Genomic DNA, 226560 nt, shown 5'->3' on the forward strand with positions numbered 1-226560 from the left:
CCCCCGCCGCCTCCGCCGCCGGTTAACGCCGCCCCCACCGCGCAGGCTACCGCCACACCCGCCGCACCGCAGGAAGGCCAGCCCTTCGTGCTGGACGCCTCTGCCTCGACAGACCCGGAAGGCGCCGCGCTGACCTACACCTGGAGCCAGCTTTCCGGCCCGCCCGTAACACTCGCCACGCCGAACCAGGCCGTGCTCCAGGTCACCGCCGCCGAAGTCACAGAGGATACCGAGGCAGTCTTCCGCGTCAGCGTTTCGGATGGAGATCTTTCGTCCATAGAAGATGTCTCCGTAACCTTCGAAAACATCGCGCAGACACCTGCCTTTGCTACGCCTTTGAGCCTTGTTGCTCTCGCCTCGTTCGAGGATAGGCCAATCGGTCTGATGCAGTTTTTCAGTTTTCCCGTGTTGATCACAGAAGCAGAACCAGGTGGAGAACAGAGAATTGTAGCAGTAGATTTCCGTGTGTCGAACGACACTTTAGACGTAACGCTTGCTCCTCTCCTATCGGATACATTTCCCGCTCCATCTGCAATCAGCTTCGTTAACGGCCGGTGGGGCACACAGTTCAGCGGTCTGGCTATCGCGCAGGAAGAACGCGGCGAAGTGCAGGTTTATGTAGAGGGAACGAATAATTCACGACCCCTTACCTTCGCTCAAAACTTCACTGTGGACGCGCCTTGTGCCGTGGAGATCAATTCCTCAGAGTTTTCGTTTCCCCACATCGTGATTGGGCAGCGCAATACAGGCTTTACAGTTTACCTATCATTCGCAATGCAACCAATGGAGCTTTTCCAAGTGGTAGCAAACGGTCAATCACTCTGTGGTCTGATTGTTCCAGAAGTTCCGATTGGCGGAAGCTTTCATTTTTCAAGTCCAGAGGGATATGTGCTTCGAACAATTTTGGCATTTAATTCGAACACAAACAATCTTGAAGTTTACTCTGGAAACCAGGGTTTCGACAGCCTCTCTGACCCCAACGCATATTCGCTGTCTCAAATGTCACCTGTCGCCCTCAACTCTACTACCCCCCTTAGGCTCGTCAAAGCCAAGACCTTCAGTACCGGACGGGGACCACAGGTACTCGCGCTGCTGCTGACGGATGATCAACACGAAGGCACGCACCGCTTGGTCTTGGCAGGGTTCGATGAGAACCGGAATATCGTTCAGAGAACGTATTCGTGGCCGATAGGCATCCCTAGCGATGTAATTATGGACGACCTCGATCAGAACTGGGTACCTGAAATTGTCGTCATTTCCGAGACTTCGCCTCAGGCAATTGTGTTCGGGCCTGCGGGCTTTCTACCAGGTTCCTTCCAACTACCCCCGGAAGCACCTTCATTCTTGGAGATAGGGCTCGGAGCGCGCGCTGCCCGTCAATCGCTATCTAATTGGTTTTCAGCGTCCAGCCTGGTTATTGCTTACCCGGACAAGAAGGAAGTTCGCCTTTATCAGCCACAATCTGAGTAAAAGCGAACCTCATTCTCCAAGGCGCCCTAAAGCGCCAGTTCCAGCTTGCCGTTGCAGAGGTTGGAATAGTCCTCGGCCAGCGTCAGGCTGATATGGCCCGGCGTGAAGCGGTGGGCGCCGATTTCGGCCACGGGCGTGATCTCGGCGGCAGAGCCGGTGATGAAACACTCGCTGAAGGTCGCCAGCTCGTCCGGGAAGATCGCCCGCTCGACCACTTCGATCTGCCGGGCCTTGGCCAGCGCAATCGTCGTCTGCCGGGTCAGCCCGTTGAGGAAACAGTCCGGCGTCGGCGTATGCAACACGCCATCCCGCACGAAGAAAATGTTGGCGCCCGTCGCCTCGGCAATCTGGCCGCGATAGTCCAGCATCAGCGCGTCCTGATAGCCGGCCTTCTCGGCAGCATGTTTGGAGAGGGTGCAGATCATGTAGAGGCCGGCCGCCTTGGCATGGCAGGGCGCGGTATCGGGCGCCGGGCGGCGCCATTCGGCATGGGTCAGGCGGATGCCCTTCATCTTGTCAGCGAAGTAATCGCCCCAATGCCAGACAGCCACGGCCAGGTGGATCGTGTTGTTCTGGGCCGAAACGCCCATCATCTCAGACCCGCGCCAGGCGACTGCGCGCACATAGGCGCTGTCGAGGCCGGATTTCTCCAGCGCTTCCTTCTTGGCCTTCTCCAGCTCTTCGACGCTGAACGGGATGTCAAAGCCCATGATCTTCGCCGAATTGTGCAGGCGCTTGGAATGGTCCAGCGAGCGGAAAATCTTGCCGCCATAGGCCCGCTCCCCCTCAAACACGGAGGACGCATAGTGCAGCGCATGGGTCAGCACGTGAACCTTGGTGTCCCGCCAGGGTACGAAAGACCCATCCATCCAGATGTATCCGTCACGGTCATCATAAGGGATGGCAGCCATTGAGTACGCTCCTCGCTTGCACTTTTGTTGCGGTTCGCGTTCATTTCCGACTTATGGCTCAATCCGTCAACCTGACCCGCCCATTTGACCCCCGCCTCTTCCTGACAGATCAGGAACTCGACAGGGGCGCAGGACTCCTGATTTCAGGGGCAGATGAGCTTATGCGCGCGGCAGAATCGGCCCGCAAAAAGGCCGGTCTGAGCAAGTCTGAGATGCAGATTCTCATGGCAATCCGCTACCAGCCGGGCCTTACGGTCAGCCAGTTGCGGGGCCAACTGGGCATGACGGTGCCAACTTTCGCCCGGATCATCGGCCAGCTGGACACGCGCGGGCTGATCGAGCGGGCCCGCGAAGGCTCCGATGGCCGCCGCCGCAAGCTCACCCTGTCGGACGCCGGCACCACGCTGACGACCCCGATCACGATCGAGCTGCGCGAGCGTCTGCGGGTCGCCTTCCGCGCCTGCGGGCCTGAGGCGGTCGCCGGCGCGCGCTTTCTGCTCGAAGCGCTGGTGAAATAAAGAGACCGCCATGAGCCTCAGAGATCCCGCCCATATCCTGATCGTCGATGATGACGACCGCATCCGCGACCTCACCAAGCGTTTCCTGACGCTGAAGGGCTACCGGGTGACGGGCGCGCCGGATGCTGCCGGGGCGCGCCGCCTGATGGACAACATGACCTTCGATCTCGCCGTGCTGGACATCATGATGCCAGGCGAGACCGGGCTGGAACTGCTCGAACGCATCCGGTCAGGCCCGGCCAGGGCCACGCCGGTCATGCTGCTGACAGCGCGCGGAGAGGCCCGCGACCGGATCGAGGGCCTGCGTCTGGGCGCCGACGACTATCTCGCCAAGCCGTTTGAGCCCGAAGAACTCGCCCTGCGCTGCGAGGCGATCCTGCGCCGCTCCCAAAAGCCCGCCCCTCCCCCGGAGGAGATCGAAATGTCGGGCCTCGTCTTCAATATAGAGCGGGGCGAGCTCAAGGCGGGCGACCAGCGCATCCGCCTGACAGACGCCGAAGTGCAGCTCCTGACCATCCTCGCGCGCACGCCCGGCGAAGCCATCAGCCGCGAAGACCTCGCCGAGATGACCTCGGCGGGCATGGAACGGTCGGTGGATGTGCAGGTAACCCGCCTGCGCCGCAAGATCGAACCCAATCCGAAAGAACCGATCCATATCCAGACCGTGCGGGGCATCGGCTACCGCCTGATGCCGGATTGAGCGGGTCCATGCTGCGCCTGAGAGACATCACCCCCCGCGGCCTCTATGCCCGCAGCCTGCTGATCATTCTGGCGCCGGTCCTGATCATCCTTTGCCTGATGACCTGGTATTACTATGCCAACCATATTGCCGAAGTGAACCGCAAGCTGGGACAGGGCATCGCGCGTGACGCCGCCCTGATCCGGGATGCCTGCCGCAATCCCGCCTACGGGCCCGGGGATATGGCCCGCATCCAGTATCTTCTGGAGACGGAGTTTACCTGCAGCCTCCCGCCAGGCGCCGTTCCCGACAGCGCGCTGAGGCAGAGCTTTTCCTATAACGACACGCTCAAGAGCGAACTTGCCGGGCGGCTCGGCGATGACATTGTGGTCGGCCTGATCCCGAACGATACCAAGCTGCACATTCGTTTCCCCGTTGCCGGCAAAACGGCAGAAATCGTGATGGACCGGAAACGGGCGCTGGTCATCAACTCGCACTTCTTCATTGTCTGGGTGATTTTCTTCTCCCTGCTGATGGTTGCCCTGGCGATCGGCTTTCTCAACCAGCAGGTCCGCTCCATCCTGCGCCTTTCGGAGGCGGCCCGCGCTTTCGGCCGGGGGCGGGATCTGGACGGCTTCCGCCCCTCCGGCGCCACCGAAGTGCGCGACGCGGCCCGCGCCATCATAGACATGAAAAACCGCCTCACCGCCTTTGCCGAGCAGCGCACCGCGATGCTGGCCGGTGTCAGCCATGATCTGCGCACCCCCCTCACCCGCCTGAAGCTCACCCTCGCGCTGATGCCGGAGACGGAGGATATGAAGGCCGCCGAGTCAGACCTTGATGACATGGCCATGATGCTCGACGAATATCTCGCCTTTGCACGCGGCGAGGAGGGCGACGAGCCGGGCAGCTTTGATCTGGGCGCGATGGTTCACGATATCGTGTCGGGTTTCGGGCCGCATGTCCCGGTCAGCGGCCCGCAATCGCTGAGCGTGCGGGGCCGGCCGCTGGCGCTGAAACGCGCGATCAACAACCTTGTCTCCAACGCCCTCAAATATGCCAGCCATGCCCGTGTTACCCTCGTCAACGGGCCGCACTGGGCCGAGGTGATCGTGGATGATGATGGCCCCGGCATTCCGCCTGAACGCTATGAGGAGGCCTTCCGCCCCTTCTCGCGGTTGGATGAAGCCCGCAGCCAGAATGTGTCCGGCTCGGGCCTCGGCCTGACGCTGGCGCGTGACACCGCCCGTATGCATGGCGGGGATGTGCGTCTTGCGCCCAGCCCCCTAGGCGGGCTACGCGCAATCTTAAGATTGCCGCACTAGATAAAGGCGCAAGGACGTTCATTGGAGAAACCATGACAGCCACACGCACCAAACTCGTCATCCGCAATGCCAAGCCGAAGGATATTGCGGGCATCCGTCCCCTTTATGACAAGGTTTATGGGGTCGATGATGGCTATACGGTTGACCAGATCGCCGGGCAGATCAACAAATTCCCGGACGGGCAGTTTGTCGCCGAGTTTGAAGGCCAGATCGTCGGCCACTGCGTCACCTTCGTGATCGATTCTGCCACCGCCCTTTCCCAGCATACCTGGAACGAGATCACGGGCGGAGGCTTTGCCGCCCGGCATGATCCGGAAGGCGACATGCTCTACGGCATGGATGTGATCGTCGATTCCGAATTCCGCCGTCTGCGGATCGGCCAGCGTTTCTACAAGGTCCGCCAGGATCTCTGCCAATGGCTGGAACTGAAGGGCATCGTCTTCGGTGGCCGCATGCCCGGCTATCATCGCCACCAGAAGGAATTCCCAAACCCCGCCGACTATATCGAAGCGGTCAAGGCCTCAAAGCTGCGCGATCCGGTGCTCAGCTTCCAGCTGCGCCAGGGCTTTGAGGTCGTCGGCGTGCTGAAGAATTACATGCCCGAGGACACAGACTCCTGCGGCCATGCCACCCAGATGTTCTGGCGCAATCCGCTGGAACAGGAAGCCATCAAGGCCAAACCGAGCCTGGGCGACACCTCCCTGCCCGAGCGCGTGCGCCTGGCAACCGTCCAGTTCCAGATGCGCCGCATCAACTCCATTGACGAGTTCGAGCAGCAGGTTGAGTATTTCGTCGATATCGCTTCGGATTACCGCGCAGACTTTGTGACGTTCCCGGAGCTTTTCACGCTGCAACTCCTCTCCCTGGAGAGCAAGCCGCTGGGGCCGGCAGATGCCATTGCCCGCATCTCCGAATACACCCCGCGCTTCATCGCCTTCATGGAGCGCCTGGCGGTCTCCTACAACATCAACATCATCGGCGGCTCCCATCCCTCCCGGATGCCCGATGGTGATATTCACAATGTCGCCTACATCTTCCTGCGCGATGGCTCGGTCCACACGCAGCAGAAACTTCACCCGACTCCGTCCGAGCGCACGTGGTGGAATATCAAGGGCGGCGAAGGCAATTCGGTCATCCACACCGATTGCGGCCCGATCGGCGTGATGATCTGCTATGATTCCGAATTCCCGGAAATCGCCCGCCACCTGGTCGATCAGGGCGCGCTGATCCTGTTCGTTCCCTTCTGCACCGATGAACGCCGCGGATACCTCCGTGTGCGGTATTGCAGCCAGGCCCGCGCGGTGGAAAACCAGTGCTATGTCGTCATGTCCGGCGTGGTCGGCAATCTGCCGAATGTCGAGAATATGGACATTCACTATGCGGAGAGCTGCATTCTCACGCCGTCGGACTTCCCCTTCTCCCGCGACGGGATTGCCGCGGACGTCGCGCCCAATACCGAGACGGTGGCCATCGCTGACCTCTCCCTGTCAGACCTGCTGACCGCCCGCCAGTCCGGCGCCGTGCAGAACCTGAAAGACCGGCGGTTCGATCTCTACCGGGTGGTGTGGAAGTAAGGCTCAGCCGAGCCTTGCAGCCAGCTGGTCCATGAAGCCGGCGAGTTCGAGATCCTTCTGCGTCACGCCATCGGCGTCATGCGTGGTCAGGATCACGTCCACCTTGTTATAGACGTTGAACCATTCGGGATGGTGGTCCATCTGCTCGGCCTTCAGCGCCGTGGCAGACATGAAGGCAAAAGCTGCCTTGAAGTCGGCAAAGCGATACGCCTTCGTGATGGCGTCGCGCTCGCCTTCGGCGATCTTCCAGCCCTTGAGGGCCTTGATGGCGGCGTCTGCACCGATCTTCGACATGTCCTATTCCTCTCCGTCCTGGCCGAGTACGAAATATACCCAGCGGCCTTCCGCCGAAATCGCCGTGCGCATACCGGGATAGCCTTCGCCCGCACGGATGCGGTCGATACCATCTTCGCCGATCAGTTCGCGCAGGCGGCGGCGTTCTACAAAAGTCAGTTTTTCCGGGATCAGGTCCCGCACATCCTTGGCGGCGATGTCGGGCCACACGAACCAGATCTCGCCATCAATCTCGCGCTTTCCCGGTGGCCCCTCAAACAGGTCGCGCAGCTTGCGGTTGGGGTCCACACCGGTGCGGCGCAGCAGGTCCCAGAATTCGAAATGGTCGCGCCCGCCCACATTCGACATGAAACCTTCCTGCTCGCCGGCCAGCCGCGCCAGGCTGCGCAGGGCGCCGCGTTCGGCTTCGCGCAGGATGGCGGCTTTCATCGCTTCAGCTTCCGGCGTCAGCGAGACGGGCTCAGGCGCCAGCGGCGGCCGGGTCAGGGAGTCCGAAGGCACAGGCGGGCCAGCCACGGGCGCCGCCGCCTGTTCGCCAGGCGCGCAGGCTGCCAGCAGCAGCGCCAGACAGGCGGCAAGCGTAAAGCTAGCGCACCGCATAGCCGGTTATGGCTTCCAGATCGGCCAGCAACTGTTCTTCGCTGGTCACCTTGATGGTTGCCATGCCCATTTCGCGGGCCGGCTTCAGATTGATCCCGAGATCATCGAGATAGACGCAGTGTTTCGGGTCCACATCCAGGGCTTCGCACATCAGGGCATAGATGCGCGGATCAGGCTTGCGGATGCCGAGTTTCGAGCTTTCGATCAGATGGTCGAACTGCGCGAAGACTTCTGCCAGCTGGGCGGCCTTCTCGTCATCATGGGTCATCGAGGCGCCCTTCCCGATGGGGGCGTTGTTGGTGATGCAGCCAACCTTGCCATGGCCCTTGCAGACCTTCAGCGCATTGACCACGCGCGGGCGCAGATGGCCCGAGAGAAGCCCGAGGATGTCCCGGCCGGGCACATCATGGCCCATGGCCAGGGCCTCTTCGCGGAAGAGGCCGTCGAATTCCTCGGCGCCCACCAGGCTGCGCTCGAGCTTGGCCCAGGCGTTTTCCAGCGGATTGACCGCATTGATCGAGCGGATGAAGTCCGCCGGCAGGCCCTTTTCGGCCTCATACCGGTTGAATGCCTCGAAGGGCGAGGAGGTGAACACCCCGCCGAAATCCCAGATTACTGCCTGAAAGGTACGTGTCATGACCGGCTTGCTAGCCGCTTGAGCGCAGTATTTCAAACCTTGATTTTTCCGCCGCCTCTTGCCCCGGCGCTGATGGCCGGTAGTGTCCGGCGCGAAACAGACAGGAGGAAGTTATGGGTGTTCTCGACGGCAAGGTGGTTCTGGTAACCGGCGGCGGCAACGGCATCGGCAAGGAAACGGCGCTTCTGGCCGCGCGCGAAGGCGCCAAGGTCATCGTCAACGATCTCGGCGGCGGCCTGAAAGGCGGGGATGAAGGCGATGCCGGCCCGGCCGAGGCTGTCGCAGCGGAAATCCGCGCGGCGGGCGGCGAAGCGGTCTCCAACTCCGAAAGCGTGACCGATTACACCGCCGTGGCCGGCATGGTGACGCAGGCGCTGGACACCTTTGGCCGCCTTGATTCCATCGTCAATCCGGCGGGCATCCTGCGCGACGGCATGTTCCACAAGATGAGCGAAGCCGACTGGAAGGCCGTGATCGATGTGCACCTGCACGGCTCCTACAATGTGGGCCGGGCGGCGGTGGAGTATTTCCGCGAGAATGAGCGCGGCTCCTACGTCTTCTTCACCTCCACGTCCGGCCTGATCGGCAATATCGGCCAGGCCAACTATGCCGCGGCTAAGCTCGGCATTGTCGGCCTCTCGCGCATCCTGGCCATGGAAGGGGCAGCCAAGAAAATCCGCTCCAACGTCATCGCGCCCTTTGCCTGGACACGGATGATCGCCTCGATCCCGGTGAAGGATGAAGCCAGCGCCCAGCGCGTGGAGCGCATGAAGAACGGCATGCGCGCCGATCAGGTGGCCCAGCTCGCCGTGGCCCTCTGCTCGGATCAGTCGGCAAACGTTTCCGGCCAGATCTTCGGCGTGCGCGGCAATGAAGTGATCCTGTTCGACCAGCCCCGCCCGGTGAAATCGCTGGCGCGGATGGAAGGCTGGAACCCGGAAAGCCTCATCAGCCAGGCCTTCCCGGCAATGAGCCCGGATTTCACCGATCTCGGCGCGACCTCCAGCGTGTTCCCTTACGAACCGATTTGATTTGGCCGATCTGATTTGAGAGGGGCCCTGCCCCTCTCCTGTCGTCCCGCTCGATGAACGCCGCGCCAGCGGGGTTCATCTGAGCGGACAAGCTCCGGGCGGCGTTTGCCCTATTTTTCGATCAGCCGCTCACGGATGGCATCCTGCATCTTCTCGTCCACCTTCAGCGTGTCGACAAGATAGCCATCGATGGATCCGGCCCGCTCATTGATCGTTGCGAAGGCCTTTTCCAGATAGCGCAGATGCACGCCCATGAACGGGCGGAACACTTCGGCCGGATAGTCCTTGCCCAGCATATCGTTGAAATACGCGGCCGCTTCCGGCAGGCGCGACGCCACGTCCACGGCCGTGTTGGTCAGGTCATAATCCTCGCGGATGTCGGCCTCGCTCACGCCCAGGATATGATGCGTCAGCGCGCAGAGAATGCCCGTGCGGTCCTTGCCGGCCGCGCAGTTCACCAGCCCCGCTGCATCCCCGTCGAGCGCCGCCAGATGGCCGAACCAGTCGGAGAACATCGAGGTATGATGCTCCTTGAATGGCGCAGCTTCGTAATATTCCACCATCCACTGATCGGCATCGTCCGCGCTCACCTCCATGCGGGAAAGAAAGCGGATATGCGGCGCATCTGTCTCGCGCCCGCCATCATGCGTGATGGTCACCGGCGCGGTGAAGCGCGTCTTGAATTTCTCCCGTTCATCCGGGCGCCGCAGATCGGCCTGCACATGGATGCCCAGCGCCGTCATCTTCTGCAGCTCGTCCTGCGAGGCTTCGGCATGGTGGCCGGAGCGGTAGAGCCGCCCCATCTTCACCCGCCCGCCATGGCGGCTGTCATAGCCGCCGAAATCACGGAAATTGCGGATGGTTTCAAACTTCAGGAGGCGGGGTTTTGTCGTTGTATCAGTCATGCCCACGGGGGTAGCCCGCACCCGCCCGCCCGTCCAGTGACAATCCTGTGTCCACAGCCGCTCACCCCGGGGCAAGGCCGCCCGCCTTCACCGCCTCGAAATAAGTGTTTCCGCCCTCATCACAGCAGGTTCCTCCCAGACACAGACCCTCCTCCTGCAGCAAGGCCGCATACGCCCCGTGCCCCAGGGACAGAGACCGCCGCCCCGTCAGCGAATCATCCCATTCGCATGCCTCCAGAGGCGCGCTGAACAGTAGCCGCCCGCCCGGCGCCAGCGCCGTTGCGAGGCGCGCGATCACCCGCCGCTGATCCTCTGCCGTCAGCAGGAAAAGCAGGCCCACCGCAATTACGCCGTCAAACCTGCGTTCAAACAGGGCGCCGTCCTGGGCTGCTTCGCAGGCCGCCGGGGCCTGCGGAAACCGCGCGCGAAACGCCGCCAGCAGACGCGGCGAGGCGTCCACGCCCCAGACGCCGAACCCGTCAGCGATCAACCCTTCCGCTATCGGAACACCTGATCCGCAGCCCACATCCAGGATCTGCGCGCCGGCGGGAAGGCTCGCACGCGCCCAGTCCCGCACCAGCTGCGCCCCGATGCCGGATCGCGCCGCCATGAAGTCTCCGGCAACCGCGTCCCAGCCTTCTGAACGGTCCGCTTCCACAGCCGCGCCTATTTCAGCGCAAACGCATGGGGCAAAAGCTCGGCCAGGGTGTAGCGGGCCTCTGCGCCTTCTGGGGTGAAGCAGAGGATCTCCAGGGTGCCATCGGCGGAGAATTCCGCCAGCACCTGGCGGCAGATGCCGCAGGGCGTGCCCGCGTCGGCCCCATGGGTGGCCACGGCAATGGCCCGGAAGGCCCGGTGGCCGGCCGCCACCGCGCTGAACACCGCCGTCCGCTCGGCGCAGCAGGTGGCGCCATAGGTGGCGTTTTCCACATTGCACCCGGTCACGATTTCGCCCGCGGAAGTCAGCAGCGCCGCTCCAACGCGATACTCCGAATACGGCACATAAGCCCGCCCCTGCGCAGCCAGCGCCGCCGCCTTGAGGACGTCCCAGGCGATGCTACCTGCCATCACCGGAACGGCGGCTCATCGAACGCGCGCAGTTTGCGGCTGTGGAGGGCGGCGCCGCCGTCTTCGCTGAGGCGTTCGAGTGTTTCGATCCCGATACGGATGTGTTCGCCGATGGCGCGCTCATAGAAGCGGTTGGCCGCGCCGGGCAGCTTGATCTCGCCATGCAGCGGCTTGTCGGACACGCATAGCAGCGTTCCGTAGGGCACGCGCAGGCGGAAGCCATTGGCAGCAATCGTGGCGCTTTCCATATCGATGGCCACGGCCCGGCTCTTGTTGAAGCGGCGGGCCGAGGCAGTAAAGCGCAGCTCCCAGTTCCGGTCATCCGTGGTGACCACGGTGCCGGTGCGCAGGCGTTTCTTCAGAGCTTCGCCCTTCTCGCCGGTGACCCTGGCGGCAGCTTCCTGCAGAGCCACCTGAACCTCCGCAATCGGAGGAACGGGGATTTCCGGCGGCAGCACCGTATCGAGCACATGATCTTCGCGCAGATAGGCATGGGCCAGCACATAGTCCCCTATGGACTGGGAATGGCGCAGGCCGCCGCAATGGCCCACCATCAGCCAGACCTGCGGGCGCAGGACAGCAAGGTGATCGGTGATCGTCTTGGCGTTGGAGGGGCCGACGCCAATATTCACCAGCGTGATGCCCGCGCCATTTGCCGCGCGCAAATGATAGGCCGGCATCTGGAAGCGCCGCCAGGGCGAAGCATCAATCGCCGCCCGGCTATGCTCATCCGGACGGGAAATCTCCAGCCCTCCGGGCACGGAAAGAGAGGTATAGCGTGTTTCGCCGTTCAGCTGTGTCAGCGCCCAGTCGCAGAAGGCGTCCACATAGCGGTGATAGTTCGTGAACAGCACATAATGCTGGAAATGCTCCACCGGCGTGCCGGTATAGTGCTGCAGGCGCTTCAGCGAGAAATCCACCCGCTGGGCATCGAAGAGGGCCAGCGGGCGCTCCTCGCCTGCCTCGAAGGGCTCGCCATCGGCCACCTCATCGCCGATCAGCGTCAGCTTCGGCGAAGGGAACCAGCGCACGAGCTCTGCCGGGGCAATCTCTTCCAGGCCAGCCGCCTGGGACGGATCCCAAACATAGGCATACGGAATTTCAGACGCCGAGCGCTCGACATACACGTCCACGTCATAATCCCGCATCAGCGGGGTGAGCACTTCCATCAGATAATCGCGGAAGAATTCGGGCCGCGTGATGGTGGTGATATAGATGCCCGCTTCGGAGAATTTTCCGAAGGCGCGGGAAATCGGCGGCGGGGGCCCTTCGGGATCATAGACGATGCGCAGCTGCGGATAGCAGAAGGCGCCTTCATCGCGCAGGCGCGGATTGGGCGGCGTGCCGTCATGCAGGAAGGTGTTGAGGGCGGTGGAAAGGGCGTCAACCGCCTCGGCATAAAGCGCCTCGAGCGCTTCGATAACTGTTTCTGGTTTCGCGTGTTTTGACATGGCATCCATTGGCGCGCAGCGCGGGAAAAGTCAACAACCACCCCCTTCCCCCCTCACACTACGCGCAACCGGGGGCCCAGGCCTTCGCCTATCAGGGCCCAGAGGGCCCAGACCAGGGCGTCTACCCGGTCTGGCGAGCCGGCCTCTTCGGCAGTAACAAACCGGCACATCTGATCTTCCAGCGTATCGAAATGCCCGGCATGGCTGACGCGGCCCTGCGCATACATCGCCGCGACCGGCCCTGCCCGGCCGCGCTTGCCAAGGCACGCCGTCACCAGCCGGATTTCCGGGCGCGCCTTCATAGCCATCACGGAAACGGACGGGGGACAGGCGGGGATGACCCGGCCTGTTTTGCGGCGTTTTGCGCCCTGCAGGCGGGGTAATTTTGCCCAGATTGGCGGGATTTCTGCGGACAATCCGGGGACAGAACGGGACAAATCCGGGCAGGTCAGGCACTGGCCGGGGACACGGCGGGATGCCGCCCTGCGCGGGTTGCGCCCTATACGGAGGTTATTCCGGGGGGCGCAGTTCGGCAGGGCCGGAGGGGGCCTCTTCGGCGGGGGCCGCTTCGGGCTGAGGTTCGGGCGCGGGTTCTGGTTCGGGGACCGGCTCGGCGGTGATCTCGCCGGAGGGGGCCGGCTCGCCTTCTTCTGCCGGCGGCGGGGGCGCGCGCAGGGATTCGTCGGCAGCGTTGAGAAGGTCGTTCAGCTCGTCATTGGCGTTGCGGGGCACATCCGTGCCGAGCTCTTCGGTAGGTTCGCCGAGGGCCTCCTCCCCGGTTTCGGGGGCTTCGGGCAGCTCTTCCAGCACCGGCGGGGGTTTGGGGGTTTCGCCTTTGGGACGCTCGCCCGCTGGCGGCCGGGGCGCCTCGCCGCCGAAGACGCAGGCTGCATAGCCTTCATTGGCCACGACGCGCATGCGGCCCTGGATGGAGCCGGCGCGGCGCTGGACATAAGGCCCCGGATTGACGGCTTTCCATTTGTTCGGAGACGGAAGAACAGCGGCGAGCAGCGCGGCTTCGCGCTCTGAGAGGTCAGCGGCGGATTTGCCGAAGCGGGCCTGGGCCGCAGCCTCGGCGCCGAAGAGGCCATCGCCCCATTCGGCGACATTGAGATAGACTTCCATGATGCGCCGCTTGCCCCAGACAGTCTCGATCACATAGGTCATCCAGGCTTCACCCGCCTTGCGGGGCATGCCGCCGCCATTCCAGAAGAAGACGTTCTTGGCAGTCTGCTGGCTGATGGTGGAGCCGCCACGGCGGTTGCGGTCCGGGTTTTTGGCGTTCCATTCGCGGGCCGCCTCGACGGCTTCCCAGTCAATGCCGCCATGGGTGCAGAATTTAGCGTCTTCGGCGGCAATGACGGCATGGACAAGGCGCGGGGAAATCCTGTCGAGGGGCACCCAGTCATAGCGGACATCCTGCCCGTCCAGGCCGCGCTGGGACATCAGGATTGTGCCGGGCGTGGGCGCGAAACGCAGGAGGAGCGCATAGAGATGGAACAGCAGGAAGACAGCGATACCGGCCAGCACAATGCCGACCAGGATGCGCCGCCAGAGGGGGGCCTTGCGCTTTGGCGCGGGGGCCTCCGGGGCGGGCGCCGGCGCAAACGAAGGCGGCGGGGTCAGGCTGTCGCTCATGCCGGTGTCTCATCCCATTCTGCGATCACCGTCCTATCATGCTCCGAGGGGCGGCGGCGCGCCTTTTCCTCTGCAAAGCGGGCAGGATCAAGGCGGGCGAGCGCCCAGATCGCCGCCCCGCGCACGATGGGGGCGTCGTCCTGCAGCAGCGCCAGCAGGCTGGCCGTCAGGCGGGGCTCTCCGGAATTGCCGATGGCGACGGCGACATTGCGCACGAACCGGTCACGCCCCGAGCGCTTCACCGGGGAGCCGGAGAAGACTTCGCGGAAGGCTGCGTCGTCCAGGGCGGCAAGCTCGTCCAGGCCCGGTCCTTTCAGTTCTGCGCGTGCATAGAGTGCTGCTTCAGACGCGCTGCTGGCAAATTTGTTCCAGGGACAGGCCGCCAGGCAATCATCGCAGCCATAGATGCGGTTACCCATGGCGGGGCGAAACGCCGCCGGGATGGGGCCGCCATATTCGATGGTGAGATAGGAAATGCAGCGGCGGGCATCGAGCTGGTAGGGCGCGGGGAACGCGGCGGTGGGGCAGATATCGAGGCAGGCGCGGCAGGAGCCGCAATGGTCAGCCTCCGGGGCGTCGGGGGTGAGATCTGCGCTGGTCAGCACCGTGCCGAGGAAGAACCAGGAGCCGAGCTGGCGGCTGACGAGATTGGTGTGACGGCCCTGCCAGCCGAGGCCGGCGCGCTGAGCCAGCGGCTTTTCCATCAGCGGGGCGGTGTCGACGAAGACCTTCACGTCTGCGCCGGTGACCTCAGCGACCTCTCCGGCGAGCTGTTTGAGGCGGGACTTGATGACGTCGTGATAGTCCCTCCCCCGTGCGTAGACGGAGATGTTTCCGGTGGCGGTCTCGGAGAGGGTATCGAGGGGGTTGTGATCGGGGCCGTAATTCAGGGCGACGACGAGGGCGGAGCGGGCTTCTGGCCACATGGCGGTGGGGGCGCTGCGGCGCTCCAGCGTGGTTTCCATCCACGCCATGTCGCCATGGCGGCCCAGCTCGACAAAGGTTTTCAGGCGCTCGCCCGCCGGCCAGGCCTCATCGGCGCGCGCGATGCCCGCCGCATCGAAACCGAGGGCGAGGGCCCGTTCTTTCAGCCGGGCTTCGGGGTCAGAAATCGAGCTCTGCATAATAGGATACGGGACGGGCGGCCTCGAGACGGTCAGCAAGCAGGGGCCGGAAGCTCGGCCGGGACTTGATGCGCATATACCAGGCTTTGAGGTCTGGCACGGCCTCCCACTGCACATCGCCGAAATAGTCGTAGGCGGAAAGATGGGCGGCGGCGGCGAGATCCGCCAGGGACAGGTGGCGGCCGGCGAGATTGCCGCGCGTTTCGGTGAGGGCGTTGAGATAGGTCAGCCGGCCGCGCAGGGCATGGGCGCCGCGGCGCAGCCTGTCGGAATCAGGCTGGCGGCCGCGATGGGTCCATTGGGTGACGCGCTCGGAGAGGAGATTGTCGGTCACCTCCTCCATGCCAGCCTCCACCCAGGCCCACAGGCGGCGCGCCTCGGCGCGTTCGGAGAGATCATCGGGCAGCAGCGCGGGCACCGGGCGGACTTCCTCGAAATGCTCGCAGATGGCGCGCGTTCCGCAGGCAGCAAAGCGGGGGCTGGTGCCATGGGTGGACACCACGGCCGGGGCGACGGCGCCGGGCGCGATCGAGGCAATGTCGAGCTCCGGCGCCCAGGGGCGGGAAGGCACGGCCTCGAAGGGCTCGCCTTTTTCAGCGAGCACGAGCCGCACCATGCGTCCGGCGGGATCAAGGGGCCAGTGATACAATCGAAGCATGTTCCAGACTGTGGATAACATGCGTAAACGTTGTATGGAGCCGGCGCCCTTTCTTCCGGATTTTTTCCCTAACGACCCATGAACTGGCGCACCGCGTCAGTTGAGAGCGCAAATTTGGCGAAGGACCATTCGCGATCCTTGCCGAGCGCGCCGAGGGTGGCCAGGAGTTGTTTGCGCCCTTCGCTACGCGTCTCGAGCCAGGCCTCCACGCCGCCCGCCGAGAGCGCCTCTTCCGACACGCTGGCCTGCAGGCGCACGAGTTCGGAGATGAGGCGGCGGCCGGCGACACGGTCCCAATAGGGCGCATGGGCGAGGCCCTCGCGCGCCGAGGTGCGCAGGCGGTCGAGCCGCAGGGCATCGCCCACCTGATAGAAGGTGGCGCCGGCCTCGGCGACCTTGCGGCCGGAATGGGCGGCGATGTCGGTGACGACGAGGCCCTGGGCAAAATAGTTCATCGCCGAGGCCCAGCGGGCGAGCGCTTCAGGGGCGCCGCGCTTCATGAAGGCGCGGGCCGACCGCTCGATCCGCGCGGCGGGATAGGCCGTCTGGATGCTGCTGAGGGCGGCTTTCAGCTCGTTCAGCGGGGCATAGGTGAGGCTGACGGCATCCCCGGTGGACTTATCCGGCAGCACACGGATGAACCAGGCGGCGGCCTCGCTGACGGCCTGCACGGCCTCGATCTGAAGCTCCGTCTGCAGATCAGCGGCGACCTTGTTGTCCAGCGCGAAGACTTCCTTGCGGAAGCCGGCGATATCCAGCACGGCGCGGGCCGCCTCGACGCCGCGGATGACGGCGGCGGGCGCCGCCCCGGTGAGTTCCCGCAGGCGCTGGATGGCGACGGGGCCGCCCAGATCCAGGCTGCGGTTGGCGATGATCGTGGCGATGATCTCGCGGCGCAGGCGGTGATTGGCAAGGGCCTCGCCGAAGCCATCGATCGGGCTGGGGAAGTAGCCTTTGAGCACTTCGGCAAACCACGGATCATCCGGCAGATCGGACGCGACGATATCATCGAAGAGGACGATCTTCGACCAGGCGAGCAGCACGGCGAGTTCCGGCCGGGTGAGCGGGCGGCCTTCGGCGGCGCGGGCCTGCATCTCCTGGGTGGAGGGGAGCCCTTCGAGCGGACGGTTGAGCACGCCGCGCTCTTCCAGATAGACCATCACCCGCTCGAGCGCTTCATGGTCTTCGGAGGCGGTGGCCTCTGCCAGGGTCAGCGTGTTGGTCTGGTCATAGTTATGCGTGAGCACGAGGCGGGCGACATCATCGGTCATCTGCGCCAGCATCGGGTTGCGGTCTGCCTCCTTCAGGGCGCCGAGGCGGATAGCCTCCGCGGCGAGGATCTTGATGTTCACTTCGTGGTCGGACGAATCCACACCGGCCGAGTTGTCGATGGCATCGGTGTTGAGGCGCCCGCCGGCAAGGGCGAACTCGATCCGGGCGGCCTGGGTCATGCCGAGATTGGCCCCTTCCCCGATGACCTTGGCCTTCAGATCCCGGCCATTGACGCGCACGCCGTCATTGGCGCGGTCGCCGACATCGGCGTGGCTTTCATGGGCAGCCTTCACATAGGTGCCGATGCCGCCGAACCATAGGAGATCTGCCTCTGCCTTGAGCAGCGCGTTGATCAGCTCGTCCGGGGTGACGACATCCTTGCTGATACCGGCGAGCGACTTGATCTCCGGCGTCAGCGTGATCGACTTGGCCGAGCGCTCGAAGATGCCGCCGCCCTTGGAGATGAGCTTTGTGTTGTAGTCTGCCCAGCTTGAGCGCGGCAGGGCGAACATGCGTTCGCGCTCGGCCAGGTTTTTCTTCGCGTCGCCCGGATTGGGGTCGAGGAAGATGTGCATGTGGTTGAAGGCGGCCACGAGGCGGATTTCCGGCGACAGCAGCATGCCATTGCCGAACACATCGCCCGACATGTCGCCCACGCCGATGACGGTGAAGGGCTCGGTCTGGATGTCGCGGCCCATTTCGCGGAAGTGGCGCTTGACCGCTTCCCAGGCACCGCGCGCGGTGATGCCCATTTTCTTGTGGTCATACCCGGCCGAGCCGCCCGAGGCGAAGGCGTCGCCCAGCCAGTGGCCCTTTTCAAGGCTGATGGCGTTGGCGGTGTCGGAGAAGGTAGCGGTGCCCTTGTCGGCGGCGACCACGAGATAGGGGTCTTCCCCATCCCAGATGACCGTACGCGGAGGATGCACGACCTTGCCTTCGATGATGTTGTCGGTGACGCCGAGCAGCGCGGTGATGAACTGCTTGTAGGCGTCGCGCCCGCTTTCAAACCAGGCGTCGCGGTCTGACCGGTCGGCGAGCTGTTTGGGATAGAAGCCGCCCTTGGAGCCGACCGGCACGATGACGGCGTTCTTCACCTGCTGGGCCTTGACGAGGCCGAGGACTTCGGTGCGGTAATCCGACGGGCGGTCTGACCAGCGCAGGCCGCCGCGCGCCACCGGGCCGAAGCGCAGGTGGACGCCCTCCACTTTCGGGCTGTGCATGAAGATTTCGCGGAAGGGTTTGGGCTCGGGCAGGTCTGCCAGCTCGCGGCTGGCCACCTTGAAGCTGATGAAGGGGCGGACGCCGCCAGTCTCGTCTTCCTGGTAGAAGTTCGTACGCTGAATGGCTTCGACGAGGTGGAACAGCCGGCGCAGGACGATATCGTCTGCCAGGCTGACGACATCCTTCATCGCGTCTTCAAACCTGGCCACCAACGCGGCCTGCGCCTTCTTGCGCGCGTCCAGGGACTTGTGCGCCTCCGGATCAAAGCGGGCGGCGAAAAGATCAAGCAGCAGGCGGGTGACGGCGGGGTAGCGGGCGAGCGCGGCTTCCTGGACTTCCTGAGGCTGGTCAAGGCCGCTCTGGCGGCGATAGGAGGCGAGCGCGCGGATCAGCGCGGCCTGACGCCAGCTTGCCCCGGCCACCAGCACCAGCTTGTTGAAGCCATCATTTTCGGCGCTGCCGCCCCAGACGGCCAGGAAGGCCTGCTCGAAGGCATGGGCGATGTTTTCCAGCGCGAGGGCCGAGCCATCGGCGGTCTGCATCGACAGGGAGTGGATCCAGTAGACATCGGGAGCATCCTCGACAGGCTTCGTCAGAGGGCGGACGGGATAACCGGTCTCGAAATCCACAAAGAGGCCGAGATTCTCGAACACGGGCACGCAGCGGGACAGCGGGATGGAGCCGGTGCGGGTGTAGATTTTCACACGCACCTTGGAAGGATCATCCGTTTCCAGCCGGTAGGCCCGCGCCACGATGGGCTTGCCGGCGCTGAGGGCGGCCATGCAGGTGACATCCGACAGGGCTTCTTCCGGGGGGAAGGCTTCGCGGTAGGCGGCGTTGAAGGCGCCGATGAAGCTGCGCGCCCCTTCCCGGTCTGCGCCGGTCAGGCCCGAACTCATCAGCAGGTCACGGAAGCCCTGGTCCCAGGTGCGCGCCAGCTCGATGATGCGGCGCTCGATGTCTTCCGGGTCGGGCTCGGGATGATCCGGGCGCAGCGCAATCTCGAAATGCACGCGGGCGAGCGGGCCGGAATCGAAATAGGGCTGGAAGCTTTTCAGGTCGCCCTTGTAGGCCTCGGTCAGCAGCGCGCCGATGCGCTGGCGCAGGGCGGTGTCATAGGATTCGCGCGGCACAAAGACGAGCGCGGTGACGAACCGGTCAAACTCGTCGCGGCGCAGGAAGACGCGGGTGCGCGGGCGGCCGATGAGATGCAGCGCGCCCATGATCATCGGGCCCAGGATGGTCGAGCGGGTCTGGAAGAGCTCGTCACGCGGCCAGGTCTCGATCAGGTTGGCGAGGGCCTTTTCGGTGTGGCCGCCAGGGGCAGCGCCCGACGCGGTCATGATCTTCTGCACGCGGCGGCGCACGAAGGGAATGGAGCGAGCCGTCTCGTCATAGGCCTCGGCCGTGAAGAGGCCGAGGAAGCGAACCTCGCCGTTGACGCGGCCTTCCTCGTCATACTTCTTCACGCCGATATAGTCGCACGGCACGCGGCGGTGGACCCGGCTCGGCAGGGTCGATTTGGCGATGATCAGCGGCACGGGCGATTGCAGGAACTCCCCGATCTCGCGCGTCAGCACGAGGGGCTCGCTGTCGCGGCTGAGGACATTGAGGTTTTCGTCGCGCAGGATGCCGAGATTGGAGCCTTCGACCATCAGCGGCTCGGCTGGCACGACCCGGCCTTTCGCGTCGGTTTCGAAGTCATACTCGCGCGCGCCGAGGAAGACGAAATGTTCCCGCGAGAGCCATTCGAGGAAGGCGACCGCCTCATCCCGCTCCGCAGACTGAATATGCGGCAGGCCGGAGATGCGTTTCATCTCGGCCCGCATCCGGGCGCGCATGGCGGCGTGGTCGGACACGGCGCGTTCGACATCGGCGAGGGTGGCGCGCACCCCCTCTTCCAGCAGCTTTGCCTCTTTCGAGGTGAGCAGCGCGGTGTGAACCTGGATGATCGAGACCATCCGCCCATCGGCCATGGTGACGACAGGGTGGAACAGGGTTTTCACCTCATGGCCCTGGGCGGCGCATTCCCCGAGCAGCGAATCAACAAGGAACGGCATGTCCGGCCCGGTGACCTGTAGCAGGCTGCGCGGCAGGGGCCCGCTGGCGCCTTCGGCTTTCACGGAAACGTGAACCGCGCGCGCGCCTGCCGGAACATCCTCGGCCCATTCCCACAGGCGCTTGGCCATCGCCTGGATGTCTGCCTCACTCAGGCCGGAGACATCCTCCCGGGCAGCTTCCTGTAGAATCTGATCGAGAACCTGGCTGGCAGGTCCGTGGGCGGTGGTGGAACGGGGCATGGAAACGACTCTTGCTCGAAAACCGGTCAAACACCGGGTCTACCCGCCCTAAGGGAAGGCATCAAGAAACATGTTCCGAATGAAACGGTTGTGCAGATTCAGGAAGCTGGGGAGACGGGCCCGAAAACAAGCGGGCCCGCCAGACGGGGACATGTCCGGCGGGCCCTACAGGCAAATTCCGCAGGCTGGGTGGGGGGACGCACGCGGAAGCCTGATCTTGTTTTATGTTGTTTGTGACGGCGGCAAATCAACTACAATCCGACGCCACAAACGTTAATTTTCAGTAGTGCGGCAAACCGGAATCAATTGCCATACAGCCTAAACCCGGTCCGCATGTAACATTTCAATGGCGGGTTGGCTAGCCCGCCCGTCAGTCAGATTGCTTCCCCTTCTTTCAGCGCGCCGCCCTTGGGTTTGCCATCTGCCGACAGCAGGATGGCGATCCATCTTGTGTGCGGGGACTGGGCAAAGAGAATCATCATCAGCACAGTCAGCGGGGCGGACAGAAACATGCCGGGAATGCCCCAGATGACGCCCCATATGGCCAGCGCCAGCAGAACCACGAGGGCCGAGAGGTTAAGCGAATCACCCATCATTCGCGGCTGCACGAAATTGCCGATCGAGAACTGCCAGAAGCTGACCACCGCAAAGACGATGGCGGCATAGATGTAGGATTCCTGCAGCGCCACATCGGGTACCCATCCGGGTACCCCAGGCTGGACCAGGGCAAACAGCGGCGGCACCATCGCTGCGACAATAGAGCCCACGGTCGGGATATAGTTCAGCACGAAGATCAGCGCCGAGAGGAACAAGGCATTCTGCACGCCCAGTGCCAATAGCGAGATATAGGTGAGCAGAGTGATCAGCGCGGAGATGACCGTCTGCGTCCAGAGGTATTTCTCGATGGCGAGGCGGGCGTCATTGCCGATCCGGCGGACCGCTTCGCGGCGCTGCGGCTCAGGGAAGATGTTGTCGAGCTTCTGGGTCCACATCGACTGGGCGGTGAACAGGAAGGCGACATAGATCAGGATCAGCACGATATCGCCGGACAGACCGCTGACGGAATTGGCGATGGTGGCGAAGAAGCGCTGGCCGCCCTGGTCGAACACCAGATGGGTGAGCGTCGGGGCGTCCTGCAGATGGGCAACGGAATAGATATCGGCAATCAGGCCGTTGATCTTCTCTTCATAGTCTGCGCCGTCGCGGCCAAACTCGGCCACGCCATTGGCCATCAGCGCGATGAAGCCGACAAAGCCGCCCACCACCAGCAACACCGCCAGGATACGCGCCAGGCCAATATGGATGGTGCGCGAGGCATTGTTGATGACGGTGCCGAAGCCCTCGATGATCAGGAAGAGGAAGACGGCCATGGCGAAGGTGGCCAGGATATCCCGGCCCAGATAGAGAAGCGCGATGATCACGCCTGTGGCGATGATCCAGATGCCGGTCTTGGTGGCGCTGCCCATTTACTGCTCCGATTGAATGTGAGCCGTCAGGGTGGGGCGGCGCCCCTTCCCCGTCAAGCGGGAGAAACCTGCGCGGCATAGCTTGCTGAAATCTGCGGAACAGCTAGCCTCATCGCCTTGATTTCAGACCATATCAGCAAGGGGCGGCGGCATGAGCGAGACAATCTTCCTGGGGGGCGCAGACGCCGATGGCGCCGGCACGCCGGACGACGCCCAGTCGCTGATCCTGAAAGTGGCCAACCGGCATGGCCTGGTTGCCGGCGCCACCGGCACCGGCAAGACCGTGACCCTGCAGGTGATGGCGCAGGCCTTTGCCGATGCCGGCGTTCCGGTGTTCGCTGCCGATGTGAAAGGCGACCTTTCGGGCATCGCCTTTCCCGGCACGGAAACCCACAAGGCGCATGCCTCCTTCACCAGCCGGGCGGAAGCCATCGGCATGGGCCCGCTAAGCTATCATCCCGCGCCGGTGATCTTCTGGGACGTGTTCGGCGAGAAGGGCCACCCCATCCGCGCCACGATTGCCGAGATGGGCCCGGTGCTGCTCTCGCGCCTGATGGGGCTGACCGCCGTGCAGGAAGGCATTCTCAACATTGCCTTTCAGTATGCGGACGACCGCTGCGTGGATGACCCCGATTTCCGCATTCTGGACCTGAAGGACCTGCGCAAGCTGCTGGCGCATCTGGGCGAGCCTGGCATCCGCGAGGAGGTGAGCCGCAAGTATGGCAATGTGGCGCCCGCTTCGCTGGCCGCCGTGCAGCGTGAATTGCTGGTGCTGGAGCGCGCCGGGGCGGAGAGCTTTTTCGGCGAGCCGGCACTGGAGCTGGCAGACTTCATGCGCACGACCCGTGACGGGCGCGGCTATGTGAACATTCTGGACGCGACCAAGCTGATTAACAGCCCGAAACTCTATTCCACCTTCCTGCTGTGGCTGCTGTCGGAACTGTTCGAGCAGCTGCCCGAGATTGGCGACCCGGAAAAACCGCGCCTCGTCTTCTTCTTCGACGAGGCCCATCTTCTGTTCACGGACACTCCGCCTGCCCTGCTGCAGAAGATCGAGCAGGTGGTGCGCCTTATCCGCTCGAAAGGGGTGGGGGTGTATTTCGTGACGCAGAACCCGCGCGATGTGCCCGAAAGCGTGCTGGCCCAGCTTGGCAACCGGGTGCAGCACGCGCTGCGCGCTTATACGCCGATGGAGCAGAAAGCGGTGAAGTCTGCCGCGGCCTCCTTCCGGCCCAACCCTGCCTTCAAGACCGAGACCGTGATCACCGAGCTCGGCGTGGGCGAAGCGCTGGTTTCAACCCTCGACGCCAAGGGCACGCCATCTGTCGTGCAGCGCACGCTGATCCGCCCGCCTGCCTCGCGCCTTGGCCCGGTGACCGATGCCGAGCGCGCCGAGATCAACAAGGCAAGCCCGCTCTTTGGCCGGTATGACAAGATGGTGGACCGGGAGTCTGCCTATGAAATCCTGACCAAGAAGGAAGCCGAAGCCGCCAAGGTTGCCGAGAAGGCCAGGCTGGCGGCAGAGAAGGAAAAGGAAGCGACCGCCAAGGCCAAGACCGCTGCCAAGGCCCCGGCCAAGGGGCGCGCCACCACAGCCAGCCGCTCGCGCCGGATGACGCCCACCGAGCGCGCCACCAACACCGCCGCCACCACAATCAGCCGCGAAGTTACCCGCTACATCCTGCGCGGCATTTTCGGGAACATGAAAAAGAAATGAGACAGATCGCGCTCGCCCTTGCCGCCGCTGCCGTGCTTTCCGCCTGCGCCAGCGCCCCGAATGATGGCTGGACCGCCCGGGAGGGGGCCATGCCCTACGAATCCGCCCGCGCCGCCTGCCAGCAGATCAGCTATGGCATCCAGGTGAACTACATCAATTGCATGGCCGGACGCGGCTGGGTGAAGACGAAGAAGTAAGCGGCGCAGCCCTCCCCCCGCGTCAGGAGTGGCGAAACGGGCACACCTCTCCTATAGTCAAGGGGATGGCTCAATAAGCTGCGCCCAAGGGAGGCCCTACTGATGCAACAATATCTCAAATTCTATATCGATGGCGAATGGGTTGATCCGGTAACGCCGCGCACCCTGGAAGTCGAAAACCCCGCCACGGAAGAGAACTTCGCTGTCATCTCCATCGGCTCTGCCGCGGATGTGGACAAGGCTGTTGCCGCCGCCAAGCGCGCCTTCCCGAGCTTCTCGCAGACCAGCGTGGAATACCGCGCCGACCTGCTCGACAAGATCACCGCCGGCCTGCAGAAGCGGATGCCCGACCTGGCCAAGGCGATCTCCGAGGAGATGGGCGCGCCGATGTGGCTGGCCAACGCCGCCCAGGTGCCGTCGGGCCTCGGCCATTTCGCCACCACCGCCGCCCTCCTGCGCGAATACAAATGGGAAGAGCTGAAAGGCTCCACCCTGCTGCGCAAGGAGCCGATTGGCGTGTGCGCGTTTATCACGCCCTGGAACTGGCCGCTGAACCAGATCGCCTGTAAAGTTGCCCCGGCAATCGCGGCGGGCTGCACCATGGTGCTGAAGCCTTCGGAAATTGCCCCGCTCGACGCGATGATCTTTGCCGAAGTGCTGCATGAGGCCGGCGTGCCCAAGGGCGTGTTCAACCTTGTGAACGGCGACGGCCCGGGCGTTGGCTCGGCGATGTCGTCCCACCCCGACGTGGACATGGTGTCCTTCACCGGTTCGACGCGCGCCGGCGTGCTGGTGGCCCAGGCCGCTGCCCCGACCGTCAAGCGCGTGGCCCAGGAACTTGGCGGCAAGAGCCCGAATATTGTTCTGCCTACGGCCGATCTGCAGAAAGCCGTTTCCAGCGGCATCATGAACATGATGACCAATTCGGGCCAGAGCTGTAACGCCCCTTCGCGGATGTTCGTGCAGAAGGATCAGCAGGACCAGGCCATCGCAATTGCCAAGGCCACCGCCGAAGCCGTGAAGGTTGCCAATCCGGCCGACGCCCCTCCCGGCGCCATTGGCCCGATCTCCAACGGCAACCAGTATCAGAAGGTTCAGGACCTGATCCAGAAAGGCATCGAAGAGGGCGCAACCCTCGTTGCCGGTGGTCCTGGCCGCCCCGAAGGCTTCAACAAGGGCTATTTCGCCCGGCCGACCGTGTTTGCCAACGTCACCAATGACATGACCATCGCGCGCGAGGAAATCTTCGGGCCGGTGCTCGTCATGATTCCTTATGACACCGTCGACGACGCGGTCGAAATGGCCAATGACACCGTTTACGGTCTCGCCGGCTATGTTCAGGGCCCGGAAAAGGAAGCCAACGAGATCGCCAACCGCATCCGCGCTGGCCAGATCCTCGTCAATGGCGCGCGCCCTGACTTCACCGCGCCGTTTGGCGGCTATGGCCAGTCCGGCAACGGCCGCGAATGGGGCGAGCATGGCTTTGAGGAGTTCCTCGAAGTCAAAGCCGTGATCGGCTACAAAACCGCCTGATCTCTGCGGTTTTTCGCAAGTTTGATGGAACGGCAGCCCCCCGGCTGCCGTTTCTTTTTGACTGCCCACGGCATCGTGATCGCCGGGCGCCTGCGTCACGTTGTTGTGAACTTGCGTGTTGGCTGGCGTTCATCTTCGTGGAGTCACACTATATAGTGGAAAAGAAACTCTTGGAGGCCGTGCCATGAAACGCCTTAGCCTTGCCGCAGCTGTCGCCGCGCTCGCCTTTACGGCGGCCTGCGCCACGGCAACCCCCTATCAGCCTGCGACCGTCTCTGATCGCGGCTATTCGGAAATGAAGATCGAGGACAACCGCTTCCAGGTGGAGTTCTCGGGGAACTCGCTGACCGACCGGAAGACGGTGGAGACCTATCTGCTGTTCCGGGCCGCCGAGCTGACCAAACAGAACGGATATGACCATTTCCGCGTGGTGCGCCGGGACACCGACGCCAATACGCGCGTGATCCCCTCGGGCGCAGGCTATTCGCCCTATTATGATCACTTCTATCTGAACTACCGCTATTTCGGCCCGCGCGCAGGGTATTTCTACGATCCCTATCGCAGCGTGCGCTACAGCCGGTACAGCTTCTATGATCCCTTCTGGGACGGCCCGATGAGCTATCGGGAACAGACAAGCTATATCGCCAGCGCCGAGATCGTGATGGGCAAAGGCGCCAAGCCCGATGATGTGGCCTTCTTCGATGCCGATCAGGTGATCTTCAACCTGGCCGGTCAGATCCAGCGCACCGCGCCGTAAGGGCGCGGGCCTGAAGCCCCCTTGCCGGAATGATGAGAGGGCGCCTTACGGGGCGCCCTCAATTCTGAAGATGCTGCCGCCGATGGAAACGATGTAGACGTTGCCGTCATTGTCCATGCCGAAGCTGGAGATGCTGCTCAGCGCTCCGGCATCGGGCACGAGCTGGTCATTCAGGCGATTGAACTGGCTGGCGGGCAGCGTCTGTCCCACTGTCAGCGACGAGACCGGAACCGACCAGACATTGTTGCTGGCAAAGTCTGCAAACAGATAATGGTTGCGGATCGGGCCGATATTGCCGCGATAGACATATCCGCCGGTGATTGAGCGGCCCTGCGTCGCGCCCGTCCCATGGCCATAATCAGCAACCGGGGGCGTGAAGCTCCCCGAATCCGGGCCCGAATAGAAGGCGGTGCCCTCGCGAACGGCCCAGCCATAATTGGCGCCGACATCGGACGGGCGCATCCTGTTGATTTCCTCGCGATTGGACTGGCCGACATCGGCAATAAAGAGATCGCCTGTCTGGCGGTCAAAGCTCGACCGCCAGGGATTGCGCAGACCCAGAGCGAAGATTTCCGGACGCCCGGCGCTGCCGTTGGAGGCAAAGGCATTGCCCGCCGGGATGCGATAGTCGCGGTCGTCATCATCGGGGAAACCGTCCCCGTCATGCGCCACGTCGATGCGCAGGATCTTGCCGAGCAGAGAGTTGGTATTCTGCGCGCTCTGGTCTGCGCCGGCCGTTACGCCGCCGCCATCGCCCGTTGCGATATACAGCAGGCCGTCATTGCCAAAGCCGAGCCAGCCGCCGTTATGGAATTCATCAATCTGGGGGATCCTCAGGATGACGTTCGATGTCGCTGGATCCAGTTGCAGCGGGTTGCTGGCATAGGTCCGATAACGGCGGATTTCGGTATCACCGGCCGTATTGGTCAGGTTCACGTAGACTGTGCTGTCAGTGGCAAAATTCGGCGAGAAGGCCATGCCCACCAGCCCCTGTTCGCCATCGGTGCCGACCTGCGATGAGACATCCAGGAAAGGAACCGGGTCAGGCATGGCTGAGGTCAAGGAGGGGTCAAGTACGACGGCGAGGCCGCCTTTCTGCAGCACGACCACACGGTCCGTGCCCGGAATGCCTTCCAGATAGAGCGGCTGGCTGAGGCCGGTTGCCACCCGGCGCAGGGCCATGCCGGTTATTGTCTCGTCCACATCCAGTACGCGGATCTGAACCGCCAGCGTCGCCACGCCGCCGCGCCCGTCTTCGACGCGGAAGTTCACCTCATAGATATTGTCGCCATTGGCGTCCTGAGGCGCCTCATAATCGAGGGCCGCGTTGAGGGAGAGGACGCCGGTGCTGGCATTGAAGCTGAAAAACGAAGCGTCTCCTTCGGCAACCAGCGCGCGGGTGAGCGCATCTCCGTCCGGATCGGTGGCCGTCAGCGTGTAGACCGGGCCGGTTGTGCCTTCATTGATCGAGGCCGTGGCCAGCGAAGTGATCGACGGGGGCTGGTTCACCGGCGGCGGCGGGGCCGGAGGAGGTGGCGGGGGCGGCGAGGCGCCGGATCCGCCCCCACCCCCGCCTCCGCAGGCCTGAAGCGCAAAAATCCCGGCAGTGGCAAGGGCCACCCAGCGCTCTGTACGGAGTATCGGTGTTTTCATGAGGAGAATCCTTACCACTCCCCCAGAACCGCCCGAAGTGTAGATTTCGCAAGGAAATTATCCGCCAGCACGAATTTATACCGCCCAACTCTGGCCAAGCGGGAAAGATGGGTCCAAAAGGCCGGGTTGTTGACGGGCGGCCTTGGCTGGAAAGTCTGAGACGCGCCGGATTTTGGAAAGACCGGACCAATGGACGGAAGTGAAGCGGGCAAGGCCGAAGGCCTTCACATGCCCCCACCGACAGGCATGCGCAAAGTTGAGTTTGTGGCGATTGTTGCGGGCCTGATGGCCCTCAATGCCATCGCCATCGACATCATGCTGCCCGCCCTGGGGGAGATTGCGCGCGCCACCGGCCTGACGGAAGAAGGCGGCGACCAGAACCGGCAGCAGCTGATCATCTTCGCCTATGTGCTGGGTTTCGGCGCGCCGCAGCTGATCTGGGGCCCGATCACCGACCGGTTCGGGCGGCGCGCGCCGCTGTTCGTGGCGCTTGCCGGCTATATGCTGATGGCGTTCCTCTGTGTCGTGGCTCACAGTTTCTGGGCGCTTCTGGCCGCGCGGTTCCTGCAAGGGGTGTTTTCATCGGGCGCGCGCACGGTGGCCTCGGCGGTGGTGCGCGACCTGTTCGCCGGGCGGGCCATGGCGAGTTTCATGTCGCTGGTGATGACCGTGTTCATGATCGTGCCGATCATCGCGCCGGCGATTGGCCAGATGATCCTCTATGTGGCGCCGTGGGAAGGCATCTTCATCGTGCTGGCCGTCTGGGGCGGGCTGATGTTCGCCTGGACATGGTTTCGCCTGCCGGAAAGCCTGCCGAAGGCGGCGCGCCAGTCCCTGGAGATCGGCAGCGTGATGGCTGCCTATATGCAGGTTATCCGCACACGGGTGAGCTTTGGCTACATGCTGGCCTCGGGGCTCGTCTTCGGCTCGCTGTTTGCCTTCATTGCCTCCTCCGAACAGGTGTTCCGGGAAGTGTTCGATCAGGGCGACACCTTCGCCTACTGGTTTGCCGGGATCGCGGCGGCGCTGGCCCTGTCGAACTTTGCCAACTCACGCCTGGTGGAGCGGATGGGCATGCGCCGCATCAGCCATATTGCCCTGTTCACCTTCATCATCTCGACCCTGCTGCTGACCATCGCAACGCTCACCTGGGGCGAAAACCTGGCCGTGTTCTTCCCGCTGTTTGCCATCGGCTTTGCCTGTTTCGGCATGATGGGGTCAAACTTCTCGGCCCTGGCCATGGAACCGCTCGGCAAGATCGCGGGCACGGCGTCTGCCGCCTATGGCTTTGCCACCACGATGATCTCCAGCATCATCGGCATGATCATCGGCGCGCAGTTTGACGGCACGACCGTGCCGCTGTCCTTCGGCTTCGTGATCCTCGGCGTGGCGTCTCTGCTCGTGATCCTGGTGACGGAAAAAGGCCGGCTGTTCAGCCGCTACTGAGCGCGGGCGCCTAGAGCGGCTCCCGGTGGCGGGAGAGCGGGCGGACGACCGTTTCCAGATGCTCGATGATGCGGGCGGCAATGTCCTTGCCGGTTGCCTTCTCGATGCCCTTGAGGCCGGGGGAAGAGTTCACCTCCAGCACCTTTGGCCCGTCCTTGGTCTGCAGCAGGTCCACCCCCGCCACTTCCAGCCGCAGCACCTTGGCCGCCTCGCGCGCCACATCCCGCTCCTGCGGGCTGAGACGGGCTTCGCTGGCCGTGCCGCCGCGGTGGAGGTTTGAGCGGAACTCGCCCTTCTCCGCCTGGCGGCGCATGGCGCCCACCACCTTGCCGCCGACCACGAAGGCGCGCACATCGGCCCCGCCGGCTTCCTCGACGAATTCCTGCACCAGGAAATTCGCGTCGAGCCCCCGGAAGGCATCCACCAGCCGCTCGGCAGATTTGCGCGTCTCGGCCAGCAGCACGCCCTTCCCTTGCGTGGAGGAGAGCAGCTTCAGCACGATCGGCGCCCCGCCCGCGAGCGCTACGAGGCCGGCGGTATCCTTCGGGCTGTGCGCGAACGCCGTGATCGGCATGGCGATCTTCGCCCGCGCCAGCATCTGATGGGCCAGCAGCTTGTCGCGCGAGCGGCCGATGGCGCCGGCCGTGTTGAGGCAGAAGGCGCCGGTATTGGAAAACTGGCGCAGCACGGCCATGCCATAGTCGGTGATCGTGGCGCCGATGCGCGGGATCACGGCGTCATAGCGGGGCAGCGCCTCGCCATCATAATGCACCTCGGCGTCAATCGCGCCGATGCGCATATAGCAGCGCGCGGTATCGATCACCTCGATCACATGGCCGCGCTTTTCGGCCGCCTCGATCAGGCGGCGGGAGGAATAATTCTTCGGCTCACGCGTCAGCAGCGCAATCCGCAAGGGGCGTTTGACCGGCTTGCGGCGCGGCAGGCCCTGATAGATCTGATAGCCGAGCGGGGGCTGAAGAAAGGACGCATTCGGATCAATGATCCAGCTTGGCTGGATCGCCCCGCGCCCCAGCAGCATGCGGTAGGCCATCGTTTCGCGGTTCGACAGCGTCAGCTGGATCGGCCAGGTGAGCCCGCCAAGCTCGGCATGGGTTTCGATGACATAACGCAGCTCGCGCTCGCCATTGGAACTGGTCACCTCGCGGCGGTCGACCACGGGGGCCGAGCAGGTGATCTCCAGCGCGGGGTCGCCGGGGTCTGGCTGGATCAGGAAGCGCACCTGCGGCGCATGGGCGGGGCCGAACGGCTCGATCACGCTGGCATGCAGGGCGGACGTCTTGGCGCCGGTGTCTATCTTCGCCTTGATCGCGGGCAGGCCCAGCTCCCGCAACGCGATCCATTCTTCCCAGCCAAGCTGGAACGGGGCAGCAGAAGGCATGGACGAAGCTCCGTCATCTGACTTCGCTCCCGTTAGGCTGGTTTTCCGCGCGGCGGCAAGCCCACCTACAGACTCCTGGACCTATCCTTTCACAAGCCACGCTTTTTCAACAAGGCGGGTGACGTCGCCCATGATTTCCGTGATGCGGAAGTCCTTTGGCGTGTAAACCGCTGCCACGCCCATCTGGCGCAGGGCGCGGCCATCTTCGGGCGGGATGATACCGCCGACGACGACGGGCACATGATCGAGCCCCAGCTTGCGCAGCTCGGCCACCGTTTCGCGCACGAGATCGAGATGGCTGCCCGAGAGGATGGAGAGGCCGACAACATGCGCCTTGGCCTCTTTCGCCTGGGCGGCGATTTCGGCGGGGGTGAAGCGAATGCCTTCATAGACGACATCCATGCCCACTTCGCGGCCGCGCGCGGCAATCTGCTCGGCGCCGTTGGAATGGCCATCAAGGCCGGGCTTGCCGAGCACATAGGTCAGTGTACGGCCCAATGCTTCGGACACGCGAGCCACGTCGGCTTTCACCTTTTCAACATCTTCCTCGCCGCTGCTGGCGACCACGAGGGCGACGCCGGTGGGCGCGCGGAACTCGCCGAACACATCGCGCAGCACCGTGCCCCACTCCCCGGTCGTGACGCCGGCCTTGGCGCAGGTGATGGAGGGCTCCATGATGTTGCGGTTTTCGGTGGCGGCGGCGCGCAGCTCGGCCAGGGCCGCTTCGGCGGCGGCGTTGTCGCGCGCGGCGCGCCAGGCTTTGAGGTCGCGCACCTGCATCGCTTCTTCGGCGGGATCAACCGTCTGGATGGCGCCGTCGCCGCCGCCCAGGGGGCTTGGCTCTGTCTCGGTGAACCGGTTGACGCCGACCACGGTGAGGGCGCCCGATTCGATTGCCCGTATACGGTCTATATGGGCGCCGACCAGACTTTCCTTCATGAAGCCGATGGCCGCGGTTGCCCCGCCGATCTCGTCGATCTTGGCCAGCGTGGCGCGCGCCTTTTCCTTCAGCTCTTCGGTCTTCGCCGTGATCACATGGCTGCCGTCGAAGATGTCTTCAAATTCCAGAAGGTCGGTCTCATAGGCGAGGATCTGCTGCAGGCGGAGCGACCATTGCTGGTCCCAGGGGCGCGGCAGGCCCATCGCCTCATTCCAGGCCGGCAACTGCAGCGCGCGGCAGCGGGCGCGCTTGGAGAGCGTGACGGCCAAGGCTTCCATCAGGATGCGGTAGACATTGTTTTCCGGCTGCGGCTCGGTCAGCCCCAGCGAGTTCACCTGCACGCCATAGCGGAAGAGGAGCGCCTTGGGATCGGTGACGCCATAGCGCTCCCGCCCGATCTCTTCCCAGAGATCGACGAAGGCGCGCATCTTGCAAAGTTCCGTTACGAAACGGACCCCGGCGTTCACAAAGAACGAGATGCGTCCAAAGACCGTTTCAAAGTCTGATTCTGGAACTTGTCCTCCCGCTTTCACGGTATCGAGCACTGCGATGGCGGTGGCCAGAGCGTAGGCCAGCTCCTGTTCCGGCGTGGCGCCCGCTTCCTGCAGGTGGTAGGAGCAAACATTCATAGGGTTCCATTTTGGAACTTCTGTATAGCACCAGCTCACCATGTCGGAGATCAGCCGCAGCGACGGCTCGGGCGGGAACACATAGGTGCCGCGCGAGAGGTATTCCTTGACGATGTCGTTCTGGGTGGTGCCGCGCAGTTTCTTGCGGCTGTCGCCCCGCTCATCGGCTAGCGCCACATAGAGGGCCAGCATCCAGGCGGCCGGGGCGTTGATCGTCATCGACGTGTTCATTGTCTCCAGCGGCAGCTCGGCAAAGAGCTCGCGCATGTCGCCCAGATGCTTGACCGGCACGCCCACCTTGCCGACTTCGCCCTTGCTGAGGATATGGTCGGCGTCATAGGCCGTCTGGGTCGGCAGGTCGAAGGCGATGGAGAGGCCGGTCTGCCCCTTGGAGAGGTTCAGGCGGTACAGCTCGTTGGATTTCTTGGCGGTCGAATGCCCCGCATAGGTGCGGAAGATCCAGGGTTCGTCGGGTGTGTGCTGGTAATTTCCGGCGGCTTTTGTCATGGTCTTCTTGCCTCCCCTATGTTGCGGCGCAACATGGCCGAGCCGCCTGCCGCTGGCAAGCGGCACCTCTGCCGCACTTGCAGGCCCCGGCCTGCACGACCACCTACCCTGCACCAGTCCGCAAGAGCCCGCCAGATACCCCGTGACCCAGCCCCGCAGCCCCCTCCAGACCGCCCTTGGCCTGCGCCTGGCCTCCCTGATGGCTTTTCCGGCTGGCGCGGCGCTGATGGCGATCTTCCAGCGCAGCCCGCTGGCGCTGGCCCTGCTCACCGCCGCCATGCTGGCTGTGGGCCTTTATGAACGCCGCCGCCTGGCTGCCGCCGCCGGCGCGCAGACGGCCATTTCCGGCGCCACGCTGCTGACGGGGTTTGGCTTCCGGCTGGGCCTGCTGATCGCGATCTTCGTGATCACGGTGGGCCTGCTCGCCCTCTTCCGGGATACCTCGCTTGCCCGCCAGCTTGAGCTGATCGATGCGGGCCTGATCGCCCTGCCCGCCGCCGTGGCGCTCGCCGCCAACGAGATCAGCGCCCGGATCGCGCAGCGCGAGCTTGGCGATGTGCGCACCCAGCTTACCGCCGCCTTCGCAGACGCCCGCGGCCCCGCCGCCCCGGAGGCGGGCGGCGACATCATCGAAGGCGAGATTATCGACGCGGATGACCCACCAGAGCGGCGCTGACGATCAATCTGCCTGGTCGTAGGCCTGCAGCGCTACCGGCAAGGCCTGGATCACGCAATTGCCGACAGCCGGCAGGCCCGCCAGCACCGCGCTGATGATCTCTTCCCGCGTCGCGCCCAGCGAGCGCGCATGGGCCACATGAAAGGCCAGCCCGCTCTCCAGCCGCGCCGCCGCCAGGATGCCGATATAGACAAGCTCTTCGGTCTTGGCGTCCAGCGCCGAGGCGGCCCCCAGCTTCTGCACCGCCTCAAGCCAGGCCTGCTGATGGCCTGGCGCCTCCTTCATGAAGACCTGAAAGGCATCGCTTACTTTCGTCATGTCAGTCATCGAAACGCCTCTCTGATCGCCCCCCACCCCGGCGGCCTGTTAGTCCCGGTCAAACACAAACGGCGCCGCTTCGGCCACGTCTGCGCCCATGGCTTCATAATAAAGCCGTTGCACACGGCGGGTGACCGGGCCGGGGCGGCCATCGCCGACGGGCGCGCCTTCCAGCATGACCACCGGCGCCACCATGGCCCCGGCCGAACTTGTGAAAATCTCGGTGGCGTTAACCGCCTCCTCCGGCGTGAAGGCGCGCTCGGTGATGGTAAATCCGCCCGCTTCGCGCAGCCCCATCACGCCCGCGCGCGTGATGCCGGAGAGGATCGAGGGGGTAAGGTCGCGCGTGATGATCTCGCCGTCTTTCGTGACGATCCAGGCATTTGCCGAGGCCGCTTCGGTGACAAACCCGTCTTCCACCATCAGGGCAGTGTCTGCCCCCATCGCCCGGGCGGACCGGTAGGCGAGCGCCTGGGAGAGCAGCTGGGTGGTTTTCATGTCCCGCCGTTTCCAGCGGCTGTCCTCGATGAACACCGCGCCGATGCCGTCGCGCGCCTGCGCCCCGATCAGCGGTTTGGTGTCGGCATAGGCAAAAACGGTCGGTGTGAACCGCTCCGGCCCGGCAAAATCGCGCGCGTCAAAGGCCCCGCCGGTGACCTGCAGATAGACCAGCCCCTCGACGAGATCATTATGGGCGATCAGTTCCCGGTGAAGGTTGGCCCAGCCTTCGGGCGTATGCGGATCGGGAATGGCAATGCCCGCCAGCGTCCGCTCCAGCCGGGCGATATGCCCCTCCAGATCAACGAACCGCCCGCCATAGACGGCGGTAACCTCATAGGCGGCATGGGCAAACATAAACCCCCGGTCCAGCGGCGAAATATGAGCCTCCGACAGCGGCATCAGCGTGCCATTCAGGTGGACCAGCGGACAAATCGTCATGACTTAAATGCCTCAAGGGAACAGAACATCTATTGTGCAGCGCAACATTGATCTTGCGAAGCCTCACAACACTTGCCAGTGTGCCCGCGCCAGACGGGGCTGTGAAGACGCCGCATAGAGCGAGCCCGCCCCCAATGCACCAGAGACGGAGGAAGGTCCATGACCACAGAAACGGCAGGCCGGGTTAAAAAAGACATTTACGAACTCGGCGAGATTCCGCCCGAGTTTCATGTGCCCAAACTGATGCATGCCTGGGCGATCCGGCGGGAGCGCCATGGCCGCCCGATGACCGCGATGCAGGTCGAGCAGGTGCCGGTGCCGGAAATCGATTCTGATGAAGTGCTCGTCCTCGTGATGGCCGCCGGGGTCAACTATAATGGCATCTGGGCCGCGCTGGGCGAGCCGATTTCGCCCTTTGACGTTCACAAACAACCTTTCCATGTGGCGGGCTCTGACGCTGCCGGCATCGTCTGGGCGGTTGGCAAGCGCGTAACCCGCGTGAAGCCGGGCGATGAGGTGGTCATCCACTGCAACCAGGATGATGGCGACGATGAGGAGTGCAATGGCGGGGACCCGATGTTCTCGCCCAGCCAGCGTATCTGGGGCTATGAGACGCCGGACGGCGCCTTTGCCCAGTTCTGCCGCGTGCAGGCGCGCCAGTGCATGCCGCGCCCCAAACACCTGACCTGGGAAGAAAGCGCCTGCTACACGCTGACCCTCGCCACCGCCTACCGGATGCTGTTTGGCCACCGGCCGCATATCGTGAAGCCGGCCGATAACGTCCTCGTCTGGGGCGCCTCGGGCGGCCTCGGCAGCTTCGCCGTGCAGCTCTGCGCAGTGACCGGGGCCAATGCCATTGGCGTGGTCTCCTCCGACGACAAGCGCGACTATGTGCTGAGCCTCGGCGCCAAGGGCGTGATCAACCGGAACGACTTCAACTGCTGGGGCCAGCTGCCGAAGGTCAACGGGCCGGAATTCAACGACTATATGAAAGAGAGCCGCAAGTTCGGCAAAGCCATCTGGGACATCACCGGCAAGAAGGATGTCGACATCGTCTTTGAACATCCGGGCGAAGCCACCTTCCCGGTCTCTGTCTTCGTGGTGAAACGCGGCGGCATGGTCGTCATTTGTGCGGGTACGTCCGGCTTCAACCTCACCATGGACGCCCGCTTCCTCTGGATGCGGCAGAAGCGCGTCCAGGGCAGCCATTTTGCCAACCTGAAACAGGCCTCCGAGGCCAACCAGCTTGTGATCAACCGGCGTATCGACCCCGGCATGTCGGAAGTGTTCACCTGGGCGGATATTCCGCTGGCGCACGAAAAGATGCTGGATAACAAGCATATGCCCGGCAACATGGCCGTGCTCGTCACCGCGCCCAAGCCGGGCTTGCGCACGGTGGAAGACGTGCTCGCCCTCAGCGGACAGGCCTGAGGGCCATGCTCTCCCGGCCCTTTGCCGAAGGCTTTGCCAGCGACTGGCTGGCGGCCTGGAATGACCGCGATATCGAGCGCATTCTCAGCCATTATGGCGAGGATATCGTGTTCCATTCGCCCCGCATCGCAAAGGTGCTGGGCACTTCGGCCAGCAGCGTGTTCGGCAAGAGCGCCCTGCGGGACTATTGGACAAAGGCGCTTGGCCTTGCCCCGCAACTCTTCTTCGAGCTGGATGATATTCTCATTGGCTCGGACGCGCTGACCATTCTTTACACGAACCATCGCGAGGAACTGGTAGCCGAAACCTTTGTCTTCGGCCCGGAAGGCAAGGTTGTCCGCTCGATTGCGGCCTATCGCTGAAAGGATACCGCCATGCGCCTGATCTTCATTTATGGCGAGGCTGCTGCCGGCAAGCTGACCGTGGCAAGGCATCTGGCACGGCAGACGGGCCTGCCCCTCTTCCACAATCATCTGGTGGTCGATGCGGTGGCCTCGGTTTTCCCGTTCGGCTCTGAAAGCTTCATCCGCCTGCGGGAGAAATTCTGGATGGATGTGTTCAGCGCGGCGGTGGCCGAAGACCGCTCGCTGATCTTCACCTTCGCGCCCGAACCCACGGTCGATCCATGCTTTCCGCAAGCGGTGAAAACCCTGGTGGAAAATTCCGGCGGCGAGATGATCTTCATTGCCCTGACGGTCAACCCGGAGGAGCAGATGCAGCGGATTGCCAATTCCAGCCGCGCGGAGTTTGGCAAGCTTCGCTCGCCGGACATCCTGGCAGAGATGAAAGAGGCCTTTATGGCGTCGATGGCCGCGATGCCGGCCGCCGATATTATCATCGACACCGACCAGACCTCACCGGCCGAAGCCGCCGCCGAAATCCTCGCCCGCCTTTGATCTGAAGCAGGCGCCAAGCCCTGCTTGCGCCCACAGACTTCCCTGCCCATCGGTCAGCCCGTCCCCAAGCTGCTCTCTCGCCCCAACGCGCCCTTGCCGTGGATCGTCATGGCCGCGCACACCGCCGCGCCCTGCCACGGCCACCACCTCGTTTCCACCCGCCCATTCCCTCCTCCCCTCCGCTCTACTCTCCACCCCCTCAGCAGCATTTGCTTTCCCGGCGTTTGATTTAGTTGACTAGGAAACTTTATTGATTTAATTTCCTAGTCAATCAAGAGGATGCCATGTCAGAGATCGCCCCTGTTCCCGCGCTGGATGCTCATCTCGGCTTCTGGCTGCGCATGGTGTCAAACGCTGTGTCGCAGAGCTTTGCCCGCGCGCTGGAGGGGGAAGGCGTGACGGTGGCCGAATGGGTTTTCTTGCGCACGCTTTATGGGGCAGAGCCCGCCCCGCCGAGCCGCGTGGCGGAAACCCTTGGCATGACAAGGGGCGCCATCACGAAGCTGGCCGACCGGCTGATCGACAAGGGGCTCACCGCGCGCCGGGCAGACCCTGAAGATGGGCGGGCCCAGCTGCTGTCGCTCACTCCGCGGGCGCGCAGGCTGGTGCCCCGTCTGGCCGCGCTGGCTGATGCCAATGACGGGGCTTTCTTCGCCAGCCTCAAGCCTTCTGAGCGCGCGCAGCTTGAGCGCCTGCTGAAGCGGATCGTCGCCAGCCGGGGCATCACGGAAATTCCCGCCACCTGACCCCTGCCCCTGCAACAAAGAAAGGACCCGCGCCATGGACGCGCAGAAGATCGCTATCGCCGAAACATGTCTGGCCGGCGCGCATGACGATACGCTGAGTTTTCCGCAGGCCGTCGGTATGCTGATGGAGGCAGGCTTTGAAGCCTATCTTGTCGATTACCGCGCCGGGACGCGCACGCACTATCTGCCGGGGGGCGAGACGCTCACCCTGCCCTGCCCCGGCGAGGAGGGACCGGTGGCGGAAGCCTTTGAGGCTGCCGGCGTCTCTGCCGCCATCGCCTGGGCGCAGTCTGGCGCGCCCGATTACACCTATGCCGCCTTCAACCGGCAGGTCATGGCGGCGGGCTGCGCGGGCTACCTCGTGTCGTTCATCGGGCGCCGCGTGGTCTATTTCGGGCGCACCGGTGAGCTTCACGTCGAGCATTTTCCGGACTAGCCGGAAGCGGCGCTGAAACGAAAAAAACTCCAACGGCGTTGGAGTTTTCTGGTCTGCGGTTGGAGTTTTTGGGCGCCTCGTTGGAGTTTTTTTGGAGTTTTTTTGTCCCTTATCCACGGGACAGGCGGCGCCTTATCCCCCGATCTTACGCCTCGAAGGGGTCGCGCATCAGGATCACGTCTTCGCGTTCCGGAGAGGTGGAGACGAGCGCGCAGGGCTTGCCGACGAGTTCTTCCAGGCGGCGCACATAGACCACCGCCTCGGGGGGCAGATCGGTCCAGCTGCGGGCGCTGCGGGTCGAGCCACTCCAGCCTTTGAGGGTCTCGTAGACCGGCTCCACAGCGGCCTGATCGGTGAGGCCGGCGGGGAAGTAATCGATCGTCCTGCCGTTCAGCTTATAGGCCACGCAAACCTTGATTTCCTCAAATCCGTCAAGGACATCGAGCTTCGTCAGGGCAAGGCCGTTGACGCCCGAAGTGGCGCAGGCCTGGCGCACCATGACCGAGTCAAACCAGCCGCAGCGGCGCGCGCGGCCGGTATTGGTGCCGAATTCATGGCCAATCGTGCCGAGGCGCTTGCCGATGTCATTGTCCTGTTCGGTGGGGAACGGGCCGGCGCCGACGCGCGTGGTGTAGGCCTTGGCGAGGCCCAGCACATAGGAAACCGCCCCCGGCCCGACGCCTGACCCTGCCGAGGCATTGCCTGCCACGACATTGGAAGAGGTCACGAAGGGGTAGGTGCCATGGTCAACGTCCAGCATCACGCCCTGGGCGCCCTCAAACAGGATGCGGCTGCCGCGGCGGACTTTCTCGTCCAGCAGTTTCCAGACAGGCTGGGCATAGGCGAGCACCTGCGGGGCAATCTCCAGAAGCGCGGCTTTGAGGGCGGCGCCATCAGGCTCAGGCAAGTCGAGCCCTGCGCGCAGCGGGCGGTGGTGGGCCAGCAGGCGCTCGATCTTCATGTCGAGCGCAGCGGGGTCGGCAAGGTCTGCCACGCGGATGGCGCGGCGGCCAACCCGGTCTTCATAGGCCGGGCCGATGCCGCGCTTGGTGGTGCCGATCTGGGCGGCGCCGAGGGCGCCTTCGCGGGCCGCGTCGATATCCTTGTGCCAGGGCAGGATGAGGGAGGCGTTATCGGCCAGCACCAGGCTTTCCGGAGAGACTTCAATGCCTTGCGCGCGGATGCCGTCGATTTCGGTCAGCATGTGCCAGGGATCGACCACCACGCCATTGCCGATGACCGACAGCTTGCCGCCCCGCACGAGGCCGGAGGGCAGCAGCGCCAGCTTGAAAGTCTTGCCGTCGATGACGAGCGTGTGGCCGGCATTGTGCCCGCCCTGAAAGCGGACCACGACATCGGCGCGGCTCGACAGCCAGTCGACGATCTTGCCTTTGCCTTCGTCGCCCCATTGAGCCCCGACGACCACTACTCCTGCCATGAACCTGCTCCGTTGTTCAGCCGCGGCGACAAGGGCAGCATTCGGCAGGCAATTGCAAGGGGCCTTTTGCCACCCCTTGCGGCAGGCCTATTCGCCGAAAGCGTAGCGGACGCGGACACCAATATTATCAAGGCCCTGATTGCGGCCATTGCCCAGAATCTGGCCGTGGCTGAGATGTTCATACATCAGCTGCACGCCCCAGGGGCCGGCCAGATCCTTGTTGAGGGAAAGGCTCGTGCGGAAAAGATCGCGCGAGCCGAAGAAGACGGTCGATTCCGAGATCGGATCGTTGCGCGGATCGCCCTGCGGGTAGGGGAAGGTCAGCTCGCCATCATGGACGACATAGCCCACGCCCGGCTCCAGCGACCAGCCTTGCGCAAAATCCCAGTTCCAGTGGAGGCCAGCGCCGCCAAAGCTGGTATCCCCGGCCGTGTTCACGCTGCCCATGACATAGGGGCGCGGGCTCCAGATCAGGCGCAGGAACTCCGGCGAATGGAAGACGATCTCGCCATTGATGTTGGGGCCGTCTTCCTTGTTGGCATTGTCGCAATTGGCGATGCAGACATTGTGCGCCGTCACGCCAGCGCGGACCTCATCAACGATCTGGGCAGTGGCGACCATTGGCAGGGCCGCCAGGGCGGCGGTGAGCAGGGAAATGCGGCGCATCAGGATGCCTTTCATGACAGTTTCGCCATAAGCCATCGCGCCCATTCCCTGCCGGCGTCAAGTGTGGCCGGACAATCACGCCCGGCCACTGCCCTGCCCTCAGAAAGAGAGGACTTTGGCATACCGCACTTGCGGCAGACTGTTCAGCTTTTCCATGATCTCAGCCGGGGGCGTGGAATCGATGCCGATGAGGGCAATCGCCTCCCCGCCTGCTTCCTGGCGGCCAAGGTGGAAGGTGGCGATGTTGACCTTCGCTTCGCCCAGCATGAGGCCGAGGGCGCCGATGAAGCCCGGCTTGTCGATATTGTTGACGTAAAGCGTGACGGGCGAGAAATCGCCCTCCAACGCCATGCCTTTCACCTCGACAATGCGCGGCTTGCCGGCGATCAGCGCGCCGGCGAGCGTGCGCCAGCCGCCTTCGGGCGAGTTCTTGGTGGCCTTGGTCTTCACCTTGATGCGGATCAGGCTGTCATAGACAGGGCTGGTCTCGGTCTTGGTTTCGGTGAGCTTGACGCCGCTCTCGGCCAGGATTGCCGGGGCGGAGACCATGTTCACATCGCCGCGCGAGGCGCGCAGGAGGCCAGCCAGCAGCGCCGCCGTGATCGGCTTGCGGTTCAGCTCGGAAACCTCGCCCTCATATTCGATGACGACTTCTTCATAGCCATAGTCAGAGATCTGGCCGGCAAAGCTGCCGAGTTTTTCCGCCAGCGCCGCAAAAGGCTTGAGGCGCGGGGCTTCCTCGGCGGTCACCGAGGGCATGTTGAGGGCGTTGGTGACGGCGCCGGTGAGGATATAGTCCGCCATCTGTTCGGCCACCTGGAGGGCGACGTTTTCCTGCGCTTCATTGGTGGAGGCCCCAAGATGGGGGGTGGCGACGAAATTCTTCTTGCCGAAGAGGATGTTTTCCTTGGCCGGCTCGACGGCGAACACGTCAAAAGCAGCGCCGGCCAGATGGCCCGATTCCAGCAGCTCGGCCACGGCTTCTTCGTCCACCAGGCCGCCGCGGGCACAGTTGACGAGGATCAGGCCTTTCTTGGTTTTCAGCAGGCTTTCGCGCGACAGGATGTTGCGGGTCTGATCCGTAAGCGGAACGTGCAGCGTGATCACATCGGCGCGCTTCAGCAGCTCGTCCAGTTCCACCTTCTCCACGCCGAGTTCGATGGCGCGCTCTGCAGTGAGGAAGGGATCATAGGCGACGACCTTCATTTTCAGGCCGATGGCGCGCTCGGCCACGCGGCTGCCGATATTGCCCGCCCCGATCAGGCCGAGTGTCTTGAAGGAGACTTCAACGCCCATATAGCCCGATTTCGGCCATTTGCCGGCCTGGGTGTCCGCGTTGGCAGCCGGGATCTGGCGGGCGGCGGCGAACATCATGGCGATGGCGTGTTCGGCGGTGGTGATGGCGTTGCCGAAGGGCGTGTTCATCACCACGACGCCCTTGGCGGTGGCGGCCTTGATGTCGATATTGTCGACACCGATACCGGCGCGGCCGATGACTTTCAGCCGTGTGGCCGCTGCGATCACATCGGCGTCCGGCTTGCAGGCCGAGCGGACGGCAAGGCCATCATATTCCGGAATGATCTTGATCAGATCTTCCTTGGACAGACCAACCTTGATGTCGGTCTCGATGCCGCGCGCCTTGAAGATTTCGACGGCGGCGGGGGAGAGCGTATCTCCGATAAGGACTTTAGGCATTTTGAGCTCCAGAGCGCCAGCGGGCGCGGGTGAGTTGGTACACAAGACAATTATCGGGGCCGAAACGGCGCGGCCCGAGAAGTTCGAACCCCAGAGATTCGTAGAATCGGTGGGCGGAGAAATTATCCGCCATCGGATCGATCAGGATGTGCTGACAGAGTGGATTGGCAAAGCAGCGCTCGAAGGCAAGACGCATCATCTGCGTGCCATAGCCCTTCCCCAATTCGTCTGCCTCTCCGATCCAAATGTCGATAGCCTGGGAATGTTCGGGACAATCTGTGCCCCAATAGTGGCTTTCCTCTTCGCGGCAGTCGATGGTCTGGACAAAGCCGATGGGGCGGCCATCGACCTCGGCAATCAGAAACTCACGCCAGGGCACATCGCGCCCAAGCTGGTTTCCCCAATCCCAATCGTTCCACTCATCATCCCCGCTTACGTCCCGCACATGTGGCTGCTCATCCCACTTCAGGATCAGCGACAGGTCGGGAGGGGTTGCGGGGCGAAGACGGATCATCGGCTGCAGTCCTGTCATGCCGGGGCGCCTGACAGCCGCCCCGGAACGCAAGATATCAGAGTTTCGAGGCTTCTTCCTGGAAGGCCCAGTCGAGCCAGGGGAGAAGCTTCTTCACGTCCGAAGGCTCCACCGAGCCGCCAACCCAGATGCGCAGGCCCGGAGGGGCCTTGGCATAGCCGGCAGCATCAAAGCAGGCATTCTCCGTCTCAAGACGTTTCATCATCTTCTTGACGAAATCGCGCTGCCCGGCCTCATCCAGACCCGCAACGCGCGCGTCCTTGATGCGGAAGGTGACGCCGGTATTGGAGCGCACCGAAGCATCCTTGCAGAGGAACTCGACCCAATCGGATTTCTTTTCCCATTCGGTGAGGATCGCGAGGCTTTCGTCCGAGCGGGCTTTCAGCTTCTTCCAGCCGCCAAGACGCTCCACCCAGTCCAGCGCCTGAAGATAGTCTTCAACGCAGAGCATGGAGGGGGTGTTGATCGTAGCGCCCTGGAAGAGTTCCTCGTCGATCTTGCCGCCTTTGGTCATGCGGAAGAGTTTCGGCAGGGCGCGGTCCGGCGTGTAGCTTTCGAGGCGGCGCACAGCGTTGGGCGAGAGGATCAGCATGCCATGGGCCGCTTCCCCGCCAAGGCATTTCTGCCAGCTATAGGTGACCACATCGAGCTTTTCCCAGACGATGTCCTGGCTGAAGGCGGCCGAGGTGGCGTCGCAGATCACGACACGGTCCGGGTTCGGCTTGATCCAGTCGACATCCTTCACGCGCACGCCAGACGTGGTGCCGTTCCAGGTGAAGATGATGTCAGCGTCGTCGCGGGCCTTGGCAAAGTCCGGCAACTGACCGAATTCGGCGACATGGGTGTTGCAATTGGCAAGCTTCAGCTGCTTGACGGCGTCGGTCACCCAGTCCTGCCCGAAGGCTTCCCAGGCGAACACGTCCACCGGCTTGGCGCCGAGCATGGACCACATGCACATCTCGACGGCGCCCGTATCGGAGGCCGGAACGATGGCGACGCGGTAGTCATCCGGAATGCCGAGGATCAGCTTGGTGCGGTCGATCGCAGCTTTCAGCTTTTTCTTGGCGTCGCCAGAACGGTGCGACCGGCCGAGGGCGGCGGTGACGAGGTTCTGCAGCGAGAAACCGGGATATTTTGCGGTGGGGCCCGACGAAAAATGCGGGCAAGCGGGGCGTACAACCGGCTTGGCGGTGGTCACTGTCATCTGTTTTACTCCTATCCTCACAGATAGGCTGGGCGCCGTTGGGGGCGCCTGGCCCGCCGCGTCTGTCGCATATTTCCGGGAGCGCTGCCAGTGGCATTTTTGTGAAGGATGGCAGAGGGACTGCTTAACCCTCTGGCGCGGGCCAGCTTCATCAGGCCGCGAGATTGCCCGTCACCCCCAGCGCAATCAGCACCTGGCCGCCGAAATAAAGCCCCCAGACGGCAAGCGAGGCGGGGATGTTGGCCGGCCCGTCCTTCGGGTGGCGGAAGAGGAGAAAGGACAGGATAACATCTGAAGCGATGAACATCAGCGCGCCCAGCGTGGCGAGCCAGTAGGCGCCCGGCAGCGCGAGGGCAGCAGCCCCCATCATCAGGATCACGGCCGTGTAGAGGAGTACCGGCACGCGCATCTTCGGCTCTACCGAAGGCAACAGCCAGCGCGCGAAGAGGACCCCGCCGACCACCAGCGCCGCCTGCCCGGCCTTTACCGGCCAGGTCCAGCCGCCCTCCCCCAACTGCCAGAAGAGGGGCACATAGGCAGCATGGGCCAGGAAAAAGGCCGCCATGCCCGGCAGCAGCCAGCGTTCCGCCTTGCCGGCCAGGAAGGCGTCTCCCACCGCGCTGAGCGCCAGCGCCGCGACCAGCAGCACCGGGCCGCCCATCAGGAAGGCCCAGACTGCCAGCAAGGCCACCGAGCCGGTTTTCACCAGCAGGCCGGCCCGGCCTTTGTTCCGATAGCACCAGACCGCCCAATAGGCGGCGCCCAGAACCAGTGATGTAATGAATATCCCCGCCCCCGCCGTCATGGCTGTCAGCCGGGGTCCTTGACCGGCTCGGGCAGAGCCAGGAGCTTGCGGGCCAGGGCCCGGTGGCGTTCCTTGACGTGCATGCCCACAACGCTGAGCGCGGTGGCCAGGACCGTGGCGTCATCGGTAAAGCCGAGGCCGACGACCACATCCGGCACCAGATCGGCCGGCATGACGAAATAGGCCGCCGCGCCGAACAGAACAGCCTTGGCCTTCACCGGCGTCAGCGGATCCCGGGCGGCATAATAGGCTGCCGCCAGATCGTCGGCAAAAGGCAGCTTTCCCGCCAGCCGGGCCAGCTTGGGCACCAGGCCGCGCGCCAGGCGCTCATTGCGCTGAATTGTCTTGGGCAGGTAGATGTCTCCCTGCCCTTTGACCGTGTTTATGATTTCCGCTGCGTCAGACATTGCGCTCTCCTAGGGGCATTATAATTGAAGTCCGCAGTTTTCGAAAACAGGGAGGGCAGTGGCCCATGGAACTCAATTCTAACATCTCCGCCGTCATCACCGGTGGCGCTTCCGGCCTCGGCGCCGCAACCGCCCGCAAACTCGCCAGCTACGGCGTGAAGGTCGCTCTGTTCGACCTCAACGCTGAAAAAGGCGAAGCGCTGGCAAAAGAACTCGGCGGCGTTTTCTGCAATGTCAACGTCACCGACGAAGCCTCCGTCGATGCCGGCTTTGCCAAAGCCCGCGCCGCCATCGGCCAGGAGCGTATCCTGATCAACTGCGCCGGCACCGGCAACGCCATCAAGACCGCCAGCCGTGACAAGAACACCGGCAATATCGACCATTTCCCGCTCGATAAGTTCAACCTGATCATCCAGATCAACCTTGTCGGCACCTTCCGCTGCATCGCCAAATCGGCTGCCGGCATGATGAGCCTGGACCCGCTGCCCTGCGGCGACCGCGGCGCCATCGTCAACACCGCTTCGGTGGCGGCTGAAGACGGCCAGATCGGCCAGGCTGCTTATTCGGCTTCCAAAGGCGGCGTTGTCGGCATGACCCTGCCGATCGCCCGCGACCTGTCGCGCGAAAACATCCGCGTCAACACCATCCTGCCGGGTATCTTCAACACCCCGCTGCTGGCCGCTGCGCCGGAGCCGGTGAAACAGGCCCTCGGCGCGCAGGTGCCGTTCCCGCCGCGCCTCGGCAACCCGGAAGAGTATGCGTCGCTGGCGACCGAAATGGTCCGCAACAACTACTTCAACGGTGAAGATGTCCGCCTCGACGGCGCCATCCGGATGGCTCCGCGCTAAGCGATCCGCCGATTGACCAGGAAAAGCCCGCGCTTCCGGTGCGGGCTTTTTCTTTGCCCTTGCGGCAGGGGATGCCAGTCTCCTTATCCGCGCTAAAACAGGGTCAAACCGATACCAGGAGGAGTGGGCCGTGGAGTTTGAAGAGGTTGTCCGCAGCCGGAGGAGCATCCGGGGTTTCCAGAAGAAGCCTGTGCCCAAGGCGCTGATCCGCGAGATCCTGGAGCTCGCGATGCGGGCGCCGACTTCGCTGAACTCCCAGCCCTGGAATTTCTATGTCGTGACCGGCGACGTGCTCGACCGTATCCGGAAGGGCAATGTGGAGCGCAATGTGGCCGGCGTGCCGGATAGCCGCGAGTTCCGGATGGGCCCGGCCTATCAGGGCGTTCACCGCGACCGGCAGGTGGAGATCGCCAAGCAGCTGTTCACTGCCATGGGCATTGCGCGGGAAGACAAGGACGCCCGTATGGATTGGGTGCTGCGCGGTTTCCGCCAGTTCGATGCGCCTGTCTCCATCGTCGTGACCTATGACAAGGCGCTGCATGGCGGGGATATTCCGCCCTTTGACTGTGGCGGGGTGGTCAACTGCCTCGTCAATGCCGCCTGGAACCGGGGGCTGGGCTGCGTAATCAATTCCCAAGGCATCATGCAGAGCCCAGTGGTGCGGGCTGAAGCGGGGATTCCGGACGATCAGGTGATCCAGACCTGCGTGGCGATGGGCTGGCCGGATGAGAGTTTTCCGGCCAACGCGGTCGTCTCCCTGCGCAAATCGGTGGATGAAGCGGCCACTTTCCTCGGCTTTGATGACTGAAAACTGCGTTTTCCGGCTGCCCCCTGCCCCGGCGTGAGCGCTGGCGCGGGCCTGAATGGCCATTAAACTCGCGCTATCCATTCAGGAGGAAAACACCATGGCGACAGCCTATATCGTAGCAGCGAAACGCACAGCCGGCGGCCGCAAGAACGGCGCCCTTGCCGAATGGCATCCCGGCGACCTCGGCGCGCAGGTTCTCAACGCCATTGTGGCCGAGACCGGCGTTGACCCGAAAGCGATTGAAGACGTGATCATGGGCTGCGTCTCGCAGGCCGGTGAGCAGGCTGGCCAGATCGGCCGCACGGCGGTGCTCGCCTCCAACCTTCCCAACTCCGTTCCGGCCGTCACCATTGACCGCCAGTGCGGCTCCTCGCAGCAGTCGATCCAGTTTGCGGCGCAGGCCATCATGTCCGGCACGCAGGATCTGGTGATCGCGGCCGGCGTGGAAAGCATGTCGCGCTGCCCGATGGGCATCAACGCCCGCGCCGGCAAGGTGTTCGACATTCCGACCGACCCGACGCCGCAATCGGTGAAGGAGAAGTTCGGCATCAAGCACTTCAACCAGTTCACCGGCGCTGAAATGATCGCCAAGAAATACGGCTTCACCAAGGAACAGCTCGACGCGTTCTCGGTGGAAAGCCATCGCCGCGCGGCGGCTGCGACCAAGGCCGGGGCGTTCGCCAAGGAACTCGTGGTCATCAAGGGCCGCAATGGCGAGGGCGCCGAAGTGATGCACGACAAGGATGAGGGCATCCGCTACGACGCCAGCATGGAAGCGATGGCGAGCCTCAAGATCCTGATGGAAGACGGCGTCATGTCTGCGGCCAATGCCAGCCAGATCTGCGATGGTTCGTCGGCTGTCATGATCGCGTCGGAAGCGGCGCTGAAGACGCATAACCTCACCCCGCTGGCCCGCATTCACAATGTTACCGTCACCGCTGGCGACCCCGTGATCATGCTGGAAGAGCCCCTCTTCGCCACCGACCGCGCCCTGCAGCGGGCCGGCATGAAGATCGGCGATATCGACCTTTATGAAGTCAACGAAGCCTTCGCGCCGGTGCCGATTGCCTGGCTGCAGCATACCGGCGGCGATCCGTCGAAGCTGAACGTCAATGGCGGCGCTATCTCGCTTGGCCACCCGCTGGGCGCTTCGGGCACCAAGCTGATGGCAACGCTGGTGCACGGCCTGCGCGCGCGCGGCAAGAAATGGGGCCTGCAGACGATGTGTGAAGGCGGCGGCGTCGCCAACGTCACGATCATCGAAGCGCTCTGATCCGGATACGGATTACACTGACTGGAGAAACGCCGGACCTGATTGGTCCGGCGTTTTTCTTTGGGGGATAGCCTAACCCAGCATCGCCTCGGCAATCTGGATGGCGTTGAGGGCGGCGCCCTTGCGGAGATTGTCGCCGACCACAAAGAGGGCGAGACCGTTTTCCAGCGCGCTGTCCTTGCGCACGCGGCCGACGCTGACGGCGTCGCGGCCTGCAACGGCGAGCGGGTTGGGCACTTCGTCAAGCTCCACGCCCGGCGCCTTTGCCAAAAGGGCGTTGGCCTCGGCGGCGGAGACGGGGCGCTCGAACTCGGCATGGATGGCCAGGCAGTGGCCGGTCAGCACCGGCACGCGCACGCAGGTGCCTGATACCCGCAGATCCGGAATGCCGAGGATCTTGCGGCTTTCATCCCGCAGCTTGGCCTCTTCATCCGTATACCCGTCTTCGCCGAGCACATAGTTCAGCGGCACCACATTGAAGGCGAGCGGCACCAGCCACTTCTTCGGCGCAGGAAACGCCACCGCCGTGCCATCATGGGCGAGGGCCTCGAAATCGCCCGCCGCGGCAGCGGAGACCTGCCCGGCAAGCTCCTCGATGCCGGCCACCCCTGCCCCGGAGGCGGCCTGATAGGTGCTGGCGAAGAGGCGTTTCAGGCCCCAGGCATCATGCAGGGGCTTGAGCACCGGCATGGCCGCCATGGTGGTGCAGTTAGGGTTGGCGATGATGCCCTTGGGAAGGCTGGCAAGGGCGGCTGCGTTCACCTCGGCCACCACGAGGGGCACCTCGGGATCTTTGCGCCAGGCGGAGGAATTGTCGATCACCACGGCGCCGGCGGCGGCAAAGCGCGGGGCATACTGGCGGGAGGTTTCTCCGCCTGCGGAGAAGAAGACGATGTCGAGCCCGGAGAGATCGGCCGTTGCCACATCTTCCACGATCACCTCGCCGCCCCGGAAGGCAACCGGTTTGCCAGCCGAGCGGGCGGACGCAAACAGGCGCAGCGAGGCGAGCGGGAATTCCCGCTCGGCCAGAAGCTCGCGCATCAGGCTGCCGACAAGGCCGGTGGCGCCGACGACGCCGACGCGGGGAGGATTGGATCGTGAGAATTTCTGCATGGCTCTTCTCCAGTAAGGGACTTTGGAGCGGGAGAGCCGGTTTCCTTGAGATGGCCGTCCCGCGCCTTTGCGGGGACGTTGTTCAAGGTGGCTGCTGTCAGATCGCACACACCCGCAACGTCCCGCCGAGGCGGATCGTCTTTGGGGTAATAATAATGGCGGTCTTGTTCAGCATTGCGGGCGGACGGATATAGCGTGCCGCAGAGCTTGTAAAGCGGGCGGCCCGCTACTCCGTCTCGATTTCCGGATGGCGCACCTTGATGAGCCCATTGGACACCATTGTCATCACCACTTCGCCCTTCTGATTGTAGACGGTCTGGCGCGCCTTGGAGAGGCCCATGTCCGGCCGGCTTTTCATGCGGCGCTTGGAGATGAGTTCCATCTCCACGCTGAGTTCGTCGCCGGGATAGACGGGCTTCACCCAGCGCAGCTCGTCAATGCCGGGCGAGCCGAGCGAGGCGGTCGGCTCACCGGTGCGGCCGGTTTCGACCATGATCCGCATGACCATGGCGCCGGTATGCCAGCCCGACGCCGACAGACGCCCGAAATGGGTGTTGGCGGCAGCCTCGTCATCAAGATGGAAAGGCTGGGGATCATATTTGCCGGCAAACTCGATCACCTCTTCGCGGGTGACCGTGTAGGTGCGCACGCCGCGCGTCACCGTGCCGACAACCAGATCTTCGTAATACTTCATCGCCCTGCCCTGCAATTGAACCACCTCTTTCCTGAAGCGGGCGGATCGGCCCATGGCAAGTGTGACGCCGGGGAACCGGGCGGGGCCCGCACGGCCAAGCCCGCTCCAAGGGGATGGAGCGGGCCGCCTCTCTGCCAATTTGCATTGCCGGGGGAAGCCGGACGAAACCCGCAGAAGCTGGTCCCTAGTTTCCGGTGCGCTGTTTCACGCCTTCTTCATCGGCAGCGGCGCGGTCTTCGGCGCTGAACTCCACCGCCGGGGCAGCGCCCTTGCCATAGGCGCGCGCCTTCTGGGCGAGGGCGTCCATCGACTCGTTCATGCGGCCCTGGCCAACCGCCATCGTCTTGGACGACGACATGCCGACGGACTGCGCATCGCCGAAGCTGGCAAATTCGGCGCCGAGGAACACGACCTCCCAGCCGCGTGCCTGCGCCCGGTCCAGCGCGGCCTTGGCGCCTTCGCGGGTGAATTCCCGCGAGGAGTTTTCCAGGCCATCGGTCATGATGACGATGACCGCCTTTTCCGGATTATCTGCTTCGGCGCGGGTGATGATCTTGCCGATGGCATCAAACAGCGGGGTCATGCCGCGCGGGCTGGCCTCGTCATTGGTGACGCTCTTCCAGGCAGAGGGGTCTACCTTGTCGCGCAGCACATCGAACTGCATGCCGTCCTGATAGTCGAAAACGGCGACGGTCACGGCCGTCTTGATATCCGCCCCGGCAATCTCTGCCCCCGGAGCATCTGCCGCGAAGCTCTCGGCATAGGCATTTACCGATGAGAGCGCTTCGTCCCAGATGTTGGACATCGACCCTGTACGGTCCAGCAGGACATAGGATTGGACCGTCTCCGGCTTGGACGGCTTGAGAGGCACGACCTTGGCAGAAGCGGTGGCGGCGAGAGCTGCGCCGGCGGCGATGGCGAGGATGGAATGAATGAGTTTCATGCGGGCGTCCCTTCCCAGTTGCGTGTGGGGAGAAAGCTGCGCCCCGAATGCGGCACGTCTGTGTCACGATTCAGGAATAGAAAAGGAAAAGGGCCACCTTTTGAGGGGCGGCCCTTGTGAAACTGAACAGGCGTTCAGACTGAGGCGTTCCGGGAACGGATCACGCAAATCGCGGCGCGATCTTCAGATCCTTCACCCAGCCGATTTTCTCAAGGAAGAGGAGGACCGTGCCATTATAGTCGACGATCCGGTTCCAGATGCCCTTGCGCGGACGATGCAGCGCGCTTTGCGGCTCGTCATGGTGGTGATCGTGGAACGCTTCCCCGCCGGTCAGCAGCGCCATCATATGGTCTGCCCATACCGGCGTCTTGAGATGGCCGAGTACGTTGATGCCATAGACGGTGGCGTGGAACTGGATCGCGCGGCCGATCACGACACTGGCATGCAGCAGCGCGGTGAGCACCAGGGAGCCCCCTGCGGCCCAGACGATCAGATAGATCACGGCGGGAATGACGAAGTGGATGACAATGCTGATCTCGTTATAGAACCGGTCCATCCACACGATGACGGGATGCTGTTTCAGCCAGGCCGCCATCGGGCGGGCGGTGTCTTTCCGGTCGCGGAAGAGGATCCAGCCAACCCAGGCCCATCGTTTGGACTCGAAGGGGTTGTGCGGGTCGCCCGGGCCATCGGCAAAGCGGTGGTGCTGGGAGTGGTAGTTCACCCAGTCGCGCAGATTGCCCTGCATGGCGATGATGATGTTGAGCATGGTCAGCACCTGGGCGGGCCATTTCATTTCCCCGGCGCGGTGCTGCAGGATGCGGTGCATCGGCCCGATGCCGAGATTGCACCAGAATACCGAAAAGGCGATCACGGCGCCGGCCACCGGCAGATACCACCAATGGAAGGTCAGCTCGCTGACAAAGATGCCCAGCAGAACCATGGTGGTGAACAGAGCCACCCCCAGGACGGGGTAGCCAAAGGCCGAGAAGAAGCTCGGGATATCGAAGGTTTTCCAGTTTTTTGGGATCGCGGCGGAACGCGGGGTCATTTCAGTTCAGTCCTCTTCAGGCCGGCCAGATCTGGCGCGGCAGTCCCCCATATAGGTACGGCAATCTCGCTTTGGCTGCCTTAAGACAGGATTAAGACGTCTCGGGCTGCGGTTAAAGTTGTAATTGCGTCTCAACTGCGTTCCTTACGCGAGTGTGATCGCGGCGCCGCAAGACAGGTGACGGCGCGGGGGCCGATCCGCTATGCGTGGACGGGACGGGATAAGGGGCTGACATGGCTGACGAACGCCATCTGAAGGAATTGCAGCGGGTGGCCGAATTGCTGGGCCTGGAAGACGAGGTCAGCCAGGACACGTCCGAAGCGCGCCTCCCCTGCCCCTTGCATGAGGAATGTGTAGCCTCGGGCGACAACAACCTCATCCTGAACTGGCAGCGCCACACCTATCTCTGCGCCGGCACCGGAGAGAGCGGCCCTCTGCGCGACCTCGTCAAACAGCTTGAAGCCATCCGGGGGAGCCATCTTCTGCCCGCGCTCCGGGGTGAAACGCTTCCGGAACGCTCTGCGCCTGCCTCTTCTGCAGGCCCGATTGATGCGGAGTTTACCGAAGTCACTCGCGCGGCCAATCCGGTTTTGAAGACCGAAGCCAAGGTGTTGCAGCTCAAACCCGAGCAGAAGCTGCCGGCGCCTGAAGAGATCCAGGCGGAGCGGGCTGAACGCCTTGCTGCGCTGAAGGCGCAGCAGGCCGAGAAGCGCCGGGGGCGCAGTGAGCGGGTCATCATCGGCGCCCTAGCCCTGATCTTCCTGCTGGCCGGGCTCGCCGCAGCCGGCCTGTCAGGCTTTGCCAATTATCAGGCCTTCTCCTCGACCGTGACCGACCCGATGCAGGGGCGCATCTGGGGCTGGGCGGGGGTGATCGCCGCGATCATCTCCTTTGGCGGCTTCACCTTCGTCTACTGGCACGGGGCCAATCGCCGCTTCAAGGAAGCTGCCCGCGCGATGATCTTTGCCGCCGTTGGCGCCGGCGCCTCCATTCTGGGCACCGAGATCTACATCCGCGGCAATGCCGAAGCCTCGGCAGCAGCGGTGGAGACGGCCAGTTCCAACCGCGCGGTTCTGGAATCCCAGATTGCCGACTGGCGCCGCCAGCTGGAGGGCATTCCGCCGGAAACCCGGTCGGTTGAAGGGCTGGAAGCCTATATTTCGGAAGTCGAGCGCGTGGGGCGCACCGATCAGAAACCCTACCGGGACGCGCAGAATGAACTGGGCCTCGCCAAGCGCCGGGACGAGCTTACCGCGCGGATCGAGGCGGCCAATGCCGAACTCCTCGGCCAGGGCTCCGGCAATATCCTGCTGCAGGCGGAGCAGCGCGCTTCCCTGCCAAGCTGGCTGTTTGCGGCGCTGCTGGAACTCTTCTCCAGCCAGGCAACATCGATTGGCTTTGTGGCGCTTCTTCTGCTGGCAGGGGGCCGGCAGAAGGCTGAAGACTAGTCCCTCTGCGCACCCGGCAGGGGGTGGAAAGCCTCATCCCTGCCGCGAAGGCGAAACTCATCACCGCGGCGCTCGATGTCCGGCAGGTTCATGACCGCCTTGGAGACGCCGCCGGGAATATCGGCCACATAATGAGGGGTGGCGAGCCCTGTGAGCTCATCGCGCAGGCGGCGCACCAGCGCCTGCCCTTCTTCCACCGGCACCCGGAAATGCGATGTGCCGGGCGCAGCATCCAGCTGATGCAGATAGTAGGGCTTGATCCCTGCACTGAGGAAAGCGCGCATCAGGTCTGCCAGCGCCTCGAAACTGTCATTCACCCCGCGCAGCAGCACGGACTGGGACACAAGTGAAATGCCCGCCTGCGCAAGGCGGCGGATGGCAGCGATGGCCTCGGGGGTAAATTCCCGCGCATGATTGGCGTGAACGGCCACGAAGATGGCCTTGCTCCGCCCCCGGATCGCCTCGACGAACTCCGGTGTGATCCGCTCCGGCGTGGTTACAGGCACGCGGGTGTGCCAGCGGATAAGCCTGACATGCTCAATCGCTTCGAGGCGGCGCGTGATCTCGCCCGCGCGCGCCGCTGACAGAACCATGGGGTCACCCCCGGTGAGGATGACCTCAAATATTTCCGGCCGCCCGGCAATATAGGCCAGGGCTGCGTCAAGTTCGGCCTTGCCCAGCGGGGCACCCTTTTCCGGCCCCACACGCTCACGCCGGAAACAGAACCGGCAATAGACCGGACAGGTCGAGGTGATCTTCAGCAGCCCCCGGTCAGGATAGCGATGCACGATCCCCGGCACCGGGCTGTGGGCCGCGTCGCCGATGGGGTCTTCGGTTTCGCCCGGCAGCGCGTTCAGTTCTTCCCCGGACGGAACATATTGCCGGCGGACAGGATCGTCCGGATCATTCCGGTCGATCAGCGCGGCCAGCGGCGCCGGCAGGGCGATCACATATTGCGCCGCCACGCGGGAAAGGACCTCCACCTCATCGGCCGCAATGAGACCCGCCGAGAGAAGGTCATCCGGGCTGCGGAGGGTGACCGGTTTCATGGGCGGGGCGTCTCTGCCAGGGCGGGCGGCGTCCAGAGCACATCCTGGATGGCGCCCGCCCCGCTTGCCAGCATCACCAGCCGGTCAAACCCGAGGGCGACGCCGCTTGCCTCCGGCATCGCGGCAACGGCTGCGATAAAATCCCGGTCCAGAGGATAGCGCTCGCCATACACCGCCTCCTTGAGGTCCATTTCGGCCTGCTGGCGGATCATCAGCTCGCCGGCATCAGTGAGTTCGCGGTAGCCATTGGCGAGTTCGACGCCGCAGGCATAGAGCTCAAACCGTTCAGCAAAGCGCGGATCATCCGGCGCTGGCCGCGAGAGGGCCGCCTCGCTGAGCGGGTAACGGTGAAGGAAGGTCAGCCGCCCCATGCCCAGATGCGGCTCAATCTTGGTAACGAGGATCGCCGAGAACACATCCGTCCAGGTCGCCCCCTCCGGCACACCGAGGCCCGCAGAGAGCGCGGCGCGCCGGAACGCGGCGGCGTCTTCCAGATGAAGGGCAAGGTCGATCCCCGCATACCGGTCAAACGCCTCGGCAAGGGTCAGCCATTCGGGATCGGCGAAGGGGTCGCAGGTCTTTCCCTTCCAGACGAGCTGAGGTGTGCCCGCCGCCTCGGCGGCCAGTCTGGCGATGACGGCGCAGTCGTCCATGACATCGGCCAGAACCGCGCCTGCCCGGTACCATTCCAGCATCGTGAATTCGGGCGCATGCCGGACGCCCTCTTCCCGGTTGCGGTAGGCGCGGGCGAAATCGAAGATGCGCGTTTCGCCCGCCGCCAGCAGCTTCTTCATCGCAAATTCTGGCGAGGTATGGAGGTAAAGTGTCCGTATTTGTCCGCCTTCTGTCACGTATTGCGTCTGGAAGGCGTGCAGATGGGCCTCATTTCCGGGGGAAGCGACCAGCGCGCCGCATTCTGTCTCCAGAAAGTCCTGCGCCTCAAACCAGCTGCGCAGGGCAGACTTGATCCGCCCGCGGGCCAGAAGATGGCGGCGGCGGCGGGCATGCTGCTCAGGACTCCACCACGCAGAAGCTTCCATAAGGCCTGTTCCTGGGGTCAAAAGTCTGCCGTAAACTGCCGGGCCGAAATGAAAAGCGACAGCATTCGGCTGGCCAAATGGCGCGGAGGCGGTATATAGCGGCCCTTTCGCTCTCGCAACTCAGGAACACCCCATGGCCGTTGAAATCGCAGCGGATATCCGCAGAGGCAACATCATCGAGTATACCGACGGCCAACTTTATGTTGTCCTCAAAGCGGAGTCCTTCCGCCCCGGCAAAGGCACACCGACGACCACCATCGAGATGCGCCGCATCTCTGACGGCATCAAAGTTGTCAATACTTTCAAGACCTCGGACAAGCTGGAGAAGGCTTTCGTTGAGGAGGTCGAGCACACCTATCTCTATCCGGAAGGCGACAATTACGTCTTCATGAACTCGAGCAACTACGAACAGGTCGTCGTGCCCGGCGGGATGGTGGGCGATAGCGCCGCCTATCTGCAGGAAAACATGGCTGTCAGCCTGCAGATGTTCAACGGGGAAGCAGTGTCGATCACCCTGCCCCAGCGCATTACTGCGGAAATCGTGGAAACCGAACCGGTGGTCAAAGGCCAGACGGCCTCGGGCTCATACAAGCCTGCGATCCTCGACAACGGCATCCGCATCATGGTGCCCCCGCATGTCGGCGTGGGAACCCGCGTGGTCGTCAACACCGAAGACGGCAGCTATCTCGAGCGCGCCAAGGACTAAACTTTTATCAATGAAATAATCTGGAACCCGATTCCGGGAACGCGCGTAGTATAGTTGTAGCAACTTTTGCTATGCCATCTATCTTGTACCCTGAGCCGGTGCGGCACCCCGCACCGGCCTTTTTTTGCCCAGAATACATTTATCGTTGTTTTTGAATGACTTTTCTATTCGGGCGCGTTCGGGCACGCGGAAACCATTCGTTAACTGTTGGGATCAATACTTTTCTTAGTTGCTCCGAAGAGCACGAAATGCGGCCCTGATCGCAAGACAAGATAGATTTCGCACCAAAAAACCGATGGCGTTTCTCGCATTGCTTCAATGCGGGCCGTTCTGCCACCGCTATTGCGAAAGGATCTGGTCTTGACCTGCCCCTTGCCAGCACAGAGCCAATCCGCAAATGGAACAACAGCCATGCTCCGCCCTGAACATGCTGCAGATCCTGCAGGTGAGAGCTTCGTCCACCAGCTGGAGGCGATGGTTCCGCATATGCGGGTTTTCGCACGGAAACTCTGCCGCAATGATGATCTGGCCGATGACATGGTTCAGGAAGCGTGCCTGAAAGCCTGGGCGGCCCGCGACCGGTTCATCGCCGGCGCCCCGATGAGACCCTGGCTGTTCCGGATTGTCCGGAATGCCTATGTGCAGCACTGGCGCCGGGCCTGGCGGTCTTCATCGCTGGACCCGTCAGATGCCGAAAAATTCCTTATCGCGCCGGATAATCAGGAATGGGCCAGCGATTTCCAGGTGATGCAGGAGGCTTTGCTGCACCTGCCCGACAAGCAGCGCGAGGCTCTCGTGGCCGTGCTCGCCGTGGGCTTCAGCTATGAGGAAGCCGGACATATTCTCGGCTGCAGCGAAGGGACGGTGAAAAGCCGCGTCAGCCGCGGGCGGGAAGCCCTTGCGAGCCTCATGGACACCCCCCATTCGAAAAGCGGATATGACGAATCCGCCCCTTTCGAGCCCGGACAAGCCGCCTGAATGGATACAACAATGCGCCGGAAACCTCCGGGCCATTCCTTTCTGGATCAGCCCGGAGTTTCGCGGCGACGGCATTGTCAGGTTCCGCAGGCAGCGCCCATGCTTCTGCACGGACGATGATCCGGCATACGCATGCCCATGACAGCCACGCACCGGACCTCGCCGGCCTCGACTGGGATGGGATCCAGGTCGGGCGGCGTGGGATACCGGAAAGACTGCGCAGTATGCGGCTTGGGGGGACTAGCGTCGCAGCGCGTCCTTCCGGTATCCCTTTCAGTACGCGCTTCCCGCAATCTGGTTCCATTCAAGGACACAAAAAAATCTCAACAGGGTAGTTCTCAATGTTAACGGACCGGGCGGGAGAGCGCGCCGCAAAGCGCTTAAAACCGGGCCGGCCGCACGAAGTATGGATAACCGCCTTGTGCATATTTCCGGGGCGGAGAGGCGACGATTGCCCCGGCTGCGGCCCGATCCATTTTATTCCGTGGACCCGTGTTATGGTTCTGTAAATTCAGAGATGAATAACTCTTCTTCCGATCATGGACAGCAGGAGAGAGCTGTCCCTGCCGCAGCCGGAGCTGGCAATGCGTGTAGTGCTGGTAGATGATGACCCGATGGTGCTGGAAACCATCACCCTGAGTTGGCCCGACCCCGCCGACCAGTTTGACACGTTTGAGTCCTTCGAAGCGCTCAAGACCCTTCTTTATGCGCCGGGCTTTGCCGATGTGGACTGTGTGATCCTTGATCTTCAGCTGCCGGATGCTTCGGGATCGCAGATCCTGACCGAAATCCGCAGGATCAGCGATGTGCCCATCCTCATGCTGTCAGGATGGGGGGACACGGAGTTTCGGGCCGACCTGATCAATCGCGGCATTGATGACTATGTTCTCAAACCAGCCAGCGCGAAGGAGCTGCACGCGCGCGTGAGCCGCCTGACGAAACGCGCTAAAGGCCAGCCTGCGGCTGAGTTGCCAGATACCATTGCCATCGGCGAGGTGAACTATCTGCCAAAGGAGCGAGGTTTCCGGCACGGCCTGCAGTTCACGGAGCTTACCCATGCCGAAGCCAGGCTGATTGAAGCCCTGATCGCTGCCGGCGGCAGGCCCGTTCCCCGGAACGACCTTTACCATCAGGCTTTTGGCCGGCCTTACAGGGAAGGAGAGAAAGTTCTGGAGACCTATATCAGCCGCCTTCGGCAGAAGCTTGATGAGCTGGAAAAGGGCTCTGGCAGCTTCCTGCAGACTGCCCGCGGGATAGGATACCGGCTGGCGGCGGGAGCCCTCTAGCCGCCCGGCGCGCCCCCTCTCTGCACATCTGAAAGCTTCCGGATGAGTTCGTGGCGCTCATAGGGTTTGCGCAACATCTCGGCGTCCGGCACCAACGCGCCATTGAAGCCGATCTCTCCTGGAACATATCCGGATGTGTAGAGCACTTTGAGACCTGGACGGCGGCGGCGGGCCTCCAGGGCCAGCTCCAGACCATTCATCCCGGCACCAAGAACAACATCCGTGAACAGCATGAATATGCCGGGATCTGCCTCAAGCATGACCAGCGCCTCTTCAGCGGATGCCGCCAGAGATACCGTATAGCCAAGCGCATGAAAATTCTGGGCGGAATGCTCGCGCACCAGGGGGTCATCCTCGACGATCAGCACATTTCCTGTTCTGGACAAGTCCGGCTGGGCGACATCCTGCGGGGAGAAGAAAGTTGCCCCGCCATCTTTCGCAGCCCTTGGGAAGAACAGTTTGACCGAAGTGCCCTCGCCCAGAGAAGAGCTGATCAGGATATGACCGTCCGACTGGCGGGCAAAACCGTAGACCATGCTGAGACCAAGCCCGCTACCCTTCCCCGCAGCTTTGGTCGTGAAGAAGGGCTCGAAGGCGCGCCGCTGAGCTTCCTCTTCCATGCCTGCGCCGGTATCGGAAACAGTAACACAGACATAGTCTCCGGGCGGCACGCCTTCCCGCGTTGATCCCGATCGCCCGCGTACCTTGATGTTCTCTGTTTCAATCGTCAGCGTACCGCCTGATGGCATGGCATCGCGCGCGTTGAAGGCGAGATTGAGAAGGGCCACATCGAACTGCCCCGGATCCACCTGAACACTCCAGAGACCGGGCGCCGGGGAATGCCGTATCCGGATGCGCGCGTCGAGGGCGCCGCGGAGCAAAGCATGGACCGACCCGGTCCTTTCATTGAGGCAGGTTCTCTGGGGCTTCAGAGGCTGGCGGCGCGCAAAGGCCAGAAGCCGTTTGGTGAGATCGGCCCCCCGGGTTGCCGCCAGGTGGATCAGGTCCGCCATCCTGCGCTGGGCGGGATCCTCCAGCTTGTCCCTGAGAACATCGCTGTTTCCAAGGATTACCGTGAGCAGATTGTTGAAATCGTGCGCCACTCCCCCCGTCAGCTGGCCGATCGCTTCCAGACGTTCGGAATCGCGCGACCTCTGCTCGCTGGCACGGCGCTCCGTAAGATCGATCATTGTACCAACCATGCGGGCCGCATTGCCCACCTCGTCCCGCACGATGAAGCCCCGGTCCAGAATGACACGCTCGCCGCCATCATCCCCGATAAACCTGTATTCTTCCGACCAGCTTTCAGCATCCGGAGAGGCGGCAGCATCCATCAGGCTGGTAACCACCCGGCCGCAGTCTTCAGGATGCACGCGCCGGCTCCAGGAGCCAAAGCCGGTTTCCTGATACGCGCCGGGCGCGCCCGCGATCTTGTCGAAGGCCTCGCTCCATATGAAGGCACTCGAAGTGATATCCCATTCCCACACCACATCGGCCGTCGAGCGGCTGACGAACTGGAACCGGTCTTCGTTGATGGCGGCGCGCCGCTCGGCGGCCCGGCGGTCGGTGATGTCCCGCGCCACAGCTGCCCAGTGCGAGTATTTTCCGTAGGCATCGGCTACGGGCAGAAACTCGACATCCCAGGTAATCTGCCGGCCCGGATGGATAGGGCCGGACACCTCAACCCGCAGCGAGCGGCCCGCGCTCATGGCGGTCTCGAGCGCGCGGGGATCAATCTTCGGCTCGGCGCCGGAGAGGATGAAGGATAATGGCCGCCCGACGACCTGGCTCCGGGCATAGCCCGTGATCCGCTCAAATGCGGCATTGATGTAGACAATCGGCGCATCTGTTCCCGGAACGGACGGATCAACGCGCAGGATAACCACGATATCATTGAGCCGCTCCACGGAGGCGCCCAGCAGCCGCAGATCAGACTGCCGGTTCCGCTCGGCGGTCACATCCTGGACAACGCCGGTAACCACATCTCCTGAAACCGTCTGTGTGCGTACGCCGATCCCCTTCACATGGATCGTGCTGCCGTCCTTGCGGGTGATGCGGCGCTCGAACTCGTGGAACTTCACATCAGGATCATTGAGCGTCTGAACGGATAACGCGGCCTGCTCCCGGTCATCGGAAAAGAGTATCTCGACATATTTTTCCAGCGAACCGTCAAAGTCTTCAGGCGTGATGCCGGCCATCTCATAAACACTGGGAGACCAGACGAGTTTCCGGTTCGATATGTCGTATTTCCAGAAGCCGATCTTCAGCAGCTGCTGGGCAACCTTGAGATTGGCTTCCTGTTCCTGCGCGCGATTGAGCGCGGCCAGGGGCGATCCCTCAGCCCCCTCCAGTAAGGCAAAGAGCGCCTGGAGATCTTCCAGCACGATGAGCAAGGCGGGGCGGCCGGCATATTGGAAGGCACGTTGCCGGATGCGGGCCCTGAACAAGGTCTGGTCCTTGCGCCGGTGTGTGCGGACCGCTGAAACTTGCTGATCGCCTGATGTCGCGGGCGATTCCGGATCTCGCGCCTTGAGGTCTTCGAGCCGCATCTCGCAGAGTTCGCGCTCGGTCCATCCGTAAACGGTTTCCGCTGCAGGATTTACCGCCAGAATGCGATGATCTGCCGGGTCAGCTATCAGCATCGCATCGGGATGGTCCCGAAAGAAGGCATCTTCCGCTGCCACTTCGCTCCCCCTATGCGCGCGCAGGCGCGTCAGCCGGTACCGTCTGTCCCGCTCCCGGAATATTCGCTTGCCCCGGCGATGAAGGGCCATTCCGGCAGACTCGCGCCGCCGAGCTTACACCGGATGGCGTCATGGATACACTCTGCCTGTGCCGGGGAGATACCCAGCAGGCCCGCTGCGGTGGAGACGCTTATTCCGCCGCCCATCACGAGGGCGGCCAGCTCGCGCTCGGGCAAGGCAAGCTGCATATAGCCGGCATACAGGTGTTCCGGCGCAGGGCGGGAAGCCGGCATCAGCGCGGCGCGGGAGTGCACCCGGCGGAAAACTTCCAGAAGCTCAGCGAAACAGCGGTCGCACTCTCGCAGGATCCGGTCTTCCGCGAGGAAGAGCATCAAGGTGTCCTCGACGAGTTCGTCCGCCTCGGTCCTGTTGGCAGTGATGCACAGGGCGAATGCGCGCAGCTGGCGCACAGCCATTTCAAGGACACCACGGCTCGCCTCGACGCGGTGCAGGTCGTACTCAAGGTCGACATATTCGTCTGGCATCTCGGGCCTTTGGAATTTTGCACGCTTTTCCATGACGCCACCAAAACATACCAAATGCTACAACCGGGTTTCCAAATAGTCTAAAAGGTTCAACCCGGCACGGCGATCAGGTAACCTTGCAGCAGGCAAAGAGAGTTGGGCAATCTTTTGGGGCGCTTGCCGCTCCCCTGGCCCCCTTATCCTGCCAGAGCGTAGCCTTTTGACTGGACCAGCCCGTTCAATGTCTCTTTCAGGGCCGCGCCATCGGCCGCTTGCGGCGTTTGAACCAGCACGATCCGCGCGGGTTTCCCGTCCAGGCCGCTCACCGCCCGCCCCCGCTCGAGAACCTGCACCCACAAGCCGGAAGGCAGCCTTATGCGGATGCGGTGTTCAATGTCGTTTACCCTGCCATCAAGCATGGACTGATAGGTTTCCCGCGCCGCATCCTGATCCTGCGGGTGAATGCGCGATATCCAGTCATGCGCTTCTTCGGAGGCCGGCTTCACGCCGCGGGCAAACATCTCCGCCCAGCCTTCGGAATAGACGATGCGGCCATCGCGGAGCGACCAGTCGATGACCCCCGCATCCAGCAGATCGCAGCTTGCCCTTGCCTGGGCCAAAACCAGGAAGGCGTCCTCATTCTCCGCATCATCGCGGCGCCATTCATTCTGGATGAGGGACAGCGCCAATACGAGGGCGAGCATGGAGACGCCGAACAGCGCCAGGAATTCTGTTTTGCGGGCAGCAACAATGGTCAGCACCGAGGGCTCATCCCCAAGGTATGCGATGTGCAGCCGGCCACCCGCCACGCTGCGGGCTTCCAGGAAGGCGCCGTCCGTGCTGCCCGACAGGCGGCCGGGCGCAGAAACCTGATCCTTGTGCAGGGGTTGCCAGCCCAGCGCCGCGCCAGCGAGGGCCGCGTCCGCCGGCGTAAAGGCGCGGCCGGGCGCGGAACTGGAGCGCACGACCTTTCCATCCAGGTTGAAAAGCGCCGCGCGCCCGCCGCTGCCTGCCGAGGCACCTGCATCCAGCGCCGCGCCGAAAGCGCCCGAACGCAGCACAAAAATCATCGGCAGCCGCCCGCCACCGGTAAGCTCGGCTTCACGATAAAAGCCTGCGCGGAGCCGGGACACAGGCACAAGGTCCAGGCCCAGGAGTTCCTGCCCGGCGCGCTGGCTGGAAGACAGGGGCGCAAGGCCCCCCACAGCATCCGTCGGCATAGGTCCGAATACGGATAACACGCCGCCTTTGCCGTCCAGCACCGCAACGGCCAGCACCGGCGTGGACGAAAGCATATCTGTAACCTGGGCCTGCGCCTTGCGGAGGTCCTCTGCGGAGACATCCGCGCGCATGGCATCTGCAATCAGCGGCGCAGTCCTCTCGGCAGCCGCCTCAATCCGCGCCATTTCGGCGTCGGCAGCCACCTGCCCGGCGGCGGCGGCATCTGCCAGCCTGCGCTGGCTGGCACCGGTTTCATTTTGAACGGCAATCCAGACATAGAGGATCAGGCCGAGAATGACGCCGCAAAGAGCGATGCCCTGAAGCGCGCGCGCCAATACAGGGTCGTTATGCTTTCGGCCTGCCGGGGGTGAGGTCATGTCAGGGGTCATGGGCGAATCCAGGAGCCGGGGGAGAAAGGATCAGTTGCGAGGTCTGAAGGGACAAGCGCCGCGCGGCCGCCTGGCACCCAGACAAGACCGATGCCTGCGCGCAGGTCTTCAAACGCCTTGGAGGCGGTGGCGGAAAGATTTGCCGACACGATGACTTCCCGGCCCAGCCTGCGCGCCAGGGCAACATCGAGAGAGCCGGCAACGCCCGAGCTTTTCCCGCCACCGATCTGGATGCCCTGGTCTGCAAGCAGGGGATATTGCGGGGCGGTATCCTCACGCACGGATTCGAATGCGACAGCGCCGTCCAGTTTGAGCATCCAGTCTTTCAGGGGCTGTGTGCGCGCGTTGACCGACCAGCCAGCCCGGTGGAACTGCTGCGGGCTGAAATAGCCGCCATGGCCGGCGCTGAAGAAGTTCGTGTTCCGGTCATAGGACTGGTACTGATAGAACGGGCCTGTCACCAGATAATCAAACCCGTCTTTGACAATCGACTGAGACGCGGAAAGCCCTGCCGATATCATGGAGTTGCTGACGGTGGCGCGCCCGTCCAGATGGGCGGCAGAGATATCTGCCTGCACCGCGCGCCCGCCGCCGGCGTCAAACCTGCCACGCACAAGCGCGCCGGCCTCGACAACGCGGCCAGATTGCCCGCCAGAGGCGGCGTCCTCCCCCGCAAAGGCGAGCAGGCTGTCTGTCCTTGGGCGGATGAATACGCGCGCCTCCCCCATATGTGCCCCGAAGCGCCGTGTTGCGGCCGCTTCTCCGGTGAGGGTGGGATCAGCGCCGCCTCCTACGGGCAAAAGGCCAATCCGCGCGGCGAGGCTCGCTTCCCCTTCCCGGCTCCAGCCAAGATAGGGGGCCGCAAAATTCTCGCGGCCGGCGCCGGCATCGGCGCCGGTATCAATCTTGTAGAGCGTGACGCCTGCCTCATAGCGGCTTACGCCGCGCACGACTTCCATGGAGGTGGTGGACGCATAGCCCGTCATCCTGTTTTCGCCGCGCGCGCCATCCTGCTGGCGCAGGGAGAGCGTCTGCCGGTAGAGCGTGTGATCAACGCCCTCGAGCGTTTCATAGGTATCGGGCGCCAGGGCGCGGGCCGTCAGATAGTCACCCTGATAGAAGGCCGCGGAGGCATATTGGGCCTGCACCTTTGCGCCCAGCGGGCCGCCGGCGGCCCTCGCGATGGCGGCGGCTGAGTCCAGCTTACCGGCCTTCTGGGCCGCAAGGGCAAACCCTTCAGCAGACTCATCATCGGGCGCGGCAAGATAGAGCCGGCTGAACGTCGCGGCCGCCAGTTCTGCGTCACCTGACTGGAGGTCCACCCAGGCGCTGCGCATCTGCGCGGCCCGCTGAACCGGCGGATAGGCAGCGGCTTTCCGGGCAAGCGCGCCTGCCGTTTCGAGGTCGCCCTGGTCATAAGCCTTGGCGGAGGCATCCAGCAGAGCGCCGCCAGCGATCAGCTGAGCCTCGCCCGCCAGCGCAGGATCAAGCTGCGCGGACTGGCTGGCCAACTCTGCGGCGCGCAACCAATTTCCCTGCTGGCGCAGCCTGCGCGCCTCATCAAGGTCAACCCGCGCCAGGAGGCCGTCGAACCCCTCCGCGCTGGGCGTTTCAGCGATGGCGCTACGGGCGCCTGCATGGTCTCCCGCCGCCAGCGCGGCGAGTATCAGACCCCGGCGCGCATCGGCTTCCGCGCCCCGCGCCAGGGCATCCCTGAAGAAACCTGCGGCGCGGGCAGGCTCTGGCTCAAGAAACATCCACCCGGCCTGCGCCAGAAGCGGCGCATCCCCGGTCCCGCCCGCAAGCGCGCCTGCTGCCTCAATATCTCCGGCGGATTGGGCGGCCTGAAATCTCAGCCAGGTGTCTGCCCTGACAAGCTCTGCATAAGCGCGCGCGATTTCCGGATGCTCGCTGCCGGCCAGAGCGGGCATCCGGACGAGGGAGGACAAGCCCTCGCTATCCAGCGCGCCGGAAGCGCGGGAGACGAGCGCTGCGACGAGTTCAGGATTGTCGCAGGTCGTCAGAGCCCGGACATAGAAATCCCGCAGGCTATCTTGACGCCCGAGACCTTCCACCGCATCCGCGCGGGCCCAGAGGTCGAAGGGACGCTCGCACCTATTTTCTGCCGGGGCTGGCAGAAGGCTCAGAACCCGCGCCCAGTCTTCCGACGCCAGAGCTTCCCGCACTGCGTATTCGCGCTGGCCATTGGCGACATAGGCCAGAATATCCGCTGGCGCCTGCCACCCGGCATGATGCCGTTCCAGCGCGCGCAGGCGCGCAGCGGCTTCCTGCCAGCGCCCTTGCGCGCCGAGCGTCCAGACAAACTGAACATCCCCCTGCGCCGGACCTGACGGCGGCGCCGCTTCCGCCGGAGCGGGCTCAGAAATATCCGCAACCGGAATACCGATCGGGAAGACCCCTTCCCGCCCGGTATCGGGCGCGGCCTGAGCGCCCTGCCCAGCCACGAGCAGGAAGCTCGCGCCGGCAGCGGCCGCATGTAGAAAAGGGGAAAGCAGCCTCATTTTCCGTTGATCCGCTTGCGCATGTAGCGCGCGATCAGGGCGAGGCCTGCAGCCATGGCAAACAGGATTGCCGCAATGGAGGCGATCCATCTCCAGGAGGACCCGGCGCTGGAGGCGCGCGCCGCTTCGCGCGCGGCCTTGTTGCCGATTGTAAACGTTGCATCAGCGTCAGCCGAGACAATCGTGGCGGCGTTTTCGCGCCATACGGCGGCGCCGCCCTGGATCTGGCTCCAATGGCTTGGCTGCACCAGCGCGCGAACAGAAGACAGCAGCTGAGCATCTGTCTCGGCTGTCACCAGCATGACGAGACGTCCCTTGTGGCTGGGCGATTCGCCCTCGACCAGCAGGCCGTTATCACCAAGATCAACGAGGCTGAGTTCCCGGCTGAACCCGCTCGCCTGCGGCAGCATCAGCTTCTGCAAGGGCAGGAAACCCCCGAGCGCCGGGCGCGCGCCGACGAGGAGCGTGTTGGCGTCGGGAAGATCGAGACCAATACCGAAATTTGTGTCTGTAAAGACGGTGCCGTTTATCTGGCCAAGCCGGGCGGCCAGCGTCCAAACGCTCGCAACGGTTTCCGCAGACGCATCGGCGGCGCGGATTTCCATCGGCGCGGCTTCCAGCCCCGTAAACGGATAGCCGGTCTCCTGAAGCAGCGCGAGATTGGGCAGCTCCGCGAAATATCCCGCCGGCGGAAGAGTAACGGTCGATGTGCCTTTCAGGGTGAAGGCGAGATTGCGTGCATTGCGGGCGACGCAGGCCCCTTCGGTTGGCGAAGAGAGTTCAATCTGGAAGTCAATGGTGTTCCAGCCCGGCCGCAGGGAGCGGGCCGGAACGGCAACCTCATAGGCGGGCACGACTTCACCGGCGGGATTTGTCAGCCGCACCGCCCGCTCAAAGGCACCATTGACGAGAATATTGACAACCGACCGGCCATCGAGACCCGCGCCATAGGCAAAATCCAGCGCCAGGACCGCCTCATCATTGTCGCGGAAACGGATATCTGCCGGCAGGGCAAAAGAAAGCTGGGCGCGGCCACGTTCCTGTCCGAGCACCGAAGCGCCCTCCAGGCCAAGATCCCGGAAAACATATTTCGCATCGGTCCGGAGCGGCTGGCGTTTGCTGCCGATAATGGTGGCCGGAACTTCGGAAGCGCCGATGATGGCGGAGGGCGACGCCGAAAGCGGGAAGCCTTCAGATGCCAGTGTCCGTAGCGCGCCTTCGATGGCTTCGGGCGTATGCCCTGCCGCGATGATCAGAAAGTGCGACGGATCGTTTGGGGACGGGCCGATGGAAAGCCAGGAGTCGTTTTCCTTGAGGTTTGCGAGGCCCGCAGGCGCAAGGCCGGCAAGCTGCGCAGGCGTGCCGATCGCAATGATATCGCGCCCTTCCCCGTCCGGCCCCGCATCCAGGGAAGAGAGCATCGTTATTTTCGGCAGCCGGTAGCCGAGCCGGTTCCCGACCGCCTGAGAGGCAAGGGCGCCCCACCGCAGGGTCTGGGCGTCCGGCGCGCCGGCCAGGATGCCGAGTTCCTCCACACCGCCAATCCCCGCAGAGAGAAGCGCGCCGAGATCGGCCAGCGTTGCGTTGAGCGCGCGGCGAGCGTAGGTGATCTCGATATAGGAGCGGGACGTGTCCACTTCTGTCCACAGCTCTGCAGCGTCCGCATCCTGACAATCAAGCGTATACCGCTGGACCGCATCGATGCTCAGCGTATTGTATCCATGCTGGACCATTGCCGGATCCAGCACGATCTCGTTGATCGCTGCGGCTCTTTCGGTGACCCCGTCCAGCTGACCAATGAACTGGCCATTCATGCCCAGACGCAATTGCGGCTTGAGCCCCTCCTGCGCGCGTCCGCTGACATGACGCAGCAGCACACGCGCATCCTTTACGTCTGCCTGCGGAGCGATTGCGAAGGAGATCAATTCGCGCGCGCTGGCCCCGTCAAGATGGATCGCGCCCTGCGCGCTGCGCAGGGAAGCCAGCGGAATGCGCGTGCGCCAGAGGCCATTTTCAAGACGCTCGGTGGTTATCTGGGGATTGTCCCGGTAGCGGGCGTAGATATCGAGCGTTGCCTCACGGCTTGCCGTCTCCTGCGCGATGGCAGGGGCAGGCATGAGGCAGACAGATAGGGCGGCCGCGAGGACCGCAGGGCGGAGCAGGGATTTCATGAACGTACTTCCCGTGTAACGGCGCGAATATGGCCCAGCGCTTGCGACAGGCTGGAGCGGATGAGGCGGGCGATCTTGGCGCCCATATGTTCGGTATTGGCGCGGGCATCGCGGAACTGTTTCCAGTTTTCGCTGCGCGCATACATCAGGGTCACAATGGCGGCCCATTGCTCCCGGGTTTCGATGATGAAGCTGAGGCCGAGCTTCTGGCCTTCCGGCGTGTCGAACACCGAGAGCACCTTGAGGGACAAAAAGGACGCGTTGCTGGCGCCCAGCTCGCGGGCATCGATGGTCAGGGTTTCGCCTTCAGTAAAGCGATGCGCCGCAACGGGCGGCACAAGGCAGCCCATGCCCGTGATCGAGACATCCGACATCTGTGCCTGAATGTCTGTGTCTCCAAGTCCCAGCAGAACAGACCGGCTGACTTCAAAACGCGGAAAGGCGCGCTGCTGTGACCGTTCATAAAGAACGCCCAGCGCAGAGATGAGCAGGAGCAGATGGAACGTGTTCCAGAGCAGCAGCACGGTGATGACACCGGCGCCGACCGGATCGTGGAAGAGGCGCACCAGGCCGACCACCTGCCCCAGCCCGACCAGCGCAATCAGCACATAGAAAGGTCGCGCCAGAGGCGAGACGAAATTCTCGCTGAGATTCTCCCCCTTTGGCGTCACCGCAAAGCTGGGAGCGCGGGGATTGCGCAGAACCTGGAGGATCGCGCCGCTGCAATGGATGGACTGAACCACTTCATAGAGTTCAGACGCAAATGCCCACCGCGTATGTCCATAGAGGATCGAAGAGAGCATCAGCGCGCCGACAATGTGCGGAAGGCCGTACATCAGGAAGTCGCTGAAATCCCCGACATAGACCTGTATGCCGAGCAGAAGATACAGGAGCGGAGCGAGGATGAATGTCAGACGCGCAAGGGGAAAGAACCAGTAGAAGCAGGAATTGAGATAACCGATGCGCTGAGACAGGGAGAGCCCGCGCTTCAGCAGCGGGTTCTTCAGGATGAAGATCTGGATCATCCCCTGGGTCCAGCGCATCCGCTGGGTTATGAAGCCGGAGAAGGTTTCCGGCGAAAGGCCCGCAACCATCGGCCGGTCAACATACACGCTGCGATATCCGCGCGCGTGAAGCTCGAGTGCAGTTTCGGCATCTTCCGTGATCGTGTCCCCCTGAATCCCGCCGATCTCCATGATATGCTCGCGCCGCAGTACGGCGGCCGAACCACAGAAGAAGGAAGCGTTCAGTCCGTCCAGGCCTCTCTGGATGACCGAATAGAACATCTCGTTCTCGCTCGGCATCTCGCGGAACGTGCCGAGGTTTCTCTCCAGCGGATCGGGATTGAGAAAGAAGTGCGGGGTCTGGACGAGGAAGACTTTCGGATCGTCCACAAAATACCCAACCGTCCGCACAAGGATGTCGGCGGCCGGGACATGGTCGGCGTCGAGGATCAGAACGAGATCGCCGCTGGTCTCCTTAAGGGCTGCGTTGATGTTTCCGGCCTTGGCGTGTTCGTTCTTCTCGCGGGTCAGATAGTTCGCCCCGAGACGGTCGCACATGGTCTTCAGCCGCTCATGCCGCGCCTCCGCCTCTGCCGCCTTGACCGGATCGGACTGGGTCCGCTTGGAGAGCGTGCCGCCATCATCCAGAAGGTAAACCTTCATCCGGCCCGCCGGATAGCTGACATTCAGCGCCGCAGTCAGCGTGACCTCGAGCAGCTCATCGGGCTCATTATAGCTTGGAACCAGAATATCGACGGTGGGCGAGCGCCTTGCCGACACCGGCGCAGGCCGGGGCGCGCGCTTGTAAACATCGACGGACAGGAAGGTGGAGAGCAGAAGCAGCACATAGCCATAGCTCTCCGCCCCCAGCAGGAATATTCCGCCGGCGATCGACAGCGCCGAGTCGGTGGGCATCGTCTCGGTGACACGCCAGATCATGTAGCGTGTGCTGGTGAAGATAATGAGCAGCGCCACGAACACGCGGAAAGGGCCGCCTGTCGGGCGCAGCCACCCCATCAGGAAATAGGTGGCAATCGTCGCCACGCACAGCTGGACCTGAACCGCATCGGGTACAGGCGCCGCAGCGATAACTGCGATCAAGCCGAGCGCGATCAGGCCGCTTACGGTGCGCAGGGGCGCGAACCGGGAAGCTGGCAGGCCTGATGGCCGGGATGTGTCGCCATACGCCATCGCTGGGTCCGTCTGATATTCAAACCAGTTATCAGGCGGTACATTTCAAGCGTGAAGTTTCAGATAAACTGGCGACTCCTTAATGCACTAGTAGGTTAATTTCGAAGGGTATTTTGTATACGCGGGTGATGCTCAACCCGCGCCCTCAATGCCCCTTGCGCCTTCGCGGACAAGCCACGATGCCTAATCCCTATACTGATCTTGAACAGGACGGAGCGCCCGCTTGCGGCCGGATCAGCAATAATCTGGCCGCTCGAAATCCAGCACCAGTACCAGTCGTGCCTGCCCGCTGCCTTCAATCGGCGGGGACCTGTGGAGCACGCAATTTTCAAGGCTGCAGCGCTGGCCGAGGAGCATGGCCGTTTCATGCGGCTTCATTTCATGGAGGGGGCCAGGCTCCTCCCCCGCCCTCTCCACCCGCCATTGCGTGCCGCGCCCCAAATAGGTCGTGATCAGACGAAAATCAGTATCGTCCTTATGAAACTTCCGGCAGGCATCATCGGTCACATATTCAAGCCTGAAGGTGCAATCGGCCTCAATATCACCGATGCAGGCAAATGCCGCCTGAACATCCCCGAGAAGCGTTTGCCACACCAATGCTGGCCAGCTGGATTGCGTGAGCCAGGTCACGGCGCGCTGCCGCACGTCTTCTGGCCGTCCTGTGACGCGAAGGTCTTCGAAGCTGGAACAGTCCAGCGCCTCAAATGCTGCCGCAAGACCAGGCGAAGGCTGACGCGGCCAGAGGGCGAGCTCGGCCACATCTCCTAATCCAGCCTCTATCAGCGCTTCAAGGCTGTGGCAGAAGATGACGGGCTCTGCGGCCCGCTCCTGCTTCCCCTCTTGTTCCGCCAGATCCTGCAGCAAACTCATCTTGCGTCCTCTCGAATTATAATTATGTAATAACATTACATTTCACACCCTGTCGAGGCCGCCATGACACAGACCTCAAAACTCCCCGTCACCGTACTTTCCGGCTTTCTGGGCGCCGGGAAGACCACGCTGCTCAATCACATCCTCAACAACCGGGAAGGCCGCCGCGTGGCGGTCATCGTCAACGACATGAGCGAGGTGAACATTGACGCTGAGCTCGTCCGGCAGAGCGGCGCGGGCCTCTCCCGCACGGAAGAAGCGCTGGTGGAAATGTCCAATGGATGCATCTGCTGCACGCTGCGCGAAGACCTTCTGAAGGAGGTCGCGCGTCTCGCGGAGGAAGGGCGCTTTGACTACCTGCTGATCGAATCCACCGGTATTTCAGAACCCTTGCCTGTGGCCGCCACCTTCGATTTCCGGGATGAGGCGGGCTATTCGCTCGGAGATATCGCCCAGATCGACACGATGGTTACGGTCGTCGATGCGGTCAATATTCTCAGTGATTATTCAAGTACGGATTTTCTGGCAGATCGCGGCGAAAGCCTCGGTGAAGACGATGAGCGCCCCCTGGTCCAGCTTCTGGTGGATCAGATCGAATTTGCCGATGTCATCATCATGAACAAGGTCAGCCTGGTTTCGCCCGGTGACTGCGAAATCATCCATCAGCTGATCCGTTCCCTGAATACGGATGCCAGGATCATCGAAACGGATTTCTCGGATGTGGAGCTTGGCGAGGTGCTCGGCACGGGCCGCTTTGACTTTGAAAAGGCACACCAGCATCCGCATTGGGCCAAGGAACTTTACGGCTTTGCAGACCATGTGCCCGAAAGCGAGGAATACGGCATTGAAAGCTTCGTCTATCGCGCGCGCCGCCCGTTCGACCCGGCAAAATTTCATGCTTTCGTGAATTCTCCCTGGCCAAACGTGGTCCGGGCAAAAGGCTTCTTCTGGCTTGCGACACGGCCTGACTGGATGGCAGAAATAAGCCAGGCGGGCGCGCTGGTGCGGCATGAGCGGATGGGCCGGTGGTGGGCGGCCGTGCCCGAAGATCAACGCCCGGACAGTCCCGAAGTGCTGCGCTATCTTGAACGCGTCTGGGACGCCCGCTTCGGCGACCGCCGCCAGGAAATCGTGCTGATCGGCATCGGAATGGACCAGGCCGTCCTCACCGCCAGGCTCGACGCCTGTCTCACAGATCCGGGCGCAACCTCAAAGGCCGGCAGCCTGCAGCCCCGGACCGGCCTGGAAGACCCCTTTCCGCCTTGGAGCTGAACGCGACCGCCGGCGCGCCTGTGATCTCGCCATTCGAACTCTACGAGCTCATCTGGCGCATGTATAAGGATCAAGACCGCAAGGCGCTTTACCTGCGCAACCCGGCCCCGAATACTGAGGTTTATGTCCGTTTGCGTAATAACCTCAGGAAAAGCAGGTATACTGAAGCCGGACCCGGGCTATGGCAGCCGCCTCCAAGGGTGATTGCCTGGCCGGACCTGCCTTCCAACGGACTCACCCGCCTTGCCGGTCCGGCTCACACCTTTCGGCGATGCAGCGCGGGGGCCTGACGAACCGCGTCCCTGCCGCGCTGATGGTGACCCGGCTCGATCGCGCGGGCCCTACCCGGCCGCTTAGCCAGATCATGGCGGGACGCGCAGGCGGAGACGACGCCCTGCGTACCGCATGACTGATCTCATGGCGAGAAATACCGCGCGATGCTTCAACTGGTAATCCGCAACCGGAGCAGACGTCAGGACGTCTATGACCCCGACCGGCTTTTCCGTGGCCACGTGTTTGATGTCGAAGGACGGGCCGCGGTCCTCTCCACTTTGATCGAAAAATGTGAGGCCCGGCATATTTCGCCGACGCGGGAAACCCTTAATGATCCGGAAGGCAGACGCCGGTCCTACGCCGACTGGAACAGCCCGGCTCTGGAAGTCGGCGACCTGCCGGAATTTGAAGCGTTCTTTGACCGTGTACGCGCACTCTATCTGAGCCCGCATGCCGGGAAAGCTGATCACGGCAGAAGCCGGCGATGGAGGCAGCAAACGCCCGCAGGGCCTGGTCAACATCTGAAGCAGGGTCAAGGTTTACCCTCAGACGACCTGAGGGAGCTCACCTGCATCAGCCTTGCGATGAGCCGTTATCCGGTCAATCTTCTCGCCAACAACTTAGAGCATGCAATTATCTCGCATGTGAGATGCACAATAATTACACATCCAAGCGCACGGACCAGTAACCGTTCCTAGCGTCCCGGCTGTCACCGGCCAGGCGGGATGCCCCGCCCTTCCGCGCGGGCGAGCCCCTCGGCCAGTTCAGCCACGGCCTCGGCAATCGCGACAATGACGCCGGTGCGTGACATGGACAGGCGCTTTTCGATTTCGGCGTAAGTCAGCCCCTCGATCCGGTGAAGCAGCAGGGCGTCGCGCCGGTGCGGGGCCATGCCATCAATGATCTTCTGTGCAGTTTTCAGCCTGTCAGCATCCATGAGCTGTTGCTCCGGTGTAGGAGACCGGTCGCAGGCAATGTGGCTGGCCGCCTCCCCGATCTCGATCGAGGCCTGCCGCCGGCGATGTTCTCCCGACCGCAGGAAATCCAGCGCCCCGTTCCGCACCAGCGTGAACAGCAGCGGCCGGAGCTCGTCTATCCCCTTGTCCGGATAGACCCGCCGCGCATTCAGGAACGCCGCCTGCACGATGTCCTCGGCATCCGCCTGGTCCGGTACCCGGATCCGGCAGAACCTCACAAGCTGGCGGTACTGGCTGCGGAAGAGCTGCGTGAGGGGCAGCCCCAAAAAATCAGGCCGAGCGCTATTATATCCGTATACTGATGTCTTCAGTGCGCCCGAGCTGACAGCCTTTGCGGCCGCTTCCGCTGCTGGTCTGCGATGATCTGCCGGCGCCATGGCGCGTCCTCCCTGCCCGTTCATCGCCGGACCGTCAGACAAGCACGAGGGATTTGCGGCAAGGCGCTCGCAAACAGGTCTGATGCTTCTCCAGGGTTTCCGACGCCCTGCGCATCCTCTTCCGGAATACCGGGCAAGCAGCGTCAGGCATCAGGCACAGGCAAGCCATTCGCGAATACCAGGCGCGGGTGGGCAGACTCATGCACTGACGGGGTTTCCGACGCCCCGAGCCCCTCCGAAGAGATGCTGAAGGGAATCTGACAAAAGTTGAGCGTAAAAACAACCCTGAAAGGAAAAATGTGGGCCGTCGGAAAACCGCGAAGCATGAGCAACGGGGCGCAGGTTTTGAACCAGGTCTTATCGCTGCGCCGGCCCACCTTCCCTGAATACCGGCAAAGGCGCGGCAGGCAATAGACGGGCACGTCGCTTGTTCAGGCGCCGCAAGGGCGTCTCTCCGGAAAGTCAGATCCTTGTGCGAGGCCGGCTTGTACCTCCCCGAGGCGAGGATCGCTCGGTTGCCCCCCGCATAAAACCGCGCCCATGTCCTGAAACAAGTATGGCGCCGGTCCGGCTCGGCCTGCGTGAGCCAAATTAGAGAGAGGGGACCTCTGAAAGTCCTGCGGCGGGGCGCGTGATTCGCGCCGAGGGGCGCAGCTGAGCCGGTCAGCCCCGCTGAAAGATGAACTTCCGGGGTTCCGGCAAGCTCCTCCAGACACGCTTCAGCGCTTTGGTCCCCGGACGGCCCCGATTAACCTCCTCGAATGCCTCAATCTGCAATAGACAGGGCCGCCTCGATTTCGGAGAATGTCCACCGTTGCCAGATACCTGAAGGCCCGAACCGTTGCAGACTTCCCTCGATCATCTCCCCCCTGCCCGGCAGGCAGAATTTGCCCGCATACAGGAGGTCATCCTCGATGAGCTGGAAACCCGCATCAAGGCGGACGGCAAGGCCCGGGCAAAGCACTACCGCCTCCTGAAGCTCGTCCTGTTCGGGAGTTTCGCCAAGGGCACCTGGTTCGAGGACAGCCGGTCGGGCCGCGCCTCAGACATCGACCTTCTTGCCATCGTCAGCCATGAAGCCCTCACCGAGATGAGCGCCTTCTGGGGCGAGGTTGAAGACCGCCTTTACACCGACCCGCTCGTCAAACGCGACGTGTCCATCATTGTCCACACGTTGCAGGACGTGAACCGTCAGCTCAAGGATGGTCAGTACTTCTTCTCGGAGATTATCCAGCAGGGTATCCTGCTCTATGAGGACGGGGAACCTGACAGGAACGGGAATGCGAAGAACATCCTCGCAAAACCGGCTGCTCCTGATCCTAAAAAGGCATATTATCAGGCGGCGGAGTATGCGAGTTATTGGAAGCGAGCAGCAGAGCAATTTCTGACAATTGGCCGCCAAGGAATTGACGCCGGTCCAGAATGGGAAAGGAATACAGCTTTTCAGCTCCACCAGGCCGCCGAGAGTGCCTACCGGATGTTCCTGCTGACCACGACCCTCTACGCACCGGGCACGCACCATCTCGGAAAGTTGCGGAACATCGCTCGCACCATTGATGGCCGCATTGAAGACTCATGGGGCCCGCCGCAGAAGCCCTACAAACGCTATTTCGAACTCCTGCGCCGCGCCTATGTCGAGGCGCGCTACTCGCCTTCTTATGAGACTACGCAGGAAATTCTTACCTGGCAGGCTGACCGGATCGGGCAGTTGATTGCCATTGCCAACGAACTTTGTAGAGAGCGCCTGGAGCGGCTGGGGGCAGAGGCTGAAAGTGGCGTATGAATTTTCAAGCCATCGACAGCCTGCAAAGGCATGTCCGGAATTCAGAGGGCATGTCACTAGGGACCGTAAGTCCGGAACATAGAGAGCACAGCATTAATGAGGACTGCGACGGGCGCGGCTCAAAACTTACCCCCTCCTGGGCAATCATGATGATGGAAAGATATCTAAGACGAAGTCTTCTTGGATGGGCTACACCGCAGCCTCTCTCGGCATCGGCCTTCTCATCGAGTTAGACCGGCAAGAAAAGGCCAAGCAAGCGCCGCCGCCGACCGTTGAATATCTGCCGCCGGTTGAGCCGATCAAAACGATAGAGCCCCCGCCCTTCAAGTTCGCAAGCCGGGAGGATGAGGACCTGCGATGAGCCTGCGCACCATTAACGATGTCATCCAGTTCTTCCGGATGTTCGAAAGCCATCACCATCAGCGGCTTTTTTGCCTGGAAGGTTGCCGCGCAGATGCGAATTACACGCCAGCGGGCGGAAGCAGCATACAGAGACGCTCAAAGACATCAAGCATCACTCAGGGAAAACCTCAGTGATGGTGCGCGGGTTCAATGTGTCGAGCGCGCAAGTCAATGGATCGGACGATACGTGGTCGGAGCAATCAAGACCGCTCCTGCAGGTCGAAGATATCCGCGCCGCGACCGGGGGCGACTATGGGCTTCTTGAATCCCGCGACTGGGGCTTCTTCACGGTCGCGATGCCGAACTTCTGGGAGAGACCCGAGATGAGCGGGATGCTGCGCGATGTGCACCTGAAGCCGGACAAGTATGACTGGCTAAAAATCGATCCCCTCGCCCTGCCCGCACCACCACCATCATCATCAGCAGCATCAGCAGCGCTGAGCGATCCCGACGCCGATCCTGCAAATCCTGGCAAGCCTTGAAACGGGTAAGTCACAATGAACCACTGCGCGGCCCAAAACCCGCAGAAATCAGCCGCTCACAAGAATGATATAATGATAGCAATTTATACGGAAATCTGCTATACTGAAGCTATCATGATATCACTCTTGACCCCTGCCAAAGCCCAACTCCAGCTCGCAGAGAACCTGCGGGAACGCCGCCTTGCCATGGGCCTCACGCAGGCGGGCCTTGCCGCCCGCTCCGGCGTGGCGCTTGCGACACTGCGCAAATTCGAGCGTACCGGCGCGGCTTCGATCGAAACCCTGCTCAAACTCCTCACCGTTGTCGGCGGTCTTGAGGAGGTGATCAAGGCGACGACGCCGATCGAGAGCGAATTTTCCTCGATCGATGAGGTGATCAAGGCGGACACTAAACCCAAGCGCAAGATCGGTTGGCGCTCATGATCTTCAAGCCCGTCAGCACGATCAGGGTTGGAATGGACTTTGGAAGTGGACCGCTCGATGTGGGACGCCTCGCAATCCGTGACCGGATAATCTATCTCGAATACGAGCGCAGCTTCATCGAACGCGGGCTTGAGATATCCCCGCTGCGCCTGCCTTTGCAGCCTGGCCTCAAGAGTTTCGATGCCGCGCTCTTCGATGGGCTCCCAGGCGTCTTCAATGACAGCCTGCCCGATGGCTGGGGCCGTCTTTTGTTTGACCGCGCCCTACGTGCGCAAGGATTGACGCCTGCGCAGGCAAGCCCTCTCGACCGCCTCGCCCATGTCGGTGCTGGCGGCATGGGCGCGCTCACCTATGAGCCCGCGATGGAAACCAATGCAGGCAGCGACGACATTGATCTCGACTGGCTGGCCGGTCAGGCGCTTGAGGTGCTGGAAGGTCACGCCGATGAGGTGATCGGAGAATTGCTCGCCCTCAACGGCTCTTCGACAGGCGCGCGCCCAAAAGCGATGATCGGCTACAATCCGAAAACTGGCGCGATGACGCATGGGCAAAGCGATCTGCCAAAAGGCTTTGAGCCCTGGCTCGTCAAATTCCCGAACACACAAGACGGCAAGGATGCAGGCGCTATCGAATATGTCTACGCGCTGATGGCGCGCACGGCAGGTATCGAGATGACGCATACCCATCTGTTCCCCGCAAAACGAGGCGCAGGCTTCTTTGCGACGCGCCGCTTCGATCGCATCGGAAAAAACAGACTGCACGCGCATACAGCGTCGGGCCTCCTCCATGCCGATCATCGAACTCCAAGCCTCGACTATGAGGATTTGATTGCGCTGACGCTTCGGCTCACCCGCGATGTGCGCGAAGCGGAGAAGATGTTCCGCCTCGCCGTCTTCAACGTGCTCGGCCATAACCGCGATGATCACGCAAAGAACTTCACCTTCCTGATGGACGCGGCAGGCAACTGGTCCCTCTCCCCTGCCTATGATCTCACCTTCTCCTCCGGCCCTGGCGGCGAGCAGACCACGATGGTCAAGGGTGAAGGCAAAGCGCCAGGCGAGGCGCATCTGCTCGCTCTCGCGAAAGAGGCCAGCCTCGCCCCAAAGGATGCCAAAGCAATCATCGACCAGACACGCGAGGCGCTCGGCCAGTGGGCAACACTCGCCAAAGAGCATGACGTTGCAGCCTCCACTGTCAGACTGATCGCAGGCCGGATCGAGCGCGCGGGCCGATAGAGCGCGCGGAGAGCCCGCCTAAACCGGCCACATGACCGGCCATATGGCCGGACAAGATTTTGCTCGCATATCCCATAATATCCTGTTATATTTGAAATTATGAGCGGAAATAAATCGGACAAAGAACCGGCCAAAATAGAGGCCACAGATGACGGGGAATCCATCGGCTTGATGGAACCCCTGCTGGTGTCAGAAAGCGGCGGACGCAGAGGCCCTCCTGCCGATCTGGCACTTGAGGTTGCTCAGCAATCAGCGCGGCTGCGCGCCAGCCTGCCCGCCGGTGTGGCGGACGCGCTGGCCGATCTCGTGCGATCCATGAACTGCTACTACAGCAATCTGATTGAAGGCCACGATACCCATCCGATCGACATCGAGCGCGCCCTGAAAGCGGACTATAGCAGCGATCCCAAAAAGCGCGACCTGCAGCTGGAGGCGCTCGCCCATATCGGCGTCCAGAAATGGATCGACGAAGGCGGCCTTGAAGGTCGCGCCGCGACGCAAACGGGCATCCTGGAAACGCATCACCGGTTCTGCGCCATGTTGCCTGAGGATTTGCTCTGGGTCGAAAACCCGGAGACAAAGGAACGTATCCGGATTGAACCTGGCGTCTATCGCAACCGCTATGTCCAAGTGGGCGCGCATATTCCCATCAGCCCTGGCGCGGTGCCACGCTTCATGGAGCGCTTCGAGGCCGCTTATAGAAAGCCCGGCAAGATCGACGCAATCCTCGCGGCGGCCACAGCGCATCATCGCCTCTTATGGATTCACCCCTTCATCGACGGCAATGGACGGGTAGTGCGGCTAATGTCCTACGCCATGCTGCGCGATGCGCTCGACACAGGCGGCATCTGGTCTGTCGCACGCGGGCTTGCCCGCAGTGTCGATGACTACAAAAAACATCTGGCGAGCTGCGATCAGACGCGCCGCAATGATCTGGATGGTCGAGGGCATCTCAGTGAAGAAGCCCTCGCCGGATTTGCGAGATACTTCCTTGGCGTCTGCCTGGATCAGATTGCCTTCATGGCCTCGCTTATGCAGCCCGAAGAGCTCAGGAACCGCATCCTTCTCTGGGCAGAAGAAGAGATCAAGGCGAGCCGCCTTCCCGCGCAATCGGGTCTCGTTCTTGAGGCGATCCTGTATCGCGGCGAACTGCCCAAGGGCGATGTCGAAAAATTGCTGGGCGTGAGCGAGCGTACAGCGCGCCGCATCTACACAGCCCTGCTGGAGCGCGAAGTACTCTCGACAGCAAGCAAGCAGGGGCCGTTGCGCCTCGCCTTTCCAGCATCCCTCGCCGCACGCTGGATGCCAGGCCTGTTTCCGGACAAGCCAAGCCAGTAGTAAAGCACAACAAAAGATCAGGGGCCTTTAGCGGCCCCTCTGGTCAAGGCTGCCCTGACGGCGCTGACGCGGTCTTGACCATTCACCCCGCACACTCGCCGTTCAGGCAGGGTTGCAAGAAAGCTTGCGGGCCCCTGCCCCATGAAGATCAGCAGTCGAACAAATCAAGCTGCATAGAGAGAAGCTCATCGAGCCAGTCGAGGTGAGCGAGATCATTGAACAGATGATTGTGCTTCAGGCTGACTGCGGTGTGGAGATCCTTCCTGACGCCGAGACCGATTGTCGACGCCGACTTGACCCCATTGAGACATCGGGATTTCCTGCCGTATGGTTTGGTCGGGGCTTGTCCATGGAGCTGAAGACGTACGCTGAACTGGTCCGAGGCTGGGATGCCTTAGCCCCGGAAAATTGCTTGAAGCTGTTGGTGTCGGATGTCCCGGCTGCGCTCCACCAATTGATCCCGTACGCTCAGGTTTTCGGAATCACCGATGATGGATAGAGGGATCAATCTTCGGCGGGATTCAACGCCGTGCAGCTTGTGAGAAACTCAAGCTGACACGTAAGACCTTCACGTCAACGGACGCGGTCCAACACCGGCCCGTCAGGGTAGCATTATCTTCTCTCACAACGCTACGCGGCGAAACGCCGCGAAACATCCTGTCAGTTGGGACCCCAGTGGGACCCGGAGCAGATTTTGAGATTTTTTGCTGACACCCAAGGCTCGCAGTCCTTGAAAGTATGGCGCACCCGAAGAGATTCGAACTCCTGACCCCCAGATTCGTAGCGCAATTTTTGGTTGTTTCATTGCGTTTCGATGGGTTGCGGACTGATCGTTTCAGCCCCTGTATATATTGAATAATTACTCTTTTTATGCTCCCTTAGGTTTCACGGCGTTTTGCTTCAAGCAGCGGTCAAATGGGACCCCGGGTCCCCTGACCCCCTGTATGAGGCCGCCGGGCTGAAATCCGATCGTCTGGGGGTCAGAAGTCCCTCGGTGGGTCCCAAGGGAGAGAATATGATGCCACAGAATATGACAGCGCGTTTCGTCGAAACCATCAAACCAAAGGCCGGCGAGCGTATCACCGTTACAGATTCAGTCGTTGAAGGGCTGGAGCTCCGGGTTGGCACGAACGGCTCAAAGATGTGGTCGCTGCGCTACCGGACAAAGAGCGGCAAGCGAAACAGACTTTCCCTCGGCAGATATCCCGCCCTCTCGCTCGCCGAAGCCCGGGACCGGGCCATCCAGGCGCTCGCCGCGGCTGTCAGTGGCGGTGATCCGGCAGCCGTCAGGAAGGTTGAGAAAGCAGAGGCCATCGCCGCAGAGCGTACCGTCGAAAACCTCGCCGCAGCGTTTTTTGCCTCGCCCGAAGCCGCCCAGCGCACAACACAGACCAATATCATGGAGTCCGGGGTCTGGCGAAATCACCTCGCGCCGAAACTAGCGAAGCGTCCATTGCAGGAGCTGAAGCGCGGCGAAGTGCGCGCCTGTGTCCGGGAGGTCGCAGAAGCCTCCGGCAACCGGACAGCAAACTATGCCCATGCGGTGCTGCGGCGGATCTATAATTTTGGCATCCGGGAAGAATGGATCGAGATGAACCCCGCCCAGTTCCCACAACTCTATCAGCACAAATCGCGCGACCGCGTCTTCAGTGAAGCGGAAATCCGCCTACTCTGGGAAACCTGGTCGGTGGCCAAGGTCGGCGCGAGGCTGGGCGTCTCTGAACCCATCGCGATCGCACTCCAGCTCTGCCTGACGACCCTGCAACGGGCGGGTGAAGTGATCGGCATGCATACCGATGAACTCGACTGGACGACCCGGTCATGGGTCATCGCCTCGGAGCGGTCGAAGAACCGCAGGTCCCACCATGTTCCTCTCTCCCCGCTCAGCCAGCAGCTCATCCGGCGCGCCCTGGCGCTCGCGACGGCAACAGAGGTACCCAGCGACATCGAGAAACCCCTTCCCCGGCTCGTCGCCAATTACCGGGGACATGTCTTTCCGGCGATCCATGGCAACGGGCCAGTCGATCGCCACGTCGTCACGCGCGCCATGAGCCGGATCCGCGAAAAGCTCGACATCGACAACGGCACCGCCCACGACCTGCGGCGCACGGGCGCGAGCATGATGGCGTCAGAGCGCTGCGGCGTGCGCGGCGAGGTCATCGCCCGCATTCTGAACCACACCCCGCTCGGCTCTCCGGTCACCCAGATATATAACCGGTATGACTACGCTGCGGAGAAACGCGCAGCGCTCGAACTCTGGGCAAAAACCCTGCTCAAGATCACTGCAGCCAAACAACGGGGCTGATCTGCTTCAATCGTCCCGAAACCAGGTACCAGCAGGAGGGCTCGCAGGGACGCGGGCGCTCGGGCTCAGATAAAAAATGGGTCGATCCGCGTTTTGCCGGGCCTCATTGAGCCTGTTCCCTGAATGCCTGCTCCGCCAGAGCGACCGTTTCCGGGAACAGGAGGAAAGCCCAGTCGGCCACAATGGCCGTCTGCAGTCCTTCTTCAAGCTCCAGACGGTATTCCATACGCAGCAGTTTACCGCTGCCACGTGCACTGACTTTAAGAACCTTCAGCCACAGTCGCACCCGGTCTCCGCCCTTCACCACCCTGACAAAACGCACCTTCTCGAAGCCATAATTCAGGTCAGCTGCAACACTGCCGATATGGAGCATCTCTTGCGCCATGGGCGGCGCCAAAGAGAGAACCAGAAGTCCGTGAGCGATCGTTCCGCCAAAGGCCGCCTTGGCCCTTTCCCGGTCAACATGGATCCAGTTGTGATCGCTGACGGCATCGGCGTAGGTATCGATGCGGTTCTGCGACACCTCAACCCAACCAGAGGGCCCGATCTCCCGGCCCACCAGCAATTCGAGTTCTGAATAGTCTGCTTTCAGCATAATCCTGACTTTCTCCAAATAGGCGCGCGCCGAGCATCAGCGACGCGAAAAGCCACCATCGGCCGTCAGGACCGACGCTGTCATGGAGCTGGAAAGGTCTGAAAGCAGGAAGCAAATGGTCTCCCCAATCTCCTCAGGTGTGATCAGGCGCCCTTGCGGAACGTCGGCAATCCACTTCTCCATCATCTCCGGGCGGCGCTCCTTCGCCCTGAGCGTCAGCTCCGTCTCGATATGCCCGGGTTCTATAGCGTTCACCCGGATACCGTGCTGGGCCCACTCCACGCCGAGCACGGCTGCAAGATGGGACAATGCCGCCTTCGACGCCGAATAGGAAACAACAGGCGGCGGCCAGATCGCTTTGGACGCCGCAACGGATGAGACAAGAACGATCGAACCGCCCACATCCTTCATCAGCCGCCCAAACGCCTGCGCGCAATAGAAACTCCCGTCCAGGGTAACAGCAAAGGTCTTGCGCCAGTCCTCCGGGGCGAGGTCGAAAGCGGCTCCGGGGAAAATGGCCGCTGCGTTGGCAACCAGTCCGTAAACCTGACCGACCTCTCTGTTGATGCGGGCCGCCACCTCGGATACGGCCGCTGCATCCGAAACATCCAGTTGGTAGAAGTGCGCCAGGGCGCCGGTTTCCTGCTTCAGGTGTCCGACAGCGGCTTCGCCCTTCTCCTGGTTCCGCCCGGTCAGGACGACTGTGCCGCCCTGCTCTGCGAGCGCTTTTGCAGTAGCCATGGCGATCCCACCATAGCCTCCCGTAATGACGTGAACCCGGCCCGCTAACCCTCGCATATCATTCCCTCCTCAAACTTTTGTGGCCACATTTCTCGCGTTGCCATCTTTATCGACGTAGCCAGCGCCTGCGGCAGATGACTAGTACAACTGTTTCTTCCCCAAGTGCCCTCCGCGGTCAACTCCCGCGCCCTTTCCCCAAGACCTGCGCGCCTCTCTAAACGCCTCAGGCCTAGCCAAAAGCGAGATAATCCTTAGAGAATCGGCCGGCCCATATCCCGCCCGACCGTCCCTCTCTGAACTTTTCGCTGGCGGATTGCCTCTGGATCACGCCCTGAAACCAGTGTAGTACACACGTACTATTTACAAGGCGAACCTGGCAGAAGTCACAAAAGCGACTGCGCCGGGATCCGGGGAACATCCGAACGGCCGGCCTATGGGAGAAAAAAATGACAACGCGCAGCAACGATCAGGAAAACGCAGGAAAGGGTCCTTGTGCGGGCCTCCGTGTCATCGAAGTTGCCACCATGGTGTCAGGCCCATTCGCCGGCCAGATGCTGGGCGACCTTGGAGCAGAAGTCATCAAGATCGAAACGACGGCCGGCGACCCCATGCGGGGCAACCACCCGATGCATGAAGGGATGTCAGCCTATTTCTCCCTCTTCAACAGAAACAAGAAAAGCATCTGCCTGGATCTCAAGTCGGATGAAGGACGGGCCATCGCGGCCGACCTGATCGCCGGCGCGGATGTCGTTCTCGAAAACTTCCGCCCCGGGACAATGGAACGCCTGGGGCTGGGCTATGAAGCGCTCCGGCAACGCAATCCTCGGCTTATCTATGCCGGACTGTCCGGTTTTGGGGAAGATGGGCCGTACAAGGACAAACCTGCCTACGATCATGTCATTCAGGCTCTCAGCGGCGCGATGCCTGTGATGGGCTCACCCGAAGATCCCGCGCCCATACCACATATCATTGCCGACAAGGTAGCCTCGATCCTGGCGTGCAATGCGATCATTGCCGCTCTGCTGCACCGGGAACGTGCAGGCGGCAAGGGGCAGAAAGTTTCCCTCTCGCTGATGAAAGCCTACGCCGCCTTCCTGATGCCAGACTTGCTGAATAACTTCCTGTTCCAGACAAAGGACGTCCAGAAGATTCCCAACATCAAGATCCACCATCCGCTGCGATTGAAAGACGGTAGCGTAATGGGCCACGTGCAGCTGGATCCGCAGTTCAAAGGGCTCTGCCGGATTTTCGGACGCGAAGACCTTTTGGAGGATAAGCGCTACAACACGCCCTGGTCGCGTATCTTCAACTACGCCGACTTCTGGAAGGAGCTGGAAGAACCAGCTTCAAAGATGACCAAGGCGGAAGTCATTGCGCTCGCCGATGAGTATGGCGTCCCCCTTGCCCCCGTGAACAGCGTCGAAGAGTTCATGGCTGATCCGCAGGCCGTCCATGCCGAATGCTTCATCGATACCGAGGATCCCGAATTCGGACGGATGCGGACATCAGGGTTCTTTGCAGACTTCGAAGCGTCGCCACCGTCCATCCGGATGCGCGCACCGAAACTCGGGGAACACACCGGCGAAATCCTGAAAGGCCTTGGCCGGAGCGAGGATGACATTGAAGCTGCCCGAAAATCCCAGGCTATCAAATAAGACCTGACCGGCCCCCATAGGGAATGGGGGCCGGAGAGTTTTCGGTTCATGCGCCGCGACGCGCCGCCGACAGCGCTCTAGGGCAGATCCGGACAAAATCATCCAGGCCAGAAACAAGGATGCCAGACCTTGGCATCAATCCACCAGGCTCCCCGCAACGTCACCGGCGGGGAATGCCTAGCGCGCCCAGCACATCAAGGTCTGCGGCAGCTGTTGTCACAAGCTCGCCTGCAGCGTTGATCATTTCGATCGGCCCCGACTCAATTGGATTGCACGCGCCGCTTGGGACGGCATGCGCCATCTGTTGCCGGTAAACCAGCCAAGCCTGCTCAAACGAGTACACTTCCATTCCGGCGGCTCGGGCCGCATCCAGGTAATGCCGCAGAAGACGCTGCTCTTCTTTTCGCCGATCCTCGATCGGGAGCGCGCTCACGATCAACCATGAGACATCATGCATGTATGTGCCGGCAAAATAGAGCTGGAAGTCGAGAACACCCGGTTTCCCGTCACGCTCGAAGAACATGTTTCCACCGTGAGCGTCGCCATGGCAAAGGGTTCTTGGCGCGGCATCGTTCAATTCCCACATGCGCTGCAAAGCATCCCGCAAAAGCTGGACGTCCGGAAAAGTCTGCTCAAGGCGTTGTCCGAACTGGCGTGTCTTCAATTCCTCCCAATGCTTGTCCCGAAGCACATATTGGAAGAACTCACGTTGAGGTTTTTCAAATCCGGCGAGGTCGCCAAGGCGCGGATCCCCCGACCATCGGGCGTGCATGGAAGCGAACTGCTCAAGCAATGCCGCGACCTCATCCACAGTGAGCGCGCCCCAGTTGCCAAATCTCGCGCCACGCGTCTGAACGATGTCTTCGAGCATCGTCAGTCCCTGCTTGTCGGCGTCACTCGCGGCGAAGTAACAATCAGGAATATTCATCGGCACGTCTTGCGCCATTGCGTTGAAGAAACGGACTTCCTGTTGCAAAACAACCCAATAACGATTTCGCTGCTTTTCCGTAAATCCGCCCTTTATATAGACGGAGGCGGGCGGATTACCCACGGATCCGGGATCTGCATAATCGAGTGAAAATTTACACGACGCGGAAGTACCAATTCGCTCACCGGTGCGGGAGAAACCGGCGACTTTCACACCCGGAAATCTTGCTGAAAGTGCCTTGGTGAACCAATCGGCTGTAAAGTCATCGAAGGCACGTGGCAGCGCATCGTTACTCATAACAAGCATCCTCACAAATTTAAAACAACCGACTAAATTTATGATGGGCTTTGGGGTGGCATAGAGTCAACCTCGGTGATGACGCGGTACGTGAAAGACCACATCTTCGGCTATTTTCTGCCGATCCCGATGGGCGCAGCGCAACAGACAGAGAGGCGATGAACGGGCATTCTCTGTGTATGTTTCTCGTTGAGCGGGCAGAGCCCCCTGCCCGGTTTGACAGTCTTTGTCTTCGGCCACCGGGGAGCGACGAAGCTCGGCGTTGTGATCTGCAGGTCAGGGACATCGCCTCCCAGACACGAAACTGAGTGGAGCAGGGAAATTCAGAGGGCGGATCGTAAGGCACGCGCTATCTTGAACCTGCATACAGGCACCGGAAAGTACAGCTTCTTACAACATCGCCTTTTCTGAATGCGCGGTGGGCTCCAGTAGAGCCCCGCGCATGGCTTCCAATCTTTCCTCGGTCAGCCCCGCATTCATACGGAGGAAGGCCTCCGTCGAGAGATGCTTTCGTTCGATCCAGGCATAGCTCTGCTCCAGAAAGTCTGCGCGCACACCCGCAAGCATCCGCAGGCTCTCATCCGGCAGTATACGGCCGGCAATCTCCGCGAACTTGCGGGCACCGCTTTCGATCTTGTCACCGGAAATGGTCTGCTGTGTGGCCAGGTAGTCTGCAACAATACTGTCCCGCGTCACGCCGAGGATCTCGAGCAGTAAAGCAACCGCCACACCGGTTCGATCCTTGCCGGCGGTACAATGAATAAGCGTCGGCGCCGGGTGCCCGGCGACATGATCGAAGTAAACCGAAAGGGCCGGCGCGACGGCCACGGGTATCGCCCGGTAGATCTTGTGAACCAGCGCCTGAACACTCGCAGGAGAGCAATCCTGCGCAAGCACATCCCAAAAGGTGCCCCTGGCTTTCACATCGGTGCCGACGTTAAGCTGGCGGACATCCGCACAAACCTCCTGAACAGCCGTGTTCGGGAAATCGCGCGCCTCCGACGCACTCCGGATATCCAGAACCAGCCCTAATCTCAGCGAACGGAGGCGCTCCATATCGGCCGGGCGGGGCTCCAGGATGGCCTCTGAACGGAACAGCCTGGAGGGTTTGACCTGTCTTCCGTCAGCTGTCGGAAGACCTCCGATATCCCGGAAATTCGGCGCGCAATTCAACAAGATAGTCTGGCTCCGTTTTCGACCTAGTCCTGGTCTTCGGCAAATCGGGATTGACGTGTAGCGAGGAAGGTAAGCAAAATCAGGAAAGGCGTCGTCAGCAATGACAGCCATACAAGGCCGACGCCGAGACTATGCTCGCCGCCCCGGATCAGCGCCCCAAGCTCAACCGCCACAAGTGGCCCCAATCCATAGCCGAGCAGCGCGATGACAAGGAGGTTCACGGCCGCCAGGCGCGCCCTCATCCGGATCGGACCAAACTGCTGGTACGCAATTGGCGGCATGACAGCGAAAGCAGAGCCGAACAGGATACCAATGGCGAGGCAAACGTACAGGACCACACCGCCGGAAGAAATGCCTGCCGCAAACGCCGGGCCAACGGCGCATCCCGCTATCATCAGTACAGTGACAGCCCCTCTTTTGGGCCATTTGGCGTCTATTTTCATCGCGACCTGCGGCCACAGGAAGTTACCGATCAAGGCTGCCGGAATACCGATCCATCCAAGCAAATAGCCCGCCCTCGAAAGGCTGAGCCCCTCCTCCCGCACGAGAAGTGTCGGAAGCCATGTAACGACCGCCAGCGCAAAGAAACTGTAGACGCCCGCCGCTGTCAGAAGCGGTACAAAAAACATACCCCGCTGCCTGATATAGCTGAAAAAGGCACTCCAGGAGGAATCGTCCTGGCCGATCGCCAGTGACTCCCCTCTCGGCGGGTTGGCGGCTGTCAGGAAAAAAACAAGCCCCAGAACAAGACCGGGGAGACCCACCAGCACGAACGTCAGCTGCCATGGCTCGAGCCCGGTTGCGCTGCTCACGCCCGCAGCGAGGTCATAGGCCATTGCTCCCAGAGTGTAGGAACCAATGGACATGAAGCTGCCCACCGACAGGTAGACCGACATTGGAAGGCTCCGCCTTTCCTTTGTGAAGAGGTCAGCTATCAGGGAAACAGCGGCTGGCGTCAGGACGGCCTCGCCAAGCGCGACGCCGCAGCGAAGAATCAGCAGACTCCAGAAGTCCACCGCAAAAGCGGAGAGAACAGTTGCCAGGCTCCAGACACCAACCCCGACAGCCACGACAAGGCGCCTGTCACGCGTGTCGACAAGCTGTGCCAGGGGCAGCCCGCCAAACGAATAGACCACGGCGAAACCAAAGCCGAGCAGGAGTGCGAGCTGACGGTCTGCCAGACCGAGCGACTGTCCGACCGGTTCGGCCAGCAACGCCAGGATACTGCGGTCAATAAAAGAGAGTACGAACAGAACCGTCAGAAGCCCGACCGTGTACCAGGCATGCAGCTTCGTCGGCCTCGGTGTCGAACCGGCATTTTCGACTGACACAATTTGCGAAGTCATTATCTTACCGAGACCTTTTCTGGCGAACATCGCGCCTTGTAATGCACCAGCCCGTGCATTTGCCGGACTGCGCATCGGGCAAATGCTGGCTATCAACATCAGCTGACGCGCAGACCGGAATCTTCCGCCCCAGTTCGCCCCGCCCCCTTCTGACTGCCCAGAAGTATGGGTAACGCAAATTCGGGTCAAGCAAACGTTTTAATTGACGGCCAGCGCGCTCCGGGAAAAGTCCTGCACGCCGCCAGCCCGGACCGGCCCGGAAAGTTTTAGTTCTCCGGCCCTGCTTCGAGGCATTTTTTCCATTATTATTATGATCTTACATGCCCCTCTTCAGACCCGGCAGATCCCGGAACACCACTTTTGCACAAACGGCGCAATGATGCGGAGAGGTATGAGATCCGCAGAAAAAGTTCTTGCGTTTTATAGTGGGCGAAGACCGGCTGCCACAAATGCAGGATACAGACTATTTCGAAAACTTGCCGCCGCCGACATGATTAAAGCTGAGAGACCCCGGCATCAGACCGGTATTCGCCTTTTTCGAAGTTTCGCGCTCGAATTCGAGTGCCTCTTCGAGCGTGCGCAGGCTGTTGCCATCGATGAGCGCTTTTGTCGGGGCCGCCATCTGCGGCGCGCCGGCAAGGATCATGCGGGCCATCGCGCGCGCGGAATCGAGGAGCTCCCGGTCAGGGACCACGCGATTTACGAGTCCCCAGTCCGAGGCCTCCCGCGCATGCAGCGGGCGCCCGGTGAGCTCCAGCTCCTTGGCGCGGTAGAGACCGATCGCATGATGAAGGCGCGCGCTGAGGCCCCAGCCCGGCAACAGCCCCACACGCGAATGCGTGTCGATAAACCGTGCCGATTCCCCGGCAATAATTATATCGCACGCGACAGTGATCTCGAAGCCGCCAGTCGCCACGGCTCCCTGCACAGCGGCGATGACAGGCCCGGGCCAGTCAGAAATTGTCTTTGCCGGATTAAACCCTGCAACAGCTTCAGCACCGTCGCTCTTGAGCATTTCCACATTCAGGCCGGCACAAAAGTTTCGTCCCCGTCCGGTCAGGATCACTACCTCCACGCCCGGCTCTGCCGCGAGGCCTTCCATACACTCGTCAAACTCGGCGAGCATTTGCGGGACGATCGAGTTCATGCTGTCGGGCCGGTTGAACGCAACCAGGGCAAACCCCGTCTCGATCTCAACCTCGATTGAGCCAAACTTTTTCATTGCGCTCCCCGCCCTCCCTGGCGATTTCATGAAGTTCCCGAAGCACATCACAATCACCCAAGCCCTCCGGAGGCAAGCCGGGATAGATCATTTGCTTTATCCCGCTTTGTTGAAGCTGTTGAAAAACTTTATTTATTACAGAATACTAAGTGATATGGATTTTTAAATTAAAATGATTGTACTCTCTATTTAGAGGGCTACGCTCCGGTAATGCGCCTGCAGCCAAACGCAGCCGGTACACGCCTGATCTGGCAACTCTCGTCTCACTGGCGCCAATTCGGAGAGAATGCCCATGCCGGAGAATGTTGTTGTCGCCGGCGGCGGACCGGTGGGCCTGATGATTGCGCTGGGCCTTGCCAGGCAAGGCATTCAGGTCGATCTGTTCGAAGCCGAAGCAGGTATCGTCTATTCTCCGCGCGCTATCGGCTATGCATGGCCAATTCTGCATGCGCTTAAGGCCCACGGCCTTTTGGATGCGATGCTCGCCGCAGGCTCAGTCGAACAGGAACGCTGCTGGCGCGTCCATGCCACAGGCGAACAGGTCGTCTTTGACCATTCAGCAATCAGGAATGACACGGACACCCCTTTTGCGCTGACACTTGGCCAGGACTTGCTCGCAGGCGTTCTGCTGGAACGCCTCCAACGCCAGCCGACAGCCCGGGTTCACTGGAACAGCCGGGTCACCGCTGTGGACCTGCAATCGGACGCAGCATGCATCCGCGTCGAACAGCCCGGCGGCGGAACCACCATAGACTGCGGCTGGGTGGTCGGGGCTGACGGCGGAAGAAGCGCTGTGCGCCGCGCCATGGGATTATCGCTGGAAGGCTTCTCCTGGGACAGGCGCTTTGTTGCCACCGACATCTACTTCGACTTCGGCGCGCATGGCTGGCAGTCCTGTTACCTGATCGACCCGGTCTATGGCGCCGTCGTCTATAAACTCAACGAACCCGGCCTGTGGCGCTTTACCTATTCAGAAAGCGCCACCTTGCCTGAGGCGGACGTTCTGGGCCGTATGCCGTCATTTGCGAAAGCGGCTCTGCCTGGAGATGGAAAATACCGGCTCAAGCATTTCTCGCCCTATAACATGCATCAGAGAACGGCGCCGACCTATCGCAGAGGGCGCGCCCTCCTGGCGGGCGATGCGGCGCACCTGACAAACCCTACGAGCGGCTTCGGCCTCATGGGAGGACTCTATGATGCATTTGCTTTAATTGAAGCGCTCGGGGCAACCATCGCTGGCGATGTGGATGACAGCATTCTCGACCGCTACTCGGAGGCCCGCAGACAGGTGTTCCTTGAAGTCACCTCCCCGGTCTCGATTGAAAGCCTGCGCCTCTGCTTCGACTCCACCAATCCGCAGCGCCTGGACTGGGATATCCAACTGTTGCGCGAGCGCATCCGTGATCCGGCCCGGTTGCGGAAACTGCTCTGGTCACCCGCTGCGCTTGAAACGCCCTCGCTTCTGAACGGCACCCGATATCTGAGCGCATGATCTGAAACAGCGTTGAGTTAGAGGCATCGCGCAGGCTCAGCCGCAAACACGCCTTGCGGTTCCTGCTGGCAACCCCTCCGCAGAAATAAAACAAACGTTTTGAAAATGCTTGCGCGCCTCCCTGCGCCTGCTTAAGCTGGCTCAGTCAGTTCAAAAGGGGCCATGCATGAATCTCAATCTCACGAAGACACTGGCCCTCCCCCTCTCGCTCGATGAAGTGACGCCGGACTGGCTGAGCCGCGCACTCTCCGACCGCTTCCCCGGCATCGAAATCAGCAGCGTTGAACGGGAGGGCGAGCGGTCTGGCACCTCCTCCTCCGCTCAATTCAACCTGACTTACGCGCAAAAGCCCGAGGGCGCACCCAGCTCAGTTTATATTAAGGGCGGCTTCGACGAAATCATGCGCAAGCGCGTCTGGGCAGCCCTCATTCAGGAAGCCCGCTTCTATGCCGAACTTGCACCCGAAGTTCCGGTACCGGTTCCGGCCGTTTACTTTGCCGGAATTGATGAGGAAGCCAGGCAGGGCGTCCTCATCATGGAGGACATGCGCCAGCGCGGCATAAGGTTTGGCCACATTACCCAGGATGTCAGCGTTGATACGGTGGCCGAAATCATCACGGCGCAGGCCAGGCTTCATGCCCATTTCTGGAAAGATCCGCGGCTGGAAGCGTATCGCGAGTGGGCGGAGCCGGCGCGGGCATTCGTGCGTTACCTTTATCGCGAAAAGCACTGGGATCACGTCAACCAGCGCTCCTATGCCAGCATGATTCCGCACGTCCTGCCGGATCGGGAGTTTGCTCTGGCAGCGACTGAGCGGCTATGGAAAATCAATGCTCAGGCGCCGCAGACACTGCTTCACGGGGACTGCCATGTGGGCAATCTCTATTTTCATCCCGACGGCTCACCTGGCTTCATGGACTGGCAGTGCACCTTCCCCGGAACGCCGGGTCACGACCACGCGGAAATGATCAACTGCGCGCTGGATACGCAAAGCCGCCGCGAGAATGAGAGAGACCTGCTCAAGCTCTACCGGTCCGTCCTCGTCGAGTGCGGCGTCTCCGATGCACCGGGCGAGGAGGAAATCTTCCTCTCCTACCGGCAGAATCAAATGCACCTCATGGGCTTTAGTGTCATGAACCCCTACGATATGCAGACTGTTGAAGTAACAGATACGGCAGCCGTTCGCGCGCTTGAGGCGGCGATTGACCTGGACATGATCGGAGCACTGGGCCTGCGCTAGAAGGCTCTAAGTCTTCAGCGAGCGGCCAATGACCAGCTTGAGGATCTCGGACGTGCCGCCATAGATCCTTTGCACCCGGGCATCGCGCCACATGCGGGCAATGGGATATTCTTCCATATAGCCGGCCCCGCCGTGGAGCTGCAGGCACTTGTCGAGAGACGCCCACTGCGTTTCGGTGTGCCACAGCTTCGCGGCCGACGCCTCTACAGCTGTCAGCTTGCCCGCAACGTGTCGGTTGATGGCCCAGTCGAGGTGGGACCAGCCAACCTGGAGCTCTGTCGCAATTTCGGCGAGCACGAACTGCGTGTTTTGGAAGTCGAACACCGACCGGCCAAATGCCCGACGATCAGACGTAAACCTTACTGTATCGTCCATCGCGCGCTGAACGCTTGCCTGCCCCATAATCGCCTGCGAGAGACGCTCCTGCGGCATCAGGGTCATGATCGCGGCAAACCCACGCCCTTCCCCGCCAATCAATGCATCAACCGGTACGCGCACCTCGTCGAAGAACAGCTCGGACGTATCTGCAGAATGCTGGCCGATCTTGTCGAGCTTGCGCCCGCGCGAAAAGCCCGCGCTGTCTGCATCAACGACCAGCAGGCTGATACCCTGCGCTCCACCGTCTGGATCAGTCTTGCAGCCACGATAACGAAATCTGCATTCTGGCCGCTGGAGATATAGGTCTTTGCGCCACTGATGACATACTCATTGCCATCCCGGATAGCCCGCGTACGGATTGATTTAAGGTCTGACCCCGCGCTCGGCTCGGTCATAGCGATCGCCGAGATCAGGGATCCATTCACCATGCCGGGGAGGTATTTCCGCTTCTGCTCTTCGGTCCCGAGATGAATGAAATAATCCGCAATGATATCGGACTGGAGCGGCAGGCTCGCAGACGATCCTGCATAGGTCAGTTCTTCCGTCACGATTGCATTGTACGAAAAGTCGAGCCCCGGACCACCATAGGCCTCTGGTACGGTAGGACACAGCAAACCGGCCTCGCCCGCCGCCCTCCAGAAGCTGCGCGGCGTAAGGCGCTCCCGTTCCCAGGTATCCAGATCAAGCTCCAGAGCGAAGAAGCGCCGCACGGAATCGCGAAACATCGCGTGAGTATCGCCCTGACCGAGGCGTTCTATGGGAATGGCCATGAGCAGTTTGGCTTTCTCGGCAGGCGACTTGCGAATTCATGCACTGCTGGCAGTGCGAACGATGACCGGGCCATCACTGGGCCGGGGGCGTGGTAACTGTCATCCCTTCCAGTTCATCGCTGATTGTGATCTGGCAGGACAATCTTGAGGTCGCCCTGACCGGGGACACGGCATATTCAAGCATCTGCCGCTCCATGTCGTCGGCAGGCCCGACTTTCTCGAAGAAAACATCCTCAACATAGACATGGCAGGTCGCACAGGCGCGGGCACCCCCGCATTCGGCGACCAGGTCAGGAACGCCCGCCTTGACGCCAGCCTCCATGAGCGATGCGCCAGAAGCAGCCTCTATGATCCGGGCATTTCCCAGATGATCGACAACGGTAATTTTTGGCATGTATCCTGTCTGCGGCAGGGCCATGCCCCGCCGCCTCCTCTTAAAGTCTTCGAGTTTGGACATCGAATAGCGGGCGCATCCGGCGCATCGCGCCCAAGACGTCACCCCCCCGGCAAGTCCCCTATTTCAGCGGCTCAACAATACCGACCTTGGCCATCCTGGGATCCGGCGTGCCCTCCCAGTAATCAATGGACTCCAGCGAGGCTGGCAGGTCACGGGGCGTTCTCGGCGAATGTTCCGGAAACTCCTCCATACCGTAGCTGTACTCGACGGTCATTCCGTCCGGGTCGAGGAAATAAATGAAGACCGACTCCGAAGGCGGGTGCTTTCCGATTCCAAACACGATCGGCACGCCAGCCTTCTTCATCCGGTTGTTCGCTTTGCCGATATCCCCCATCTCCGTGACCATGAAATTCAGGTGATTCAGCCCCGGATGCTTTGCAGAACCTACGCCAAAGGAGTGGTGAAAGGGGTTCGGGAAACAGCGCATGAATGTGACCATGCCATCAATGCGGTCAGACACGCGGAAATTCATTTCTTCCATCAGGAATTTTTCCGTGGCCTTCCGATCAGGACTACTCAGGACGAGATGACCGAGACGCGCGATCTTCGTGTGGGTGGTCTGATAGGAGGATGGCGCGTCCGCCATAGCGCTGTAGAACTCGAACGTCACACCGGTCGTCGGCTCAGACATCCTGAAAGCGTCTCCGATGCCCAAATCGGACTGCTCTTCCGGGCTGACCGCGACGCACTCAATGCCAAGCCTGACAAAATGCGTCCTCACGGCTTCGAGCGCCCGGTCACTCTCCATCTGCCAGGCCACCCGCTTGAGAGCGGGCTCGGCGCCGCTGTAGATAACCAGATCATGGTGGCGGTCGCTGCACCTGAGGAAAGCCCGCCTTCCGTCCGGTTCTTCGTCCATCTCGAGCCCGACCAGCGTTTCGTAGAAATGCCGGGATTTCTCCAGGTCCGTTACTGTCAGGGCGATGTAACCAAGACGCCTGTACCTTATGTCATCAATGCTCACGTCAATCCTCCCTCGGTCTGCGACCATATCTTCGCCGCCCTGCGGCTCAACATCGCTGTAGAACAAATGTCTAAAACAAAGTCGCAAAAAGGTGAAGGACGAAAATGCCGGATTCGAGAGATAGGGATGAGATAGAAGGCCTGGGGTGGCCGCCGAGGCCCTCCGGGCCGCATGGGAAACCAGAACGCCGGACGCTGCTTTAACCGGCCAGGGCTGAACAGGGCTGGTCTGCCTCAGAGACCGAAGTCACTTCCGGCACTCAGACAACTTCAAGCCAGTCTATTCTGATCAGTCGATTTGCAGGCCTGCCCATATCGCGCGCTTCAGTTCAAAATGAGATATAGGAGTTAGGACAAACGATTGAACTTGTGCAACGCAACAACTAGTTTTACGCCAGTGTTTCCACATTACATACTGCCCAACCACACATTGACGCATAGCCAGAGGATTCCAGCGGTGAACGACTTAGACACCAAGAGCCGAATTAAGGTCTGCGCCCGCCGACTGTTCGCCGAACGCGGCGTTGAAGCCGTAACTGTCCGCGAAATCGTCGCGGCGTCTGGCGCCAAGAATGGCGGCTCTCTGAATTACTACTTCAAGTCCAAGGAAGGACTGATCTCCGAGCTGCTCGCCGACGTCTTTCGCGACAGCAGCGACGGCTGGCTCGAAGGCCTGTCTGAGCTGCAGCGCGCCGGGGGCCCAAAGAGTGTACGGGACATTGTCACAATTCTCGTTCGCTGGCCGGATGAATATAACAAGATGGAAGACCCCTCTCCGACAGCGAATCGCTTCCTGAGCAGCCTGCTCAGCACACGGCGGAAAATGGTCCGCGACTTTCTTGAGGTCGGAAATTTCTCTGTCTTCGGTCAGTTGCTTCGTTACATTCGTGATCTCAAGTCGGATCTTCCCCAATCGGTTGTCGAGCAAAGGCTTATCTACTTTTCCTGGTACGTCATCTCTGCCAAGGCCGCGCTGGAAAGTTATATCGCGTCAGGCAAGAAAAACCCGATCTGGGAGGGTTATGATCCGCTGGAGAACCTGATTGATTGCGGCACCGGGCTGCTCGAGGCCCCTTGCTCCGCAGCGGAGAAAAGCGCCCCGGGCGACACCGCCAGGAACAAATCCGGCGGCAACAAGAACCAGGCCCGGATACGCGCCCTGCATGCGGCATTTCCCGTATAACTCCGCAGGGCGCTAGGCCCGCTTGCCCGCAAGGTCGAGCGCGACATCGACGATCATGTCTTCCTGACCGCCGACCATGCGCCGACGGCCAAGCTCGACGAGGATGGCACGCGTGTCGAGGCCATATTGCTCCGCTGCCTTTTCCGAATGGCGAAGGAAAGAGGAGTAGACGCCTGCATATCCCAGGGAGAGCGTTTCACGATCCACCCGGACCGGACGATCCTGCAGAGGCCGCACCAGATCGTCAGCTGCATCCATCAGCTTGAACAGATCACAGCCATGCTTCCAGCCCTTCCGGTCGGCGGCCGCAATAAAGACTTCCAGCGGCGCATTGCCAGCCCCGGCCCCCATTCCCGCGAGTGAAGCATCCACCCTGCAAACGCCGTTCTGAACTGCAACAATGGAATTTGCGACCCCAAGGGACAGGTTGTGGTGCGCATGGACACCGCGCTGCGTCTCAGGCTTGAGCACCCGATCATAGGCCTGAAGCCGCGCGGTGTAGCCGTCCATATCGAGCGCGCCGCCACTGTCCGTGACGTAGACGCATCCGGCCCCGTAACTCTCCATCAGCTTGGCTTGCTCGGCGAGCTTCTCCGGCTCAACCATGTGGCTCATCATGAGGAAACCAACCGCGTCCATACCAAGCTCGCGCGCTGTTTCGATATGCTGCCTTGAAACGTCAGCTTCGGTACAGTGCGTCGCAACGCGGACCGACCGGACACCGAGCCTGTAGGCGTGTTTGAGTTCCTCGATCGTTCCGATTCCGGGCAACAGCAAGGTCGTCAACACAGCGTTCTTGACCACATCTGCAACGGCTTCGATCCACTCCCAGTCAGTATGGGCACCGAAGCCATAATTGAAGCTCGAACCGTTCAGGCCGTCGCCATGGGCGATCTCGATCGCATCTACCCCGGCTTCATCCAGAGCGGCGGCAATCTTGCGAACATGATCGAGACCGTACTGGTGGCGGATGGCGTGCATGCCGTCGCGCAGTGTCACATCCTGAATGTAAAGCTTGGTCTCAGTCGGATCAAAAGGCATCACGCTACTTCCTTTTCGCGCCGGCGAACTGCAATCTTCTCAGCTGTCACCAGGCCTGCAGACGTCATGATATCGAGATTGCCGGCATAAGCCGGCAGGTAATGCGCTGCCCCTTCGACCTCGAGGAAAACGCTCGTTTTTATGCCCTGGAACTCACCAAGACCGGGAATGCGCACAGGGTTGTTGGATCCGAAGCGCTCAAACTGGACCGCCTGCTTCAGCCGGTAGCCAGGCACATAGGACCGGACCTTCTCCACCATCTTTTTTATGGCGTCCTCGATCACAGCCTCGTCGGCACCGCTTGAAAGGGTGTAGACTGTGTCCCGCATGATCATCGGGGGCTCGGCAGGATTGAGGATGATGATGGCCTTGCCTTTCTCGGCGCCGCCAACGCGCTCTATGCCAGCAGAGGTGGTTTCCGTGAATTCATCAATGTTGGCGCGTGTACCCGGGCCGGCTGACTTCGAGGATATCGACGCGACAATCTCGGCGTAATGGACCTTCGCCACAGACGACACAGCGGCAACGACAGGTATCGTCGCCTGCCCCCCGCAGGTCACCATGTTGACATTGGGCGCATCAAGATGAGCGTCGCCGTTTACGACCGGAATGACATACGGGCCGATGGCCGCCGGGGTGAGGTCGACCATCACCTTCCCCGCCCGCGTCACGACCTCGTTATGGCGATAATGCGCGCCTGCCGATGTGGCATCGAACACGATCCCGATTTCAGGCCAGACCTCAAGCTTTGTGAGACCATCAATGCCTTCATGCGTGGTGGCAATATTCAGTCGTTTCGCCCGCGCCAGGCCATCAGACGTCGGATCAATGCCGACCATCGCACCCATCTCGAGGACCGTCGACTTCCGAATGATCTTGATCATCAGGTCGGTGCCGATGTTTCCCGAACCGATAATCGCTACTTTCATCTTTCCGGACATGCCTATCCCCTTCCATACTCGAATTCGCAGGTCCCCAGGCCCCCGATTCTGGCCACAACCCTGTCACCTGGTGACAGGGTCACCATGGGGCCCAGCGCGCCGGTGAGCACGATATCGCCGGCTTTCAGATGATCTCCCTGCGCCGCAAGGGTAGAGGCCAGCCACGCTGCCGCCTCCAGCGGATGACCAAGACACGCAGCCCCGACCCCGAGGGAAGCAATCTGGCCGTTGACCTCCATCGCCATTCCGCACGTGTAAAGATCAAGGTCGGCAACTGCATCTTTTGCGTCACCCAGCACGAAGAATGCGGACGATCCGTTGTCTGCAACAGTGTCGGCGAAAGTAATCTTCCAGTCTGAAATCCGGCTGTCGACGATTTCGATCGCGGCAAACACCTGACCCGTTGCCTCGAGCACGTCCGCTCTCGTAACTGCCGCGTTCTTCAGATCGGATTTCAGAATAATGGCAATCTCGGCTTCGGCCTTGGGCTGAATGCATCGTGACGCCAACAAGGTCCCCCGATTTGGAAGGCGCATATCCTCGAACAGAACACCGAAATCAGGCTGATCTACTCCGAGCTGCTGCTGAACAGACTTCGCCGTCAACCCGACTTTCCGGCCAACCACCTTCCGCCCGGAGTCACTCCAGTAGCTCGTGTTTACAGCCTGAATCGCGTATGCCCCGTCTACATCCGTCGGAGAAAGAATGTCGCGAAGCGGCGGCACCGTCTGTCCGCTATAAGCTTCCCTCAGCCGATGTGCGGCCGCTTGATACTTATCCCTGTCAGACGCCATATGCGGTGTTCCCTGTTCTCTGTCTCTTGCTGGAGAGAAGCGTTCAATTAGACAAGGGTTTTAAATTCCGGGTCTTATCTTTTCAATCAACACCGCTATGGGAGTTCTCAGGATACGGGAGAAAACGCATATGTCTCGAACGCACACGACATCGCTCGAAAAGTCACTGGCCCTCCTGAGAAGCATCGTCGCGGACGGCGGCAATACGCCATTCAATGAAATTGCGGCTGGTCTCGACCTGCCGCTGTCGACAGCTTATCGCCTGGCCTCACAACTGGTGGATGCCGGCTTTGCCAGCCGCTACGGACCCAATCTTTACGGGCCGGGCCTCGCTGCGACGCTGCTGTACAGTCAAAGCGATGCGTCCGCGCATATTACGCGCGTCGCACGGCCGCTGCTGAAACAATTGTCCCTGGAAACCGGTCTGACCTCTCATCTTGGCATCCTGGAGAGCGGCATGGTCACCTACAAGATCCGCATCCCGGGCCGCCCCCCCAGAGCGGCCAGCTTCACACGAGAAGGCATGCAGCTGGAGGCTTACTGCTCGGCACTTGGAAAGGTGCTGCTTGCAGGATTGCCAGACATCGATCTTGATGACTATCTGCACGAGGGCGCTTTCGTGCCGCTGACGCCTCATACCCTGATTGAGCCCGCCTCCCTGAAACAGGAAATTCTGAAAACCCGGCAGACCGGATTTGCAATCGACGACAGGGAAGTCAGTGAGGATATGATCTGTCTTGCTGTCCCCGTCGCCGGGCCACTGGGAGAAACCGTCGCCGCGGTATCCGTTTCGATGCTGGTCGGCAAAGGTCAGAACACAGACCCGATGGGCTTTCACCCCTTCCTCGAAACCTGCGCAAGGACACTCGGTGAACTTCTTGGCGCGCCGAGGGACGCAGCTCAGGAGGCTGATCAGCGTTCCTGAGAATCTGTCAGGGACGGACGATCACTTCGTCGAGGAACCTCTCCGCCGCCCCCCAGTTGAGGTTCTGAATTTCATTCACGGACAGAGGCAGGTCGGAAATGAACTTCGCCGGATCCTGCTGCATGATCGGATAAGGGTAATCTGTTCCGGCAAAGACGCGACCGGGCGCGACGTTCCGAACCAGATAGCACAGATAGTCCGGGTCCAGAACATTGCTGTCGAAGTACATCTTCCGGATGGTCTGACTCGGCGCCTCGGGCATGCGTCCTGCATATCCGTCAGTCGCATGCCATCCCGTATCCATCCGCCCGATGATCGAACCGATCGCACCACCGCCATGACTGAACGCGATGCGAAGACGCGGGAAGCGGTGCAGGATCCCGCTCATTGCAATCGATGCTGCGGCCATGGCAACATCGATCGGAAAATAGACAAATGCCGTCTCAGCCGGCGGCATGTTTGCGGCTTTTGCCGCGACCGGCTGAAGCGCATGGACGAAAACCGACAGTCCAAGCGATTCCGCCTCTGCATAAAACGCATCGAACGACGGATCGCCAAGCATCGTGCCATTGATGTTGCTGCCCAGCTCCACGCCCGAAAGGCCGTAATCGAGCTTGATGCGCCTCAGATATCGCTTTGCTGCGGCAGGATCCTGAAGAGGAACCGCGCCTAATCCGCGAAAGCGTCCCGGATGCCGGGCAATCATCTCTGCAATCTGAGCATTGACGGCATCGCAGAGGATCACCGCGTCTTCGGTCGCATGCCAGTAAGACAGCAATTCCGGCATCGGAGAGAGGACCTGCACCGCCACATCATCGCGGTCCATATCCTCAAGACGCCGAGCAATGTCCCAGGACCGGTTGTCGAGAGACCGGAACGGCTTGTCCCCGATCATGAGCGTGCCCGACACCGGGCTTTCGCAAGCCATGCACGGCCAGCGCCCGGCAGCCTCTGCGTTCGGGGATGCCGGGTAATCCAATGGCGAGACGTGGCAGTGAACATCAATGATGGGCACAAGCAGGCTCCAGGTCCGGGACAGTCAGAAAAAATCTGACCCAGCGGTTAAACGATTACAGAATTATTGTGACCTTACCCTGATCGCGAAGACTGTTGGACGCGAGGAAGGACCGCTTGGACAGGATCCGCAGCTTCCCACCTACCGTTCTGAAAATATAATTATGGTGTCCCGCATAGATGTCGATCACGTCGTTTTTTGCGCGATGCGTAATGAAGCGGCAGGTCACGTGAACACCTTTTTCATCACTCCCTCTAACCCGGACGTTCGATATCAGGTGGGACTGCACCGAACGGGGCCACTCGGCATGTGCCGCCTTGTCCAGCAACCGCTTCACGCGGTGCCCGAGCCGGAAATAGTTATCGGCAATGTAAAAAAGGTCTTGCGCAGAATCCGCCGTGTCCGGCGCGCCCGCCCGCGGTACCTCATAAACCGACTCCTCGGTGAAAAGGGCAAGCCACTCTTCGAGCCGCCATTCGTCGAGCATGGCGGCTTCTTCAAATAAGAAATCCTCATAGACGGCGCGCGGCAATGGCTGCTCTACTTTTGCGCCTGCTACCTGTTTCTGATCAGCCATCATTCGCCTCCCATCCTGCGATCCCATTCGCGCCAGAAGCAGCGCATCTGCTCTTCATCATCCGCCCTGAACGGCTCACCCGCCCCGCGCGACAGGCCACGCGAAATGTCGTTCCATGGCGCTAGCTGGTGGGCGGCGTACCCCCGATAGGCCGACTCAAGCGCCTCGACATCGTCCGGCGTGGCAAAGCCGCCCGGCCCGAGGAATTCCAGAAAATTGTCCAGACGCCGCTTACGGAAGTCCCTTGATTCTCCTTTTACACCGAGCGCCCATGCCGTCACATTCATGAGCCCCGGTTCCACCGGATAAAATGTCCGCACCGTGATCGCCATGATATCGTTGATCACAAGGTTGGGAAAAATACCCGTGTTGCGGCCAAGCTGGCAGATACGGTTAGCCTGCTCCACTCCGACACGGCTGATCACTTCACGCTTGATCTCGTCAACTTCAGTCTTGGCCTTCTCCCCCCAGGCGGGGATCCACTTGGCGACTGGCCGCCCCCAGGGCGCGTCGCCCTCAATGGCCGCATGACCATTCTTCAGGTTCATGACATTGGTGACCTTGGGCAACTCAGCCGGCCCACCAATCGCATCGGCGAGATACTTGAAGTATGTCTCGTGCGTGTCCATTGCATGATAGCCATCGTAACTGTTCTCCATAAGGAGCTTCCAGTTCGAGCGAATGCTGTATTTCTGCGCGCCGCCTGCGACCTCCATGCCGTTCGGCCCGTGCTGGTCGATGATATCGAGCACAAGCTTGGCATCTGCCAGATAGGAGTCCAGCGAGTTCGCGCCGTTGTCATAGTTGATGAAGTAGAAATCCCGATAGTGCTCCAGCTTTACCTGAACCAGGTTGGCGCAACCATCATGGTTGAAGTTTTCCGGATAGGTGCCCGGCTGGTGGCGCGTCGCATAGCTGCCATTATTGTTGAACGCCCAGCCGTGATAGAAACACCTGAAGCCAAGTGAATTGCCAGCCTCCTGACGCTCCACCATCGCGCCCCTGTGCGGACAGGTATTGAGGAAAGCATGAAACTCACCCTTCCGGTCGCGATTGAAGATAATCTCCTTGCCGCCGACATTGCGCGTCACGAAGTCATTGGGATTAGGCAACTCAGACGCATGACCGAGAAACAGCCAGCACCGGCTGAAAATCCTGTCCCGCTCCATCGCGAGCACTTCGTCATCCAGGAACGCTTTGCGATTGACCCTGAACAGCCCGTTTTCGCGATCGTCCACGACCATGGACGTTCCGCGCGTTTTACTTTCAGTGACCAATGAATCCGGCATGCCAATCCTCCTGCACCTCGCCCCGCCCGCTCTGTTCCGGGACCAATTTATCGCCATAAGAGGCTTCGATCAGGGGCTTTTCGTCCACCTTGATGCGCCTTCCAAATGGTATTACCAATCGATATTGTCCCGGGCGCGGACTGTCAAACTAAAATAATTGTTTTACGCGATAACAACAGTGCGTCAATGTGCGATCAGGAACTGGACAGGTGGTGTATGCCGTTCTGCGTACCCTTGCTCGCCACAACCGCGACAGGGGTTGTTTGGACATCTTGGAGAAGGAAGAATGCTTCGGCTGTGACAGCTGCAGAGTTGAAGCCGGACGGATCATGACCCAACGTCTTTTTGAAGAAGTCTATAACTCTATCCGCCGCGACCTGATGCGAGGAAAGCTGAAGCCCGGCGATAAGCTTCCGTCCGAGCGCGACCTCGCTGAGCAACTCGGTGTGGGCCGCCCTGTGGTCCGCGAAGCGCTGCGCGCACTTGAAAACTCCGGGATGCTTGAACTGCGCAAGGGCGTCAGCGGGGGCGCCTTCATTCGACAGGGAGATGGCCGGGCAGTCTCCAGGACAGTCAATGACCTCGTATTCCTGGGGAAGCTGTCACTGGACCAGCTCACCGAGGCGCGGAGCTACCTGCTCGACCAGGCCGTCCGGCTCGCCTGCGCGCGCGGGACCGATGCCGACTTCGCGGCACTGGACGCAAACGTCGAACGCATGCGCGTCGCTATCGAAGCGCAGGCTGTCGAGGCGTCGATCTCTGAGATCATGGACTTCTACGCACTCCTGGGCACCGCCGCCAAGAATGACGTGCTGACCGTGATAATTGGATCGCTATCGGAGATCATCGCCCAGATCCTGCTCGCTCTCCGGCCAGAACACCTGACCGATCTCGTCGCCATGAGGCGGGAAGTTCTGGATAAGATCAGGCAGCGCGATGCCGACGCAGCCTCAGCTGCAATGGCGGCGCACATGGCAGTGCTGCACGCCTATGTTGTGCAAAAATCCGGCAACCTGCACATGCTGGATCTCGAGCCATTTGATAGCCACGCCTGATATGTCTCATGGAGGGACAGAGCCTCCTTAGCTGAGCGGCGCAGCGACACGCCGAAGGGTTCAGCCTGGCCCGCCGTCAGGTAAAAAGATTTCAGTGGCGTAAAAGAGAAACGGACTGCGCGGCCTGAACCAGTGTTGGGTACACCGGGGCATAGGTGCAGCGTGCCGGAAAATGGGGTGCACAGACCTTCGTCGCCCGCTTTCCCCGCAACGCATTGAGGTGACCCGTCATCCGGGGAGCGCAAGACCCATGATCTTCCGCCGCGCACGAAGGGAGCCCCTGCCCTTAAGCAGATCACAGTTCCCGGAAAACCCAAACGCATGAGACAGCCTCAAGCCACCGACAGGCTCGCCGGGCAAGCGGCTGGACCGGTTCCTGCCAAAGCAATCCACCGGCGGATCCAGCTGCCGCCCCGCGAGCCTGACAGACCGCCCCGGTTTTCTAGGCCGCATCCTGCTCCAGGAAGCGGACGACCTGTTCGCGCTGCGAGGCAGGCGAACCCAGCAGCTCGGCATTGCAACGGGCCCGCTTGTAATAGAGATGATTTTTCATCTCCCAGGTAAAGCCGATCGCACCGTAAACCTGAATGTTCCGGTGCGATGCCTCCTTATACTGATCACTGGCGTAGCTCTGCGCCATGGCCGCAGCGAGGCTCGACCGGCTGTCACCTTCTGACAGCGCCCAGGCCGCGTATTGCACCATGGCGTTAGCGCCTTCTGCAGCACCCGCAATATTTGCAAGCTGGTGCTTGATGGCCTGGAAAGCGCCGATTGGCCGGCCAAACGCAATCCTCTGTTTAGCGTAAGACACCGCATCGTCGAGAACGGCCCGGATCCCAGAAGCGCTTTCAGCTGCCAGGACAAGGTAGAGCCGGTCGCGCACCCATGGCCAGACCTGATCGCTGCTCTGGTCCAGCCGCTCAGCCTCGACCTCTTTCAGTACAAGCTTGCAGACCTGGCGCGTTATATCCCGCCAGGGCAGGACTTCAATTTCAACGCCGGCAGTCTCCGCATCGACAAGAAAAAAGTCCTTTCGACCCTCAACGAGGGCCGAAACAATAATCTTGTCCGCAGATGCTGCATCGACCACGAAAGACTTCGTACCCGATAGCCGATAGCGATCACCTGCCTTCGTGGCTGCGACATCCGTCGCCATATTGTCGTACGATCCGCTTTCATCAGCGACCGCGAGCGCCAGCTTCAGGCCCTCTGCAAGCTTGGGCAGGTACGCCATTTTCTGGGCTTCCGAACCCGCCATTTCGATAGCCCATGCACCCGCAAGCGTTCCGAACAGGGGTGACGGAGCCAGCGTGCGCCCGGTTTCGCCGATAATCATGACCAGGTCGATATAGCTCATTCCGAGTCCGCCATAGACCTCGGGAACCGCAATAGCGCTCCACCCGAGCTCAACGATCTTGTCCCAGAGCTGATCATACCCTGCTGCCGACACATCTGCGCCCGGCCGAAGGAGCGGCGACAGATCAACCCGCTCGTCGACAAACTTGGCGGCGGAATCGCGAAGGAACTCGTGGTCCTCACTCAGTGCAAAATTCATGCTGTGTCCTACTCTGCTGCTTTGGCCCGGCCGCCGGAAAGCTCCGAGAACGGAATCTTTGCAGTCGGGTCTATATCTCTGGGAAGCCCCAGCACACGCTCAGCCACCACGTTCAGCAGCACTTCCTGCGTGCCGACGCCCAGCGTATTGGCCGGTGAGAACCAGTAGGCGTAATCCCAGTCAGAGAACATGCCCCACTTCTTGTCGGGCAAGGGCAGCACGTCCGGGTCACGGATCATGCCCGCCGCGCCTTGCGAGCGCTTGGCGATGTCGGCCATGCGCTGCCCGTGCGGCGAAGACAGCATCTTGCCCGCACTGCCCTCGAAGCCGGCAGGCTTGCCATTCATCCGGTTGCTCATATTCCGGTAGGTCAGCAGCCGCAGGATCTCGCCTTCGATATACGTCTTGGCGGCATCATCGCGGAGAAGCGGATCGCTGATGCGTCCGGTTTTGATAAGACCATCCATAAGATCCCGCGCCGTCGGCCCCATACCCCAGACGACACCTGGCTTCGTCATGCCGACGCGCTCGGTCTGAAGCTGCTCGATTGCCAGCTTCCAGCCATCCCCTTCCCGTCCGAGAAGGGCATCGGCCGGCACCTTCACATTGTCGAGAAATACTTCGTTATACTCGTTCTTGTTGCCCGTAAGGTCGATGATAGGGTTCACGGTGATACCCGGGCTGTGCATGTCGATGAGAAACATGCTGAGGCCCGTATGTTTGGGCTTACTGGTGTCCGTGCGCGCCACGAGAACGCCCACCGAAGCGTGATCGGCCACCGACGTCCAGATCTTGTGACCATTTACAATGTAGTGATCACCCTCAAGTTTAGCGGTCGTACGCAGTCCACCCAGATCAGAGCCGCCAGACGGCTCGGAGAAGAGCATGCACCAGATTTCCTCGCATGCGAGCGCCGGCGGCAGGAACTTCTGGCGCTGCGCCTCGGTGCCATGGGTCAGCAGGGACTGGCCGCACTGATTCAGGCCGATCGCGTTAATCGTGTAGGGAAGCTCAAGGCCTGCCCGCTGAATTTCCTCGTCGATAATCCATTGCATCTCCGCGTCGGCCGACACGCCCCAGGGCTCCGGCCAGTTAGAGGCAGTCCAGCCCTGCGCAGCCAGCTGGGCGTAAGTTGGGTTGGGATTCTTTTCAAACCAGCTGCGCACCTTTACGCGCCGCGGGTCATCTTCTCCCGGAAAATTGAAGTCCAAAGTTTATCCCTCCGCTTTACTTCCTGTAGGCTGCGCCCATCACACCAGACGAGAGACAGCGCATAGAATCTTACCTGTTTCAGCCGTTTCGAGATGCCATTCCGTTGTTCGCGGTGCGCAATCCCGGCGTCCAAGACCAGGGCGCCCACGGAACACCCTCGCCACGGCTTCATTAGTTCGTTTGTTTTAGTTCGACGTCAAGCCCTTGCGCGCAGGAAGGCCATCGATCTGCCTTCCCTTCCCATGCGGAGCGTCCCGATACGGACAGCTTTGCCGCCAGCTTTCCGAAGATGACGCCTGATACTTGATTGTGCCTTGTGCCCGCCCAGCCGGCCCCAGCCTCCCTCAGGCTCAGACAGAAAAGCGAGACAGATAGGGACGCAGGCCACGATCACGCCCGACGTCCCGAGCAGAACAGCCTGCCTGGCCCTTTCACATTGCGAAGCTGTCACGGATAAGCGACGTGCTGAGGGGTGAGGATGCCCGCGCTCCCGAGCGCCTCCTTCTGGGACAGAGACGTTGGCAAGCCCGGCCTGGGATAAGCCTCGGTATCAACACGCCCGCCCCTCTGCCGAAAACAGCTATGCTTAGATTTTAGAGAAACCTCCGCCCGCGCAGGTCAGATCGTGCGGCTCATCAGCTCTTTCATGATTTCCGAAGAGCCGCCGAATATCCGCATCACGCGCGCATCGCGCCACATCCGCGCAATAGGATACTCATTCATGTAGCCGGCCCCACCATGAAGTTGCAGGGAGGTATCACAAACCTCCCAGAGCAACTCGGTGTGGAAGAGTTTTGCCGCAGCCGCCTCGTCAGCCGTCAGCTGCTTGCGGACATGGCGGGCCAGAGCCCAGTCGAGATGGGCCCAGCCGACCTGGAGGCGCGCCTTGAGGTCAGCGAGGGTGAAGCGGGTGTTCTGGAATTCGAAAACCTTCTTGCCGAAAGCCGTCCGCTCCTTCGTAAAGCGCACAGCTTCATCATACGCGCGCTGCGCCATCGCCTGAGACGAAACCGCGATACTCAGCCTCTCCTGCGGAAGCTGGCTCATCATGTAGGCAAAGCCCATATTTTCCTGCCCGAGCAGGTTGGTTGCCGGTACACGGACATTTTCAAAGAAAAGTTCGGATGTATCCGCCGCATTCTGCCCGATCTTGTCCAGATTGCGGCCGCGCGTGAAGCCTGGACGATCGGATTCAACGAGGAAAAGCGAGATGCCCCTTGCGCCCGCGCTCATATCGGTCTTGGCAACCACGATGGCGAGGGTACAGTTCTGCCCTGCCGAAATATAGGTTTTCGCGCCGTTTATGACGTAGTCATCACCGTCCCGAACTGCGGAAGTCCGTATGCTCTGGAGGTCGGAGCCTGCGCCGGGTTCCGTCATGGCAATGGCGAGAATTGTATCGCCGCTGACGCAGCGCGGAAGCCATTTCTGTTTCTGCTCTTCAGAACCGTAATGAACCAGGTACTCCACCACGACATCTGACTGAAGGGTCACCAGCACCATGGAGTCGACATAGGAGTTCTCCTCGGCGACGACCGCGTTATACCGAAAATCGAGCCCGAGACCTCCATAAGCTTCCGGAACCGTAGGACAGAGAAATCCTGCGTCACCGAGCTTCTTCATGACGGCGGGCTCGATGAGGCCCGCTTTCTCCCAGCGATCGAGATGCGGAACGATCTCCTTCGCATAGAACTTCCGCACGGAATCGCGGAATACCTCATGCTCCTCATTGTAGACTGTACGCCTGCTGGTATCGAGCATACTGCTGATTTCCTTTGTCAAAACTAGCCAGACGACCGGGGCGAAACGGAGGAACTGCACTGACGGCAAGCCGCACGGTCAGGGATGAACAGGCGAGCGCCTCCGCGCAGGCAAGCTCAAAGCGCGCCCGGCCGGCCGCCGGGCCGGGCAGATCAGCCAGGAAAAGGCGTGGACCCCGCCCGGCCCGCACTCAGTAAGGGCGATCCAGGAATGCGCCGACAATGCTGTTGAACTCATCCGCACGCTCCCACTGGCACCAGTGCCCGCACTTGGAGAAGACGTGCAGGTCGGCATTGGGGATCGTCTTGAGCAGAATGAACGCAGCATCCAGGGGCAGGACGCGGTCTTCACGGCCCCACAGGATCAGCGTCGGATGCGGCAACTCATCCAGACGTTCACGCCAGAGGTCGTTACGGGGATTATGAGCCTGGCCTCGAAGCGGAGGATCCTTCATCGTCTGAGGCGCCATCGCTGTCTTCAAGCGCTCCTCGAGAAGCTCATCAGAGATCTGAGACGGATCATAAACCAGCAGCTCCACCACCTTACGCAGCTTCTCCATGGTCGGGCCTTCACCCTCATAGAAGTTCAGCATACGGAATAGCCCCTCCGTCGGAAAGGTCGACGTCATCGGAATGCTGCCACCCGGCCCCATCAGGACCAGCTTATGGGCCCGGTCGGGATGATCCAGCGCAAAGCGCAGGGATGTGCCACCACCCAGCGAGTTACCAACGAAACTCGCCTTCTCGATACCCTCATGGTCCATGATGTCGAGAACAGCCTCGGCCATCGGATCAAAAAGGCCCGCATAACCGGTACGCTTATCGGACTTGCCATAACCCGGCAGATCAATGGTGATGACGCGGCGCCCCTGATCTGCAATCGGGTCTATATTTCGGCGATAGTTGCTGTAGCCATAAGCACCCGGGCCTCCGCCCTGGATCAGGAAGACAACATCACCTTCTCCGGTATCGTGGTAATGGACCTTGCCTTTGGGAGCATCGACGAACTTGCTCTCATATGGTGAGTCAAACATAATAGCCTCTTCTCCCCTCGGATTTTTCTGGTTTACCGCCTGAAACATCCGTTCTATTCCGGTTTTGATCAACCCTCAATTTGTCGGCATCGGCGTTTTTTTTCCGCCATGTGAGACGCAGGCCTGAAAATGCAGGCCGGGGCGGAGCCGCCTGACGTCCCACAGGCGCTGAGGATCAACCATCAGGCGCCATCTGCTCAATGGCCCTGATCCTGGCAAAATCAGGCTCCGGCATGCCACCCCAAGGGCCGGCGGATTCAACAGTTCACGCGAACATCCGTGGCGGGCGCGCACCGGTCTCGGGGAGTTCTTCCATGCCAAAACGGTATTCGAGCGTCATACCGTCCGGATCGAGGAAATAGAAGAACATCGATTCCGACTGCGAGGGCCTGCCAGGCCCGCAGACGATGGGAACCCCTTCGGGCTTCATGCGCACGTTCGCCCGCCCGATATCGTCAATGTCAGTCACGATGAAATTTAAATGGTGCAGCAACCCTGCCGACACCGGCTCCCGTCTCAGGACCAAACGCCAGGCTTGATTTATAGTACAGACGTACTAATCTGTTCGTGCGCGCAAGACGCAGTGTCCGGATCGCAGCCCTGCGCGGTCCCAAAGGAGCGACCGATGACTGAAAAGTTTATCCAAACGGATGCCAGAGACGGCATCCTGACGATCACGCTCCAGCGGCCGGAGTCCCTCAACAGCCTTAACTCGGAAGCCTGCTTCGAACTTTCCGACATCTTCGACCAGTATGAAAAGGACGAAACCCTCCGCGTCGCCATCGTGACGGGCGCAGGCGAAAAGGCATTCTGCGCAGGACACGATCTCGTTGATGATTTCTTTGACCCCATGCCCGCCTCCGGATGGGCCGGCCTCTCCCACCGCGCCGGCCCGGACAAGCCGCTGATCGCTGCGGTCAATGGCCTTGCGCTGGGCGGCGGATGGGAACTCGCCCTGCTCTGTGATGTGGTGGTGGCTGACCCTCGCGCGAGTTTTGGCCTGCCTGAGCCAAAGGTGGGCTTTGCGGCGCTGGGCGGCGGCGCGCGCCTCCTTCCCCACCGTGTTCCACATCATATCGCAATGGGCCTGCTCCTCACGGGACGAAGGCTGACGGCGGGTGCTGCTGCCAGCCTGGGCCTCGTCAATGAGGTCTCCGAGCCCGGCAAGGTGCTGGAAACCGCCAGCAAGTGGGCACAGGATATGCTGGCCTGCGCGCCGCTGGCGCTTCGCATGTCGAAGAAGCTGGCACTCGCCTCGACCAATCCCCCACTTCTGCGCGAGGCGCTGCATAAGATGGAAATCGACCTGACCGGCGAACTTGCCCAAAGCGCGGACGCCTATGAAGGCATGAACGCCTTCAAGGAGAAACGCGCACCTGTCTGGACAGGAAGATAGTCAGGGAATTTTGCGGGCATGCGGCGGCGCAGGCCGGAAAAAGGGAGCAGCCATGGACCTCGAATTGCAGGGTAAGCGTATCCTGATTACCGGCGGATCAAAGGGTATCGGTCTTGCCATCGCCGATGCGTTTGCCCGGGAGGGGGCGAGCCTCGTCCTCGTTTCACGGTCGGAGGCTGACCTCCAGGCTGCCCAGACCCGTCTCTCATCCAGTCACACAGTCCGTATCGAGACGATCAGCGCCGATCTGGCGACGTCTGCCGGTATTGAAGCGGTGTCCGGCGCTGTTTCGCAGGTAGATATTCTGGTGAACAATGCCGGCGCAATTCCGCCTGGCTCGCTGACCGACATCAGCGCCGAACAATGGCGCAAAGCCTGGGATCTGAAAGTCAACGGATACATTGACCTGACCCGATCACTTTACCCCAAGGTGACAAAGCCCGGGGGCGTGGTGATCAACATCATCGGCTCTGCAGGTGAAAATCCCAACAAGGACTATATCTGCGGCAGCACGGGCAATGCAGCCCTGATGATGTTCACGAAAGCCTTCGCCCGGCACGCCCGCAGCGACGGCGTGCGCGTCCTGGGCATCAATCCTGGCCCCGTCCTCACTGACCGCTTCAGGATGCTGCTGCAGGCTGAGGCCGAGCGCCGTTTTTCAGATGCTGGCCGATGGCTGGATCTGATCCGGGACCTGCCTTTCGGCCGCGCGGCTGAACCGCGGGAAATTGCCGATGCAGCGGCATTCCTCGCGTCCGTACGATCGGGCTACACAAGTGGTTCAATTGTTACCATTGATGGAGGGCTCTGATGGGTGACCGGCCGAAAATCGGTTATATCGGGCTCGGCGACATCGGCGCACCAATGGCGGAGCGCATACGCTCAGCGGGATGGCCCCTGACCGTATGGAACCGCACGCCTGCGAAGACCGAACCCCTGTTGCAGGCCGGTGCGGAGGCGGCCTCTTCTCCGGCTGACCTTGCCAGCAGGTGCGATGTGATTTTCACCTGTCTCGGCAGCGTCGGCGCAATGCACGATGTCCTGTCCGGCACCCACGGTGTCCTTCAGGCATCGGGCATCCGGGCGCGGCTTGTCGTTGACAACTCAACCGTACCCCCGGCGGACGCCGTCGCGTTTGCGGAAATGCTTGCGGCCGCCTCAATACAATTTGTCGATGCCCCGGTTTCGGGCGGCGCAGTCGGCGCGCGTGCAGGCACGCTGGCCGTGATGGCCGGCGGCGCGCCTTCGGACGTCGCCCTGGCGGAGCCGATACTGCAAAGCTTTGCGAGCAAGGTAACCCATCTCGGACCCGTCGGCTCGGGGCAGGCCATGAAAGCCTGCAATCAGGTTCTGAACTTCGGAACCATGGCTGCGCTGGCAGAGGCGATTGCTTTGGGAGGCCGCTACGGTCTGACGCCGCAGACCCTCGTCGAAGCCGTGACCGGCGGGTTCGCGGAATCGAACGTGTCACGGGAATTCAGCCGATCGCTCACCGCAGACGACGCCAGTCCGGTTCGCCTGCTGGTCGAGACACTTGATGCCTTTTATGGCGGCCACATTCGCCGGGAGCTTTCCGGCAATCTCAGTATCCTGATGAAGGACCTTGAAATGGCGCTCGACATGGCGCGTGCACGCGGCGTTCCCCTGCCCGTCATTTCCCATTTCGATTCAGTCTTCAGAATGATCCAGCACCTGGAAAGCTGACCGGCAAGATCAGCCCTGGGCCGCGTTCCGGCCGGCCACAAGGCCGAATGTTGCCGAGCTGGAGAGCGATGACGCGCTGTAGTATCCGGCGCCGTGGAAACCGCCTGCGACCTCCCCGGCAGCGTACAGCCCGTCGATCGGCACTCCGAACCAGTCCACCACAGCGAGGCGGCCATCCACGGCGACCCCGCCATAGGTGGAGGTTATCGCGTTAGCCGTTGCGGCAATATAATAAGGCGGACTGTCTATCGGGCGGAGGCCGCGTGTCCGGCCAAACAGCTCATCCTTCCCGGCAGCCGCTGCAGTATTGTAGGTGCTGACGGTCGCTTCGAGCATATCGGGATCAATCCCAACCGCCTCAGCAAGGCCCCGGATCGTCTCTGCCTGCTTTACATAACCGCCTATCAGAGCTTCCTGGTAGTTGTTGACGCTGGTGTCACCAAGCGAGGCCGACATCATGACCTCGTCGAATACCTGGAAAGCAATCCCGCCTGGCTGCGCCATCCCGATCGATCCAAGCGCCTTGTAGCTCTGCGCTTCGTCAACAAAGCGCCTGCCATGCTTGTTGACCATGATGGCTGCATCCTGAAACGCAAAGATAAGAGGCGGAATTTCGTCCGCCTTGGTTGCCGTGTCAGGATAATTGCGAATTGCCCCGCCGAACGATCCTGCGACATAGCCCAGATCTGCATGTCCCGCGCCCAGATCACTCGCCATGATCAGACCGTCGCCCGTGTTGGCAACACCGCCATGTTTTACCCCCGCTGCAAGTTCTGGCGCGTAGATGCTCAGGAGGTCCGCGTTACGGGAAAAGCCGCCGGTAGCCAGGACCACGCCTTTGTGAGCAGAAATCTCGACGGCACGATCCCCGAACATGACCTGGCACGCTTCCACACGCTCCGTGTCGGGATTACGCACAAGGCGCACGCCGGCAGACTTGCTGACAAAGCGGATGCCCGGATGGGCCAGAACCCTCATGTGAAGCTGCGTTACGGCCCGGCCGGTTCCGGTCATATGAGCTCTCGGCATATCTGGTGGCGGAGACATGAACAGCTCGAATCTGATACCTTGCGACCTGAGGAAGCTGTACGCATCCAGCTGTTTTGCGAGAAACAGTTCGACAAGGTCACGATTATTGCGCCCCTTCCCCGAGCGCAGCAGCGCATCGCGGAAAGCCTCGATCGAATCGCTGACATTCGCCGCTTTCTGCTCGTCTGTTCCACAAAAGGCAAAGCCACCACCCGCGATGGCCGAGCTGCCCCCTGCCTGCGAGGATTTCTCAAGAAGCAGGACACGCGCGCCCGCATCGGCCGCGGCAAGGGCCGCGCAGTGTCCTGCCATACCCGCCCCCAGCACGAGAACGTCTGTTTCGGTAGGTAGTTCGCCAGTTTCCCTGAGCATTCGGTGCCTCCCGGAAGGTCTATCAAGCTGGCCAATGCCAGCCTGATTGACCGTAGGCCGCAGGGTCTCTCCCGCAATGCCATAATCAGCCAAACGGGCTTCACTTTTCTGGAAAGCCGCATCCTCGCTTCTGTCAGTTCCGCCGCCCTGCCGCACACGTAGAGTCGGTTCAGATCAGTTCGAGGGAAATCGCATGAGCCAGGTAAAACCACAATTTGATGTCGTCATCGCAGGCGCTGGCCCGGTCGGACTGACGATGGCAATCGACCTCGGGCGGCGCGGCGTCCGGACGCTGATCGTCGAACGCAACCCCTCAACTGGCCCCTGGCCGAAAATGGACCGGTCCAACTCCCGCACAATGGAATTCTACCGGCGCCTTGGCATCGCAGAGGACGTTCGGGCGCTGGGTTACCCTGCTGACGCCTCAATGGACATCTTCATTGTGCGTTCGCTGTCTGAGGCTCCGTTGCTGAAGCAGCACTATCCGTCCGTTGCCACCATGCGCGAACGCATCGAGGCGGCAACCGATCACTCCCAGCCACTCGAACCCTACCAGCTTGTCTCGCAAAACCGGCTTGAGCCCCTGCTGAAATCGGTTGCCGAGAATACCCCCAATGTAACGGTGAGATACGGATGCGAACTGACCGCCCTGGCGCAGGATGCAGAAGCCGTCACGGTGACGCTGAAGCCGTCCGATGGCGGACAGGAGGAGGTCCGGTGCAGCTTCCTTGCGGGTTGCGATGGCGGCGGCAGCACCGTGCGCAAGTCACTTGGCATCAGGCTGGAAGGCCAGGGCAGCCTGCGCAGGATGAAGCAGATCTGCTTCCGCTCGGAAACACTCTACGACCGCATTCCGATGGGTAAGGGCCGCCATTACTATTTTACGGACCCGGAGGGGTCTGCAATCATCGTTCAGGGAGATCGAAAGGAATTCACCCTCAATTCCGACATTCCTGACGATACCGACCTCGACGAATGGATCCGCAGGAAAATCGGCCCGGGCATTGAATTCGATTACGAGATTCTCAATGTCAGCAACTGGACCCTCCACCTGCTCCTGGCTGAGAAGTATCGCGAAGGCCGGGTATTCCTGGCAGGAGACGCCGCGCACCTCGTGATCCCCACGGGCGGCCTCGGAATGAACTCCGGTGTCGGCGATGCGCTCGATCTTGCATGGAAACTTGCAGGCACCGTCCATGGCTGGGGTGGCCCGGGCCTGCTCGAAAGCTACGAGATCGAGAGGCGCCCCGTGGGACAGAAAAATGTGGAGGCTTCCGGCTGGGCAGCCCAGGGCCTGGGCCTCTGGCGCGCAAACCTTACCGACGCCGTCGATCAGGACACAGAGGAAGGCCTGGATCAGCAGCGCAGGGCCGCCCAGCTTGCCAACCGTCACCATCGCCGTGTCCACGAGATGGTCGGCGCAGAACAGAACTATACCTATGCCGGCTCCCCCCTCATCGCATCTGAGGCCGATGCCGAGACCAGCTGGGAAACTGTGCGTTACCTTCCGACTACGGAGCCAGGTGCACGCATCCCGCATATCTGGCTTAAGGACCGGGCAGCGATGCAGGACGTGCTGGGCGCGGACTACACATTTGTCGACCTTACGGGCATGGCGGATGCTTCGGCGGTCAAAGCGGCCTTCGATACGCTCAGCGCCCCTCTGCGCATCCTCAGCCGCAATGAAGAACACGTGCGGATGGTCTATGGCTGCCGCTACCTGCTCGTGCGCCCGGACCTGCACATCGTGTGGACCGGAAACGGCCTGCCCTCAGACCCGCAGTCCCTCGCAGAGCTCGCGACCGGCCATTGAAGACCCCTATGCTGCGGGCCGGACAGCAGGCGGGGTAAACCCTACCTGCCTTTCGGCTGGAGCGCATACTGATCGATTGAACTGGCGGGGATTGTGTAACCTTCGGTGCTGAGAATTCTTTCAAGATTCGCTTCCACGATCTCAGCCGAAAGGTCGGCATGGGTCATCCCCGGCGCCGTCGCCGAAAAGATGCGCGCAACACGGCCGCCAGCCACGCTCAGCACTTCGCCGCTCAGCTCGCAGCGTCGGTGTGACAGGTAGACGACGACGGGCGAAACGGCCTGCGATGTCAGCCGGGAAGTATCGAGCTCCGGATGCTTGTCGAAATAGCTTTGCGCCAGCGGCGTTTCAGCGACCGGGCAGAGCGTGTTCACGCGGATATCGCAATCGCGATTGTCGAGAGACGTCGCTCTGGAAAGGCCAAGAACGGCCGCTTTTGCGATGACATAGGGCGCCGCTTCAGCGGCACCAAAGGCCCCGACAGCCGAAGCGGTATTAATGATCCGCCCATACCCTGCCTTGCGCATATGGCGCAGCGCGCAGCGGCTGGTCCAGAACATGCCGAAAAGATGGACATCCAGCACTCTGGTGAGATCGCTGGTTTCGATATCCTGGACCTTGCCCGCGATACCATTGCCCGCATTGTTGACCAGAATTTCTATGCTGCCCCATTTCCGAACGGTGGCCTCAACGGCGCCTTCCGCTTCAGCTTCAATGGCGACGCTTGCGGTGACAGCCTCGGCCTGAAAACCCTCAGAGCGGAGCTGGGCAGCCGCTTCTTCAGCCGACAGCTTGTTGGGGCCGGGCTTTACAATGTCATTTAGCATGACCCGCGCGCCGCGTTCTGCCAGGGCCCGGGCATGGCTGAGGCCAAGTCCGCTGGCCGCACCGGTCACGAGGGCGACGTCGCCCCCGAACGCCAACCGGGATGCCGCGTCAGACATGGTTCAGCCTGACCTGTCCTGCAATCTCGCGCCCGAACGCCACCGCCGAAACGATCGGATTGTAGAACTCCTTCAGGGCAACAATCTTCCCGCCCTCTATGTCAAACCGCAAGACATAGCGATTCCGGTAGTCCTTCCCGTCAGTCATCTCGACCTGCCCGCGCACTTCCACAAACACGGTGCGCGCATCCCACGACACAATGTACTCCGGATCGATGGCCTTTACGGACTTCTCTGCGGCGAATGCCACGTCAATGAACCCTATGATCTCATTGCGGCCAACATAACGCCGGAAATGCCCCTCTTCCGTCTTCCCGCTCTCACTGAACGGAATCTCGAGAACCATATCGTCAGCAACGACCTCGAGCTTGAGGTTCTTGTCCTTCAACTCGTCTCCGCGAATCCACTGCTGTGCGATGCGAATGGAGTCCCTGTGTGCGTCCGGAAGTATCTGAATCATCTCTTCGTCCTTTGATTGCCGGGTTATGTCCGGGTCTGAAGCTGGAGCCCGCCAGATACGCGGATGCACTCACCTGTAACGTAGCTGGCGAGGTCGCTCACGAGAAACTCGACGACGCCGGTGATATCGCTGGCCTGGCCGAGGCGCCTGAGCGGGATCGCATCGGCCTGCCCGCCCGTTGCAAGATTGCGCGCGGCTGCCTGGCTGGCGACGCGCGGTGTCGCGATAAGGCCCGGAGCGATGCAGTTGACCCGAACCTGCTTCGGGCCGAGTTCGACGGCAAGCGACCTGGTGTATTTCTCGACGGCCGCCTTCGACGCGGAATACATGGCGAAGCGGGCTGCGGCGTCGTCCAGGCACACGCCGACCGTGGAGATATTGACGATGACCCCGCCCTCCTTGATCAGGGCGGGGACGCAAGCCTGGCACATGTTCACGGCCGTATGGAAATTGGCGGCAAACAATGTGTTCCGGTCCTCCTCGCTCGCCATCGATGCCGAACTGGAACCGATCGGCGTGATCGCGCCGCCGGCATTGTTGACGAGGATATCAATACGGCCGAAATGACGCTCGATCTGATGCACCGCGTCGAATGCTGCTTTCCGGTCAGACAGATCGGCTTCAATGGCGATACTGTCCCGGCCGAGATTCAGGATCTCGTCACGGACGCTGGCAGCTGACAGGGTTTCTCCATACCGGGCGGCAACTTTCAGATCGATGTCGATGATTGCAACATTGGCGCCAAGCTCGGCGAGGCGGAGGGCATGCGAACGGCCCATCCCTCCGGCGCCGCCTGTGACAATCGCGAGCTTCCCCTGCAGCGAAGTCTTCATATCGCCCATTCCTTTTAAAACAATCGCATTACCAATCGGCACATTGTCATTCGAGTCATAATCTGCACAAGTAGGGCTTCAGATTTCTGGAAAGGTCCGGATGCGGTATAACCTGCCTCCCCTGAACGCCCTCAGAGCGTTTGAAGCAACCGGCCGGACCGGCAGCCTGAGTGCTGCCGCGCGCGAGCTGCGCGTTTCCGTCGGCGCCGTGAGCCGGCACGTGTCGATCCTTGAAGCCTATTTTGCCTGCGAACTCTTCGAACGCCACCATAATGGCGTCGACCTCACACAATGGGGTAAGCCGCTTCACACGGCCATCGCCACGGCCTTCGACACGATAGACGCCGCCTGCCGGGACGTCGACACCGGCGCCGCCCGCCCGATCCGCCTGCGCACGTTCACGAGCATGGCAACCGACTGGCTGACACCCCGGCTCGGAGAATTCCGCCAGTCTCATCCAGATCTGTCATTACAGCTGAAACAGGCATTCAATGATATCAGTTTTGCCGTGGACCCTCTGGACGCCGCGGTCACGGCGCAAACCATTGTCGAAAGCGGTATTCGCCAGTTCGAGCTTTTTCCGACCCTCTTTACACCTGTTGTGACGCCGGCTCTGAAAACGGATACGACCCGTAATATTCTGACGGGAGACAATCCGGCGCCCCTGCTCTTCACGCGCCGGGAAATTCCATTCTGGGAAACATTCTATGAGGCCATCGGCCTTCCGCCGCCTGTCTTCGAGCGCGGGCTGGAATTCGACAGCCTCAGCCTTACCTACCAGGCCGCAAGGCGCGGTGCAGGCGTTGCGCTCGGGCTTCTGTTCTTTGTGGCCGACGACCTTGCCGCAGGCTCGCTGGTGCCGGCTTCCCAGACCTGTATAGACGTGCAGCTGCCGCACTACCTTTACATCCGCGCGGGGCGAAAAAAACATCCCGGGACGGAGACTCTGACAGACTGGATCCAGCGCGAAGCAGCCAGGACGAATGCAGGTCTCGACGCCCTGTTCGGAACCGTTCTTTCAACTCCGGTCAAGACAGTCATGAAGCGCTGAACCTGTTTGCCGTTACAGACCCGGCCGCAGATCATCCGGTACGCATTCCCCCGAACACACTTGTGTTCTCGCCAGCCAAATGTAAAACGTATGTTTTGATTGGGTCGGTCCATCAAAAGTGTACAGAGGGAATTGCGATGAAAGTATGGGAAGTGCAGGACGCCTGGGGCATCGACAATATGCGCCGGGTCGAGCGGGAAATACCCTCCGCGCTCGCGCCCGAAGAAATCCTGATCAAGCTCCACGCCGCTTCAGTCAATTACCGCGATCTCGTGACGATCGAGAACAAGACCCCGTTTGGCGCCCTCCCCCAGATTCCCCTCTCGGACGCCGCTGGAGAGATCGTGAAAATCGGCGCTCGCGTGGATCGGTTCAGCCTGGGGGACCGGGTCTGCCCGAGCTTTTTCCCAAACTGGCAGGCCGGCCCGGTCCGAAGGGCTGACCGGTCTGTCTCGCTCGGCTCGGCCACCGCGCCCGGTGTGCTTCAGGAATACATCGTGACCCGGCAGGACGCCGCATCGCGGTTCAGTGACACCCTGTCCTACCTGGAAGCGGCAACCCTGCCCTGCGCCGGCCTCACAGCCTGGCGCGCTCTCGTCGATGAAGGCAACCTCCAGCCCGATGACTGGGTCCTGGTTCAGGGAACGGGCGGCGTATCCATCTTTGCGCTGCTCATCGGCGAAATGCTCGGCGCCCGGATTATCGTTACGTCGTCTTCGGACGAAAAGCTTGAACGGGCGCGCCAGCTCGGCGCAGACGCCACGATCAATTACAGCGATACCCCCGACTGGGGCAAGGCCGTCCTGGAAATCACCCGCGGCGCTGGCGCCGATATCATCGTGGAAGTCGGCGGTGGCGGGACCATCAACCAGTCGCTGACTGCCGCGGCTGTCGGCGCCCGGATCGTCATCATCGGCGTGCTTGGCGGACGTTCGCAGGAGCTCCTCATGCCGGCTATCTTTGGCAAGAACCTGCACCTGAAAGGTATTTCGGTCGGCAGCCGCGCGCAGTTTGAAGACATGAACGCCGCCATCTCGGCACATGGCCTGAAACCCGTGATCGACAAGGTCTTCGCATTTGACGACGCCCCGGAGGCCATCCGCCATCTCGCGAGCGGCCAGCACTTCGGAAAAATCGTTATCGATTTCGCCAAATGAGCCGGAATTTCAAACTCATCTGCACCGTCCACGGCCCATCCGAGGAAGAGGCGATCGCAAATGCGGTGATCCTTCATGGACTTGGCCAGACTGAAGATATTGTGTTTGAGCAGCTGAAGGGGGCCATTCCGCCGGGCGTGCGCGTCCTGGCCCTGCAGGCCCCCTTTCCTTTCGGACCCGCGTCCGATGCAGGGTATGCCTGGTTTAACATTGACATCGCCGGGGCGGCAGGACCGCCCAGGCCTGACCTCGCGCAGGAATCTTTCAGCCGCCAGATCATCTCAGACTTCGTCGATACACTCGCGCCGCGCCTGCCGCGCATACTGTTCGGATTTGGTCAGGGCGGCGTCATGGCCGTCCACCTCTACCTGCAACGCCCCGAAAGCATGCAGTTGTGCATCGCCGCTTCCGCAAGAGTGATGCCTCACCTGATCGAAGAATTTCCCCCGGGACCCCGTCACCAGGGCGTCCCGGTTATCTGGGTGCACGGCGAAAGCGATCCGGTCATTCCATTTGAAAGCGCCAGGGCAAGCGTCGGGACGCTGACGGCAGCGGGCACCTGCCTGAAATGGATCACGCACCGCGGCGGGCATGAATGGCCCGGCCATCACAGCCAGGACGTCATGCTGGAAATCGAAAGGCTAGTTCGACAGGGCAGAAGCCCAAACTGACCCCTCCTGCTCCGATAATTCCCACATTGTGCGAAATTTCAGCCTGAGCGGCACGGCATGGCCGGGCCCGCCCAATGGTAATACCTTTACGATGGCAAACTTCCCCGGATAACCTGACCGCAAAAGAAACTGTCAACAGTCGCGTTCCAAGGGAGAAATCAGCATCATGAAGCCGCGCATAAATGGCTCCGTTGCCCTCGATCAGACGCCTAAAGGCCCTGTCTCATCCCCCCCCGACTGGGGTGACTACCTGTGGGCGCCGTCCGGCAGCCGGATCCGGAATTCCAACCTGATGCGCTTCCTTGCCTGGCTGGAACAGGAGCGAAATCTTGAGTTTTCCACCTATGCCGACCTCTGGAGCTGGTCCGTATCGGACCTGGAGGGCTTCTGGTCTGCCATCTGGGATCACTTTGGCGTCGAAGCCGAAAAGCGGTATGATCGCGTTGTATCAACGCACGATATGCCCGGCGCGATCTGGTTTGAAGGCTCACGGCTGAACTTCGCCCAGAACATTCTCCGTCACGAGATCACCACGCCTGAGAAGACCGCGATCTTTGCTTTCTCAGAAGACGCACCGATGCGGGAAATCTCGTGGTCAGAACTTGGAGCGTCTGTTCGGCGCATCGCCACGGCCATGCGGTCTCTTGGTATCAAATCCGGCGATCGCGTGATCTGTTATCTGCCCAACAGGTCTGAAGCCATCGTCGCGCAGCTTGCATCTGCCGCAATCGGCGCCGTATTCTCATCGGCTTCCCCGGAGTTCGGCGCCAAGACAGTGATTGACCGTTTCGGGCAGCTCGATCCCAAGCTGATCTTCGCGGCGCCCTCCTATCGTTTCAACGGGTCAGAGAAGGATAAGCGCGAAAACATCGACACCGTTCTGAGGTCGATCCCAAGTCTTGAACATGTCGTCTATGTCACCTCGCCTGGCGCCGAGATGCCGGCGCCCTCGCCGATCAGATCCCACAATTGGGATACGCTGATGGCGCAGTCAGACGGGTCCGCCCGCGGGTTCGCCTATGAACAGGTCGCTCATGACCACCCTCTCTGGATCCTGTTCTCCTCAGGCACGACAGGGCTGCCTAAAGCCATCGTTCACAGTCATGTCGGCATCCTGCTGGAACATCTGAAGTCGGAACATTTCTCCGCAGAGCTCGGACCGGACTCCACGATCTTCTTCTATACGACCACCAGCTGGATGGTCTGGAACTCACTGATCTGCACGCTGCTCACAGGATGCAACATCGTCATCTATGACGGCAGTCCGGTTTATCCCGATGCCGCTGCACTCTGGCGCATAACTGAAAAAGCAGGCGTATCGGCGCTGGGTATGAGCCCCGGCCTCGTCCAGAAAATGGCGTCCTCGAATCTTGTGCCTGCCGAACGATTTGACATCGAACGCCTGCAGATGATCGTCCTGGGCGGCGCGCCCTCCACACCGGAAACTTTCTGCTGGTTCCACGAGAACGTCAAAGAAGATCTCTGGGTCACCTCCCAGGTCGGCGGCACGGACCTGTGCGGCACCATTGCCGGTGGGATCGCTATCGCGCCGGTTTTTGCCGGCGAAATACAGGGGCCGGCACTGGGTATCCATGTCGACTGCTTTTCACCCGGCGGCGAGAGCCTGCGAAACCAGACCGGCGAACTTGTCATCCGGTCTCCCTTCCCGTCGATGCCAATCGGTTTCTGGAACGATCCTGAAAACCAGCGTTATCACGACAGCTATTTCAGCGGCTTTCCCGGAACCTGGCAGCAGGGCGATCTGTGCCTGATCAATGACCGGCACGGAATATATGTATTCGGACGATCCGACGCGACGCTGAACAGGAACGGGATCCGGATCGGGACGGCAGAGATCTATCGCACACTCGAAACAATGCCTGAGATAGACGACTCGCTCGTCGTCTGTGTATCCGACCAGATCATCCTCTTCGTTCAGATGCGTGAAAGCAGGACCTTGAGCCCTGAGCTCTCGGCGGCCGTCTGCAACGCCCTGAAGCGCGAAACGAGCCCCCGCCACGTCCCGGACCGGATCGTGGAAGTTCCCGCCATTCCGTATACACTCACCGGAAAGCGGCTTGAGGTGCCGGTCAGGCGGCTCCTGGAAGGCGCCGCACTCTCAGATGTTGCTGACCCCCAGATGCTGCGCGACGCTCAGGCTCTGAAATGGTTTGAAAACTTCCGGTCCGGTTCGCTGTAGCTGTGTTCTGACACAGCGGCTTGCTGGCAGTACGTAAGGCACAAATCGCCGGAACGGCCCCGCAACAGGGACGGCAGTTCCATGACGGAGGCGTCACCGGGCGCCTACGGATTAGCTGAGGCACGCTTTACATTGAACTAAAATAATTGTTTTATTCTGTATCCGAACCACCCTGAAAGCGACGCAACCGGCATGCTTCTTCACGTTCACAATCACGCGCAAAAAACTCCCGGCAGGACCGCTTACAAGATGATGCCGAGCGGTGAGACCGTTACCTTCTCGCAGCTTGAAAGCCGCTCCAATCAGGGCGCGCACCTCCTGCGAAAATGCGGCCTGCGCCGGGGTGACGTCATTGCCATCCTCCTCGAAAACCATCCGAGCTATTTCGAGATCGCGCTCAGTGCAGAACGGTCGGGCCTTTATTTTACGGGGATTTCAACCCACCTGTCGGCAAAAGAGGCCGGATATATCGTTGGCGATTCCGATGCCAGGATCCTCTTTGCCTGCAACAGGACGCTCCCTGCAGCGCTTGAGATTGCAGCGATGTGTCCCGGGCTGATCGTGTTTGCCGTCGATGGTTCTGCCAAGGGCGCGCGTGACTATGTCGCCGAAAGGGACAAACAGCCAGGAACGCCGATTGCGGACGAGAGCATGGGCGCGCCCATGCTTTATTCTTCCGGAACTACCGGGCGCCCGAAAGGGGTAAAGTTCGCGCTCCCGGATATCGCCATCACCGAACTGGATGCGTTGACAGACCTGGGTATTAACCGCTTCGGTTTCGAACCTGGAATGGTTTATCTCTCCCCGGCGCCACTTTACCACGCCGCCCCGCTTCGCTGGAGCCTCAGCGCGATCAAGCTCGGCGGGACCGTCATCGTGATGGAGAAATTCGACGCCGCGTACGCACTCGAACTGATTGAGCGTGAACAGGTCACGCATTCACAGTGGGTACCCACGCATTTCATCCGGATGCTGAAAATGCCCGAGAACGACAGATCACACTACGATCTGTCCTCCCACCGGATTGCAATCCATGCTGCTGCGCCCTGCCCCGTAGCGATCAAGGAGCAGATGATCGCATGGTGGGGGCCGATTATTCATGAGTATTACGCCGGAACCGAATTCAACGGACTGACGGCCATCACGCCGGAAGAGTGGCTCACGCACAAGGGGTCGGTTGGCCAGGCTAAATTCGGGACGGTTCACATCCTGTCGGAAGACGGTGACGCGCTTCCGGCGCGCCAGGAAGGGCTTATCTGGTTTGAGGGCGGCAGTCAGTTCCAGTACCATAAGGACGATGCCAAAACCGCGAGCTCCTACAATGAGAAAGGATGGAGCACGCTCGGGGACATCGGCTGGCTTGACGAGGAGGGCTACCTGTATCTGACCGACCGGAAAAGCTTCATGATCATTTCGGGGGGCGTGAACATCTATCCTCAGGAAATCGAGGACGTGATCGTTACACATCCTCGCGTCGCGGATGTTGCCGTGATCGGTGCCCCGGACGCCGATCTCGGTGAGCGTCTGGTGGCCGTTGTGCAACCCCTCGACATGGCTGATGCCGGTGAGGAACTTGCTGCAGACATCAAGGCGCACGTCCTCGCCCACCTTGGCCGGATAAAGCTTCCCCGCCAGATCGACTTCATGGAGGAACTGCCCCGTCTGCCGACCGGCAAGCTCTACAAGCGGCTGTTGCGCGACGCGTACTGGAAAGAGGCAAAGCGCATCTAGCCGGTGATGCGCCAGCCCCCGGCGCTTACGTCACGATCGAGACCTTGCCAAAGCGCTCGGGCGCTTCGAGCCGGTCGTAGCCCTGTGAAATATGATCGAGATCAAACCGGCTGTCGATGACCGGCTTCAGACCGGTATTGGCTACCAGCGAAAGCAAGCGGCGCGCCTCATCGAAATTGCCCCCGGTGGAGCCATAGAGCTCAAGCTGGCGTATGAACATCCGCTGAAGCTCCACCGGCGGATTTCCGCCTGTCGTCGCCCCGCAGGTAATGATGCAGCCGCCGCGCCGCAGGGACCGCAGCGATTCTCCCCAGCTGGCCTCCCCCACACTGTCGATCACCATATCCACCCCATAGCCATCCGTCAGCTCCATTACGCGCTGGCTCACAGGCTCAGTCCTGTAGTTGACCCCGGCATCTGCCCCGATCGCCTCGGCCTGACGAAGCTTCTCCGCACTTGAGGATGTCACCAGAACGCGTGCGCCGATATGTTTTGCCAGCTGGATACAGGCAGCTGACACACCTCCCCCGGCACCCACGATGAGCACGCTGTCGCCTGGCTTCAGCGCCCGCTTTCCGAAGAGCATGCGATACGCCGTGGTGTAGGCCGCCGGCAGGACGCCCGCATCTTCGAAACTGATCTCGTCCGGCAAGGGAAGAAAACAGCGCGCGGGCATCGCGATATACTCGGCGAAGCTGCCATTGCGATGCTCGCCGGCGATCTTGACGTCCAGGCACAGCGGCTGTTCGCCCGCAAGGCAGTAACGGCATTTCTGGCAGAAACTGGAAGCGAACAGCATCACCCGCTGTCCGGGTTTCAGGCCACTCCCCGGTTCGCTCTCAAGAATTTCTCCCACGCCGTCGACGCCCAGAATGATCGGCAGTTCATGCGTAATCCCGCGGCCGTTGTCGCGCATATAGGCGTCGACACGATTGAGCGAGCTGGCACGGACTTTCATGATCGCCTCCCCCGGCTTCCTTTCAGGATCCGGGACCGTCATGATTTTGAGACCCGCAGCCCCGCGCGCTTCCAGAACCGCAGCTTTCATCCTTGTTCGTCCTTGTTCTGACTTATTGTGACCGGCTAAAAAAAAAGGCGCCGGAGCAGGCGATGTGTCTGCCCCGGCGCCATTTATTCGCTCTGTGACCGCAGCCGCCTTACTGCGGATGATAGGTCAGACGCAGCATGACCTGCCGGCCACGATTGACCGTCCCGGCTATATCGGAAAGTGCCAGGTCGCTGCCAGTCACCGGCACCTGGTAGGTACTCGCCACCCAGTATTCGTCCGCGAGGTTGCGGCCGATAAGGGCCAGCTCCCAGACCTTATCCTTGTCTGCAATGGCAATGCCGGCATCCACTGAGATATAGCTATCCTGACCGGAATTCGGGATCACATCAGAGTTGCCTTCATATGCGCCGCTATACTGGACCCCGGCATTGATACGGTAGTCGAGCGCTGTGGTAAGTGAGCCTTCATAGGCGCCTGCCAGTGTTGCGCTCCATTCCGGAGCGCGCGGGAGACGCTCGCCCGAAACGTCATTGGTATCGGTTGCAATATCGCAGCCCAATGCAGCAGTCTGGCCGTTGTAGCAGGCTGGCGCATACTCATCGAAAGTTGCGTTATTGTACGCCACCGCGCCGTTCAATGAGAAGCCTTCGAACGCCGGCGGCCGATAGTCGAAGTCGAATTCGACCCCTTCGCTCGTGGCCGCACCCACATTGCTTATGATGTTGGCAACAAGCACGGAGTCGAAGCTGCTGAGCTGCAGGTCAGTGTATTCGAATTGGTAAGCAGCCGCAGATACGCGCAGGCTCTGGTCAAGGAGATAGGCTTTTGCACCGATCTCGAACCCCTCAGCCTGCTCTTCCCTGAACGAATTGTCGATAACAGTGCCAGCGGCCAGCGCACCTGGAATGGCGACGTGCTCGGTCTGGAACCCGCCGGATTTATAGGCTTGCTTGTAAGCGACGTAAACATTCGCGTTCGGCGTCAGAGCGTAAGATAAAGTTGCTTCTGGAGACCAGTTCTCAAAGTTCAGCTCCTCGGGGTAAAGCCCGTCAAACTGGCCCGATCCGATCTGCTGCTGCTTTGTTTCGTCCGTATAGCGAACACCGCCCGTTAGCGTCAGCTTGTCAGTAATGTCAAAGCCGAGCTGTGCGAAGGGCGAAATCGTGTCGCCCGTTATACGGAAGTCCGCTTTCGGAAGAAGGGCACCGATAATCGTTGACTGGTCTTCGACATATTGGTCGTCCTGCAGGAAGACGCCCAGCATCCAGTTGAACCGGTCGCTGGCATTGTTCGAGAGGCGGAATTCCTGCGAATAGGTCGTCTTCTCGATGCTGGTCGCGAACCCTACGAAGGGAATCGCACCATTCGAAACGTGATCCGACGCGTCCAGATTGACGTTATAGAACCCCGTGATCGAGTTAAATTCCAGATCCGGGGAAAGCTGATAATCCGCGTCGGCCACGAGCACATGCTGCTTCGTACGCGTATAGGGTTGGTTGTCCGTCGGGAACCGGCTGTCAAACGCAGCCCAGGCAGCGGGCATGCCTCCATTGGTGGACACATTGTTGGTCTTGCAATCCTGCCCGGCATACCCGAACGGCCCCTGCGCAACCCCATTGGGACAGAATATGCGCTGCGACTGAAGGTAGTTCCCGTTCGTTTCCGTGTCGGAATAACCACCGATCAGCTTCAGCAGGAAGTCGGTGCTGGGCTCGATATAGAGGCTGCCTTTCGCAAGGAACTCTTCGGCCCCGGGGCCCTTCCGATCCGGGGTCAGGACGGTACCGGGAACGGTGGCCGGATCAGGCAGTTGATTGGTCAGCCAGCCTTCGCTGTCGGAGTAACGCACAGCAAGACGGCCCCGCACCCCCTCAGAAAGGGGGCCTGACACATAAGCTTCACCCGCGTACTGCTCAGCTTCGAACTCATACTCACCCCGCAGGCGGTAATCGAGATAGTCCGTAGGCGCCGCCGATGTGAGCGACACAATACCGGCTGTGGCATTCTTGCCGAAGAACAAGGCCTGCGGCCCCTTCAGGACTTCAACCTGGCCGAGATCGAACTGGCCGAGCTTGATTATGCCAGCGTAGGAAACCGGCACGCCGTCCACATTGACTGTAACAGCCTGATCTACAGACGCCGTCGACGTGGCACTCGAAATACCACGCATGGTAAGATTGCCACCATACCCAATGGTGTTTTCAGAGATCCGGAGCTCAGGAATCGCTGTTGAGATTTCCGTGAGGTTCGAGAGGCCGCGCTGTTCCAGCTCGATCGCCGGAAGCGCCGAAATCGCAACCGGAACGTCGATCTCACGCTCATCCCGCTTACGTGCTGTTACATAGACGACATTGAGCTTCTTGATATCGTCTTCGGGCTGATCGACTTGCGCATTGGTCTCGGCGCCATCTTCGACCTCCTGCCCGACCGCAACGAAACCGGACATCAGAACACCCAGGGCCAGCACCGACACGGCCGACCTCTGGATCGAAATTCTTTTGATTTTCCTCATCTTTTGCCTTCCTCCCAAGAAGATCAAATTTTACTTTTTTATGATGCTCAATCTCATACTTGGGAGGACTTTGGCCGACAATAGTTCGCCTGTATAAAACGATTGTTTTTTTCTTACACTGTGGGAGGATCGCGCTCACCCCCTCCGTCGCGCGCCAGCTCAAATTGCGCGTCCGGCGAGATGCGCCTTTCAGCGTACTCCGGAGGCTGGGTCCCAGGCCCAGTATTTCGAGACGGCACCGGCGTCGACCCGCAGATCCGTACCCGTAATCATGGCCGCATCGTCCGACGCGAGGAATACAGCCGCCTTGCCGTAGTCACTCGGTTTTGGCAGCTTTTGCATGGGGACATGATCGGAAAACTTCGCCATCAGCACCCTGAGGTTCGGATCCTCCGATACGTTCCGCCCCCAACGCCGCGCCCGCTCGAACGATTCACCCGGGTCTGTGGCTGTCGGCGTCAGCGAATTGACGCGTATGCCTTTGCTGGCGAGCTCCATCGCAACCGAGTTGGTGAAGTTTATCAGGCCCATTTTGGATGTGGAGTAGGCGACATTGCCTGGCTGGCCCTGATGTCCCGCCGTGGAAATGATATTGATTATACACCCCGGCCTGGCAGCCCCTATCATCGCCTGCGCAACGCGCCGGGTGAACAGGAAGGCGCCATCAAGGATTACGCCCGTCTGCGCCTGCCACTCGGCATAGCTCATGTCGAGAATACCCTTCTGATTAAAGAAGGCGGCATTGTTCACCAGAATATCGACACTGCCGAACTGCTTCACAGCATCGTCGACCGACCGCGCAACCTGCGCCTCATCGGTGACATCACACTTGATGGCCAAAGCCCTGCCGCCCTTGGCGTTGATATAGTTGGCGCAGTCATTGGCATTGTCCGCATTCGCATCAACGGCAACGATACTGGCACCTGCAGCCCAGAGTTCCTCGGCAATTCCGCCGCCTATATTGGGGCTGACCCCGGTGATCAATGCAACCTTGCCCGACAGCTTCATGCCACTCCCTCAAAAGTCTGGCGAATGCGTGTCGGCCCCGACCCAGCGTCCACATGTTACCGCCGGGGTTGGCCGAGCACCTGCGCGCCTGTTTTTATTTTCGCCCAATTTAATACATTCATTTTTATTGGGGTCAATGCGGCCGCGTACCCCTCTCAGGGCATCCTAACCCTCCGGGTGATCATTTCCGCCAGCCCGCCGAAAAGCAAAAAGTGGCGCCCGCCGGTAACAATTTCTGTTTGAACAGAGCGGGCGCCAGGTATCGGCCCGGATTGCCGGGAGGCAGCGATCCGGGCTCACGGACATCAAAAAAAACCGCCGCGCACGAAACTCCGTGCACCCCTCAGATGCTTAGCGCTAAACAAAATCAGAACAGCGCAAGCACCGCAAACAGCTTCCAGAAGGCGATACGCGGGCAACCCGGCACCGCCGATCTCCGTAGAGGAAGAGCGTAGAACGATCCCCTTCATCTGGCTACACACACGGAAAGACGCGATCGCACACTATCCCATATGATGGGAAATCATCTCTGGCCCACCTCGCTCGAGGGATATGTCGCGGCGAGTGCGAGCAAGGGCGCCAGCTTGCGCGCCTGTCCTTTGCGAATGCCGGAAAATGAGATCGGGGTGGACAGCCATTCAAACATCCCCACCCGACGCAGGCCAAACAGTAATACAAATGTTTTGATTTTCTGCAGTTTGCGTTCTAGGCAAAAGAATAGACTCCGCGATCGAAATGACGGAGCAAATTGGAGGGGAAGCACCGTGACGTTCTTGAGAGACCCATCTCTTCCCGGGATCACGCATCAGCGCGTCATGTCCCTGAGGAAGACGGCGAGCTATGCCTGGACGGAAAAGGACGAAATGCTTTATGCGCTCGGTATCGGCCTGGGACACGCGCCGCTCAACCGGCATGAACTTGCCTTCGTCTATGAAGCCGGCCTCAAAGCCTTCCCAACCTTTCCCGTCCTGGTCGGTTTCCATGGCAGCGCAATGGACGATGTCGGCATCGATTACAGATATGTCCTCCACGGCGAGCAGGCTGTTAGCCTGCATCGTCCCTTTCCCCCGGAGGGTCGCGCGTCAACTGTGAGCCGCATGATCGGGGCCTGGGACAAGGGGGCCGGGAAAGGCGCGGTATTCTCCCAGGAAACCGTGATGACCCTTGAGGGAGAAACCGCCCCGCTTGCAACGATCCGGATGACGAGCTTTGCGCGCGCCGAGGGCGGATTTGACGGACCTCGCGAAGGCCAGCCCAGGCCCCACGCGGTACCGGAGCGGGCACCGGACCGGACAGTCCGCATCACAACGACGCCGAACCAGGCACTGCTTTACCGGCTGTCCGGGGATCTCAATCCGCTGCACGCTGATCCGGACACTGCCAAAGCTGCAGGCTTTTCCCGTCCGATCCTCCACGGCCTGTGCAGCTACGCGATCTGCTGCCGCGCCGTTCTTGCCGAGTATTGCGACTTCGATCCCGCGCGGATCCTGCATCACGAGGTGCGATTTTCTTCGCCTGTCTATCCGGGCGAGACACTCGCCATCGATCTCTGGAAGGACGGCAACACCGTATCCTTCGAAGCGCGGATCGAAGAGCGGGATGTCACCGTTATCCGGAACGGAAAAACCCTGCTGAGCCGCTGATTTTCCGACCTGCCGATCTTCAGCCTCGCCCAAGAAAACATCCTGAAAACAAGTTCACTGGAAACGACTTCATGCAACGTCTGATCAAACCTGCAAAAACCTATTCTGAGATTTACGACACCTTTCGCTGGGATCTGCCACAGCGCTGCAACATAGCGCATCAGATCTGTGACAGGCATGCAGATGACCCTCAAAAGGTCGCGCTGATCCATCATCTGGGCTCGGGAATCCGTACGTATACCTTCCGCGAAGTCCAGAAGCGCGCCAACCAGTTTGCCAACGTCCTCAAAGGGCTGGGGCTAAACGAGGGCGAGCGCGTCATGGTCCTGCTGCCACAGCATCCGGTGACGGCAATCTCCCATGTCGCCTGCTGGAAGGCGGGCATGATCTCGGTGCCGACCTCAATCCTCTTCGGGGTCGATGGCCTCGAATACCGGCTCAACAATGCCGAGATCGGCGCCGTCGTGACCGATCAGGCCAATCTCGCCAAAGTCCTGGAGGCGAAGGCGCTCGCGCCCAGCCTGAAACATGTCTTCGTCATTGATGGGACGCCGGAAGGCGGCGCCCTCCCCTTCCACGAGACCCTCGACACGGCATCTGACCAATTCACTACACTGATGGTCTCCCCCGACACCCCCGCCCTTATCAACTACACATCAGGCACGACGGGCTGGCCCAAGGGTACGCTCCACGGCCACCGCGTCCTCTTCGGCCACCTTCCGGGAGCAGAAGTCCTGTTTGACCTCTACCCCCAGCCCGGCGACAAGATGTGGTCACCCGCCGACTGGGCGTGGATGGGCGGTCTTGGCAATACGTTGCTGTGTGGGTGGAACTACGGAACCCCAATCCTCGTCTTCCCAATGGCGGGCTTTGATCCGGAACTGACCATGCAGATGATGGGCCGTCACGAGATCAGGAACGCCTTCCTGACTCCGACCATGATGAAGCTCCTCAAGCCTCATTCACGGCTGATCAAAAAGGAGAATGTCCGTCTTCGAAGCATCATCAGCGGGAGCGAAGCGGTCGGCAAGGACCTGCTTGCCGCGATGCTGGAGATGTTTGAGGCGACCATCAATGAAGGCTTTGGTCAGACCGAGGCAAACATGACCCTGGGCAATTGCAGCGGACTCAACCATTACCGGATCGGTTCGCTGGGCACGCCCCTGCCGGGCCACACGGCCGCCATTGTTGACGACGATGGTAACGCGTTGCCGGTCGGAACTGTCGGAAATCTCGCCTTCAAAAGACCCGACCCGGTGATGATGCTCGAGTACTGGCGGGCCCCGGAGGCGACGGCGAAAAAGTTCGCCGGCGACTGGATGATCACGGGCGACCTCGCCCGCGCGGATGAGGAGGGTTTTTACTGGTTCCATGGCCGCGCAGACGACGTCATCACAAGCTCTGGCTACAGGATCGGACCGACGGAAATCGAGGACGCCATCATTCGCCATCCCGCCGTCAGCATGGCAGCGGTTATTGGTGTGCCACATCCTGAGCGCACAGAAATCATCCGTGCCTATGTCTCGCTCCTGCCGGGCCACACTCCCAGCGACACGCTGGCCGAGGAGATCCGGCAATCGGTCCGGGACCGCCTGGCAAAGCATGAATACCCGCGGGAAATCAGGTTCGTTGACACGTTCCCGATGACAACAACCGGAAAGATCCTGCGGCGCGAACTCCGGGACCAGGCACGCCTCGAACAGGAAGCGCAGTGAAACACTTTGATTGGCGACGGCCACCAGAGCAATTGACGTCTACCGGGCGGGAAAGTGCATAAGCGGCGGGGCTGACAGCGGGGCGACCATGCAGACGGCGCGTCTTCGGCGCGCTGCGCGTCACAGCGTTACCTTACTGCAGAACGAAAACGGTTGTCGCTCAGACAGGAAACTCGGTCTGGCCCGTCAGGGTTGTCCAGCAAGCCTCTGCGGGCGGCCTGAGCCGCTCTGACCTGCGCCGAACAACCATGCGTGTCACAATCCCTCCCCCCTCAAATGGTATCGAACGGCTGGTTTCACACGGCTCCGGATCCGCGTGAAACCAGCCGAGCGAAACAGCAGGGACCCGGAAGCGGCGAGCAAGGCGCAGCGTCGACCGGGCGTTCGACTCTGGCAGTTTGAACTGTTTCGCACCCCACGTATCGAGAAAGCGGGCTATGCCTTCCGAAAGGGCAACGCCGTGAACGCGGCTTATAGAGGCTACCGAACAGCCCTCCAGATCGGGCTTTTGCACGACGGTCTTGCCAAACAGCCAACTTGAACTGGGGACTTCAAGCTCAAGCTCCCTGCTCTCGATAACTTCGCCGATGAGGCCCGCCGCCGCTGTCGGGGTGATCGCCGAATCGAACCATCTTTCTTCTGGCTCAAACACGAAGGCGAGATCAATCTCCTCAAAAGCGAGCGCGCGATAAAGCCGGTCGTGGCTCATTTCCACAACAGCAACGCCTTCTGCACCAAAGCGCATGATGAGATCATCCGTTATCTGAACACGCGCTGAAATATCCGATGAATAGTAGGGGACGCCGATCCGGACTGCATTCTTGCGTATGTCCCTGATTTTCTGATGCATCCATTCAGTTTCCAGGACCATCCTGCGAGCATGGGCAAGAAACGAACGCCCTTCCGGCGACAGTTCGACATGCCGTTTGGTTCTGTTCAGGAGCGCGAACCCAAGCTGACGCTCCAGCTCCCTGATTTTCGCCGACAGGGCCGGTTGCGACATGTTCAGCTCTGAGGCCGCCCTTGTGAATGACCGGGCTTCCGCAACAGCGAGGAAAGCCCGAAGCGGCACGGCATGCAGGTCCACACTATTCTCCTTTCAAGCAGTCGCAGACTTATAACCAGATCCTTTTACTGAGCAAAAGAAATCAAATTCGACGATCATTATTCATATTGCTAGGAACACTGCAGGAAACGATTTTAAATGAGGACTCAGCGATGTGGTCATTTCAGACTGACCCGGATTTTCAGACCGAGATTGATTGGATTTCCAGATTTGTCCGAGAGGAGGTCGAGCCGCTTGACGATGTTCTGGGCAGTCAGTGGAATATCCACGATCCGCTCTTCCAGAAGCTGGTTCGTCCGCTGCAGGAAGAAGTCAAGAAGCGCAGGCTCTGGGCCTGTCACCTCGGACCCGAGCTCGGAGGCCCTGGCTACGGCCAGCTGAAGCTTGCGCTGATGAATGAGCAGTTCGGTCGCTCTCGGTTTGGACCGATCGTCTTTGGCGCACAGGCGCCCGACACAGGCAATTCCGAAATTCTTGCTCATTACGGCACTGCCGAACAGAAGGAACGGTACCTGAAGCCGCTGCTCAATAACGACATCGTCTCCTGTTTCTCGCTGACCGAACCGCAGGGCGGCTCTGACCCCACCATGGTAACCACATCTGCTGTTGAGGACGGAGATAGCTGGATCATCAGCGGCGAGAAATGGTTCGCGTCGAATGCACGCTTTGCGGCGTTCTACATCATTGCCGCAGTGACCGAGCCAGACGAAGAAAACCCCTACAGGCGGATGTCTATGTTCATCGTCCCGGCCGAAACGCCGGGTATCGAAATCATTCGCGATTACACCTTCCACGGCGAGCCGGAAGGCACCCACGGTCACGTAAGATGGAACCAGGTCCGGGTCCCAAAGGAAAACATGCTGGGTGGACGCGGAGACGCATTCGTCGTGGCCCAGGTCCGGCTCGGCGGCGGCCGGATGCACCACGCCATGCGGACCATCGCGGAAGCCTCAAAGTGCTACGACATGATGTGCGAGCGCGTGAAGTCGCGCGAAACCAAGGGCGAACCGCTCTGGAAGAAGCAGATGGTTCAGGAAAAGATCGCCGACAGCTGGATTGAGCTGCGACAGTTCCGCCTCCTTGTCCTGGAGACGGCCTGGCTCGCTGACCAGGGACGTGACTGGAAAGCGATCCGGCAGAACGTATCGGCAGTAAAGGCAATTATGCCGAAGATCCTCCATGACATCTCTGCGCGTGCTCTGCACCTCCATGGCGCCCTCGGCCTGTCGACCCAGATGCCGTTCACGGCTGCCCTGGTGAACAGCTACCATGTCGGCCTCGCCGACGGTCCAACCGAGGTTCACAAACTCGTTGTCGCGCGCGAAGCACTGAAGGGCGTAGAGCCCGCAAGATCACCTTTCCCGGAATACATCGCCTACAAACGGAAGGAACGATCGGCACAGAAGTTCGGCCTCTCCGGAGAATGAGCAGACAAGATCGACCCGGCCTCACCGTGACAGCTTATCTGTGATCTGTCCCGGCGGTTCTGAACAAAGGCTATGATCATGGGACAGTCCCCGGTACCGGGCATCGACACCGCCAGGATAGAGGCGTGGATGGATACGAAAGGGCTTGGCGAGGGGCCGATCAGTTCCGTCAGTCAGCTTTCCGGCGGTACACAGAACATTATCGTCCGGTTCGTCCGGGGAGGACTGACCTTTGTCCTGAGGCGGCCAAGCCTGACGCCCCGCGCCGGGGCCAATGAGGTGATGGCGCGTGAAGCGCGCGTGCTCGCCGCGCTAGCTGACACGAACGTGCCGCATCCTCACCTTGTTGCTGTCTGCGAAGATCGGGGCGTCCTTGGGGCAACATTTTATCTGATGGAGGACGTCAATGGCTTCAATGCCGTCACGGGGCTGCCGGAACTGCACAGGTCGCGAAAGGATATTCGCCATGGCATGGGCCTGTCGATGATGGATGCGGCTGCCGGGCTCGGCCGGCTGGACCATGTCGCGCTAGGCCTCGCGGATTTCGGTAAGCCAGAAACCTTCCTGGCCCGGCAGGCAGCACGCTGGATGTCCCAGCTTAACAGCTATTCGAGCCATGAAGGGTGGCCCGGCCCGGCAGAACTTGGAAATATTCAGGCACTTGCTGATTATCTGAGCGCCAATGTTCCACCAGACTTCAGGCCCGGCATCATGCACGGCGATTTCGTGATCGGGAATGTGATGTTTCGAAATGACGGACCGGAGCTTGCTGCTGTCATCGACTGGGAACTTTGCACGATCGGCGATCCTCTGCTGGATCTTGCCTGGGTAATTGCAACATGGCGTGACCCGGCCTGGCGCAACCTGCCCGTCTTGCTTGTGGAGCCATGGGAAGGCTTCCCAGCTATCGATGAAATGATCCAGCATTATGCTGATCGATCAGATCGAGACCTTTCCTGCCTCGACTGGTACATCGTGCTCGCATGCTTCAAGCTGGCGATTATACTTGAGGGCTCTTATGCACGCGCCTGCAGCGGTACAGCGCCGAAGGCGACGGGCGAGATGCTGCATGAGACATCTGTCAACCTGATAGAGCGGGCGCATTCCTGGCTGCAACGTCCGGCATGGCATTAGGGCGATGCAATTTGAGCGGGTCGCTCTGATTACAGAGGCGAAACTGATCCTGAAAGAAAGGAACACTCACTGTGAAGCAACTTGAAACGAAGGTCGCCATCGTAACTGGCGCCGGAAGTGGCATGGGAGCGGCGACCGCCATCCTGTTCGCACAGAACGGCGCAACGGTCGCACTGCTGGACCGGGACAAGAACGGTCTCGACGCTACGCTCGGCGCGATAAAGGAAAAAGGCGGCCGCGCGAAAGCCTGGGTGATTGATCTTGCCATGACCGACACAATCCCTGCCGTCATCGAGGACGTCGGCGCACAACTTGGCAGTATTGATATCGTCGTAAACAATGCAGGAATCGCAGGATTTCTGGCCATCGATGACCCGGACTATGACGCGCACTGGGACCGGATGATCCTCATCAACCTGACTGCGCAGCAAAAGGTCATTCGCAGCGCCCTTCCCTGGCTTCGCAGGAGCGATTCGCCCCGGATCGTGAATATTGCATCTACCGAGGCGCTCGGCGCGACCCCGCTCGATAGCGCCTATGTTGCGAGCAAGGCTGGTGTTGCAGGGCTGACACGCGCGCTGGCGGTGGATCTCGGACCTGAAGGCATTCTCGTCAACTGCATCTGCCCCGGCCCGATCGACACAGCCATGACATCTTTCGTACCGTCCGATCACAAATTGATTTTCGCAAAACGCCACACAGCCCTGAAGCGGTATGGCGGACCGGAGGAAGTCGCGCAGATGACGCTGGCGATGAGTCTTCCTACACAAACCTATTTGACCGGCACAGTCGTGCCCGTTGATGGCGGCCTCATGGCGCGGAACGCCTGAAAGCGACGCCTGGAACGAAGTCGAGGCTTTGGTACAAGGTTCGTGAAGTATTCACTAAGGACTGCAGGCCAGATATCGACACGGATCCATTTGGTACCCCCGGAGATTTCAACGCAGGCAGGACCGTCATCATCGAGCGCATCATGAATTTCAGTTCCGGAAAGCTCCGGCTATGCGCGCCTCAGGCAAACCAGACAGCAGAAAAGGAAAAACAGAATGGTTCAGGATACGGACTTTACCGGCAAGACGGTTCTGGTCGTCGGCGGATCGAGCGGGATCGGGAATGGAATTGCCCACGGATTCCGGCATCGCGGCGCCGACGTGCACGTCTGGGGCACCCGGGCAAGCGCGGCAGACTACGACCCCGCCGAGGGCAGCGACCTTACCGGCCTCACTTATACGCAAGTCGATGTCGGCAACCCTGACGCCATCGAAACAGCCAGGGCAACCTTCGACAGGCTCGACGTGCTCGTGCACAGCCAGGGCATCGTGGCTTATAAGCGCGCCGAATTCGAACAGCCAGGCTGGGACAAGGTGATGAGTGTCAACCTCGACAGCCTGATGCACATCTCCCGCAAGTTTCACGCCATGCTAAGCGAAACCCGGGGCTCGATCATAATTGTCAGCTCTATCTCCGGCCTCAGCGCCAATGTCGGCAATCCGGCTTATGCGGCCTCAAAGGCCGCCGCGATCAGCCTGACCAAGACCCTCGGTCAGGCCTGGGCAAGGGATGGCATTCGCGTCAACGGCATCGCCCCGGGACTGGTCGATACCAAGCTCACCAAAGTGACGACGGAAAACCCCGAGCGCCTGAAAGGTACGCTGCAATCGATCCCGGTGCGGCGGGCGGGTTTACCGGAAGACATGGCCGGTGCGGCGATCTTCCTCGCCTCACCGCTGGCATCCTATGTCTGCGGGCACACATTGATCGTGGACGGCGGGCTGTCGCTCTAGGGACCGGGGTGACGCAGCCTCCGGAAAACAACGATCAGTAGGCCGATCTCTGTTTTCCGGACGATCCGCGATCCCGGTTCAGGATTCAGGATTCAGAGCTCGCCCTGGATCCGCTTCATGACAGCTGAAAAATCAAGACCTGAATGGCCATCATCATCAAGCTTCGCGTATATGCTTTCAGCAAGGTGACCCAGCGGCGTCTCCGCGCCCGCCAGAGCGGCAGCCCCCGTGGCAAGTTTCAAATCCTTGAGCATCATCGCCACAGCAAAGCCGGGCTGATAGTCCCTGTTTGACGGGGCCGCCGGAACCGGACCTGGCGCAGGGCAGTAACTTGTCATCGCCCAGCATTGCCCCGAAGCAGTCGAGGAAATTTCAAAGAATGTCTGCGCATTGAGACCAAGCTTCTGAGCGAGATTGAATGCCTCGCACGTACCGATCATGGAGATACCCAGCAGCATGTTGTTGGCGATCTTCGCCGCCTGGCCGTTGCCCGCCCCTCCGGCATGAACAATTTTCTTGCCCATGATCTTCAGGATCGGCTCCGCCATCGCAAAGGCCCGGCGCTCACCTCCGACCATGAACGTCAGTGTACCCGCGTCCGCAGCGCCGACGCCGCCGGACACCGGCGCATCCAGCATATCGAACCCGAGCAGCGACGCTCTCACGATCGCGTCCCGCGACTCATCAACGGAAATCGTCGAACAGTCTATGAACACGGCGCCTGCCGGCGCCTTGCCCGCTGCGCCATCAGACCCGAAATAGACGTCCAGAACATGTTTGCCAGAGGGAAGCATGGTGACAACAAAATCGGCCTCGTCTACCGCCGTTGCCACACTGTCTGCAACAGAGGCTCCGTATTGCACCATCGCCTCAACCGCCGCGGAAGAGACGTCATATGCTTTTACGGAATGCCCGGCCTCCAGCAGATTGCGGCACATGCCGCGCCCCATATTCCCCAGGCCAATGAATGCTATGTTAGCCATTTAGGCGTCCCTTTGTTGTATAAAGGCGAGTTCGTCTTCGCCAAGCGGAGCAAAAAAACTATCCACCAATGTCTCAGAGACAGCCTCAAGGTCCTGAGGATCCCACTTTGGACTATTGTCCCGGTCGATCAGGACGGCGCGAACGCCCTCGATAAAATTCTGGGTCCGCACGAGACGGTTCGCTATCCGGTACTCCATCATCATGTTTTCCCTGAAGTCTCTCAGCTGCGCCCCTTCCGTTAGCTGACGATGCGCAATCTTGAGCGAAAGCGGAGACTTGGCGGCCAGGACGTCCGACTGGGCTTTTGCCCAATCGCTTCCAGCATCAAGAGCAGCCATGATATCTTCAACCGCACCCTTGCTGAAGCAGGCCTCCATCTCACTGAGATGTTGGTAGCCGCTGATCCGGGCAGACGTCTCGAACCCTTCCAGAGCCGCAAGCCCTTTCGCACAGAGCGCCTCAGCAATGCCGCTGGCGTCTTCGACGAAATGCGTTGCAATACCGGCGGCAAGGACATCTTTTCCTTTCAGCCGGGCACCCGTCAGCGCCAGCCACATGCCAATCGCGCCCTCAAGGCGCGGGAGAAACCACCCCCCTCCGACATCCGGAAAGAGGCCGATCCCGGATTCCGGCATGGCGAAGATCGTGTTCGCTGTGGCTATCCGGATTTGTCCGTTGACAGATATCCCCACGCCACCCCCCATAGTCACGCCATCCAGCAGGCTGACATAGGGCTTGTCATATTCCTTGATCAACGTGTTGAGACGATACTCCGCCGCAAAAAACTCAACCGCCTCCCGGCCGCTTCCTTTCCCGGATTCGGCCAGCATCCGCACGTCTCCGCCAGCGCAGAAACCGCGCGTACCTTCGGCATGGTCGACAACGACAAGGTCCACATCCTCATCACCTTCCCAGGCGAGGAGGGCATCGGTGATCAGGGGCACCATATCAGAATTAAGCGCGTGCAGGGCTTCCGGACGGTTCAGCGTCAGCCGACCCGTCCGGCCCTGCTTTCCTGCGATGACGGAACGTTGGCTCATGCCCTGCCCCGCATCATCTCGCGCGCAATAATAACCCGCATGATTTCGTTGGTGCCCTCCAGGATCTGGTGTACGCGCAGGTCACGCACGATCCGTTCGACCTCGTAGTCGCCGAGATAGCCATAACCGCCGTGCAACTGCAGCGCATCATTCGCAACCCGGGAGGCCGTGTCGGTGACGAAGCGCTTGGCCATGGCGCAGAACTTGGTTTTGTCCGAGGCATCTGCATCGACTTTGCGGGCCGCATCATAGAGAAGCGACCGTGCCGCGGCGAGCTCCGTCTCCATATCAGCGAGCTTGAACTGGGTTGCCTGGAAATCGATGATCGCGCGTCCAAATTGCCTGCGCTCCTGGACATAGGAATAAGCCCGGTCGAGGGCATCCTGAGCGCCTCCAAGCGCGCACGCCGCAATGTTGAGCCGCCCCCCATCGAGGCCCGCCATTGCAATCCTGAAGCCTTGCCCCTCATCCCCCACACGATTGCTTACCGGGATACGGCAGTCGTCAAAGTTGACCATGGCCGTGGGCTGCGCACGCCATCCCATCTTGTCCTCAGGCTTGCCGAAAGACAGGCCCGGTGCGTCCTTGTCCACAACAAAGGCCGAGATACCCCGCGCCCCTTCATCTGCCGTCCGTGCCATAACCACGTAAACATCGGAAAAGCCTGCGCCGGAAATAAAGGCCTTGCTGCCATTCAGCACGTATTCTTCACCGTCACGTCTGGCGGTGGTGGTGAGACTTGCCGCATCCGATCCGGCGCCGGGCTCGGTCAGGCAATAGGAAGCGATGAGTTCAGAACCGGTCAGGCGCGGGACGTATTTTGCGCGCAGTTCCTCACTGGAAAAAGAGTCAATCATCCACGTCGCCATATTGTGGATCGACAGGAAAGCCGCATGGCTGACATCGCCCCGCGACAGCTGCTCGAAGATCAGCGCCGCATCGAGGCGGCCGAGGCCTGCGCCGCCAAAAGCGTCCTGTGTATAGATGCCACCAAATCCGAGCTGGCCGAGCGCCACCAACGTGGCGCGGTCCAACGTTCCGGCCTTGTCCCAGGCAGCCGCATGAGGACGCAGTTCGCTCATCGCGAAGCTCTCAGCCAGTTCACGGATCATGATCTGCACGTCGGTCAGAAACATACTCGTCGCCTCAAAAAAGGGCGCCCGCTAATGGTGTGATGGCGGGCGCCCAGTTAGCCCCGAAAACCCCAGGAGGGCAGTTTCGGGTATCTGGTGAAGGGTCATGCGTCCCTGAAGACAGGCGCGCGCTTTTCGCTGAAGGCGCTCATGCCTTCTTTCTGATCTGCCGTGCCGAACAACCCCTGGAACAGGCGGCGCTCAAACTTGACGCCCTCCGTAATCGGAAGTTCCAGCGCGCGGGCGACCATCTCCTTGGCCGCCATCAGCGACGGGATGGAGAAACCAGCGATCTCATTGGCCACGCCCAGCGCTGTTTCCAGCAATGTGTCATGTGGCACAACGCGCGATACCAGGCCCATCTTGTCTGCCTCATCGGCGTCAATCATGCGCCCTGTCAGCACAAGATCCATCGCCTTCGCCTTACCGACAGCCTTGGTCAGGCGAATGGAGCCGCCCATGCCCGGCGTGACGCCCAGTTTGATTTCCGGCTGGCCGAACTTGGCCTTGTCAGAGGCAATGATCAGGTCACACATCATCGCGAGTTCGCATCCGCCACCCAGCGCGAAGCCATTGACGGCCGCAATAACCGGCTTGCGCGACGCCGCAAAACGGTCCCAGCCCGCGAAGTAATCCTCGACATACATATCGGAAAAGGATTGCGGCTGCATTTCCTTGATGTCCGCGCCGGCGGCAAACGCCCGCCCGGCACCCGTCAGGACGCTGACGGCAATGTCCTTGTTGCGATCAATCGCAGCAAAGCAGTCCACCACTTCCCGCATAACTTCGGCGTTCAGCGCATTCAGCGCGTCCGGGCGATTGAGGGTCACCAAGGCCACGCGGCCCTTCTGTTCAAAGGTGATTGTCTTGTAATCGGTCATGTCGGTTTACCCCATAGTCGGAATGACGAACGCCTGGTCGCCGATGTCGCCCTCGGGCCAGCGCTGCGTGATCGTCTTGATCTTGGTCCAGAAACGCACGCCTTCCGGGCCGTGCTGGTTGGTATCGCCGAAAGCAGACCGCTTCCAGCCACCAAACGTATGATACGCCACGGGCACCGGGATGGGTACGTTCACCCCAACCATGCCGACATTCACCTGCGCGGCAAACTCGCGAGCGGCGCGGCCATTGGAGGTGAAGATTGCGCACCCATTCCCATACTGATGATTCGATGGCAGTGCAGCGGCCTCTTCCAGCGTCTCGACGCGCATCACCTGCAACACCGGCCCGAAGATTTCTTCCTTGTAGGACTGCATTGAGGCTGTGACATTGTCGAAAAGGTTCGGGCCGATGAAATACCCGCCCTCATTGCCTTGCAGCGTCAGCCCGCGGCCATCCAGCAGCAGGTTCGCGCCCTCATCCACACCCATCTGGATGTAGTTTTCTACCTTTGCTTTGTGCGCGGCCGAAACAACTGGGCCATAATGCGCGTCAGCATCTGTGGAGATGCCCACTTTCAGCCCGCGGGCCGCGTCGATCATGCGCTCAACGAACTCGTCGCCCGTCTTCTTGCCAACGGTTACGGCAACCGGGAGCGCCATGCAGCGTTCGCCCGCTGAGCCATAGGCCGCGCCGACAATATCCTTCACCGCCTGCTCAAGATTGGCATCCGGCAGAATGATGCCGTGGTTCTTCGCCCCGCCCATCGCCTGCACGCGTTTGCCGTGCGCGGTGCCGGTCGAATAGACATATTGTGCGATGTCGGACGAACCGACGAAGCTCACCGCCTTGATGTCGGGATGCGTCAGGATCGCGTCGACCGCTTCCTTGTCGCCGTTGACGACGTTCAGCACGCCCTTGGGCAGGCCTGCTTCCATCATCAGCTCCGCCAGGCGCATCGGCACAGACGGGTCTTTCTCGGACGGCTTCAGAATAAACGTGTTACCACAGGCAATCGCCACGGCCGACATCCAGCAAGGGATCATCGCCGGAAAGTTAAACGGCGTAATGCCCGCGCACACACCCAGCGGCTGGCGCATCGAATAAACATCAATGCCGGGCCCCGCCCCTTCGGTGTACTCGCCCTTGAGCAGATGAGGAATCCCGCAGGCAAACTCCACCACATCCAGCCCGCGCTGCACGTCGCCTTTGGAGTCGGCAATCACCTTGCCATGCTCGACGGAGAGCATGTACGCCAGCTCGTCGATGTTGGCCTCGACCAACCGCTTGAACTCAAACATCACCCGGGCCCGGCGCTGCGGATTGGTGCCCGCCCAGCCTGGCAGCGCCGCACTGGCAGCATCTACGGCCGCGCCCATCTCGGCCTTCGTGGCCAGCGCGACCTTGCCCTGAACCTTGCCCGTGTTCGGATCAAAAATCTCCCCAAACCGGCCGGATGTCCCGGCCACAGCCACGCCGTTGATGAAATGATGGACCTCGCCCATAGCCGCCATCTCCCTTGATGATTTCGCTTTGACCCAAGACTAGTGGCCTCTTAATCTCCGTTAAATGTTGATTTTTGCAGTCTTTGGCTGCGTTTTTGCAGGCGCTTGAAAATGAACTGGGATGACCTGAAATTACTCTTGGAAGTGAGCCGGCACCCCCGGCTGGCCGACGTGTCTGTTCGGACCGGACTGGACCCGACCACGATAAGTCGCCGATTGAGGCGGCTGGAAGCCGACCTCTCGCTTGCGCTTTTCGAGCGCACAGCGAAGGGACATCAACTGACAAGCGACGGCGAGATGATCGCCCGCAAAGCAGAAGCCCTTGAACAGGCCGCCGCTGAAGTCTCAGCGATCTCTGAACGCGAAGGTCCCCAGGCCACAGGACGTGTGAGGATCGGTGCGCCTGAAGGACTCGGTACCCTGATGATTGCTCCGGCAATTGCCGGCTTCTCAGCGCGCCACCCAGGACTCGGCCTGGACCTGATCGCCATGTCGGGCTTTGTAAGTGTGCCCAAACGGGAAGCAGATATGTCAATCCTGCTGACCCGGCCCCAGGCAGGTCGTCTGATCGTGAGGAAGTTATCAGACTACACGCTTCACCTGTACGCTTCTCCCCACTACCTTAAGGGACGCGGCGCCATCCCCGACGTCACCGGATTGGCCAGCCATGATCTGATCGGATATGTAGACGATCTGATTTATTCTTCGCAGCTTCGCTATCACGAAGAAATTATGCCAGGCCTCACCCTGAAACACTGCAGCCCTTCAATCGTGGCCCAATGGCAGATGACTCGCGCCGGCGCCGGTATCGCCGTTCTGCCGCACTTCCTCGCCGCGAATGATCCGCAGCTTGTACAGATCCTGCCGGATATTGTCCGGCTGGAACGCGCCTTCTGGCTGACGATCCATGAAGACGTTCACGTACTCGCCCGGATTCGCGCGGTGAGTCAGTTTCTGGCCGACCTGTTCGGGGGTTCCGAGGCGCGACTGATCGGGGAATGAAGTGCCCTCTTCCGAAAATTCCAATTCTCTGGGCACGTCAGATTGTAGAAAAGAACGTTTACCGCATATCGCGTATGCAGCCTGCCGTAATCGTGGCCCGTTTTCGCCCAAACTCATACTGGTAACTGCTAAGGATTGGCACGACAATTTTGACTGAAGCGCGATATGCACAGTCAAGATTCTACTGGCGGCCACCCTCGGCTGGGGACCGGGGCTCTGCGAAGCTACGGCCGAAGCGGAGCAACTCCTGAGGACAAGCTTCTTCCCGGCTTCGGCCCTCAGATTGCAGAAACCCTTATTATGGGTTGACTGTCGTCGGTCCCTGCAAAGAGCGAGACAAATACATCCACCGCATTTTCCAAACCATCAATCACTGTCGGGGCATGACGGACGTGTCCTTCACGCATCCACTGCGCAATCTCGCGCCTGGCCTGACGAAACTGATCCGCAAAGTCATATACAACGAGGCCGGACAAGGTCAGTCGTTTGGTAATGACAGGCACCAAGCTCTTCAGGCCATAGGGCTCCGTCCGGTTATATTCGCTCGTTTGCCCGCAGACAATCACGCGGCCGAACTCGGAGAGCGCCGCTATTGCAGCAGTCGTGACCTCTCCTCCGACATTATCGAAATAGACCTGCGCGCCGCCTGGACATGCCCTTTCAAGCGCTGAGGCAAGATCCGCTTCGCTCCGATAGTTTATTGCGACGTCCAGCCCGAAATCAGAAACCAGCCTGCGGCACTTTTCATCGGATCCTGCAATGCCGATGACGCGGCATCCTTTGAGCTTTGCGATCTGAGCGGCTGAGGAACCAACTGCGCCGGAGGCCGAAGAAACAATAACTGTCTCGCCTCCCCGCAGTTCCGCGATCTTCAGAAGACCGAAATAGGCGGTGAGGCCCGCCGGCCCAATTGCCGAAATGGCAGCGGTGTGGGGAACTCTGCCATCGAAAACATCCGTATCCAGCTTTTCTACCGCAGAACTCTTCAGCAACCGGTGCGACGCCCAGCCCGTTTCACCCGTGACAAGGTCACCCTGACTGAAATGCGGATCACCGGAACTTTCTACAATCGCGACACCAACTCCCGGTATAGTGTCACCGATTTCGACCGCGCCTGTATAGGTTCGCCCCGAAAGCTTGGGCCGGATACCCGGTGCAACCGTGTGAAAACAGGTCCTGATAAGCAACTCCCCCTCAGCTGGCATTCCCGGATCATAAGCCTCGAGTCTGAAATCGGCCGGTGCAGGCATGCCCGCAATTCGATTGGCAAGAACCCATCGCTGCTTTTCGGCCATAAGCCCCTCCCAGAAACCAAAAGAATCCACGGCACAGAATAATACATCTGTTTTAAAAAATCAAATGCCAACCTTCCGTCGCTGGCCAACAAGGTCGGTTTCTCTGCAGCCTATCACCGAAAAAATGCTCGGAATGCCTCAGTATTTTCAGCCATCCGCTTCAATCAATAAACCGAAAATGCAGCCGATGCCGTAGCCATCGTTACGAACTCGATTATTCACTTTTCGCGTTCCCGGCCATGGGAACGGGTCGGTTGATCGCTACATCGTCATGCGCCGCATCCGGGAAAAGCACAACATTGACAACGAGACCGCCCAAGACCTGCGGCATACCGGCGCGAACACAATGGCGTCAGAACGCAGCGGCGGGCGCGGCGAGGTCATCGCCCGCATCCTGAACCACACCCCGCTCGGTTCGCCGGTCACACAAATCTACAACCGGTATGACTACGCCGCTGAGAAACGGGCAGCGCTCGAGCTCTGGGCGGAAACCCTGCTTAAGATCAGTACGGCCAAACGAGGGGCTTGATCTGCCTCAATTGTCATTGAGCCGGATACCAGTTCTCAGAGCTGGTTCTTGAAATCACTGCTCCGCTCCCGCACAATTTCCAGGACCTGCCGGGAACTCGCAGCGGCATCCTTGTTGCGCGCTATCAGATCCGGCAATGCAATTGATGAAACAGCATCGTGCAAATGGCCGGCCAGACGCGTGAGGGACAAGCGGGCCGCTTCCTGGGACACGCCCATAACCCGCGCGAGCGTGTAGAAGTCGCGAGCGTCAAGGTTGTCGTCTTTTCCGGAAAGTTTTAAAGCCATACGATCTTTGGAAAAGCCTGGAAACACCCTCGTGGTAAGCGCATCATAGAGCGGCGCCATCCGGACACTGGCAAAGTCCTGGCGACCCGTGCCCTGCGCAATCTTCAGCACTGCAATGTTCTTGAGGTGCATGTCGCCGTCCGCTACGAGCCACGCGAATACAGCCCGCTCGAACAGGGTCAGGAGATCATCGTCAGGGCTTGTCGACAACGGCCTGAGGCTGCGCGCCGCCCGCTCAATCGTCCCCTTGTACTTGTCATCTGCAGGAAGCCCGAGAATGGAGCAGAAATCTTCAAGAGCGAATCTCCGCCTGTCCTTTTCGTCCTGCCGGATATCAAATCGCTCGACCAGGAGCGCTGGCGGCATGTTGTCCGGCATCGGGACCAGGGCGAAGTCGGGCACGATGAATCCGGCGGCCCTGCCGAGGGACAGGCACAGCCATTCCACAACCGGCATGTGTTCGAATCCCGACGTCCCGGCCGGTTTCAGAATATGGGTGAAGGGCTGGTCCGTGGCCGGAATAAGCATGCCCTCGCGATCAAGGAACATCGGCGCCTTGATCTGCACACCGGAAAGGCGCGGCGTGGTCTTGTCGGCGAAGAGGCGCGCCAGGTTGGCTTCAAATGTTTCATTCAGGTGGCCTCGACCCGGTCCTCGGTAGGTCCCGGAGAAAACGCCGTCTTCGGTGAAGGCGGGCAAACTGCCTGCCAGTATGTCTGCAGGCAGAGCGGCGAGGGCGGCGGTCGATTCCCCGACCGTTATGTTCGACAGGTACCGCCTCCCATGGCGTAGAGCGCTGCGCTGGTCCTCGTCATTCAGAACGGTTGCAAGCCAACCCTCCGGAAGTAGAGATTCAATAAAGGGCGGGAGTGTTCCGGGCACCGGGTCCCGCACGAGGATCGGCCCGTCGCTGTTCCCAGGCTGCCAGCGCCACTCATGGCCATCATGCTTCAGCCTGCCGATGATTGCGCCGTGCCAGGCGACCTCCAGGGTGAACGCGGCGAGGTTCCCGACGCCGGGCACCTCCGCGCGGTGTCCTTTGAGATACCGCTCTGCGCTCTCCCCTTCCCTGTACCACTGGTTGGCGCGCGCGAGAGTCCACAGCACGTCTGCAGCCTGATCGGCACTGCCATGTCCTGCGATGAGGCGCTCGGCGATTGCGCGGCGCATCGGCTCGGTCAGTGCACTGGCCTGCTCACTGCGCAGCCGGAAGGCTTCCAGCAAGCGCTGCTCCGGAGAAGAAACGCGCAGGGTGAATTCGCCCAGCCGATCACCGATTGTGGCGCGATCGAGCGAAGGCGCCGGAGGGGCCTGGGTTTGAACAATCTCAAGCGCCCGCAGCCGGGTGCGTTGATTCCTGCGCCCGGAAAGGAACAGGCGGCCGTCCGCCGTAGGGGCGAGCTCAACAGCGCTGGCCGAACACAGGTACGCATGGGGATACAGGTAGTGGGCGATGCGGATAGCAAACTCCCGCAGGAGCTGGTCAACATCTGAATCAGCCTCAAGGTAGACCCCCCGGACGATCTGAAGGAGTTCACCCGCCTTGGCCTTTCGATGAGCCGTTATCGTATCAATGGTCTCGCCAACAAGGTAGAGCATGTAATTATCTCGCATTTCAGATGCGCATTAATTACGCCCGCAGTCGCAGATGTCAATAATTTTCACGCATCTGAAATGCGCAATAATTACACTCTCGGGCACCGTTATTTGCCATTTACGACACCGGATTTGCACGCCTTGCGCGCGATGGGCCTGTTCGCGGACGCTTCCGGACGAGATATACGCCCTCCCTCTGCGCGCGCGAGGCCCTCGGCCAGTTCGGCCACGGCCTCGGCAATATCGATCATGACGGTCTGACGGGTGATCGACAAGCGGGTCGCAATCTCGGTATGCGTCAGGCCCTCCAACCGGTGGAGGCGCAGCGCCTCCCGTCGGCGCGCCGGCATCGCCTCCATGAGCGCTTCGACAAGCGCCAGACGTTCGGCATCGATCAGCTGCTGCTCCGGACTGACCGTCCTCTGGCAGGCCACCTGATCTCCTACCTCCCCGATCTCGCGGGATGCCTGCTGTCGCCGGTGATCGGCTGACTTGAGAAAATTGAACATGCAATTGCGCACCAGCGTGAACAGGAGCGGCCTGAGCTCGTCAATTCCCTTGTCCGGATAGGCGCGGCGCGCATTCAGGAACGCCGCCTGCACAATGTCCTCGGCATCCGCCTGGTTACGAACCCGGATCCTGCAGAAGCGCACCAACTGCCGGTACTGGCTGCGGAAGATCAGTGTGAGCGGCAGTGCGGGAAAATCAGGCCGCACGCCTTCATGTCCGCATACGGATTGGGACAGCCTGCCCGAGCTGACAGCCTTTCCTGTCACCTCCGTTGCGGGTCTGCAATTGTCTGCCGGCGCCATCGCGCGTCCTCCCTGCCCGTTCATCGCCGGACCTTCAGACAATCACGGGGATTTGCGGCAAGGCGCTCGCAAACACGTCTCATGCCTCTCCAGGGTTTCCGACGCCCTGCGCACCCTGATCCGGACTCAGACCGGCAGCGTCATACGTCAGGCACAGGCAAGCCGTTCGCGAAAAACAGGCGCGTGGGGACAGACTCATGCTCTGGCGGGGTTTCCGACGCCCCGAGCCCCTCCGGAGAGATGCTGAGGGGAATCTGACAAAAGTTGATCGCAAACGCAACCCTGAAAGGAAAGGTGTGGGCCGTCGGAAAACCGCGAAGCATGCGCAACGGGGCGCAGGTTTTGAACGGGAGTTCTTATCGCTGCGCCGGCCCACCCCTCCCTGAATACCGCCAATGGCGTGTCTGGCAAGAGCCGCCGCCGCCGTCTTCGCGGGAACCGGAGGGCGGACCGGATCCATATTCGAGACCCGCGAATAACCTCCCAGAATATCTCAATCTGCAATAGACAGGGCCGCCCCGATTTCGGAGAATGGCATAATACTTTCAGATACCCGAAGGCCCGAGCCGTTGCAGACTTCCCTCGATCACCTCCCCCCGGCCCGGCAGGCAGAATTTGCCAGGATACAGGAGGTCATCCTTGAGGAGCTGGAAACCCGCATCAGGGCGGACGGCAAGGCCCGCGCCAAGCGCTACCGCCTCCTGAAGCTCGTCCTGTTCGGAAGTTTCGCCAAAGGCACCTGGTTCGAGGACAGCCGGTCGGGGCGCGCCTCCGACGTCGACCTCCTCGCCATTGTCAGCCATGAGGCTCTCACCGAAATGAGCGCCTTCTGGGGCGAGGTCGAAGACCGCCTCTACACTGATCCACTCGTCAAACGCGATGTCTCCATCATCGTCCACACCCTGCAGGAAGTGAACCGTCAGCTCAAGGACGGACAGTACTTCTTCTCAGAGATCATCCAGCAGGGCATCCTGCTTTATGAGGACGGAGAGCCTGACAGCAATGGAAACCCGAAGAATAGGCTCGCAAAGCCTGGGATGCCCGATCCTAAGAGATCAGAAACTCTGGCAACGACCTATTTTTCGACATGGCGGAAGAAAGCGGTTTTTTGCTTGGATGATGGTCGGCATCACATCGGCGGAGACAAAGACGAGAATAATCATGCTGCTTTCCTTCTCCACCAGGCTGCAGAGAGCGCCTACCGTATGTTCTTGCTGACCACGACCCTCTACGCACCGGGCACCCACCATTTGGGAAAGTTGCGAAACATCGCCCGCACGATTGATGGCCGCATTGAGGATGCATGGGGACCACCGCAGAAGCCTTACAAGCGCTATTTCGAACTCCTGCGCCGTGCCTATGTCGAAGCGCGCTACTCGCCCTCCTACGAGACCACTCAGGAAATCCTCATTTGGCAGGCTGACCGGATCGAGCGGCTGACTGCCATCTCCGTTGAGCTCTGCAACGAGCGTTTTGAACGGCTCCAGGCCGAGGCCGAAAAAGGCCCATGAATCTCGAGCTATGCTCGCGACATACGGGACAAAATTTTCCGAGTTGAGGGCGCGGATTTGGGTTTGGGTCTTCCACCCGGACTCCGTGAAAGCCAAACGACCTACAACAATGCTGCTCGAATAGCCGCCTCGATGAGTTCAACGGATGCTTTGAACCACTCAGTGGCGCTGAAAGATCGGCCATCCGGTCCAGTGACCCGCAATGCTACGTGATAAGGGCGCAGAGCGCGGTGAATACGGCCTTCAGCCTCTTTGGCCGAATGGCCAACTAACTCATACGTCTCCACAATCTCAACGGGGGCAAACAGAAAAGTCGATTGTGTTTCCGCTCTGGCCACGCGGTCTTCGACGGTGCCGGCCGTCGTACCAACTTTTAACAGCCCCACTGCTTCCGGTTTATCCGAAAGAGAACGCAATACATAAACTACCCCTGTTCGCGCACCTTGGAACAGGGGGCCGGCATCAGTAGTGCCGATGCGTCGCGCGTCCTTATCCTCATACAGCCGCCGAACAAGGGAAGACATGAGCAGATTAGACTCTGTACCATTGTCGAATATCACCCGAAGGCGAGCGTCTGGCTTACCATTTCGGCGATGCTCGTCCCGTACGTCTGCCACGTAAACTAGTTGCCCCTTCAAGGCAAAGAACTCACCTAGATCGACCCGCTCCTGCCGGAAAGACTGAGGTTTTCGTATATCATCCTCAATGTCCCGCCGGACTTGTTCAAACAGCGGTTCGAATCTTTCAAAATCAGAACATGGCCGACGGTCGGCCACGTAATCGGGACGAGCGATAGGTTTCAGCTCATCGCGAACTTCAAATATGCCCAATGGGTCAGACAGGAGAGGGTCATCAAGCGGATCAACAGTTGTCTGTTGGCTGAATATTAGTCCACTGGCATCAAATGACGCCAGTTCGCCTAGCTCCGCCCGCGAAGCGCGCAAGCCCGCCAACTCATTCGCCAGCATACGCTCATGGACGCTTCGTCCAGGCTCCGAGAGCGGTTCTGCACCAGTTTCGCCCACAAATGCTTCAATGCGCCGCAAAACTTCCAAGGCGCGATCAAGAATGGGCGTGTGCTCAGCTCTGGGCTTTTCATCCGGCGTGAGGAGCAGTTCATCATTGAGATAATCAATCTCAGACATTGGCATCCCCTCTTTCGTCTGCACCCGCCAGCGCAGCGCGCTTTTCGCGTGACAGCTTCCTCAAAAAGGCAAGAGCTTCTGCCAGGCGTACTTCCCGTCCGTTTGGGGCGTTGAGGTTAGGCTCTCGGATTTCGCGCGCCATGAATTCCTTGATGCGGTCATAAAGTTTCTCGGCTTCTTCCTGTGTCATATTGACCTTCAGTGCTCGAACCTCACCATGCAGGCGTGCAAGCAACTCCTCTGAGAGTTCTTTCGACAGAAGTTCGTAGGCATCATCGAAATCACGTCGCCCTCCCAGAAGGTCGACCTCAAGTTCACGGACATTTATAAAGCGCCTTGCTTGTAGGACGAACCTGTCTCCAGCATTAGGCCCTTCGCGCTCACCGCCATCACCAGGCCCCATGAATATAGTGGGGTCTCCTTCGGTCGCACCCGGTGTCTGTATAATGCTCGGATCCTTGGCCACTTCACGACCTAGTCCGGCCCGCACTCCAAAAAGTCCGACAGCATCTCGCACTTGTTCATCGGTGAAGCCGGGGTAACGTTTTCTAATGATATCTGTAACGACAAGATCATACATCACGTCGGTGTGGTGATCGTCGGGATTGATCATAACGGTAAGCGTCCGTGGATCGCTTTGGACGTCAGCAAACAGATCATTGAAGTCAGTTTCAATCGCCTCAATGGCTCTGTCGTCAATCTCGGGCATTCCAATGATTTCAATCTCACCCGCGTTCGTCACTGGCTCATCCTTAGTCTTATCGCCTGGCGACCCATCAAACTGGTCTGCCCCCTTTTGCGTGCGAAATTTGAAGACCGGCGCCATCACCTGCTCCATGAGCAGTGAAACAGAGATAGCCTTGAGCATGTCATTGACAGCACGGCTGATCGCTTCGTCTTTAGCAAAAGGAGCTGACACCAGATTAGTAAACTGCGCTGCAGATTTGCCCGGTGCGTCGCGCGTTGCGCGACCGATAATCTGGACGACTTCTGTCAACGAGCCGCGATACCCAACGGTAAGCACATGCTCACACCACACCCAGTCAAAGCCTTCTTTCGCCATACCCAGAGCGATAATGATATCGACATCATCGCGATCTTTCACGGCCCGCAGTGATGTAAGTACCCTCTCACGATCGGAACTGTCATCAACGAGGTTGGCAATTCGCAGGGTACTATCGCCCGCTGTCAACAAAACAAATCCTGTTGTAGGGTCCACACGAGTGGTTGCACCGCTGCCGACACGCTCGCCAATGGCATCAACGATGGCATCGACGGCAAACATCTTATGCACTACCGATCCTTCGGCAGAGCCGACGTGCGGTATGTGCACAATCGTCTTGAGGTTAGGATCCAGAGCTTCCCCGATGGCATCAAGGTACCTGCCCTGATAAAAGCGGAAATTAATTCGCAGCGTCTTGAGATGTTCATAGCCGTTGAGCTGCTCGTAGTAAGTGTAGATAACTTTCTCGAAGCGCGCCTCATCTTCCGGGTGAAGAACGGCTGTGCCGTCTCCCCTGAAGTAAGATCCCGTCATGGCGAGAATGTGCGCTGCATCGCTGCCGACTTCTCCGGCGCGATCGATGAGGCCGCGCAGAAGGTTTCCTAGACGACTATTTTCATCCGAGGACGCATGGTGAAGCTCATCGACGCAGACAAGCGTTCTGTCAAACAGTGCAACATCATTGGTTTTGGCGTATGCTGCACGTAGCGTTGAGTGCGTACACAGCGCGGTGACGCCGCCCTCACCGCGCAGGAACGCTATTAGCTCATCCACCTTCCGACCAGTTTCGGAGCCGACTGTGCAGAGGTCCACATCCAGTTTCCAATTGGAATGGAACCCGTTGGAAGCTAGAGAAGTATCTCGGAATGAAGCACCAATGGAGCGCTCAGGAACTGCGATCACCACGCGGTCTGTCGTCCTGGAACGTAGTTTTTCAAGCCCAACAAACATGGCCGCACGGGACTTACCTGACGCTGGCGGCGATTTGACAAGCAGGTGCTGGGCATCGCGCTTGTCCCATACGCGGGATTGCATGGCCCTCATACCCAGCGCGTTCGTTGCTTTGGATGCTCCGGTCGCTTGGTAGTGAAGCGTGGTGGAGCCTAGGCTGTTTTTGTTCGCCGATGTAATGTCGTGGCTCATGCGGTCGCCTTCTTCTTTGCTTTACTTCCGTTCGCGCTTGCTTCTTCAACAACAATTCTCTCGTAGAGTTGAAGCATGTGCTCAATTCGGTCTGCATCCGACCGGTAGCGGCGAGAGCCAAAAATGGTTTCGATAGTTGCGTCCAGTTCCTCGTGAGCAAGACGAAGCGCGCGCGGAATGTTTTTGAGGTTGTAAAGTTCGGCGAGGCTTCGACCAAAACCGGCCTCTTTGCGGGCAAGATCGATTTCCCACCAATGCTCTTCCAGCTCAGCCTTACGTCGGTCCGACAGCGGAGGCAGCGGGAACGTGTTCCAGACAAGTGTGTTGGAGTAGCGAACACGGTTTTCTAGCTTGCCCCCAACGGTTTCAAGCCACAGTCGATGAATCCTCGACGACAAAATGGCCGCCTGCCAAATCTCACCATCAAAGATGCCGAAGGCGAGGTTGGAAACTATGCTTTCCTTCTCTTTTACATCCACGGGCAGCCAATAGCGGTCCTCGCTTGTGGCGCCTGGGACTATGATCGTATGTGAGTTCGCTTCATTCTGTTCGCGAAAAGCCCAAGGCGTTGCGGAAGCTTTTTGCATATCGTCGCCCGCGTCATGACTAGTTCGCACACGGAGAAGATCTTCAAACCTATTTTTAAGCGGTTCGATAGCATTCGCTTCATCGACCTGATCTGCCCGCACCCAGATGCACCAAATATCTTTGCCGTCCATAAGTTCTTCGGAACCGAAAATGGGGCGCAGAAATTTATCCGCATTTGGATACTCACCCAGAATTTCATCACGTTCCTTCCGACTCATCCGAAGGCACTTTTCATTCCGTCCATCCAGCGCCATGTTGCCGAACATCATGGTCTCGAGACACTTCGCTATAGGACCTTTTGCGCGGGTTCTGCCTGTAACGATAGTCTTAACATTGGGAGCAAGATATGGGCCTATAAGATCAACATCTCGGACGATATCGCCATCGAACAGTCGTTTCGACTTATTGTCGGGGATACCCATGCCGACGATGACGCATGTAACGGTTGCGTTGCTTTTAGCAAGATTTGACCACTTGAATGATCTGTGTGCAAACTTTATTTCCAACCCTTCAAGCAAGTGCGGCCAAAGGATGGGGACAGAAGCCCCTTGAACAATTGAGTTGGTGGACACCAACGCAAAAGGTGCACCTGTTTTACGCGTATACTCCGCAGCCTTAAAAAACCAGATAGCAACATAGTCGAGATCGCCCGCATTTTTTACTCGATTTGCGAAGACCGACTTCATATCATTGCGTTGCAACTTTGATTGGGTCTTCGAACCTTTGAATTGAGGGTTGCCGACAACAACTGTCTCCATCCCAGTTTGTGGCGTACAGATATCCAGCCAATCCACCGCTGCCGCATTGCCGCGTTTGATAACACCTGCCTTCTGCAAGGGCAAAAAGTCGGTGCGCTGACCAAGGTCTAACTCCAGCTGTTGATCGCATTGGTATTTGGCAATCCAAAGCCCGAGCCTTGCCGCCTCGCAGGCAAAATCGTCGATCTCTATGCCGCAGAATTGTTCGAGTTGGATGCCGGACATCCGGGCCTCGGCCAACTGTCGCAACGCCTTTATCTCCAGCGATCGCATTTCCTTGTAGGCGAGGATAAGAAAATTACCCGAACCGCATGCCGGATCGAATATGCGGATACGGCTTAGCCGCTGAAGGAAGTCCCGCAACTTCACCTTGTTTTTTCCAGCCCGCTCTAAATCAGCTTCCAACTCATCGAGCAGGATAGGGCCAAGCACCTTCATGATGTTGGCAGGTGAGGTGTAGTGCATCCCCAACTCACCGCGCTTTTCAACATCCACGACAGCCTGTAACATGGAGCCAAAAATATCGGGATTAATCAGCTTCCAGTTCAGCTTTGCGCAATCGAGCAACAGTTTACGGCAGCGTCCGTCCAAGGTAGGCATTGGAACGGCTTCTTCAAACAGCGAGCCGTTTACATATTGTAGTTTGGACCAGCCTTTGGTTTCCGAAGGCCGATCCTCCGGCCGGGTATTCATGTGCTGGAAGGCTCTTTCCAGAAAATCCGCCAGATCGCTGCCGTCTACCTTTGTCGACTGACGCACCGCTTTTTCAAAAACATCCTTTTCGAATATGCCAACGTCATCCGAGAACAGACAGAAAAGGACGCGCGCCATGAAGATGTTGAGAGCATGCCTGTCAGCTTCAGTGGACCAAGTTGGATTCACATCCCTGACGGCGTCATGAAAGCGGGAGATAAAACGCGTGGCCCTGACATCAGCTAACTTTTCTTTGGCTGGGACATAACGTTCGTGGCCACCAAGCGGGAAAAAGATATCGCCCTCAAGCGACAACATATCCAAGCCGACTCGGAGCGGTTCATCAGCAATCTTGGTATCGAAAGCAGCTATGCTCTCGCCGTCAAATGCCAGCAAAATACGGGGCCGGCGGCTTTTCGGTGAGGTTTCAGACTCTTCGCGAATCCGCGCTAAAGCGATCTCAGCGCCCCCTGGCGCGGTCGCTTCGAAGCGCAACATGCGCGCCCAGGTGAACGCGCCATCCTTCGCGGTTTCACGCAGCTTTGTAATTGTCGCTCTGGGCGCACCGACTGCTTCCATCAGCGCAAGGCCAAACTCCCCACCTTCAGGTGGCGACGCCGCCAAGGCGTCCAGATTGCTGTAGATTTCTCCCGGCGTAAGCATGGCTTAGCTGTCCTTTAAGACAAAGTGCTCATCGGAGCCGGAAGCCTCTTTGACGGTCAAACGGAAATTTCCACCGAGCGCAGATAAGCAGTGCGCAAGACGTTCAACAGAAAAGCCCTTAAGCTTCCCATTTAGCACAGCAGAAAGATCAGGCTGTCTCAGCCCCATGCGAGTGGCTGCTTCTGTCTGGGTCAGACCGTAAAACTCCAGCCGGCAAGCGATGTGGTCAGCAATCCCAGATTTGAGTTTGTTTTCGTCGTACTGGCAGGAGTCCAATTTTAATTCGCCCGTCATTTAACCGCGTGAAACACTCAATTATCAGCTTACTATAGCCATATGGCTATGCCGAACAAGCGAGTGGTGTAACGGCCTGTCCATTCGGGTAACTATTGTCGCGTCAAGCATTTGTAGCCACCGCCAATTCTAGATGTGTTCCCCACATAACCCCGCATGTTCGCCGATAGAAGATCTAGGTACTTTGCGCACCGCTATCGCAAGGGCAGTCGTGGCTGGAAAATCTGACTGGGCTGCACGTTTGGTGCTCTCATTCAAGTAGAAACCCTAGTCCCTTCATAGTTCACGGCTGGAGGTGTCCCCAGCTCATCGGGACCAAGGAAGTATAGTCAGCCTTGTGCCCGAGCTATTGATTCTGCCCAGCTACGTATAGCTGAGGCCCGATAAAGATTGCGCGCGCCCCCAAGCTGGACCGGTTGCGGGAACCCGAGGCTCTCGTCCTTCCGCCTTTCCCAGAGCGTTTTCCGGCTGATCTTCAGAAACGCGCAGGTCATGCGGGTCGTCCACCATTCATCGGCGGCCGGAGGCAGCGGGTTTGACACCGGCGTAGGTTTTGGCGGCGCAGTTCGCTCCGGCCTGTCATTTGCGGGCTCGGGCGGCGGCGTCGCGGGTACCGGGCGCGCGGGTGGGTCTGGCCTGGCTGAGAACAGATCGAACTGGGAAGCAGGATCGGGCTTGCGAGCAGGCATGATTTTACTCCGTATAGGGCTCAAGAAGGATATCCTCGGTGACGAGGACGCGGACGGGCGCGCCGGCCGGGACACGCAGGGTGGGCCGGAGATTGAGCTCGCGGCCAACGATCCGGCCGCCTGTGCGGGCGGCTTCCTGGGCAGCGGCGTCGCCGAGGCTGCGGGTAAACCGGCCGTCGGAGGTGTCTTCGGCCTCGTTCGCCAGGATGCTCAGCACAGCAGAGATCGCGATCGCACCACCGAGGCGCCCGAGATGATTGTCGACGCGGGCCTGAAGGCCGGCCGCCCCTGCCCCGTCAGTGGCCGCCATCTGTGGCAAGTCGAGGGAGCTGCCATCGGGCATCAGGAGCCGGTCCCAGCTCAGGAACACCCGTGTGTCGCCATAACTGTTCTGGCTGGAATACGTCCCGATCAGCCGCGCGCCCTGCGGGACAAGGAGATGATCGCCCGTGACGCTGTCATGGACGGGCCCGGACACCTGCGCGATGACGCGGCCCGGCAGATCAGAGTTCACCGCCGTCAGGAGGGCCGCCGGGATGAGACTGCCCGCCTGCAGAAGGTAGGGCGGCCCCGGTGGCGGGGCGGGCGTGGCGGTGAGGTAGGTCTGGCCAGGAGACAGAGCGGCTGCATCCCCCGCTCTGGTATTGTCGATGGCGGCGACGGGCCGGACGGTCGGGAGGTCCCGACGGGTGAAGAAAAGCTCTGCGGGCGCTGGCGGCGGAGCTACCGATTGGGAGCTGGTGTATTCCGTAGTCTGCGGCTCAGGCGTGTCCCAGCCGCTGCCCTCGGGCAGGCTTAGCGCTTGCTCATCCGTATAGAGGTCCTCCGGCGGCCCGTCCGGGCCCCAGAGCCAGTCATAGGGTTCGTCTTCCTCCCGGGGCGGCGGAGTGAGCGCGGCGGTCTCGTAACGGGCCGGCAGGCGGCTGAGGCCTTCGGGGAGCGCGGTTGCGACCGGTGGAGCGGTGTCGGCGCGGCTGCTGGCGGCCCTGGAGCGCGGCGAAAGCCCGGTGATGAGCGCAATGACGATCACCGCGCCGATGATCCCGGCGCCCGTAAGCAGCACCTTGCGCGAAAGCCGCTTCGGCGTGGGCGGGTGAGCGCGCAGGCGGACGGCGTCTTCGACCGCAGAGGGCTGGGCGGTATCCGTCATCGCCCGCCCTCCCTTGTCTCACGCGGCGGGCGGCGCAGGATCCTGACCACGACCGGCTTTTTCCGGCCGAGCCGGAGTTCGGCCTCGGTGAAGATCCGGTCGATCTCGTAACGCCGGCCTTCGATACGGTAGTTGACGAGTTCGAGGCCTTCGGCGGTCCGGATAAAGAGGGGCGGCATGTCCGAGGCTGCTATATCCTCCGGGAACTGCACATATGTCCGGCGCCCGTCATCCCAGACCTTTTCCGGCATCCAGGGCGGCGGGCCCTTGCGCGGGGCTTTGAGGACATAGTCCTCATGGAGCGGGCGGGGCGCCGGTTCGGGTGTGGGCGCTGGTGCTGGGACGGCCGGCGGTGCGGGCGGGGCCGGATAGGTCCAGGCCGCCTGCGCGGTATAGACCTCGCCCGCCGCGGAGACCGCCTCGATCAGATAGGCCCGCCGGTCGGTCACGAGCACGATGTTGGTTTTGAGTTTCGGGGCCGAGGGTTTGACGATCAGCAGGGCCCGGTCGCCCGACAGCGTGTTCGAGACGCTCCAGCGGGCGGTATCGGCCGCCGCAATATCGATCAGCACCTCCCCGGGTTCGAGCAGCAGGGTCGAGACGAAGTCAGGCGAGGTCTGGAGCTCATAGATGGCGCCCGGCTCCCAGGCATAAAGCAGGGTCGCCTCGGAAAACGCGCCCGGCGCCGCGCGCTGACGCGCGCCGCTGTTAGCCTCGGCAAGGATCTTTGCTGCCTCACGCGGGGTGACAGGTTCAGCGCGCTCCGGTTTCAGGCTGGCTGGTTCGGGCGCCAGGGATAAGTCCTCCGTAGACGGCGCTTCCGGCATGAGCGCCGGGATTTCTTCGGCCGGGACGGGTTCTGCCGGCAGAGGTGGTTCCGGGAGATCGCCAGGGACTTCGGAAGCCTCTGCAAAGGGCGGTTCAATACTGACGGCCGGAGGGGGTGGCGGCGTGGCGCAGGCGGTGAGCAGGCCAGCGGCGAGGGCGGCGGGGATAAGAGGACGCATCATTGGTCGCGGCTCCAGCCAAAATCGGTGATGTAGAGGCCGAGCGGATTGACAGCGACGTCATCGGCCCGGCGCGGCGGCACATGGGTTACGGTGAAGAGGCCCGTCCAGGACCCGCTCGCGAGGGGCACGGGGCCCGCCTCTTCCTCGGTCCAGCTGACCTGCCAGCTCTTGTCGCTGCGCTGGACGATCGAGCGGATATGGACCGTGCGGGCCGCGCGGCCGACCGTGCCGAACGGATCCTCGTCCCTTGCGATGGTATGGAGTTTGGTCGCCGCTTCCGGCGTCACGAATTTGTATGCCGTCAGCCAGTTCTCCCGCAGCACCACCGCGTCGGTCGGGCGGCTGCGCACCTGGCGGACAAACGCGCCGAGGAAGTAGGCTGTCTGGGCCGTGCTGGGCGTCCAGCTGCCGGCATTGGTGCGCACCGAAAGGACCTGGCCTTCCGGGGCGACCTCGACGACATGCACGAACGTGCGCTGCTGCAGGGCGACAACCATCAGCGCCGCGCCAAGGCCCGCGGCGAGGATCAGCGCGGCAAAGGCAACCTTTCGCCAGCTTCGCGCCGAGAGGACTGCCGAGCCCATGCGCGCGTCCCATTCAGCCTGCGCGCGCCGGTAGGGCGTGTCGGGCGGCGGGGGCGCATAAGAGATGGCCGGGGAGCGGAACGGAAAGCGCATCAGGATCTCCTTCTGGCGGGTCTGGGTCTGGGCTGGATCTTCGAATGATCGACGCGGGGACGTTCCGAGGGCGTACGGGTTCTGTCGGACTCTCCGGCGGGTTCCTCCTTCTTCCCGCCCATGCCGCCCATCAGGATCCGCGCGCTGACAGCGGTCCCGACCACGGTCGCCGCGGCGCCCTGGGCGGCGCGGAACCCATCGGCGCCTGAGAGATGGGGCTGGCCAGCCACCACCTCTGCGGCAAGCTGGGGCCCGAACCAGGCGAGCGAGAGCACGGTCAGTCCAAAGAGGAGCACGTTAAGCGCGCCGCCCGCGTTCAGCGTCAGCTCGGGCGGCAGCCCCTCGACAAAGGCGATCGAGACCGAGGCGATCAGCGCCAGCACGAAGAGGCGCACGGCGCTCCCTACCACCCAGCCGAGCGGGCGCTCGGCGATCCAGGCCGTTCCGGAAAACACCCCCCAGGGCAGCGCCACGAACGCGGCGAGCGTGCCGAGCTTGAACGCGATGATGGCGGTGAAGATCTGCAGGGCAAGGATGAAGAAGCCGAGCATCACGATGATCGCCGCAATCAGCACCACCGACAGGGTCACAAAATCGGTGAGGATGTTCATCCCCTCCCCGAGCGCCGCGGTGCGCCCGAAGAGTTCGGTGCCGATCCCGGCGATCCGCCCCGGGTCATGGAGATCCTCGAGAGTGAGGCTGCTGCCCCCGGCCCGCAGGCCCATCATCGCGCCGGACGCATTGATCGCCCCGGCCAGATCATTCCAGTTGTTGATCAGGAAGGCGAAGAAGCCGGTGAACACCACCTTGCGGAAGAAGGGTCCGAGCGCGGCTTCCTGGGCGAGCACCCATTGCACGCCCGCCAGCGTCACCGAGATGATGATCAGGGCGTTGAGCACATAGGCGACGTCCCCGGCAATGAACCCGAACCCGGCATCGAGCACGCCGAGGAAGCTGTCGAGGAAGCCGTTGAGGATCGTGTTCTCCATGGACCTCTCTCTTCAGAAGGCCCGGCGCGCGGGCGGCGCCGGCGCTGGCCGCGCCGGCGGGAACGCCCGCAGGCGGATGTCTTCGGCGCGCGCTTCCCGGGCAAGCCGCTCCATCCGCTCGGCCTGCAGGGCGCGCCCTTCGGCAATCATCAGCGCCTCGATCCCGGCAAGCTGCGCCGCGTTGAGCCCGGCGAGCTGGTTGCCCGCCTGAACGGCCGAGGTCTGACCTTCGGCGGCCGCTGAGGCGGCGAGCGCCGCATCGAGCCGCCCCCGCGTCTCGCTGAGGCGGGCAGCAGCCTGCGCCTGCGCCGCCAGAGCGCGCGTGAAGCTCTCCCGGCTTTCTGCGCGCCAGCGAGCGGACTGGTCAATGACACCGTCAAGATCATACGCGGCCCAGGTCTGCGGATAGAGGGCCTCGATCTCGCCGCCGATGCGGGTGATGTCATGGCTGAGCCCCTCCCCGCGCCGGAACAGCGCTTCGGCCTCATCGAGCGTGCGGGCAAGATCCGGGGAAAGCTGCAGGGAGCTCCGCGAAAGCATCCGCGCCTGTTGTTCCAGCGCAGCGATCTGGTGCTCGATCTGCTCAAGCATTCGGGCCGCCGCCAGCAGGTTCTCGGCATGATTGGCCGGGTCATGCACCACGATCTGCGCGGCGGCCGGCGCGAGCCCCGGGACGGCCGGCGCGGCCAGACCTGCGATCAGGGCGGTGAAGAGCGAGCGTGCGAGAGTCATGCGGCGGCCTCCTCTGGCGGGGCTGAGGGTGTTTCTGAGGGATTGTCCGTTTGCGGATTTATTTCGCCGCGGGCGGCTTCGGAGGCGTCTTCGCGGGCGGCGGCTTCGAACCGGCCGATGGCGGCGGCCGCTTCCGGCAGGCCCTTTGCGACAAGCCAGTGCCGGGCAAAGCCCTCTGCGCCATTCGTGGCGAGCACCTTGTCGATCAGCGCCTGGTCTTCGGGCCGGCCGGCGGCGGCAAAGGCGAGCGTGGCGGGGCCAAGTTCCAGCTCGATCCGGCGGCTTCCCGCGCGCCCGGCGATGTAATAGTCCCGCTTGGGTTCGGCTTCGGCGATCAGCGCGACCTGCCGGTCATTGAGACCGGCGGCTTCATAGAAGGCGCGGGTCGCCGGCTCGCGCGCTCGGTCGTTCGGCAGGAAGATCCGCGTCGGGCAGTTCTCCAGCACGGCGGCCGCAATCGGCGAGCGGGTCACATCGGCGAGTGCCTGGCTCGCAAACACCACTGCGACATTCTGCTTGCGGAGGGTCTTGAGCCAGGTCTCGATCTCGGCGGCAAAGGCGGTGTCTTTGAGATAGAGCCAGGCTTCGTCCAGCACCAGGAGGCTCGGCCGCCCGTCGAAGCGTTGTGCCAGACTGCGAAAGATCACCGGCAGCACGGCGCGCGCCGCCCGGGGCTGGCGCAGCAGCGCGCCCACTTCGAAGGCTGTCACGTCTGCGGTGCCCGCCTGTTCCCGGTCCTGGTCCAGCAGCGCGCCGAGCGGGCCGGCATGGGTGAAGGGCGCGAGCGCGCCGCGAAGGGACGCGTCCTGCACGAAGGCGGAGAGCAGCGACAGGGTCCGCTCGGAGACGGGGCGTTCGGCGAGGAGCTGCAGCGCCCGGCCGAGTTCTAGACGCAGCTCAGGTGTGAGCGGGACGCCTTCGGCTTCGATGAGGTCGCAGAGCCAGCCTTCCGCCCAGGCGCGCTCAGCCAGCACCTCAATCCGGCCGAGCGGCTGGAAGCCCGGCGCCAGGGCCGGGTCCTCTGCTTCCGGATCGAGGAAGGTCCCGCCCAGCCCCAGCACCATGGCGCGGCAGGACCGGCCGGTATCGAACACGAAGGCCTGCGCGCGCGGGTAGCGCATCCATTGCGCAATCAGCGTCGCGATCAGCACGGATTTTCCCGCCCCGGTCGGGCCGATAACGAGGGTATGGCCGGTATCCCCCGCATGAAGGTTCAGGCGGAAGGGGGTTGCCCCGTCCGTCGCCGCGAGCATCAGCGGCGGGCCATCCAGATGCGCATTCCACGCCGCCCCCGGCCAGACGGCGCTGGTCGGGAGGAGATGGGCAAGGTTGGGCGTCAGCAGCACCGGGCGGCGGACATCGGCATAGGCCTGGCCGGGCAGGCTCCCAAGCCAGGCTTCGAGCGCGTTGACGCTTTCGACCACTGTCACGAAGCCCAGCCCGTCCGTGACCTGACGGATCATGGCGATGGCTTCGTCGGCTGCGCCCGGATCCGGCTCCGCCACCGTGATGGTCAGCGTGACATAGCCTGCCCCGCCCCCCTCGCCGAGCAGGGTCTGGAGGGCGCCGTCCGCATCGGCCGCCTGATTGGCGGCGTCATTGTCCTGGAGGGCGGCCTCCTCGCGGAAGAGGGCTTCGCGCAGCAGGGTCGCGAGCCCCTTGCGCTTGGAGAACCAGCGCCGCCGCGCCCGCTCGATCTCCCGTCGTGCCTCATCCGGCGACAGGGGCAGAAAGCGCGTCACCCAGCGATAGGCCAGCGGCAGGCGGTTGAGGGCGTCCAGAAGACCCGCCTCGCTGGCACTGACGAAGCCGCGCACCGAGAGAACGCGCAGATGCCGGGCGCCGAGCCGGGGCGCGAGGCCGCCCGTCAGCGGCGTGTCGGTCAGCAGCGCATCGAGATGGAACGGCGTCTCGGGCACGGCGAGCCGGCTGAGCGCCCGGTCAGAGACCGCGTCATGCAGGAAGCCGAGGGTGTCGCCATCATCCAGCCAGCGCGCCTCCGGCATCAGGGGTTCAAGCGCCCTCCTGACCTGGTCGGTCTCTTCGGCAAAGCGGGCAAGCCGGGCGTGGTAGTCAGTCTTCGGGGTGGCCGCCTCCCCGCCTTCGAAGAGGAGGGATTCCAGCCGCCCCTCTTTCTCCGGAGGCGGCAGGAAAGTCAGGGTCAGGAAATACCCCGTCTCGAACCGCGCCCCGGCCGTCTCGAAGAGGAGGCGGCGCTCTTCGTCGATCAGCCAGGCAAGCCCGTGCCGGAAGTCCGTCTCCGGATAACCCGGCGCCGGGCGGCGGCGCGCCTCAGCATGCAGGCACCAGCCCGATCCCAGCCGCCGCAGGGTGTTCGACAGCCGGCTGGAGGCGCCCATCAACTCGGCAAGCGAGGCCGAGTCGAGATCCGGGCCCCGGAAGGCGAGCGTGCGCTGGAAGGCGCCGTCCTTGTTCAGAACGATGCCCGGCGCCACGAGCGCCCCCCAGGGGAGATAGTCGCTGAGGCGCGCCGGGTGGCGGCGGTAGGGGCGGAGATCCATCATCGTCTGTCAGCTTTCAAAGTGGGAGGGTTTGGAGAGGTGGCGCGGCCAGGTCTCGAGGAACCAGGGATCGCGCGCCGCGGCCCAGGCGGCCCCGCCCTGCGCGAGCGCCCAGAGCGGGACCCCGATCAGGGGCTGCTGCAGCCCGAAGGCGATGGCTGCGCCCAGCGTCGCGTTGAGGATCGCAAACTCGCGCGGCACGCCCCCAAGCAGCACCGGCCGGGTCAGCGAGGTGTGGAGCGGGATCACATATCCTTCGGGCAGGCCTTCCGCCATCAGAGCACCGCCCCGCCGGCAAAGCCGAAGAAATCGAGGAAGAAGGAAACCGCGGCAAACATGACCGCGATGCCGAGCCCGACAAAGGCTAGCTTGCGCACGCCCCCGCCCCCTTCGGAGAACATGATGGCAATCCCCGCCAGCACGATGCCGATGACCGCGGCCGCCCGCGCGACCGGCCCCGTGATCGAGTCGACGACCTGCTCGAGTGGCCCCTCCCAGGGCATGCCCGAGCCGGCCGCAAAGGCGGGCGCGGCCGCGAGTGCGGCGAGCAGCGTGAGTGCGGCCGCTTTTCTGGCGATACGGTTTGCTGTGTACGGATGATGTCTCATTCTGTATCTCCTCTGGGGGTCTGGGTCCTGAAATCGAGAAGCTCGGTGAGGCGGCGCCCGTCAGGCGTGCGCGCGATGAAGACGACAAGCGGCGCGGCCGAGGCGATCAGGCGCGCGGGGCTTGCCGCCTGCGCCTCGAGGCACAAATCCTCAAGCCGGGCGAGCGCGTCGCGCGCCGAATTGGCATGCAGGGTGAGGAGCCCGCCGGGATGGCCGGTGTTCCAGGCTTTCAGGACATCGAGCGCCGCCCCGTCGCGCACCTCGCCGACAATGATCCGGTCGGGCCGCAGGCGTAACGCGGCCTGGACAAGGTCGCGCAGAGTGATCTCCGGCGCCGCGCGCCGTGTGAGGAGCTGGACGGTATTGGGGGAAGAGACCTGGAGCTCCGCCGTGTCCTCCAGGACGATGAGGCGCCCCTCGGCGAGGCCGGGCTCGGCGAGCAGGGCATTGAGCAGGGTTGTCTTCCCCGACCCTGCCCCGCCCGCCACGATGATGTTCGCTCGCGCGGCCACCGCCGCGCGCAGGGCGTCGACTTGTTCTGGCGAGGCGATACCCGCGGCGAGATAATCTTCGAGCGTGAGGATGCGCTCCGGGCGGCGGCGGATGGCGAGCACCGGGGCCTGCGCCAGCGGCGGCAGCACCGCCTGAACCCGCGCGGCGCTCCCCGGCAGGCTCGCCGACAGCAGCGGGCGGCCGGGGCCGGCGGTCTCGCCGCCCGCATGAGCGAGCAGCCGGATCACCGTCTCCCGGTCACTGGCAGCCATATGGGCGCCGGTGGCCCGAAGCCCCTGCCCGGCCCGGTCGATCCAGATCGCGCCATCGGCATTGACGAGAATTTCGGCGACGGCGGGGTCGGCGAGCGCAGCGGCGAGCACGGGCCCGAGCGCCGCGTCGAGGACGGAGCGCTGCCGGATCGCCGGCAGGGAGATATCGGCCGCCGCGCTCATGGTGCCGCCTCCTCTTCCTTTGTTTCGGGGGGGACCTCTGCAAGGGCATGGAGATGGGCGGCGCCGCCCCGCGACAGCGTGATCGCCGCAAGGTCCATGAACCGGTCGAGCCTTGCGTCCGCGCTGGCGGAAAGGCTGCCCGCAATCGCTTCATCCAGCGGCGGGTTATGCTCCAGCCAGACCTGGACGAAGGTCAGGAAGAGTTCGCGCTGCATCGCCTGCTCGCTGGAAATCCGCAGGAGTTCGCTTTCGATGCGGCCGAGCTGGCGCCGGACACTGTCCCCGGCGGCGCGGGCGGGGCCGTCTTCGCCGGCCGCCAACAGGGCGCGGACCGCCGAGGCGATGAAGGCCGACTCTGAACGCCCCTGCCTTGCGGCGAGCCTCGACACCTTCCGGGCAAGGTCGGGTTCCAGATAGGTGCGCAGGCAGATCGATCCCATGGCGCTTAAATCCCTGTTCTGCGGCGCGGCCGCTTGCCTGGAGCGGCGGGCGACGGGCCCGGCTTGTCGGGCCAGCCCTGGGGCGGCCGGAGGCCCGCGAGCGCCTGCTCGGATATGCTGGGCGCGGTTTGCGAGAAGAGGTCGCCCTGGGATGAGGGCGCGGGCTTCCGGGGCGCCGGGCGAGAGGATGCGGCGGCCCGCGCCGGGGGATCCGTTGCCGGCAGCCGGCCGAGGGACACGACGGTTTCCCAGTCATGGGCCGTGGTGAGGCGCTGAGGGTTTCCGGAGGCCGGGCGCAGGCGGCCGGCAAAAACAGGCTCCCTGTCATACTTTATCTTCTTTGTACGGAGTGGCTTTGTCCCGGCCACGAAGGTCAGCTGCTCGCCCCGCGGGAGCTGGCGGACGTCTGAGGTCAGCAGCAGCGGGCGGCTTTCCTCGCGCCAGGTGACAGAGCCACGACGGGGGCCGAGGACCGGCCGGGGCCGCTGCTCGGAATACTGCGGGCGCAGCTCGCGCGCTTCCCCCGCCATCTCGGCGATGGTCTTCGCCGTGTTCATGTCGGCGGCGGCAAAGGCCGTCACGATATGGCAGTTGTCGAGAATGACATTGTCCCGGCCATAGGCGCGCAGGATATGGTTGAGCGACTGGCAGACGAGATAGGCTTTCAGCCCATAGCCGGCGAACGCGCCCATCGCCGTCTCGAAGAAAGGCATCTTCCCGAGCTGGGGAAACTCGTCGAGGCAGAGGAGCAGCGTATGCCGCTTTTCCCGTCCGTCGCTGCCATGGGCAAGATATTCCATGTGGCTGCGGGCAAGCTGGTTGAGGAAAAGCCGCATCAGCGGCATCAGGCGCGCCGCATCCGAGGGCGGCGGCTGCAGGTAAACCGTCACGGGTGCCTCGTGGCACATGAGATCTGCCAGCCGGAAATCCGACGTGCTGGTCTTCTCCGCCACCAGCGGATCGGCAAAGAGGCCGAAGAAGCTTTCCGCCGTCGCCTTGAGGCCCGCCTGGAGGCGCTCTTCCCCGGCAAGGAAACTCGTTGCCCCGTGGAGGACTTCCGGATGCACTTCCGGCGCGCCCGTCAGCGGGTTTACCCGGTGCAGCGTCGTGCGCATCTCTTCATACGTCGCCCTCAGGTCTGCGAGCTTCTCGCGCACCACGCCCAGCGACTTGCGAGGGAGAGGCTCGGCGTAGAGGACATGCAGGAGGACGCCGGCCATGACATTGCGCGCCGACTTGTCCCAGAAATCGGAATAGCGGCCGTCGCCGGCCGGATCGGCAATGATATCGACGATGTTCTGGACATCGCGCACCTCATTGATGCCGCGGCGCACCTCAAGGAGCGGGTTGAACGAGGCCGAGTCAGGCCTTGTCGGCGCAAGGCAAAGGACAGGGCCGAGTGTCTCCCGGAAACCGGCCGTGCCCGGAAACCCATGCCGGGGATCGCCGCTCGCAAGCTCGCCCTTCACGTCCAGCACGAGTGCCGAGCCGCCCCAGGCCAGCAGGGTCGGGACGATATGGCCCCTGCCCTTGCCCGCGCGCGAGGCGCCGATCAGAAGCTGGTGGCCCGGCCCGGCATGGCAGAGGATCTCGCCATCCATCTTGCCGAGAACCGTGCCGCTCGTCGCAAAAAGTTCGGCTTCCTGCGCGTCCTCGAATGTGCCCCAGGCGGCTGCCCCGAACGGCTTTGGCTTCCGGCTGGCCTTCAGCACAAGGAGCGGCGCAGCGCTGGCGGCGAGGCCGCCGGTGAAGAGGATTGCCTCTGCAAGCCGAAAGGGGCGCGGATAATCCTCGCCGTGCGCACTTGACCATCCGAGGATCGACCAAGGGGGATAGACCGCGATTGTGTCAGAGACGGCGAGCCGGGGCCCGAGCGCTGGATGATGCGCGAAGACAGAGGCAATGAACTGCGTCGCCGCGCTCAGGCTGAGCACCAGGATGAGGATGCAGGCGGTCGCAGCTTTCACCAGACGCATGTCAGGCCCCTTGCCCGAAACGCCCGGGAACAGCCCGGGCTTTCCGGGGGCATCACCGCGAAATCAGGCGAGGATCGCCAGCGCTGACGCCTTTTGCGCGAAAACCGCCCGGCGGGACGAAGGGGCGTTATCTGGCGGGATACGTGGTGCGGGGCCGGCCTGCTCGCGATTCTCTTCATCCGCTGGCGGATATAGGGAGAAATTCGCTTGAAGTGCGGCTTCTGGCCTCGGTGCGATTTCAGACGGAGGCCGTGTGGGGGAATTCGCGCGAGCGTGGAATAATCGCTGAGGGAGTGCCGGGCAAGCGTCTGGAGCCGCGCCTGTCCTGGGATCTGCATTTTGCGCCAGCGGACTGAGAATACGCTTCAGCTTGCCATGCCGCTGGCCTTTCCCGTACGGCTCGTTCCGGCAGAAATCCGATGCAATCCCCGGGCAGCGCGGAAAGCAGGTTTCGCGAACTTGATATCTGATATCATATTTCGTATATTGATATCTATGCTATCATAAATCGGAGATTGCTGTCATGGTTGCCGTCACCATCCGAAATTTGCCGGAAGAAGTGCATCGCGCGCTCAAATTGCGCGCCGCCCAGCACAATCGGAGTGCCGAAGCCGAAATGAGAGCCATCCTCGAAGCGGTCCTGCGCCCTGCCGGGCGCCTTCGTCTGGGAACCGCTCTGCTTGAAATCAGCCGGAATGCCGGGCTGACAAATGAAGACGTCGAAGCACTGGAGCAGGCACGCGACTCCAGGCCCGCTGATCCTATGCGTTTCGAATGATTATCCTGGATACAAACGTGGTTTCGGAAGGGATGAAGCCCGAACCGGATGCTCGCGTGCGAGACTGGCTTGATTCACAAGCGGCAGAGACGCTGTTTCTGACCAGCATCACTGTTGCCGAACTGAAGTTCGGAGCTGGCGCGCTTCAGGGCGGAAAACGCAAGGAGCGGCTTATTCGCGCGATCGATGGGCTGCTTGACCTTTTTGCCGGCCGGATCCTGGCGTTCGACTTTGACGCAGCGGCGCGCTACGCCGACATCGCGGTAGCTGCCCGCGCTGCCGGACGCGGCTTTCCGACCCCGGACGGCTACATTGCAGCAATCGCATCGGCCCGGAACTTCAGTGTCGCCACGCGCGACGGCAGCGCCTTCGCCGCAGCTGGCCTTCGTATCATAAATCCCTGGACCGCAGGGCCAGGGATTGTTGCCTGAACTCCGCCTGATGAACTCTTGCCGGCAACGGCGCGCAGCACCGCACAGGACTTGATCCGCATCGGCCCTGATCGGCGGGAATGCCGCCTGGAACCTCAGGCCAGATTCCGGCGAACGCAGCAGGAAGCCCTCAAGAATATCGATAGGCAACAGGACCAACTCCCGGTCCGCATCCCATCGCCATCAGCGGCAATCACCTTCGAGAAGAGGATGCGGGACGCTGCGTTTGACGATGCGCGCGACCGGCCGGATCCGCGCCCGGTCAATGAACTCTGCCTGCGGATCGAGGGACGCCCGCAGGACCGGCCAGTCGGAAGCATGGCGGAGCGCGGCCCTGAGCGAGAGATCAAACTCCCCGATTATCTCGATGGCTTCCATGACTTCCGGCGCCTCGGCAATCGCCTGCTCAAAGCGTTCGCGCTTGTCAGCCGGGCTGCGCGTGAGGGCGAGGTCAATCCACGTAACCGGCCAGGCCTCGAAGATGGAAGGATCGAGCTCGGCCATATAGCGCACCACCGCGCCGGACTCTTCAAGGCGCCGCAGACGATGGAGCGTTCCGCTGTGGGAAAGCTCGATGCGCCGGGCAATGTCCTGGATCGAGGCGCGCGCGCCGGTCTGCAGGAGGCGGAGGATCTTGAGGTCAATCCCGTCAAGTCTGGCCCCGGAAGGCGCATAGAGTGGCGGAAGCGGCAACGTCGCTCCCCGGTTGTGGTCATCTGGAGTCATCGGAACGTCTGTCGGCAGTTGTATCCGTTCTGGAAACCCTATCAGTGGGAACTTAACTAAAACCTAAACGGGAATCTTAATGCTCGCCAAAGGTGGAATCCTGATCCTTCAGGAAGTATGATATCCGCGTATGTTTCTGCGGCTGATGCAAATGACGAAGTTGTCCTTGATGCTTTGCAGGAAGATCAAGCCTGCCTAATATGAACAGGATGCGAACTGACCTCGACCAATTCAGGCAGGGTCCGTGGCATGCACCCGGAGGACAAGGTTTTTCCGGGAAGAACCGGCATGCAGCCACTGGCGCCCCTTTTTTGGCATTTATACGCCCTATTTTTGGTTGTGTTATGCCCTATTTTTGATGTTGATCTGATTTGCTTGCGCAACGGGCTTTATGCGCCGCACATCTTTCAGTCCGTTCAGCGCTTCCGGAAGAAGGTTACCAACTGGCGCGGCTCTGTCGACTTCTGATCATGATCCGTTCGGTTGCGCCTGCGCTCTCCAGAGCCCGGCACAGATCCCATCCTTCGCCATCAAGTCGCAAAGGCAGCCTCCCTTGGCGATCTGGCCATTCAACAATAAAGTATCTTTGCAGTGCGATCAGTCATCAGCTTTGACGCATAGAGGCGGACTCTCTCACAAAGATCCGCACACGCATTTTCTTCCAGATACCCCAGCCGGTCGTTATCAGACATGAAACTAGTCGGCCCATTTCCGAAGATCCGACAAGGCATCCGGAAGGCTGTCGAAGGCATAAGGGTGCAGGAACTGCCTACGCCATAAATACTTTTCATCAACTTCTGAAAGGCGGGCTTCGTTGCAGACACCCCTCCAACCCGAAGAGATGGCACCTACCTGCATCCTGATAATGTCGCACGCATCATCCTCCGAGAGATGACATGCTGGCGCGAGGTGCAGAACGGTTGCCAGACGGCTATCGCCAGCGTTACCTGAGATCTTCATTGCCTGGTTCACCTCACGCGCTGTGCGTGGCTGCGGACAGATATCATAGGCGGGTGTCAGGCTCAGCGTCTGACCATTCCAAAAGGCAGCATGGTTGCGCGCGTGATCGTCCGTGTTGCCCACAAGCACATTGAACACAACCCGCTTGTAGAGCTCCCTTAGCGTATCGCGCGGGCTGGAAAACTCACTCCGGATACGGTGCGCCAGTTCTTCATAGGACGCGTGGCGCGCGGCGACTTCATCCAGCCCGAAAAGCGTCAGGGCAGAAACCATTGCCCGGCGCGTCCAGCCAGTACCGGAACGCTGACGGTCGAACCGCTCCACCAGGATGATATCCTTGCCTGACGCCTGCGCGAGCGCCACTCCGGCGGCATTGATCTGGCAGGCCCTCGCCAGGCGCATGGCTATGAACTCTGCCTTTACCACGTTGAAGGTGTCCGAGGATGTTGAAAATTTTGCGATCAGCTTTCTCGTCCCATCTGTAAGGAGGGCTTTGGGCCGCGCGCCGCCGATAGAGCTGCCATGATGAAGCGCCTGGTCGAGCTCGGGATGCAGGGGTTCACCCGCAAGTACTTTCTCTGCCGATGCCTGAAGCTCGGCCAGTGTCGCTTCGCCTCCGCGTCGCGGCGCGTAATCCGTTGGGCTGGCCTGAAAGTCCAGGGCTCCGATCCGATCGGACCCTGATTCCAGAAGATAGGTGAGTTCATCAAACTCGACGGTAGCCGCTTCAGTGCCTTTGCTACCAGTCAGACGGTTGACAATAACGCGGCGGCCCCAGGCATCGGGAGCGCCATCGCGTAGGCAATTTGCGATCGACAGCGGCGGGTGTGGCGCGATGACGCCCGCTTCCAGGGGCAGCTCCTCCCGATAGATTGGAATAGCATCGCCCCGCGCGAGATAGGAGCGTCCGTAGTTAAAGACGAAGATCTCCCCTCGCTTCTCGATCCGCCCCGCGACGATCGGCTCCGTGGCGCCTGGAAGGCAGATCCAGACATAGGCTTCGTCAGGCTGGGGACGCTCAGAAGTCATCCTTCACATCCTTGCTTGTGTTCCGAACGGAGGCTGGCAGGAGTGCCAGCTTGTCGTCGACGCGGTCAATCTGGGCGGCCAGCCGGCCCGGCGCCTCCACAAATAGCGGCACCCCCGTCAGGACGGCGGCCTCGAAGACAAGGCCAATCTCAACCCCCGGCTCTCCCTGCTCGATGCGCCAGAGCGTGGAACGCGCAATTCCGATCCGCTCCGCCAGCTCGGCGGCAGAAATCTGACGCCGTTTGCGCGCAAGCTGAATTTGCTTGCCCATCAGAACAAGCGCTTCTCTCGCGGTGGCCGAATATACACGCTGTTGCTTTGCCATAAGACGCCCTAATGTTCGCTTTATCGAGCACCAAATAGGTTCATGTTCGCTTAATGCAACATTTTGTATTGAACAAGACGGGAAGCAAAACACACTTTACGTAGAATGCATGCCTGATTTTTCACACAATGAGCAAGGCGCCTCACCGCGCGCGGCTGGCCCGGCCGGGGCACAAAACCTTTGCGGGGCTGGTCGCAGATATGGCCGAAGGTCTGCAAATTGATCTCCAGCGCCACTTCGCGATTGCCATTGAGCGAACCACCACACGCATTGAAAATGGCGCTCAGGAAGTTCTGGATAACGCTTAGCCGGGCCTTGAGCCGTTATCCGACCTTATTGCCCCGCCCTGACAGGCGTTGCCTTGAGCACGGCCGAACGCCCCTCTTCGGACGGGCCCGGGCTGCAAGGGAATACCTATGCGCGCTGCCGCCGCTTCCGCGGATAGCCTGTCCGGGAAGGGAAAGCGAGACGCGCCATTTCCGCCCGCCCATCTAGCGCAATAGGGGGCGCTCCCAGGCTGAAGGCGGTCCGGCACGCCTCGTGCGGGTACTGGCAGGCAGCTGCGCTGCGCACGGATTTATGACCACTTTCGCGAAAATGGTCATATTATCTGCAATTTCTAATAGTTTATCATATATGGCGCTTTAACGGCTTTATAGCACTAAATTTGGGTGATTATTGTGAGTTCTCCAAAATCGGGATCTGCCCTGGCCCAGTTGGGGCGGGATGTGCGTGCTGCCCGTATCCGGCGGCGGATTACGGCGGCTGACCTGGCTGGGCGCGCCGGCACGTCCCCGAACACCATCGGACGGCTGGAAAAAGGAGATCGGGGGGTTGGCATCGGTACGCTTGCCGACGTCTTGGTCGTGCTGGGGCTGATAGCCCGCCTAAGCGATCTGCTCGACCTGCGTCATGACGAGCTTGGCCTCGCCCTGACAGATCAACAGACTCCGCAGCGCGCGCGCCCGCGCAGATCGGCGGGCAAAGCCAAGTCAGGGGCACACAAAAAGCTCTCGGCGACGGACCCTGACGGAGCCGCGTTCTGATGGCGGAGCAAAGCGCGCGCGTTGCCCTGGGCGAAGGCCTTGTTGCGGTCGGCCAACTCCGCTTTACACGGACGGGTCCACGGCAGTTTTCGACCTTTACCTATGATCCGGGCCGTTTAAATGGATACTCTGTTCGCTGCGGAAATGCGCATATCGGCGGACATCACGAAAGGCATACTAAGCCGCAGGCCTGGAGGAATTGGAACGTTTGATCATAAAATGCCGGGGGCCGGGTGCGGTCCAACGCTTCCCCTTCGGGTACAAAAATGACCATGCCTTGGCGCGCGCGGGTCAGAATAACGCGGTAGGCATTGCGCAAATATGTTTGACGCTCCGGTGCATTCACCTTCTGCCAGTTTGTTCCTTTGAAGGCGTGCGCGGTCCAGGCATCCTTCTGATAGCGAAGGTCCCCATCCCAGCTGACACAGGCCCAATCGACTTCTAGTCCTTGCACGTCGAATTCTGTGGCGACCTCCTCCAGATAAAACGCGGAGCGAACATCATCGGGCCCGTTTAGGAACCAATTGGCAGGATCTATCTTTGCCCGGACGTTCAGGCCTTCAGGCCGCAGCCGCAGCGCGCCGGAAGAAGCCATAATCCCATACCGCTCACTCCCGCGCGCCTGTTGGCGTAGCCATGCGCGCGCTTCGTCAATATTCCGGGTCAGCACGATCGGGTAGCGATCCTGGATCTTAGTATAGGCCTGCGCGGCCAAGTCTGCGCGATTGTCTAAGAGATGTCCGACAAACTCGGAGAGAGCCTCAGCCCGAAAGGAGCGCATCGCGACCCCGAGATGCAAATCAGGTTGCCAGGTGACCTGCTCATTTGCCGTCAACGCTTCCGCCGACGCCTGCAAACCATAATGGGGATCGCTCAGACGGTCTGAGAGATGGACGCGCCAGTTTGGATAGTGCACGCGCAGCGCCGACATCCATTCGGACAATCCTGCTTCGCCGGTATTGATCTCTTGTCCGCCGCCCACAAGGCAAATGATGACGCACCAATCTTCGTGGCGATCCATCACGCTGATCAGAAACTCAGGCTCTGACTGATCAAACCCTACCTGACCGCGCTTGGCCTGCATAAATTTCGACGCTTGATCTCTGTCCCATGCGCGTTGGGCCTCATCGAAGATAACGATCCGTTCGGGCGGGGCGTTTAGGTCCCTGAGCGCTTCATCGCGAAAATGGTGGATGTTTTGAACAAAGCTCGCAACTTCCCGTGCCGCATCTTGTTTTTTGCACCCGGTGCGCGCGCACTGATCGCGCGCGAGCGCTTCTCGCAACACCGTTACGAGCGGGCCATTGCCCGACAAGAAGACCGCCTTCTCCGCGTCGTCTTGCTGAACACTGGCCGTGGCAATGTTTAAGCCCGCTAAGGTTTTGCCTGAGCCCGGGACCCCTGTGACAAAGCAAATGGTCTTTGACCGAGACGCCCGTGCGTCTTGGATAACAGCGCGAATACATGCCGTCGTCGTATTGAGATTTTTAGCGCCGGCATCAGAGCGTGCAATCTCCTCGACCGCATGGTCCTGATAGAGCGCTTGTGCCGCCTCTATAATGGTGGGGGTCGGCAGATAGCCAGACACTGCCCATGCCGCAGCCTCCAGAACGCGAGGCACGGCGTTACCGAGAGCCGCTTCAATGACGGGAAGCAGATGGTCATGCGCGCAACATATCGGGGCAGCGACTTGATCGACTGCCCACTGAATATCGACAGGACCAACATTGCCCGCCCGTGTTGCGATCAGTATGGGGAGGATGGGCACGTCATGAGAGCCACGGTGGAAGTTTTTTAGATCAAGCGCATAGTCATGCACCTGATCGATGGCTGCCCGGTCGAAGGTGTCAGAGCCGACTTTAAATTCGATCACAAACACTATGCCGGCCAGAAGCAAGACGACATCGGCCCGCTTTCCCATGCGCGGTATCGCAAACTCAAAGAAGATCGTCCCAGAGTCCAGCCCTGCCAAGGCTTGCTGCAGCAAATCAATCTGAACCAGCCACGCGTCGCGCTGCGTGCCTTCGAGCGCAAAATGATGCGACCGGCTGAGCTCGCCCAGGATCGTGTCCCGCGGCGTGGTCAGAAAAGTCGCTAAAGGCGCATGATAGTATGATGTTTGAAGCACCGGCGGGTTACAGATTAAGTCGCGCCTCCTGACAAGTCGCAAATCGACCGGCGCCTCTGAGCGCCCAGTTCGAGGCGGATGTTTGATGCCAAGGACAAGACCAGCCTCCCCCAACATCTCTGATCCTCAAAGCCGGTAGCGGGCGGATGGCGCCTTTGCCGGAGCGCGGTCGGCCCGCAAGGGGGCGGGGGCTTTATTGTCGCTGAACGTCTGCCGGCCTCTTACCTACAGCATCCCCTTGCGCGCCGCCTCATGCGCCCCGGCCCTGCGCCGATCCCGCCGCCCGCCACCGCCTTCTGCGGTCAGGAACGAGACGGCGAAGGAGACTGATATGACCAAGCCCACCCACACCCATGCCCCCGAAACGCGCGAGGTGACCGGAAGCGGCGACGCGCCCCCGACGCAGCGCCCGCGCCTCTACGTCGCCTGCTTGGCCGCCTACAATAGCGGCATCCTGCACGGACGCTGGATCGATGTGACCACGCCCGACGAAATCCGAGGCGAACTCACCGCCATGCTCGCTGAGAGCCCTGTCCCCGGCGCTGAGGAGTGGGCTATCCACGACCAGGAAGGCTTCGAAGACATCAGCCTTTCCGAATACGCAGACTTTGACACAGTCTGCGATCTGGCGAGCTTCCTCGCAGAACATGGTCGCCTGGGCGCAAAACTCTATGACCATTTTGGTGGGCGCCTCGATGAGACCCGGGCCGCCTTTGACGACTATGCCGGCCCGTACAAGACCGCTGCTGAATTTGCCGAGGAGGTTATCCGCGAAACAGGCACACAGATCCCGCAATCGCTCGAATACTATATCGACTGGCAGGCCCTTGCCCGCGACATGGCACTGAATGGCGAAATCCTCGTCTTCCAGACGGGCTTCGATGAAGTCCATATCTTCTGGTCGCGGTAAGGGAGGGCGCCGCCATGTTTACGGAAGGCTTTGCTTCCTTTGTCTGCCCCGGCGACGTTATCACCTGCGAGATTGAGGGCTTCACCGTCTCGGCCCGGATCATCCCGGATGATTGCCCCGATCCGCCAGACCAGCGTCAGGACGGGTTCTGGCCCTCGCTCTACAAGGACGCGCCGGGGTTCATCGGTCCCGGGAATAATTTCCGCGCCCGCTTCGCCAGGGCGCAGGCGGAAGCCGAAGCCATCATGGAAGGCTGGCGTAAAGGCGAGTGGTTCTATTGCGGGATTGTCCTATCGGTCTCGCTGGACGGGGTGGAGCTTGCGCCCCATGCGGCGAGCCTCTGGGGTATTGAGGCCAATTATCCGGAGACGGACAACAGCTCTCTCACGGAGGTGGCCGGAAAACTCCTTCCGGAGGCGCTTGCCGCCGCCCGGGAGGTGCTGGCCCGCCTTGCGACATTGGCCCCGGATGTCCTCGCCGGCAAACACAGGGAGAGCTGACATGGACCTGTTCGACCGACTGCTCGGCCCGAGGCCCACCCTGACACTTGATATCGAGCAGGGCTTTGTCACCGCCCTCTGGGTGGAGCGCCGATGCCCCCGGATCATCATCCGGGACTTCGATCTCGGCGCCAGCTCGGCCGACGCTGGCCGTGACTATTTCGGCGCGCCCTTCGTGCCGATCCGGTGGACCCTGCCGCCCTGGCAGCTCGGCCTGGCGCTCGCGCCGCAGGCCCTGTTTCCGTTCTGAAAAGGTGATTGCCCCGTCGCAACCCGGCAGGGCCCACCTCCCGGCACCCGTCGCCATGATGTCTGCCCCCGGGTCTCCGCGCGCCGGCTCAGCGAACCCGGAGCCACCCCGCTTGAAAGTTGACTGCATATATGCTATCAAAACTCCCTGATGGATCGGATTGTAATCGATACAAACATCTTTGTTTCGGCCCTGCTGAACCGGAACGGCGCGCCCAGAGAGGTGCTCCGCCTGGCTTTGCGACGGGAGGTTCAGCCCGTCTTTTCGGCCGCGCTCTTCACCGAGTACGAAGATGTTCTGGCACGTGAAAGTCTGTTCGCGCGCTGCCCTCTCGATGCCGCAGAGCGAGGCGCCTTGTTCGATGCCCTGCTCAGCGTCAGCGAATGGGTGAGGATACATTTCCTGTGGCGGCCCAATCTGCCGGATGAGGCTGACAACCATGTGATCGAACTGGCGGTCGCTTCTGCGGCCATAGCCGTCATCACCGCAAATCTCGCTGACTTCAAACAGGCCGAATTATTGTTTCCGGGTCTCACGATCTGCGATGCGGGTACCTATCTGAAAGAAAGGAAATCAACATGAGTGTTCTGACAATCAGGCTTCCGGACGATCAGCATGAGCGCCTGCGCGCGCTTGCCGAGCACCGTGGGATCAGCCTCAACAAGCTGTTCGAGGAGTTCGCCACACGCGCGGTGACGGAATTCGACACCGAACTGCGCTTCCGCGTGCGCGCCGCGCGCGGCGACACGGCAAAGGGCCTCAGCCTTCTCGACAAGCTGGACCAGCAATTCGGCAAGCCCAGCTAGCGTTGGATGAGCCAGACGCCGCGAACGTCGAACTGCGAACGTCAACCCTGCCTGGCCGGGGCGCAGGCCATTGCCTCGGCTTTTCTGCAGGTCGCCCGCTGACGCGCGCCATATATACCCATTGCACGGACGACTTTTGGACCAGGCTGCAACTTTCAACGACACCTCGGCGACTGCCAGGGCGGGGGCCTCATATGTTTCCGGAAACTGTCCTGTGCGGCCCCCTTGTTTTCCGTCTCTTGCCGTTTGACCTGGACGCCCTGCGCCGGGCCTGAAACCTTCCCCGCGAAGAATTTTCCCCTGCGCCGGATGGCGCATTCCCCGCGGTCCAAAATTCTCCGCCTGTCAGGTGCTCCGCTGCGCTGCGCCCTCACAGGTTCTGGCCCGGCGCGAGGGCGTCCTTTCGGTCCGGCGTCGACGGGAACAAAGGGTTCCCGGATGACAGCCAAGGAAACGAACAGGAGACCCCCATGGCCAACGTACTCGGATATGTCACCAAAACCAGCACCGGCTTCGAAGGCAGCCTTGCCATGATGACCTTCTCGGCCGCCATCCGTATCGAGAAGAACACAGACAAGGAGAACGACGGCCAGCCCGACTACCGGATCCTCGCCGGCGAAGCCCGCACCGAAATCGGCGGCGGCTGGATGCGCAAGGCCAAGCAGTCAGGTCGCGAATACGTCTCGATCATGCTGGCAGACCCTCAGATCGGTCCCCGGAAGATCTTCGCCAGCCTCGCCCCGGTCAAGGGCAAGACGGGCCGCCAGGTGATCCTCTGGAACCCCCGCGACTAGGCAGCCTCTCAAGTCTCAGCGAGCCGCCCCGGGGATCTCTCCGGGGCGGTTTCACGTCGATGGCCCGGGATTTGCTTGCCGCTGCCCTGATGGCAGCGCTCAGGCTCTCCCGCGTGAACCTCCTCCTCCTGGCCGTGATGATGACCGGGATCGGCCTGGCTGTGCTGCGGCCGCAGGAACTAATCCTCTACAATCCGTCCGCGTCCCTGCCGACGGGCTTCTATGTCCGCACCGAAGGCGAACTCGTACTTGGCGTCATTGTAACGATCCGGTCCGTCGATGCGGCCCCTGAATATGCCGCCCGTCGGAACTTCACCGATGCCGGCGACCGGTTCCTGAAGCGTATCGCCGCCGTAGAGGGAGATACCGTTTGCGCAGAAGGCCGCAAGATCCGCATCAATAACGTCGCGATTGCGGAGCGGGCGGAGACAGATCCGGCGGGCGATCCGCTGCCCTCCTGGAACGGCTGCGTGACGCTTGAAGACGATGAAGTGTTCTTGCTTGGCGATCATCCCGGCAGCTTTGACGGGCGGTATTGGGGTGTCTCTCAGCGGGCCGATCTCACCGGTCCCTGGCAGCCGGTTCCCTGATCAGGCGACGCCGCCTCTTCTCCCCACGGATGAAACCGGAATCGCGAGAGGCCGGAAGATGGTAGGCTCCCCGTTATGGAGCACCGGAAAAGAATAAGAGGGCAAGATAAAGGCGCAGCCTGCAGGCCGCGCAAGACGCCTGACGGCGCAGAGGTTTTTTGCAGGCCGCAGGCTGCGGCGCAGGCCGTACCACAGCCTGCGTTTCGTTCCGTATACCGCGAGCCTTACCCTGACAGTATTGAAAGGAGTCGCCGATGAAAACCAGCGGATCTGACCGACCCCTGAGCTTTTCGAAACTCGCGCAACCGGCGAGTGGGGCGAGAGCCTTGCTGGGGCCGCTCTCGCGCCTTGCACGGCCGTTGGACGCGGACAGGCTTGAGGGCCGGTTCGGAAGCGGGCCGGGTGCTGACGGCGGGACCTCTGCCCCAGCGCCCCTGTCGCGCCGCCTCGCTCAGCGCGCACCGATCACGCGCCATGCGAAAGTCACCCGCCGCGGTGAGGCGGTCTCCGACCTGCGCCAGCGGGCAACAGTTAAAGTGCATTACTTCGACCATGCCCGGGGCGGGGCCAGCGCCCTGAAGGCACACACCCGCTATCTGGCACGGGATGCGGCGAGCCGGGAGGATCTGACACAGGGCGCCGAGACCCCTGCCCTGGAGATCGAGCCCCCAGTGGCAGGCGCCCGCGCGCATGCGGACTATCTCGCCCGCGGCGGGCCGCCTGAAAGCGTCTTCTATGACCGGGACGCTGAAGGGATCGATGGCGGGACGCGGGCAGAGGCCTGGGCAAAATCCGACAAGCGGCATTTCCGGATCATCCTCGCCCCGGAAGAAGGCGAAAGGCTCCGCGACCTGACAGGCTATACGCGGGAAGTCATGGCCCGGGCGGAAGCCGAACTCGGCACGCGTTTCTCCTGGGTCGCCGTCAATCACCATGATACCGGCCACGCCCACACCCACATCATCTTGCGGGGACGCCGGGCCAATGGGCAGGACCTGATCCTGCCGCGCGACTTCATCCGTCACCGGTTGCGGGAGATCGCCCGGGATGTGGCGACCGATTGGCTCGGGCGCCGCACTCCGGAACAGGAACGCGAGGCACTGGACCGGGAAGTCACCCGCCACAGGCCGACGCGCCTCGACCGGATGCTCGAGGCCCGGATGTCAGAAGGCCGGATGATCCATTTGGGCCGTCTGCAGGGCCCGGGCAACGATCCCCATCTCTCAGCCGCCCTGCGGGCCCGAGCGAAGGAACTGCTCCGGCTGGGGCTCGCCCGCGAAGTCCGGCGGGGCAAGCTGCAGTTCGAGACCGGCTGGCAGGATCGCCTCAAGGCGATGGAGCTCCACCTTGATATCCGGAAACAGCTGATGGCTCAGCGGCAGGTTGCGCAGCAGGCGGAGCGTGAGCGGTTGGCACGCGGGTTGTCGAAGGGCAGTCTGGAACGATAAATTTCGAAAGTTGGACCTCATCGTTCGTCCCAACCTTCATTATCCTGTTCCTCACCGGCACTCGCGATCACAGAAGCACCTGTCCCGTTTAAAGCTCGAAGCTGAAACTAAGGAACATCGCTTTTGTACAGCACGCCGCCTTTCTGATTTCAGGTATCGATCGGAGATGGCAACCCAATTTCCCGCAATAGCAATCTGCCCAGATAAGAGATTTCCATCCTGGACTTGAAGCCACCAGAGTTTGCGTCGAACGGCGGATATTCCCCCTTTTTCACCGTACCAAAATTCCGCCGAAGCAGCCCCAACCTGAGTAGGTTTTCTTTTCCAAGATTGAACAAAGCGTCATCGTCGATTTCGCTGGTGGTCGACTTCATATTCACTGGAGCAGGTCGTGGAATTTCAGTCCAAGGATCTGACTTGCCGCTGCCATAGCTTTGGCCATAAGCGTTCAAAATACCAATCTCATCGTTGTCCAACTGGTCCAAAAGGCCCGCGAGCCTTTTGCGGCGAACAATATCCGCGTCATCGCGCGACATGCCGTTGAACACAATCTCTACTATTTGAGCAATGCGTTCGTCCGTTGTCGCGCGCACTGCCTGATGGGCTCCCCGCTCGAACAGATCAATCCGCTCAGGATCGCCTATAGCCCGATCAATCTTGTCCTGCTCAAGCTGGCTCAATCGCTGTTCCAGCAAGCGTAAATATTTGACCAGGCGATCCTGTCTCTGGCCCGGAATAACTTCGGATATGATTTCACCAAGAATGCCGCCCACGAAAGGCACAGCTCCGACCGCCCCCTTCGCCACGGCGGCCAAAACATCTCTGGTATTCCTGTCCAGAGCATCATTTTCTTTGTCAGACATTCTGCTCACGCACCTTAGTTCCAAATCGCTTCCTGTTGCCATCCTTGAGGAAACCCTGCTGAGTTCAGGCTGAGCAACGGAGAATCCGGAAAGCTATTCAGCAATTCCCTGACACGCAGGTGCCACTCTGTCCCGCCATTCAGCTGACGGACGAGATAGTTCAGAATGACCAATGTCCCGTACAGACGCTCCTGAGACGGACGGCTCACAACGACATGGTCAAAGTCTGCGATGGCCCCGGCTCGCGGGAAGGCTGGCTGATCGACCATTGCCCGGTTCCAGAGACGGCCATGGTGCGCGCAGACATTGCGGACGAATGTAAAGGTGCGGGTCCAGGAGGGCAGAAGCTTAGCATCCGACAGGCCATATCGCTGGCTGATGTCGGTGATATCACCGTGACGCATGCCGCCCAGGAAGTGCGACAGCAGTCCCAGTTCCCAGACTTCGACGGACATCCAAACCGGCAAAAACCGCTCGGTCGTGTATTTGGTCCGGAAATGGGTGACAAATTCATCGCGGGAGCGACTCTCGCATTTGTCCAAACGCGACATCCATTCCTGAAAAGGTATCTGACCCCGACGGTTTGGCTTGTTGAAGCGAGGATGCACAAAACGGGCATCCCTATGCGCCCATCCGCCATGGACACCGACTGTGAGGGCGATATCCGTTCGCAGACTGATCTCGATCCGCTCAATGGCGTCGAGCACCAGCAGGCGCAGCTTCTTATCAAAGATGTAGAGGGAGACCGCATCCTGCAGCCTGGCCCCAGCCAGAAAAGCATCGGTGCGGCGATGCTCCCTGATTTCCCGGAACGCGTACCAGTAGGCACTCAGCCGATAGTATCCTATCTGCTCCAGGGCGCGGGTTGCCAGTAGCCGGTCGCCGATCTCAAGGCCACGTTGTTCGAGCTGCACGATCTGCTGCGCAATCGACAGGAAGGGCTTCTGATACCTCATCCCAGAACGTAGAAAGCCGACCCGTACACGAATGCAGAGGGGCCGGCCATATTACTTCCTAAGTAACCAAAACGGTTGCACGAGTCAACTTTTATATGCGTCAGACGCATTTTTTGAAAAAGACAAGTTGGCTTTATCACTTAACGCGACCCGTGTCCTGTAAACGTAACATAGTCACCCGATTCCTCAGTTTCTACCAGATGGCTCTTCTGATTTGCATTCCGACCGGTTCAAAAGGCCCATGCGACTTCGACCGGCTCGACACTGAACCTCGGGGTCGTTGGACTGCTTCAGCAGGCGCACGCATGTGAGAGTACCGATAAGTTGCTCGATCTCGGCTTAGCCGGCGCCGAAAAGATCAAGCATACGGATGATCGCAATCCAGGCTTTCGGCGCGCCTTATTTCCAACTCATCAAGCGCGACGCTCAGCCTGCGCATTTCATCCGGGCTCCAGACTTGGCCGCATGACAATGTCCGACCCGGATGCGGACTGCGGGCCCAATGTCGTGCTTAACTCTACCTTACGCGGCGAAACGCCGCGAAACAGGCTATCAGTTGGGACCCCAGTGGGACCCAGAGCTATTTTTGAGATTTTTTGCTGACACCCAAGGCTCGTAAGTCCTTGATTTCAGTGGTGCACCCGAAGAGATTCGAACTCCTGACCCCCAGATTCGTAGTCTGGTGCTCTATCCAGCTGAGCTACGGGTGCTTGGCCACTTGAAGAAGCGGGACACATACAGGCGGGTTTGCGACCTTGCAAGCCTCAATTGCCGGTATCTTGTGCAGTCTCTTCAGGGGGTATTTCTTCGGCCGGTCCGGCGGGGGCTTCTTCGCCGCCTTCTGCCGCCGTCTCTGCAGGCGCCGGCGGCGTTTCCTCTGCTGCAGCCTCCTCCAGAACCGGGGCGGCCTCTTCGGAAACTGCTTGGGAAACAGATGGCTCTGCCGGCAAAGGCAGCCCGGTCACCGCGCTGACCCAGGGCGCGAAGGCGGCAACCCGCATGTAGACCCCCGGGCTTTCGGGGCGCGCGCAGCCCATGCCCCAGCTGACAATTCCCGCCTGAACCGGCGCGCCGGACGCGCCGCGCAGCACCAGCGGCCCGCCGCTATCGCCCTGGCAGGCGTCGGAGCCGCCAATTCCGGCGCAGAGCTGGGTGACGGGGTCTATCGAGACATCCGGGTAAACCGCCGCAAGTCCTGCCTCATTGATACGGTCCCGGATCTGGCTGTTGCAGACGCCCGTATCGACCACAGGCACATATCCTTCCTGCAGGATCAGCGACGGCGCGCGTACATGCCGGCCACCACGGGCGACCCCCTCCTGCCCCTGCGCCGTTTCGCCCACCTTGCCGTAGCCTGCAGCGACAATGTCGGCATAGGGCTGCATCAGGTCGCCGGCGGTTCCCGTCAGCCCGTCGAGTGCCATCGTTGGCCCTGTCCAGCGGCCTGCAAGGCGAAGCAGCGCAAGGTCGTTGCCCTTTTCTGGCGCTGAAGACTGGTATTCCGGGTGAATGACCACTTCGCGAACGGCAAAAACGGTGTCCTTCGGCACGACCGTCAGATCACCCAGCCCTGCGGCCACGGCCAGCGTGCCGAAGCGGCTCAACTGGCCATTGTCTCCCTCCAGATACTGTGCGGCGCGGCCATTGGTTTCGATGCGGACATTCTCGACGCAGTGGGCCGCCGTCAGCGCCCATTCCGGCGAGATCAGGGTGGCGCCGCATTCATGATAGATCGTGGCGCCCGACACGGTCTGCACCGAGGCCATCCCCGGCCAGTCAGCGATGTCCGCGTCGCGCCCGGCCACCATACAGCCTGCGAGCGTGGTGAATAAGGCGGTCCCCACCGCCAGTTTGAGATATCTGTTCATGGCCGTCCCTCCTGCCGTTCAGACTCATATACACCACGAGCGATGGCGCGGGCGAGCGTGCTGGCGGCGAGTTCGCCGAGACGGGCAATCGCCAGCGGCCGGCTGCCTCCGGCTTCCCGCTTCCGGGTGGAGATCACGAAGATGACGTCGCCATCTGTGGGGGCAAAGACGGGGCGGATGGCACGGGCCATGCCGGCAAGGGCCATCTGGGCGATGCGCTGGAGTTCGTCATGGGTGACGGCCGCGTCGATTGCGATGCAGGCCAGGGTGGTATTCTCGCGGGGGCTGGGATCGGCCTTGGCGGCGCCCCAGTCTTCCGGGTCGAAGGCGAAGCCGGGTTCGGGGCGGGCGCCGCCGAACTCTCCAGAGATTTCAAAGGGCCAGGCCCAGAAGGCGGCGGAGCCGGGCATCCGGACCGACCCGAAACTGTTGACCGCAGCCAGCGCGCCCACCGTCAGGCCGTCATGCGTGACGATGCTGGCCGACCCGGTGCCGCCCGGCGCCAACCCTGCGGCGGCGCCATAGCCGGCGCCCGCCGGGCCGAGAACAAAGCTTTCCCCTGCCGCGTCAAAGGCTTGCCGGCCGAGGCGCGCATAGGGGGCTGTGTCGCCCCAGTCCTTGTTGCCGCCATTGGCGAGGTCATAGAGGATGGCGGCGGGCACGATGGGCGTGGCGGGCACGCCGGGCCTTGGCACCAGCGCAAAGCCCCTGCCCTGCGCCTTCAGGCCCGCCATCACGCCATCCGCCGCCGCCAGCCCGAAGGCGGAGCCGCCCGAAAGGCAGATCGCGTCGACACTGTCAAAAACGAGACGGCCTGCGGCCAATACGTCACTTTCACGTGTCCCCGGCCCGCCCCCCGCGACACAGACGGCGCCAAGAGCCGGACAATCCGGGACAATTACGGACACGCCGGTGACGCTCCCGGCATCTTCGGCCTGGCCGACAGATATGCCTTCAACATCGGTAATGAGGTTGCGCAAACCCGGTCTTGCCATGCTATGTGCCCTGCTACGTTTCTGCTTCGCCCTCAGTCCTTAGAGGGAGTGGAGCCCCGCGCCAAGAAAGGGACGATCTATGCGCCATCTCACCGCCCTCACCGCTGTCCTGCTGCTGGCCGCCTGCGCCCCGGCGGCGAAGGCCCCGCCCGCAGCGAGCATCGCTCCTGTTTCCGGCAGCGATGCCGAGGCGCTGGGCGATATGTCCTGGACCAAGGGCGCGATGGTGGCGGCGGCTGATCCGCGGGCGGTTGAAGCCGGCATCCGGGTGCTGAGCGAGGGCGGCAATGCGATAGACGCAGCGATTGCTGTCCACGCTGTTCTGGGCCTGGTGGAGCCGCAAAGCTCCGGCATCGGCGGAGGCGCCTTCATGGTCTATTATGACCGCGCCCGCGACGAGATCACCGTGTTTGATGGCCGCGAGACAGCGCCTGCCGCCGCCGGCCCGGACTGGTTCGTCAAGGATGGCAAGCCGATGGACTTCCTCACCGCCTGGCAGTCTGGCCGCTCAGTGGGCGTACCTGGCCAGATCGCGCTCTACAAGACGGCGCATGACGCGGCCGGGCGCGCGAACTGGGCGAGCGTGTTCCAGCCCGCCATTGAGCTTGCCGAGGAAGGCTTCGAGGTGTCACCGCGCCTGGCCGAAGTGATCGCATCCGAGCGCCTGCGCGCAGTGATCCGGCTGGACGACAATCCGGTTACGGCGGCCTATTTCTATCCCGATGGCCAGCCGCTGCCCGCCGGCTTCCGCCGCACCAACGCGGCCTATGCGGCAACCCTCGCCGCCGTGGCCAATGAAGGCCCGGACGCCTTCTATCGCGGAGCGCTTGCCTCCGAGATCGTCACCGCCGTCAATGAAGGCCCCGATGGCGGCGACATGACGCTGGATGACCTTGCCAATTACGAAGTTAAGGTTCGCTCGGCCGTGTGCGGAACGTTGCAGTCGGGCTACAAGATCTGCTCGGCGCCCCCGCCGAGTTCGGGCGGTGTTGCCCAGAACCTGATCCTGGGCCTCTACGAATACCTCAAGCCCGCCGCGACGGTGAACGCCGATGAGAGCCTGTTCCTCAAGGCCTTCGTGGATGCCCAGCGCCTGGGCTATGCTGACCGCGACCATTATGTGGCCGATGCCGACCATGTGCCCGTGCCCACCGAAGACCTGATCAACCCGGACTATATCAAGGCGCGCGCCAAGGAAGCCTTTGCGCCCGACGCCAAATCCTTCCCCGGCGATCCGGGTGTCGTGCTGGGCGGGGATCCGCTGCGCCCGATGTGGGGGGAAGACCCCACCACCCCCGGCGCCGGCACGACGCATATCTCGATCATCGACCTTGAGGGCAATGCTGTCTCGATGACCGCCACGGTCGAAGCCGCTTTCGGCTCCTCCCGCATGGCGGGCGGTTTCCTGCTGAACAATGAGCTGACCGATTTCTCGCTGATCCCGGAAAAAGGGGGCAAGCCGGTTGCCAATGCCGTTGCCGCCGGAAAACGTCCGCGTTCGTCCATGTCCCCTACCCTCGTTTTCGATGAGGGCGGCGATCTCTTCATGGTGACCGGTTCGCCGGGCGGCAATTCGATCATCGCCTATGTGTCCAAGACCCTGGTGGGCGTGCTGGAGTGGGGCAAGACCGCCCAGGAAGCCGCCGCCCTGCCCAACATCATCGCGCGCGGGGATACGGTGGCCGTCGAGGTGGACATTGAAGGCGGCCTGGAAGCGGCTGAAGCCCTGCGCACCATGGGGTACACGGTGGAAGAACGCACCGGCGAAAACTCCGGCCTTCACCTGATCGTCGTGCGCGACAAGGGCCTTGAGGGCGGGGCAGACCCCCGCCGCGAAGGCGTCGCCCTGTCGCTGCGCTGATCCAACATCTGCAGACCTGCCATGGCGAAACTCTACTTTTCCTACGCCGCCATGAATGCCGGCAAATCCACCATCCTCCTGCAAGCGGCGTATAACTACCGCGAGCGGGGGATGGAGGTTCTGCTGATGACATCGGCGCTCTACCGCGACGCCGATGACGGCCATATCAGTTCACGGATCGGCATCTCTGCCGAAGCCGTTCTGTATACGGCGGAAACAGATCTGTTCGGCCTCGTGCGGACACAGAGGGACGTTCACCCGATCGACGCAATCTTCGTGGACGAGGCGCAGTTCCTGACGCGGGACCAGGTGTGGCAGCTGGCGCGGGTGGCCGATCATTTCGGTGTGCCGGTGCTGACCTATGGCCTGCGCACCGACTTCCGGGGCGAGCTGTTCGAGGGCTCCTCCGCCCTGCTGGCGATTGCCGACGAGCTGCGCGAAGTGCGCACGATCTGTGAATGCGGCCGCAAGGCCACGATGGTGGTGCGCCTCGGCCCGGACGGCAAGGCCCTGACCGAAGGCGAACAGATTTCCATCGGCAAGGCGACCTATCTCTCCGTCTGCCGCCGCCATTGGGAAGAACGGATGGGCCGCACGCCCGAAAGCTGAGCCGCAGCCGGCCCGAAAACCGGCACAGAATTCGCATGATTGCCCCGGCCCACACATATTTCAGCCGCAAGCAGCACCCACGCTGACGACCGCGCCTGAAGAAGAGGAGGGGTCGCCATGCCGACACAACCTGCCCGCATTCACCTGCCCACGCTGGCGGCGGCGCTGCTGCTGAGCGGCGGCTTCATCTTACTCGGCATGATGGCAGACGCGCAGGAAGCCCCCGGCCAGATCGACTATGCCGGGTTTCAGGCGCTGACCGCCGAAGCGGCGCCTCACCGCCAGGCCCGGCTGGTTCAGATTGAGACGTTCAACGACATGCGCGCTGAACCCGGCACGCTGGTGATCGATGCTCGCAGCGCAGAAGCCTTCGCCCTCGGCCATATCGAAGGGGCCGTAAACCTCAACTTTGCCGACTTCACCGAGGAGAAGCTGGCCAAAGTCATCGGCAGCAAGGACCGCCGCATCCTGATCTACTGCAACAACAATTTCACCGACAATGTTGCTCCCGTAATGCTCAAACGGGCGCCATTGGCGCTCAATATTGCGACCTATGTAAACCTTTACGGCTATGGCTATCAGAACCTCTATGAGCTCGACGGGGCCTACAGTTTCAGCGATCCGCGCATGAATTGGGCCGGCCCCGAAGGTTGAGCAAAACTAAACCGTTCATCTGACGCATTGCATTTGCCCCGCGCCCGCGTCAACTGACGCCCGAACAAGAGACAACGGAGATCCTGGGGCATGAGCGCCGATGCATCCGCAGGCCAGGCAGCGCCTGTCAAAGTCAATCCGAACGGCCCGACCGAAGAAACGGTTCTCTCGGTGGAGCATTACACCGACCGGCTGTTCCGGTTCCGGCTGACGCGCCCGCAGAGCTTCCGCTTCCGCTCGGGCGAATTCGTGATGATCGGCCTGCCCAAGGAAGACGGCAAACCGCTGCTGCGCGCCTATTCCATCGCCTCCCCTGCCTGGGATGAGGAACTGGAATTCTACTCCATCAAGGTGCCCGATGGTCCGCTGACCTCGCGCCTGCAGAAAATCCAGCCGGGCGACAAGGTTCTGCTCGGCCGCAAGCCGACCGGCACGCTGGTGCTCGATGCGCTCACGCCCGGCAAGCGTCTCTACATGTTCTCGACCGGCACGGGCTTTGCCCCTTTCGCCAGCCTGGTGCGTGACCCTGACACCTATGAGCGGTATGAGGAAGTGATCGTCACCCATACCTGCCGGGATGTGAACGAGCTGACGTATTCCCGCACGCTGATCGACAGCCTCAGCGCCGATCCCCTGGTGGGCGAGATGGTGGGCGGCAAGCTGAAGCTCTTCACCTCCACCACGCGCCAGCATCATGAGCATATGGGCCGGATCACCACGCTGATCGAGAATGGCAAGCTGTTTGCCGATCTCGGCGTGCCGCCGCTGGCCCCGGCAACCGACCGGGCCATGATCTGCGGCTCGATGGAGATGATCCAGGACGTGAAGGCCCTTATGTTGAAGGCCGGCCTCACCGAAGGCTCCAACGCCGCCCCGGCTGAATTCGTCATCGAGAAAGCCTTCGCGGGCTGAAACTGTTGTCCAGCGTAGCCGATTATGCTGCAGTGCCGCATAAGCGGGCTGCTTGGGTGAACGGCTGGAGAGCGCAATGGACCTGACGGTCAAAGATCCGGTGATGATCTTTGCGATCGTTGCCGCCTTGATCCTGCTGGCGCCCATCGTGCTTGGCCGCTGGCGGCTTCCTGGCATGATCGGCCTGCTGATCGCCGGCGCATTGCTTGGCCCCAATGGCATCGGATTATTGGAGCGGGATACGTCCTTTATTCTCTTCGGCACGGTCGGCCTGCTCTACATCATGTTCACCGCCGCGCTTGAGGTGGACCTTGCCGTTCTCAACAAGTCGAAGGCGCATACACTCGTTTTCGGCCTGCTGACATTTTCTGTACCGATGACAATCGGCCTGCTCGCGGCACGCTATCTGCTCGGTTTCAACTGGATGGCGGCGATTTTGCTGGCCAGCACCTTTGCCTCCCACACATTGCTGACCTATCCCATTGCCAGCCGCCTCGGCATCGCGCGGAATCCGGCGGTGACAACAGCCGTAGGCGGAACGATCATCACCGATTCCCTCGCGCTACTGGTCTTGGCTGTCATTGCCGCTATGACGCGCGGTGAAGCCAGCGAAGCTTTCTGGACGCAGATGGCGCTGGGCCTTGCCTTCTATGTTGCCGGCATTCTTTTCCTACTGCCGATCATTGCGCGCTGGTTCTTCCGTAACATTGCCCGAGACGGTGTATCAGAATTTGCTTTCGTCCTGGCCGTCGTGTTTGCGATTTCGGCGACAGCGCATTGGGCCGGATCTGAACCGATAGTGGGCGCCTTCCTGGCCGGCCTTGCCCTCAACCGGTTGATCCCGCATCACGGCACACTGATGAACCGGATCAACTTTACCGGCGAGGCAATCTTCGTTCCCTTCTTCCTCCTGTCGGTGGGCATGCTGCTCGACACGCGCATCTTCCTGGGCGGGTTTGATGCCTGGCTGGTGGCACTGACGATGGTGGGTGTGGTCATCGCCTCCAAATGGATCGCGGCCCACGCCTCCGGCCGCCTGCTTGGCTACAACAACGACCAAGCACATGTCATCTTCGCTCTGTCGGTTCCGCAGGCTGCTGCGACGCTGGCGGCGACCATGGTGGGATTCGACCTGGGCCTGTTTGACGAGAAGGTCGTCAATGGCGCGATCATGATGATCTTCGTTACCTGCATCCTTGCGCCCATCGTGGTGCAGCGGTATGGCCGCGCTCTGGCACTGGCCGAAGCGGTGGTGGTGGAAAAGGTCGATGTGAACGCCCGCCAGCATATTGTTGTCGCCTGCGCCAACAGCCAGCCCGGCCACCGCGTGATCGACCTTGCCATCCTGCTGCGCGACAATGGCCATTCAGATCCAGTCAGCCCCGTGCGTGTTCTGTCAAACCTCTCCCGTAATCCCGCTGCGGATCAATCGGCACGGCTGGAACTGCAGGCCATTAGCTCCCAGTTCTCGGCTGCCGAAGTACCCACCGAGCCGCATTTGACCCATGCCGTGAATGTTGGCTCCGGCCTCATTTCTGTAATGCAGCGGACCCAGGCGACCGATCTCATCGTCGGCTGGCCCGAAACGGGCTCGACCCACGAGCTCCTGCGCGGCTCACTGATAAACCAGCTGCTTGGGAAGGTGACATTCAACCTCTTCGTCTCCCGCATACAAACGCCGCTGAAGACGCTCGGGCGCATCCTTCTGGTGCTACCGCCCCATGCCGAGCATGAAGAGAGCTTCTATGAGGCCATGCACACCATCAAGCGCCTGGCCTCGCAGATCGGGGCGCAGGTGAGCATCGTTACTGAGCGGGACGCGGCGGTTACCTTCGCCACCTATTTCGAGGACGGCGCGATCTTCGAGGACGTGAAATTCCATCCAGTGAAAAAATGGGGCAAGCTTATCCCCACGCTTTCCAAACTCGCTAACATGGAAGACCTCGTTATGGTGTATGGCGTTCGCCGGGGCGGCCTTGCCTGGTCACCTGGCGACATTGCGCTGCATGCCCGGATCGTTCAGGCGCTGCCCAAGGTAAGCGTTGTCCTCTACTATCCGGCCGAACCGGAAAGGGTGGATGAAACCCGTCCCGCCAGCCTGCCGGGCGGGTATATTCCTGCAATCCCCGACCGTTGATCAGCCTGTCCCGCCCCTGCCCGCTTTCAGCTCCTGAACCTCGGCGCGCAGGTCGGCTATCAGCCGCAACAGTTCCCGGTGACGCTTGGCCTCCAGGGTTTCCTGCGCTTCAAGCTCGTCGCTGATCTTCCCCTCCGCATCGAGAACTTTCTCGATGGCGCCTTCCTGCAGCGAATCGACGATCACCGCCGTGAAAAGGTTGAGGATCGCCCAGACGGTGAACAGGATGAACGGGATGAAGAACGCCCAGGCCCACGGATATTCATCCAGCAGATCGCGCATATGGCCGTTCCAGCCTTCCATGGTGAGCACTTCGAACATGGTCAGCGACGAGGCGGTCAATGTACTGAAATTCTCCGTGTTCTGCGATCCGCTGAACAGATAGGTCGCCATCACCACGCTGACGTAAAAAACAAGGCCCAGGATCGCGAGGATGGCGCCCATGCCGGGGAGCGCTGTCAGCAGCGCCTCGGTGATGCGCTTCATGGTCGGGATGAAATGCAGAAGCCGCAACAGGCGCAGCACCCGCAAGGCGCGCAGCACCGTAAAGGCCGACCCGCCAGGGATCAGCGATACGCCCACCACGATGAAGTCAAACCAGTTCCAGCCGAGCTTGAAGAATTGCAGCCTGTAGACGAACAGCTTGAACAGGATCTCCGCCACGAAGATCAGCGTCACCACCGTATCGAAGAAATTCAGCCCCGCGACGAGCCAGCCCGGCAACGCCTCTGAATAGGTAAGCACACCCAGCACGATCGCATTGAGGACGATCAGCGTCATGATCGTGCTGCGCACGGCAGACCGCTCGATGAAAGCCTCTGCGCCCGAATAGTGCGTTGTCTCGTCCAGTGTCGCTTTTGGCATTGTCCCCGTCTCCCAAGCTTTGCGGCGGCAAGCCTTAGCCTCTGACGCCGGGCGATCAAGTTAAAGGATCAAGACAGGCAGGCCGGAGGCCTCAGACGCCCGCGCCCTGCCCGTCCACGCTGCGGTGCGGATCGGAATGGTCCCATTCGGCCAGCAGCATGCGCAGGGTAGAGATGAACGCGACCGGCTGGTCCAGCATCACATGGTGGCGGGCATGGGGCACCGACACGAACGGCACCTGATGGCCCAGAAGTCCGCGCATATAGTCGCCCACATCATCCGGCATCAGCGCGCTTTCCTCGCCCCGGATGATGGCGATGCGGCACTGGGCGGCCTTCAGCATCTCGGCCGGATCCAGCCCCGGTTCAAACCGGGTCCAGATCATCGGATCGAATTTCCAGGTCCAGCCGCCCTCGGCGCGCTTCAGGCTCCAGCGGGCGATATAGTCCATCGCATAATGGTTCTCGCAGAGCTGTGGCGGCGCCAGGCGGAACCGGGCAAGCGCGGCGGCAAGATCGGGATAGACCTTATGCGGACGGCTGGCACGGGAGGGCCCGTCCCGCGGGCGTTCGGGCGGATTGACCGGGCTGTCAACGATCACCATGCCCTCAAACCGGCTGCCATGCCGGGCGCCGGTTACCAGGGTAACAAAGCCGCCGAAGGAGTGGGCGATGATGACCGGCTTCCTCGGCGCATCGAACAGGCCGGCCGCCTCGGCCACAGCCACTTGCTCATCGGAGAATGTGTCCATGTCATAGGCATCCCGCCACGCGCTGTCGCCCATGCCGGAGAATGTCAGTGCAGCAACATTGTAATGCCCGGCGAAATACGGCGCGACGAAATCCCACCAATGGGCATGGGCGCCATTTCCGTGCACGAACAACAGGCCCGGCGCCCCGCGCTTACCCCAGCGCTGGAAGGTGACTTCAGCGCCCTTCACGGTGACCTTGCCCATCTCGTAGGGCGCCGCGACGGCTTCGCGGAACCAGGCCGGGGCCGGTGGCAGCGCGCCGCCATATTCGGCCAGGGGCCCGCCTTCCGACGGCATCTCCGCAGGCTGGTCCCTGACGATGGGGTTCTTGTCTCGGGTCATCGGCGCCTCCTCCAGCCGTCAGGTTTTGAAGCGATATCCGGCAGGCGGCAACCCTTTCGCAACGTCAGAGGCCAAACGGAAAGGGCCGGCAGGTTTCCCCGCCGGCCCTTGTCAGCCCAGATGGCGCTGCCCGTCAGTATTTTACGGCGCAGCCATAGGGCTTGGTGGTGGGGGTGGCGACCGGCTTGCCCGCGCCAAGATCGGCCAGCGCCGCGGTGACGTAATTGTCAGCCTTGGCAATGTCATCGACCCTGGCTGAGGGGATCGAGTCGATCGCGCCGTCATAGACGAGCTTGCCCTCAGGCGTGACGATATACATGTGCGGCGTGGTCTTGGCGCCATAGAGGCGGCCGATGTCGCCGCTCTCGTCCAGGATCACATGCGCCGGGGCAGCCCCGCGCGACGTGGACAGCTCATTCGCCTGCTCCGGCGAGACATGGCCCTGCGAGCCCGGCCGGGAGGAGATCACCGTCAGCCAGACAATATCATCGGTGGCGGCCGAAGCCTGCAGCGACTGCATGTTGGCCGGCGGGGTGGCGTAATGCTTCTTCACGAAGGGGCAGCCATCATTGGTCCATTCGAGCACGACGGTCTTGCCGGCAAAGTCTGCCAGAGAGACAGTTTCGCCATTGGAGGTGGTGCCGGTAAAGGCCGGGGCGGAGCTGCCCACATCCGCGCTGGGGGCGGCTTCCGCGGTCGAGGCGATCAGCGCTCCGGCGGTGAGGGCTACCGCAGCGGCCATGCCGGCGGCGAGGCTCAAGTGGCGGCGGGAAAGTATCATCGTCGTCTCCTGTCTCGAATAATCACATGTGGCCGAATTATAGCCCTGTCAGCCTTCGACAAGTCCAATGACAAGTTCTTGATTGAGAATCTCGGGCAGGATCTGCGGCTCGCTCGCCCCGGCGGGATACCAGAGATACATCGGCACCCCTGCGCGCTCGCGCAACCTCAATTCCTCGGCAATCATCGGGTCTTTCTGGGTGAAGTCGCCCACAAGGAACGCCACATTCGCGGCCTTGAACGCATCCTGCACCTTGCGCGTTTTCAGCGTGGTCAGCTTGTTGACCTGGCAGCTGGCGCACCAGCTGGCGGTGAAATCCACGAAGACGGGACGGCCTTCCGCCAGCATCGCCTCGACGGTTTCCGGGCTCCAGGCCGCTTCGCCATAGCTGCCGCTGAAGGCGGCCTGGCTGCTGCCGGTTACCGAAGCGGCGGGCACATTGGCCTGCATGGCGGGATAGACAAACGCCCCGGCCAGCGCGAGCGCGGCAACGCCCTTGCGCAGGCCCCCGCCCTGACGCCCCAGCCAGATGGCAAAGACCAGCGCCGTTGCCCCGGCGAGGGTCCAGCCTGCTGCCCCTGCCCCGGCCAGCCCGGCGACCACCGAGAGCAGCCAGGCGGCGGTGAGGAACATCGGAAAGGCAAAAGCCTGTTTCAGCGTGTCCATCCACTTGCCGGGCTTGGGCAACAGACGGTGCAGCCCCGGCACAAAGCTGAGGATCAGGAAGGGCAGCGCCATGCCAAAACCCATGGCCAGGAAAACAGCGATCACTGCCGGGGCCGGCTGGCCGATCACGGCGCCGAGCGCGGCGCCCAGGAACGGGCCGACACAGGGCGCGCCGACCACGGCGGCCAGGACCCCAGTAAAGAAGGCCCCCACCGCGCCGCCGCGATTGGCAAGGCTGCCGCCGAGGTTCTGAACAGAGCTGCCGAGTTCAAAAAAGCCCATCAGCCAGAGGCCGACGCCAAACATCACCAGGGCAAGGATGGCCACGGTGGGCGCGTGCTGCAGCTGGAACCCGAGCGTCGCCGAACCGGTCGCCTGCCGCACCAGCAGCAGCGCGCCCGCCAGCGCCAGGAAGGAAATCAGCACGCCGCCGGTATACCAGAGGCCGTGGGATTTAAGCTCCCCGGCATGGCCCGAAGCGGCCGCCTGCACCATGCCGAGCGCCTTCATGGAGAGGACCGGCAGCACGCAGGGCATGAGATTGAGGATAATGCCGCCGATCAGGGCGAAGAAGGCCAGGGTCGCGATCCGCTCAAGACCAAGCGGCGCAGCCCCGCCGGCGGCAGAGCCAAGCCCCTTGCCCGGCATCACGGCCTGCACCTCGCGGTCAGCGGTGCCCGCAAATACCTCCCCGCGCGCGGCAGAGATCTCATAGCCGAAAGGTTCAGCGCCGGGCGCATCTATCCGGATCACGCCGTCGAGCGTGTCTGAAATGCTGCCTGCGCGATCAGGCGTCAGCGACAGGCTGGCGCCTTCGGGGCCCGCACGCTGGGGCTGAGCCGCCGGGTGGCTGATCTCGTGATTGAACGGGAAGAAACGGATATGCGCGTCTTCCGGAAAGCCGCCTTCCTGGCGCAGCGACAGCGTCCAGGGCTCGGCCGCGTCATCAATCCGCGCCTCGCCGGGAAAGGCGGTCGGCACGCGGGCGATCCATTCGCCGATCTTCGCGCCTGCCTCGGCATTCTCCTGGGGCGCGCCTACCGGCAGGGTCAGGAACACATCGGCCGTCTCCGGAATGCAGATCGATTCGCAGATGAGGTAATCGGCCTCGGCAACGATCTTCATCTCCCCGCTCGCATCCCGCGGCACCGTCACGGGAAAGGCAAAGATGACCTCGTCATCATAGCCATAATCCATGATCTCGCCTTCAACGACGGGGATCAGATGGGGCAGCGGCCAGAGAAACCCGCCCACGGCGTCTTCGGGCAGGCTGGTGCCCTCTTTCAGGATCAGCTGCGGCGGCAGGCCGGCATCCCCGGCATTGCGCCAATAGATGTGCCAGCCATCATCCATCTGCATCCGCAGCGCGGCATAGAAGGTCTCGCCCGGCGCGACGCTGACCCGGTCTGCGATCAGCTCTGCCTCGGCCCGGCGCTCGTCCATCTGCGCATGAGCCAGCCCGGCCATGAGCGAAAGGCCAAGCGCGGCAAAGGCAAAACGCCGGATAAACCCTGTCATCTACAGCAGCTCCGTCCATAATATCGATTGGATGACATATGCGCCGGGCGTCTGGCCGGGGAAAGCCCTGCTCGCCGGTTCGTGATGCTGGCAGCCTGCGTCAAAAAAGAAACGGCCCTCCACCGAGGTGGAAGGCCGTTTCCGGAAAATCACGAAGAAAAAGGGCCTCAGGAGACCGCTTCGGCCTGCTGGGGCGCCGCGCGGACCGCGCGGTTGACCACTTTCGACCAGTTCAGCAGCGACACGAGGTGCGCATAGCAGGCGCCAAGCGCGCCATTGTTGCGCAGCTCCAGGAATTTCTCCGGCGCAAGCGCATTGAGGCGCTCCTCGGAGATGGCCCAATAGTCGGCAACCTTCTGGGCCGGGCCGGTATTGTTGCCCTGCGGGTCGCGCGGCTGGAAGGTCACCGTCTTCTGCTCGAAGAGGTCCATGTCGCGGAGGATTTTCACGAAATCGACCGTGGCGCGGCGCTGACGCTCGAATTCCTTGCAGAACTCGATGGCATCACTGGTGAACTGGGTCGGCTGGCCGTTCTGGAAGAAGGGCACTTCAGGCTGGTTGGACACCATCGGCGCAGACCGGTCGACGCAGAGGAGAAGACGGTCAGAGCCTTCATCGGTGGCGAAGACGAACGGATAGCGGCGCACGAAGGCGGGAATGTAATGGTCTTCCAGCACCAGGCCGTTGCTGTCGACATACAGGTTCTCGCCCTGGCGAACGCCCATCACGGCGACCGGAGTGCGCTCTTCCCCCACGAAGATGATCGGGTAGGAAGCCGCCGAAACGCCAAACTCGGTCACGGTGACCGGAACGGCATGGGCTTCGCGGAGGAACCCGAAAGGCTGGGGGATCTGCTTAACGCCAAGACCGCCATGATCTTCAGCAGAAAGCGGCTGCGGATTCTTGTAGAACAGAACTTGACCGGAAAGTGCGGATGAACCGCCAGTCGGAATGGGCGTTGTCACGTTGCGTGGCTCCTCGGAACTTTGCCGGAGAAGTAACGGAAATAAACTATGGCCACAACACCCGAAACAAGCTCAATTACAGTGAAAACCGAGTAATATAAGTGTCATGCAAGCCTTAAGCGGACGCAGAACAGCGCGCCTTTTGCCGGCCGGGCTTTGCACAGCCCTTCTCCTTGCCGTGGTGCCGGCTGCCTGCACCCCCCGCGCAGACCCCGAAGGCACCCCCCGGCGCGTCGCCCGGGAGATTGAGCGGACGCTCACCACGGTGGCCCAGAACGAAGTCACCCGCGACCCGGAACTGGCCACGCGGCTGGGCCTGCCGGAACCGGATGCCGGCTATGCCTATAACCGCTTCCTGACCGACCGGTCGCAGGCCGCCTATGAGCGCGCGCGTCTCTCGCGCCTGGAAACCCGCGACCTTCTGGTGCGCATCACGCGCCCGGCGCGCGGCAGCGCCCTGGCCCGCCATCTCGACACGCTGATTGCCGCCCATGAAACCGCTGAAACCCTGTTCATGGCCGGCCATGGCGCCTCCGCACTGGGCGCGTCCTACCCCTATGTGACCGACCATACGCGCGGCGCCTATCTGGATGTGCCCGACCTTCTGGCGCGTTTTCATCCGCTGCGCACACCGGCAAACGCGCGCGCCTATGCCGACCGGATGGCGCAGTTTGCCGATGCCATCGAGGACGACCGGCGGCGCCTGGAATCCGATGCCCGCGCCGGAACAGTGCCCCCCGCCCCCATCCTGCGCCGGATGTACGCGCTTGCGGCCGCCGGAGCCGCCGCGCCGCCGGAGACAAGCCCGGCCGTGGTGAGCTTTGAAAACTTGCTGCCCGGCATCGCCGATCTGACCCCGGCGGAGCGCCAGCAGCTGCTGACAGATGTGCGCCGGATTGCCGCCGAGAATGTGCGCCCTGCCTATGCCGCCTTTGCTGCGAGCCTGAGCGCGCTGGCCAACACGGCGCCGGAATTGCCCGGCGTCTGGCAGCTTCCCGATGGCCCTGCCTATTACGCGGCCGCACTCAAGGCCTATACCGGCGACGACGCCTCCGCCGCCGGCCTGCACGAGCGCGGCAAGCTGGAAGTCGACGCGCTGCTGGCAGAGACCCATCGCGCGCTGGTTACCCTTGGCCTTGAAGACGGCAGCGTGGGCGAGCGCCTGGCTTTCCTCGCCGCCCAGCCCGAACAGATTTATCCTGATACGGAAGAAGGCCATGCCGCCCTGATCGGCCGCATCCTGGCCCATGCAGACCGCGCCGAAGCCGCCCTGTCAGGCCAGTTCGACATTCCCCTGACCGAAAAGGCAGGCCTGCGCGCCGTGCCGCCCGAATTTGCCAGCTTCCTGCCCCCGGCAGCCTACATTCCCCGCGCGCTTGGCAATAACCGCCCGGCGCGTGTGGAGATCAATGCCCAGCGGCTGGCAGACTGGCCGGATTTCTCGCTGGCTGTGCTGGCCTTCCATGAGCTTGTGCCCGGCCATCATCTGGAAAGCAGCGCGGCGCGCGAAGCCGGCCTGCCCCTGGCGCGCCAGATGGTGTGGAACGTGGCCTATGGCGAAGGCTGGGCCTCCTATGCCGAAACCCTGGCCGACGAGCTGGGTCTTTATTCGGAAGATCCGGTGAGCCGCATCGGCTATCTGCAATCCCTGCTGCTGCGCGCGGCGGCGCTGGTCGCCGATACCGGCATCCACAATGAGCGCTGGAGCCGCGATCAGGCGATTGCCTATCTGGCAGAGACCACCGGCCTCAGCCTGGAGCGGAGCGCTGATGAAGTGGACCGCTACACCGTGCGGCCGGGCTATGCGGCCGCCTACTGGATCGGCCGCGAACGGATCCTCGACCTGCGGGAACGCGCCATCCGCGTGCTGGGGCCGAAATTCGACCCGAAGGAATTTCACCGGGTGATCCTGATGGGCGGGCCGCGCCCGCTCGGCATGGTCGAAGAGGATGTCACCCGCTGGTATACCGCGCAGGTTCAGAACTGAGCCCTGCCCCGCGCGGCGCCACCACCATCGAAACCCTGTCAGGCTGCAAGCCGCACCGGCGCCTGGTCCGACCGGCAGACCGGCATGAACCCGGCCTCAAGATCAGCCACCATCGCCTTGCGCTGGTGGCCATCAAATTCCAGCGCCAGGAACACGGCATTGGCGCCATAGCGCTCCGCCTCGGCCAGCGCCCAGATCGGCTGGATGTCATGCGGGCGTCCGGAGAGTTCCATCACCCGGTAGACGCGCCAGCCGCAGGCATCCTGGGCTGCAAAGATCACCACACCGGCACTGCGTGCCCACGGCGCATCTGCCGCCGTCCGCTGGAATTTCCACGCCTTGCCTGACTTGCCGCGAAAGCTGACTTGACCAAACATGTTCTTGCTCCGTTCCTTGTAGGATGTTCTTATGATGTTCTAGTTTGGTTCGCAAGAAGTTTTTGGTAAACAAAGGGTTAAACGGCAAACGCGCCGTTAACGTTCCGCTGTGGATGAGTTTGTGGGAAAGCCGTCAGCGCACGATGGTGAAACGGCGTGATTCAAACACCTTCAGCACCTGCCGCAGATCCCGCCCCCGGCGCAGCACCTGGCCGGCAGATCCATACACCGCATACTGGCCCTGACGATTGGCCAGCGCGGGCTCTTTCTCGATTCGCCAGGTGGGGCTTTCGGCATGGCGGCGGAAGATCGCGAAGGTCGCCACATCCTCTTCCATGCCGATGGCATAGTCGCGCGCCTCGCCTGCAATCACCAACCGGCCATAGACATCAAGAATGGGCTGCATCTCTGCCTTCTGAAAGGCAACGACCGGTTCCGGTGCAGGTTTCCTGTGGAAAGAATCCGTCATCTCGGTTACAGTTTCGTCACAGGTTTTCGTTCGCGTCCAGCCCCTTGTAGAGCTAACGCATAATTAATCCCGCAGACTCTGTTTCACCGCAATTCGGCCTTGCCCCCGCCGCATCGCGCGGCCATCTTATGGGTGTCGGACGGAGGACTTTCGCAAGCGCCCCGGACCCATCAGCCCCCCCAGCCCCCTGGGGTGTTTGTTGCGCCCCCGTCCGACAACCTAACCCCCTGAAAATTCAGAAGAATTAAGCTGCGCCGCACGCGCTGCGATCAATGCTGTTTCTGCGGCATCCGGTCGAGAATCGGTTTCACGAATCGCGCGGCCGTTCGTCCGACCCCGGACGCATGCGCCAGACGCCGCTCAATGAAGGACTCAAGGTCTTCCGGGGACGGATTATCGGCCCAGTGCAGCACGATTGCCGGGATCACGCCCGCCAGCAGGCCGCGCTTGGAATAGCGGTTATAATCTTCAGAAGTGTCACCCGCTGCGGTCCACACCATGTCGGCCACTTTCCAACTGCGCTGCAGCGCCGGCCCGGCGCCCCAGGGCAGGAAGCCGCGGGCCGCCGCTCGGCGCACCGCTTCCCGGTGAGGCTCAAGCCCGGCCAGCCAGACGAGCACCCCGCGCTTCACCTTGTCAGGCACCCGCAGGCCGGACATGTCTTCCCCCGCCAGCGCGTCCCGCGCGCGGGCTTCGGCATCGTCGAAAAAGCCCTCGATCAGGTCAATCACGCCGCGCGGGGCAGCCAGCGCCTGCTCGTCCGGTGTCAGCCCCGCCTTTACGGAGGCGGCCGCTGCGGCCGTCTCGCTCCAGCCCTCAAAAACGACCTCTGGAAGCAGGGCGTCCAGCCAGCGGCGGCGAAGCAGTGCAGAAGGCGGCGTTGTCATGTGTCGATTCCCGGCGCAAGGGGCTTGGCGAAAGCTGTTTCACCGTGATATAGGCCGCGCTTCTTAGGCTGTCAGGCCCGTAATTAACGAATTCCAGGGTGCCTGGCGCCCGAAAGAACCCGATGGAGAAGTCCCATAGTACAGATCGTCGTCCGCGATAACAACGTTGAGCAAGCCCTGCGCGCGCTGAAGAAAAAGATGCAGCGCGAAGGCCTGTTCCGGGAAATGAAGGCCCGTCAGCACTTCGAAAAGCCTTCCGAGAAGAAAGCCCGCCAGCGCGCTGAAGCCGTGCGCCGTGCCCGCAAGCTCGCTCGCAAGCGCGCCCAGCGCGAAGGCATCGTGTAGGCTGATCGCCTCTCGGCATATCGCTGAACCACACGAAAAACCCCGCCAGAGCCTCTGGCGGGGTTTTTGTTTGTCCGCAACTGCCTCTTTTCCGGGCATTCCCAGCGGCAAAGGGGCTGTTGAGGCCTGATTTGACTCTGATTTTTGCAGGCGATGGAACCCATCGCCGCCTTGCTCGTTGAAACCGGCAGAGCTTACAAAAAAGTCAGGTTCCTCCCATGCCGCGCACCACCTTGTATGAATATCGCGCCTGGCCCTCTGAAGAGATGCCGCACATCGAGGCGCTTCACCATCTGTTTGGCCTTGGCGTCGCCGAGATCCGGACGGACACTTATCTCTTTTCCGCTGCCCGCCCGAACTGGCTGATCGTGCTGCACGGCGTGGCCGCAGTGGAGATCCTCGAAAAAACCGGTGAGGACGGCCTGCTCACGGTCTGGAAGGTGATTGGCCGGTCCGAATTCCCGCTGCGGCGCAGCCTTGTGCGCCATCTGCAGGAAGCGTTTCCGGAGGCGGACCTCTCCCACCGCATCCTGGTGCCCGGCGACCTCATCTCCTGGCTGGACGGCGATACGGAGATGTTCACCGTCAACAAGCGCACCGTGCAGTTCCAGCGCGAAGGCTGCGTGGCAGAATTCTCGCAGGTGGAAGTCGGTGGCCGCCGCGCCGAAACCTTCTCGCTGATCTCCAAGCGGGCAGACACGGTGACCGAAGCGCTCGATTTCCTGCCCGCCCCGCGGCTGGAGAACACCGATTACGGCTCCTGGCTGCAAGACCGCCCGTGGAGCGCGCAGATCCTCGAGCCTGTCGCCAAATCCTACCGCCCGATGCCGGTCCTCGGCGCGGCCAGAGTAGCCTAAAGCGCGGCGTTAGCGGGGATCACCCCGCCTTCGGTTTCATCCCCAGCGCGCGCTTGATCATGCCGCCCAGTTCTCCAATGCCTGCGCCGTGTACGGCGCCGGCGCGGTAGACCTTGGTGGCGCCCCAGACGACCAGCGCGGTGATCACCACCATCATCCCCATCTGCGCCAGCACTTCCCACATCGGCGGGTCATGCGGCATCCGCAGGATCAGCAGGAAGGGCGTGAACAGTGGGATCCACGAGGCCACATCCACGATGGGCGAGCCGGGATCCTGAAACGCCACGAAGATCGCAAACATCGGCAACATCAGCAGGATCATCATCGGGCTGAGCAGCGTCTGCGCCTCCTGGATCGTGTCACAGAGCGAGCCGAGCGCCATGAACAGCGTGCCATAGAGAATGTAGCCGAGCACGAAGCTGACCAGCGCGGGAAGGATCAGCTTGGGATCGGTGACCGCCGCAATGAAGGGCTGGATCATGTCCGCCATGCCGGGCACCTGGCTGGCCGAAACGGCAGACCCCACAATCCCGAACAGCGACCAGGACAGCATCATCGTCGAGGTCACCCCAAACACCGCCAGCATCTTCCCCGCCAGAAGCTGGGGCAGCTGCACCGAGGTGAGCAGCGTATCGAAGATCTTGTTGGAGCGCTCTTCGATCGTGCCCATCAACAGGTACTGGATGATCGAGAAGATCATCAGCCACAGGAAATAGGCCAGCGCGGCAGATACGATTGCCGGCGCCCGGTCTGCCATCGTCACTTCCGCGCCGCTTTCCCCCGCCTGCGTGGCGTTGAGACGGAAGGCCGGCACCTTGATGGCCGCGGCATCTGCCTGCTTCAGGAAATCCGGATTGAGGCCGGAGGCGGCCAGCGCGTCCCGCCGGCTGAGATCGCGCATGGCGATCTCCGCCGTCCGCTGCAGCGTGTCGACATTCACGTCCCCGCTCCAGTATTCCAGCTGTGATCCGTCCTCGGAAAGTATGAACACGGCAAATAGCGGGCGCTCGCCCGCCGGGCCGGCGATCATGCGCTCCCCCGTCAGCCAGGGGCGCAATTCCTCCAGCGTGCGCGCGGGCGCGGGCACTTCGATGAACTTCCGCCCCCCGGCCGCGTCGGCCACCTGATCCTGCGCTTCGGCGAGCGGAATGTTCATCTGCTCGGCCAGCGCTCTTGCCTCGGCGGCGGCTTCGCTGCTGCGGCGCTGGAACTCGCCCTCGATGGCATCGGCATAGATGCGGGTTGGCTCCACCACCGCGAAATAGCGCACCGGTGAGGCCGTCGCGGCGAAATACCCGAAGCTCGCGCCCACGATCAGGAAAAGGGGCACCGCCGCCAGGCTCAGCCAGAAGCCCCAGGCTTTGACATAGCCAAGATAATCCCGCCGGAAGACCAGATAGATGTTGCGCATCAGACAACCTCCCCTTCCGTCGGCACCGCAGGGGTATCCAGCGCTGCGGCTTCCGCTTCGCCTACCAGCGAGACAAACACATCGCGCAGCCGCGCCTCTTCCGGCTGGAAGCCGATGATCGGCGCGCCCGCCTCCAGCACAGCGCGCAGCGCATCCTGCGGTCCCTGCCCCGGCGCCAGATCCACCCGCCAGGCTTCGCCCGGCCCCTTGTCGGCAGCCCGGTGCACGCCAAAGCCCTTGGGCGCCAGCGCGGCGGCAAGATCAAAGCCCGGCTCCAGCGTGATCCGCGCGCCGCTGCCCAGCGTCGCATAGGCCTCTTCCAGCGTGCCATCGAGCACCTTGCGGCCCCGCGCCAGCATCACGATCCGGTCGCACAGCCGCTCGGCATGTTCCATCACATGGGTGGAGAAGAGGATCGTCGCCCCGCGCGCATGCTCTGCCTTGATCAGGTCTTCCAGCGTCTGCTGGTTCACAGGGTCAAGGCCGGAGAAGGGCTCGTCGAGAATGAGAAAATCCGGCCGGTGGGCCAGCGTGGAGAGGATCTGCACCTTCTGCGCCATGCCCTTGGAGAGTTTGGAGATGCGCGTCGTGCGGAACTTGCCAAGGCCTGTGGCCTCCAGCAGCTCATCCGCGCGGGCGCGCGCGTCACTGGCGCTGAGGCCCTTCAGGCGCCCGAAATAGATGATCGTGTCGCGGGCATTCATCTTCTTGTAGAGGCCGCGCTCTTCGGGAAGGAAGCCCACCCGTTTCAGGTTCTTCAGCTCCGGCGGGGCACCAAACAGGCGCACCTCGCCCTCGTCCGGCGCCATCACGCCCAGCGACATCCGCAGGCTGGTGGACTTGCCCGCCCCATTGGGGCCAAGAAAGCCGATGATCTGACCGGCAGGCACCTCGAATGACAGGTCGCTCACGGCGGTAAACGCGCCGAATCGCTTGGTTGCGTGTGACAGGATAAGTGGCGCGTCGCTCAAGGGCGGCCTCCCAGAACCGGACAGACTCTCAACTTTAGCGAGTTTCGATAAAGTTCAAGAGGGTATGCGGCAGAAGGCTTTGCGGCGGCGTTAACCGCGCCCTCAAATTCCTCAGGCGTTTTCTAGAGAAGAACGCCAAACAGCCAGATGAAAGCCTGCACGACCAGCGCAAGGCCGATCATCACCACAACCGTCGCCATCCAGCGGCCGCCGAGGTTGAGGAAGAGGCCAGCGCCGAAGCCGAGGATGGCCATCAGGCCAAGGGCAACCATCCAGTTGAGGCCGATGGCGATGGCCAAAGTCGCATAGCCCACCACCATGATGGTGATCAGCGAGCCCCAGGTGGAGCCGGTGATGAAGCCATCCCAAGTGGCTTTCTGGCCGTGGATGTCCATTTCACCGCGATGATATTCCTGGCTCGCCATGAGGGCCTCCCCGACTTCAAACTATGACTTCAGATAACTGACAGGCCGCCTTCTACCCAAGCCCTTTGCCACGTTCAAGCGCGGCAAAGCGCGCGCCGTCAATTGAGCGGCTGTTTACGTTTTGCGGATTTGGGCGGTTTGGGCGCAAAGGGCGCGGGCAGCGGCATCGCCGGAATGCCTTCATCGGCCAGCGCCTCGCGCTCTTCGGGCGTCGTCTCGCCCCAGATCGGGCGGTGGTCCTGCTCGCCATAATAGATGGCCCGGGCCTCTTCGGCGAAATCATCGCCCACATAATCAAAGTTCTGCGAGACATGTTCGCGGGCGCGGCGGACGAATTCCTTCATCAGCGCCTCCTCGTCGATCTTGCCCGGCAGGGCCTTGTCGGAGGGGCGCACGGCCGGGGCCATGATCTGCTTGCCCACCTTGTGGCCGCTGCATTCCGGGCAATCGATCTGCTTGCGCTTTGACAGGCGGTCAAACGCTTCGGAGCTGGCGAACCAGCCCTCGAACTCGTGATCGCAATCACCGCAGATCAGCGCGTAGAGAATCACCGCGAACGCTCCGCCTTCAGGCCTGCGCCAGCATCGGGTCGAGCTTGCCTGCCCGGTCCAGCGCCATCATGTCGTCACAGCCGCCGATATGGGCCTCGCCTACAAAGATCTGCGGGAAGGTGCGCCCGCCATTCGAGCGCTGGATCATTTCCTCGCGCAGTTTGGGGTCCATGCCGGCGTCGATTTCCTTGAAGTCGGCGCCCTTTTCTTTCAGCAGCGCAACAGCGCGGGTGCAGTAAGGGCAGAACTGACGGGTGTAGATCGTAACCTTCGCCATGACGCGAAATCCTTTCGTCAAAACCTGGACATTTCCGGTCATTCTCAGGCCGAAATGTCATCAAGCCGTTATATGGTGACATCCGTAGCGCGGACAACGCGTGCCAGCACCAGAACGTCGATCTGCCGCGCGCCTGCCCGTTTCAGGGCCCGCACGCAGGCGTTCAGCGTCGCCCCGGTCGTCAGCACGTCGTCCACCAGCAGCACGCGCTTTCCTTCAACCAGCTTCCGGCGGGACGGGCGCACATCAAACGCGCCCGTCACATTGCGGCGCCGTGCGCGGGTCGAAAGGCCTGCCTGGCTGGGTGTACGCCGCGTACGCCTCAAGCCGTCCACGCAGACACGCCGGCCGGAAACCTGACCGATAGCCTGCGCCAGCCAGGCCGACTGGTTGAAGCCGCGCATGACGAGGCGCGCATAGTGCAGCGGCACGGGCACGATCACCTCGGCCTCTTCCACCAGCGGGGCGCCCGCCTGCAGCATCCATCCCGCCAGAATTTCCAGCCCGCCCCGGCGGCCGGCGCGCTTCAGGTCCAGCACCGGGCGGCGGGAGATGTCGTCATAGACGAAGGCCGCGCGGGCCCGGCCCCATCTGGGCGGGCGGGCAATGCAGGCGGCGCATTCGGCTTCCGGGCCGGCATCATAGTCTTGCGGCACGCCGCAGCGATGGCAGACCGGCTCTGTAATGAAACGGATTTTCGTGAACTCCTCGGGCTTCAGCGGCCCGGCGCCTTCGCCCCGGTCGCCGCTGATAAGGGACCGGGGCGGCCAGAGGAAATCCCGCGTCTGGCGGAATAGGCTCTTGGCCGCGAGCGTGCCAGCCTTCATATCCCCGCTCATGCCCCCCTCCCCTCAATCCCCGTCTCCGCCGCAGATCTTTGACCGCGACAAGCTGCGCCGGCGGCGTCAGGCCTTTGCGCGCCACTATCAGGACTATGACTTCCTGCGCGCCCGCGTGTCGAGCGATCTTGAAACGCGGGTGGCCGACACGCCGCGTATTTTCGAGACAATGCTGGAACTGGGGGGGGCCGATGGCGGACTTTCCCGGACACTTCTTGGACAAAACCGGACAAAATCGGCCATCGTCGGCGACACTGCGGACCTCTTTCTGAACGCCGCCGCCGCGGGCGGCCTGGAAGCCGTCTTTGCCGATGAGGAAGCCCTGCCGTTTGAACCGGAACGGTTCGATCTGGTTGTCTCGCCCCTCACCCTTCACTGGGTGAACGACCTGCCCGGCGCCCTGGTCCAGATCCGCCGCGTGCTGAAACCCGATGGTCTTTTCCTCGGCGCGCTGTTTGGCGCCGGCACGCTGGCCGAGCTGCGCGACGTGATGAGCGAGGCGGAGACGGAGCTGACCGGGGGCCTCAGCCCCCGCCTCTCCCCCCTGCCCGGCCTGCGGGACATGGCGGGCCTGCTGCAACGCGCGGGCTTTGCCCTGCCGGTGGCCGACCGCGATACGGTGACCGTGCGCTACAAGACGCCGGTAGCGTTGCTGCGCGATCTCAAAGGGATGGGGGAACGCGCCGCTTTTGTGCGCGGCGTCAGCCGTCCGCTGCCCCGGCGGGTGCTGGCGCGGGCGATGGATCTTTACAGGGCGCGGTTCTCTGATCCCGATGGCCGCGTGCGGGCCACCTTCGAGATTGTTCACCTGTCAGGCTGGGCGCCCGCACCGGGACAGCCTCAGCCGCTGAAACCCGGCAGCGCCAAAGCCAGCATGGCAGACGCCGTGCGCCGCGCCGGAAAGCCGGGCAGTGAAGGCTGAAAGGCGCCCAGTTCTGGTCGCTCAGACGCCGACGAGATTTTCTTCGATTATCTGGTATACGTCATCATTGGCGCCTGCGAAGGAATAGAGGCTGCCAATGATGGCCAGGACCATAAGCCCGGCGATCAGCCCGTACTCGATGGCCGTAGCGCCACGTTCGTCTTTCGCCCATTGGCGCATACGGGTCTTGAACAGGCGCATCATCGCTCCGCTAACGCTTGCTCCATCAGCCAGTCGAACAGGGGCAGGTCTGCCGGTGGCGCAGGATACTCTCGCAGCCTTGCAGGCTCCACCCAGGCGATGGCTTGCCCCTCGCGCGGATGGATCGTCCCGGTCCAGCTTTCACACGCGTACAATGGCATCAACAGGTGAAAGTCAGGGTAAGTGAAGCTCGCAAATGTCAGCGGCTTCAGTTCCTCTTCCTTAACCGTGATCGACAATTCCTCGGCCAGCTCCCTTACCAGCGCCGCTTCGGGCGTCTCGCCGGGGTCGATCTTGCCGCCCGGAAACTCCCAGAGCCCGGCGAGCTGCTTGCCCTCCGGGCGCTGTGCCAGGAGGATCCGTCCCGTCTCGTCGATCAGCGCGGCCGCAACCACCAGCAAGAGGCGCCGGCTCATGTCCGGTAGGCGCCGTTGATATCGACATAGCCATGGGTGAGGTCGCAGGTCCAAACCGTTGCCCGGCCCGTGCCCACGCCCACCGAAACGCGGATGGCAAACTCGCTTCTGGCAAACACGGCGCTGGCGGCGGCCTCATCATAATCGGGCGCGCGCGCCCCGCCCTTGGCCACCTGCACATCGTCAAACCAGATGGCGAGGCTTTCCAGCTCGATCGGTTCATATGCCTTGCCCACGGCCATGACGATCCGGCCCCAGTTTGCGTCGCCCGCCGCCATCGCGGTCTTGATCAGCGGAGAGTTGGCAATCTCGCAGGCAATCTTCTTGGCAGAGGCAGGTGAGGCCGCGTCTTCCACGGTGATCTTGGCCACCTTGCTCGCCCCTTCCCCATCCTTCACCACCTGCATCGCCAGATCGAGGCAAACCTCTTTCAGCGCGGCCGTGAAGGCGCGGAAGCGCAGGTCTTCTTCCGAAGTGACCGGCGCCATGCCGCTCGCCCCGGTGGCAAACACCATCAGCGTGTCGGAGGTGGACGTGTCGCCATCCACCGTGATCGCGTTGAACGTCTCGTCCGCCACCTGGCGCAGCGCCGTCTGCAGCAGCTCGGGCGCGATGGCCGCATCGGTGAACACGTAGGACAGCATCGTCGCCATGTTCGGCGCTATCATGCCCGATCCCTTGGCGATGCCGGCAAAGCGCACTTCGGCGCCGTCAATGCTGGCCACGGTGCCCGCGCCCTTGGGATAGGTGTCCGTCGTCATGAAGGCGCGGGCGAGCCTTTCCCAGTCCGGCGCGCCGAGCTTTGCGGCCAGGTCCGGCACAAAGGCGCCGACATAGTTGGGGTCAGACAGCGGCTCGCCGATGACACCGGTGGCCGCCAGGAAGCAATGCTCCTTCTTCACCCCCAGGGTCTGGGTCAGTGCCGCCAGGGTCGCCTCGTTCTTGAGCACGCCCTTCGGGCCGGTGAAGGCGTTGGAGTTTCCGGAATTGGCCACCAAAGCGGCCGCCTGCCCCCCGCCCTGCTCCAGCGCCTGCCGGCACCAGCGCACATCGGCCGACGCCGTCAGCGAGCGGGTATACACCCCGCCGCAGGCGGTGCCGGGGTCGAATACCACCAGAAACACATCGTCGCGCGTGATGCCCCGGCGCGCATAGAAGCCGCGGCTGCCGGCGGCCGCCTTGAGGCCGCGTACAACCGGCAGCGCCGGAAAGGAGGCAGGGGCAAAGGGCGAAGGGGTCAGGTTCACAGTTCATCTCCGGTAAGGGCTTTGGCCGGCGCGGGCGCGTTCTCCGGCGTATAGGTCTGGCCGTCCACTTTCTCGATGCTCGCCTCGGTACGCAGGCGGCGGAGAATGCGGCTGACTTCGCTGAGCGTCAGGAAAGTGGCGATCTCGGGCCGCATTTCCTCACGCGTCTTGGGCGGTTCGGTGCGCCGGTCCTTGACCTTCAAGAGGCGCCAGCTGTCCTCCACCTGGAAGGGCGCCGACACCTCGCCGACCGGCGTGTTGGCAATCACCACCGGATAGGGATCGGGCAGATCATTGGGCGCCACATAGCCAAGGTCGCCATTTTCCATCCGGGTGGCGCTGTCCTTGGAATGGTTGAAGACAAGCCCCTCGAACGGCTCGCCCGCCTGCACGCGCAGCCAGACGGCCTCGGCCTCCTCCTCGGACTCCGTCACGATATGCGCCACCGACACCTGGTCGTTCACCTGCTGCAGGCGCACCTGCTCGGCATACATCCGGTCGATCATCTCGTCGGTGACCTGCTGGGCCACCACGCTTTCCACAAGAAGGTTCCCCATGATCCGCTCCTGCGCCATCTCCAGGCGGCGCTGGGCGGCGGGGTCTTTCTCCAGCCCCAGGCGCTCGGCTTCCTGCGCCATCAGCTTCTGATCGATCAGCTGGTCGAGCACCTGTCTGTAGGCCTCGTCCCCGCTGCGCAGCGCGGCGCCGGACACTACCAGCCCCCGCGCCACGGCCTCCAGTTCGACATCTGCGGTATAGATCGCCTCGCCATTCACCCGCGCGGCCACCTCCCGGCTGACCTCCCGCTGCTTCTCGTCCAGCTGGAAGCCATCCTGCGAGCAACCGGCCAGCACAAAGACCGCCAGGGCCGTACAAAGGACAGTAAAATCAGCGCGCCGCCGGGTCATGGGCCACACCTCTCTGGCTGAAGGCGCCGCATTGACACCCTTTGGCGGCGTTCTTAAGTCTGCCCCGCGCGCTGGTCGAGTGGTTTCATCCGGTGAAAGCGCGGTGGGAGAACCCGGAAAAGTCCTGTAAGATGTCTGGCAGGATTAGAAATTTTCACCCGAACTGGTTGGTGCTGCTTATATGCTTTCCATAGCTCGCAAGATTTTCGGTACGGTCAATGACCGTAAACTCAAGCCGCTTCAGGCGCGGGTAAACCGGATCAACGCACTTGAGCCGATCATGGAGGCGCTGTCGGACCAGTCCCTCAAGGGCAAGACGGCAGAGTTCCGCAAGCGCCTGGCCGATGGCGCCACCCTCGACAGCCTGCTGGAAGAAGCCTTCGCCGTCGTCCGTGAAGCGGCCAAGCGCGTCAACAACATGCGCCATTTCGATGTGCAGCTGATGGGCGGCATGATCCTGCATTCCGGCGCCATCGCCGAGATGCGTACCGGTGAGGGCAAGACCCTCGTCGCCACCCTCGCGGCCTATCTCAACGCGCTTGAGGGCAAGGGCGTCCACGTCATCACCGTCAACGACTATCTCGCCCGCCGCGACGCTGACTGGATGGGCCGGATTTATGCCGCCCTCGGCATGACGACCGGCGTGATCGTCCACGGCATCTCCGAGGAAGAGCGCAAGGCCGGCTACGCCGCCGACATCACCTACGGCACGAACAACGAGTTCGGCTTCGACTATCTGCGCGACAACATGAAATACTCGCTGGACCAGATGGCGCAGCGCGGCCACCATTATGCCATCGTCGACGAGGTGGACTCCATCCTGATCGATGAGGCGCGCACGCCGCTGATCATCTCCGGCCCGACCGATGACCGCTCCGAGCTTTACATCGCCGTCGACAGCCTGATCCCGCGCCTGGAAGATTCTGACTTCGAGCTGGACGAGAAACAGCGCTCGGTCGTCTTCACCGAAACCGGCACCGAAAAGATGGAAGAATGGCTGACCGAGATGGGCGTGCTGGAAGGCTCGCTCTGGGAGCCAAGCAACATCTCCCTCGTTCACCATTCCAACCAGGCCCTGCGCGCCCACAAGCTTTATTCCCGCGATAAGGACTACATCGTCAAGGACGATCAGGTAATGCTGATCGACGAGTTCAGTGGACGGATGATGGAAGGCCGCCGCCTCTCCGAAGGCCTGCACCAGGCCATCGAGGCGAAAGAGCGCGTCGAGATCAAGCCGGAAAACCAGACGCTGGCTTCGATCACCTTCCAGAACTATTTCCGCCTCTATAAAAAGCTCGCCGGCATGACCGGCACGGCGCTGACCGAGGCTTCGGAATTTGCCGACATCTACAAGCTGGAAGTGGTTGATCTGCCCACGAACAGACCTGTTCGCCGGATCGATGAGGATGATGTCGTCTACCGCACCGCCAAGGCAAAATATGCCGAGATCATCAAGGAAGTGCGCGCGGCCAATGCCAAGGGCCAGCCGATCCTCCTGGGCACTGCCTCGATCGAGAAATCCGAACTCCTCTCCCACCTCCTCACCGCGCAGCGCATTCCCCACAAGGTTCTGAACGCTCGCCATCACGAGCAGGAAGCCTTCATCGTGGCCGAAGCCGGCGTGCCCGGCGCTGTGACGGTTGCCACCAACATGGCAGGCCGCGGCACCGACATTCAGCTCGGCGGCAATTATGAAATGCGCCTTGAGCAGGAGCGCACGGCGAAGGAAAAGGCCCTCGGCCGCGACCTGTCGGAAGGCGAAATCTCGCTGCTCGGCGCGCAGATCAAGGCCGATATCGAAGTCAAGAAAAAGCAGGCGCTGGATGCCGGCGGCCTCTATGTTTTGGGCACGGAGCGTCACGAAAGCCGCCGGATCGACAACCAGCTGCGCGGCCGGACGGGCCGTCAGGGCGACCCCGGCAAATCGAAATTCTATATCTCCATCGAAGACGATTTGATGCGCATCTTCGCGGCCGACCGGATGGACGCCGTGATGCGCCGCCTCGGCATCAAGGAAGATGAGGGCATCACCCATCCCTGGATGAACAAGGCGATGGAAACCTCGCAGAAGAAAATCGAGGAACGCAACTTCGAGATCCGCAAGAACGTCCTCAAATATGACGACGTGATCAACGATCAGCGTAAGGCCATCTTCGAGCAGCGCATGGAATTCCTGCGCTCTGATGATGTCTCCGACGTGATCGAGGATATGCGCGAAAGCGTGATCGAGGCCCTCGTGGCCCGCACGATGCCGGAAAAAGCGTATGCGGAGCAGTGGGATATCGCTGGCCTGGAAGAAAGCCTGCGGTCAGACCTCGCCCTGGAACTTCCCGTGCGCGAATGGGCCGCCGAGGAAGGCGTGGCCAATGAGGAGATCGCCGGCCGCATCCGTGAGGCTGTCGAGGCTCAGTATGCTGATCTCATTGCGCAGATCGGCGCGCCGCAGATGCGCCGCATCGAGAAGCAATTCCTGCTTCAGGTGCTCGACCTGCGCTGGCGCGAACACCTCCAGCAGATCGACCAGCTGCGCTCGGTCATCCACCTGCGCTCCTATGGCCAGCGCGATCCGCTCAACGAGTTCAAGCGCGAAGCCTTCAACCTGTTCGACAGCCTGCTGAGCGAACTGCGCGCCACGGTTACCCGCTCGCTGATGCATATCCGCGTGCAGCAGGCCCCGGCCCAGCAGCCCCAGCCGGTGGCCCCGCCGCCGCGTCCCCAGCCGGCCCAGGAACCGCAACAGATCCGCGAGACCAAGCTTGATCCCGATACCGGGATCAACGAGATGGACCCCGACGATAAAGCCACCCCGCCCGGCCCGCCGCTGTTCCAGGCCGAGGACGACTGGTCCAACACGCCGCGCAACTCCCCCTGCCCCTGCGGCTCGGGCAAGAAATACAAATACTGCCACGGTGCCATCGTCCCTCAGAAAGCCTGATAGCCCCCCCTTCGGCAGTCCCGATCTGATACGCCGCGCCCCTCAAGGTGGGGCGTACCCCGTTTCAGGGGGAAGACCCGCGCGCGCCGCTGCCTAAGCTGGCAGCCATGAAACACGCCTCCCTGCTCGCGGCGCTGGCCGCTCTCGCCGCCCTGCCCGCCCTTGCCCAGCCTGCACCGGCAGAGGCCGCGCCCTTTGTGGGCAGCTGGCAGATCGGCTTCCGCGACGGGCCGGATGTTATCGTCAATGTGCCCCAGGTCTCCTGCGATGATCCGGCGGTGATCGAGGCGGCGGGCGAGTATGCGATCCACGCCCGCACGCCCGGCGGCGATATGGGCATCTGGGAGTTGAAAGCCTTTGGCGGGCGTTTCCCCTGGTGGCGCGCGGACGGCGCCTCGCTGGTGGCCGACTGGATTGCGGAAGACGCTTTCCTGCTCGCGAGCAAGGACGCCTCCGGCATTCAGAGCGACTGGGAGAACGCAAAACAGTGGACCCGCTGCCCGGTCAAAGCCCCAGACGCATCAAAGTAGCGGTTGGCGCGCGGTTGGAGGTTTCGGGCCAGCCGTTGGAGTTTTCCCTGGAGTTCTTTGGCATCCTTGTCCCTCAAAGGGGCGCGCCGGAATTCCCCTGAGAGGCGAGCGCTTATCCGGCAGGGAAAGTCAGACGATCCGGCCGCGCCCGCCCTGCCGGGCGAGCCACACCCCGCCCAGGATCAGCGCCAAAGCCAGGGCCGCATTCCAGCTTTGTGTCTCACGGAAGAACAGCCAGCCGAACGCCGCCCCTGCCACCGGTACGGAATAGCCCGTCAGCGACTGGAACGTCGCCCCGGCCCGCGCCACCAGCGCCATATACAGCACCTGCGCCACGCCCGATGGCCCGATGCCCAGCCCGGCCACCGCCAGCCAGTGATGCCAGCCTGCTGAAACCGCAGCAGGGTCCACGGTGAACACCATCGGCCAGGACAGCACCGCCGAGACCGTGATGAAGCCTGCCGCCATCGGGATCACCTCCATCGGCGGGGACGCGCGGGCGATTAGCGTGCTGGCTGAGAAGGCGAGGGTTGCCAGCAGCAGCAGAAGCTGCGCGGTCATGCTGGCCGAGCCGAAATGCCGGATCGCCTCCGGGCCGAACAGCGCCACCACCCCGGCAAAGCCGAGCAGGATGCCGATACCGGTATTCCGGGTCATGCGTTCTTCGGAAAACAGGAGGCTGGCGCCCAGCGTCACGAAGACCGGCGCGGCCGCCGTGTAGAGCGCCGCCAGGCTGGAATCCACCGTCTCCTGCGCCACGGTGATCAGAAAGAAGGGGATCAGCGAGCCGATGAACCCCATGGCAACGATGACAGCCCAGCGGCGCCGGTCGCTCAGCGGCGGCAGACGCTTTCCGAGTACGAACATCAGGGTGAGCAGAAAGATCGCCCCGCCGGTCAGCCGCCCAGGGAGTACCCATTCGGGGGGGAGGCCTTCTGCAGTGCCCGTACCGACGGCAATACGGGTCAAACCATAGGCGCCTGCCCACAGAATTGTCAGCACGGTGAAGATGATCCAGACGGCCAAAGAGCGGCGCTGGGCGCCAGACTGCGCCGTTTCGGGCATTGTCATCGTTGTCTCCCCGCAGCGTCTCTGCGCCGCCTGTCTCCCCTCCGGACTAGCACGCAGCTTGCAAGCAGCAAGGATGAATTCCCGTTTGTCCCGTTTCGCGTCGCGGTGCCGCATCGTGTGGGGTGGACGGGGCCGACACACCCATTTAAAGGGGCGCAAGCCTGTGAATTTGCTCGCCCAAGAGGAGAAATAAAGATGACCGTTCGTGTAGCCATCAACGGATTCGGCCGCATCGGCCGACTGGTTCTTCGGTCGATCATCGAGCATGGACGCACCGATATCGAAGTGGTGGCCATCAACGATCTCGGACCTGTCGAAACCAATGCCCACCTGCTCCGCTTCGATTCGGTCCATGGCCGTTTCCCGGCCGATGTGAAGGTCGATGGTGACAAGATTGTCATCAACGGCAAGCCGATCCTCGTGACGGCCATCCGTGATCCGAAGGATCTGCCCCACCGCGAACTCGACGTCGATATCGCGATGGAATGCACCGGCATCTTCACCTCCAAAGACAAGGCCTCCGCGCACCTCGCCGCCGGCGCCAAGCGCGTGCTGGTTTCGGCCCCGGCTGACGGCGCAGACCTCACGGTTGTCTACGGCGTCAACCATGACAAGCTGAAGAAAGAATTCACCGTCGTCTCCAACGCATCGTGCACCACCAACTGCCTCGCGCCGGTCGCCCAGGTCCTGCACAAGGCCGTCGGCATCGAAAAAGGCATGATGACGACGATCCATTCGTACACGAACGACCAGCCTTCGCTCGACCAGATGCACAAGGACCTCTACCGGGCCCGCGCAGCATCTCTGTCGATGATCCCGACCTCGACCGGCGCTGCCAAGGCTGTCGGCCTGGTGCTGCCGGAACTGAAAGGCAAGCTCGACGGCATCTCGGTGCGCGTGCCCACGCCGAACGTCTCGGTGGTTGACCTGAAATTCGTCGCCAAGAAGGCCACCACGCCCGAAGAGATTAACGCCGCCATCAAGGCAGCGGCAGACTCCGGCCCGCTGAAGGGCATCCTCGGCTATACGGACGTGCCGAACGTGTCGTCGGACTTTATCCATGACGACCGCTCCTCGATCTTCCATCTTGATCAGACCAAGGTGATGGACGGCAACTTCGTCTCGATCATGACCTGGTATGACAATGAGTGGGGCTTCTCGACCCGCATGGCCGACACCGCCATCGCAATGGCGAAGCTTATCTGAACGCCTTCCCCGCCGCTCGCCCCTCCTGCGAAGGCGGGGGCGAACGGCGGCATGTAACCCTTCACGAGCCCCCGCCCCCGGGCGGGGGTGATCGGAGACACTCCATGCCCTCGTTCAAACGCATTCCCGATGCAGGAAACCTCACCGGCAAGGTCGCGCTGGTACGCGTGGACTTCAACGTGCCGATGGAAAATGGTCTGGTCACGGACGATACGCGCCTTCGGGCCGCCATTGACACCGTTCAGTCGCTGCGCACGGCAGGCGCCAAGGTTGCCCTGCTCGCCCATTTCGGCCGGCCGAAGGGCGAACGTGTTGCCGAGATGAGCCTGGCGCCCATCGCCGGCGCCTTCGCCAAGGTGCTCGGCGCCAATGTCAGCTTCATTGCAGATTGCAAGGGCGAGCATGTGAAGCAAGCAATTGCCGATCTTCCGCCTGCCGGCGTGATCCTCCTGGAGAATACCCGCTTCCACAAAGGCGAGGAAAAGGGCGACGCAGAGCTGGCGAAGGAAATCGCCGCCCTGGGCGACATCTACGTCAACGACGCTTTCTCCGCCGCTCACCGCCGCCATGTCTCGACCGCTGTGCTGGCTGACCTCCTGCCCGCCTATGCCGGCATGACGATGGAGGCTGAACTCGACGCGCTCGACAAGGCGCTTGGCGCGCCCGTGCGCCCGGTGATGGCGATTGTCGGCGGGGCGAAGGTCTCCTCCAAGATCGACCTTCTGAAGAACCTCGTTTCCAAGGTCGACATGCTCGCCATTGGCGGGGGCATGGCCAATACCTTCCTCGCCGCAGATGGCGTGAATGTCGGCAAGTCGCTCTGCGAGCATGACCTGGCCGGAACCGTCCGCGAGATCCAGTCCGCCGCGAAGGCTTCAGGCTGCGAAATCCTGCTGCCGCGCGATGTCGTCGTGGCAAAGGAATTCAAGGCGAATGCTGAAAACCGCACCTGCGGCCTGAACGATATTGCTGCGGACGAAATGGTGCTGGACGCAGGCGCCGAAACCATCCGCTACCTGACCGACGCCCTCTCCCGCGCCAAGACCGTGATCTGGAACGGCCCGCTCGGCGCCTTCGAGCTGACCCCGTTTGACACCGCCACCGTGAAACTCGCCGAGGCTGCTGCAACCCTCGCCAAGTCCGGCACACTCGTCGCTGTCGCCGGTGGTGGGGATACGGTCGCCGCGCTCAACCATGCCGGGGTCGCGGGCGATTTCACCTTTGTTTCCACCGCAGGCGGAGCATTCCTGGAATGGATGGAAGGCAAGGAGCTGCCGGGCGTCACCGCCCTGCTCAAATAGCCCCGCTCTGCTGCTGCGCGGCGCCGTTCTTGCAAGGGGCGCCACAAAGCGGACAAGAATCCAAGTCAGTTAGCCACCAACGAACGAACCTACCGGGACAGAACATCATGATGAACGCACAAATGGCAAAACAGGTCGCCGAAAAGCCTGGCTTTATCGCAGCGCTCGATCAGTCGGGCGGCTCGACCCCGAAAGCCCTGCGCCTCTATGGCATTCAGGAAAGCGCTTACAGCAATGATGAGGAAATGTACGCCCTCATCCACCAGATGCGTGCCCGGATCATCAAGTCGCCTGCCTTCACCGGTGAGAAGGTTGTCGGCGCCATCCTGTTCGAGCGCACCATGGACGGCGAGATCGACGGCATTCCGACCGCAGAATATCTCTGGACGAAGCGTCAGGTTGTTCCCTTCCTGAAGGTGGACAAGGGCCTGGCCGACGAGAAAGACGGCGTGCAGCTGATGAAGCCGATGCCGGAGCTGGACACCCTGCTTGAGCGCGCCGTCGCCAAGGGCATTTTCGGCACCAAGATGCGCTCGGTCATCAACGCCGCCAATGCCGAAGGCATCGCCGCCGTCGTTGCCCAGCAGTTTGATGTTGGCCGCCAGATCCTCGGCCATGGCCTGATGCCGATCATCGAGCCGGAAGTGACCATCACCATCGCCGACAAAGCCGAAGCCGAGGAAATCCTGCTGGCCGAAATCCTGAAACAGCTCGACGCACTGGGCCATGACAAGCAGGTGATGCTGAAACTGTCGCTGCCGACGAAGGCAAACCTCTACAAGCCGCTGGTCGACCATCCGCGCGTCATGCGCGTCGTTGCCCTGTCGGGCGGCTACAGCCGTGAGGAAGCCAACAACAAGCTGGCCGCAAACACGGGCATCATCGCCTCCTTCTCGCGCGCGCTGACCGAGGGCCTCTCCGCCCAGCAGGCAGACAGCGATTTCGATGCCGTGCTCGGCGACACGATCGACTGCATCTGCGAAGCCTCCAAGGCCGGCTGAGTGAATTGACCGGCCTGCCCTCTTGAGGGCCGGGCAAGTCACCCCATTTCAGAAGGCGCAGCGCATCCGCCGCTGCGCCTTTTTCATACCCTCAAGGAGCCGGCCCGATGAAATGCCCTGTCGATGGTGAAACCCTGGTGATCGCCGAGCGGTCCGGCGTCGAGATCGACTATTGCCCCAAATGCCGGGGCGTCTGGCTGGACCGGGGCGAACTCGACAAGATCATTGACCGGGCCGCCACCGTCATCCCCGCCCCTTCTGCGCCCCATCCCGAAGCCCACCCGCCGGAACATTACCGCGACGAGGACCGCTTCCGCGACCGCGATGATGATGACGACTGGAAATACCGGAAAGGCAAACGCAACAGACGCGAAAGCTTCCTGAGCGATCTGTTCGATTTCTGAGCCGTGCCGGGGCAGGATCTTACCGCCCGCTAGCTGCTGATAAACGCAAATCTGGACTTCGCCCCCAAAGACGGGCCATACTTTTCCCATGCCGCGCGCGGGCAAGACGCCCGCAAATCCGCGCCAAGGGGAAACGCCATGAAACCCAGATCCACCCTGCTTGCCTCCGCCGCGATGACGGCCATCCTGCTCGCGGGCGCCTGCACAACGCAGGCCGCCGCCCCGGAAACCCGCCTGGTATCTGCCGCCGAAGAACCCGCCCTGCGCCAGCTGGCACAGGCGATGATGGCGGATATTGAAACCAATCCGGCCTCGGCGGCCGAATTTGCCGCCCGTTGCACAGGCGGTCTCGGCCTCAGCGAGCGTATCCTGGCCGATCTGGAAACCCGCACTGCAGCGCCCAGCCTCGCTGACCTGCAGGATTTCGATACGCTGTCCAATCTCATCTATTCGGTCGGCTATGGCGAGGCGGGCCTGCTGGCAGAAACCAATCCGGACCCGGAAATCCGCACCGCCGGCGAAGACTGCCAGCAGAAAGCGATGGACATCACCACCCAGGTTTCCCTTTCGCGCCCGGTGTTTGACCGGTTGTCCGCGATTGACGCCGCCGCGCTGGATGAGCGCTCCGCCTGGCTGCTTCAGCGCACTCTGCGGGACTATCGCCGCGCCGGTGTCGACCGGGACGAAGCAACGCGTGACAAGATCCGTGCCCTGAATGCCGAGCTTGCCGGCATCAGTACGGAGTTCAACCGCAACCTTCGGGAAATCCAGGGCTCGGTCAAGGTGACGCCTGAAGCGCTTGCCGGCATGCCTCAGGATTATATCGAGGCCCATGCGCCGGGCGAAGACGGCCTGGTCACCATCACGACCGACTATCCAGATACCCAGCCGGTCTTCACCTATTCACCGAATGACGCGATGAAGAAGGATCTTGCCCGGGCAAGTGGCCTGCGGGCCTATCCGGAAAATGTCGCCCCGCTGCGCGGTCTTCTGGAAAAGCGCTATGAGCTGGCCAACCTGCTCGGCTATCCGAACTATGCGGCCTATATCACGGAAGACAAGATGTCCGGCTCGCCGGAAACCGTGCACACCTTCCTGAACGAGGTGGAAGCGGCCGCCCGCAATGCGTCGCAGATCGAGTTTGCCCGCCTTCTTGCCAAGAAGCGGGAAAGCGAGCCGGCAGCCACCACCATCGGAGACTGGAGCCGCGCCTATCTGGCCGAACAGATCCGCCAATCGGACTATGATCTGAACTCTCAGGAAGTACGCAAGTATTTCGCCTACAATAATGTCCGTACAGGGATCTTCTCTCTGGTGGAAGATCTTTTCGGCGTCGAAGTGCGCGACTGGGACGGTGCCCCTGTCTGGCATGAAAGCGTCACGGCGCACGAGATGTACAAGGACGGCGCGCTGATGGGCCGGTTCTTCCTCGACATGCATCCGCGCGAAGGCAAGTTCAAACACGCCGCCGCCTTCCCCATCCGTCTTGGCCCGACAAGCGAAGGCGTGCCCGTCGCTGCCCTCGTCTGCAACTTTCCTGCCGGGGATCATTCAACCGGGCTGATGGAGCATATCCAGGTTGAAACCTTCCTGCATGAATTCGGCCACCTTCTCCACTCGATGTTCTCCGCCCAACCCGATTATGCCAGCCTGAACATGGGCACGGTGGAATGGGACTTCATCGAAGCCCCCTCCCAGATGCTGGAAAACTGGGTCTGGGATTATGATACGCTGGCGAAATTCGCCGTCGATGCGGACGGCAACACCATCCCGCCCGAGCTCGTAGCCAAGATGAATGCGGCGCGCAATTTCGGCAAAGGCGTCAATACGCTCCGCCAGCTGATCATCGCCAATACATCTCTGGATTATTACAATCTGCCGCCCGGCGAGGTTGATCTTCTTGGTGTGATGAAAGGCCATTCCGACCGGCTGAGCCTGTTCGAGCAGGTTCCCGATATCCATCCCTATGCCAGCATTGGCCATTTCGATGGCTATTCGGCGATCTACTACACTTATCAATGGTCGCTTGCGATCTCGACAGACCTTTTCTCGGTGTTCGAGCAGAACGGCCTGCGGGATGAGGCAACTGCGGCGCGTTACCGGGATCTGGTGCTCGCGCCAGGATCGTCCAAACCTGCCGCTCAGCTGGTGCATGATTTCCTCGGCCGCGACTGGTCGCCGGAAGCCTATGAACAGCTGCTGCTGAATGCCGCCAGAGAAGAAGGCGCCAACTGACCCATGCTGGAAATGCGCCCCAACTGCGAGTGCTGCGACCGCGATCTGCCCCCGGATGAACCCGGCGCCTTCATCTGTTCGTTTGAATGCACCTTCTGCGACGAGTGCGCCGATGGTGAGCTTGATGGGGTCTGCCCCAATTGCCGGGGCGATCTGGAGCCCCGGCCGATGCGCCGGGGCGCGGCGCTGGCGAAAAATCCCGCCAGCACGAAACGTGTGCTGAAGAAGGGGTAAAGCCCCCCTTCCCGCGCGGTGTCAGCCCTTGGTGCCGGCCACCGGGGCGGCGGGCGCAAAGGGGGATTGAACCAGCTTCAGCGTCAGGCGGCGGGCCAGCGGCGCCACGATCAGGATCGCCGGATAGGCCAGCATGAAGGCGAGGCCCCAGGAATGCATCCAGCGGCTGAAGAAGTCCGGCGGCAGGCCGACATTGATCGCCGTGATGGCGCCCGACATCAGGAAGCTCATGAAGAAGGCCATGAACAGGCCGAAGAGGGGCTGGAAAAGGCGAACAGGCAGTTTCTTGGTCATGACGCGTCGTTGTCCCGAGAATAACAGTTCCAATTTGGAACTTATAGACATTGCTGCGGGAGCTCTACGCCTTCCGTTGACTTCCCCCGGCCGGGGCGCCAGAGGCTGCTGCCATGTCTGACAAAGCCCCACCCCGCGCCCGCACACGTCTCTATCTGATCACGCCGCCGCAGATCGGCGACGTGCAGGCCTTCGGAAAATCACTGGAGGACGCCCTCCGCGCCGGGGATGTGGCCTCCCTGCAGCTGCGCCTCAAGGGCCAGGATGGCATGATAGATATGCAGGCCACGCGCAACGTTGGCCGCGCCGTCATCGCCATGGCCCAGGAGGCGGGCGTAGCCGTGCTGATCAACGATTCTGCCGAGCTGGCCCAGGAACTGGGCGCAGACGGGGTACATGTCGGCTGGGATGACATGCCGGTGAAAACCGCCCGCAAGCTGCTGGGGCCCGATGCCATCATCGGCGCCACCGCCAAGAACTCCTATCACCGCGCCATGCAGGCGGGGGAAGACGGCGCCGATTATGTCGCCTTCGGCGCTTTCTACCCCACCGCCACCAAGGAAGGCACAGTGCCTGCCGAGCTGGAGCTTCTGGAAGTCTGGCAGGCCGCCATGCTGGTCCCCTGCGTCGCCATCGGCGGCATTACTGTTGCCAACGCCGCCCCGCTGGTCACCGCCGGGGCAGACTTCCTGGCCGTTTCCAGCGGAGTCTGGAACCATGAAGAAGGCCCTGCCGCAGCGGTCAGGGCCTTCAACGCGATCTTCGACGAACTGGCGCCCTGATCAGGCGGCCGGGGGCACTACCGGCGGGACGCCCTTGGCGGTCTTGATGTCCCGCAGGTCATCGGCCATGCGGAACAGCAGCATGTAAAGCTCGCACATGAACCGCCAGAACAGCAGCCCGAGAGCCGCCCCGATGATCGAGCCGATAACCATCCCGATCCCGCCAAAGAAGCTGAAGCTGACCATGGTGCCAAGCCCGGAGAGAACTCCGGCGATCAGCCCGAGCGCGATACCGATCAGCCCCAGATAGTAGAGAATGGTGATCAGCTTGGTGCCGATCAGCTTGTCGAATGACAGGAATTGATTGACCATGGCTTCAGCCCTCCTTTGCTCATGGAAGGCCAGAGTGCCGGGAGTTGACGCTTACGGCAACCACCTTAAAAGCCGGTATAGCCATTAACACTCCGGCGCCTTGACCCTGAGCGATCAAAGGCTTACGCCCCCGCTTCCCGCCAGAAATGCGCCCAGACGAGACGATCCCATGTCGAAACCCTCCCCCGTTGGCACTGTGATGATCGCCGCTGCCCTCGCCGCAGGCCGCAGCCTGGCCCGCGATTTCGGCGAGGTGGAAAACCTGCAGGTCTCCCGCAAAGGCCCGGCAGACTTCGTTACCAGCGCCGACATGCGCGCCGAAGAGATCATCTATAACAGCCTCACCAAGGCCCGCCCCGGCTATGGCTTCCTGATGGAAGAGCGCGGCATCGTCGAAGGCACCGACAAGTCCAACCGCTTCATCGTCGATCCCCTGGATGGCACGCTGAACTTCATGCATGGCCAGCCCCATTACGCCGTCTCCATCGGACTGGAGCGCGATGGGCGGCCATTTGCGGGCGTCGTGTTCGATGTCGCCAAGAATGAGATTTTCTGGGCCGAAGTGGGCCGTGGCTGCTGGCTGGAACAGCGCAAGCTGCGCGTGGCTGCCCGCAAGAAGCTCGGCGAAGCGGTCGTCGCCACCGGCACGCCATGGATGGGCAAGAGCGAGGAAAGCCACATCACCTTCGCCCGCGAGATGGCCGCGATGACGCCCGCCACCGCCGGCATCCGCCGCTATGGATCGGCCGCGCTGGACCTCGCCTGGGTCGCCGCCGGCCGGTTTGATGCCTTCTGGGAACGCGGTCTGAAGCCCTGGGACATCGCCGCAGGCATCGTCCTGGTGCGCGAGGCAGGTGGCATCATCGAGGAAATCGAAGGCGCCGACGTCATGAAAACCGGCAACATCCTCGCCGGCAATGAAGACATCGTGCCCAGCGTGATGGAACAGCTGCGCCATGCCGGCTCCTTCGGCAAGGCCGCGAAGGTCTGATCAGACTTAAATCAGAATTGGGTGGAACCGCTGCCCTTGTCGGACGCCTTGCCTTCCTTGGCAGGTCTTTCCGGCTTTTCCGGTGTTTCGCTCTTGGTTGCCGCAGAGCTAGTAGTGGCAGCAGGCTCTTCGCCTTCCACTGCAGACTGGTCAGCAACGACCTGATCGTCCGGCGCGGCTGGCGTTTCAGGCGAGGGCTTGGTCTCCTTGGTCGCTTCCAAAGCAGACTGAGCCTGCGCCGTCCCCATCAGCAGGGCAGCCCCAAGAACGACGGTTAACAATTTGTGTTTCATCGCTGATCTTCCTACACTTGATTGAAGTTCCACAACCATAACATGCGCAGCCGGCATGGGAACCCAAAATGAACGCGGAAAAAACCTGACGCCAACGTCATGTATTTCATTTCGTGAGAATTCGCGTAATCATGCGCGCCATGACCCAGCTCGACACAGACGTTCTCATCATTGGCGCCGGCCTCTCAGGCATTGGCGCTGCCGTACATCTCACCAAGCGCAGCCCCGGCAAGCGCTACCGCATCTATGAGGCGCGCGACGCCATCGGCGGCACCTGGGATCTTTTCCGCTATCCCGGCATCCGCTCGGATTCGGACATGCACACGCTGGGCTATAATTTCAAACCCTGGACAGATGCCAAGGCCATCGCCGATGGCCCCTCCATCCGCAAATACGTCAACGACACGGCCGACGAATACGGCATCCGCCAGAATATCCGGTTTGACACCAAGATCGTCGCCGCCAACTGGTCGAGCGCCGATCAGGCCTGGACGGTTACCAGCGAGAATGTGAAAACCGGCGCGCAGGAGAAAACCACCTGCCGTTTCCTGTTCATGTGCGGGGGCTATTACCGCTACGATCAGGGCTACCGGCCGGAATTTCCGGGTGAGGCGGCCTTCCGGGGACAGATCATCCACCCTCAGCACTGGCCCGAAGACCTCGACTATTCGGGCAAGAAGGTCGTCGTCATCGGCTCTGGCGCCACCGCCATGACGCTGGTGCCCTCGATGGCCAGCAAGGCCGGCCATGTCACCATGCTGCAGCGCTCGCCCACCTATGTGGTCTCGCGCCCGGCGGTTGACGGCCTTGCCAATTTCCTGCGCAAGATCCTGCCTGATCAATGGGCCTATAATCTGATCCGCTGGCGGAATGTTGCCTTCCAGCAATTCTTCTTCCGCAAGACCCGGTCAGACCCGGCCGCGGCCCGCGAGCGCCTCCTGAAAATGGTGCGCGAGGAGCTGGGGCCGGACTATGATGTCGATAAGCATTTCAACCCGGCCTACAATCCTTGGGAACAACGCCTCTGCCTGGTGCCGGATTCAGACCTGTTCAAATCGCTGAAGTCCGGCAAGGCCAGCATCGAGACCGACCATATCGAGCACTTCACGGAAAAAGGCATCCTGCTGAAATCCGGCAAGGCGCTGGAAGCCGACATCATCGTCACCGCCACCGGCCTCAACCTCGTCTTCATGAACGGCGTCGAGGTGTCTATGGACGGAGCCAAGGTCGATCCGGGCCGGCTGCTCAACTATAAGGGCGTGATGCTGTCGAACGTGCCAAACCTGGCCGTCACCTTCGGCTACACCAACGCCTCCTGGACGCTGAAGGCAGACCTCACCAGCGAATATGTCAGCCGCCTGATCAACCTGATGGATGAGAAAGGCGCGACCTCCGCCATGCCGTATCTCGCCGCCTTCCCGAACGAGACAGAGCCCTTCGTGGACTTCTCCTCGGGCTATTTCCAGCGCGTGATGGACCAGTTCCCCCGCCAGCACACAGAAGCGCCCTGGAAACTCAACCAGAACTATTTCGTGGACCGCAAAAACCTCCGGGAGCTGCCCATCGAGGACGGCGTCATGCAGTTCCACATTCCGTCAAAGGCCGCGCAGGCAAAACCGGCGATGCAAGCGGCGGAGTAATCCGAAGGTACCCACCCTCCGACCCGCAGGATATGCCTCCTCCTCCTCAGTTCCGTCACCCTCGCATCGAGGGTGACGGGGGAACGCAA

At 61.7% G+C, this 226560-nt stretch carries 209 protein-coding genes, 1 tRNA gene and 2 pseudogenes; 90 read left to right on the plus strand and 122 right to left on the minus strand.

Features of this window, described 5'->3' with window-relative positions; translation table 11 throughout:
* Positions 1 to 1470, plus strand: a 1470-nt coding sequence (locus HPO_RS20700; protein ID WP_035594909.1) for a PKD domain-containing protein, incomplete at its 5' end; no start/stop codon positions are given.
* A gap of 26 nt (positions 1471 to 1496) precedes the next feature.
* Here the strand turns inward: HPO_RS20700 and HPO_RS04095 are convergent.
* Positions 1497 to 2381: a branched-chain amino acid aminotransferase gene (locus tag HPO_RS04095; RefSeq protein ID WP_035594912.1), complete on the minus strand. Its 885-nt coding sequence runs from the start codon at positions 2379 to 2381 to the stop codon at positions 1497 to 1499.
* 161 nt (positions 2382 to 2542) lie between these two features.
* On the opposite strand from HPO_RS04095, the gene HPO_RS04100 reads away from it, so the two are divergent.
* From HPO_RS04100 to HPO_RS04115, 4 genes are read left to right on the plus strand one after another with little or no spacing between them, the layout of a single operon-like run.
* Positions 2543 to 2899 carry a MarR family winged helix-turn-helix transcriptional regulator gene (locus HPO_RS04100; protein WP_277813426.1) on the plus strand — a complete coding sequence of 119 codons (357 nt, stop codon included), beginning with the start codon at positions 2543 to 2545 and terminating at the stop codon, positions 2897 to 2899.
* A gap of 10 nt (positions 2900 to 2909) precedes the next feature.
* Positions 2910 to 3599: a response regulator gene (locus HPO_RS04105; protein ID WP_035594915.1), complete on the plus strand. Its 690-nt coding sequence runs from the start codon at positions 2910 to 2912 to the stop codon at positions 3597 to 3599.
* A gap of 8 nt (positions 3600 to 3607) precedes the next feature.
* Positions 3608 to 4903 (plus strand): ATP-binding protein, encoded by a 1296-nt coding sequence (locus HPO_RS04110; protein ID WP_035594918.1) that lies wholly within the window; start codon positions 3608 to 3610, stop codon positions 4901 to 4903.
* A gap of 32 nt (positions 4904 to 4935) precedes the next feature.
* Positions 4936 to 6477 (plus strand): carbon-nitrogen hydrolase family protein, encoded by a 1542-nt coding sequence (locus tag HPO_RS04115; RefSeq protein WP_035594920.1) that lies wholly within the window; start codon positions 4936 to 4938, stop codon positions 6475 to 6477.
* Between the two features lie 3 nt (positions 6478 to 6480).
* Here the strand turns inward: HPO_RS04115 and HPO_RS04120 are convergent, their stop codons facing one another.
* Genes HPO_RS04120 through HPO_RS04130 form a run of 3 tightly spaced genes read right to left on the minus strand, consistent with a single transcriptional unit; the run spans position 6481 to position 8008 of the window.
* Entirely contained in the window at positions 6481 to 6771 is a 291-nt protein-coding gene (locus HPO_RS04120; protein ID WP_035594923.1) for a 4a-hydroxytetrahydrobiopterin dehydratase, read from the minus strand.
* A 3-nt stretch (positions 6772 to 6774) separates the two neighbouring features.
* Positions 6775 to 7371, minus strand: a complete 597-nt coding sequence (locus HPO_RS04125; RefSeq protein ID WP_035594925.1) for a hypothetical protein — start codon at positions 7369 to 7371, stop codon at positions 6775 to 6777.
* The gene (locus tag HPO_RS04130; RefSeq protein WP_035594928.1) at positions 7358 to 8008 is read right to left on the minus strand and encodes an HAD-IA family hydrolase; all 651 of its coding nucleotides are present in this window, start codon (positions 8006 to 8008) and stop codon (positions 7358 to 7360) included. The genes HPO_RS04125 and HPO_RS04130 overlap by 14 nt, the downstream gene beginning before the upstream one ends.
* Before the next feature lie 113 nt (positions 8009 to 8121).
* Here HPO_RS04130 and HPO_RS04135 point away from each other — a divergent pair, with 113 nt between their 5' ends.
* A complete protein-coding gene (locus HPO_RS04135; protein ID WP_035594931.1) occupies positions 8122 to 9039 on the plus strand; it encodes an SDR family NAD(P)-dependent oxidoreductase in 918 nt (305 codons plus the stop codon).
* A 110-nt stretch (positions 9040 to 9149) separates the two neighbouring features.
* On the opposite strand, the gene HPO_RS04140 is transcribed toward HPO_RS04135, so the two are convergent.
* The 10 genes from HPO_RS04140 to HPO_RS04185 all read right to left on the minus strand — a co-directional run bounded on the left by HPO_RS04140 (position 9150) and on the right by HPO_RS04185 (position 22142).
* Positions 9150 to 9944, minus strand: coding sequence for a tyrosine-protein phosphatase (locus tag HPO_RS04140; RefSeq protein ID WP_035594934.1), 795 nt, complete (start codon positions 9942 to 9944; stop codon positions 9150 to 9152).
* A gap of 61 nt (positions 9945 to 10005) precedes the next feature.
* Positions 10006 to 10554 carry a class I SAM-dependent methyltransferase gene (locus HPO_RS04145; protein ID WP_051612316.1) on the minus strand — a complete coding sequence of 183 codons (549 nt, stop codon included), beginning with the start codon at positions 10552 to 10554 and terminating at the stop codon, positions 10006 to 10008.
* 56 nt (positions 10555 to 10610) lie between these two features.
* A complete protein-coding gene (gene cdd, locus HPO_RS04150) occupies positions 10611 to 11012 on the minus strand; it encodes a cytidine deaminase (RefSeq protein ID WP_035594939.1) in 402 nt (133 codons plus the stop codon).
* Complete coding sequence (locus tag HPO_RS04155) at positions 11012 to 12463, minus strand: AMP nucleosidase (RefSeq protein WP_035595342.1); 1452 nt, start codon at positions 12461 to 12463, stop codon at positions 11012 to 11014. The genes cdd and HPO_RS04155 overlap by 1 nt, the downstream gene beginning before the upstream one ends.
* 53 nt (positions 12464 to 12516) lie before the next feature.
* Positions 12517 to 12771 carry a phage terminase large subunit family protein gene (locus tag HPO_RS04160; protein ID WP_157532655.1) on the minus strand — a complete coding sequence of 85 codons (255 nt, stop codon included), beginning with the start codon at positions 12769 to 12771 and terminating at the stop codon, positions 12517 to 12519.
* Positions 12772 to 12973: 202 nt separating this feature from the next.
* On the minus strand, positions 12974 to 14101 hold the full coding sequence (mtgA, locus tag HPO_RS20180) for a monofunctional biosynthetic peptidoglycan transglycosylase (protein ID WP_084324140.1): 1128 nt from the start codon (positions 14099 to 14101) through the stop codon (positions 12974 to 12976).
* Positions 14098 to 15225 carry a tRNA epoxyqueuosine(34) reductase QueG gene (queG, locus tag HPO_RS04170; RefSeq protein WP_051612260.1) on the minus strand — a complete coding sequence of 376 codons (1128 nt, stop codon included), beginning with the start codon at positions 15223 to 15225 and terminating at the stop codon, positions 14098 to 14100. The genes mtgA and queG overlap by 4 nt, the downstream gene beginning before the upstream one ends.
* Positions 15206 to 15883, minus strand: coding sequence for a glutathione S-transferase family protein (locus HPO_RS04175; protein ID WP_035595348.1), 678 nt, complete (start codon positions 15881 to 15883; stop codon positions 15206 to 15208). The genes queG and HPO_RS04175 overlap by 20 nt, the downstream gene beginning before the upstream one ends.
* A gap of 68 nt (positions 15884 to 15951) precedes the next feature.
* Positions 15952 to 20676 carry an NAD-glutamate dehydrogenase gene (locus HPO_RS04180; protein WP_035594947.1) on the minus strand — a complete coding sequence of 1575 codons (4725 nt, stop codon included), beginning with the start codon at positions 20674 to 20676 and terminating at the stop codon, positions 15952 to 15954.
* A gap of 374 nt (positions 20677 to 21050) precedes the next feature.
* On the minus strand, positions 21051 to 22142 hold the full coding sequence (locus tag HPO_RS04185; RefSeq protein WP_035594950.1) for an AI-2E family transporter: 1092 nt from the start codon (positions 22140 to 22142) through the stop codon (positions 21051 to 21053).
* 151 nt (positions 22143 to 22293) lie between these two features.
* On the opposite strand from HPO_RS04185, the gene HPO_RS04190 reads away from it, so the two are divergent.
* The 4 genes from HPO_RS04190 (at position 22294) to HPO_RS04205 (ending at position 26346) form a co-directional block, all read left to right on the plus strand.
* Positions 22294 to 23859 (plus strand): helicase HerA-like domain-containing protein, encoded by a 1566-nt coding sequence (locus tag HPO_RS04190; RefSeq protein ID WP_035594953.1) that lies wholly within the window; start codon positions 22294 to 22296, stop codon positions 23857 to 23859.
* Positions 23856 to 24056 carry a hypothetical protein gene (locus HPO_RS04195; RefSeq protein ID WP_035594956.1) on the plus strand — a complete coding sequence of 67 codons (201 nt, stop codon included), beginning with the start codon at positions 23856 to 23858 and terminating at the stop codon, positions 24054 to 24056. The genes HPO_RS04190 and HPO_RS04195 overlap by 4 nt, the downstream gene beginning before the upstream one ends.
* 102 nt (positions 24057 to 24158) lie before the next feature.
* Entirely contained in the window at positions 24159 to 25589 is a 1431-nt protein-coding gene (locus tag HPO_RS04200; RefSeq protein WP_035594958.1) for an aldehyde dehydrogenase family protein, read from the plus strand.
* Between the two features lie 184 nt (positions 25590 to 25773).
* The gene (locus tag HPO_RS04205) at positions 25774 to 26346 is read left to right on the plus strand and encodes a CC0125/CC1285 family lipoprotein (RefSeq protein WP_035594961.1); all 573 of its coding nucleotides are present in this window, start codon (positions 25774 to 25776) and stop codon (positions 26344 to 26346) included.
* A 45-nt stretch (positions 26347 to 26391) separates the two neighbouring features.
* Here the strand turns inward: HPO_RS04205 and HPO_RS04210 are convergent, their stop codons facing one another.
* Positions 26392 to 27999, minus strand: a complete 1608-nt coding sequence (locus tag HPO_RS04210; RefSeq protein WP_035594964.1) for a PQQ-dependent sugar dehydrogenase — start codon at positions 27997 to 27999, stop codon at positions 26392 to 26394.
* 189 nt (positions 28000 to 28188) lie between these two features.
* Here HPO_RS04210 and HPO_RS04215 point away from each other — a divergent pair, with 189 nt between their 5' ends.
* Positions 28189 to 29445, plus strand: a complete 1257-nt coding sequence (locus HPO_RS04215; RefSeq protein ID WP_241767860.1) for a multidrug effflux MFS transporter — start codon at positions 28189 to 28191, stop codon at positions 29443 to 29445.
* Positions 29446 to 29455: 10 nt separating this feature from the next.
* Here HPO_RS04215 and rimK read toward each other — a convergent pair whose 3' ends face one another.
* Both rimK and HPO_RS04225 read right to left on the minus strand, forming a co-directional pair.
* Entirely contained in the window at positions 29456 to 30844 is a 1389-nt protein-coding gene (gene rimK, locus HPO_RS04220) for a 30S ribosomal protein S6--L-glutamate ligase (RefSeq protein ID WP_035594969.1), read from the minus strand.
* Positions 30845 to 30925: 81 nt separating this feature from the next.
* Positions 30926 to 32920 carry a protein meaA gene (locus tag HPO_RS04225; RefSeq protein WP_035594972.1) on the minus strand — a complete coding sequence of 665 codons (1995 nt, stop codon included), beginning with the start codon at positions 32918 to 32920 and terminating at the stop codon, positions 30926 to 30928.
* 142 nt (positions 32921 to 33062) lie between these two features.
* Between HPO_RS04225 and HPO_RS04230 the strand changes: the two genes are divergently transcribed.
* Positions 33063 to 33596 carry a hypothetical protein gene (locus HPO_RS04230; RefSeq protein WP_035594975.1) on the plus strand — a complete coding sequence of 178 codons (534 nt, stop codon included), beginning with the start codon at positions 33063 to 33065 and terminating at the stop codon, positions 33594 to 33596.
* A 3-nt stretch (positions 33597 to 33599) separates the two neighbouring features.
* Here HPO_RS04230 and HPO_RS04235 read toward each other — a convergent pair whose 3' ends face one another.
* Together HPO_RS04235 and HPO_RS04240 are read right to left on the minus strand one after the other, a co-directional pair.
* The gene (locus tag HPO_RS04235) at positions 33600 to 33923 is read right to left on the minus strand and encodes a carboxymuconolactone decarboxylase family protein (RefSeq protein WP_035594978.1); all 324 of its coding nucleotides are present in this window, start codon (positions 33921 to 33923) and stop codon (positions 33600 to 33602) included.
* A 39-nt stretch (positions 33924 to 33962) separates the two neighbouring features.
* A complete protein-coding gene (locus HPO_RS04240; RefSeq protein ID WP_035594980.1) occupies positions 33963 to 34853 on the minus strand; it encodes an aminotransferase class IV in 891 nt (296 codons plus the stop codon).
* A 159-nt stretch (positions 34854 to 35012) separates the two neighbouring features.
* Between HPO_RS04240 and ccrA the strand changes: the two genes are divergently transcribed.
* From ccrA to HPO_RS04265, 5 genes are all read left to right on the plus strand, one after another.
* Positions 35013 to 36284, plus strand: coding sequence for a crotonyl-CoA carboxylase/reductase (gene ccrA / locus HPO_RS04245; protein ID WP_035594982.1), 1272 nt, complete (start codon positions 35013 to 35015; stop codon positions 36282 to 36284).
* A gap of 5 nt (positions 36285 to 36289) precedes the next feature.
* A complete protein-coding gene (locus HPO_RS04250; RefSeq protein ID WP_035594985.1) occupies positions 36290 to 36646 on the plus strand; it encodes a nuclear transport factor 2 family protein in 357 nt (118 codons plus the stop codon).
* A gap of 12 nt (positions 36647 to 36658) precedes the next feature.
* On the plus strand, positions 36659 to 37180 hold the full coding sequence (locus HPO_RS04255) for a P-loop NTPase family protein (protein WP_035594990.1): 522 nt from the start codon (positions 36659 to 36661) through the stop codon (positions 37178 to 37180).
* 284 nt (positions 37181 to 37464) lie between these two features.
* Complete coding sequence (locus HPO_RS04260; protein WP_051612261.1) at positions 37465 to 37926, plus strand: MarR family winged helix-turn-helix transcriptional regulator; 462 nt, start codon at positions 37465 to 37467, stop codon at positions 37924 to 37926.
* A 34-nt stretch (positions 37927 to 37960) separates the two neighbouring features.
* Positions 37961 to 38362 (plus strand): DUF1398 domain-containing protein, encoded by a 402-nt coding sequence (locus HPO_RS04265; protein ID WP_035594993.1) that lies wholly within the window; start codon positions 37961 to 37963, stop codon positions 38360 to 38362.
* A 145-nt stretch (positions 38363 to 38507) separates the two neighbouring features.
* Here HPO_RS04265 and HPO_RS04270 read toward each other — a convergent pair whose 3' ends face one another.
* From HPO_RS04270 to HPO_RS04300, 7 genes are all read right to left on the minus strand, one after another.
* On the minus strand, positions 38508 to 39800 hold the full coding sequence (locus HPO_RS04270) for an adenylosuccinate synthase (protein WP_035594996.1): 1293 nt from the start codon (positions 39798 to 39800) through the stop codon (positions 38508 to 38510).
* 87 nt (positions 39801 to 39887) lie between these two features.
* A complete protein-coding gene (locus HPO_RS04275; protein WP_241767861.1) occupies positions 39888 to 40502 on the minus strand; it encodes an acyloxyacyl hydrolase in 615 nt (204 codons plus the stop codon).
* 63 nt (positions 40503 to 40565) lie between these two features.
* Complete coding sequence (serA, locus tag HPO_RS04280) at positions 40566 to 42161, minus strand: phosphoglycerate dehydrogenase (protein ID WP_035594999.1); 1596 nt, start codon at positions 42159 to 42161, stop codon at positions 40566 to 40568.
* A complete protein-coding gene (locus tag HPO_RS04285; protein WP_241767862.1) occupies positions 42154 to 42693 on the minus strand; it encodes a GNAT family N-acetyltransferase in 540 nt (179 codons plus the stop codon). The genes serA and HPO_RS04285 overlap by 8 nt, the downstream gene beginning before the upstream one ends.
* A 37-nt stretch (positions 42694 to 42730) precedes the next feature.
* A complete protein-coding gene (locus HPO_RS04290; RefSeq protein ID WP_035595357.1) occupies positions 42731 to 43891 on the minus strand; it encodes a phosphoserine transaminase in 1161 nt (386 codons plus the stop codon).
* Positions 43892 to 44048: 157 nt separating this feature from the next.
* Positions 44049 to 44702, minus strand: a complete 654-nt coding sequence (locus HPO_RS04295) for a lysoplasmalogenase family protein (RefSeq protein ID WP_051612262.1) — start codon at positions 44700 to 44702, stop codon at positions 44049 to 44051.
* A gap of 5 nt (positions 44703 to 44707) precedes the next feature.
* Positions 44708 to 45109 carry a YkvA family protein gene (locus HPO_RS04300; protein ID WP_051612263.1) on the minus strand — a complete coding sequence of 134 codons (402 nt, stop codon included), beginning with the start codon at positions 45107 to 45109 and terminating at the stop codon, positions 44708 to 44710.
* Between the two features lie 65 nt (positions 45110 to 45174).
* Here HPO_RS04300 and HPO_RS04305 point away from each other — a divergent pair, with 65 nt between their 5' ends.
* The 3 genes from HPO_RS04305 to HPO_RS04315 all read left to right on the plus strand — a co-directional run bounded on the left by HPO_RS04305 (position 45175) and on the right by HPO_RS04315 (position 48038).
* Positions 45175 to 45957, plus strand: a complete 783-nt coding sequence (locus HPO_RS04305) for an SDR family NAD(P)-dependent oxidoreductase (protein ID WP_035595002.1) — start codon at positions 45175 to 45177, stop codon at positions 45955 to 45957.
* A 130-nt stretch (positions 45958 to 46087) separates the two neighbouring features.
* Positions 46088 to 46765 carry a nitroreductase gene (locus HPO_RS04310; RefSeq protein ID WP_035595005.1) on the plus strand — a complete coding sequence of 226 codons (678 nt, stop codon included), beginning with the start codon at positions 46088 to 46090 and terminating at the stop codon, positions 46763 to 46765.
* A 97-nt stretch (positions 46766 to 46862) separates the two neighbouring features.
* A complete protein-coding gene (locus HPO_RS04315) occupies positions 46863 to 48038 on the plus strand; it encodes an acetyl-CoA C-acetyltransferase (RefSeq protein WP_035595008.1) in 1176 nt (391 codons plus the stop codon).
* Positions 48039 to 48110: 72 nt separating this feature from the next.
* Here the strand turns inward: HPO_RS04315 and HPO_RS04320 are convergent, their stop codons facing one another.
* From HPO_RS04320 to HPO_RS04335, 4 genes are all read right to left on the minus strand, one after another.
* Positions 48111 to 49151, minus strand: a complete 1041-nt coding sequence (locus HPO_RS04320; RefSeq protein WP_035595011.1) for an aspartate-semialdehyde dehydrogenase — start codon at positions 49149 to 49151, stop codon at positions 48111 to 48113.
* Positions 49152 to 49377: 226 nt separating this feature from the next.
* The gene (locus HPO_RS04325; RefSeq protein WP_035595013.1) at positions 49378 to 49845 is read right to left on the minus strand and encodes a MaoC family dehydratase; all 468 of its coding nucleotides are present in this window, start codon (positions 49843 to 49845) and stop codon (positions 49378 to 49380) included.
* Between the two features lie 184 nt (positions 49846 to 50029).
* Positions 50030 to 50788, minus strand: a complete 759-nt coding sequence (locus HPO_RS04330) for a vWA domain-containing protein (protein WP_035595016.1) — start codon at positions 50786 to 50788, stop codon at positions 50030 to 50032.
* Between the two features lie 160 nt (positions 50789 to 50948).
* Positions 50949 to 51839, minus strand: coding sequence for a stearoyl-CoA 9-desaturase (locus HPO_RS04335; protein WP_035595019.1), 891 nt, complete (start codon positions 51837 to 51839; stop codon positions 50949 to 50951).
* A gap of 233 nt (positions 51840 to 52072) precedes the next feature.
* On the opposite strand from HPO_RS04335, the gene HPO_RS04340 reads away from it, so the two are divergent.
* A complete protein-coding gene (locus tag HPO_RS04340; protein WP_035595026.1) occupies positions 52073 to 53287 on the plus strand; it encodes a hypothetical protein in 1215 nt (404 codons plus the stop codon).
* Here the strand turns inward: HPO_RS04340 and HPO_RS04345 are convergent.
* Together HPO_RS04345 and epmA are read right to left on the minus strand one after the other, a co-directional pair.
* The gene (locus HPO_RS04345) at positions 53284 to 54336 is read right to left on the minus strand and encodes a lysine-2,3-aminomutase-like protein (protein ID WP_035595028.1); all 1053 of its coding nucleotides are present in this window, start codon (positions 54334 to 54336) and stop codon (positions 53284 to 53286) included. The two genes, HPO_RS04340 and HPO_RS04345, sit on opposite strands and share 4 nt — an antisense overlap.
* Positions 54333 to 55376 (minus strand): EF-P lysine aminoacylase EpmA, encoded by a 1044-nt coding sequence (gene epmA, locus HPO_RS04350; protein WP_035595030.1) that lies wholly within the window; start codon positions 55374 to 55376, stop codon positions 54333 to 54335. Before epmA ends, HPO_RS04345 begins: the two co-directional genes overlap by 4 nt.
* 133 nt (positions 55377 to 55509) lie before the next feature.
* Between epmA and efp the strand changes: the two genes are divergently transcribed.
* The 3 genes from efp to HPO_RS04365 all read left to right on the plus strand — a co-directional run bounded on the left by efp (position 55510) and on the right by HPO_RS04365 (position 58346).
* Positions 55510 to 56082 carry an elongation factor P gene (efp, locus tag HPO_RS04355; protein ID WP_035595032.1) on the plus strand — a complete coding sequence of 191 codons (573 nt, stop codon included), beginning with the start codon at positions 55510 to 55512 and terminating at the stop codon, positions 56080 to 56082.
* 411 nt (positions 56083 to 56493) lie between these two features.
* Positions 56494 to 57060, plus strand: a complete 567-nt coding sequence (locus HPO_RS04360) for an RNA polymerase sigma factor (RefSeq protein ID WP_051612264.1) — start codon at positions 56494 to 56496, stop codon at positions 57058 to 57060.
* A 584-nt stretch (positions 57061 to 57644) separates the two neighbouring features.
* On the plus strand, positions 57645 to 58346 hold the full coding sequence (locus HPO_RS04365) for a response regulator transcription factor (protein ID WP_051612265.1): 702 nt from the start codon (positions 57645 to 57647) through the stop codon (positions 58344 to 58346).
* Here HPO_RS04365 and HPO_RS04370 read toward each other — a convergent pair.
* From HPO_RS04370 to HPO_RS19560, 7 genes are all read right to left on the minus strand, one after another.
* Entirely contained in the window at positions 58343 to 61030 is a 2688-nt protein-coding gene (locus HPO_RS04370) for a hybrid sensor histidine kinase/response regulator (protein WP_051612266.1), read from the minus strand. The genes HPO_RS04365 and HPO_RS04370 overlap by 4 nt on opposite strands.
* A 29-nt stretch (positions 61031 to 61059) precedes the next feature.
* A complete protein-coding gene (locus HPO_RS04375; protein WP_035595035.1) occupies positions 61060 to 61575 on the minus strand; it encodes a hypothetical protein in 516 nt (171 codons plus the stop codon).
* A 176-nt stretch (positions 61576 to 61751) separates the two neighbouring features.
* Entirely contained in the window at positions 61752 to 63164 is a 1413-nt protein-coding gene (locus HPO_RS04380; RefSeq protein WP_084324144.1) for a PAS domain-containing protein, read from the minus strand.
* Positions 63161 to 65686, minus strand: coding sequence for a cellulose synthase subunit BcsC-related outer membrane protein (locus HPO_RS04385; RefSeq protein WP_035595040.1), 2526 nt, complete (start codon positions 65684 to 65686; stop codon positions 63161 to 63163). Before HPO_RS04385 ends, HPO_RS04380 begins: the two co-directional genes overlap by 4 nt.
* A complete protein-coding gene (locus HPO_RS04390; RefSeq protein WP_035595043.1) occupies positions 65683 to 67857 on the minus strand; it encodes a cellulose biosynthesis cyclic di-GMP-binding regulatory protein BcsB in 2175 nt (724 codons plus the stop codon). The genes HPO_RS04385 and HPO_RS04390 overlap by 4 nt, the downstream gene beginning before the upstream one ends.
* On the minus strand, positions 67854 to 70052 hold the full coding sequence (bcsA, locus tag HPO_RS04395) for a UDP-forming cellulose synthase catalytic subunit (RefSeq protein WP_051612267.1): 2199 nt from the start codon (positions 70050 to 70052) through the stop codon (positions 67854 to 67856). Before bcsA ends, HPO_RS04390 begins: the two co-directional genes overlap by 4 nt.
* A 234-nt stretch (positions 70053 to 70286) precedes the next feature.
* The gene (locus tag HPO_RS19560; protein WP_051612268.1) at positions 70287 to 70922 is read right to left on the minus strand and encodes a DUF1826 domain-containing protein; all 636 of its coding nucleotides are present in this window, start codon (positions 70920 to 70922) and stop codon (positions 70287 to 70289) included.
* A gap of 63 nt (positions 70923 to 70985) precedes the next feature.
* On the opposite strand from HPO_RS19560, the gene zigA reads away from it, so the two are divergent.
* Complete coding sequence (gene zigA / locus HPO_RS04405; protein WP_035595048.1) at positions 70986 to 72194, plus strand: zinc metallochaperone GTPase ZigA; 1209 nt, start codon at positions 70986 to 70988, stop codon at positions 72192 to 72194.
* Between the two features lie 437 nt (positions 72195 to 72631).
* On the plus strand, positions 72632 to 73165 hold the full coding sequence (locus HPO_RS20455; RefSeq protein ID WP_157532662.1) for a hypothetical protein: 534 nt from the start codon (positions 72632 to 72634) through the stop codon (positions 73163 to 73165).
* Positions 73166 to 73176: 11 nt separating this feature from the next.
* Here the strand turns inward: HPO_RS20455 and HPO_RS19565 are convergent, their stop codons facing one another.
* On the minus strand, positions 73177 to 73821 hold the full coding sequence (locus tag HPO_RS19565) for an RNA polymerase sigma factor (protein ID WP_051612269.1): 645 nt from the start codon (positions 73819 to 73821) through the stop codon (positions 73177 to 73179).
* An 841-nt stretch (positions 73822 to 74662) separates the two neighbouring features.
* Here HPO_RS19565 and HPO_RS04425 point away from each other — a divergent pair.
* The 7 genes from HPO_RS04425 (at position 74663) to HPO_RS04455 (ending at position 81789) form a co-directional block, all read left to right on the plus strand.
* Positions 74663 to 75604 (plus strand): HEPN domain-containing protein, encoded by a 942-nt coding sequence (locus HPO_RS04425; protein WP_035595057.1) that lies wholly within the window; start codon positions 74663 to 74665, stop codon positions 75602 to 75604.
* Positions 75605 to 75788: 184 nt separating this feature from the next.
* On the plus strand, positions 75789 to 75965 hold the full coding sequence (locus HPO_RS20460; RefSeq protein ID WP_157532665.1) for a hypothetical protein: 177 nt from the start codon (positions 75789 to 75791) through the stop codon (positions 75963 to 75965).
* A 175-nt stretch (positions 75966 to 76140) separates the two neighbouring features.
* Positions 76141 to 76488: a hypothetical protein gene (locus tag HPO_RS04430; RefSeq protein ID WP_035595060.1), complete on the plus strand. Its 348-nt coding sequence runs from the start codon at positions 76141 to 76143 to the stop codon at positions 76486 to 76488.
* 126 nt (positions 76489 to 76614) lie between these two features.
* Entirely contained in the window at positions 76615 to 76911 is a 297-nt protein-coding gene (locus HPO_RS04435) for a helix-turn-helix domain-containing protein (protein ID WP_206742121.1), read from the plus strand.
* Positions 76908 to 78146: a type II toxin-antitoxin system HipA family toxin gene (locus tag HPO_RS04440; protein WP_114106577.1), complete on the plus strand. Its 1239-nt coding sequence runs from the start codon at positions 76908 to 76910 to the stop codon at positions 78144 to 78146. The genes HPO_RS04435 and HPO_RS04440 overlap by 4 nt, the downstream gene beginning before the upstream one ends.
* Before the next feature lie 171 nt (positions 78147 to 78317).
* Positions 78318 to 79484 carry a Fic family protein gene (locus HPO_RS04445; protein ID WP_035595386.1) on the plus strand — a complete coding sequence of 389 codons (1167 nt, stop codon included), beginning with the start codon at positions 78318 to 78320 and terminating at the stop codon, positions 79482 to 79484.
* Positions 79485 to 80502: 1018 nt separating this feature from the next.
* The gene (locus HPO_RS04455) at positions 80503 to 81789 is read left to right on the plus strand and encodes a tyrosine-type recombinase/integrase (protein ID WP_206742122.1); all 1287 of its coding nucleotides are present in this window, start codon (positions 80503 to 80505) and stop codon (positions 81787 to 81789) included.
* 103 nt (positions 81790 to 81892) lie between these two features.
* Here the strand turns inward: HPO_RS04455 and HPO_RS04460 are convergent, their stop codons facing one another.
* Positions 81893 to 82384, minus strand: coding sequence for a MaoC family dehydratase (locus tag HPO_RS04460; RefSeq protein ID WP_051612270.1), 492 nt, complete (start codon positions 82382 to 82384; stop codon positions 81893 to 81895).
* A 36-nt stretch (positions 82385 to 82420) separates the two neighbouring features.
* Positions 82421 to 83182, minus strand: coding sequence for an SDR family NAD(P)-dependent oxidoreductase (locus tag HPO_RS04465; RefSeq protein ID WP_035595068.1), 762 nt, complete (start codon positions 83180 to 83182; stop codon positions 82421 to 82423).
* 389 nt (positions 83183 to 83571) lie between these two features.
* Between HPO_RS04465 and HPO_RS04470 the strand changes: the two genes are divergently transcribed.
* The gene (locus HPO_RS04470) at positions 83572 to 84780 is read left to right on the plus strand and encodes a CaiB/BaiF CoA transferase family protein (RefSeq protein WP_035595071.1); all 1209 of its coding nucleotides are present in this window, start codon (positions 83572 to 83574) and stop codon (positions 84778 to 84780) included.
* A gap of 160 nt (positions 84781 to 84940) precedes the next feature.
* On the opposite strand, the gene HPO_RS04475 is transcribed toward HPO_RS04470, so the two are convergent.
* The 4 genes from HPO_RS04475 to HPO_RS04490 all read right to left on the minus strand — a co-directional run bounded on the left by HPO_RS04475 (position 84941) and on the right by HPO_RS04490 (position 89749).
* On the minus strand, positions 84941 to 86005 hold the full coding sequence (locus HPO_RS04475) for an aminoglycoside phosphotransferase family protein (protein ID WP_162174005.1): 1065 nt from the start codon (positions 86003 to 86005) through the stop codon (positions 84941 to 84943).
* Between the two features lie 390 nt (positions 86006 to 86395).
* Positions 86396 to 87292: a tyrosine-protein phosphatase gene (locus tag HPO_RS04480; protein ID WP_084324150.1), complete on the minus strand. Its 897-nt coding sequence runs from the start codon at positions 87290 to 87292 to the stop codon at positions 86396 to 86398.
* Positions 87205 to 88626, minus strand: coding sequence for an MFS transporter (locus HPO_RS04485; RefSeq protein ID WP_084324151.1), 1422 nt, complete (start codon positions 88624 to 88626; stop codon positions 87205 to 87207). The genes HPO_RS04480 and HPO_RS04485 overlap by 88 nt, the downstream gene beginning before the upstream one ends.
* Positions 88627 to 88990: 364 nt before the next feature.
* A complete protein-coding gene (locus HPO_RS04490; RefSeq protein WP_051612272.1) occupies positions 88991 to 89749 on the minus strand; it encodes an enoyl-CoA hydratase/isomerase family protein in 759 nt (252 codons plus the stop codon).
* Positions 89750 to 90041: 292 nt separating this feature from the next.
* On the opposite strand from HPO_RS04490, the gene HPO_RS04495 reads away from it, so the two are divergent.
* Positions 90042 to 91241, plus strand: coding sequence for an FAD-dependent monooxygenase (locus tag HPO_RS04495; RefSeq protein WP_051612273.1), 1200 nt, complete (start codon positions 90042 to 90044; stop codon positions 91239 to 91241).
* A gap of 109 nt (positions 91242 to 91350) precedes the next feature.
* Positions 91351 to 92481, plus strand: coding sequence for a phosphotransferase (locus tag HPO_RS04500; RefSeq protein ID WP_157532669.1), 1131 nt, complete (start codon positions 91351 to 91353; stop codon positions 92479 to 92481).
* A 6-nt stretch (positions 92482 to 92487) separates the two neighbouring features.
* Here the strand turns inward: HPO_RS04500 and HPO_RS21190 are convergent.
* The 3 genes and pseudogenes from HPO_RS21190 to HPO_RS04515 all read right to left on the minus strand — a co-directional run bounded on the left by HPO_RS21190 (position 92488) and on the right by HPO_RS04515 (position 95050).
* A pseudogene (locus tag HPO_RS21190) lies at positions 92488 to 93629 on the minus strand (acyl-CoA dehydrogenase family protein).
* Between the two features lie 73 nt (positions 93630 to 93702).
* On the minus strand, positions 93703 to 94023 hold the full coding sequence (locus HPO_RS04510; RefSeq protein ID WP_035595395.1) for a 2Fe-2S iron-sulfur cluster-binding protein: 321 nt from the start codon (positions 94021 to 94023) through the stop codon (positions 93703 to 93705).
* Between the two features lie 121 nt (positions 94024 to 94144).
* Positions 94145 to 95050, minus strand: coding sequence for a VOC family protein (locus tag HPO_RS04515; RefSeq protein WP_035595397.1), 906 nt, complete (start codon positions 95048 to 95050; stop codon positions 94145 to 94147).
* 456 nt (positions 95051 to 95506) lie between these two features.
* Here HPO_RS04515 and HPO_RS04520 point away from each other — a divergent pair, with 456 nt between their 5' ends.
* On the plus strand, positions 95507 to 96232 hold the full coding sequence (locus tag HPO_RS04520; protein WP_051612274.1) for a TetR/AcrR family transcriptional regulator: 726 nt from the start codon (positions 95507 to 95509) through the stop codon (positions 96230 to 96232).
* Positions 96233 to 96244: 12 nt separating this feature from the next.
* Here the strand turns inward: HPO_RS04520 and dmpG are convergent, their stop codons facing one another.
* From dmpG to HPO_RS04535, 3 genes are read right to left on the minus strand one after another with little or no spacing between them, the layout of a single operon-like run.
* Entirely contained in the window at positions 96245 to 97273 is a 1029-nt protein-coding gene (dmpG, locus tag HPO_RS04525; protein ID WP_035595088.1) for a 4-hydroxy-2-oxovalerate aldolase, read from the minus strand.
* Positions 97273 to 98214, minus strand: a complete 942-nt coding sequence (locus HPO_RS04530; RefSeq protein WP_035595090.1) for an acetaldehyde dehydrogenase (acetylating) — start codon at positions 98212 to 98214, stop codon at positions 97273 to 97275. The genes dmpG and HPO_RS04530 overlap by 1 nt, the downstream gene beginning before the upstream one ends.
* A gap of 2 nt (positions 98215 to 98216) precedes the next feature.
* Positions 98217 to 99008, minus strand: coding sequence for a 2-keto-4-pentenoate hydratase (locus tag HPO_RS04535; RefSeq protein ID WP_035595094.1), 792 nt, complete (start codon positions 99006 to 99008; stop codon positions 98217 to 98219).
* A 130-nt stretch (positions 99009 to 99138) separates the two neighbouring features.
* Between HPO_RS04535 and HPO_RS04540 the strand changes: the two genes are divergently transcribed.
* Positions 99139 to 99933 (plus strand): IclR family transcriptional regulator, encoded by a 795-nt coding sequence (locus HPO_RS04540; RefSeq protein ID WP_051612275.1) that lies wholly within the window; start codon positions 99139 to 99141, stop codon positions 99931 to 99933.
* Between the two features lie 7 nt (positions 99934 to 99940).
* Here HPO_RS04540 and HPO_RS04545 read toward each other — a convergent pair whose 3' ends face one another.
* From HPO_RS04545 to HPO_RS04555, 3 genes are read right to left on the minus strand one after another with little or no spacing between them, the layout of a single operon-like run.
* Positions 99941 to 100948, minus strand: a complete 1008-nt coding sequence (locus HPO_RS04545; RefSeq protein ID WP_206742123.1) for an amidohydrolase family protein — start codon at positions 100946 to 100948, stop codon at positions 99941 to 99943.
* A gap of 55 nt (positions 100949 to 101003) precedes the next feature.
* Positions 101004 to 101525, minus strand: coding sequence for an aromatic-ring-hydroxylating dioxygenase subunit beta (locus HPO_RS04550; RefSeq protein WP_206742124.1), 522 nt, complete (start codon positions 101523 to 101525; stop codon positions 101004 to 101006).
* Complete coding sequence (locus HPO_RS04555; protein WP_051612277.1) at positions 101525 to 102814, minus strand: aromatic ring-hydroxylating oxygenase subunit alpha; 1290 nt, start codon at positions 102812 to 102814, stop codon at positions 101525 to 101527. Before HPO_RS04555 ends, HPO_RS04550 begins: the two co-directional genes overlap by 1 nt.
* A gap of 329 nt (positions 102815 to 103143) precedes the next feature.
* Here HPO_RS04555 and HPO_RS04560 point away from each other — a divergent pair, with 329 nt between their 5' ends.
* Positions 103144 to 103869 carry a FadR/GntR family transcriptional regulator gene (locus HPO_RS04560; protein ID WP_051612278.1) on the plus strand — a complete coding sequence of 242 codons (726 nt, stop codon included), beginning with the start codon at positions 103144 to 103146 and terminating at the stop codon, positions 103867 to 103869.
* Positions 103870 to 104311: 442 nt separating this feature from the next.
* Here the strand turns inward: HPO_RS04560 and HPO_RS04565 are convergent, their stop codons facing one another.
* The 5 genes from HPO_RS04565 to HPO_RS04585 all read right to left on the minus strand — a co-directional run bounded on the left by HPO_RS04565 (position 104312) and on the right by HPO_RS04585 (position 109935).
* On the minus strand, positions 104312 to 105424 hold the full coding sequence (locus HPO_RS04565) for an acyl-CoA dehydrogenase family protein (RefSeq protein ID WP_035595102.1): 1113 nt from the start codon (positions 105422 to 105424) through the stop codon (positions 104312 to 104314).
* An 8-nt stretch (positions 105425 to 105432) separates the two neighbouring features.
* Positions 105433 to 106635, minus strand: coding sequence for an acyl-CoA dehydrogenase family protein (locus tag HPO_RS04570; RefSeq protein ID WP_051612279.1), 1203 nt, complete (start codon positions 106633 to 106635; stop codon positions 105433 to 105435).
* A gap of 619 nt (positions 106636 to 107254) precedes the next feature.
* The gene (locus HPO_RS04575) at positions 107255 to 108397 is read right to left on the minus strand and encodes an acyl-CoA dehydrogenase family protein (protein ID WP_035595106.1); all 1143 of its coding nucleotides are present in this window, start codon (positions 108395 to 108397) and stop codon (positions 107255 to 107257) included.
* A gap of 190 nt (positions 108398 to 108587) precedes the next feature.
* Complete coding sequence (locus HPO_RS04580) at positions 108588 to 109430, minus strand: alpha/beta fold hydrolase (protein ID WP_035595108.1); 843 nt, start codon at positions 109428 to 109430, stop codon at positions 108588 to 108590.
* A 265-nt stretch (positions 109431 to 109695) separates the two neighbouring features.
* The gene (locus HPO_RS04585; RefSeq protein WP_277813428.1) at positions 109696 to 109935 is read right to left on the minus strand and encodes a VOC family protein; all 240 of its coding nucleotides are present in this window, start codon (positions 109933 to 109935) and stop codon (positions 109696 to 109698) included.
* Between the two features lie 120 nt (positions 109936 to 110055).
* On the opposite strand from HPO_RS04585, the gene HPO_RS04590 reads away from it, so the two are divergent.
* Genes HPO_RS04590 through HPO_RS04600 form a run of 3 tightly spaced genes read left to right on the plus strand, consistent with a single transcriptional unit; the run spans position 110056 to position 112530 of the window.
* Positions 110056 to 110826, plus strand: a complete 771-nt coding sequence (locus tag HPO_RS04590; protein ID WP_035595114.1) for an enoyl-CoA hydratase-related protein — start codon at positions 110056 to 110058, stop codon at positions 110824 to 110826.
* A gap of 52 nt (positions 110827 to 110878) precedes the next feature.
* Entirely contained in the window at positions 110879 to 111637 is a 759-nt protein-coding gene (locus HPO_RS04595) for a short-chain dehydrogenase/reductase (protein ID WP_035595116.1), read from the plus strand.
* Positions 111637 to 112530 carry an NAD(P)-dependent oxidoreductase gene (locus HPO_RS04600; RefSeq protein WP_051612280.1) on the plus strand — a complete coding sequence of 298 codons (894 nt, stop codon included), beginning with the start codon at positions 111637 to 111639 and terminating at the stop codon, positions 112528 to 112530. Before HPO_RS04595 ends, HPO_RS04600 begins: the two co-directional genes overlap by 1 nt.
* Positions 112531 to 112539: 9 nt before the next feature.
* Here HPO_RS04600 and HPO_RS04605 read toward each other — a convergent pair whose 3' ends face one another.
* Entirely contained in the window at positions 112540 to 113931 is a 1392-nt protein-coding gene (locus HPO_RS04605) for an FAD-dependent oxidoreductase (RefSeq protein ID WP_035595119.1), read from the minus strand.
* Between the two features lie 193 nt (positions 113932 to 114124).
* On the opposite strand from HPO_RS04605, the gene HPO_RS04610 reads away from it, so the two are divergent.
* On the plus strand, positions 114125 to 115744 hold the full coding sequence (locus HPO_RS04610) for an FAD-dependent monooxygenase (RefSeq protein WP_035595122.1): 1620 nt from the start codon (positions 114125 to 114127) through the stop codon (positions 115742 to 115744).
* A 41-nt stretch (positions 115745 to 115785) separates the two neighbouring features.
* Here the strand turns inward: HPO_RS04610 and HPO_RS04615 are convergent, their stop codons facing one another.
* Genes HPO_RS04615 through HPO_RS04625 form a run of 3 tightly spaced genes read right to left on the minus strand, consistent with a single transcriptional unit; the run spans position 115786 to position 117981 of the window.
* A complete protein-coding gene (locus HPO_RS04615; protein ID WP_051612281.1) occupies positions 115786 to 116688 on the minus strand; it encodes an SDR family NAD(P)-dependent oxidoreductase in 903 nt (300 codons plus the stop codon).
* A complete protein-coding gene (locus HPO_RS04620; protein ID WP_035595124.1) occupies positions 116681 to 117148 on the minus strand; it encodes a nuclear transport factor 2 family protein in 468 nt (155 codons plus the stop codon). Before HPO_RS04620 ends, HPO_RS04615 begins: the two co-directional genes overlap by 8 nt.
* Before the next feature lie 23 nt (positions 117149 to 117171).
* Positions 117172 to 117981, minus strand: coding sequence for an SDR family NAD(P)-dependent oxidoreductase (locus HPO_RS04625; RefSeq protein ID WP_035595416.1), 810 nt, complete (start codon positions 117979 to 117981; stop codon positions 117172 to 117174).
* A gap of 100 nt (positions 117982 to 118081) precedes the next feature.
* Between HPO_RS04625 and HPO_RS04630 the strand changes: the two genes are divergently transcribed.
* The 5 genes from HPO_RS04630 to HPO_RS04650 all read left to right on the plus strand — a co-directional run bounded on the left by HPO_RS04630 (position 118082) and on the right by HPO_RS04650 (position 124791).
* Entirely contained in the window at positions 118082 to 119032 is a 951-nt protein-coding gene (locus HPO_RS04630) for a LysR substrate-binding domain-containing protein (RefSeq protein ID WP_035595127.1), read from the plus strand.
* A gap of 137 nt (positions 119033 to 119169) precedes the next feature.
* Positions 119170 to 120189 carry a zinc-dependent alcohol dehydrogenase family protein gene (locus tag HPO_RS04635; protein WP_035595130.1) on the plus strand — a complete coding sequence of 340 codons (1020 nt, stop codon included), beginning with the start codon at positions 119170 to 119172 and terminating at the stop codon, positions 120187 to 120189.
* Positions 120186 to 120860, plus strand: coding sequence for an alpha/beta hydrolase (locus HPO_RS19570; protein ID WP_051612283.1), 675 nt, complete (start codon positions 120186 to 120188; stop codon positions 120858 to 120860). Before HPO_RS04635 ends, HPO_RS19570 begins: the two co-directional genes overlap by 4 nt.
* Before the next feature lie 166 nt (positions 120861 to 121026).
* On the plus strand, positions 121027 to 123060 hold the full coding sequence (locus tag HPO_RS04645; RefSeq protein WP_084324156.1) for an acetoacetate--CoA ligase: 2034 nt from the start codon (positions 121027 to 121029) through the stop codon (positions 123058 to 123060).
* 192 nt (positions 123061 to 123252) lie between these two features.
* A complete protein-coding gene (locus HPO_RS04650; RefSeq protein ID WP_035595134.1) occupies positions 123253 to 124791 on the plus strand; it encodes an acyl-CoA synthetase in 1539 nt (512 codons plus the stop codon).
* Positions 124792 to 124816: 25 nt separating this feature from the next.
* On the opposite strand, the gene HPO_RS04655 is transcribed toward HPO_RS04650, so the two are convergent.
* The 3 genes from HPO_RS04655 to HPO_RS04665 form a co-directional block, all read right to left on the minus strand.
* Positions 124817 to 125839 (minus strand): zinc-binding dehydrogenase, encoded by a 1023-nt coding sequence (locus HPO_RS04655; protein WP_035595137.1) that lies wholly within the window; start codon positions 125837 to 125839, stop codon positions 124817 to 124819.
* Between the two features lie 109 nt (positions 125840 to 125948).
* A complete protein-coding gene (locus HPO_RS04660) occupies positions 125949 to 128312 on the minus strand; it encodes a TonB-dependent receptor (RefSeq protein WP_035595140.1) in 2364 nt (787 codons plus the stop codon).
* Positions 128313 to 128501: 189 nt separating this feature from the next.
* Positions 128502 to 129320: an SDR family NAD(P)-dependent oxidoreductase gene (locus tag HPO_RS04665; RefSeq protein ID WP_035595143.1), complete on the minus strand. Its 819-nt coding sequence runs from the start codon at positions 129318 to 129320 to the stop codon at positions 128502 to 128504.
* 815 nt (positions 129321 to 130135) lie between these two features.
* On the opposite strand from HPO_RS04665, the gene HPO_RS04670 reads away from it, so the two are divergent.
* Both HPO_RS04670 and HPO_RS04675 read left to right on the plus strand, forming a co-directional pair.
* Complete coding sequence (locus HPO_RS04670; RefSeq protein WP_035595146.1) at positions 130136 to 130963, plus strand: MaoC/PaaZ C-terminal domain-containing protein; 828 nt, start codon at positions 130136 to 130138, stop codon at positions 130961 to 130963.
* Positions 130964 to 131034: 71 nt separating this feature from the next.
* Positions 131035 to 132678 carry an AMP-binding protein gene (locus tag HPO_RS04675; protein ID WP_051612285.1) on the plus strand — a complete coding sequence of 548 codons (1644 nt, stop codon included), beginning with the start codon at positions 131035 to 131037 and terminating at the stop codon, positions 132676 to 132678.
* 160 nt (positions 132679 to 132838) lie between these two features.
* On the opposite strand, the gene HPO_RS21080 is transcribed toward HPO_RS04675, so the two are convergent.
* The gene (locus HPO_RS21080) at positions 132839 to 133765 is read right to left on the minus strand and encodes a LysR family transcriptional regulator (protein ID WP_051612286.1); all 927 of its coding nucleotides are present in this window, start codon (positions 133763 to 133765) and stop codon (positions 132839 to 132841) included.
* A 131-nt stretch (positions 133766 to 133896) separates the two neighbouring features.
* On the opposite strand from HPO_RS21080, the gene HPO_RS04685 reads away from it, so the two are divergent.
* The 4 genes from HPO_RS04685 to HPO_RS04700 all read left to right on the plus strand — a co-directional run bounded on the left by HPO_RS04685 (position 133897) and on the right by HPO_RS04700 (position 138089).
* A complete protein-coding gene (locus HPO_RS04685; protein ID WP_035595149.1) occupies positions 133897 to 135171 on the plus strand; it encodes an acyl-CoA dehydrogenase family protein in 1275 nt (424 codons plus the stop codon).
* A 78-nt stretch (positions 135172 to 135249) separates the two neighbouring features.
* A complete protein-coding gene (locus tag HPO_RS04690; protein ID WP_157532671.1) occupies positions 135250 to 136305 on the plus strand; it encodes a phosphotransferase family protein in 1056 nt (351 codons plus the stop codon).
* A gap of 71 nt (positions 136306 to 136376) precedes the next feature.
* The gene (locus HPO_RS04695) at positions 136377 to 137135 is read left to right on the plus strand and encodes an SDR family NAD(P)-dependent oxidoreductase (RefSeq protein ID WP_035595152.1); all 759 of its coding nucleotides are present in this window, start codon (positions 136377 to 136379) and stop codon (positions 137133 to 137135) included.
* A gap of 216 nt (positions 137136 to 137351) precedes the next feature.
* Positions 137352 to 138089 (plus strand): SDR family NAD(P)-dependent oxidoreductase, encoded by a 738-nt coding sequence (locus HPO_RS04700; protein ID WP_035595156.1) that lies wholly within the window; start codon positions 137352 to 137354, stop codon positions 138087 to 138089.
* A 92-nt stretch (positions 138090 to 138181) separates the two neighbouring features.
* Here HPO_RS04700 and mmsB read toward each other — a convergent pair whose 3' ends face one another.
* The 5 genes from mmsB to HPO_RS04725 all read right to left on the minus strand — a co-directional run bounded on the left by mmsB (position 138182) and on the right by HPO_RS04725 (position 143630).
* A complete protein-coding gene (gene mmsB / locus HPO_RS04705; protein WP_035595159.1) occupies positions 138182 to 139072 on the minus strand; it encodes a 3-hydroxyisobutyrate dehydrogenase in 891 nt (296 codons plus the stop codon).
* The gene (locus HPO_RS04710; protein ID WP_035595162.1) at positions 139073 to 140113 is read right to left on the minus strand and encodes an enoyl-CoA hydratase/isomerase family protein; all 1041 of its coding nucleotides are present in this window, start codon (positions 140111 to 140113) and stop codon (positions 139073 to 139075) included.
* Entirely contained in the window at positions 140110 to 141249 is a 1140-nt protein-coding gene (locus HPO_RS04715) for an acyl-CoA dehydrogenase family protein (RefSeq protein WP_035595165.1), read from the minus strand. Before HPO_RS04715 ends, HPO_RS04710 begins: the two co-directional genes overlap by 4 nt.
* A 101-nt stretch (positions 141250 to 141350) precedes the next feature.
* Positions 141351 to 142127, minus strand: coding sequence for an enoyl-CoA hydratase-related protein (locus HPO_RS04720; RefSeq protein ID WP_035595168.1), 777 nt, complete (start codon positions 142125 to 142127; stop codon positions 141351 to 141353).
* A gap of 6 nt (positions 142128 to 142133) precedes the next feature.
* Positions 142134 to 143630, minus strand: coding sequence for a CoA-acylating methylmalonate-semialdehyde dehydrogenase (locus tag HPO_RS04725; protein WP_035595171.1), 1497 nt, complete (start codon positions 143628 to 143630; stop codon positions 142134 to 142136).
* Positions 143631 to 143741: 111 nt separating this feature from the next.
* On the opposite strand from HPO_RS04725, the gene HPO_RS04730 reads away from it, so the two are divergent.
* Positions 143742 to 144632 carry a LysR family transcriptional regulator gene (locus HPO_RS04730; protein WP_035595172.1) on the plus strand — a complete coding sequence of 297 codons (891 nt, stop codon included), beginning with the start codon at positions 143742 to 143744 and terminating at the stop codon, positions 144630 to 144632.
* A gap of 278 nt (positions 144633 to 144910) precedes the next feature.
* Here the strand turns inward: HPO_RS04730 and HPO_RS04735 are convergent, their stop codons facing one another.
* A complete protein-coding gene (locus HPO_RS04735) occupies positions 144911 to 145927 on the minus strand; it encodes an MDR family NADP-dependent oxidoreductase (protein ID WP_035595173.1) in 1017 nt (338 codons plus the stop codon).
* Positions 145928 to 146273: 346 nt separating this feature from the next.
* Here HPO_RS04735 and HPO_RS04740 point away from each other — a divergent pair, with 346 nt between their 5' ends.
* Positions 146274 to 146456 (plus strand): site-specific integrase, encoded by a 183-nt coding sequence (locus tag HPO_RS04740; RefSeq protein WP_157532673.1) that lies wholly within the window; start codon positions 146274 to 146276, stop codon positions 146454 to 146456.
* A 35-nt stretch (positions 146457 to 146491) separates the two neighbouring features.
* Here the strand turns inward: HPO_RS04740 and HPO_RS04745 are convergent, their stop codons facing one another.
* Together HPO_RS04745 and HPO_RS19580 are read right to left on the minus strand one after the other, a co-directional pair.
* The gene (locus tag HPO_RS04745; protein WP_035595175.1) at positions 146492 to 148342 is read right to left on the minus strand and encodes a HipA domain-containing protein; all 1851 of its coding nucleotides are present in this window, start codon (positions 148340 to 148342) and stop codon (positions 146492 to 146494) included.
* A gap of 104 nt (positions 148343 to 148446) precedes the next feature.
* Positions 148447 to 149055 carry an RNA polymerase sigma factor gene (locus HPO_RS19580; RefSeq protein ID WP_162174007.1) on the minus strand — a complete coding sequence of 203 codons (609 nt, stop codon included), beginning with the start codon at positions 149053 to 149055 and terminating at the stop codon, positions 148447 to 148449.
* Between the two features lie 665 nt (positions 149056 to 149720).
* On the opposite strand from HPO_RS19580, the gene HPO_RS04755 reads away from it, so the two are divergent.
* On the plus strand, positions 149721 to 150662 hold the full coding sequence (locus HPO_RS04755; RefSeq protein ID WP_051612289.1) for a HEPN domain-containing protein: 942 nt from the start codon (positions 149721 to 149723) through the stop codon (positions 150660 to 150662).
* Positions 150663 to 150763: 101 nt separating this feature from the next.
* Here HPO_RS04755 and HPO_RS19585 read toward each other — a convergent pair whose 3' ends face one another.
* From HPO_RS19585 to HPO_RS04830, 15 genes are all read right to left on the minus strand, one after another.
* The gene (locus HPO_RS19585; RefSeq protein WP_051612290.1) at positions 150764 to 151807 is read right to left on the minus strand and encodes a GIY-YIG nuclease family protein; all 1044 of its coding nucleotides are present in this window, start codon (positions 151805 to 151807) and stop codon (positions 150764 to 150766) included.
* The gene (locus HPO_RS04765) at positions 151800 to 153953 is read right to left on the minus strand and encodes a DEAD/DEAH box helicase (protein ID WP_051612291.1); all 2154 of its coding nucleotides are present in this window, start codon (positions 153951 to 153953) and stop codon (positions 151800 to 151802) included. Before HPO_RS04765 ends, HPO_RS19585 begins: the two co-directional genes overlap by 8 nt.
* Positions 153950 to 156655 carry a class I SAM-dependent DNA methyltransferase gene (locus HPO_RS04770; protein WP_051612292.1) on the minus strand — a complete coding sequence of 902 codons (2706 nt, stop codon included), beginning with the start codon at positions 156653 to 156655 and terminating at the stop codon, positions 153950 to 153952. Before HPO_RS04770 ends, HPO_RS04765 begins: the two co-directional genes overlap by 4 nt.
* 3 nt (positions 156656 to 156658) lie before the next feature.
* Positions 156659 to 156949 carry a helix-turn-helix domain-containing protein gene (locus HPO_RS04775; RefSeq protein WP_051612293.1) on the minus strand — a complete coding sequence of 97 codons (291 nt, stop codon included), beginning with the start codon at positions 156947 to 156949 and terminating at the stop codon, positions 156659 to 156661.
* A 693-nt stretch (positions 156950 to 157642) separates the two neighbouring features.
* The gene (locus HPO_RS19590; RefSeq protein WP_051612294.1) at positions 157643 to 158788 is read right to left on the minus strand and encodes a TraB/TrbI/VirB10 family type IV secretion system protein; all 1146 of its coding nucleotides are present in this window, start codon (positions 158786 to 158788) and stop codon (positions 157643 to 157645) included.
* Complete coding sequence (locus HPO_RS04785; RefSeq protein WP_051612295.1) at positions 158785 to 159798, minus strand: TrbG/VirB9 family P-type conjugative transfer protein; 1014 nt, start codon at positions 159796 to 159798, stop codon at positions 158785 to 158787. The genes HPO_RS19590 and HPO_RS04785 overlap by 4 nt, the downstream gene beginning before the upstream one ends.
* A complete protein-coding gene (gene trbF / locus HPO_RS04790; RefSeq protein ID WP_035595189.1) occupies positions 159795 to 160475 on the minus strand; it encodes a conjugal transfer protein TrbF in 681 nt (226 codons plus the stop codon). Before trbF ends, HPO_RS04785 begins: the two co-directional genes overlap by 4 nt.
* Entirely contained in the window at positions 160475 to 161464 is a 990-nt protein-coding gene (locus HPO_RS04795; RefSeq protein WP_051612296.1) for a type IV secretion system protein, read from the minus strand. Before HPO_RS04795 ends, trbF begins: the two co-directional genes overlap by 1 nt.
* A gap of 12 nt (positions 161465 to 161476) precedes the next feature.
* Positions 161477 to 162196 carry a TrbJ/VirB5 family protein gene (locus HPO_RS04800; protein WP_035595194.1) on the minus strand — a complete coding sequence of 240 codons (720 nt, stop codon included), beginning with the start codon at positions 162194 to 162196 and terminating at the stop codon, positions 161477 to 161479.
* Positions 162193 to 164721, minus strand: a complete 2529-nt coding sequence (trbE, locus tag HPO_RS04805; protein ID WP_051612297.1) for a conjugal transfer protein TrbE — start codon at positions 164719 to 164721, stop codon at positions 162193 to 162195. The genes HPO_RS04800 and trbE overlap by 4 nt, the downstream gene beginning before the upstream one ends.
* Before the next feature lie 6 nt (positions 164722 to 164727).
* Positions 164728 to 164994 carry a VirB3 family type IV secretion system protein gene (locus tag HPO_RS04810; RefSeq protein ID WP_035595196.1) on the minus strand — a complete coding sequence of 89 codons (267 nt, stop codon included), beginning with the start codon at positions 164992 to 164994 and terminating at the stop codon, positions 164728 to 164730.
* Positions 164994 to 165326 carry a TrbC/VirB2 family type IV secretion system protein gene (locus tag HPO_RS04815; protein WP_051612298.1) on the minus strand — a complete coding sequence of 111 codons (333 nt, stop codon included), beginning with the start codon at positions 165324 to 165326 and terminating at the stop codon, positions 164994 to 164996. Before HPO_RS04815 ends, HPO_RS04810 begins: the two co-directional genes overlap by 1 nt.
* Complete coding sequence (trbB, locus tag HPO_RS04820) at positions 165323 to 166273, minus strand: P-type conjugative transfer ATPase TrbB (protein WP_035595198.1); 951 nt, start codon at positions 166271 to 166273, stop codon at positions 165323 to 165325. Before trbB ends, HPO_RS04815 begins: the two co-directional genes overlap by 4 nt.
* Positions 166270 to 166713 carry a ribbon-helix-helix protein, CopG family gene (locus tag HPO_RS04825; protein WP_035595200.1) on the minus strand — a complete coding sequence of 148 codons (444 nt, stop codon included), beginning with the start codon at positions 166711 to 166713 and terminating at the stop codon, positions 166270 to 166272. The genes trbB and HPO_RS04825 overlap by 4 nt, the downstream gene beginning before the upstream one ends.
* 5 nt (positions 166714 to 166718) lie before the next feature.
* Entirely contained in the window at positions 166719 to 168689 is a 1971-nt protein-coding gene (locus HPO_RS04830) for a type IV secretory system conjugative DNA transfer family protein (protein WP_051612299.1), read from the minus strand.
* 523 nt (positions 168690 to 169212) lie between these two features.
* Here HPO_RS04830 and HPO_RS04835 point away from each other — a divergent pair.
* Both HPO_RS04835 and HPO_RS04840 read left to right on the plus strand, forming a co-directional pair.
* Positions 169213 to 169467, plus strand: coding sequence for a FitA-like ribbon-helix-helix domain-containing protein (locus tag HPO_RS04835; RefSeq protein WP_035595201.1), 255 nt, complete (start codon positions 169213 to 169215; stop codon positions 169465 to 169467).
* Positions 169464 to 169898, plus strand: a complete 435-nt coding sequence (locus tag HPO_RS04840; protein ID WP_035595202.1) for a type II toxin-antitoxin system VapC family toxin — start codon at positions 169464 to 169466, stop codon at positions 169896 to 169898. The genes HPO_RS04835 and HPO_RS04840 overlap by 4 nt, the downstream gene beginning before the upstream one ends.
* 183 nt (positions 169899 to 170081) lie before the next feature.
* Here the strand turns inward: HPO_RS04840 and HPO_RS19595 are convergent, their stop codons facing one another.
* From HPO_RS19595 to HPO_RS04860, 3 genes are all read right to left on the minus strand, one after another.
* Positions 170082 to 170591, minus strand: a complete 510-nt coding sequence (locus HPO_RS19595) for an Lrp/AsnC family transcriptional regulator (RefSeq protein ID WP_051612300.1) — start codon at positions 170589 to 170591, stop codon at positions 170082 to 170084.
* Positions 170592 to 171320: 729 nt separating this feature from the next.
* Entirely contained in the window at positions 171321 to 172613 is a 1293-nt protein-coding gene (locus tag HPO_RS04855) for a type II toxin-antitoxin system HipA family toxin (RefSeq protein WP_035595204.1), read from the minus strand.
* Positions 172603 to 172884 carry a helix-turn-helix transcriptional regulator gene (locus tag HPO_RS04860; RefSeq protein ID WP_206742128.1) on the minus strand — a complete coding sequence of 94 codons (282 nt, stop codon included), beginning with the start codon at positions 172882 to 172884 and terminating at the stop codon, positions 172603 to 172605. Before HPO_RS04860 ends, HPO_RS04855 begins: the two co-directional genes overlap by 11 nt.
* Before the next feature lie 182 nt (positions 172885 to 173066).
* Here HPO_RS04860 and HPO_RS04865 point away from each other — a divergent pair, with 182 nt between their 5' ends.
* The 3 genes and pseudogenes from HPO_RS04865 to HPO_RS21320 form a co-directional block, all read left to right on the plus strand.
* Entirely contained in the window at positions 173067 to 173246 is a 180-nt protein-coding gene (locus tag HPO_RS04865; protein WP_035595207.1) for a hypothetical protein, read from the plus strand.
* Positions 173247 to 173618: 372 nt separating this feature from the next.
* The gene (locus HPO_RS04870) at positions 173619 to 173984 is read left to right on the plus strand and encodes a helix-turn-helix domain-containing protein (RefSeq protein ID WP_035595460.1); all 366 of its coding nucleotides are present in this window, start codon (positions 173619 to 173621) and stop codon (positions 173982 to 173984) included.
* Positions 173984 to 174094 (plus strand): annotated as a pseudogene (locus tag HPO_RS21320) (HipA N-terminal domain-containing protein); the annotation flags it as partial. The gene HPO_RS04870 and the pseudogene HPO_RS21320, both read left to right, overlap by 1 nt.
* Positions 174095 to 174147: 53 nt before the next feature.
* On the opposite strand, the gene HPO_RS04875 reads toward HPO_RS21320, so the two are convergent.
* Entirely contained in the window at positions 174148 to 176112 is a 1965-nt protein-coding gene (locus HPO_RS04875) for a DUF2075 domain-containing protein (RefSeq protein WP_035595462.1), read from the minus strand.
* Positions 176113 to 176443: 331 nt separating this feature from the next.
* Between HPO_RS04875 and HPO_RS04880 the strand changes: the two genes are divergently transcribed.
* The 8 genes from HPO_RS04880 (at position 176444) to HPO_RS19600 (ending at position 181410) form a co-directional block, all read left to right on the plus strand.
* On the plus strand, positions 176444 to 177022 hold the full coding sequence (locus tag HPO_RS04880) for an antirestriction protein ArdA (protein WP_035595209.1): 579 nt from the start codon (positions 176444 to 176446) through the stop codon (positions 177020 to 177022).
* 14 nt (positions 177023 to 177036) lie between these two features.
* Positions 177037 to 177522: a hypothetical protein gene (locus tag HPO_RS04885; RefSeq protein WP_051612301.1), complete on the plus strand. Its 486-nt coding sequence runs from the start codon at positions 177037 to 177039 to the stop codon at positions 177520 to 177522.
* Between the two features lies 1 nt (position 177523).
* The gene (locus HPO_RS04890; RefSeq protein ID WP_035595211.1) at positions 177524 to 177772 is read left to right on the plus strand and encodes a hypothetical protein; all 249 of its coding nucleotides are present in this window, start codon (positions 177524 to 177526) and stop codon (positions 177770 to 177772) included.
* Positions 177773 to 177922: 150 nt separating this feature from the next.
* On the plus strand, positions 177923 to 178354 hold the full coding sequence (locus HPO_RS04895) for a putative toxin-antitoxin system toxin component, PIN family (protein WP_035595212.1): 432 nt from the start codon (positions 177923 to 177925) through the stop codon (positions 178352 to 178354).
* The gene (locus tag HPO_RS04900; RefSeq protein ID WP_035595214.1) at positions 178351 to 178578 is read left to right on the plus strand and encodes a toxin-antitoxin system HicB family antitoxin; all 228 of its coding nucleotides are present in this window, start codon (positions 178351 to 178353) and stop codon (positions 178576 to 178578) included. The genes HPO_RS04895 and HPO_RS04900 overlap by 4 nt, the downstream gene beginning before the upstream one ends.
* Positions 178579 to 179048: 470 nt before the next feature.
* Positions 179049 to 179372 (plus strand): DUF736 domain-containing protein, encoded by a 324-nt coding sequence (locus tag HPO_RS04905; protein ID WP_035595216.1) that lies wholly within the window; start codon positions 179049 to 179051, stop codon positions 179370 to 179372.
* Positions 179373 to 179431: 59 nt separating this feature from the next.
* Positions 179432 to 179962 carry a S26 family signal peptidase gene (locus HPO_RS04910; RefSeq protein ID WP_035595218.1) on the plus strand — a complete coding sequence of 177 codons (531 nt, stop codon included), beginning with the start codon at positions 179432 to 179434 and terminating at the stop codon, positions 179960 to 179962.
* Between the two features lie 326 nt (positions 179963 to 180288).
* A complete protein-coding gene (locus tag HPO_RS19600) occupies positions 180289 to 181410 on the plus strand; it encodes a relaxase/mobilization nuclease domain-containing protein (protein WP_051612302.1) in 1122 nt (373 codons plus the stop codon).
* Between the two features lie 149 nt (positions 181411 to 181559).
* On the opposite strand, the gene HPO_RS04920 is transcribed toward HPO_RS19600, so the two are convergent.
* The 5 genes from HPO_RS04920 to HPO_RS04940 form a co-directional block, all read right to left on the minus strand.
* Positions 181560 to 182273 (minus strand): hypothetical protein, encoded by a 714-nt coding sequence (locus tag HPO_RS04920; RefSeq protein WP_035595220.1) that lies wholly within the window; start codon positions 182271 to 182273, stop codon positions 181560 to 181562.
* A 14-nt stretch (positions 182274 to 182287) separates the two neighbouring features.
* Entirely contained in the window at positions 182288 to 183229 is a 942-nt protein-coding gene (locus HPO_RS04925) for an Abi family protein (protein WP_035595222.1), read from the minus strand.
* A gap of 633 nt (positions 183230 to 183862) precedes the next feature.
* Positions 183863 to 183939, minus strand: a tRNA-Arg gene (locus HPO_RS04930).
* Positions 183940 to 183993: 54 nt separating this feature from the next.
* On the minus strand, positions 183994 to 185097 hold the full coding sequence (locus HPO_RS04935; protein ID WP_035595224.1) for a trypsin-like serine protease: 1104 nt from the start codon (positions 185095 to 185097) through the stop codon (positions 183994 to 183996).
* Entirely contained in the window at positions 185094 to 186092 is a 999-nt protein-coding gene (locus HPO_RS04940; RefSeq protein ID WP_035595226.1) for a P1 family peptidase, read from the minus strand. The genes HPO_RS04935 and HPO_RS04940 overlap by 4 nt, the downstream gene beginning before the upstream one ends.
* Positions 186093 to 186171: 79 nt before the next feature.
* On the opposite strand from HPO_RS04940, the gene ggt reads away from it, so the two are divergent.
* The 5 genes from ggt (at position 186172) to HPO_RS04965 (ending at position 192265) form a co-directional block, all read left to right on the plus strand.
* The gene (gene ggt / locus HPO_RS04945; RefSeq protein ID WP_035595228.1) at positions 186172 to 187953 is read left to right on the plus strand and encodes a gamma-glutamyltransferase; all 1782 of its coding nucleotides are present in this window, start codon (positions 186172 to 186174) and stop codon (positions 187951 to 187953) included.
* A 21-nt stretch (positions 187954 to 187974) separates the two neighbouring features.
* Entirely contained in the window at positions 187975 to 188562 is a 588-nt protein-coding gene (locus HPO_RS04950; protein ID WP_035595230.1) for a thymidine kinase, read from the plus strand.
* A gap of 117 nt (positions 188563 to 188679) precedes the next feature.
* Positions 188680 to 189216: a rhodanese-like domain-containing protein gene (locus HPO_RS04955; protein ID WP_051612303.1), complete on the plus strand. Its 537-nt coding sequence runs from the start codon at positions 188680 to 188682 to the stop codon at positions 189214 to 189216.
* Between the two features lie 90 nt (positions 189217 to 189306).
* Positions 189307 to 190128 carry a ferredoxin--NADP reductase gene (locus HPO_RS04960; RefSeq protein WP_035595232.1) on the plus strand — a complete coding sequence of 274 codons (822 nt, stop codon included), beginning with the start codon at positions 189307 to 189309 and terminating at the stop codon, positions 190126 to 190128.
* Positions 190129 to 190204: 76 nt separating this feature from the next.
* Positions 190205 to 192265 (plus strand): cation:proton antiporter, encoded by a 2061-nt coding sequence (locus tag HPO_RS04965; protein WP_035595234.1) that lies wholly within the window; start codon positions 190205 to 190207, stop codon positions 192263 to 192265.
* Here the strand turns inward: HPO_RS04965 and HPO_RS04970 are convergent, their stop codons facing one another.
* The 5 genes from HPO_RS04970 to HPO_RS04990 all read right to left on the minus strand — a co-directional run bounded on the left by HPO_RS04970 (position 192266) and on the right by HPO_RS04990 (position 198152).
* Positions 192266 to 193129 carry an ion transporter gene (locus tag HPO_RS04970; RefSeq protein WP_051612304.1) on the minus strand — a complete coding sequence of 288 codons (864 nt, stop codon included), beginning with the start codon at positions 193127 to 193129 and terminating at the stop codon, positions 192266 to 192268.
* 91 nt (positions 193130 to 193220) lie between these two features.
* Positions 193221 to 194222: an alpha/beta fold hydrolase gene (locus HPO_RS04975; protein ID WP_199285901.1), complete on the minus strand. Its 1002-nt coding sequence runs from the start codon at positions 194220 to 194222 to the stop codon at positions 193221 to 193223.
* A 133-nt stretch (positions 194223 to 194355) separates the two neighbouring features.
* Complete coding sequence (locus HPO_RS04980; protein WP_035595236.1) at positions 194356 to 195003, minus strand: redoxin domain-containing protein; 648 nt, start codon at positions 195001 to 195003, stop codon at positions 194356 to 194358.
* A 48-nt stretch (positions 195004 to 195051) separates the two neighbouring features.
* The gene (locus tag HPO_RS04985; RefSeq protein ID WP_035595238.1) at positions 195052 to 197187 is read right to left on the minus strand and encodes a protein-disulfide reductase DsbD family protein; all 2136 of its coding nucleotides are present in this window, start codon (positions 197185 to 197187) and stop codon (positions 195052 to 195054) included.
* A gap of 167 nt (positions 197188 to 197354) precedes the next feature.
* Complete coding sequence (locus HPO_RS04990) at positions 197355 to 198152, minus strand: SapC family protein (protein WP_051612305.1); 798 nt, start codon at positions 198150 to 198152, stop codon at positions 197355 to 197357.
* Positions 198153 to 198294: 142 nt separating this feature from the next.
* Here HPO_RS04990 and HPO_RS04995 point away from each other — a divergent pair, with 142 nt between their 5' ends.
* Positions 198295 to 200139 (plus strand): DUF885 domain-containing protein, encoded by a 1845-nt coding sequence (locus HPO_RS04995; RefSeq protein ID WP_035595241.1) that lies wholly within the window; start codon positions 198295 to 198297, stop codon positions 200137 to 200139.
* Between the two features lie 38 nt (positions 200140 to 200177).
* Here HPO_RS04995 and HPO_RS05000 read toward each other — a convergent pair whose 3' ends face one another.
* The 3 genes from HPO_RS05000 to HPO_RS05010 all read right to left on the minus strand — a co-directional run bounded on the left by HPO_RS05000 (position 200178) and on the right by HPO_RS05010 (position 201872).
* Entirely contained in the window at positions 200178 to 200516 is a 339-nt protein-coding gene (locus tag HPO_RS05000) for a hypothetical protein (protein ID WP_035595242.1), read from the minus strand.
* A gap of 133 nt (positions 200517 to 200649) precedes the next feature.
* Positions 200650 to 200985: a DUF2794 domain-containing protein gene (locus tag HPO_RS05005; RefSeq protein ID WP_035595244.1), complete on the minus strand. Its 336-nt coding sequence runs from the start codon at positions 200983 to 200985 to the stop codon at positions 200650 to 200652.
* A 269-nt stretch (positions 200986 to 201254) separates the two neighbouring features.
* Positions 201255 to 201872: a COQ9 family protein gene (locus HPO_RS05010; RefSeq protein ID WP_035595245.1), complete on the minus strand. Its 618-nt coding sequence runs from the start codon at positions 201870 to 201872 to the stop codon at positions 201255 to 201257.
* Positions 201873 to 201962: 90 nt separating this feature from the next.
* Here HPO_RS05010 and rpsU point away from each other — a divergent pair, with 90 nt between their 5' ends.
* Positions 201963 to 202217 carry a 30S ribosomal protein S21 gene (gene rpsU, locus HPO_RS20190; RefSeq protein WP_367179257.1) on the plus strand — a complete coding sequence of 85 codons (255 nt, stop codon included), beginning with the start codon at positions 201963 to 201965 and terminating at the stop codon, positions 202215 to 202217.
* 218 nt (positions 202218 to 202435) lie between these two features.
* Positions 202436 to 203074 (plus strand): hypothetical protein, encoded by a 639-nt coding sequence (locus tag HPO_RS05020; RefSeq protein WP_035595247.1) that lies wholly within the window; start codon positions 202436 to 202438, stop codon positions 203072 to 203074.
* A 19-nt stretch (positions 203075 to 203093) separates the two neighbouring features.
* Here the strand turns inward: HPO_RS05020 and HPO_RS05025 are convergent, their stop codons facing one another.
* From HPO_RS05025 to HPO_RS05050, 6 genes are all read right to left on the minus strand, one after another.
* The gene (locus tag HPO_RS05025) at positions 203094 to 204485 is read right to left on the minus strand and encodes an ABC transporter permease (protein WP_035595249.1); all 1392 of its coding nucleotides are present in this window, start codon (positions 204483 to 204485) and stop codon (positions 203094 to 203096) included.
* The gene (locus HPO_RS05030; protein ID WP_035595251.1) at positions 204485 to 205456 is read right to left on the minus strand and encodes an ABC transporter ATP-binding protein; all 972 of its coding nucleotides are present in this window, start codon (positions 205454 to 205456) and stop codon (positions 204485 to 204487) included. The genes HPO_RS05025 and HPO_RS05030 overlap by 1 nt, the downstream gene beginning before the upstream one ends.
* Positions 205457 to 205578: 122 nt before the next feature.
* The gene (locus HPO_RS05035; protein WP_035595253.1) at positions 205579 to 205881 is read right to left on the minus strand and encodes an aa3-type cytochrome c oxidase subunit IV; all 303 of its coding nucleotides are present in this window, start codon (positions 205879 to 205881) and stop codon (positions 205579 to 205581) included.
* Between the two features lie 98 nt (positions 205882 to 205979).
* Positions 205980 to 206432: a DUF1178 family protein gene (locus HPO_RS05040; protein WP_035595255.1), complete on the minus strand. Its 453-nt coding sequence runs from the start codon at positions 206430 to 206432 to the stop codon at positions 205980 to 205982.
* A gap of 16 nt (positions 206433 to 206448) precedes the next feature.
* Positions 206449 to 206709: a glutaredoxin 3 gene (gene grxC, locus HPO_RS05045; protein ID WP_035595258.1), complete on the minus strand. Its 261-nt coding sequence runs from the start codon at positions 206707 to 206709 to the stop codon at positions 206449 to 206451.
* Positions 206710 to 206777: 68 nt separating this feature from the next.
* Positions 206778 to 207548, minus strand: coding sequence for a ComF family protein (locus tag HPO_RS05050; protein WP_241767867.1), 771 nt, complete (start codon positions 207546 to 207548; stop codon positions 206778 to 206780).
* On the opposite strand from HPO_RS05050, the gene HPO_RS05055 reads away from it, so the two are divergent.
* Positions 207547 to 208470 carry a methyltransferase domain-containing protein gene (locus tag HPO_RS05055; RefSeq protein ID WP_035595477.1) on the plus strand — a complete coding sequence of 308 codons (924 nt, stop codon included), beginning with the start codon at positions 207547 to 207549 and terminating at the stop codon, positions 208468 to 208470. The genes HPO_RS05050 and HPO_RS05055 overlap by 2 nt on opposite strands.
* A 21-nt stretch (positions 208471 to 208491) precedes the next feature.
* Here the strand turns inward: HPO_RS05055 and HPO_RS05060 are convergent, their stop codons facing one another.
* The 4 genes from HPO_RS05060 to HPO_RS05075 are packed head-to-tail and all read right to left on the minus strand — an operon-like array spanning position 208492 to position 211242.
* Entirely contained in the window at positions 208492 to 208671 is a 180-nt protein-coding gene (locus tag HPO_RS05060; protein ID WP_035595480.1) for a Flp family type IVb pilin, read from the minus strand.
* Positions 208671 to 209087: an 8-oxo-dGTP diphosphatase MutT gene (gene mutT, locus HPO_RS05065; protein ID WP_035595261.1), complete on the minus strand. Its 417-nt coding sequence runs from the start codon at positions 209085 to 209087 to the stop codon at positions 208671 to 208673. The genes HPO_RS05060 and mutT overlap by 1 nt, the downstream gene beginning before the upstream one ends.
* Positions 209084 to 210334, minus strand: a complete 1251-nt coding sequence (gene argJ / locus HPO_RS05070; protein WP_035595263.1) for a bifunctional glutamate N-acetyltransferase/amino-acid acetyltransferase ArgJ — start codon at positions 210332 to 210334, stop codon at positions 209084 to 209086. The genes mutT and argJ overlap by 4 nt, the downstream gene beginning before the upstream one ends.
* Positions 210331 to 211242, minus strand: a complete 912-nt coding sequence (locus HPO_RS05075; RefSeq protein ID WP_051612306.1) for a peptidylprolyl isomerase — start codon at positions 211240 to 211242, stop codon at positions 210331 to 210333. The genes argJ and HPO_RS05075 overlap by 4 nt, the downstream gene beginning before the upstream one ends.
* Before the next feature lie 181 nt (positions 211243 to 211423).
* On the opposite strand from HPO_RS05075, the gene secA reads away from it, so the two are divergent.
* On the plus strand, positions 211424 to 214177 hold the full coding sequence (secA, locus tag HPO_RS05080; protein ID WP_035595265.1) for a preprotein translocase subunit SecA: 2754 nt from the start codon (positions 211424 to 211426) through the stop codon (positions 214175 to 214177).
* 107 nt (positions 214178 to 214284) lie between these two features.
* On the plus strand, positions 214285 to 214707 hold the full coding sequence (locus tag HPO_RS05085; protein WP_035595267.1) for a hypothetical protein: 423 nt from the start codon (positions 214285 to 214287) through the stop codon (positions 214705 to 214707).
* Positions 214708 to 214836: 129 nt separating this feature from the next.
* Here HPO_RS05085 and HPO_RS20195 read toward each other — a convergent pair whose 3' ends face one another.
* Positions 214837 to 215778 (minus strand): DMT family transporter, encoded by a 942-nt coding sequence (locus HPO_RS20195; protein WP_035595270.1) that lies wholly within the window; start codon positions 215776 to 215778, stop codon positions 214837 to 214839.
* A 195-nt stretch (positions 215779 to 215973) separates the two neighbouring features.
* On the opposite strand from HPO_RS20195, the gene gap reads away from it, so the two are divergent.
* From gap to HPO_RS05120, 6 genes are all read left to right on the plus strand, one after another.
* Positions 215974 to 216984, plus strand: a complete 1011-nt coding sequence (gene gap / locus HPO_RS05095) for a type I glyceraldehyde-3-phosphate dehydrogenase (RefSeq protein ID WP_035595271.1) — start codon at positions 215974 to 215976, stop codon at positions 216982 to 216984.
* A 104-nt stretch (positions 216985 to 217088) separates the two neighbouring features.
* The gene (locus tag HPO_RS05100) at positions 217089 to 218285 is read left to right on the plus strand and encodes a phosphoglycerate kinase (RefSeq protein ID WP_035595273.1); all 1197 of its coding nucleotides are present in this window, start codon (positions 217089 to 217091) and stop codon (positions 218283 to 218285) included.
* A gap of 107 nt (positions 218286 to 218392) precedes the next feature.
* Positions 218393 to 219286, plus strand: coding sequence for a fructose bisphosphate aldolase (locus HPO_RS05105; protein ID WP_035595275.1), 894 nt, complete (start codon positions 218393 to 218395; stop codon positions 219284 to 219286).
* A 107-nt stretch (positions 219287 to 219393) separates the two neighbouring features.
* A complete protein-coding gene (locus HPO_RS05110; RefSeq protein ID WP_035595277.1) occupies positions 219394 to 219690 on the plus strand; it encodes a TFIIB-type zinc ribbon-containing protein in 297 nt (98 codons plus the stop codon).
* 138 nt (positions 219691 to 219828) lie between these two features.
* Positions 219829 to 221925 (plus strand): M3 family metallopeptidase, encoded by a 2097-nt coding sequence (locus tag HPO_RS05115; protein ID WP_051612307.1) that lies wholly within the window; start codon positions 219829 to 219831, stop codon positions 221923 to 221925.
* Between the two features lie 3 nt (positions 221926 to 221928).
* Positions 221929 to 222159: a DUF1272 domain-containing protein gene (locus tag HPO_RS05120; protein ID WP_035595279.1), complete on the plus strand. Its 231-nt coding sequence runs from the start codon at positions 221929 to 221931 to the stop codon at positions 222157 to 222159.
* A gap of 21 nt (positions 222160 to 222180) precedes the next feature.
* Here HPO_RS05120 and HPO_RS05125 read toward each other — a convergent pair whose 3' ends face one another.
* Positions 222181 to 222453 (minus strand): DUF2798 domain-containing protein, encoded by a 273-nt coding sequence (locus HPO_RS05125; RefSeq protein WP_051612308.1) that lies wholly within the window; start codon positions 222451 to 222453, stop codon positions 222181 to 222183.
* Between the two features lie 113 nt (positions 222454 to 222566).
* Here HPO_RS05125 and thiE point away from each other — a divergent pair, with 113 nt between their 5' ends.
* Complete coding sequence (gene thiE / locus HPO_RS05130; RefSeq protein ID WP_035595280.1) at positions 222567 to 223235, plus strand: thiamine phosphate synthase; 669 nt, start codon at positions 222567 to 222569, stop codon at positions 223233 to 223235.
* On the opposite strand, the gene HPO_RS05135 is transcribed toward thiE, so the two are convergent.
* On the minus strand, positions 223236 to 223547 hold the full coding sequence (locus HPO_RS05135) for a DUF4282 domain-containing protein (protein WP_035595282.1): 312 nt from the start codon (positions 223545 to 223547) through the stop codon (positions 223236 to 223238).
* Between the two features lie 169 nt (positions 223548 to 223716).
* Between HPO_RS05135 and HPO_RS05140 the strand changes: the two genes are divergently transcribed.
* Entirely contained in the window at positions 223717 to 224538 is an 822-nt protein-coding gene (locus HPO_RS05140) for an inositol monophosphatase family protein (RefSeq protein WP_035595285.1), read from the plus strand.
* A gap of 11 nt (positions 224539 to 224549) precedes the next feature.
* Here HPO_RS05140 and HPO_RS05145 read toward each other — a convergent pair whose 3' ends face one another.
* Positions 224550 to 224831 (minus strand): hypothetical protein, encoded by a 282-nt coding sequence (locus HPO_RS05145; protein WP_035595287.1) that lies wholly within the window; start codon positions 224829 to 224831, stop codon positions 224550 to 224552.
* Positions 224832 to 224971: 140 nt separating this feature from the next.
* On the opposite strand from HPO_RS05145, the gene HPO_RS05150 reads away from it, so the two are divergent.
* Positions 224972 to 226471 (plus strand): flavin-containing monooxygenase, encoded by a 1500-nt coding sequence (locus HPO_RS05150; RefSeq protein WP_035595494.1) that lies wholly within the window; start codon positions 224972 to 224974, stop codon positions 226469 to 226471.
* Positions 226472 to 226560: the final 89 nt, after the last annotated feature.

The sequence above is a fragment of the Hyphomonas polymorpha PS728 genome (assembly GCF_000685315.1).
Lineage (GTDB): Bacteria > Pseudomonadota > Alphaproteobacteria > Caulobacterales > Hyphomonadaceae > Hyphomonas > Hyphomonas polymorpha.

Excerpts from the sequence above, each read along its gene's own strand:
- HPO_RS04095 (WP_035594912.1), bottom strand. The coding sequence starts at position 2,381 with ATGGCTGCCATCCCTTATGATGACCGTGACGGATACATCTGGATGGAT.
- HPO_RS04100 (WP_277813426.1), top strand. The coding sequence starts at position 2,543 with ATGCGCGCGGCAGAATCGGCCCGCAAAAAGGCCGGTCTGAGCAAGTCT.
- HPO_RS04105 (WP_035594915.1), top strand. The coding sequence starts at position 2,910 with ATGAGCCTCAGAGATCCCGCCCATATCCTGATCGTCGATGATGACGAC.
- HPO_RS04110 (WP_035594918.1), top strand. The coding sequence starts at position 3,608 with ATGCTGCGCCTGAGAGACATCACCCCCCGCGGCCTCTATGCCCGCAGC.
- HPO_RS04115 (WP_035594920.1), top strand. The coding sequence starts at position 4,936 with ATGACAGCCACACGCACCAAACTCGTCATCCGCAATGCCAAGCCGAAG.
- HPO_RS04120 (WP_035594923.1), bottom strand. The coding sequence starts at position 6,771 with ATGTCGAAGATCGGTGCAGACGCCGCCATCAAGGCCCTCAAGGGCTGG.
- HPO_RS04125 (WP_035594925.1), bottom strand. The coding sequence starts at position 7,371 with ATGCGGTGCGCTAGCTTTACGCTTGCCGCCTGTCTGGCGCTGCTGCTG.
- HPO_RS04130 (WP_035594928.1), bottom strand. The coding sequence starts at position 8,008 with ATGACACGTACCTTTCAGGCAGTAATCTGGGATTTCGGCGGGGTGTTC.
- HPO_RS04135 (WP_035594931.1), top strand. The coding sequence starts at position 8,122 with ATGGGTGTTCTCGACGGCAAGGTGGTTCTGGTAACCGGCGGCGGCAAC.
- HPO_RS04140 (WP_035594934.1), bottom strand. The coding sequence starts at position 9,944 with ATGACTGATACAACGACAAAACCCCGCCTCCTGAAGTTTGAAACCATC.
- HPO_RS04145 (WP_051612316.1), bottom strand. The coding sequence starts at position 10,554 with ATGGCGGCGCGATCCGGCATCGGGGCGCAGCTGGTGCGGGACTGGGCG.
- cdd (WP_035594939.1), bottom strand. The coding sequence starts at position 11,012 with ATGGCAGGTAGCATCGCCTGGGACGTCCTCAAGGCGGCGGCGCTGGCT.
- HPO_RS04155 (WP_035595342.1), bottom strand. The coding sequence starts at position 12,463 with ATGTCAAAACACGCGAAACCAGAAACAGTTATCGAAGCGCTCGAGGCG.
- HPO_RS04160 (WP_157532655.1), bottom strand. The coding sequence starts at position 12,771 with ATGGCTATGAAGGCGCGCCCGGAAATCCGGCTGGTGACGGCGTGCCTT.
- mtgA (WP_084324140.1), bottom strand. The coding sequence starts at position 14,101 with ATGAGCGACAGCCTGACCCCGCCGCCTTCGTTTGCGCCGGCGCCCGCC.
- queG (WP_051612260.1), bottom strand. The coding sequence starts at position 15,225 with ATGCAGAGCTCGATTTCTGACCCCGAAGCCCGGCTGAAAGAACGGGCC.
- HPO_RS04175 (WP_035595348.1), bottom strand. The coding sequence starts at position 15,883 with ATGCTTCGATTGTATCACTGGCCCCTTGATCCCGCCGGACGCATGGTG.
- HPO_RS04180 (WP_035594947.1), bottom strand. The coding sequence starts at position 20,676 with ATGCCCCGTTCCACCACCGCCCACGGACCTGCCAGCCAGGTTCTCGAT.
- HPO_RS04185 (WP_035594950.1), bottom strand. The coding sequence starts at position 22,142 with ATGGGCAGCGCCACCAAGACCGGCATCTGGATCATCGCCACAGGCGTG.
- HPO_RS04190 (WP_035594953.1), top strand. The coding sequence starts at position 22,294 with ATGAGCGAGACAATCTTCCTGGGGGGCGCAGACGCCGATGGCGCCGGC.
- HPO_RS04195 (WP_035594956.1), top strand. The coding sequence starts at position 23,856 with ATGAGACAGATCGCGCTCGCCCTTGCCGCCGCTGCCGTGCTTTCCGCC.
- HPO_RS04200 (WP_035594958.1), top strand. The coding sequence starts at position 24,159 with ATGCAACAATATCTCAAATTCTATATCGATGGCGAATGGGTTGATCCG.
- HPO_RS04205 (WP_035594961.1), top strand. The coding sequence starts at position 25,774 with ATGAAACGCCTTAGCCTTGCCGCAGCTGTCGCCGCGCTCGCCTTTACG.
- HPO_RS04210 (WP_035594964.1), bottom strand. The coding sequence starts at position 27,999 with ATGAAAACACCGATACTCCGTACAGAGCGCTGGGTGGCCCTTGCCACT.
- HPO_RS04215 (WP_241767860.1), top strand. The coding sequence starts at position 28,189 with ATGGACGGAAGTGAAGCGGGCAAGGCCGAAGGCCTTCACATGCCCCCA.
- rimK (WP_035594969.1), bottom strand. The coding sequence starts at position 30,844 with ATGCCTTCTGCTGCCCCGTTCCAGCTTGGCTGGGAAGAATGGATCGCG.
- HPO_RS04225 (WP_035594972.1), bottom strand. The coding sequence starts at position 32,920 with ATGACAAAAGCCGCCGGAAATTACCAGCACACACCCGACGAACCCTGG.
- HPO_RS04235 (WP_035594978.1), bottom strand. The coding sequence starts at position 33,923 with ATGACTGACATGACGAAAGTAAGCGATGCCTTTCAGGTCTTCATGAAG.
- HPO_RS04240 (WP_035594980.1), bottom strand. The coding sequence starts at position 34,853 with ATGACGATTTGTCCGCTGGTCCACCTGAATGGCACGCTGATGCCGCTG.
- ccrA (WP_035594982.1), top strand. The coding sequence starts at position 35,013 with ATGACCACAGAAACGGCAGGCCGGGTTAAAAAAGACATTTACGAACTC.
- HPO_RS04250 (WP_035594985.1), top strand. The coding sequence starts at position 36,290 with ATGCTCTCCCGGCCCTTTGCCGAAGGCTTTGCCAGCGACTGGCTGGCG.
- HPO_RS04255 (WP_035594990.1), top strand. The coding sequence starts at position 36,659 with ATGCGCCTGATCTTCATTTATGGCGAGGCTGCTGCCGGCAAGCTGACC.
- HPO_RS04260 (WP_051612261.1), top strand. The coding sequence starts at position 37,465 with ATGTCAGAGATCGCCCCTGTTCCCGCGCTGGATGCTCATCTCGGCTTC.
- HPO_RS04265 (WP_035594993.1), top strand. The coding sequence starts at position 37,961 with ATGGACGCGCAGAAGATCGCTATCGCCGAAACATGTCTGGCCGGCGCG.
- HPO_RS04270 (WP_035594996.1), bottom strand. The coding sequence starts at position 39,800 with ATGGCAGGAGTAGTGGTCGTCGGGGCTCAATGGGGCGACGAAGGCAAA.
- HPO_RS04275 (WP_241767861.1), bottom strand. The coding sequence starts at position 40,502 with ATGGCTTATGGCGAAACTGTCATGAAAGGCATCCTGATGCGCCGCATT.
- serA (WP_035594999.1), bottom strand. The coding sequence starts at position 42,161 with ATGCCTAAAGTCCTTATCGGAGATACGCTCTCCCCCGCCGCCGTCGAA.
- HPO_RS04285 (WP_241767862.1), bottom strand. The coding sequence starts at position 42,693 with ATGACAGGACTGCAGCCGATGATCCGTCTTCGCCCCGCAACCCCTCCC.
- HPO_RS04295 (WP_051612262.1), bottom strand. The coding sequence starts at position 44,702 with ATGACGGCGGGGGCGGGGATATTCATTACATCACTGGTTCTGGGCGCC.
- HPO_RS04300 (WP_051612263.1), bottom strand. The coding sequence starts at position 45,109 with ATGTCTGACGCAGCGGAAATCATAAACACGGTCAAAGGGCAGGGAGAC.
- HPO_RS04305 (WP_035595002.1), top strand. The coding sequence starts at position 45,175 with ATGGAACTCAATTCTAACATCTCCGCCGTCATCACCGGTGGCGCTTCC.
- HPO_RS04315 (WP_035595008.1), top strand. The coding sequence starts at position 46,863 with ATGGCGACAGCCTATATCGTAGCAGCGAAACGCACAGCCGGCGGCCGC.
- HPO_RS04320 (WP_035595011.1), bottom strand. The coding sequence starts at position 49,151 with ATGCAGAAATTCTCACGATCCAATCCTCCCCGCGTCGGCGTCGTCGGC.
- HPO_RS04325 (WP_035595013.1), bottom strand. The coding sequence starts at position 49,845 with ATGAAGTATTACGAAGATCTGGTTGTCGGCACGGTGACGCGCGGCGTG.
- HPO_RS04330 (WP_035595016.1), bottom strand. The coding sequence starts at position 50,788 with ATGAAACTCATTCATTCCATCCTCGCCATCGCCGCCGGCGCAGCTCTC.
- HPO_RS04335 (WP_035595019.1), bottom strand. The coding sequence starts at position 51,839 with ATGACCCCGCGTTCCGCCGCGATCCCAAAAAACTGGAAAACCTTCGAT.
- HPO_RS04340 (WP_035595026.1), top strand. The coding sequence starts at position 52,073 with ATGGCTGACGAACGCCATCTGAAGGAATTGCAGCGGGTGGCCGAATTG.
- HPO_RS04345 (WP_035595028.1), bottom strand. The coding sequence starts at position 54,336 with ATGAAACCGGTCACCCTCCGCAGCCCGGATGACCTTCTCTCGGCGGGT.
- epmA (WP_035595030.1), bottom strand. The coding sequence starts at position 55,376 with ATGGAAGCTTCTGCGTGGTGGAGTCCTGAGCAGCATGCCCGCCGCCGC.
- efp (WP_035595032.1), top strand. The coding sequence starts at position 55,510 with ATGGCCGTTGAAATCGCAGCGGATATCCGCAGAGGCAACATCATCGAG.
- HPO_RS04360 (WP_051612264.1), top strand. The coding sequence starts at position 56,494 with ATGCTCCGCCCTGAACATGCTGCAGATCCTGCAGGTGAGAGCTTCGTC.
- HPO_RS04365 (WP_051612265.1), top strand. The coding sequence starts at position 57,645 with ATGCGTGTAGTGCTGGTAGATGATGACCCGATGGTGCTGGAAACCATC.
- HPO_RS04375 (WP_035595035.1), bottom strand. The coding sequence starts at position 61,575 with ATGCCAGACGAATATGTCGACCTTGAGTACGACCTGCACCGCGTCGAG.
- HPO_RS04380 (WP_084324144.1), bottom strand. The coding sequence starts at position 63,164 with ATGACCCCTGACATGACCTCACCCCCGGCAGGCCGAAAGCATAACGAC.
- HPO_RS04385 (WP_035595040.1), bottom strand. The coding sequence starts at position 65,686 with ATGAGGCTGCTTTCCCCTTTTCTACATGCGGCCGCTGCCGGCGCGAGC.
- HPO_RS04390 (WP_035595043.1), bottom strand. The coding sequence starts at position 67,857 with ATGAAATCCCTGCTCCGCCCTGCGGTCCTCGCGGCCGCCCTATCTGTC.
- bcsA (WP_051612267.1), bottom strand. The coding sequence starts at position 70,052 with ATGGCGTATGGCGACACATCCCGGCCATCAGGCCTGCCAGCTTCCCGG.
- HPO_RS19560 (WP_051612268.1), bottom strand. The coding sequence starts at position 70,922 with ATGAGTTTGCTGCAGGATCTGGCGGAACAAGAGGGGAAGCAGGAGCGG.
- zigA (WP_035595048.1), top strand. The coding sequence starts at position 70,986 with ATGACACAGACCTCAAAACTCCCCGTCACCGTACTTTCCGGCTTTCTG.
- HPO_RS20455 (WP_157532662.1), top strand. The coding sequence starts at position 72,632 with ATGCTTCAACTGGTAATCCGCAACCGGAGCAGACGTCAGGACGTCTAT.
- HPO_RS19565 (WP_051612269.1), bottom strand. The coding sequence starts at position 73,821 with ATGGCGCCGGCAGATCATCGCAGACCAGCAGCGGAAGCGGCCGCAAAG.
- HPO_RS20460 (WP_157532665.1), top strand. The coding sequence starts at position 75,789 with ATGGGCTACACCGCAGCCTCTCTCGGCATCGGCCTTCTCATCGAGTTA.
- HPO_RS04430 (WP_035595060.1), top strand. The coding sequence starts at position 76,141 with ATGGTGCGCGGGTTCAATGTGTCGAGCGCGCAAGTCAATGGATCGGAC.
- HPO_RS04440 (WP_114106577.1), top strand. The coding sequence starts at position 76,908 with ATGATCTTCAAGCCCGTCAGCACGATCAGGGTTGGAATGGACTTTGGA.
- HPO_RS04445 (WP_035595386.1), top strand. The coding sequence starts at position 78,318 with ATGGAACCCCTGCTGGTGTCAGAAAGCGGCGGACGCAGAGGCCCTCCT.
- HPO_RS04455 (WP_206742122.1), top strand. The coding sequence starts at position 80,503 with ATGCCACAGAATATGACAGCGCGTTTCGTCGAAACCATCAAACCAAAG.
- HPO_RS04460 (WP_051612270.1), bottom strand. The coding sequence starts at position 82,384 with ATGCTGAAAGCAGACTATTCAGAACTCGAATTGCTGGTGGGCCGGGAG.
- HPO_RS04465 (WP_035595068.1), bottom strand. The coding sequence starts at position 83,182 with ATGCGAGGGTTAGCGGGCCGGGTTCACGTCATTACGGGAGGCTATGGT.
- HPO_RS04470 (WP_035595071.1), top strand. The coding sequence starts at position 83,572 with ATGACAACGCGCAGCAACGATCAGGAAAACGCAGGAAAGGGTCCTTGT.
- HPO_RS04475 (WP_162174005.1), bottom strand. The coding sequence starts at position 86,005 with ATGAGTAACGATGCGCTGCCACGTGCCTTCGATGACTTTACAGCCGAT.
- HPO_RS04480 (WP_084324150.1), bottom strand. The coding sequence starts at position 87,292 with ATGGCTGTCATTGCTGACGACGCCTTTCCTGATTTTGCTTACCTTCCT.
- HPO_RS04485 (WP_084324151.1), bottom strand. The coding sequence starts at position 88,626 with ATGTTGATAGCCAGCATTTGCCCGATGCGCAGTCCGGCAAATGCACGG.
- HPO_RS04490 (WP_051612272.1), bottom strand. The coding sequence starts at position 89,749 with ATGAAAAAGTTTGGCTCAATCGAGGTTGAGATCGAGACGGGGTTTGCC.
- HPO_RS04495 (WP_051612273.1), top strand. The coding sequence starts at position 90,042 with ATGCCGGAGAATGTTGTTGTCGCCGGCGGCGGACCGGTGGGCCTGATG.
- HPO_RS04510 (WP_035595395.1), bottom strand. The coding sequence starts at position 94,023 with ATGCCAAAAATTACCGTTGTCGATCATCTGGGAAATGCCCGGATCATA.
- dmpG (WP_035595088.1), bottom strand. The coding sequence starts at position 97,273 with ATGCCTTTTGATCCGACTGAGACCAAGCTTTACATTCAGGATGTGACA.
- HPO_RS04530 (WP_035595090.1), bottom strand. The coding sequence starts at position 98,214 with ATGTCCGGAAAGATGAAAGTAGCGATTATCGGTTCGGGAAACATCGGC.
- HPO_RS04535 (WP_035595094.1), bottom strand. The coding sequence starts at position 99,008 with ATGGCGTCTGACAGGGATAAGTATCAAGCGGCCGCACATCGGCTGAGG.
- HPO_RS04540 (WP_051612275.1), top strand. The coding sequence starts at position 99,139 with ATGTCTCGAACGCACACGACATCGCTCGAAAAGTCACTGGCCCTCCTG.
- HPO_RS04550 (WP_206742124.1), bottom strand. The coding sequence starts at position 101,525 with ATGGCTGATCAGAAACAGGTAGCAGGCGCAAAAGTAGAGCAGCCATTG.
- HPO_RS04555 (WP_051612277.1), bottom strand. The coding sequence starts at position 102,814 with ATGCCGGATTCATTGGTCACTGAAAGTAAAACGCGCGGAACGTCCATG.
- HPO_RS04560 (WP_051612278.1), top strand. The coding sequence starts at position 103,144 with ATGACCCAACGTCTTTTTGAAGAAGTCTATAACTCTATCCGCCGCGAC.
- HPO_RS04565 (WP_035595102.1), bottom strand. The coding sequence starts at position 105,424 with ATGAATTTTGCACTGAGTGAGGACCACGAGTTCCTTCGCGATTCCGCC.
- HPO_RS04575 (WP_035595106.1), bottom strand. The coding sequence starts at position 108,397 with ATGCTCGATACCAGCAGGCGTACAGTCTACAATGAGGAGCATGAGGTA.
- HPO_RS04580 (WP_035595108.1), bottom strand. The coding sequence starts at position 109,430 with ATGTTTGACTCACCATATGAGAGCAAGTTCGTCGATGCTCCCAAAGGC.
- HPO_RS04590 (WP_035595114.1), top strand. The coding sequence starts at position 110,056 with ATGACTGAAAAGTTTATCCAAACGGATGCCAGAGACGGCATCCTGACG.
- HPO_RS04595 (WP_035595116.1), top strand. The coding sequence starts at position 110,879 with ATGGACCTCGAATTGCAGGGTAAGCGTATCCTGATTACCGGCGGATCA.
- HPO_RS04600 (WP_051612280.1), top strand. The coding sequence starts at position 111,637 with ATGGGTGACCGGCCGAAAATCGGTTATATCGGGCTCGGCGACATCGGC.
- HPO_RS04605 (WP_035595119.1), bottom strand. The coding sequence starts at position 113,931 with ATGCTCAGGGAAACTGGCGAACTACCTACCGAAACAGACGTTCTCGTG.
- HPO_RS04610 (WP_035595122.1), top strand. The coding sequence starts at position 114,125 with ATGAGCCAGGTAAAACCACAATTTGATGTCGTCATCGCAGGCGCTGGC.
- HPO_RS04615 (WP_051612281.1), bottom strand. The coding sequence starts at position 116,688 with ATGTCTGACGCGGCATCCCGGTTGGCGTTCGGGGGCGACGTCGCCCTC.
- HPO_RS04620 (WP_035595124.1), bottom strand. The coding sequence starts at position 117,148 with ATGATTCAGATACTTCCGGACGCACACAGGGACTCCATTCGCATCGCA.
- HPO_RS04625 (WP_035595416.1), bottom strand. The coding sequence starts at position 117,981 with ATGAAGACTTCGCTGCAGGGGAAGCTCGCGATTGTCACAGGCGGCGCC.
- HPO_RS04630 (WP_035595127.1), top strand. The coding sequence starts at position 118,082 with ATGCGGTATAACCTGCCTCCCCTGAACGCCCTCAGAGCGTTTGAAGCA.
- HPO_RS04635 (WP_035595130.1), top strand. The coding sequence starts at position 119,170 with ATGAAAGTATGGGAAGTGCAGGACGCCTGGGGCATCGACAATATGCGC.
- HPO_RS19570 (WP_051612283.1), top strand. The coding sequence starts at position 120,186 with ATGAGCCGGAATTTCAAACTCATCTGCACCGTCCACGGCCCATCCGAG.
- HPO_RS04645 (WP_084324156.1), top strand. The coding sequence starts at position 121,027 with ATGAAGCCGCGCATAAATGGCTCCGTTGCCCTCGATCAGACGCCTAAA.
- HPO_RS04650 (WP_035595134.1), top strand. The coding sequence starts at position 123,253 with ATGCTTCTTCACGTTCACAATCACGCGCAAAAAACTCCCGGCAGGACC.
- HPO_RS04655 (WP_035595137.1), bottom strand. The coding sequence starts at position 125,839 with ATGAAAGCTGCGGTTCTGGAAGCGCGCGGGGCTGCGGGTCTCAAAATC.
- HPO_RS04660 (WP_035595140.1), bottom strand. The coding sequence starts at position 128,312 with ATGAGGAAAATCAAAAGAATTTCGATCCAGAGGTCGGCCGTGTCGGTG.
- HPO_RS04665 (WP_035595143.1), bottom strand. The coding sequence starts at position 129,320 with ATGAAGCTGTCGGGCAAGGTTGCATTGATCACCGGGGTCAGCCCCAAT.
- HPO_RS04670 (WP_035595146.1), top strand. The coding sequence starts at position 130,136 with ATGTCCCTGAGGAAGACGGCGAGCTATGCCTGGACGGAAAAGGACGAA.
- HPO_RS04675 (WP_051612285.1), top strand. The coding sequence starts at position 131,035 with ATGCAACGTCTGATCAAACCTGCAAAAACCTATTCTGAGATTTACGAC.
- HPO_RS04685 (WP_035595149.1), top strand. The coding sequence starts at position 133,897 with ATGTGGTCATTTCAGACTGACCCGGATTTTCAGACCGAGATTGATTGG.
- HPO_RS04690 (WP_157532671.1), top strand. The coding sequence starts at position 135,250 with ATGGGACAGTCCCCGGTACCGGGCATCGACACCGCCAGGATAGAGGCG.
- HPO_RS04700 (WP_035595156.1), top strand. The coding sequence starts at position 137,352 with ATGGTTCAGGATACGGACTTTACCGGCAAGACGGTTCTGGTCGTCGGC.
- mmsB (WP_035595159.1), bottom strand. The coding sequence starts at position 139,072 with ATGGCTAACATAGCATTCATTGGCCTGGGGAATATGGGGCGCGGCATG.
- HPO_RS04710 (WP_035595162.1), bottom strand. The coding sequence starts at position 140,113 with ATGAGCCAACGTTCCGTCATCGCAGGAAAGCAGGGCCGGACGGGTCGG.
- HPO_RS04715 (WP_035595165.1), bottom strand. The coding sequence starts at position 141,249 with ATGTTTCTGACCGACGTGCAGATCATGATCCGTGAACTGGCTGAGAGC.
- HPO_RS04720 (WP_035595168.1), bottom strand. The coding sequence starts at position 142,127 with ATGACCGATTACAAGACAATCACCTTTGAACAGAAGGGCCGCGTGGCC.
- HPO_RS04725 (WP_035595171.1), bottom strand. The coding sequence starts at position 143,630 with ATGGGCGAGGTCCATCATTTCATCAACGGCGTGGCTGTGGCCGGGACA.
- HPO_RS04730 (WP_035595172.1), top strand. The coding sequence starts at position 143,742 with ATGAACTGGGATGACCTGAAATTACTCTTGGAAGTGAGCCGGCACCCC.
- HPO_RS04735 (WP_035595173.1), bottom strand. The coding sequence starts at position 145,927 with ATGGCCGAAAAGCAGCGATGGGTTCTTGCCAATCGAATTGCGGGCATG.
- HPO_RS04740 (WP_157532673.1), top strand. The coding sequence starts at position 146,274 with ATGGCGTCAGAACGCAGCGGCGGGCGCGGCGAGGTCATCGCCCGCATC.
- HPO_RS04745 (WP_035595175.1), bottom strand. The coding sequence starts at position 148,342 with ATGCTCTACCTTGTTGGCGAGACCATTGATACGATAACGGCTCATCGA.
- HPO_RS19585 (WP_051612290.1), bottom strand. The coding sequence starts at position 151,807 with ATGTCTGAGATTGATTATCTCAATGATGAACTGCTCCTCACGCCGGAT.
- HPO_RS04765 (WP_051612291.1), bottom strand. The coding sequence starts at position 153,953 with ATGAGCCACGACATTACATCGGCGAACAAAAACAGCCTAGGCTCCACC.
- HPO_RS04770 (WP_051612292.1), bottom strand. The coding sequence starts at position 156,655 with ATGCTTACGCCGGGAGAAATCTACAGCAATCTGGACGCCTTGGCGGCG.
- HPO_RS04775 (WP_051612293.1), bottom strand. The coding sequence starts at position 156,949 with ATGACGGGCGAATTAAAATTGGACTCCTGCCAGTACGACGAAAACAAA.
- HPO_RS19590 (WP_051612294.1), bottom strand. The coding sequence starts at position 158,788 with ATGACGGATACCGCCCAGCCCTCTGCGGTCGAAGACGCCGTCCGCCTG.
- HPO_RS04785 (WP_051612295.1), bottom strand. The coding sequence starts at position 159,798 with ATGATGCGTCCTCTTATCCCCGCCGCCCTCGCCGCTGGCCTGCTCACC.
- trbF (WP_035595189.1), bottom strand. The coding sequence starts at position 160,475 with ATGCGCTTTCCGTTCCGCTCCCCGGCCATCTCTTATGCGCCCCCGCCG.
- HPO_RS04795 (WP_051612296.1), bottom strand. The coding sequence starts at position 161,464 with ATGGAGAACACGATCCTCAACGGCTTCCTCGACAGCTTCCTCGGCGTG.
- HPO_RS04800 (WP_035595194.1), bottom strand. The coding sequence starts at position 162,196 with ATGACTCTCGCACGCTCGCTCTTCACCGCCCTGATCGCAGGTCTGGCC.
- trbE (WP_051612297.1), bottom strand. The coding sequence starts at position 164,721 with ATGATGGATCTCCGCCCCTACCGCCGCCACCCGGCGCGCCTCAGCGAC.
- HPO_RS04810 (WP_035595196.1), bottom strand. The coding sequence starts at position 164,994 with ATGGCGGAAGGCCTGCCCGAAGGATATGTGATCCCGCTCCACACCTCG.
- HPO_RS04815 (WP_051612298.1), bottom strand. The coding sequence starts at position 165,326 with ATGAGACATCATCCGTACACAGCAAACCGTATCGCCAGAAAAGCGGCC.
- trbB (WP_035595198.1), bottom strand. The coding sequence starts at position 166,273 with ATGAGCGCGGCGGCCGATATCTCCCTGCCGGCGATCCGGCAGCGCTCC.
- HPO_RS04825 (WP_035595200.1), bottom strand. The coding sequence starts at position 166,713 with ATGGGATCGATCTGCCTGCGCACCTATCTGGAACCCGACCTTGCCCGG.
- HPO_RS04830 (WP_051612299.1), bottom strand. The coding sequence starts at position 168,689 with ATGCGTCTGGTGAAAGCTGCGACCGCCTGCATCCTCATCCTGGTGCTC.
- HPO_RS04835 (WP_035595201.1), top strand. The coding sequence starts at position 169,213 with ATGGTTGCCGTCACCATCCGAAATTTGCCGGAAGAAGTGCATCGCGCG.
- HPO_RS04840 (WP_035595202.1), top strand. The coding sequence starts at position 169,464 with ATGATTATCCTGGATACAAACGTGGTTTCGGAAGGGATGAAGCCCGAA.
- HPO_RS04855 (WP_035595204.1), bottom strand. The coding sequence starts at position 172,613 with ATGACTTCTGAGCGTCCCCAGCCTGACGAAGCCTATGTCTGGATCTGC.
- HPO_RS04860 (WP_206742128.1), bottom strand. The coding sequence starts at position 172,884 with ATGGGCAAGCAAATTCAGCTTGCGCGCAAACGGCGTCAGATTTCTGCC.
- HPO_RS04865 (WP_035595207.1), top strand. The coding sequence starts at position 173,067 with ATGAGCAAGGCGCCTCACCGCGCGCGGCTGGCCCGGCCGGGGCACAAA.
- HPO_RS04880 (WP_035595209.1), top strand. The coding sequence starts at position 176,444 with ATGACCAAGCCCACCCACACCCATGCCCCCGAAACGCGCGAGGTGACC.
- HPO_RS04885 (WP_051612301.1), top strand. The coding sequence starts at position 177,037 with ATGTTTACGGAAGGCTTTGCTTCCTTTGTCTGCCCCGGCGACGTTATC.
- HPO_RS04890 (WP_035595211.1), top strand. The coding sequence starts at position 177,524 with ATGGACCTGTTCGACCGACTGCTCGGCCCGAGGCCCACCCTGACACTT.
- HPO_RS04895 (WP_035595212.1), top strand. The coding sequence starts at position 177,923 with ATGGATCGGATTGTAATCGATACAAACATCTTTGTTTCGGCCCTGCTG.
- HPO_RS04900 (WP_035595214.1), top strand. The coding sequence starts at position 178,351 with ATGAGTGTTCTGACAATCAGGCTTCCGGACGATCAGCATGAGCGCCTG.
- HPO_RS04905 (WP_035595216.1), top strand. The coding sequence starts at position 179,049 with ATGGCCAACGTACTCGGATATGTCACCAAAACCAGCACCGGCTTCGAA.
- HPO_RS04910 (WP_035595218.1), top strand. The coding sequence starts at position 179,432 with ATGGCCCGGGATTTGCTTGCCGCTGCCCTGATGGCAGCGCTCAGGCTC.
- HPO_RS04920 (WP_035595220.1), bottom strand. The coding sequence starts at position 182,273 with ATGTCTGACAAAGAAAATGATGCTCTGGACAGGAATACCAGAGATGTT.
- HPO_RS04925 (WP_035595222.1), bottom strand. The coding sequence starts at position 183,229 with ATGAGGTATCAGAAGCCCTTCCTGTCGATTGCGCAGCAGATCGTGCAG.
- HPO_RS04935 (WP_035595224.1), bottom strand. The coding sequence starts at position 185,097 with ATGAACAGATATCTCAAACTGGCGGTGGGGACCGCCTTATTCACCACG.
- HPO_RS04940 (WP_035595226.1), bottom strand. The coding sequence starts at position 186,092 with ATGGCAAGACCGGGTTTGCGCAACCTCATTACCGATGTTGAAGGCATA.
- ggt (WP_035595228.1), top strand. The coding sequence starts at position 186,172 with ATGCGCCATCTCACCGCCCTCACCGCTGTCCTGCTGCTGGCCGCCTGC.
- HPO_RS04950 (WP_035595230.1), top strand. The coding sequence starts at position 187,975 with ATGGCGAAACTCTACTTTTCCTACGCCGCCATGAATGCCGGCAAATCC.
- HPO_RS04955 (WP_051612303.1), top strand. The coding sequence starts at position 188,680 with ATGCCGACACAACCTGCCCGCATTCACCTGCCCACGCTGGCGGCGGCG.
- HPO_RS04960 (WP_035595232.1), top strand. The coding sequence starts at position 189,307 with ATGAGCGCCGATGCATCCGCAGGCCAGGCAGCGCCTGTCAAAGTCAAT.
- HPO_RS04965 (WP_035595234.1), top strand. The coding sequence starts at position 190,205 with ATGGACCTGACGGTCAAAGATCCGGTGATGATCTTTGCGATCGTTGCC.
- HPO_RS04970 (WP_051612304.1), bottom strand. The coding sequence starts at position 193,129 with ATGCCAAAAGCGACACTGGACGAGACAACGCACTATTCGGGCGCAGAG.
- HPO_RS04975 (WP_199285901.1), bottom strand. The coding sequence starts at position 194,222 with ATGACCCGAGACAAGAACCCCATCGTCAGGGACCAGCCTGCGGAGATG.
- HPO_RS04980 (WP_035595236.1), bottom strand. The coding sequence starts at position 195,003 with ATGATACTTTCCCGCCGCCACTTGAGCCTCGCCGCCGGCATGGCCGCT.
- HPO_RS04985 (WP_035595238.1), bottom strand. The coding sequence starts at position 197,187 with ATGACAGGGTTTATCCGGCGTTTTGCCTTTGCCGCGCTTGGCCTTTCG.
- HPO_RS05000 (WP_035595242.1), bottom strand. The coding sequence starts at position 200,516 with ATGTTTGGTCAAGTCAGCTTTCGCGGCAAGTCAGGCAAGGCGTGGAAA.
- HPO_RS05005 (WP_035595244.1), bottom strand. The coding sequence starts at position 200,985 with ATGACGGATTCTTTCCACAGGAAACCTGCACCGGAACCGGTCGTTGCC.
- HPO_RS05010 (WP_035595245.1), bottom strand. The coding sequence starts at position 201,872 with ATGACAACGCCGCCTTCTGCACTGCTTCGCCGCCGCTGGCTGGACGCC.
- HPO_RS05020 (WP_035595247.1), top strand. The coding sequence starts at position 202,436 with ATGCCGCGCACCACCTTGTATGAATATCGCGCCTGGCCCTCTGAAGAG.
- HPO_RS05025 (WP_035595249.1), bottom strand. The coding sequence starts at position 204,485 with ATGCGCAACATCTATCTGGTCTTCCGGCGGGATTATCTTGGCTATGTC.
- HPO_RS05035 (WP_035595253.1), bottom strand. The coding sequence starts at position 205,881 with ATGGCGAGCCAGGAATATCATCGCGGTGAAATGGACATCCACGGCCAG.
- grxC (WP_035595258.1), bottom strand. The coding sequence starts at position 206,709 with ATGGCGAAGGTTACGATCTACACCCGTCAGTTCTGCCCTTACTGCACC.
- HPO_RS05055 (WP_035595477.1), top strand. The coding sequence starts at position 207,547 with ATGCCCCCCTCCCCTCAATCCCCGTCTCCGCCGCAGATCTTTGACCGC.
- HPO_RS05050 (WP_241767867.1), bottom strand. The coding sequence starts at position 207,548 with ATGAGCGGGGATATGAAGGCTGGCACGCTCGCGGCCAAGAGCCTATTC.
- HPO_RS05060 (WP_035595480.1), bottom strand. The coding sequence starts at position 208,671 with ATGCGCCTGTTCAAGACCCGTATGCGCCAATGGGCGAAAGACGAACGT.
- mutT (WP_035595261.1), bottom strand. The coding sequence starts at position 209,087 with ATGAGCCGGCGCCTCTTGCTGGTGGTTGCGGCCGCGCTGATCGACGAG.
- HPO_RS05075 (WP_051612306.1), bottom strand. The coding sequence starts at position 211,242 with ATGACCCGGCGGCGCGCTGATTTTACTGTCCTTTGTACGGCCCTGGCG.
- secA (WP_035595265.1), top strand. The coding sequence starts at position 211,424 with ATGCTTTCCATAGCTCGCAAGATTTTCGGTACGGTCAATGACCGTAAA.
- HPO_RS05085 (WP_035595267.1), top strand. The coding sequence starts at position 214,285 with ATGAAACACGCCTCCCTGCTCGCGGCGCTGGCCGCTCTCGCCGCCCTG.
- HPO_RS20195 (WP_035595270.1), bottom strand. The coding sequence starts at position 215,778 with ATGACAATGCCCGAAACGGCGCAGTCTGGCGCCCAGCGCCGCTCTTTG.
- gap (WP_035595271.1), top strand. The coding sequence starts at position 215,974 with ATGACCGTTCGTGTAGCCATCAACGGATTCGGCCGCATCGGCCGACTG.
- HPO_RS05100 (WP_035595273.1), top strand. The coding sequence starts at position 217,089 with ATGCCCTCGTTCAAACGCATTCCCGATGCAGGAAACCTCACCGGCAAG.
- HPO_RS05105 (WP_035595275.1), top strand. The coding sequence starts at position 218,393 with ATGATGAACGCACAAATGGCAAAACAGGTCGCCGAAAAGCCTGGCTTT.
- HPO_RS05110 (WP_035595277.1), top strand. The coding sequence starts at position 219,394 with ATGAAATGCCCTGTCGATGGTGAAACCCTGGTGATCGCCGAGCGGTCC.
- HPO_RS05115 (WP_051612307.1), top strand. The coding sequence starts at position 219,829 with ATGAAACCCAGATCCACCCTGCTTGCCTCCGCCGCGATGACGGCCATC.
- HPO_RS05120 (WP_035595279.1), top strand. The coding sequence starts at position 221,929 with ATGCTGGAAATGCGCCCCAACTGCGAGTGCTGCGACCGCGATCTGCCC.
- HPO_RS05125 (WP_051612308.1), bottom strand. The coding sequence starts at position 222,453 with ATGACCAAGAAACTGCCTGTTCGCCTTTTCCAGCCCCTCTTCGGCCTG.
- thiE (WP_035595280.1), top strand. The coding sequence starts at position 222,567 with ATGTCTGACAAAGCCCCACCCCGCGCCCGCACACGTCTCTATCTGATC.
- HPO_RS05135 (WP_035595282.1), bottom strand. The coding sequence starts at position 223,547 with ATGGTCAATCAATTCCTGTCATTCGACAAGCTGATCGGCACCAAGCTG.
- HPO_RS05140 (WP_035595285.1), top strand. The coding sequence starts at position 223,717 with ATGTCGAAACCCTCCCCCGTTGGCACTGTGATGATCGCCGCTGCCCTC.
- HPO_RS05145 (WP_035595287.1), bottom strand. The coding sequence starts at position 224,831 with ATGAAACACAAATTGTTAACCGTCGTTCTTGGGGCTGCCCTGCTGATG.
- HPO_RS05150 (WP_035595494.1), top strand. The coding sequence starts at position 224,972 with ATGACCCAGCTCGACACAGACGTTCTCATCATTGGCGCCGGCCTCTCA.